Raw genomic sequence first — 229,171 nt, 5'->3', positions numbered from 1 at the left:
ACTCGACCGCGCCGGCCTGGTCCGCCGGGTGCACGGCGGTGCCATCCCGGCCGGGCGCCTCGACTTCGAGCCGGACCTCACCGAGCGCGAGTCCACCGCCGCCGACGAGAAGGACCGGATCGCCAAGGCCGCGCTCGCCGAGCTGCCCACCGAGGGCACGGTGATCCTCGACGCCGGCACGACGGTCGCCCGCCTGGCCGCGGCCGTCCCGCTGGAGGCCACCCTCACCGTCGTCACGCACAGCCTCCCCATCGCGGCCCGCCTCGCCGACCACCCGGGGATCCAGCTGCACCTCGTCGGAGGGCGCGTGCGGCACCGTACCCGTGCCGCCGTGGACGCCTGGGCCCTGCGCGCCTACGGCGAGATCCGCGCCGACGTGCTGTTCGTCGCCGCCAACGGCTTCTCCGCCGAGCACGGTCTGACCACCCCCGACCTCGCCGAGGCCGCCGTGAAGCGCGCGGCGGTCGCCGCCGCCCGCCGTGTGGTGCTGCTCGCTGACTCCGCCAAGCACGGCCAGGAGCACTTCGCCCGCTTCGGCGACCTGAGCGACGTGGACCTGCTGATCACCGACAGCGGTCTGAGCCCCGAGGTCGGCGCCGCCATCGAGCGCGGCGGCACGGAAGTGGTGCGCGCATGATCCTCACCGTCACCCCCAACCCGTCCCTGGACCGCACCTACGAGGTCCCCGCGCTCCACCGCGGCGAGGTCGTCCGCGCCACCGGCGAACGGATGGACCCGGGCGGCAAGGGGGTCAACGTCTCCCGCGCGATCGCCGCCGCCGGACGGCGCACGGTCGCCGTTCTTCCCCTGGGGGGCGCACCGGGCGCGCTGGTCGCGGAGCTGCTCGACGCGCAGGGCATCCAGGTCGCGCCGGTGCCGGTCGCCGGGGCCACCCGCTCCAACATCGCCCTCGCCGAGGCCGACGGCGTCCTGACGAAGATCAACGCGCCGGGGCCGGAGCTGTCCGCCGACGAGCAGGAACTGCTCCTGGACACCGTGCGGCGGCAGTCCCGCGGCGCCGACTGGATCGCGTGCTGCGGCAGCCTGCCGCGCGGACTCGCCCCGTCCTGGTACGCCGACCTGGTCGCGCGGGCGCACACCGCCGGCGTGCGCATCGCGCTGGACACCTCCGGACCCGCGCTGCTCGCGGCGCTGCGCGAGGGCCCGGACGTGGTGAAGCCGAACGCCGAGGAGCTCGCGGAGGCCGTCGGACGCCCGCTGGCCACGGTGGGCGACGCACTGAAGGCGGCCGAGGAACTGCGCGGGCTGGGCGCGGGCGCCGTGCTCGCCAGCCTGGGCGCCGACGGCCAGCTGCTCGTAGACGGTGCGGGCGCCTGGTTCGGCTCCGCGCGCGTCGACGCGGTCCGCAGCAACGTGGGGGCCGGCGACTCCTCGCTCGCCGGCTTCCTGATCGCGGGCGGCAGCGGCCGGGAGGCCCTCGCCTCCGCCGTCGCGCACGGCGCGGCCGCCGTCCGGCTGCCGGGCAGCGTGATGCCGACCCCGCGCGACCTGGACCCGGCGGCGGTGACGGTCACGGCCGAGGTGCCGGTCGACCGCCCCCTGAAGGAGCCGGTGCCATGAACGTACGTACGACGTCTCCCGCTTCCCCGCACAGCACCCCCGCCCCCGTCCCCGCCCACCGCACGCCCCGGGCGACACGCGTGCTAAGGAGCCCGCGATGAGCAGCGTGATCACCGCGGATCTGGTCGACCTCGACCTGTCCGCCGACACCAAGGACGCGGCGGCCCGTGCCCTCGCCGAGCGGATGGTGGCCCAGGGCCGGGTGACCGACCTGGACGGTTTCCTCGCCGACGTGGCCGCCCGCGAGGCGCAGATGCCGACCGGCCTCGACGGCGGCATCGGCATCCCGCACTGCCGCAGCGAGCACGTCACCGAGCCCACGCTCGCCTTCGGGCGCAGCGCCGCCGGGATCGACTTCGGCGCGGCGGACGGCCCCGCCGACCTGATCTTCCTCATCGCCGCGCCGGCCGGCGCCGACGACGCCCATCTGACGATCCTGTCCTCGCTGGCGCGGCAGCTGATGAACGCCGAGTTCACCTCCGCACTGCGCTCGGCGGACGACGCGGCCGCCGCGGCGGCGCTGATCCGCGGCGACGAGGCCCCCGAGGCGGCGCCGAGCGCCGGCGAAGACTCCGCTGCGGCGCCGGGGGCGGCCTCCGCCGGCGCCGCAGCGGGCAGCACGAGGGCGGCCTCGGCGCCGGCCCGGGACAACGCGCCGACTTCCGAGGCGACTTCGGCCGCGGCTTCGGAAACGACTCGGGCCGCGGCTTCGGGCGCGCCCGAGACGGACACCGCAGCCTCCGCCGCAGTCCCCACTCCGGCGCCGGGCGCCACCTCCGGCGGGCCCGCGTCCGGCGCTCCCGCCGGGGCCGACGCTTCCGCCGGGTCCGAGGCGGCCGGTGCATCCGGCGGGCGCCCCTTCCGGATCGTGGCCGTCACCTCCTGCCCCACCGGCATCGCCCACACCTACATGGCGGCCGAGTCGCTGGAGAACGCCGGCCGGGCGGCGGGCGTCGAGGTCGCCGTCGAGACACAGGGCTCGGCCGGCTTCACCCGGCTCGACCCGGCCGTGATCGCCGCCGCGGACGGCGTGATCTTCGCCCACGACGTGCCCGTGCGCGACAAGGACCGCTTCGCCGGGAAGCCGACCGTCGACGTCGGGGTCAAGGCGGGGATCAACCGTCCCGGCGAACTGATCACCGAGGTCCGGGACAGGGCCGCGCGCGGCGAGGTCCCCTCCGGTGCGGCGCCCACACCGGTCGAGCGGACCGGTGACGCCCACGAGGGGTACGGCACCAAGCTGCGCAAGTGGCTGATGTCCGGCGTCAGTTACATGGTCCCCTTCGTCGCGGCCGGTGGTCTGCTGATCGCCCTCGGCTTCGCGATCGGCGGGTACAGGATCAACAAGGCGCCGTCGGTGATGGACCACTTCGTGTGGACCCAGGGCGACAGCTGGGCCGCGCTGCTCTTCCAGATCGGCGTGGTGTCCTTCGGCTTCCTCGTCCCGGTCCTCGCCGGGTACATCGCCTACGGCATGGCCGACCGCCCCGGCCTGGTCCCCGGTTTCGTCGGCGGCTCGATCGCCCTGACCATCAACGCGGGCTTCCTCGGCGGCCTCGCGGCCGGCCTCATCGCCGGCGGTGTGGTGATGGCGATCCAGAAGGTGCGGATACCGCAGGCCCTGCGCGGCATCATGCCCGTGGTGGTGATCCCGCTGATCTCCTCGGCGGTGGTCGGTTTCCTGATGTTCGTGGTCATCGGCAAGCCCATCGCCTCCGCGCAGAAGGCGATGACCGACTGGCTGAACGGCCTCACCGGCACCAACGCCGTCCTGCTCGGCGCCCTGCTCGGCCTGATGATGTGCTTCGACCTCGGCGGCCCGGTCAACAAGGTCGCCTACACCTTCGCCACCGCCGGCATCGCGGTCGCCGGCCCGAGCGACTCCGCGATGAAGATCATGGCCGCGGTGATGGCGGCGGGCATGGTGCCGCCGCTGGCGATGGCGCTGGCGACCACCGTGCGCGGCCGGCTCTTCACCCGGGCCGAACGGGAGAACGGCAAGGCCGCCTGGGTGCTGGGCGCCTCCTTCATCTCCGAGGGCGCGATCCCGTTCGCCGCCGCCGACCCGCTGCGCGTCATCCCGTCCGCCATGATCGGCGGCGCGGTCACCGGCGCACTGTCCATGGCCTTCGGCGCGACCCTGCGCGCTCCGCACGGCGGCGTCTTCGTGGTCCCGCTGATCGGCAACCCGGTCCTCTACCTGATCGCCATCGCGGCGGGCGTGTGCGTGACGACGGCCCTGGTGGTCGCCCTGAAGAGCCTGCGCAAGCCCGCCCCCGGCGCGGGGGCCCAGGGCACGGGCGAGGACGCGCAGGCGCCCGCGGCCGACCGGAAGCAGCCCGTGGCCGCGTGAGCCCGTGGCGCCGGCCGCGGCCCCCGGGAACGGCCCGGGGGCCGCGGCCGACGCACTGCGCGGCCGCGTCTGCCCCCGTCCCTTTGGGGCACTGTGAGTTGTTCCACGACACCTGCGAGATACGTCACGGTCCGGGGTCAAAGTCCCGGCCGTGGTGTCTACTGGAACGCATGCCTGAGCATGTCTCGCCCCTGATGTGGATAGGTGTGGCCGTCCCCGCCGCGCTGACCGCCGCGTGTCTGATCGGCCTGGCCCGCATCCGACGCGCCGTCCGCCTCGAGACCGCTCACCGGCCCACCCTCCCGCGCCTGCCGGCCGTCCCCCACCAGTCCGAGTCCGGCCCCCGGCGCGAGTCCGTCGAACTCACCCCGGCGGAACGGGACGCCTTCGTGGGCCTGATGCGGCAACTGGACGAAGGCCACTGAGCGGCCGCTGCCCGGCGCTCGCCCCTACGGAACCTGCGCCGCCCGCCGCTCCATCGCGTCCCGGGCCGCGTCCTCCGTCGCGTACACCTCGCACATGTGCCGGCCGTCCGGAGTCGCCGTGTGCTCGACCTCCCACAGGGAGATCTCCCTCCCGTCACCGAGCAGGAAGGCGTGCTCGTAGAGGGAGAAGCACAGCCCCGCGCGGCCCGCGCGGCAGGGGCGGCCGAAGGCCTGGGTGATCTGGTGCGCGGCCGCCGCCGCCAGCAGGGAGGCGATGTCCGCGCCCGGCCGGTCCGGGTTCTCCGCGCGCCGCAGCAGACGGCGGGCGTGATCGGCCGAGCCGTCCGGCACGTACGTCTGCCGCGTCTCGGCGACCTGTGAGAGCTGCATCAGCACCGGCAGTTCGAAGTCCGGCGCGTCCGCCGGGAGCGGCAGCCGGCCGGTGGCGGTGCGCAGCTCCTCCTCGTCGACGTAGACCTCGTGCTGCGGCTCGCTTCCCGGCGCGGTGTTGTGCACCAGTTCCCAGAGGGTGAGCGCCGAGCCGTCGGCGAGCAGCCAGGTGTGCCGGTACGTCTCGCGGTGCAGCCCCGCGCTGTGGTGGGCGGAGTGCAGCGAACCGTCGTACGCGAGGGCGCGGTCGAGCCGCCGTATCGTCTCGTCGGGCAGCTCGAAGGAGTTCAGGGCGCGGCCGAGCAGTCGCGCGAGGTGCTCCTCCGGAGACTCGGGCGACTCGCGTGGCTCGTACGCTGCCGTCCCGTACGGAACGCTCAAGGTCTCTCCCGGCATCGCTGCATGTCACCTTGTGGGTGCATACCGTAGCCCCTCGGTCGGACATCATGTCCGGGAACCGAGAAAACGTACGCCCGGAAAACGGCCGGGCCGCGCGGGAAGTTCCCGCACGGCCCGGCGATGGGTCAAAATCCGCTGCTGGAAGGCCTGTTGGCGATCACGCGGCGCTTCCCGCGGCCCACTGGCTCCAGTCCATGTTCCAGCCGTTGAGCCCGTTGTCCGGGGCGACCGTGGAGTCGGGGGAGTGCTTGACGACCACGACGTCGCCGACGAGCGAGTTGTCGTAGAACCACTTGGCGCTGGTGTCGCCCTGCGCGCCCTGCACGTCCGCCAGCCCGACACAGCCGTGGCTGGTGCCCTCGCGGCCGAAGGGCGGGTTGCCCTTGTTGTACCAGTAGTTGCCGTGGATGAACGTGCCCGACGAGGTCAGGCGCATCGCGTGCGGCACGTCCGCGATGTCGTACTCGCCGCCGAAGCCGACCGTCGAGCCGTTCATGCGCGTCTGCACGAACTTCTCCGAGATCACCATCTGCCCGTTGTAGGTGGTGTGCTGCGGGCTGCCCGCCGAGATCGGCACCGTCTTCAGGGTCCGCCCGTCCCGTACGACGGTCATCGTCTGCGTGCCGACGTCGACCGTGGAGACCTGCGAGCGGCCCACCGTGAAGGTGACGGTCTTCTTCTGCACGCCGTAGACGCCGTTCGCGCCCTGCACGCCGTCCAGGTCGATCCTCATCGTCACCTTGGAGCCGGCCTTCCAGTACTCCTGGGGGCGGAAGTCGAGCCGCTGGGTGCCGAACCAGTGGCCGACGACCTGCTGTCCGCTGCTGGAGGTGACCGTGATGTGCGACTGCACGGCCTTCTTGTCGCTGATGGCCTTGTCGAAGGTGAACGACACCGGCATGCCGACGCCCACCGTCGCGCCGTTGTCCGGCGTGTAGGTGCCGATGAAGCTGTTCGCCGTGCTGACCGTGGTGAAGATGGAGTTGGCGGCGGCGGGACGCCCGCCCTCGTCCTTGGCGGTCGCCGAGATCTGGTACTTCGTGCCGCGCTCCAGCTGCTCCTTCGGCTTCCAGCTCCTGCCGTCCGCCGAGATCGAACCCGGCACGGCCTGGCCCGAGCCCGCCACCGTCATCTTCACCTCGGTCAGCCTGCCGTCGCTGACCTTCACCCCGGTGGCGTTGATCGAGGCACCCGTCGAGCCGTCCTTGGCCGAGATGGCGATCTTCGCGGTGGACGTCTTGGGGTTGCTCTTGTCACCGTCCTTGCCGTCATTGGCGGTGGCGTCGCCACCGCATCCGGTGAGGGTCAGTGCGCCGACCATCAGGGCGGCACAGGCCACCAGTGCGCGCCGCGCTGCTATGTCCGGCGTTGTCACGGGCTGCTCCAGGTTCGAGTGGTGGGGTGATCCGCTGCAGTGCGTCGGTAAAGAGCGATCCACCACCCGCGGGGGTTCCCGCCGATCGCGCTACGGGCCATCGCGTGACAGAACCGGGACAATCGCAGGCATCACGAGATCTACGAGCCGTCCCGCCCGCCTCCCACTCCGTACAACTCCTCGTACGCCGGCCAGGCCCCGCCCGGCCCGTCCACCGGCTCGGCGGCGCGGACGGCCCGTACGATCGCCCGGGTCACCACGTCCGCGCCCGCGGCCAGGACGGCGTTCAGGGCGAGGGGATCGCCGGAGTCCAGCGGGCGTTCACCCGTGGCCAGCGCGAACACCGTGTCCCCGTCGTTGAGCAGATGCACCGGGCGCACGGCGCGCGCGATGCCGTCGTGCGCCGTCCCGGCCAGCTTCTGCGCCTGCGCCTTGGACAGGTCCGCGTCGGTGGCGACCACCGCCAGCGTGGTGTTCAGCGGCGGAGTGCCGTTCCGTTCGGCGGACTCGGCGAGCCGCCGGCGCGCGGCGTCGTGGACCCGCGCGTCCGGGTACGCGACCCGCCCGCGCCCCGACTCCCCGTACAGCACCCCCGTCTCCGGATCCAGCGCCGATCCCACCGCGTTGGCCGCCACCAGAGCCGCCACCGTGATCCCTGAGTCCAGCACCGTGCTCGCGGTGCCGACCCCGCCCTTGAGCGGACCCACGGCCGCTCCCGTCCCGGCGCCCACACAGCCCTCCGGCACGGGCGCACCCGGTTCGCTCGCTGCCGCCGCCTCGACCGCGGCGCGCCCGGTGGCCGCGTCCGGCCGGGCCCGGAAGTCGCCGCCCCGCCCCAGGTCGAAGAGACAGGCGGCGGGCACCACCGGCACGACCTGCCTCGGGTCCGGCCCGACCCGCACCCCCCGCCCCTGCTCCTCCAGCCAGGCCATCACACCGGAAGCCGCGTCGAGTCCGTACGCGCTGCCCCCCGTCAGCACGATCGCGTCGACCTTCCGCACCAGGTTGCGCGGATCGAGCGCGTCGGTCTCCTTGGTGCCCGGGCCGCCGCCGCGCACATCCACGGCGGCGACGGCACCGCCCTCCGGTGCGAGCACGACCGTGGTGCCGGTGAGCCACCCGCCGCCCCTGCGCGTCGCGTGTCCCACCCGCACACCGGCGACGTCCGTCAATGCGTCAACTCTCATGGGGGCAGTCTCCCGCCGCCGCCCGCGTCCCGGAGCGGACTTCACCGACGGCCGCGGTCGCGGCGGACCGTACCCTGGAGGCATGAGTACCGCCCCCGAGCCGCGCGATCCCAAGAGTGCGCTGATCTTCGACGACCCGCTGAGCCAGCAGTCCACCGACGACACCGACCGCGGGTGGGGCGAGCGGACGGAGAGGGACAGCGCCGCCGACCTGAAGCGCTTCCTCGACGAGAAGCCGCCCCACCACATCTGAGTCCCGCGCCACCGCCTCCGGCGTCAGCCCTGCGGCCTCCGGGGGCAGCCCCACCGCCTCCGCACCCGGCCCCACCGCGGCCGCACCCGGCCCCACCGCGGCCGGCGGGCCTCGCCGAGTTCCGGCGCCCGAGGCCGCTACCGCCGGCTCCGCTCGGGGTCGCGCTGCGCGACCAGCTCGTCGCGGATCTCCTTGAGCACTTCCAGCTCGGTCACCTCGATGATCTCCCGGGAGCCCTCCCGCGCCTTCCTCCGCGCCTCCTGGCGGGCCAGGAACTTCGCCATGGGCAGGACCATCAGGAAGTAGACCACCGCCGCGGTGATCACGAACTGGAGGGTGGCGCCGAGCACCGATCCCCACAGGATCTGGATGCCCTCGGCACCCTTGCAGGTGCCCAGGCACGAGCTGTAGTGGTCGAGGTTCTTGGTGCCGATCGCCCCGATGACCGGGCTGATCACACCCTTCACCACGGCATTGACGATGTTGGTGAAGGCCGCGCCGACGACCACCGCGACCGCAAGGTCGACGACGTTCCCGCGCATCAGGAAGGCCTTGAAGCCATGCCAGACGCTCGGGTCCTTCTTGTCGCTCACGTCGGAGCCCTCCTCGTACGAACAGGTTGTGGAACAAACAGCTCCGCAACCTACGGCTCACCACAGCGTCACCGCTAGCCGGGACGTCACACCGGCCCCCGCCAGACGCGCCGCCGTGGCGCGCGGCACCGAGAGAGCCACCAGCGCGCCGCTGTCCGCCGTGCCGCCGTCCACGGGTTCCGGCACCTTCGTCACCCGTGCGCCCCGCGCGACCACACGGGCCTCACCCCCCGCCGCCGGATCCTCCGCGGCGATGACGTCGACCCGGTCGCCCGGCCGCAGCAGCCGGACCGTGGCCGCGTCGGCGATCCGCACGGGCGCGGTCACCAGGGCCTGGCCGTTCCCGCCGGGGTGCTCCCGCGTCCGGGCCGCCGGCGGGTGGCCACGGGGCCGCCCGTGCCGAGGAGAGTCCGGCCCGTCTCCCGGACCCGCCGCCACCAGCGCGGCCGCGGTCACGGCGAGCCCGGCCGCCACCGCCCGCCTCCGGTGCCGTACGAGCCGCCGCAGCCCGTACCCGCCGCCGCGCACCCGCACCGGTGCGAAAGAGGGCACCTGGCACGGGGCGGGAGCGTCCGCGCCCGGCGGGAGCAGCGACGACGAAGCGGCCGGGGGCGTCACCGACGACGGGTGCGATGAATCCGACGGATACGGCGAAGAGGGCGGAGGCGCCGGATGCGATGGGTACGGCGAGGAGGAAGGAAAGGAAGGAGACGACGGAGACGACGGAGACGAGGACACGGGAATCCGCTGAACCACCTGGGACCACCACCTGTGGACGACGTGGAATCGGTTGCGATGCCACGATCCACGAAGTGGCGGCCGTCCGCCGGGGCCCGTGTGCTACTGCCGGGTTGTGGACAACCGCCTCACCCGAACGGGACGTTCCGCCAGGCGGAGGAGGCGGAGGAGGCGGAGGAGGCAGAGAAGGCAGAGGAGGCAGAGGAGGCAGAGGAGGCAGAAGGGACAGCTGACACAGGGGGCTACGGCAGCACGAACCCCGGATCCATCCCGCCCAGCGCGTTCGCGCACAGGCAGTCCCGTTCCGCCTCCGCGGGCAGCGCGGCCACCGCGTCGAAGAGCACGCCCCGCAGCCGTTCCACGTTGGACGCGAACACCCGGAGCACCTCCTCGTGCGAGACGCCCTCGCCGGTCTCGGCACCCGCGTCGAGGTCGGTGACCAGGGTCAGCGAGGTGTAGCAGAGCTCCAGCTCGCGGGCGAGCGCCGCCTCCGGGTGGCCGGTCATGCCCACCACCGACCAGCCCTGCGCCTGGTGCCACAACGATTCGGCACGGGTCGAGAAGCGCGGCCCCTCCACCACGACCAGCGTGCCGCCGTCGACGGGTTCCCAGTCCCGCCCGCGCGCCGCCTTCAGGGCCGCCGCGCGCCCGGCGGGGCAGTAGGGGTCGGCCAGGGACACGTGCACCACGCGCGGCACCGTGCCGTCGGGCAGCGGCAGCCCGTCGAAGTACGTCTGCACCCGGGACTTCGTACGGTCGGCGAACTGGTCCGGCACCAGCAGGGTGCCGGGCCCGTACTCGGGGCGCAGGCCGCCGACTGCGCAGGGGCCGAAGACCTGGCGCACGCCCACGGAGCGCAGCGCCCACAGGTTGGCCCGGTAGTTGATGCGGTGCGGCGGCAGGTGGTGTCCGCGGCCGTGCCGGGGCAGGAAGGCGACCCGGCGGCCGGCGATCTCTCCGAGGTAGAGGGAGTCGCTGGGCGGCCCGTACGGCGTGTCGACCTGGATCTCGGTCACGTCGTCCAGGAACGAGTAGAAGCCGGAACCGCCGATTACACCGATCTCTGCGTTCGCCATGACCAGCACACTATCCGCCCGCGACCGGCGTGAGGAGGCCGCTCCGGGAACGCCGGGAACCCCGCCGTCCGGCGACGGCGGGGTCCGGGGAGAAGAGGTGTCAGGCGGCGGAGGTGCCGGCCGAGCTCGACGGCGAGGCCGAGGACGTGCTCGCGGCCGACGAACCCGAGTCGGAGGACGACGACGAGCTCGAGGACGTGCTCGACGGCTTCGACGACGACGCCGGGCTGCTGCTCGACGAGGAGCCGCGGCTGTCGTTGCGGTAGAAGCCGGAGCCCTTGAAGACAATGCCGACCGCGGAGAACACCTTCTTCAGGCGCCCCTGGCAGCTCGGGCACTCGGTCAGGGCGTCGTCGGTGAACTTCTGCACCGCCTCGAGGCCCTCGCCGCACTCGGTGCACTGGTACTGGTAGGTGGGCACTGTCTTCCTCCTGGCACTCTCACTCGATGAGTGCTAACGACGATCCATAGTGACGTATTCCTCGAGATCAGTCCACCGACACGGGCGCGCGGTGACCGACGCCACGTGCGACCGTCCGGGCGCGGGGCCCCGCGTCGAGCCGTGACCGCAGCGCCACCAGGGTCGTCAGGGCCAGCACCGTGCCCGCCAGCGGGACCAGGAAACCGGCGCCGCCCCACAGCCGGTCCTCCAGCTGTCCGGCGACGGTGACGGCGGCCGCCTGGCCGAGCGCGACGGCGCCGGTGAGCCAGGTGAACGCCTCGGTGCGGGCGCCGGCCTGCACCAGGCCCTCGACCAGGGTGTAGCCGGTGATCAGGGCGGGCGCGATGCACATGCCGACCAGGAGGCCGAGCGCGGCGAGGACGGCCGCCGAGTGGGCGGTCCACAGGGCCGACGCGGTCAGCGCGAGGGCCGCGTAGCCGAGGACGAGGCGGCGTTGCGGGGCGGCCTTCCAGGCCACGGCGCCGCAGACCACGCCGGAGAGCATGTTGCCCGCGGCGAAGACCCCGTACAGGACGCCGTTGAGGCCCGGCTCGCCGATCGACTCGGTGAACGCGGCCAGCGAGACCTGCATCCCGCCGAAGACCGACCCGATGCCCAGGAAGGTCACCACCAGCACGCGCACGCCGGGCACGCGCAGGGCGGAGGCGTGCTCCACGCGCGCGGGGCCCTCGGCGGCGACGGGCGGCTGGGTGTGCTTCTGGGCGGCGAACAGCAGACCGCCGGCCAGGGTCAGCGTGGCCTCCGTCAGCAGGCCCGCGGCCGGGGCGACGGCCGTGCACAGCGCGGTGGCCAGCAGCGGGCCGACGACGAAGGTCAGCTCGTCGGTGACCGACTCGAAGGCCGCCGCGGTGCTCATCAGCGGGGAGTCCTTGAGGGTCACGCCCCAGCGGGCCCGCACCATGGGGCCGACCTGCGGCACCGAGGCCCCGGTCGGCACGGCGGCCGCGAACAGCGCCCACAGCGGGGCGTGCGCGAGGGCGAGCGCCGTCAGCGTCAGTCCCGCCAGGGCGTGCACCAGGACGCCGGGCACCAGCACGGCGCGCTGCCCGTGACGGTCGGCGAGACGGCCGCTGTAGGGGGCGAACAGGGCCATGGAGACCCCGGTGGCGGCCGCGGTGGCGCCCGCCGCGCCGTAGGAGCCGGTGGTGTGCTGGACGAGCAGCACGATGGAGAGGGTGAGCATGGCGAACGGCTGGCGGGCCGCGAAGCCGGGGAGCAGGAACGTCCAGGCGCCGCGGGTGCGCAGCAGCTGCCCGTATCCGGGACGGGAGGACGAGGCCGCCGGACCGGCCGGGTGCGCCGGACCGGTGGGGGCGGCGGGGTCCCCCGAGCGCGTCGGGCCGGCGGCGCTGGCCGCGTGCGCGGAGTCCGTCGAGGTGCCCGGCTCCGTCGTGTTCCGCGCCGGTCCGGTGGAGACCGTGGATGCCACGGCCCGTGCCTTTCTGCCGCCTGGTAGCGCGGGCCCACGGGCGGGGCTCCGGGCGCCGAGAGCTGTCCTCTTGCGCGGACTGCGGTAGATACCGGCGCCCACTGCGGGGGGCGAGACGGCCGCCATACGGTCGCGCCAGCTCTGCGTCAGGCAGAGTTGGTTCGATCAGGGTGCGCCTTCATCGTACAGGGGCCGGTGCCTCGTACTCCTGTGAAAAGGAGCACCGCGGCGGCCGTTCGCCTGTGATTGCCGCCGGTGTGAGCCGTGCGGAACGTGCCCTCAACGCGAGCCGCCGGGATGCCGCCCCTCGCCGCGGCCGTCTCCGCTCGTGCCCAGCCAGCCGGCCAGCTTGCCGCCCCGGCCCACCGCGCGCAGCCGCCGTTCCGCGGCGTCCCGGACGGGGTCCGTGGCGACCACGAGCAGTTCGTCGCCGCGCCGCAGGGCCGTCGTCGGCGACGGGACGAACGACTTTCCCTCGCGGACCACGAGCGTGACCGCGGCCCCGGCCGGCAGCCGCAGCTCGTTGACCTCCACGCCGTGCATCCGCGACCCCTCCGGGATCGCGACGGAGAGCAGATGGCCGCGCAGCCGCTCCAGCGGCGCCGCCTCGATGCCGAGGTCGGCGGCCTCCGGGCCCACGCCCAGGCGCAGCGTCCGGGCCAGCCACGGCAGGGTCGGTCCCTGCACCAGGGTGTAGGCCACGACCAGGATGAAGACGATGTTGAAGATGCGGTGGGTGGAGTCGACGCCGTTCACCATCGGGATCGTCGCCAGGATGATGGGCACGGCGCCGCGCAGCCCGGCCCAGGACATCAGGGTCTGCTCCTGCCAGGGCACCCGGAACGGCGCCAGGCTGGTCACCACGCTGAGCGGCCGCGCCACCATGGTCAGGGCCAGGCCGATGACGAGGGCGGGCCAGACGTCGTCGCCCAGTTCGTGGGGTGTGACCAGCAGGCCGAGCAGGACGAACATGCCGATCTGGGCGATCCAGCCGAGCCCCTCGGCGAAGCCGCGGGTGGCGGGCCAGTGCGGCAGTTTCGCGTTGCCGAGCGTCATCGAGGCGAGGTAGACGGCGAGGAAGCCGCTGCCGTGCGCGAGCGCGCCGGCCGCGTAGGCGGTGACCGCGATCGCCATCACCGCGATGGGATAGAGGCCGGAGGCGGGCAGCGCGACATGGCGCAGGCCCCAGGAGCCGAGCCAGCCGACCGCGAGGCCGATGGCCGCGCCGATGGCCAGTTCCAGGGCTATCTCACCCAGCAGCACGTACCAGTGCTCGATCGGGCCCGCCGTGGAGAAGGCGACGACCAGGATGACCACCGGGGCGTCGTTGAAGCCGGACTCGGCCTCCAGCGTGCCCGTCACGCGCGCGGGGAGCGGGACCCTGCGCAGCACCGAGAAGACCGCCGCCGCGTCCGTGGAGGACACCACCGCTCCGATGATCAGCGCCGGCCGCCAGTCCAGCCCGATGAGGTAGTGCGCGCCGGCCGCCGTGACGCCGACGCTCACGCCGACCCCGACCAGCGCCAGCACGGAGGCGGCGGGCAGGACCGGCTTGATCTCTTTCCACTTCGTGCCCAGACCGCCCTCGGCCAGGATCACGACCAGGGCCGCGTAGCCGATGATCTGGGTCAGCTGGGCGTTGTCGAAGTGCAGGTGGACCAGGCCGTCCCCGCCGAGGAGGACACCGATCCCCAGGTAGACGAGCAGGCTGGGGAGCCCGCTGCGCGAGGAGATCCGGACCGCTGCCACGGCCACGAGCAGGACGAGCGAGCAGACGAGAAGGAGCTGGTTGAGGTGGTGGACAGTCAGCGGCGGTTCCTCCCCCGGAGGTCTCGGGTTACTTCGTTACCTTACCTAACTCTTGACGCTTTCTTGACGCTTCGCGGGGCAAGATCGAACGTCCGCCCGCGCCTGGACCCGACTCCGCGTCAAGAGGTATCGGGCCCTGCGCCTATGGTTGCTCCAGCACTCCAGTACCGCCTGCCGCTCGCGTTAGGACAGCAAGGACAGCGATGCCCCCCAACACCACCGCCTCAACGGGTGACAAGCCCGGCAAGTCCGGCAGGAAGAAGGGGCGAAAAGCCCGACTGATCGTGCTCGTCCTGGTGCTGGCGCTCATCGGAGGCGTCGTCTACGGGGCCTACTGGTCCATCAGCACGGTCCGCTCCTCCTTCCCGCAGACCAAGGGCACCGTCACGCTGCAGGGCCTGTCGGGCCCGGTCGACGTCAAGCGCGACGGCTACGGCATCCCGCAGATCTACGCCTCCTCGGCCGAGGACCTGTTCATGGCCCAGGGCTTCGTCCAGGCCCAGGACCGGTTCTACGAGATGGACGTGCGCCGGCACATGACCTCCGGGCGCCTGTCGGAGATGTTCGGCAAGGGCCAGGTCAAGAACGACGCCTTCCTGCGCACCCTGGGCTGGAACCGGGTCGCCCAGCGGGAGTACGACACGAAGCTGTCGGCCTCCACCAAGAAGTACCTCCAGGCGTACGCCGAGGGAGTCAACGCCTACCTCAAGGGCAAGGACGCCTCGGACATCTCCCTGGAGTACGCGGCCCTGGGCTTCACCAACGACTACCGGCCCGGGCGGTGGACCCCGGTCGACTCCGTCTCCTGGCTGAAGGCGATGGCCTGGGACCTGCGCGGCAACATGCAGGACGAGGTCGACCGCGCCCTGATGACCAGCCGACTCGGCCCCAAGCAGATCAAGGACCTCTACCCGGACTACCCCTACGCCCGCAACAAGGCGATAGTCACGGAGGGCCAGTACGACACGCTCGGCAGGACGTTCCGGGCGAGCGGCGGCACCGGCACCCCGACGGGCACGACCGGCTCGGCCGGCACGGGCCGCTCGTCCGGCGCCGCGGGCACCGGCGGCACCTCCGGGACGGCGGGCGCGAGCCGGTCGCCCGGGGCGGGCGGCACCCCGACGTCCTCCGGTTCGGGCGTGCAGAGCCAGCTGATGGGCCTGCACGACGCCATGCAGGACCTGCCCTCGGCCGTCGGCGTCAACGGCGACGGCATCGGCTCCAACTCCTGGGTGGTGTCCGGGAAGTACACCATCACCGGCAAGCCGCTGCTGGCCAACGACCCGCACCTGGGTCCCGCGCTGCCGTCGGTCTGGTACCAGATGGGCCTGCACTGCCGCACGGTCTCCAGCGCCTGCCCCTACGACGTCACCGGCTACACCTTCGCGGGGATGCCGGGCGTGGTGATCGGCCACAACCAGGACATCGCCTGGGGCATGACCAACTCCGGCGTCGACGTCACCGACCTGTACCTGGAGAAGCTCAGCGGCGACGGCTACCTGCGCGACGACAAGGTGGTGCCCTTCACCACCCGGCAGGAGACCATCAAGGTGGCCGGCGGCGCCCCCAAGACGATCACCGTCCGGGAGACCGGCAACGGGCCGCTGCTGTCCGACCGGGACGACGAACTCGTCACGGTCGGCCGGAAGGCCGCCGTCGACACCGCCGCGCCCGACCGCGGCGACGGCTACGCCATCGCGCTGAAGTGGACCGCACTGGAGCCGGGCACCACCATGGACGCCGTCTTCGCCCTCGACAAGGCGAAGGACTTCGGCGACTTCCGGTCGGCGGCGGCCCTGTTCGACGTGCCCTCGCAGAACCTGATCTACGCCGACACCCGGAACCACATCGGCTACACGCTGCCCGGCCGCATCCCGATCCGCGCCAAGACCGACGACGGCTCGATCCCGGCGCCCGGCTGGGACTCGAAGTACGACTGGACCGGCTACCTCAAGCAGAACGAGCTGCCCTACGAGTACGACCCCAAGCGCGGCTACATCGTCACCGCCAACCAGGCCGTCGTCGACCCGAAGACCTACCCGTACGCGCTCACCACGGACTGGGGCTACGGCGCCCGCAGCCAGCGGATCAGCGACCTGATCCAGTCGAAGATCGACGGCGGCGGCAAGATCTCCACCGAGGACATGCGGCAGATGCAGCTGGACAACAGCAGCGAGATCGCCAAGCTGCTCGTGCCCAAGCTGCTGAAGATCGACATCGGCGACAAGGACGTCCGCCAGGCGCAGAAGCTCCTGGAGGGCTGGGACTACACCCAGAACGCCGACTCGGCGGCGGCCGCGTACTTCAACGCCGTCTGGCGCAACGTGCTCAAGCTCGCCTTCGGCAACAAGCTGCCCAAGGAGCTGCGGGTCAAGGGCCAGTGCCTGTGGGTGGAGCCGTCCGACACCACCGGCCCGGCCGACGAGGCGCAGAAGGTCCGCGAGTGCGGTGAGCGCGACTCCGACCAGGCGCAGCCCGACGGTGGCGACCGCTGGTTCGAGGTGGTGCGCACCCTCATGGACGACGAGAACAGCGACTGGTGGAAGGCGCCGGCGGCGGGCACCCGCCCCAAGGCCGACAACCGGGACGAGCTGTTCCGGCGCGCCATGATCGACGCCCGCTGGGAGCTGACCGCCAAGCTCGGCAAGGACATCGACACCTGGAGCTGGGGCCGGCTGCACCGCCTGTTCCTGAAGAACCAGACCCTGGGCACCGACGGACCCGGCTTCCTGCAGTACGCCCTCAACCGGGGCCCCTGGAAGCTCAGCGGCGGCGAGGCCGCGGTCAACGCGGCGGGCTGGAACGCGGCCGGCGGCTACGGCGTCATCTGGGTGCCGTCGATGCGGATGGTCGTCAACCTCGCCGACCTGGACAAGTCACGGTGGATCAACCTCACCGGCGCCTCCGGCCACGCCTTCAGCGCCCACTACACCGACCAGACCGGCAAGTGGGCCAAGGGCGACCTGCTGCCGTGGTCCTACTCGCCGGACGCGGTCGACCGGAGCACGAGCGACAAGCTCACGCTCAAGCCCTGAGCGGCCGGCGACAAGAGGGGCCCGCACCCACCTCGGGGGCGGGCCCCTCGCGCTCGGCACGTTCGGCACCGGCGCGGCATCTCCCGGACCGTGCCGGGCAATCACGAGGCCGACAATCGTGCCGCCGGCGTGTTTCCGGTTATCGGAAAGCCGAACAGGAAGCCGAAGTCCGGATGCGGCCGGCGAAGTCCTGATCGCGGTTTGGCCGGCGCTCCGATAAAGCCCCGACAATGCCCGGATCAAGCTCTGAAACGCCGCACCCCCGAGGGCGTCACGACCGCCTGCACCGGCCGGTCGTGCGCCTCCTCGGGGACGTGCCCGACGACCTCGCAGTCGTACAGCAGCACCACCAGCGCCGGACGGGCGCCCGCGAGCTCCAGACGGGCCAGGACCCGGTCGTAGGAGCCGCCGCCGCGGCCCAGCCGCATCCCGCGCGCGTCGACGGCGAGTCCGGGCAGCAGGACGACGTCCGCCTCCGTCACCGCGTCCGGGCCGAGCCGCTCGCCGGCCGGCTCGAACAGCGCCATCCTCCCGCCGTGTTGCACCCGCGTGAGGGAGCCCTCCCCGCCGTACACGCCCCAGTCCAGGTCGTTGTCGGGAAGCAGGGCCGGCAGCAGGACGCGCACCCCCCGGGAGCGCAGCGCGTCCAGCAACGCGAGGGTGCCCGGTTCGGCGCCCACGGAGACATACGCGGCCACCGTCCGCGCCCCCGCCAGTTCGGGCAGCTCCAGCGCGCGCCCGGCCAGCCCGGCCGCCGACTTCCGCACGTCATCCGCGGTCAACCTGTTCCTCACCGCGAGGAATTCCCGGCGCAACATTCGCTTGTCAGGCTCGCCTTTGTGTCCGGTGTGACGCAACGTCGTTCCCGTACCCTTTCCCGTGCGCTCATACGAGAGCCGAATGACCGGAGCCACAGATTCCCTGCAAAGGCACCGGATAAGGTTGCGGACATGACTCAGTCGCACCCCAGGATCAGCAAGGCTGTCATTCCCGCAGCAGGTCTCGGTACCCGGTTCCTGCCGGCCACCAAGGCCACTCCCAAGGAGATGCTGCCGGTCGTCGACAAGCCTGCGATCCAGTATGTGGTCGAGGAGGCCGTCACCGCGGGTCTCAACGATGTCCTCATGGTCACGGGCCGCAACAAGCGCCCCCTGGAGGACCACTTCGACCGCAACTACGAGCTGGAGTCGGCCCTGGAGAAGAAGGGCGACGAGAAGCGGCTCGCCAAGGTGCAGGAGTCCAGCGACCTGGCGATGATCCACTACGTCCGCCAGGGCGACCCCAGGGGGTTGGGTCACGCCGTGCTCTGCGCGGCCCCGCACGTCGGCCACGAGCCCTTCGCCGTGCTCCTCGGCGACGACCTGATCGACCCCCGCGACCCGCTGCTCCAGCGGATGATCGACGTCCAGGAGACCCACGGCGGCAGCGTGGTCGCGCTCATGGAGGTCGCGCCCGAGCAGATCCACCTCTACGGCTGCGCGGCCGTGGAGAGCACCACGGACGGCGACGTCGTCCAGGTGACCGGCCTGGTCGAGAAGCCGGACGCGGCGGACGCCCCCTCCAACTACGCGATCATCGGCCGGTACGTGCTCGACCCGCACATCTTCGACATACTCCGGACCACGGAACCCGGTCGCGGCGGCGAGATCCAGCTCACCGACGCGCTGCAGCAGCTCGCCCAGGACGAGAAGATCGGCGGCCCGGTGCACGGCGTCGTCTTCAAGGGCCGCCGCTATGACACCGGAGACCGTGGCGACTACCTGCGTGCCATTGTCAGACTCGCGTGCGAACGTGAAGACCTGGGCCCCGACTTCAAGGCCTGGCTTCAGCGCTACGTAGCCGAGGAGATGTAACGACGTTGAGCAGCGCCGCGACCCCCGCCGCCGACCCGGACCGCCTGTGGTCGGTGGACGAGCACCTTGAGGACGTCCTCACCACCGTCCGCCCCCTCGACCCCATCGAGCTGAACCTGCTCGACGCCCTGGGCTGCGTCCTGGTCGAGGACGTGACGGTGCCGGTCTCCCTGCCGCCGTTCGACAACAGCTCCATGGACGGCTACGCGGTACGGGTCACGGACGTCGCCGGCGCCAGCGAGGAGTTCCCGGCGGTGCTGGAGGTGGTCGGGGACGTCGCCGCGGGCGCGGCCGGCCTCACTCAGGTGGGACCCGGCCAGGCCGCCCGCATCATGACCGGCGCGCCGCTGCCGCCCGGCGCCGAGACGGTGGTCCCCGTGGAGTGGACCGACGGCGGCCTCGGCGAGGGCCCGGTGCGGGGGATGCGCGCCCGCAGCCTGGCCCCCGAGGGAGCGCGCGGGCACGTGCGCGTGTACCGGTCGGCCGAGGCACGCGCGCACGTGCGCGCCAAGGGCAGCGACGTGAAGGCGGGCGACCTCGCCCTGGAGGCCGGCACCGTCCTCGGGCCGCCGCAGCTCGGGCTGCTCGCCGCGATCGGCCGCGGCACGGTCCGGGTGCGCCCGCGCCCCCGCGTGGTCGTGCTGTCCACCGGCAGCGAACTCGTCCAGCCCGACGAGCGACTGGGCCAGGGCCAGATCTACGACTCCAACAGCTTCGCGCTGACCGCGGCCGCCCGGGACGCCGGCGCCATCGCCTACCGGGTGGGCGCCGTCGCCGACGACGCCGACACCCTGCGGTCCACCATCGAGGACCAGTTGGTCCGCGCCGACCTGATGGTCACCACCGGCGGCGTGAGCGTCGGAGCGTACGACGTCGTCAAGGAGGCGCTGGCGCACGTCGGCGACGAGGACGAGTCCGGCGGCGGCGTCGACTTCCGCAGGCTGGCCATGCAGCCCGGCAAGCCCCAGGGCTTCGGCACCGTCGGCCCCGACCACGTCCCGCTGCTGGCGCTGCCCGGCAACCCCGTCTCCTCGTACGTCTCCTTCGAGCTGTTCGTCCGCCCCGCGATCCGCGTCCTCATGGGCCTGGAGGACGTCCACCGGCCCCGGACCCGGGCGACGCTGGCCGCCGGCAAGGCGCTCGGCTCGCCCAAGGGGCGCCGGCAGTTCCTGCGCGGCACGTACGCCGACGGCGAGGTGACCCCCGTGGGCGGCGCCGGGTCCCATCTGGTCGCGGCCCTCGCCCGGGCCGACGCGCTGATCGTCGTCCCCGAGGACGTCGAGTCCGTCGAGCCCGGCACCGAGGTCGAGGTCGTCCTGCTCGGCTGACCCCTCACGTGCCGGAGTGCGCGGCGGGCCCCACGCGCGCGGGTGCGCGGCCGGCCCGGGGGTCCTGGTCCGCTGCCCGCTCCGCCCGGGCGGTACCGTGTCGCGCACAACAGGCCCGCGCACCGCACCGCGGCGGGCCCCAACCGGGAGCGCCACACGATCATGACCGTGCCTTCCCGGGGGGAGACCCCCGGACCCCCTGCGCAGGACCGACTGACGCACCTCGACGACGCGGGCGCCGCCCGCATGGTCGACGTCTCCGGCAAGGAGGTCACCGCGCGCACCGCCCGCGCCGCAGGCCGCGTCCTCGTCTCGCCCCGCGTGGTCGAGCTGCTGCGCGGCGAAGGGGTCCCCAAGGGCGACGCCCTCGCCACCGCGCGGATCGCCGGGATCATGGGGGCCAAGCGCACCCCGGACCTGATCCCGCTGTGCCACCCGCTGTCGGTGTCGGGTGTGAGACTGGACCTGTCGGTCGCGGACGACGCCGTGGAGATCACGGCCACCGTGCGGACGACGGACCGCACGGGCGTGGAGATGGAGGCGCTCACCGCGGTCTCGGTCGCCGCGCTCACCGTGATCGACATGGTCAAGGCGGTCGACAAGGGAGCGGTCATCACGGACGTGCGGGTGGAGGAGAAGACGGGCGGCAAGTCGGGCGACTGGAGCCGGACATGAGCGGCGGGCCGGACGCGCCGTACCGGGCACTCGTCGTGACCGCCTCCAACCGGGCCGCGGCAGGGGTGTACGAGGACAGGGGCGGCCCGCTGATCGTGGACGGCCTGAAGGGTTTCGGGTTCGCCGTGGACGGCCCGCGAGTCGTCCCGGACGGCGACCCGGTCGAGGCCGCGCTGCGCGCCGCCGCCGAGGCCGGCTACGACGTCGTGGTCACCACCGGCGGCACCGGCATCTCGCCCACCGACCGCACCCCCGAGGCGACCCGCCGGGTGATCGACCACGAGGTGCCGGGCATCGCCGAGGCCGTCCGGGCGTACGGACGGCAGAAGGTGCCGACCGCGGCGCTCTCCCGGGGCCTGGCCGGAGTGGCCGGACGGACGCTGATCGTCAACCTGCCGGGCTCCACCGGCGGGGTGAAGGACGGACTGGCCGTCCTGGAGCCCCTGTTGACGCACGCCGTCGACCAGCTGCGCGGCGGCGACCACCCCGGATCGGGCGGGCAGCCGGCTCCGGCCGGCGACCACCGGTCCAGACGCCCCGGGGGTGCGAGCTGAACAGCCCGTCCTGGCCCGCGGTGCTCGCGGAGGGCGATGTCGTCCTCCGCCCGATAAAGCTGCGCGACCAACGGGTCTGGCGCGAGGTCAACCGGCGCAACCGGGACTGGCTCAGACCCTGGGAGGCGACCATCCCGCCGCCCACGCCCAGCGGCCCGATCACCCACCGGCCGACCTACCGCCAGATGGTCCGCCACCTCAGGTCCGAGGCGCACGCGGGCCGGATGCTGCCGTTCGTCATCGAGTACCAGGGGCGGCTGGTCGGGCAGTTGACCGTCGCCGGCATCACTTGGGGCTCGATGTGCTCGGGCCACGTCGGCTACTGGGTGGACGAGGCGGTGGCCGGCCGCGGGGTGATGCCCACGGCCGTGGCGCTCGCCGTGGACCACTGCTTCCGCACCGTCGGCCTGCACCGCGTCGAGGTCTGCATTCGCCCGGAGAACGGGCCGAGCCGCCGGGTGGTGGAGAAACTCGGATTCCGCGAGGAGGGCCTGCGGCCGCGGTATCTGCACATCGACGGCGCCTGGCGCGACCATCTGGTCTACGCGCTCACCGCGGAGGAGGTGCCCGACGGACTGCTGAACCGCTGGCGGCGCACCCGCGCCCAGCGGGCCCGGAACACGGCCTCCGGCGACCAGAACACCCGGGGGAATCCCGCATGGCCCGGAAATTGAATAAGTGTTCGAAATTGATCGACCCTGGATCTGCTCCCGACCGTCTCGGGGGCATTGAATTCGCAGGGTTGACGGCCGACTGATCGCATCGGTCACAAAAAAAGTTCGAAATATCAGCCAGATCGTGCGACACACCGGCCCAATTGGCAGATGGCCTCACGCAAACCCCTCTACCGTGTGAGACGTGAGCAGCAGCGGCCTCATCTACGCAGTCATTGTCGGGGCCTGGGCCGCCTACTTGGTGCCGATGTGGCTCCGTAGGCAGGACGAGCTGAACGAGGCCCGTCCGACGGAACGCTTCAGCACAGCCATCCGGCTGCTGTCCGGACGGGCGGGCATGGAGCGCCGGTACGCCAGGGACCTGCGGGCGCGCTCCACCGACGAGGGGGAGCGCGACGCCACGGGACCGGACGCCGTCACCGACTCGGTGGACGTCCGGGCCTTCGCCGTGTCCCCGACCCGGGCACAGGAGCCCGCTCCGATGCCGGCACCGGAGCGCGAGCAGGCACCGGACCGCGAGCGTCCGGGTACGGCACCCGGGCGGCCGGGCAGACCCGCGGCCCGGTCCGCCTCCGCGGCGGCCCACGCCGCCGGACCGGCCGTCACGGCCGGCGAGGTGGCCGCACGCGCGCGCGTCCCCGCTGCCCGGCGGGCCCCCGGAGCGGAGGCGGCCGCAGCGCGCGCGCGGCGCTCGAAGGTCCTCGCGCGCCGCCGGCGCACCACCGTCATCCTCTTTCTCGCCTTCACCCTGGGCGCGATCGTGGCGGCCGTCGGCGGCCTGGCGCTCCTGTGGGCCCCCGCCGTGCCCGCCGTCATGCTCAGCGGATACATCGTGTACCTGCGGGCGCAGGAGCGGCGCCGCTTCGCCTTCCAGATGGACCGCCGCCGCGCGGAGGCCGCCGCGCAGCGGCTCCGCGAGCGCCAGCCGCGCCGGCGGGCGGCCGTGGAGGCGGCCGCGGACGAGCCGGAGGCCGGACCCGAGCCGGAGGCCGACCAGGAACTGGCCGCGCTCGCCGCCGACCGCCGCGCCCTCGTCGAGCAGACCGACCACGCCGAGTGGCTCGACCAGCAGCGCGAGCGCCAGCGGCGTCCCGGCCAGGGCGACAGCTGGGACCCCGTCCCGGTGCCGCTGCCGACGTACGTGACCGCGCCGGTCGCCCCCCGCGCCACCTCCGACGTCGACCTCGGGGCGCCCGACGCCTGGAGCTCGGCCCGGTCCAGCTCCGTCGCGCCGGAGCACGAGGCGGCCCCCGCCGTCCCCGACGCCGCGCCGCAGCAGCAGTCGGCCCACGACGAGGACCGGCCGGCCGCCGACGAGCGCAGCGACGCCCGCCGCGCCGCGTCCGCCCGCCGCTCCCGCGAGCGCGGCCGGACGCCGCTCTTCGACCAGTACGAGGACGGGGACCGCCCGCGGGCGGCCAACGAGTAGACCCCGGGGCGGCGGGACTCCGGCGGAAGCACCGCCTCCGGAGACCCGCCCCTGACCAGCCGGGCAATGGATTTCCGACCACCCGGATGGGGATGCTAGAGTTTCACTCGTTGCAAGGGCCTGTGGCGCAGTCCGGTAGCGCACCTCGTTCGCATCGAGGGGGCCAGGGGTTCAAATCCCCTCAGGTCCACGCAGCTCAGAGCCCCGGTCGGTGAATTCCGACCGGGGCTCTGACACGTTGTGGGCCCCGGTGGCCGGGCGCCCTCCGCCGAGGCCCCTCCCGCGCCGAAGCCCCGCGAGGGCAACTGGCGGGGACTCCGGCCGGGTTGGCGGTCTCCGCGCGGCTACAGCAGCTTGGCGAAGCACATGCTCGACTCGTACTCCCGGTAGTAGCCGAACTTGGCGCACGGTTCGTAGCCGCTGGAGGTGTACAGGGCGATGGCCTCGGGCTGCTGGTCGCCGGTCTCCAGCACCATGCGGACCCGGCCGGCCGCACGGGCGTCCTCCTCCAGCGTGGCGAGCATCCGCCGGGCCAGACCGCGGCCGCGCATCTGCTCGACCACGAACATCCGCTTGAGCTCGGCGTCGCCGTCCTCGTTGCCCTCGGGGTTGCTGTCCTGGCTGCGCCAGCCGCCCGTCGCGACGGGGGTGTCGTCGGCGTCGTACGCGATCAGGTACACGCCGCGCGGCGGCCGGAAGTCCGCCGGGTCCAGGTGCGTGGCGTCGCCGCCGTCGCCGTAGCGCAGGTGGTACTCGGCCTGGACCTCGTCGTTCAGCTTGACGGCGTCGGGGTGGTCGAAGGACACGGGGTGGAAATTCATGTGGGGAACCGTATATCAATGCAGTAGCGGGCGGGATCCGTCTCGGACGAGACCGCGTCCAGTGTGCCGGTAAGGTGCCCGGGTGCTCACTGTGACGTCCGCCAATGTAAATGGACTGCGGGCCGCCGCGAAGAAGGGCTTCGTGGAGTGGCTCGCGGACACCTCCGCCGACGTGCTCTGCCTGCAGGAGGTGCGCGCCGAGCCGCACCAGCTCCCCGAGCACGTGCGCGCCCCCGAGGGCTGGCACGTCGTCCACGCCCCGGCCGCCGCCAAGGGCCGCGCGGGCGTCAGCCTCTACACCCGCCGGGAGCCCGACCGGGTCCGGGTGGGATTCGGGTCGGCCGAGTTCGACGCCGCCGGACGGTACGTCGAGGCCGACCTGCCCGGCGTCACGGTGGCCAGCCTGTACCTGCCCTCCGGCGAGGTCGGCACCGAGCGCCAGGAAGAGAAGGCGCGCTTCATGGGCGAGTTCCTCGCCCACCTCAAGGAACTGCGCGAACGGGCCGCCGCCGACGGCCGCGAGGTCCTCGTCTGCGGCGACTGGAACATCGCCCACCGGCAGGCCGACCTCAAGAACTGGCGCGGCAACACCAAGAACTCCGGCTTCCTCCCCGAGGAACGGGAGTGGCTGGGCACCGTCCTGACCCCCACCGCCGGCGGCTACGTCGACGTCGTCCGCACCCTCCACCCGGACACCGAGGGCCCGTACACCTGGTGGTCCTACCGGGGGCGGGCTTTCGAGAACGACGCGGGATGGAGGATCGACCTCGCCGTGGCCACCCCCGGGCTCGCCGCTCGAGCCGTCAAGGCCGTCGTGGAGCGGGCGGCGAGCCATGAGGAGCGCTGGTCTGACCATGCCCCGGTGACCGTGGTCTTCGAGATGTGAGGTCGGCACCGGGTGGGGTTTTAGGTGGCGTTCCGGACCGCAGCCGTCGCCTCAGTCCGCGCGCTGCTCGCCGACGCGATCGGCGATGGTGAACGTCAGGCGTGAGGTGTCCGGTCCAGCCAATCGGCCGGGCCCGCCGCCGCTGCGGCCTTTCTCGACAGTGACGCGGACCCCGTCGCGGAGCAGAGCCTCACGCGACACGGGGGCGTCCGCCCCCGTCGCCCGGCGATAGCGGTCGAGCGTGTACTCGTCCAGCCAGTCGGAGCGCATGCCTGCCGGAGCAGCGCACACCTCGCCTCTTGCGGTCGCCCGACAGACGTAGTCGCCGTACGCGTAGCCCTTGCGTGCGGCGAAGTACATACGGCCTCTGCAGCCCGCGCACTGCACGATGCCGATGAGCAGGGCCGTGGTCCGCCTTCGCGGGCGCCGGGTGCCGTTCGAGCGTGCTGAGAGAATGTCCTGCAGTGCGTCGAACTCCTCTTGGGAGAGGATCGGCTGACCGATCAGCACCGGGTCCCCCGACGGGTCGAGGACTGTTCGCCCGCCGTGCGTTCGGTGTCCGGCCAGCGACGGGCTGCGCAGTACTTTGGACAGGGTGCCGGACGTCCAGCGAAACCGTTCGAAGTCCCGCCCATGGCGTCGGCCGCCCGTGCGACGCCCCTGCAACTGGGCGTGGCGATCACGCGGGACCGGCGCGCCCTGCTGGTTCAGGTGGCGCGCGATCGAGATCAAGGACCGCCCTGCGCGCACGTCGTCCACGATGGACCGGACCAGGGAGATGGTCTCCGGGTCGGGAACGAGGTACCAGCCCCTGCCGTTCGGGTGGGGCGCCTTGCGGTAGCCGAAGGGGACCAGTCCACCGCCGTAGCGGCCTGCCGCCCGCAGCGACTCGTGACTGCTGCTGAGGCGGGCGGAGATGGTGCGTGATTCCTGCTCGGCGTCGCGGGCGAGTGCCATGCAGTGCCGTACGACGGTGGGATCCCCGTGTGGAGTGACCACGAGTGGGTGCTCGGCTTCGATCCTCCCGAAGACGAGCGTCCGGTCCTGCTGCCGTCCCCGGGCGATCAATTCGGCCATGTGTGTCGTGGATCGCACGGCGCGATCCACATGAGCCCAGACGATCGCTTCGTACTCGTCAGGCCGGCGCAACCACGAAGACAGCGACGGCCTGTCGAAGGGAGAGGTGCTGCGCGCCGAGACACCCAGATCCGCGGACTCGGCAACGAGCGTCATGCCGCGTCTGTCCGCGTGGAGCTGGATGGTCGCGCGCTGTCGCTCGGGCGAAGTGGTGACAGAGGTGAGACAGCTCAGGCGAAGGGCGGCGACAGCCCTCGGGCGCCCGTTCGGGGGCGAGTGAAGCTGAGCTTGCGAGACAAGTTGAGGACTGCGCTGGGGCACGTCGACGCTCCTGAGCAGAGTCGGCCATACCCCGGGGCTGGTCCCACAGCCGCCGGGGACTTTTCGATCTCACTCTCGGAGTCCGAACTCGGTTTCGCGGTCCGTTGTGTGGAAAGTGGCCCGATGGGATGAACTGGCAGGAAACGTGGGACGCGGGGGCGAGGGGGTGCCGCGTCGGCGCCCGGCGTGGGCTGTCGGCCGGTCGGCCGCAGGTCAATGCCTGCGCAGGCGGCGGTCCAGGGCCATGGAGAGTTCCGCCTCGACCACGCTCTTGGCCAGGGGGCGCAGGCGGTGGAGTTCCTCCTCGGGGGCGTGGCGGGTGACGAGGTCGGTGAAGAGTTCGGCGAGGGCGTCGGCGTGCTCGCGGACGCGTTGTCCGGCGGCCAGGACCTCGGCGAGCGGGATGCCCTCGCGGACCAGGGCGGCGGAGACGTCGAGCAGGCGGCGGCTTATGTGGACGATCTCGTCGCCGTCGGTGCCGAGATAGCCGAGCCGCATGGCGGCGGCGAGGTTCTCCGCGGTGACCTGGCCGGCGAAGTGGTCGGCGAGTTCCTCGGGAGTGAGGCGGACCGGGGTCTCCTCGGTGGGGGCGCCGAGGCCGAGCAGGTCGCCGACGTCGCGGCCGTGGTCGAAGGCCTCGGCGAGTTCGGCGATGCCGCTGAGGGTGTGGCCGCGTTCCAGCAGGGCCGAGATCGTGCGCAGCCGGGCCAGGTGGTGGTCGTCGTACCAGGCGATACGGCCCTCGCGGCGGGGCGGCGGGATGAGTTTGCGCTCGCGGTAGAAGCGCAGGGTGCGCACCGTGATGCCGGCCAGCCTGGCCAGCTCCTCCATGCGGTACTCGCGTCGTCCACCGTCTGCTGCCACGTCAGAAGCCTATGTTGTACCGCCGGTAACTTTCGTCGTCCCGACCCCTACCGCTCGGTACGGACCTCCTCTACTCTCCCCATTGCGCCAGTGTTCACTGGCATGGTCGGCCGGCCGGGACACCCGGACCGGCCGGCGGATTTCGCCGCAGGACTACGCGAGGCATGGAGGGGCGCGCAATGGCCGAACACGAGCATGTGCGGGTGGCGGTGATCGGGTCCGGGTTCGGCGGACTCGGCGCGGCCGTGCGGCTGCGCCGCGAGGGGATCACCGACTTCGTCGTCCTGGAGCGGTCGGACAGCGTCGGCGGCACCTGGCGCGACAACAGCTATCCGGGGTGCGCCTGCGACGTGCCGTCCCACCTGTACTCGTTCTCCTTCGCGCCCAACCCCGACTGGCCGCGCGCCTTCTCCGGGCAGGAGCACATCCGCGCCTACCTGGAGCACGTCGCCGACGTCTTCCGCCTGCGCCCGCACATCCGCTTCGGCGCCGAGGTGGCCCGGATGACCTGGGACGCCGAGAAGCTGCGCTGGGACATCGAGACGGCGGCCGGGAACCTGTCGGCCGACGTCGTGGTCTCCGCGACCGGGCCGCTGTCCGACCCCAAGGTCCCGGACATCCCGGGCCTGGACTCCTTCCCCGGCAAGGTCTTCCACTCCGCCCGCTGGGACCACGACTACGACCTGCGCGGCAAGCGGGTCGCCATGGTCGGCACCGGCGCCTCCGCCATCCAGATCGTGCCGTCCATCCAGCCCGAGGTCGCCCACCTCACCCTCTTCCAGCGCACCGCGCCCTGGGTGATGCCGCGCGCCGACCGCGCCATCAGCGGCCTGGAGCGCCGGCTGCACCGCGCGCTGCCGTTCACCACGCAGCTGCGCCGCGGAGTGCTGTGGGGCATCCGGGAGTTGCAGGTCCAGGCGTTCACCAAGCACCCGGGCGAGCTCGGCTTCGTGGAGAAGCTCGCCAAGGGCAACATGGCCCGGGCGGTCAAGGACCCGGCGCTGCGCGCCAAGCTCACCCCCGACTACCGCATCGGCTGCAAGCGGATCCTGCTGTCCAACACGTACTACCCGGCGCTCGCGCAGCCCAATGTGGACGTCGTCACCGGCGGGCTCGCCGAGGTCCGCGGCTCGACCCTGGTCGCCGCCGACGGCAGCGAGGCCGAGGTCGACGCGATCGTCTTCGGCACCGGCTTCCACGTCACCGACATGCCGATCGCCGAGCGTGTGGTCGGCGCGGACGGCCGGACGCTGGCGGAGACCTGGAAGGGCGGGATGGAGGCGCTGCGCGGCGCGAGCGCGGCCGGGTTCCCGAACTGGATGACCATCATCGGGCCCAACACCGGCCTCGGGAACTCGTCGATGATCCTCATGATCGAGTCCCAGCTGAACTACATGGCCGACTACCTGCGCCAGCTGAACGTCCTCGGCGGCCGCGCCGCCCTCGACGCCCGCCCGGACGCGGTGGGGGCGTGGAACCACATGGTGCAGGAGCGCATGAAGCGCACGGTGTGGAACACCGGCGGCTGCACCAGCTGGTACCTGGACGCGAGCGGCCGCAACACCACCGTCTGGCCGGGCACGACGGCGGAGTTCCGGCGCGCCACCCGGCGGGTGGACCTCGCGGAGTACGAGGTGCTGCGGCCGCCCGCGCGGGACGTCGGCGGGACGGCCGCCCCGGGTGGCACCTCGCGGGACGCCGGCCGGACCGCCGCGGCCGGCGGCGCCGCGCCCGACGCCGCCGGCTCCCCGGCGCCCGCGGAGGTGGACGCGTGAGCCGTCCGACGCACGTGGCCTCCGGCCCGTACGCCCCGCCCGCCCCCACCCGCGAACTGACGGCCGTCTCCGCCGACGGCGCCCGGCTGCACGTCGAGGTGCACGGGCCCGCCGACGACCCCGCCGCCCCGGTGGTCGTCCTCGCCCACGGCTGGACCTGCTCCACGGCCTTCTGGGCCGCGCAGATCCGGGACCTGGCCGCCGACCACCGGGTCGTCGTCTACGACCAGCGCGGCCACGGCCGCAGCCCCGCGAGTCCGGCGTGCAGCACGGACGCGCTCGCCGACGACCTGGAGGCGGTGCTCGCGGCGACCCTCGCGCCCGGCGAGAGGGCCGTCGTCGCCGGGCACTCGATGGGCGGCATGACCGTGCTGGCCGCGGCCGGGCGGCCCCGGTTCCAGGAGCACGCCGCGGCGGTCCTGCTGTGCAGCACGGGCAGTTCGCGGCTGGTCGCCGAGTCGACGGTCGTACCGATCCGGGCCGGGCGGCTGCGGACCTGGCTGACCCGGAACGTGCTCGGCTCCCGGGCGCCGCTCGGACCGGTCACGCCGCTCGCGCGGCGGATCCTCAAGTACGCCACGATGGGTGCCGGTTCGGCGCCGCACATGGTCGAGGCCTGCGCGCGGATCGTGCACGCCTGCCCGCGCCGGGTGCGGCACTCCTGGTCGCAGGTGCTCGCCGCCCTCGATCTCGAACACGGAGTAAGGGAGTTGAGGGTTCCGACGGCGGTGCTGGTGGGCACGGCCGACCGGCTGACCCCGCCGGTGCACGCGCGGGCGCTCGCGGCGGCGCTGCCGCTGTGCGTCGGGCTGACGGAGCTGCCCGGACTCGGCCACATGACGCCGGTGGAGGCTCCCGATGCGGTCACGCGCCGCATCCAGGAACTGGTCACCGCGCACGCGGTATCGGACACGGCGAAGAACACCGACGAGGCAGGGATCAGGGAGGGCGCATGAGCAGGGTGAGCCTGGAGGGGCAGGTCGCGGTCGTCACCGGAGCGGCACGGGGCGTCGGCGAGCTGCTCGCGCGCAAGCTGTCGGCGCGCGGCGCGAAGGTCGCCCTGGTCGGCCTCGAACCGGACGAGCTGAAGCAGGTGTCGGAGCGGCTGCACGGCGAGAGCGACCACTGGTACGCCGACGTCACCGACCACGAGGCGATGAGCCGGGTCGCGGCGGAGGTCAAGGAGCGGTTCGGGAAGGTCGACATCGTGGTCGCCAACGCCGGTGTGGCGACCGGCGGTCCGTTCGTCGACTCCGACCCGGAGTCCTGGCGGCGGGTGATCGAGGTGAACCTCATCGGGTCGGCGGTGACCGGCCGGGCGTTCCTGCCGGTGCTGACGGAGAGCCGGGGCTATCTGCTCCAGATCGCCTCGCTCGCGGCGATCACCCCGGCGCCGATGATGACGGCGTACTGCGCGTCCAAGTCGGGCGTGGAGGCGTACGCGCACAGCCTGCGGGCCGAAGTCGGCTACCGGGGCGTGCGGGTGGGCGTCGCCTACCTGTCGTGGACCGACACGGACATGGTGCGCGGGGCCGATCAGGAGGACGTCATGCGGGAGTTGCGGCAGCGGCTGCCGTGGCCGTCCAACAAGACCTATCCGCTGGGTCCGGCGGTGGACCGGATCGTGGCCGGGATCGAGCGCCGGGCCGGCCATGTGTACGGGCAGTGGTGGCTGCGCGGGATGCAGGGGGTGCGCGGCTATCTGCCGGGGCTGATCGGGACGGTGGGGCAGCGGGAGATGCGGCGGTTCGCGGACCGGCTGACGGGGATGAGAACGGGCCTGGTCGGGGCGGGTGGTGCGGCCGACGAACACCAGCGCGCTACGCACCGTGACTGATCGACATGCGCAGGGTCACCGCCCGTGTGAATCTGGTCGAGCCCGATCCCCTCACCCACTTTGGGAGTGAAACCGCATGGGCATGAAGGACAAGTACCAGGACCAGGCCGAGCAGCGGCACCAGCAGGGCAAGCAGAAGGCCGGTGAGGCCCGCGAGAAGGCGGGGCAGCACGCGGGGCAGCACCCGGGCCAGCACGCGGGCCAGCAGCGTGAGCGCTCCTCCGAGTCCCGTGAGCGTGGCCGCCAGGGCGGCGAGCACCCGCGGGACGAGATGGAGGACCGCTTCGACCAGGACTACGACGCCTAGTCGCTGCGTTCGGCTTCGGCCGTGAAGCGTGGGGTGCCCCTTGCCGGTTGGGGTGCCCCACGTTCGGCGTTGTCCCTCCGGGGGCGTGAAGGACGCCGTCCTGGGCCCGTGCCGTTGGCAGGGACGGTCACCGCTCTTACGGTTACCGCTCCTTCGAGTCGGGCCGTGGCGGGAGGGCGGGGCGGGAGAGGGTGGGGATGTCGTGGTGGGGCGGGGGAGTGGCCGGGGGGTTGGTGGTGAGGAGGTCCAGGGCCAGTTCGACGGCGTCGTCGAGTTGGGCGTGGCGGCCCTCGGCCCAGTCCAGAGGGGTGCGCAGGACCTCCAGGTCGGGGGCGACGCCGTGGTTCTCCACGGACCAGCCGTAGGCGTCGAACCAGGCCGCGTTCATCGGCACCGTGATCACCGTGCCGTCGCCCAGCCGGTGCCTGCCGGTCATGCCGACCACCCCGCCCCAGGTGCGCTGGCCGACGACCGGTCCGAGCTTCAGCAGTTTGAAGGCCGCGGTGATCATGTCGCCGTCGGAGGAGGTCGCCTCGTCGGCGAGGGCCACGAGGGGGCCCCTGGGCGCGTTCGAGGTGTACGACACCGGCTCGGCGTCCCGGGTCAGGTCCCAGCCCAGGATCGTACGGGTCAGCTTCTCGACGACCAGTTCGCTGATGTGGCCGCCCGCGTTGCCGCGCACGTCGACGATCAAGGCCGGCAGCGAGACCTCTTTGCGCAGGTCCCGGTTGAACTGCGCCCAGCCCGAGCCGCCCATGTCGGGGATGTGCAGATAGCCGCACCGGCCACCGCTCACCTCGCGCACGACCTCGCGGCGTTTGGCCACCCAGTCCTGGTAGCGCAGCGGCCGCTCGTCGACGAGGGGGACGACGGCGACCCGGCGTGGCGGTCCCGCGCCCCCGGCGGGCGAGAAGGTGAGCTCCACCGTCGTACCGCCGGAGCCCGCGAGCAGCGGGTACGGGCCCGCGACCGGGTCCACCGGGCGGCCGTCCACGTGGGTCAGGACCGCCCCCTCGCGGATGCCGGTGCCCGCCAGCGGGGAACGGGCCTTGGAGTCGGAGGAGTCGCCGGGCAGGATGCGCCTGACCGTCCAGCCGCCGTCCCGGCGCACCAGGTTGGCGCCCAGCAGCCCCTGGTGGCGCTGGTAGTGCGGCGGGCCCTCGTTGCGGCGGGCGGCCGTGACGTACGCGTGGGAGGTGCACAGTTCGCCCAGCACCTCGCGCAGCAGATCGGCGAACTCGTCCGGTGAGGCGACCCGTTCGACCAGCGGGCGGTACTGCGCGAGCACCCCGTCCCAGTCGATGCCGCACATGCCCGGATCCCAGAAGTAGGCGCGGATCAGCCGGCCCGCCTCCTCGTACGCCTGACGCCACTCGGCGGCCGGGTCGACGACGTGCAGGATCCGGCGTACGTCGATCCAGGTCGTGGAGTCGCTGTCGCCGACCTCGGTGGACGGCACCGCGCGCAGCTCGCCCTCGTCGACCACGACCAGCCGGGTGCCGTCGCCGCTGACCGTGAACCAGTCGAGGTGGCCGACGAGTTCGTGCTTCTTCGCCGTGGTGAGGTTGAAGTGCTCCAGCGTCGGCCGGCCGGTGGTGTCGTCCGGGTTCGCGAACGTCTCGCCCAGCGCGCCGGAGATCGGCCAGCGCAGCCAGACCAGGCCGCCGCCCGCGACCGGGTGCAGCGCCGAGTACTTGGAGGCGATGACCGGGAACGGGGTGACCCGGTTCGCCAGGCCCTCGACCTCCACGGTCACCGCGCCGGGCTCGCCGGTCTCCTCCTCCTCGGCCGGGTCGAGCCCGCCGGCCGCCGGGCGGCCCTCGGGGTTGAGCGCGAAGGGGGAGGGGGTCGCCGAGGACAGGGGGACGAGATAGGGCTTGCAGCCGAGCGGGAAGGACAGGTCCCCGGTGTGCACGTCGTAGACCGGGTCGAAACCGCGCCAGGAGAGGAAGGCGAGGTAGCGGCCGTCCCGGGTGAAGACCGGGTTCTCGTCCTCGAAGCGGCCGTCGGTGACGTCGACGGTCAGGTGGTCCTTGATGCGGGCCATCTTGATCTGCCGGAGGGTGCGGCCGATGCCCGGGTGCGACCAGGTCAGCCAGGCCCCGTCCGGGGAGAACGCGAGGTCGCGCACCGGGCCGTTGGCCGACCGGATCAACTCGGTGACCGCACCGCCCGGTTCACCGGCGGCACCCGGGTCCGCGCCCCCCTCCGCCCCCGCCCCCGCGTCGGCCTCCGCTCCCGCCTCCGCCCCGGCCGGCGCGCCCGTCTCCTCCCGCACGTCGAGCAGCAGCAGCCGTCCGTCGTGGGAGGCGACGGCCAGCCGTTCGCCCTCGGGGTCGCAGACCATCTCCAGGACGCGGCCCAGGGCGCCCGAGGCGAGCCGTCGGGGCGACCGGTCGCCGGTGGCGCGCGGCAGGAAGGTGATCTCGACGGCGTCCTCGCCCTCGGCGTCGGTGACATGGGCGACCCGGCCGGTCTCGCCGAGCATCTCCGGCAGCCGGACGCGGACGCCCGGGGTCTCGACGAGGGTGCGCGCGGGGCCGTCGCGGTGGGTGAGCCAGTACAGGGAGCCGCGGACGACGACGGCGCTGGCCCGGCCGGTGTCGTCGACCGAGATGCCGTCCACGTGCTGGGCGGCCGGCACCTGGTAGGGGCGGCGGCCCGCCCGCGGCCCGCTCAGCCGTACGTCCAGCCGGCGCGGCACCGAGTCGGGGGCGAGGCCGTCGACGATCCACAGGTCGCCCGCGCACTGGTACACCACCCGGGTGCCGTCGGTGGAGGCGTGGCGGGCGTAGAAGGAGTCGTGGTCGGTGTGGCGGCGCAGGTCGGAGCCGTCGGGCGCGCACGAGTAGAGGTTGCCCACGCCCTCGTGGTCGGAGAGGAAGGCGACCCGCCCCCCGACGGCCATGGGGGAGTCCAGATGGCCGCCGATGTCGGCGAGCAGGCGCTGACCGTGCAGCCAGAGCCGGCCCGTGGCGCCGCCCCGGTAGCGCTTCCAGGACGCCGGTTCGTGCGGCGGGGTGCCCGTGAGCAGCAGGGTCTTCCGCTCGCCCGCGATGTCGGCCACCTGGATGTCGGAGACCGGGCCCCAGGGGAGCTGGTGGCCGGGGCCGCCGTCGGTGGGCACCTTGTAGGCCCAGGTGAAGTAGGAGAAGGGCTCGCCGTGGGAGGTGACGGCGAGGATGTGGCTGCGTCCCTGCTCGTCGGGCGCGCTCCAGCCGCACACCCGCGTGTCCGAGCTGCCCCAGTACGTCAGCTGCCGGGCCGGCCCGCCGTCGACCGGGACCAGGTGGATCTCGGGCACCAGGCTGCGCCAGCTCGTGTACGCGATGGCGCTGCCGTCGGGGGAGAAGCGGGGGTGGCCGGCCTTGGTGCGGTCCACGGTGAGCCGCCAGGCGCGCTCGGCTCCGTCGAGCGGCGCGAGCCAGAGGTCGTCCTCGGACACGAAGCACAGCAGGTCGCCGCTGAGGTGCGGCAGGCGCAGATAGCTCACCTCCCCATGCTTCGCCGGGGCATGGGGAGGAGCAACTTGTGGAAAACCGGCAGGCGTGCCCCGGGGCGTCGGCGCCGCCTCGGCGCCCGGCTCTCCTCACCGGACTCTTCTCATCGACCCCCGTCCCACGTGGCGGAATTCGCTCGTGACGGCCCGGCCCCGGCGGCTAGCCTGCGGGTCATGAGCACGTCTTCCGAGTCGGGAGCCCACCCGCGTTTCGCCGAGGCCCTGCGGGAGCGGGGACTGGCGGACCTGATCGACGAGGTCCGGCGGTTCCCGGACGGGGCGCGGACCGCCGCCGAGGCCGCCGCCGCGATCGGCTGCGAGTTGAGCCGGATCTGCAAGTCGCTGATCTTCGCCGCGGACTCCGTGCCCGTGCTGGTCCTCATGGACGGCGCCTCTCGCGTGGACGTCGAACGGGTGCGGCGGGAACTCGGCGCCGAGCGGGTGACCCGGGCGCGGGCGGACGTCGTCCGCGAGACGACGGGGTACGCCATCGGCGGCGTCCCGCCCTTCGGGCACCGCACGCGGACCCGGGTGCTCGCCGACCGCTCGCTGCTGGAGCACGACGTCGTGTGGGCCGCCGCCGGCACGTCCCACGCCGTCTTCCCCATGGCCCCGAAGGAGCTGGTCGCCCAGGCCGGCGGCACCCTGGTGGACGTGCGCGAGCGCACCTCGTGACGCCCGTCGTCACCGCGGCCGTCCTGCTGGCCGCCGTCACCCACGCCGGCTGGAACGCGATCGCCCACCGCATCACCGACAAGCTCGTCGGCTTCACGCTGATCGCGGGCGGGGGCGTGCTGATCGGGCTGGCCCTGACGCCGTTCGCCGCGCTGCCGGCGGCCCCGGCGTGGCCGTACCTGTTCTGCTCGGCGGCCATCCACGTCGTCTACTACGCCCTGCTGATGACGTCGTTCCGGCTGGGCGACTTCGGGCAGGTCTACCCCCTCGCGCGCGGCTCCGCCCCGCTGGTGGTCACCGCGCTCGCGGCCGTCTTCGCGCACGAGGTGCCCGACGGCTGGGCGGCGACCGGCATCGCGGTGTCCTGCGCCGGGCTGACCGGCGTCGCCCTGTGGGGGCTGCGCGGGCACCGGCCGCACTGGGCTGCGATCGGGGCGGCGCTCGCGACGGGTCTGACCATCGCGGCCTACACGGTCGTCGACGGGCTCGGGGTACGGGCCTCGGGGTCGCCCCTGGGATACATCGCGTGGCTGATGGCGATCCAGGGGGTCGTGATCCCGGGGTACGCGGCGTGGCGGTGGCGCGGGCGGACGGCCGCTCTGCTGCGGCCGTTCGCCGCCGTGGGGCTGCTCGGCGCCGTGCTGTCCGTGGCGGCCTACGCGCTGGTGCTGTGGGCGCAGACGAAGGCGGAACTCGCGCCGATCGCGGCGCTGCGGGAGTCCTCGATCCTCGTCGGCGCGGCGATCGGGGCGGTGTTCTTCAAGGAGCGTTTCGGGGCGCCGCGCATCGCGGCGGCGGGGCTGCTGGTCGTCGGCATCGGCCTGATGCTGCACACGGGCTGACCGGGCGGACTCCGGCCCGTCCTCTTGGGTGCGCGGCCGGCGTGCGAGGGGCACTCTGGAAGCAGATGTTCCGGAGGTGACCGTCATGATGCACACCACTGTGGGATGGCATGTCGAGCTGGAGTTCGAGGAGGACGAGACGCACACGCGGGCGGCGGCGCTCGTGCGCCTGCCCGACGGTTCCGAGGTACGGGGCCACGGGCGGGCCAGCCGGCACTACACCGACACGAATCAGCCGCGGGTCGGCGAGGAGATCGCCGGAGCCCGCGCCCTCAACGACATCGCCATGGAACTGCTGACCAAGGCGCACGGGGAGATCGACCAGGCGTCCGGGCACACCTCGCACCCGATCCACGTCTGACCGGTCCGGGCAGGCCCTACGCCAGGGACGTCAGGGACGCCCGTACCGCCCCGATCAGCGCCTGCGCCCTCGGGTCCGCCGTCACGCTGGTGCGGAAGCCGTTGGTGACGTAGCCGAAGGCGATGCCCGACTCCGGGTCGGCGAAGCCGAGAGCGCCGCCCCGGCCCGGGTGGCCGAAGGAACCCGGTCCGAGGAGGGGGGAGGCGCTGCCGTGCAGCATGTACCCGAGGCCGAACCGCGTGTTCACCACGAGCACGCGGTCCGGCCCGAAGGAGTGCTCCGCGCGGGCGAGTTCCATGGTCGCGGGGGTGAACAGGCGCCGTCCGCCGTCCACTTCGCCGATCAGCGCGGCGTAGAAGCGCGCCAGGCCGTCGGCGGTGGCGATGCCGTTGGAGGCGGGCAGCGCGGCGGCACGGTAGTCGGGGTCGTTCTCGTCCGGCAGGGGGCTGATCGCCGCGAACGCGCGCCGGGTCAGCGAGCCGGGGTCGGCGTACGCCTCGGCCACCGACCGCTTGGGGCGGGTCCGCAGCGCGCCCGCGGACCGAGGGGCCTCGGTCTGCCCCACCCGGCCCGCGCGCCCGGTCTCGCGCTCCGGCAGGCCGACCCACAGGTCCGCCCCGGCCGGCTCCGCCATCTCGCGCGCGATCCACTCGCCGATCGGGCGGCCGGTCACCCGCAGGACCAGCTCGCCCGTCAGCCAGCTGTACGTCTGCGCGTGGTAGCCGTGGTCCGTGCCCGGCTCCCACACCGGGGGCTGCGCCGCCACGGCGGCGGCGCCGAGCACCGAATCGGCGGCCTGCTCCGGGGTCAGCGGGCGTTCCAGCACCGGCACCCCGGCGCGGTGCGCGAGCAGGTCGCGGACGCGGGTGCGCTCCTTGCCGGCCGTCTTGTACTCGGGCCAGTACGCCCCCACCGGCGCGTCCAGGTCCAGCTCCCCGCGCTGGTGCAGCAGCAGGAGTACGGCGGCGGCGACGCCCTTGGTCGCCGAGCGCACGATCTGGGCGGTGCCCCGCTCCCAGGGAGCCGGGCCGTCGACGTCCTTCGTGCCGCCCCACAGGTCGACGACCTTGTGCCCGTCCCGGTACACGGCCACCGCCGCGCCCCGGTCGCCCAGCCGGTCGAAGTTCGCCGCGAACGCCTCCCCGACCGGCTCGAAGCCCTCGGCCACTGTGCCGTGCACGTCCACGCCCGCGTCCCTCCCTGTGCCTCGCCTACGACATCGAGTGCAACACGGTCGTCCAGCCTGCGATTCCTGTGTGGCGCCCGCCGGGCACGATCGTTACATCGATGTTGCCGACCCGGCCGGTGACCCGGTTTCCCGGCCCCGGTGCGCGGCGGCCCCGGCGGCCCGTCCCGGTCAGCCGGCCCCCCCCCCGCGTCAGCAGACCGGTCAGCAGGCCCCCGCCCCGGTCAGCGAACCCGGTCCGCCGCCCGGTCGGCGCGCCGTGCGAGCCGCCACAGCTCCTCGCGCAGCCGCTCGGCCTCCGCCGCGTCCAGCTCCGCCGCCGCCAGCATGGCGCCCGGGACCCGCGCCGCCCGCTCCCGCAGCTCCTCGCCGCGCCCGGTGACCGCGACCAGCACCGACCGCTCGTCGCGCGCCGAGCGCTCCCGGCGCACCAGGCCCGCCGCCTCCAGCCGCTTCAGCAGCGGGGACACCGTGCCGTAGTCGAGACGCAGGGCCGCGGTCAGTTCCTTCACCGTCGTCTCGCCGCGCTCCCAGAGCACCAGCAGCACCAGGTACTGGGGATAGGTGAGCCCCAGCTCGTCTAGGAGCGGCCGGTACGCGGCCGTCACCGCGCGCTGGGCCGCGTACAGCGCGAAGCACAGCTGGTGGTCCAGGAGCAGCGACCCGGCCGCCCCCTGGTTCTCGTCCCGGTTCGTCACGCGCCCATTGTCACGGAGCGCGGGTCGAATCCGAAGGGCAGCTCCAGCCGATGGGCTCCCATCAGCGCCTCGTCGGAGAGGAGTTCGCCGGTCGGGCCGTCCGCGGCGATCACGCCGTCGCTGAGGATCAGCGAGCGCGGGCACAACTCCAGCGCGTACGGCAGGTCGTGGGTGACCATGAGCACCGTCACGTCCAGCGAGCGCAGGATGTCGGCCAGTTCGCGGCGCGAGGCCGGGTCGAGGTTGGACGACGGCTCGTCCAGCACCAGGATCTCCGGCTCCATGGCGAGCACGGTCGCCACCGCCACCCGGCGGCGCTGGCCGAACGAGAGGTGGTGCGGCGGGCGTTCGGCGAAGTCCGCCATGCCGACCCGCTCCAGCGCGGTGCGCACCCGCTCCTCCAGTGCCGCCCCCTTCAGCCCGGCCGCCGCCGGGCCGAACGCCACGTCCTCCCGCACGGTCGGCATGAACAGCTGGTCGTCCGGGTCCTGGAAGACGATGCCGACCTTCTGCCGGATCTCGGCCATGTGCGCGCGCCCGACGGGCAGTCCGGCCACCGTGACGGTGCCGGTCCCGCCGCTCAGGATGCCGTTGAGGTGCAGCACGAGGGTGGTCTTGCCGGCGCCGTTCGGGCCGAGCAGGGCGACCCGCTCCCCGCGCGCGATGCGGAAGTCCACGCCGAACAGGGCCTGGTGGCCGTCGGGGTAGGCGAAGGCGAGGCCGGAGACCTCGAGGGAGGCGGGGGAAGCGGCAGTCACAGGATCCATCCCAGCAGACAGACGACGAGGGCGGCGAAGGGGAGGGCGAGGGCGTACGACCACTGCGCCCGGGAGGCGGTCACCTCGTCGATCACCGGCATGGCGCCGGCGTAGCCGCGGCTGACCATCGCCAGGTGCACCCGCTCGCCGCGTTCGTAGGAGCGGATGAACAGCGCGCCCGCCGACTTCGCGAGCACGCCCCAGTGCCGGATCCCGCGCGCCTCGAAGCCGCGCGACTCCCGGGCGATCCGCATCCGCCGCATCTCGTCGGTGATGACGTCGCCGTAGCGGATCATGAAGGAGGCGATCTGCACCAGCAGCGGTGGCAGCCTGAGGCGCTGCAGGCCGAGGAGGAGTTCGCGCAGTTCGGTGGTGGCGGCGAGCAGGACCGAGGCGGCGACGCCGAGGGTGCCCTTGGCCAGCACGTTCCAGGCGCCCCACAGGCCGTGCACGCTCAGCGACAGCCCGAGGACGTGCACCCGCTCGCCCTCCGCCACGAACGGCATGAGCACGGCGAACGCCACGAACGGCACCTCGATCAGCAGCCGCCGCAGCAGGAAGCCGGCCGGCACCCGGGCCGCCTGGGCGACCAGGCCCAGCAGGACGGCGTACAGGGCGAAGGCCCACATCGCCTCGCGCGGGGTCGAGACGACCACGACCACGAAGGCGAAGGCCGCGGCGAGCTTGGTGTGCGGCGGCAGGCCGTGCACGGGCGAGTGCCCGTGCCGGTAGAGCTTGTGCGCGTGTCCCGCCCCCATGTCAGACGCCCCGCGAGGAGGAAGCGGCGGACTCGGCGGCGCCACGGCGCCTGCGCACGGCCCAGAACACCGTGCTGCCCGCGACGACGGTGGCGCCGACGCCGATCACACCCGCGAGACCGCCGGACAGGCGGCCGTCGGAGACGTCCCTGACGCCGTAGCCGGCGAGCGGGGAGCCGTCGGAGGCGTGCCGCCGGGTCTGCCGGTCGATGCCCTGGTCGTGGGCGACCTTCATCAGCCCGTCCGGGCTGGCGGAGGCGTAGAAGCTGACGAAGCCGGCCAGGACCAGGGAGGCGACCAGGCCGGTGAGCCACACCTTGCGGTGCGAGCGCGTGGCGGGAACCGGGCCGGCGGGCGGTGCGTCGACCAGTTCGCCGTTCACCCGCAGCTTCAGCCGCTGCCGCAGCCCCCGCGCGCCGTACACGAGGTCCGGCCGTACGGCGATGACGGCGCCGACGGTCAGCGCGGTGATCGCGGCCTCGCCGAGGCCGATGAGGACGTGGACGCCGATCATGGCGGTGGCGACCTTGCCGATGGCGACGTCGGTGGTGCCGCCGAGCGCGTAGATCAGGGTGAAGGCGACGGCGGCGGCCGGGACGGAGAGCAGGGCGGCGGCGAAGGAGGCGACGGTGACCGAGCGGCGCCCGCGCGGCAGCACCTTCACCAGGCCGCGGAAGACGGCGTACCCGACGACCGTCGTGACGAGCGCCATGTCGGTGATGTTGACGCCGAGCGCGGTCAGCCCGCCGTCGGCGAAGAGGATGCCCTGCATCAGCAGGACGACGGAGACGCACAGGACCCCGGTGAAGGGGCCGACGAGTATCGCGGCGAGCGCCCCGCCCAGGAGGTGGCCGCTGGTCCCGGCCGCCACGGGGAAGTTCAGCATCTGCACGGCGAAGATGAAGGCCGCGACCAGGCCGGCCAGGGGCGCGGTCCGCTCGTCGAGTTCCCGGCGGGCCCCGCGGAGACTGACCGCGAGGGCACCCGCGGCGACGGCTCCGGTGGCTGCGGACAAGGGGGCGTCGATGAATCCGTCAGGCACATGCACGGTTCGATGATAGAGGCTTGTTGCGAACACCTTGCAAGAGCGAGAAGGTCGTGCGTGCCGGACGGGAGGCCGCGCGAGGGGTGGGGGAGGCCGGGCGCTCGACGGGCGCCCTCGCGAAAATGTGCGAGGCTGGAGGGAAAGCGGAATGTCAGCTTTCGGATAGGTCACCCAGCGTGAGGGGTCGTCCGATGTCGGTAGTCGAACAGTACGCACGAGCTCACATAGTCACGGACCACGACCTGCGGGATGACAACGCTGCCGTACCGGTCGTCCTGCGCTACGACCCCGAGTCCGACCCGCGTGTGGTGCGGATCGGCCTTCCCGGCCCCCACGAGTGGGCGTTCCCCCGGTCGCTGCTGGAGAAGGGCCTGCGCGCCCCGACCGGCACCGGCGCCGTCCGGGTGTGGCCCTGCGGCCGGGTGCAGGCCGTCATCGAATTCCACTCCGCCGGAGGCGTCGCGGTGGTCCAGTTCGAGACCAAGACGCTGATCCGCTTCCTGCAGCGGACCTACCGGGCCGCCGCGGAGCCCGTCGCGGAGCCCGTCGGACACCGGTGACGTCGCGGAGATCACCGGACACCGGTGACTTCGCGAAGGCCGTCGGACACCGGTGACGTCGCGGGCGGGGCTCAGCTCCCCGTCTTCAGCAGGGTCGCCACGATAGGGCCCGCCGTGTCGCCGCCGTGGCCGCCCCGCTGCACCACGCCGGCGGCCGCGAGGTCGCCGCGGTAGGCGGTGAACCAGCCGTTCGGCTTCTTCTGGCTGTCGACCTCCGCCGAGCCGGTCTTCGCGCCGTAGTCCGGGCCGAGACCGGACATGGCCTCGGCGGCCGTGCCGTAGTCCGCGGTGAACTTCATCAGCTCCCGCAGCTGGGACAGCGTGGACGCGGACAGCGTGCGGGAGGCCGTGGCGAGCGTGCGGCCGTCGGTCTTCGGGGACACCAGATACGGCTGGTGGAAGCTGCCCGCCTTGACCGTCGCGGCCACCGACGCCATGTTCAGCGGGTTCATCCGCACCCCGCCCTGGCCGATCAGCGAGGCCGCCATCTGGGCCGCGCTCTGCACCGGCACCGCGCCGTCGAAGGACGGCACACCGATCGCCCAGTTGTTCATCGACAGGCCGAAGACCTGCTGGGCCTGCCGGGTCAGGTCGGCGTTCCCGAGCTTCGGGGCCTGGCTGATGAAGGCCGTGTTGCAGGAGCGGGCGAAGCTCGCCTTGAACGTGCCGTTCTTGATCTCGAAGTCGTTGTCGTTGTGGAACTTCCACCCGCCGTAGGTGAAGGTCTTCGGGCACGGGTGCTGCTTGTCGGCCGAGGCGAGGTGCTTGTCGATCAGCAGCGAGGAGGTGATGACCTTCATCGTGGAGCCGGGGGCGAGGGAACCCTGGAACGCCGTGTTGAAGCCGTGGTCGGTGTTCGCCACCGCCAGGATCTCGCCGGTCGACGGCCGCACCACGACCACCGACGCCCGCTGCCGCTTGGCCACCTGCTTCTCGGCGACCGCCTGGAGGGTCGGGCTCAGCGTCGTCCGCACCGTGCCCGGTGTGCCCTTGCTCAGCTCCACCAGCGTCTTGTCGGAGAGCTCGGCCTTCTGCGACGCCTTGCCGCGGATCACCCGCAGTTCGACGCCGGCCTTGCCGCCCGCCGTCTTGCCGTACTTCTCGCGCAGCCCGTCCAGCACGGTGCCCAGCGACGGGTAGTCGGCCGTGGTCAGCTCGTCGCCGTCGCGGTCCAGCGCCTTCACCGGCGGAGTGCCGGAGGCGCCCGTCACCAGGGTGTCGCCGTCCTTCAGGTCGGGGTGGACGACGGAGGCGTGCCAGTCGACCACCGGCTTCCCGTCGGTGGCGCGCCGGACGACGGTGAGCGCGCTGTCGTACGCCAGCGGCTTGGTCAGCCCCTTGTACGCCACGGTCGCCCGCACGGAGAACGGGACCTTGCCGTCGGTGCCGGTGCCGGTGCCCGCGGTCAGGGTGACCTGCTCCAGGTGGGCGTCCCGGGTGTAGCCGGTGAGCAGGGCGGTGGCCGCGGCGGAGTCGTTCGTGGCGGCCGCCGCCCCGGCGGGCCTGCCCTGCTGCCACGCCGTCAGGAAGCGCTCGGCGGTGGTCCGCACCTCGGCCGCCGTCAGCGGGCCGGTCTTCACCGTGTCGTGGTGCCGCGGCGCGGACTGGGTCCCCTTGCCGTCGTCGGGCGCCGGTCCGCCACCCCACAGCGCGTACGCGCCGAAGCCCGCGCCGCCCACGGCGACCACGGCGATCACTCCACCGAGTACCGCCGGATTCGTTCTCCGCTGCTCGGCGACGCGCCTTCTCTTGCCCACTGCCTTCCGTCCTTCACGATTCCCCAGGGCCCCCGCCACCCTCACGCACCCCAACGACGGCTCCTACCCTAGGGGCCCGTTCTGTGTGCGTGACTTCGGACACCTGTCCGTAGCAGACCTGCGACATTAGCCCGGGGGCACGGGACGGTGGGCGCGCGGGGTCCCGCCGCCGGGGGCCAGGCCGCCTCAGCGGCCCGCGCGCAGGACGGCCGCCACGATCGGGCCCGCCGCGTCGCCGCCGTGCCCGCCCTCCTGGGTCATCGCGGCGGCGGCCACGTCGTTCCGGTAGCCGGTGAACCAGCTGTTGGACTTCGCCTGCCCGTCGACCTCGGCGGACCCGGTCTTCGCGCCGATGCTCCCGGTCAGCCCGGACATCGCGACGGCCGCGGTGCCGCTGGTGGCGGTGCGGTTCATCATCTGCCGCAGCTGGGCGACCGTGCCCGCCGACAGGCCCTGGGCCCGGGCGAGTTCACGGTCGTCGAGGTCCTGCGGGACGATGACGGGCTGCCGGAACGCGCCCGTCATCGCGGTCGCCGTCACCGACGCCATGTTCAGGGGGCTCATCTGCACCTGCCCCTGGCCGATGAGGTTGGCCGCCTTGTCCGGGCCGCCGGAGGCCGGGACCGAGCCGTCGAAGGACGGGATGCCGGTCTTCCAGTCGTCCCGTCCGAGCCCGAAGCGCCGCTCCGCCTCCTCGTTGAGCGACTCCACCTTGAGCGAGTCCGCGAACTTGATGAAGGCGGTGTTGCAGGAGCGGGCGAAGCTCTCCGAGAGCGTCGACCGGGGGTTCGGAGCCATGTCCTTGAGGTTGTGGAAGGTCTGGCCCTCCCACATCGCCTCGGGCGGGCAGGGCGCGGCGCCGCTCGCCGTCGTGAGTCCCGTGTCGATGAGGGTCGCGGCACTGACGATCTTCATGGTGGAGCCCGGGGCGAGGCGGCCGAGGAAGGCCGCGTTCCAGCCGTCGGCGCGGTGGTTGGCCACCGCGAGCACCTCGCCGGTGGAGGGTTTCACCGCGACCACCGACGACTCGGCGTACCGCTGCACCGCCCGCTCGGCCGCCGCCTGCGCACTCGCGCGGAGCGTCGTGCGCAGCCTGCCCGGGCGGCCCTTGGCGAGGGAGACCAGCGGGGTCTCGGCGGCGTCGGCGCTTGCGCCGCTCTCGTGCCGGATGCTCAGCTCGACGGCGGGCCTGCCCCCTGCCTTGTCCCCGTACTTGGCGCGCAGTTCGTCCAGAATCGGCCCGAGAGAGGGGTACTTGTCCTTCGTCAGCACCCTGCCGTCGCGGTCTACCGCCTCGATCGGCGGGGCGGCCGACTCGCCCGTGACGAGCGTGTCGCCCTTCTTCAGCGCGGGATGCACGACGGACGGCTGCCAGTCGACCAGCGGGCGGTGGGTGCTGGTACCGCGCACCACGGTCAGCCGGCTGCGGTAGGCGAGCGGCTCGGACCTGCCGCCGTAGGACACGGTGGCCCGTACGGAGAAGGGCACGGTGGTGCCGGCGGCCGCGCCGGGCGTGACCCTGACGTCCGTGATGTGCGCGTCCCGCCCGTAGGCCGACAGCAACCGCTCGGCCGCGTCGGGGAAGTTCGTGTACGACGCCGCGGTCGCCGCCCGCTTCTTCTCCCAGGCCGCGAAGAACTTCGCCGAGGTGTCCTTCACCTCGTCCCCGCTCGGCGGCCCGGTCCGCACGGGCGCGGGCCCGCTACCGCTGAGCGCGGACACCACGTTGAACGCCCCGTACCCGGCCCCGCCCACCAGCACGACGACCACCCCGCCGACGATCGCCGCCTTGACCCCCTTGCGCATGGAAGCGCTCCCTCCCCGTTTCTCCCCCGCACTGTAAGTGGCGGGAGGGGCTTCTGTGAGGGCTGTTTTCGGATGTTGCCGAACTCGGCTGACCCGCACGGCTCACCGGGCCGTGCGGGTCAGCCGAGTGCGGGTCAGGCGCAATAGAAGAGGAGTGAAACATGGAGGCTTACGCCCGGATGCGTGACGTCTCGTGTCGCATCACACTGCGAAGGGATCGCCTGCCACGCCACAGAGTCGCGTGAGGCCGGGCTGCCCCTCGTCGCTGACCTTCACGTAGACCGTGTACGACCATCCACGCGACTTTGCTTCGCCACGCGTCCAGTCCAGCACCTCGTCAATATCGGCCTCTGTCACCTCAAATTCATGCGAGTGATTCTTGGCCGTGTCCCAGAAATATACGCGGTAGACGGCATGGTCCTGCTCCCACGTCATATCCCTGGGGTCCACTGGACGAATGTTCATGGCTTCATCCTAGAACCCGGGCGACGGCGACTCCCCTTCCCCGGAGGGCTACTTCACGTAGACCGTCTGGCTGATGCCGGTGTCGATGTTGCCCGGTGTCGGGGCGGTGATCTGGCCGTTGATGACCCCCGTGTAGCTGCCCGCCTTGCGCACCTGCTTTCCGCCTTCGAGCGGCGTGTAGAAGGTCGCGGTCTTCCCGCTCTTGATCACCTGGGTCTGGCTGGAAGTCGCCATGACCGGCCTTGGCCCCATGCGGGGACCCAATTCCAGCCTGCCATTGATGTGCACGGTGACCGACGGGTAGGTGCTCTGGCAGGTGACGCGGGTCTTGAACAGGATTCGCCCGTCGGGCTGCCCGGAGGACCGGTGGGGGTTCTGCGGCGTCGCGATGCAGCTCGCGCCGCCGGCAGCGGAAATCTTGAAACTTCCCGGCTGGGGCGATTCCGTGGCGACGGCGGGGGTCGATATCAGAACGGTCGCAGTGAATCCGACCGCTCCCAGAGCGGTTATCGTTCGGCGCTTCATGAGCGCGGCTCCTTCTTGTGGGGGGTGAAAGGAAGGAGGGCCATCGGCAGCCCTGCCCTACGCGACCCGACCCTACGCCCAAGATCATCTGACTTATGATCACTTTTTTGCCATTTTTCGGAGTTGAGCGACCTCGGTCGACGGCCTCTGCGGCCGGGCCGACGCGCTCTTCGACCTCACCGACGCGATCTCGTGCACCGGCGGGCCGGTGAAGAGATGGAGGAGGCGCCGTTCCCGACTGCGGGCCCGTAGTGGCGTGCGCGGGGTGCTCCCATCCCGTCCACCGTCGACCCAGGCAGAGCCGAGCGGGCGCGGTCCAGGGCGTCCAGCGGCGGACGGGATGGGAGCCGGGGTGAGTGGTGGGCGGGGGCGAGTGGGATGATCGCGTCTCATCGGGTTGCCAGCAACTGAGTTCTTCGACAGGAATTTCCATCCCAGAAAAGATCGGAGTAATAGTGAGAATTCTGTTTTGGTGTATCGGTACGGTGCTCTTGCTCGCCGCTTTTTTCTGCGTTGGGCTTGCGAATACTGCCTGGTACGACCGCAAGAACATGTCGTCGTTCGACCCTGCGAAGCACAGGATTTACTCGTGGAAGATCGCGATATGGATCGTCATTGGGTTTCTGTGTCTCGCGCTGATGTGGTTCGTATTTGGTCTGTGAGAAATCAGGCTGGTTTAAGGGTAGGGGCGACGGTATGAGGTGCCAGCCTGCCGCGTGGGCCGCGTTCGATCTACGCGGTTGGCGCACTGCTGTTGTCATGCGGGCTCATGTCAACCCACCGCAGTTTCCTGACACCAGCGACTGACACCAACAACGGCGGACGGGCCCGGTCGAGCGCGTCCTACAGCGGTCGGCAGGCCGTTGCCGGGCAGGGATCACCCCAGCTTCCAGGTGCACTGTGATCGACCTGATAAAGATGCGGCCACAGGGTCAAGTCCCCGGCTAGGCCTCGGGTCCTCCGCCGACTTACGAAACCGCCTGCTTGCCTCGGTCGTTGAGGCTCCGTTGACCGCGTAGCTTGCAGAGCCTCGGCGGCGCGGCGGGCGGGCTGGGGGGAGGGTGGTGTACCCAGCCCGACCTTGATCCGCTGGAGCAGGAAGGTCGTGCCACACTCGTGCGCACCTCAGTAGGTGCAGGTCGAGAGGGGTGGACATTGTCAGAGGGCGTGAAGGCAAAGCCGGCCTGGAAGTCGGGCCTGGCGTTTGTGGCGGTGGAGGCGGTCTGCATCGCCGTCGCTCTGGCGTACCCGGGCTTGCTCATTATGGCGTTTAGCACCGGCTGTATCGCTCCCGGCGAGTTGCCGGAAACCTCCCGGGAAGTGTTCGACCCATTCAGGCTGATCGCGGGCATGGCCTTGGTCATCATCGGCGTGGTTTCGTCCGTACTTGCTTGCCGGATACCCCTGCTGCAGCCGGCGGCGAAGCAACGTGCACGTGCGGCCCTGAAAGGGCAGTTGGGGTTGACTCTCGTGATCATTGGGACATCCATCGCCCTCCATGATCCGCACCGCGTGTACCCATGCGGGTGACCTCGACGCATGAGGCCGCCGCTGTTGCCGTACAGCAGTGAAGTACAGCAACCACCGGACCCGTGACCAACTGACACCAGCCCCAGACGACCGGACGGCGTGCCCAGCAGACCTCAGTGACCGCCGCGCCCATAGTTCGCATCGAGGGGCGCACCGCGACACCCCCGCCCGGGCCGTCTCTGGGCCGTGCGGGGGTGCTCAACGATGACAGATGACAACAGCCGACGACGGCTCCTCCCCTGCTCAGAGACGGTGCTCCGGGTACCGACGCAGGCGCCGACCAGCGAAGCACAGCTGAGGAAGGTCAGAAGTCGTCCGACGAAGCAGAACGGCCGAAAGGCTGACGGTTACTGGCCTGCGGCGCGACGCAGCGAGCGCCTCTGAAGCAGGCCGCCCAGGATGAGCAACGCCATGGCGAGGACGAAGAGCGTATCCAGCACGATCTCCGAATCCACTGCCACCTTAAAGGACATGATCGTCGCCAGGCTCGTGGCCAGCGACACCGTCCCATACCCCCATAGGTCCGACCGCACTACGCGGCCTCGCAGCCACGGCGCCAGCCAACCGGTGGCCAACGCCAGGGCGCCGCCCACAGCCAACAGGCCAATGCCCACCGCAGCCGCACCAACCAGGAGCCAGTCCATGCCCCACCCCTCCATTCGCGTGTCCCGTCACGCGGGCCTGATCATCGCACGGAGCCGCAGCCGGGTACGGGCAGTTGCCTGTGAGGGTCACTGGGCCGTCCCTGGGCCGTCCGAGGGTGGCCAGCGGCAACCACTGACGACCAACAACGACCGGGAGGGCGCGGCCATCGGGCGCGCCCTCCCGGCATGTTTGCCCAGCTACACCCAGGTGTCCAGCCACATCCGCGACCGCCACTGGTCGATCGGGATGGCGGTGCCGGTGTAGAGGGGCCAGAAGTAGATGAAGTTCCAGGCGATCAGGAGGACCAGGACGCCCGCGGCGGTGGCGCCGGTGACGCGGCGGGTGTCGGTGGAGCCGGGCGGGCCGACGAGCGCGCCGATCAGCATGGCTACCGCCAGGCAGAGGAAGGGCACGAAGACCACGGCGTAGAAGTAGAAGATCGTGCGCTCCTGGTACAGGAACCAGGGCAGGTAGCCGGCCGCGACGCCGCAGGCGATGGCACCCGCGCGCCAGTCGCGGCGGAAGAACCAGCGCCACAGCACGTACAGGAGGGCGACGCACGCCACCCACCACAGCACCGGTGTGCCGAGGGCGAGCACCTCGCGGGCGCACTTCTCGCCGGCGTCCGCCGGGCAGCCGTCCGCGCCGGGGGAGGGCGACTCGTAGAAGTACGACACCGGGCGGCCGTCGACGAGCCAGCTCCAGGGGTTGGACTGGTAGGTGTGCGGCGAGGACAGGCCGACGTGGAACTTGTAGACCTCGTGCTCGTAGTGCCACAGGCTGCGCAGCCAGTCCGGCAGGAAGGTCCAGTTGCCGCCCTTGCCGTCGGTCGCGGCCCAGTTGCGGAAGTAGCCGCCGGTGCCGTCGGTGGGGGAGAGGATCCAGCCGGTCCACGAGACCAGGTAGACGGCGATCGCCACCGGGACCGTCGCCAGGAACGTGATGCCGGTGTCCCGCTTCAGGACCGTCGCGTACGGGCGCCGGGCCCCGGCCACCCGGCGGGAGCCGACGTCCCACAGCACCGCCATCACGCAGAAGGCGGCCAGGATGTACAGGCCGTTCCACTTGGTGCCGATCGCCAGGCCCAGCAGCAGGCCCGTGGCCCAGCGCCAGGGTCGCCACCCCAGCCGGGTGTGCTCCGCCGCGTGCGCGTCGGGCCGGATCCGGCCGTCGGCGTCGGCCGGGAGGGCGGCGGCGAGCCGCGCGCGGGCCCGGTCCCGGTCGATCAGCAGGCAGCCGAACGCGGCCAGTACGAAGAACATCAGCACGCCGTCGAGCAGCGAGGTGCGGCTCATCACGAAGTGCAGGCCGTCCACCGCCATCAGCGCACCCGCCAGGCAGCCGAGGAAGGTGGAGCGGAACAGTCGGCGCCCGATGCGGCACAGCATCAGCACGGACAGCGTGCCGAGCAGCGCGGTCATGAAGCGCCAGCCGTACGGGTCGAAGCCGAAGACCAGTTCGCCCAGGCCGATCACGTACTTGCCGATCGGCGGGTGCACGACGTAGGCCGCGTCGGTGGGGACGCCGATGTGACTGCCCACCTTGAGGACCAGGTCGTTGGCGTTCTTGTCCCAGTTGACCTCGAAGCCGCGGTGGACGATCGCCCACGCGTCCTTGGCGTAGTACGTCTCGTCGAATATCACCGCCTTCGGGCTGCCCAGGTTCCAGAAGCGCAGCACGCCGGCCAGCAGCGTCACCAGCAGCGGGCCGCCCCAGCCCGACCAGCGGGTCAGGCGTTCGGCGAGCGTCCCCGGGATGTTGAGGGCGGCCCACAGTCTCGGGCTCGGCTGCGCGTACGGCGGCACCAGACGGTCGGTGACACCGCCGACGTCGCCGGTGGGCCCCGCCGGCCAGCCGAAGCGGCGCAGCCGCTGCTGCCACAAGGGCCGCCGGTCGTGCGGGGCCGGTCCCTGCCGGGTGTCCGTGGAGGACGCGGTACTGGTCACCGCGCCATCGTAGGGAACGGTTCTGTGTGAGTCCCGCGCATGGGCGGTTCCGGCCGCGACGCCGCCTTCGCGAGGGTGGCGGGACCGGCCCTCACGGGGGGCCGTGGCGGTGACCGGGGCGGCCCTCGCGGTTACGGGGCGGCCGTCGCGGCGGCCGGGAGGGAGGCGGCGCTCCCGGGCCTGCGCCCTTGAGAGGATGGGGGGCGTGACTGGAACCCTTGTTTTGGCGGGCACCCCCATCGGCGACCTTCAGGACGCGCCGCCCCGGCTCGCCGAGGAGCTGGCCGGCGCCGACGTGGTCGCCGCCGAGGACACCCGGCGGCTGCGGCGGCTGACCCAGGCGCTCGGCGTGCAGCCCAAGGGGCGGGTGGTGTCGTACTTCGAGGGCAATGAGTCCGCCCGTACGCCCGAACTGGTCGAGGAGCTGGCCGGCGGCGCGCGGGTGCTGCTGGTGACGGACGCGGGTATGCCGTCCGTGTCCGACCCCGGGTACCGGCTGGTCGCGGCGGCCGTCGAGCGGGGCGTCAGGGTCACCGCGGTGCCCGGACCGTCCGCCGTGCTGACCGCGCTGGCGCTGTCGGGGCTGCCGGTCGACCGGTTCTGCTTCGAGGGGTTCCTGCCGCGCAAGGCCGGCGAGCGGCTGTCCCGGCTGCGGGAGGTCGCCGACGAGCGGCGCACGCTGGTCTACTTCGAGGCTCCGCACCGGCTCGACGACACCCTCGCGGCGATGGCCGAGGTGTTCGGCGCCGACCGGCGGGCCGCGGTGTGCCGGGAGCTGACCAAGACGTACGAGGAGGTACGGCGCGGGGGGCTCGGGGAACTGGCCGCCTGGGCGGCCGAGGGTGTGCGCGGCGAGATCACGGTCGTGGTGGAGGGGGCGCCCGAGAAGGGGCCCGAGGAGGTGGGCGCCGAGGAACTGGTGCGGCGGGTGCGGGTCCGCGAGGAGGCCGGGGAGCGGCGCAAGGAGGCGATCGCGGCGGTCGCGGCGGAGGCGGGCGTGCCCAAGCGCGAGGTGTTCGACGCGGTGGTGGCCGCCAAGCACGCGGGCTGAGCCGGCTCCGGCGGACGTGGGGCCCCCGGGTGTGGCGCCCCCGGACGCGGCGCCCCCCGGGTAGGCGTCCTCGGGTGTGGCGCCCGCCGCGGGGCGGGGTGCCGGGCGGCGCGTGCCGCCGCGACGCGCGTGCCACCGCGACGCGCGTGCCGCCGCGACGCGCGTGTCGCCGTGGCATGCGTGCCTCCGCCGCGACGAGCGCGTGCCGCCGCGGCGTGCGGGTCACCGGGACGTCCGGGCCTGCCCGTGTGAGAGCGGTCACACCCCCTCTGAGCAGGGAGCATCTCTGGTGAGCGTGTGCCCCATCGGGCGGCAAAGCCGCGTCATGCAAGGCAAAGCAACCACCCGCCGTTCGGGTGCCCCGGGGCAAGCGTCCGCCAAATCGCCTCCAACGTTCGACAGGACTGATGCGTTCGCGCTGGTGGAGGCGTCCACTGGGACGAGGGACGCACCCGTCCCTCGCCCCTGACGGGATTCCGGGGGGAATCCCCTCGCCGGGGGCGCTTGTCCAGCGGACAAGAGGAGCTGGCATGAGTGAGATCTCAGGGCAGACCGGCCTGCGTGAAGGGGCCACCGCCGTCGTCAACGAGTCGTACGCGTTCGCCTGTATGCGCTGCGGACACGGCTGGGAGCAGTCGTACGAGATTGAGCACCACACGGACGCCGAGGGCGGCGATTTCGTGCTGTACGTCGCGGACGGCCGGGTGGTCCCGTCGCCGCTGAGCCGCCCGAGCTGCCAGAACTGCGACGGCCACGTCGTACGGATCATGCGGGCCGGGCAGGTGTCGTCCGTGCAGTACCACCTGCACCGCAACCAGCGCCCGGCGGGCCCGGTCATGAACCCCGCGCCGCCCGCGCCGGAGTCCCCGTCCGGGGAGGAGGCGGCGGACCGGGAGCGGCACGGCCATCACTGGCACCTGTCCGACCTGCTGCACCCGTTCCAGCGCAAGGCCGGCTGAGGCCCGCCCGGAGCGGTCGGGGCCTGCCCCTTTCGTAGGATCGGGGCATGCCTTCGAACGCCGACAAGAACGCGGCGCCACCGCTCCCGGAGCCCCTCCGGATCCCGGTCGCCGACTCCCACACCCACCTCGACATGCAGTCCGGCACCGTCGAGGAGGGACTGGCCAAGGCGGCGTCGGTGGGGGTGACCACGGTGGTGCAGGTCGGCTGCGACCTCGCCGGGTCGCGGTGGGCGGCCGAAACGGCCGCGGTGTACGACGCCGTCCACGCGACGGTCGCCCTGCACCCGAACGAGGCTCCGCGCATCGTGCACGGCGATCCTGGGGGCACCTCCCAGCCCCCTAGGGCTGGGGGAGGCTGGTCCCGGCAGGGGGCGCGGGAGCCGGGCGGCGACGCGGGCCTGGACGAGGCGCTCGCCGAGATCGACCGGCTGGCCGCGCTGCCCCAGGTCAAGGGCGTCGGCGAGACCGGCCTCGACTACTTCCGCACCGGGCCCGAGGGCAAGGCGGCGCAGGAGCGCTCCTTCCGCGCGCACATCGAGATCGCCAAGCGGCACGGCAAGGCCCTGGTCATCCACGACCGCGACGCCCACGCCGACGTGCTGCGCGTCCTCAAGGAGGAGGGCGCTCCCGAGCGGACGGTGTTCCACTGCTACTCGGGGGACGCGGAGATGGCCGAGGAGTGCGCCGGCGCGGGGTACTTCATGTCCTTCGCGGGCAACGTCACCTTCAAGAACGCCCAGCACCTGCGGGACGCCCTCGCCGTGGCGCCGCTGGAGCTGGTCCTCGTGGAGACGGACGCGCCCTTCCTGACCCCGGCGCCGTACCGCGGACGGCCCAACGCGCCGTATCTCGTTCCGGTCACGGTGCGGGCGATGGCCGAGGTGCGCGGCATCGAAGAGGACACGCTGGCGGCGGCCCTGGCGGCGAACACGGCCCGCGCCTTCGGCTACTGACGCGCAACCGACCGACAGCGCTCACCCGGGTTCGTCTCGTGACTGATCGTGACCTTGCGTATTCAGGCCGCTTTGGAGAGTGACGAACGCTCCGCTAGGTTGCGTGTGCCCGATCCGGACCCTCGGACCCTCGGCCCTCTGGAGCGTGTCGGTGTGAGCAACGGCAACTCGCCGTACGAGACGTACGAGACGCACGGGACGTACGAGACGTACGAGACGCACGGGACGTCGTACGTGATGTTCGGGACGTCGGGCGGGCCGTACGGGACGTCGTACGTGATGTTCGGGACGTCGGGCGGGCCGTACGGGACGTCGGACGAGATGTGCGGGGTGCCCTGCGAGACGTCCGGGACGCCGTACGAGACGTACGGCCCCGGCGTGGTCCCCGCCCCGGGACCGCCGCCCGACGTGCACAGCGCCGAGACGGTGGCCTCCAGGGTGTACGGCGGCTACGGCGGCCACGGCGGCGACATGTTCTTCCGGACCGCGGACGCCCCCGGCCCCTCCACGCCGCTCGCCGCCCCCACCGTGGTCGACGGCTTCGGCGCCTTCGCCGGGCTCGGTGCCGCCGGCACCACCGTCGCGGACGGGCTGTCCGGGGCTGCCTGGGCGGACACCTGCCGGCCCGCGTACGAGATCACCGAGCCGGTGCCGCCCCGGCAGGGCCGCGGCGCTCCGGCGTGCGAGACGCGGGGCCCGGACGGCGGCCGGCGGCCGGACACCACGGGGCGGCGCGGCGCCCGCCGGCGCAGGGCCCGCCCCGTGGAGCGCCCGGAGCCGAACGTGCGGCGGCTGCTGCCGCAGGCGCTGGTCGTCGCCTTCCTGGCCGGCGGCACCACTGCCTTCGTCGCCCAGGACAAGGCCGTCGAACTCGACGTCGACGGCAGCTCGCGCACCCTGCACACCTTCGCCGACGACGTCTCCGAGCTGCTCGCCGAGGAGGGCGTGGAGATCGGGGCGCACGACGTGGTGGCGCCGGGCGCCGACGCGGCGCTGGCCGGCGGGGACGAGGTGGCGGTGCGCTTCGGGCGGCCGCTGCGGCTCACCCTCGACGGACAACGGCACGAGGTGTGGACGACGGCGCACACCGTGGACGGGGCGCTCCGGCAGCTCGGCGTCCGCGCCGAGGGCGCCTATCTGTCGGCCGCGCGCTCCCGCCCCATCGGGCGCGCCGGGCTCGCGCTCGACGTGCGCACCGAGCGCACGGTCACGGTCATGGCGGACGGCCGGGCCCGCACCGTCCGCACCAACGCGGCCACCGTGCGGGAGGCGGTGGAGGCGGCCGGGGTCACCCTGAGGGGTCAGGACGCCACCTCCGTCGCGCCGGACAGCTTCCCGCGCGACGGGCAGACGGTCACCGTGCTGCGCATCACCGGGTCGCGCGAGGTGCGGGAGGAGCCGATCCCCTTCGCGGTACGGCGCACCGACGATCCCACGCTGTTCCGGGGCACCGAGATCGTCGAGCGGGCCGGGCAGCCGGGGGTGCGCCGGGTGACGTACGCCCTGCGGACCGTCAACGGGGTGCGCCAGCGGCCCCGGCGCGTCGACTCGGAGGTGCTGCGCGAGCCCCGCACGCAGGTGGTGAAGGTCGGCACCCGGGCGCATCCCCCGTCGGTGCGGGGGGCCGACCACCTCGACTGGCGGGGGCTCGCGGAGTGCGAGTCCGGGGGCCGGGCGCACGCGGTGGACCCCTCCGGGACCTACGGCGGGCTGTACCAGTTCGACACCCACACCTGGCACAGTCTGGGCGGCCAGGGGCGCCCGCAGGACGCCTCGCCGGAGGAGCAGACCTACCGGGCGAAGAAGCTGTACGTCCGCCGGGGCACCAGTCCCTGGCCGCAGTGCGGGGGGCGGCTGCGCGGCTGAGCGCGGTGCGGGAGCCGGGCGGGGAGCCCCGTACCCTTGCTCCGTGAGCAGCAGCCCCACCCCCGAAGCCCTGCTGGGCCCCGCCGACGTCCGCGAGCTGGCGGCGGCCCTCGGTGTGCGTCCGACCAAGCAGCGCGGCCAGAACTTCGTGATCGACGCGAACACGGTCCGCCGTATCGTCCGCACCGCCGACGTCCGTCCCGACGACGTCGTCGTGGAGGTCGGGCCGGGGCTCGGCTCCCTCACCCTCGCGCTGCTGGAGGTCGCCGACCGCGTCACCGCCGTCGAGATCGACGACGTCCTCGCCGCCGCGCTGCCCGCGACGATCGCCGCCCGCATGCCGGACCGCGCCGACCGGTTCGCGCTGGTCCACTCGGACGCGATGCGCGTGACCGCGCTGCCGGGCCCGGCCCCGACCGCGCTGGTGGCGAACCTGCCGTACAACGTGGCCGTGCCCGTGCTGCTGCACATGCTCGACACCTTCCCGAGCATCCAGCGCACCCTCGTGATGGTGCAGGCGGAGGTCGCCGACCGGCTCGCCGCCGGGCCCGGCTCCAAGGTGTACGGCGTGCCGTCCGTCAAGGCCGGCTGGTACGCGGAGGTCAAGCGGGCCGGCGCCATCGGCCGCAACGTCTTCTGGCCCGCGCCGAACGTCGACAGCGGGCTGGTCTCCCTCACCCGGCGGGCCGAGCCGGTCAGGACCACGGCCACCAAGAAGCAGGTGTTCGCCGTCGTCGACGCGGCCTTCGCGCAGCGGCGCAAGACCCTGCGGGCCGCGCTCGCGGGCTGGGCGGGTTCCGCTGCGGCCGCCGAGGCGGCGCTCGTCGCCGCGGGCGTCTCGCCGCAGGCGCGCGGGGAGTCGCTGACCGTCGAGGAGTTCGCGCGGATCGCGGAGGCGGCCGCGTCGCGGGGGAACGCTCCGTCACCGGCGGCCACGGAACCGGCACCGGCGGCCACGGAAGAGGGGTCCGAGTAAGTGAGCGTGACGGTACGCGTCCCGGCCAAGGTCAACGTCCAGCTGGCGGTGGGTGCCGCCCGGCCCGACGGCTTCCACGACCTGGCGAACGTCTTCCTGGCGGTCGGCCTGTACGACGAGGTCACGGCGACCGTGTCGCCGGACGGGCCGCGGGTCACCTGCGCGGGCCCGGACGCCGGGCAGGTCCCCCTGGACGGCACGAACCTGGCGGTCCGTGCGGCGCTCGCGCTCGCAGAGCGTCACGGCCGCCGCCCGGACGTGCACCTGCACATCGCCAAGGACATCCCGGTCGCCGGCGGCATGGCGGGCGGCAGCGCCGACGGGGCGGCCGCGCTGGTCGCCTGCGACGCGCTGTGGGGGACGAACGCCTCCCGCGAGGAACTGCTCGACATCTGCGCCGAACTGGGCAGCGACGTGCCCTTCAGCCTGGTGGGCGGGGCCGCGCTGGGCACCGGGCGCGGCGAGCTGCTCCGGCCGCTGGAGGTGGGGGGCACCTTCCACTGGGTGTTCGCGACGGCCTACCGCGGGCTGTCCACCCCGGCGGTCTTCCGCGAGTTCGACCGGCTCGGCGAGGGCACGCGCATCCCCGAGCCCGTCGCCTCGCAGGACCTGATCGACGCGCTGGCCAAGGGCGACGCGGACGCGCTGGCCGCGGCCGTCTCCAACGATCTGCAGCCCGCCGCGCTGTCCCTCTTCCCCGAGCTGGCCGGCACCCTGGCGGCGGGCCGCGCCGCGGGCGCCCTGGCCGCCCTGGTCTCGGGCTCCGGCCCGACCACCGCCTTCCTCGCCCGCGACGCCGAGACAGCGGCCCGGATCGCCGATGACCTCCGCGCGAGGGCCACCTGCCGCACGGCCCGCACCGCGACGGGCCCGGTGCCGGGGGCGACCGTGGTGAGCGGAGCGCCGTAGGGGCGGTGCCGGCCGGTCCGCGGTTACGGCGGTGAAGTCGCGAGGAGCCCGGAGGGGGAGCGGGCCCGCCGTGCGGTGTCACCCGATCGGCGTACGTCCGGTCCGACTACCCTGGAGGGTCGATCGCGTCCCCCGGGCAGGAGTGAAATGGCCGTCAATCTGGTCAATGTCGAGAACGTCAGCAAGGTGTACGGCACGCGTGCCCTGCTCGACGGTGTCTCGCTCGGCGTGTCCGAAGGGGACCGGATCGGGGTCGTCGGGCGCAACGGCGACGGCAAGACCACCCTCATCCGGATGCTGGCCAAGCTGGAGGAGGCCGACACGGGGCGCGTCACGCACTCCGGCGGGCTGCGGCTGGGCGTGCTCACCCAGCACGACTCCCTCGACCCCGCGGCGACCGTGCGGCACGAGGTCATCGGTGACCTCGCCGACCACGAGTGGGCGGGCAACGCCCGGATCCGCGACGTTCTGACCGGACTGTTCGGGGGGCTGGACCTGCCCGGCTTCCCCAAGGGCCTGGACACCGTCATCGGGCCGCTGTCCGGCGGCGAGCGGCGGCGGATCGCGCTCGCCAAGCTGCTCATCGACGAGCAGGACCTGATCGTCCTGGACGAGCCCACCAACCACCTGGACGTCGAGGGCATCGCCTGGCTCGCCCAGCACCTGCGCGACCGGCGCTCGGCGCTGGTGTGCGTCACCCACGACCGCTGGTTCCTCGACCAGGTCTGCACCCGCATGTGGGACGTGCAGCGCGGGGTCGTCCACGAGTACGAGGGCGGCTACTCCGACTACGTCTTCGCCCGCGCCGAGCGGGAGCGGATCGCCGCGAGCGAGGAGGTCAAGCGGCAGAACCTCGTCCGCAAGGAACTGGCGTGGCTGCGCCGCGGCGCCCCCGCCCGCACGTCCAAGCCCCGCTTCCGCGTCGAGGCGGCCAACGAGCTGATCAGGGACGTGCCGCCGCCGCGGGACTCCTCCGAGCTGATGAAGTTCGCCTCCTCCCGGCTCGGCAAGACCGTCTTCGACCTGGAAGACGTGTCCGTGGAGGCCGGGCCGAAGGTGCTGCTCAAGCACGTGACCTGGCATCTCGGCCCCGGTGACCGGATCGGCCTGGTCGGCGTCAACGGCGCCGGGAAGACGTCGCTGCTCAGGGCGATGGCCCAGGCGGCCCGCACCGAGGGCGAGGAGCAGCCGGCGGGCGGGCGGATCGCCGTCGGCCGGACCGTGAAGCTGGCGTACCTGTCCCAGGAGGTCGCGGAGCTCGACCCCGAGTGGCGGGTCCTGCAGGCCGTGCAGCGGGTGCGCGAGCGCGTCGACCTCGGCAAGGGCCGGGAGATGACCGCCGGGCAGCTGTGCGAGACCTTCGGCTTCAACAAGGAGAAGCAGTGGACGCCGGTGGGCGACCTGTCCGGCGGTGAGCGGCGGCGGCTCCAGCTGCTGCGGCTGCTCATGGACGAGCCGAACGTCCTCTTCCTCGACGAGCCCACCAACGACCTCGACATCGAGACCCTCACCCAGCTCGAGGACGTCCTCGACGGCTGGCCCGGCTCGATGATCGTCATCTCCCACGACCGGTTCTTCGTCGAGCGCACCACCGACACCGTGTACGCGCTCCTCGGCGACGGCGCGCTGCGGATGCTGCCGCGCGGCATCGACGAGTACCTCGAGCGGCGGCAGCGGATGGAGCAGCAGGCCGCCGCGGCCGCGTCGGCGGCCCCGTCGGCGGCGGCGCGCCCCGCCTCGGCCGCGCCCGAGAAGAGCGCCGCCGAACAGCGTGCCGCGAAGAAGGAACTCCAGAAGATCGAGCGGCAGTTGGACCGCATCTCCGACAAGGAGTCCACGCTGCACACCCAGATCGCGGAGAACGCCACCGACTTCGAGAAGGTCGCCCGACTCGACGCCGAACTGCGCGACTTGGCGGGCGAGCGCGAGGAGCTGGAACTGCGCTGGCTCGAACTGGCCGAGGACGCCTAGGACTCGGCCCCACCGGCGCATCCCGCGCACCCTCACCGGCGCATCCCGGCCGCCCTCACCGGGCACATCCCGCCCCCGTTCGCCACACATCCGGCCGGCCCGTCTCCGGCTCCGTCCCACGTCCGCCCCCGCCCACGGCCGAAAAAGCCCGGGCGTGGGGCGGCGTCGCGCGCGCCGCGTGAAGGGCGCGTGAAGGCGCGTAACGAGGGCATCACGGGCCGGTTCTCCCTTGGGAACAGGGGCTGATCCGAGCCGGTGCGCCGTCGGCGGTGGGTGATAGAAAGGGCCGACTGAGAACAATCTGAGTATCACTTCGGGTCCGTCACGAACCTCAGGGCGTGGCCGAAAATCAGTGAACTAGGGGGAACGCGCTGATGGCTCAGCCGCCCAATCAGCCGCCGCAGGGCGGCTTCGGAGCACCGCAGGACCAGCCTCCGCAGCAGCCGCCGCCGGGCGGCGGCTTCGGGGCCCCGCAACCGCCGCCCGCGCAGGGCGGTTTCGCCGCTCCCCAGGACCCGCGCCAGGGCACGCCCCCGCCCCCCGCCCAGCCGCCCCAGGCCCCGCAGCCCGGATACGGCTACCCGCAGCAGCCCGGCCCCCAGGCCCACCCGGGACCGTACGGCGCACCCACCGCGCCCGGCCCGTACGGGCAGCCCCAGCAGCCGGGACCGTACGGCTATCCGCAGCAGCCCGGCCCGTACGGACAGCAGCCCGGATACGGCTACCCGCAGCAGCAGTTCCCGGGCGCGCCCGGCACCCCGCCGCCCGGCGGCTCCCGCAACCCCTTCAAGGGCCGGCCCGCGCTGGTCGTCGGCGCCGCGGTGGCGGCGCTGCTCGTCGTCGGCGGCACCGTGTGGGCGGTCAACGCCGGTGACGGCGGTAGCAAGAAGCCGGTCGCCGGACCGAGCGGCGACGGCAAGGACACCGCCTCCGGCGGCCCGGCCGACCCCGGCGACGGCAGCGGCGACGGCGGCAAGGACCCGGAGGACCTCAACGCGGGCCGCAAGCCCGGCGAGTCGAAGGTGCTCTGGTACAAGGAGGCGCCCGACGCCCCCGGTTCCGGCGCCGACGCCCCCGGCATGTGGATCACCGGGAAGACCGCCGTGAAGGCGGCCTACAAGCAGGTCGTCGCCTACAACGTCGGTGACGGCGACCCCACCTGGGCGCCCCTCACCTTCCCGCAGAAGATCTGCGCCGTGACGCCCGAGAAGTCGGCAGACGACAAGGTCGTCGTGGCGTACATGAGCGGCAGCAGCGACCGCGCCAAGTGCAACCAGCTCCAGGAGATCGACCTGGACACCGGCAAGAAGGGCTGGACCACCCAGGTCGCCGACGGCCAGCTGTTCGACAGCACGATCACCGTCGAGCTGTCCCTGACCGGCAAGACCCTGATGGTGGGCCGCTCCCAGTCCGGTGTGGCGTACGACGTCGGGACCGGCAGGAAGCTGTTCGACAAGAAGCACTACGGCGAGGCCTGCTACCCGGCCGGGTTCGCGGGCGGCGCCCGGCTGATCGCCGTCTCCTCCTGCGGCGTCGGCGGCTCGAACGCGCACGACGAGGTGCAGGAGCTCGACCCGGCCACCGGCAAGGTGCGGTGGACCAAGAAGATCCCCAAGGGCTGGACGGTCGAACGCGCCTACTCCGTCGACCCGGTGGTCATCTACTCCACCGACAAGGACAAGAAGCACTGGAACATCTCGACGCTGAACAGCGACGGTTCCATTCGCTCCCAGGTCGACACCAAGGCCTCCTTCGACGCCCAGTGCGGCTTCGCCGTCCTCGACCGCGACCTCCAGGGCTGCCGGGCGGTCGCCGCCGACGCGAGCACGCTCTACCTGCCCACCGAGGCCACCAGCGGGGCGAACGAGATCGTCGCGCTCAACCTCGCCACCGGCAAGGAGAAGTGGCGGGTCAAGTCCCCCGCGGACACCAAGATGGTCCCGGTCAAGGTGGAGGGCGGGAAGCTCGTCGCCTACGTCGAGCCGTCCTACGACGCGGGCGGCCAGATCGTCTCCGTGCCGACCGCGGGATCGAGCCACACCATCACGAAGCTGCTGCAGAACCCGCAGGGCACCGCGCAGATCGAGGACGGCTTCTACTCCAAGGACGTCGACTGGGTCGACGGGCGCTTCTACATCTCCACCACCCGGCTGAACGGCAACGACGACACGAAGGAGAAGTTGATGCTCGCCTTCGGCAAGTGAGGCCGGTCGGCCGCTCCCGGGCGGCCGGCGCTCCCGCGCCGTTTCGATCACCCGGCTTCTCCGCAGTCCCCGTCGTCCCCCGCATTTCCGAGGTGCACCCGTCATGACCCAGTCCCCGCCGCCGCCCAACCAGCCCCCGGGGCAGGGCGGCTTCGGCCCGCCCCAGGACCAGCCGCCGCAGCAGGACGGTGCGGCCCAGCCGCCGGCGCAGGCCCCGCAGCCGCCGGCCGCCCAGCCCCAGCAGCCGCCGCAGACCCCGCCCCCGGCCGGTGGTCCGAACCTGACCAAGGGCCCGGCCCCGGCGCCCGGCTACGGCTACCCGCAGGCCCCGCAGGGCTCCCAGCCGCCCCAGGCCCCCCAGTCGCCCCAGGGCGCCCCGCGGACGCCCCCGCCGGCCGGACCGCCGCAGCCCCAGCCCGGGTACGGCTATCCGCAGGCCCCGCAGCCGCCCCAGACCCCGCCCGGCTACGGCTACCCGCAGACGCCCCCGGGCTACGGCCATCCCGGCCCGCAGCCGGGGCCGTACGCCCAGCAGCCGGGACCCTACGGCGCCCCGCAGCCGGGCCCCTACGGCACCCAGCAGTCCGGTTACGGCTACCCGGGCCAGCCCACCATGCCGATGCACCCGCAGGCCGGGCAGCCGGCCGGCGGGCGGAAGGTCAACGCGCAGCTGGCCATCATCGTCGCGGCCGTCGTCGCGATCGCGCTGATCGTCGGCGGCGGCGTCTGGTACGCCCACTCCTCCGGCGGGAGCGGCAAGGACGACACCGCGAGCTCCAGTGGCGGCACCGGCGGCAAGAGCGGCGACGGCGGCCAGGGCGGCCCCGGCACCTCCTCCGGCGGCAAGGAGAAGGTCCCCTCCGACCCCGCCGCCAAGGTGCTCTACCAAGTGCCGATGCCCGACGTGAAGGACACCTTCGTCACCACCGGTTCCTGGCTCACCGGCAAGGTGTACGCCAAGAGCGGGGTCGCCGAGATCGTCGGCTACGACCCCGACAAGGGCACCAAGCTGTGGACGATCAAGCTGCCCGGCCCGGTGTGCCAGGCCACCGAGCACACCACGGCGGACAACCGGACGGCGATCCTCTACCAGCCGGCCATGCCGACCAAGGCCAAGCCCTCGCAGGGCTGCAGCCAGATCGCGGCGATCGACCTCGACGCCGGCCGCAAGCTGTGGACGAACACCGTCAAGTCCGGTGACCGGCTGGTCTCCCTGGACAACGTCACCGTCAGCGCGGGCACGGTCGCCGTGGGCAGCACCAGCGGCGGCGCCGCCTTCGACATCGCCACCGGCAAGGCGCTGTGGTCCCCGAAGCCGACCGACACCTGCTACGACGCGGGCTACGGCGGCGGCCCCAAGCTGGTCGCGCTGCGCAAGTGCGGCCAGTACGGCCAGCGCGAGCTGCGCGTCCAGACCATCGACCCGAAGTCCGGGAAGGTGATCTCGGAGTACAAGATGTCCCAGGGCATCGAGTACGCGTCCGTGGTGTCCACCGACCCGCTGGTGGTGGCGGCCGACGTCGGCGACAGCGCGGGCGACGGCAGCGGCATCTCCGACTTCTTCTCCATCGACGACAAGACCGGCAAGCTGCGCGCCCACATCTCCGCGCCGGGCAAGGAGTACGCGGCCCGCTGCGACGGCATCTCCAGGATCGAGTACTGCACCGGCCTCGCGGTCGGCGACGACAAGCTGTACGTGCCGACCGAGGAGCACGACGGCGACGGCGAGTACAGCAAGACCAACGAGATCGTCGCCTTCGACCTCGCCACCGGCAAGCAGACCGGCCAGCGCGCCGACGCGGGCGACGGCTACACGATCACCCCGCTGCGCATGGACGGCGGCAACGTCATCGCCTACAAGCGCCCGCCCTACGACAAGGGCGGCCAGATCGTGAGCATCGACGGCGGCTCCTTCAAGGAGACCGAGCTGCTGGAGAACCCGGCCACGGAGGCGGTGCGGGACGCGGAGACCTCGATGTCCCCGGACTACGCCGAGATCCTCTACGCGCAGGGCCACCTGTACATGTCGGCGGTCTTCGCCCACAAGTCGAGCTCGTCCTTCGGCAAGGAGTACCTGCTGCTGGCCTTCGGCACCGGCGGCTGAGCCCGCCGCACGGCCGCGACCCGCACGGCCCCGCCCCTGCTCAGGGGCGGGGCCGTGCGCGTACCGCGCATCACCCTCGAATGCGGGGAATCCCGGGAATTACGTCGATCCGGGGCACTTCTCGCCGGTAGGGGAAGCGCAACGTCGAACAAGCGTGTAGCTTCCGGGGGATGCGAAGGGCGGTGTGCCGGGGGGCGCACCGCGCGTAGGGCTGCCCGTGGGATCCGGTGGGCATCCATGAGGGGCGTCCGTGGGGAGGACTGGGGGGTTGCTCGATGGGAGTGCGGCTGATGGTGGTCGACGACCACCGACTGCTCGCCGAGGCACTGGCCTCGGCGCTGAAACTGCGGGGACACCGCGTGCTGGCCGCGGCGGCGCCCGCCGTCGGCGCGGCGGAGCTGGTGATCAGCCGCGCGCCGGAGGTGTGCCTGCTGGGGACGGCGACACCGGCCGAGCCGGGGACGTTCGACCCGGTGGCGCGGATCAAGCGGGAGCGGCCGCAGGTCGCGGTGGTGGTGCTGGGCCCGGTCCCGTCGCCGCGCGGGATCGCGGCGGCCTTCGCGGCGGGCGCCTCCGGATACGTACGCCATGACGAGCGCATAGAGGGCGTGGAGCGGGCGATCATGAAGGCGCGGGCGGGGGAGGCGGCCGTGGCCCCGCAGCTGCTGCAGGGTGCCTTCGGGGAGCTGCTCAACCCCGCCGCCCAGCCCGACGACGAGGGGCAGCGGCTGCTGCACATGCTGACCCCGCGGGAGGTGGAGGTGCTGGTCAGGGTGGCCGACGGCGAGGACACGCGGCTGATCGCGGCGGGCATGGGCATCGCGCCGAGCACGGCCCGCACGCATGTGCAGCGGGTGCTGATGAAGCTCGGGGTGGGCTCCCGGCTGGAGGCGGCGGCCCTGGCGGCCCGCACCGGCCTGCTGGACCGCGCGGGCCCGCTCCCGCACACGGCGCCCGTTCCGCCCCCGCGGCCGGAGACGGGAGCGGCGGGGCCCCAGTAGGGACCCACGGGGACACGGGCGCGGGGCCGGGGACTCCGGCGGGGACGGGCGCCAGGCCTGAGACTCCGGCGGGGACGGGCGCGGGGCCGGAGGGAACTCCGGCCCCGAGGATCCCGGTGGCCCGCTGGGGGGGGGAGACGGGTCACCCTTCACCCACGGACCGCGCCGTGGCCGCCGTACGGCCGGGCCGTCCGGGGGCGGTCTGCCCGTGTCACTCCGTCCGCTGCTCTTCGGCCGGCTCCTCGGGCAGGTGCGGCGCCACCGGCCGCAGCTTCAGCCACACCAGGAAGAAGACGCCGAGCAGCAGCATCCCGATCCCGGTCCACAGGTTGATGTTGACGCCCTCCGCCTTGTCGATGGCGGCCTGGGAGTCGGTGAGGCCGGTGATCGTGACGATGACGCCGTAGAGGACGAACAGGCCGCCGATGATGCGCCGCAGGTCGAAGATGCGCGCGGCGGTCGCGGACTTGCCCTCCAGGTCGGTGACTTCCCGCTGGACGTCCTTCTCGGAGTATCCGTGGTTCTCGGACATGGTCTCTCAATCCTCCCGCGTCAGAACGAGAACGGGATGTAGCAGAGGGCGGCGAGGGCGACCGCGCCCCAGCCCAGCAGGGCGGGCTTGCGGTACCAGGCCTCGTCCCCGGGGGCGGAGGGCTCGGCCACGCCGGGCGAGCTGGTGCCGTAGACGAGCCCCTGGAGGTCCTCCTCCGGCTTGGGGCGGGTGAACAGCGACACGGCGACCATGACCACCGCGCCCGCGACGAAGCCGGCGATCGCGGAGACGAAGTTGGCCCCCTGGTCGGTGGGGATGCCGATGATGCCCTGCTTGTAGATGACGAAGTAGTTCACCATCGCCGCCGTGGTGCCGGCGAGCAGGCCCCAGAAGCCGGACTTCATCGACGCGCGCTTCCAGAACATGCCGACGATGAAGACCGCGAACATCGGCACGTTGAAGAAGGAGAACAGCGTCTGCAGGTAGGCCATGATGTTCGAGAACGACGCGGCGAGGAACGCCGTGCCGATCGACGCGAGCACGCCGACCGCCGTGATGAGCCGGCCGAAGCGGACGTAGTAGCCGTCCTCGCGGTGCCTGACCACGTACTTGGCCCAGATGTCGCTGGTGAAGACGGTGTTGAAGGACGACACGTTGGCCGCCATGCCCGCCATGAAGGCCGCGAGCAGACCGGTCACCGCGATGCCGAGCACGCCGTTGGGCAGCAGCTCCTGCATCAGGTAGGGGATGGCGTCGTTGTACTGCAGGCCGGAGGCGGAGGTGCCGATCTTCGGCACCAGGGCGGCGGCGACCAGGCCCGGGATCATCACCAGGAAGACGATGAAGATCTTCGGGTAGGCGGCGATCAGCGGGGTGCGCTGGGCGGCGGAGAGGTTCCGCGCGGACAGTGCGCGCTGCACCTCGGCGAAGTTGGTCGTCCAGTAGCCGAAGGACAGCACGAAGCCGAGGCCGAGGACGATGGTCAGCCAGTTGGCGCCGAGCGGGTTGGCGCTGCCGATGCCGGTGCCGCCCCAGGCGGTGACGAAGTTGCCGCCGTGCTGCCGGGTGAGCGTGTGGGTCAGGCCGTCCCAGCCGCCGACCTTCTTCAGGCTGAGCACCACGAGCGGGATGAGGGCCGCGAGGATCACGAAGAACTGCAGCACCTCGTTGTAGATCGCGGAGGACAGACCGCCGAGGGTGATGTAGGCGAGCACGAAGAAGCCCGCGACCACGATCGCCACCCACTGCGGCCAGCCCAGCAGCGCCTCGACGACGATCGCGAGGGCGTAGAGGTTCACGCCCGCGATGAGGATCGCGGCGAAGGCGAACAGCACCGAACTGAGCAGGTGGGCCGCCTTGTCGAAGCGCAGGAGCAGGAACTCGGGGACCGAGCGCACCTTGGAGCCGTAGTAGAAGGGCATCATCACCAGGCCGAGGAAGACCATGGCCGGGATGGCGCCGATCCAGTACCAGTGCACGGTGTAGGCGCCGTACTGGGCGCTGTTGGCCGCCATGCCGAGGATCTCGGTGGCGGCCAGGTTGGCGGAGATGAAGGCCAGGCCGGTGATCCACGCGGGCAGCGAGCGCCCGGAGAGGAAGAAGTCCAGGCTGGTCCGTACGGAGCGGCGGGCGGCGAATCCGATGCCGAGGACCACGACGAAGTAGATCCCGAGGATCGTGTAGTCGAGCCAGTTGGTGGGGAGCCGTAGCTCCGCTGCCAGGTAGGCGGGCGCATGTGTGGGGGTTTGCATGAGAACTCGCTTCGTTGCGCGAACTGATCCAGCGGGGAACCTACGCCTTTGTGTTCAGGAACTGAACACTTCTGTTGGTGGTCTTTGTTTGATTGTGATGTGCAGACTGGTTGGTTGGTTGTGACGTGTTATGTTTGATTGTGTTGAGTGATGGAGTGCGGCGCTAGGTGATCCCGTGCCGCGTCTTTCGGGGGCGACCCCCGGACCCCCGGCCGACTCGCAGGGGCCCCGGGCGCGACGAAGGGTGAGTTGCCGTGAAGAAGACCTCGACCCGACTGGCCGACGGTCGTGAGCTCGTCTACTACGACCTGCGCGACGACGTGGTGCGCGGCGCTCCCGACCGGCGCCCGCTGGACCCCACCGTCACCACCTCCGAGATCCGCCGGGACCCGCTGCTCGGCGACTCGGTCGCGGTGGCCTCGCACCGCCAGGGCCGCACCTACCACCCGCCGGCCGACGAGTGCCCCCTGTGCCCGTCCCGGGGCGAGCGGCTGAGCGAGATCCCGGACTCGTCGTACGACGTGGTGGTCTTCGAGAACCGCTTCCCGTCGCTGGCCGGCGACTCGGGCCGCTGCGAGGTCGTCTGCTTCACGTCCGACCATGACGCCTCCTTCGCCGACCTGACCGAGGAGCAGGCGCGACTGGTGCTGGACGCGTGGACGGACCGGACGTCGGAGCTGTCGCATCTGCCCTCTGTCGAGCAGGTGTTCTGTTTCGAGAACCGCGGGGCCGAGATCGGTGTGACGCTGCAGCATCCCCACGGTCAGATCTACGCCTACCCCTTCACCACCCCGCGCACCGCGCGGATGCTCCGGTCCCTGGCGGACCACAAGGACGCCACCGGCGGGGAGAACCTCTTCGACGCCGTCCTGGAGCGGGAGCTCGCCGGGGAGCGGATCGTCCTGGAGGGTGAACACTGGGTGGCCTTCGTGCCCTACGCGGCGCACTGGCCCTACGAGGTGCACCTCTACCCGCGCCGCCGGGTGCCGGACCTGCTGGGGCTGGACGAGGCCGCGCGCACAGAGTTCCCCCAGGTCTACCTGGAACTGTTGCGGCGCTTCGACCGGATATTCGGCGAGGGTGAGCCTCCGACCCCGTACATCGCGGCCTGGCACCAGGCCCCGTTCGGCACGCCGGAGGGGTACGGCGGGGTGAGCCGCGACGACTTCGCGCTCCACCTCGAGCTTTTCACCATCCGCCGCACTTCCGGCAAGCTGAAGTTTCTCGCGGGTTCCGAGTCCGGCATGAACGTGTTCATCAACGACGTGCCGCCGGAGCGCGCGGCCGAGCGACTGCGAGAGGTAGCGAGTTGATGAGCGGGAAGTACCTGGTGACGGGCGGCGCGGGCTACGTCGGCAGCGTGGTGGCCCAGCATCTGCTGGAGGCCGGCCACGAGGTCACCGTCCTGGACAACCTCTCCACCGGCTTCCGCGAGGGCGTCCCGGCCGGCGCCGGCTTCGTCGAGGGCGACATCCGCGACGCCGCCAAGTGGCTGGACCCCTCCTACGACGCGGTGCTGCACTTCGCCGCGTTCTCGCAGGTCGGAGAGTCGGTCGTCAAGCCGGAGAAGTACTGGGACAACAACGTCGGCGGCACCATGGCGCTGCTCGGCGCGATGCGCGACGCGGGCGTGCGCACGCTGGTCTTCTCCTCCACGGCGGCCACCTACGGCGAACCGGAGCAGGTCCCCATCGTCGAGACCGCGCCGACGAGGCCGACCAACCCCTACGGCGCCTCCAAGCTCGCCGTCGACCACATGATCACCGGCGAGGCCGCGGCGCACGGCCTCGGCGCGGTCTCGCTGCGCTACTTCAACGTGGCCGGTGCCTACGGCGCGCAGGGCGAGCGGCACGACCCCGAGTCGCACCTCATCCCCCTGGTCCTCCAGGTCGCCCAGGGCCGTCGCGACGCGATCTCCGTCTTCGGCGACGACTACCCGACCCCGGACGGCACCTGCGTCCGCGACTACATCCACGTCGCGGACCTCGCCGAGGCGCACCTGCTGGCCCTGAAGGCCGCCACCCCCGGCGAGCACCTGATCTGCAACCTCGGCAACGGCAACGGCTTCTCCGTCCGCGAGGTGATCGAGACGGTCCGCCGGGTCACCGGCCACCCCGTCCCCGAGGTCGTGGCCCCGCGCCGCGGCGGCGACCCGGCGGTGCTGGTCGCCTCCGCGGGGGCCGCCCGCGAGAAGCTCGGCTGGAACCCGTCCCGCGCGGACCTCGCGGGTATCGTCGCGGACGCCTGGGAGTTCGCGCAGAAGATCGCAAGGGAGCAGTAGTGGGGGCACAGCAGGTGCGGGACGGCTTCGTCGGGCTGTACGGAGCCGAACCGGAGGGACTCTGGGCGGCGCCCGGCCGGGTCAACCTGATCGGCGAGCACACCGACTACAACGACGGCTTCGTGATGCCGTTCGCGCTGCCGCACGTCACGGTCGCCGCGGTCTCCCGCCGCACCGACGGCCTGCTGCGGCTGCACTCGGCGGACGTCGGCGGCGGGGCATCGGCCCCCGTCGAACTGCGCGTCGACGAGCTGACCCCCGAGTCCGACCGGGACTGGACGGCGTACCCGGCGGGCGTGGTGTGGGCGCTGCGCGAGGCCGGCCACGCGGTGACCGGCGCGGACGTGCACCTGGCGTCGACCGTGCCGGCCGGTGCCGGACTGTCCTCGTCGGCGGCCCTGGAGGTCGTCGTCGCCCTCGCCCTGAACGACCTGTTCGAGCTCGGTCTGCGGGGCTGGCAGCTGGCCCGCCTGTGCCAGCGCGCCGAGAACGTCTACGTCGGCGCCCCCACCGGGATCATGGACCAGACGGCGTCCGCCTGCTGCGCCGAGGGGCACGCCCTCTTCCTCGACACCCGCGACCTCGCGCAGAAGCAGATCCCCTTCGACCTGGCCGCCGAGGGGATGCGCCTGCTGGTCGTCGACACCCGCGTCAAGCACGCCCACAGCGACGGCGAGTACGGCAAGCGGCGCGCGGGCTGCGAGAAGGGCGCGGCCCTGCTCGGCGTGGACGCCCTGCGCGACGTGCCGTACGCGAAACTGGACGCGGTGCTCGGCCGGCTGGGCGACGAGGAGGAGGTCCGCCGCCTGGTGCGGCACGTCGTCACCGAGGACGAGCGGGTCGAGCGGGTGGTGTCCCTGCTGGAGTCGGGCGACACCCGCGCCATCGGCCCCGTCCTGACCGAGGGTCACCTCTCGCTGCGGGACGACTTCCGCATCTCCTGCCCGGAGCTGGACCTGGTCGTCGACACCGCGAACGCCTCCGGCGCCCTGGGCGCCCGCATGACCGGCGGCGGCTTCGGCGGTTCGGCGATCGTGCTGGCCGAGGAGACCGACGTCCCGGCGATCACCAAGGCGATCGAAGAGGCCTTCGCCACGGCCGGCTTCACCACCCCGCGCGTCTTCGAGGCGGTGCCTTCGGCGGGAGCGCGCCGGCTCGCATGAGCCACGGCTGCCGTACCGGCCCCGGATGCGTGAGCGACCGCGCCCCGGGGCCGGCGCCGTCCCGCACGCGGCCCGCGAAGCGACCGAACCGCCGCCCAAGCGGAACCGCTACCATCACTTGCTCCGGACGTCGGCCGGTGAACGGGGAGAGGGGCAGGGGCATGGCGGACCGCCTGGTCGTCGACGGCGACGAACTCGCGCACTTCATGAAGATGCTGAAGGCGTCGAGCACTTCGCTGAAGGGGGTGCGCAAGGCACTCGGCGACGCGACCGTCACCGGTCTGGGAACGGACGATCTGGACTCGGCGTGCGAGGACTTCCAGGAGGACTGGAAGTACGGCACGGAGCAGATCGGCGAGCAGACCGAGGAGCTGGCCGAGATCATCGGTCAGAGCAAGGACAGCTACCGCGAGGTGGACAAGGCGCTGGAGGAGGCGCTGCGCAAGGGCGGGCACGGCAAAGGGGCGGGCAGGAAGTGACCGTCACTCCCGGCGTCGAACCCTCGCCCTACCCCGGCTCCGCGGCCCGCCGCAACGGCGACCTCCCGCAGGGCCTGAAGTCGGCCCCGCGCATCCCCGACCCCGGCTATCCCCACCTGGGCTTCAATCCCGTCCCGGGCAGCACCGACACGGTCCACGACCTGGGCGGGAAGCTCGCGAAGTGCGCGAAGGTCCTGGAGGAGACCCACGGCCTGGTCACCCGGCTGATGGACGGCAGCTACTGGCAGGGCGACGCGGCCGTCGCCTTCCGGGAGCAACTCGACGGCGGCCCGCTCCCGCTCAACCTGAAGAACGCCGCCCACTCACTGCGCAAGGCGGCCCGTCAACTCGACCGCTGGGAGACCGAACTCGACGACTTCCAGCGCCGCGCCAAGCGCCTGGAGGAACAGGCGAAGGACGCGCAGGCCGCGGTCGACGCGGCCAAGGGCCGCGCCCACAAGGCGAAGAACAGTCCCGACCTGCACAAGAAGGGCGCCGGCCACGACGCGGCCCAGAAGACGCTGACCCACGCGAACACGGCCGTCGAGGAGGCCCGGGCCGACGTCGACGCGATCATCGCCAAGGCGAGGAAACTGGCCGAGGAACACGAGGCCCGCGCCCGCCACCGAGCGGCCAGGATCCGCGACGCGACGAGAAAACTGGCACCGCAGGAGCCGGGGGCCTTCGACAGCGCCCTGGACTGGCTCGTCGACAACCTGCCGGACATCCTGAGCTGGACGGCGGCCGTCATCGGAGTCGTCGCCCTGTTCGTCCTCTCCGGAGGGACGGCGGCGGCGGTGCTGCTGCTGGTCGCGTCCGCGTTGAGTGCGGGGGCATTCGCAGCGAGGCTGTCGGATCCGGAGGTACGCGCATCGCTGTGGGACGGGATCCGCCACGGGGAACTCGACGCGGATTTCTGGAACAACGCGGTCGGTGTGGCTGCGGACGGGCTCGGCATGCTGCCCGGCTTGGGGGCCGTCGTAAAGGGGGCGCCTGCGCTGACGAGAGGCATCAGCGAAGCCGGCGAAGCGCTCACGGTCCTGCAACGAGGTGCGGCGGCAGGGCGCAAGACCATGGCGGCTGCCGGGGAATTCAGCGAGCTGCACAATCCGTTCACGGCCTGGGTGATCGAAAAGGCACCCCGGCTGAGCAAGGCCGTCGAGGTCGGCGAGGCGGCTGCCCCCTGGGCCGGTCTGACTACGTCGTCCTACGGTTTGGCCGCGAGTTTGGCCGACGCGTTGGACGACGACACAGTGAAGAACGTCGGTACCGGTGTGGACGGGTTCTTCCTGGGGCCCGTGGACGTGGGCGAGTCAGTGGATCTCGTGCGACGCGTCTTCCAGTGATCCTCAGGTCCGCGGCACCAACTTCCCCCCATCCACGACGAAGGCGAACCCCAATGCATTCCTCCGATCACAGCACGGCCTGGGACCATCCGCCCACGCGCGCCGCATGGTCGAGGCACATGGTCATGAACGTGGTCGGTCTCGTCGGTTGGGCCGGCGGATGGATCGCCCTGCTCGGCATCTCCACGTACACGCCGAACTGGGTCGTGTGGGTCTTCATGCCGTACTTCATCTACGGCTTCTACCGGTTCTGCAACCAACTGACGTACTTCCCCTGGGCCCTCCGCATGCGCCGCATCCTGCGGGCGTACCCGTGGCAGATCCTCCACGGTGTGCCCAGTGGCCTCGGCAAGTACCCCGGGGCCAGGGACGACGGGATCTGGTTCGAGTTCCGGGATCCGGCGCGTCCCGACGAGAAGATCCCGCTCGTGTTCATCAGGCACCAGCGGTCCTACTGGTGGCTGAAGCGGATGGACAGCCCCTGCACGAAGCCCGGAAGGCGCGCCCAGATCGAACCGCTGTGGTTCGCGGGCGACCCCCGCTTCCTCGGCGTGGTCGCCGCCCCCGGCCGGGGTGGCAAGGCGCCCAAGCGACTCCACGTCCTTTACCAACGCCCCCTGTTCGACAGTCGCTTCGTGCCGGAGACCTGGGGCGCGGACGCCGCCGCCATCGAGCTCGCCCGCCACGCCGGCGCCAGGCACCTCGACACCACCCCTCAGCCCTCCGCCTGACCGCGAACCCACCGGAGATCATGACCACGCAATCCGCGCCGGCCGTCGTCCTCGACCCCGGTGTCCACGCACCGGGGGACGGCGTCTGGTTCGCGCTTCCGCCCGGATTCACGACTCTGCCGCTCGGCGCCCTGCTCCCCGCGCCCGGCTCGCCCGAAGCGCAGGCGCTCCAGGAGACGGTCGCGCCCCTCCTCGCCTCGGCCCCGGACGAGGTGACCCGCCAGGCCTTCGGCGCGAAGCTCGCCACCACCCTGCGGATGCTGCACTCGCTGCGCGGGGAGGGCGTAGTCCACTGTTCGCTGGGGCTGCACCGCGACGACACCGGCGGCGGTGACAGCGGGCCCCTGCTCTCCTTTTTCACGATCGCCTGGGTGGACACCTCCTGGGCTCCGCGAGGCGTCACGGCTGCCCGGGCGGTCACGGAGGCCGAAGGGCACACTCATCTCGAATACGCGGAACTCCCCTGCGGCCCGGCCACCTTCAGCCGAATCGTCCGCACACCGACCCCTGAGTCCGGCCTTCCCCGGCAGCCGCTGCTCCAGTTGCACGCCCACCTTCCGCACCCGGACGGCACCAGCCTGGCACTCCTGACGCTGAGCACCACCGCGACGGAGCGCTACGAGGAGTACCAGGCGATCCTCCGTCAGATCGCCGAACTGGTCGGTTTCGACGAACCGTTCGCGACCGACGGGGAGGAGCGGAGCCGATGAGCCGTGAGGTGCCCCCGCTTCCGTGGGCCTCCCAGCCCGCCGTCGAGCACGGGCCCACGAGTCGGGCGATCAGGAGGCGTCTGATCCGGCAGGCGGTGTGGCACTTCGTCGTGTGGCCGACGCTCATCCTCGCCGCGCCGCTCTCCGGCGACACGCGGCTTGTACCGCTGTTCGCCCTGGTCCTCGTGATCGGCCTGCCGATCCTGCTCCCACTGAACATCGTCGCCGCTGTCACCGCCCTGCGGATCCACCGCACTCTCGGCGCGAACGCGTGGCGGGTCGTTCGGTGCGAGGCCGTCCCGGCCGGCTCGCACGGCTGGCGCCTGAGGGCGTACGAGGAGCAGCCGGACGGCCGTGAGATCCAGGTGCCCGCCGTGCTGCGGTTCGGCGAGGAGGTGCTGAGGGCCTAGCCCTTCAAGCGATACGTGAACGCGGGAATCACCGAGCTCTGGTGCGCCGGGCATCCCCGGCACGGCGCGGTGATGTCCGAACCCGGCGGCGCCCACCCGTTCCGGCTCGTCCGGCACGAGAGCCCCTCGCAGGTGGTGGCACCGTCGAACCCCAGGTGAGACGGGGCGGCCGCGGGTGTCGAGGGACCTGACCCTCACCCCAGTCGCTTCGTCAGGGTGTACTCCGTCAGGCCCGGGGGATAGTCGGGGATGACGCCGACCACGTCGTAGCCGTGGCGTCGGTAGAAGTCGGGGGCCTGGAAGTCCCAGGTCTCCAGGCGGGACGCCGTGCAGCCGCGTTCCGTGCGGGAGAGGTGCTCCGCGTCGGACAGCAGGCGGGAGCCGAGGCCCGCGCCGCGGTGGCGGGCGTCGACCCAGAGGTAGGTCACGTGCAGCCAGGCCGCCCAGGTGTGGCCCACGAGGCCGCCGGCGAGCGCGCCGGACTCGTCCGCCGCCCAGACGTGCAGCGGCACCTCGCGTGCGCCGGCCGTTCCGCGCAGCGCGGCGAGCACCGGGGACGCCGCCGTGTTCGTGTCCCGGAGGCGGGAGCGGAGAAGATCGCGCCGGTCTTTGTCGACTTCTGCCTCAATACGAAACATGCGGCACACCCTAAACGCGCTCGGTGGCCAGTTCTGTGAATTGCCTTCCCCTCCTGGCCACCGTCCGTACTCTGAGGAGCAGCACTGGTGGGGGCCGGTGCCGATCAGGGGGCGAGACAGTCGGGTACGACGCCCGAAGTGGGGGTAACTGTTCCGCATGGCGGCGGCCGTGCGGTCGTGGCCGCCCCCCGGGCGTCGTGCCCGCGCCGGTCGGTGTTCTCCGGACGTTGGGGATCCCCTGCTCTGCGAGGAGCGTGGGGGAGGGGGTTTTCAGTGGTTCGCATCCGAGTCCTGGTCGTCGACGACCACCGCATCTTCGCCGAGTCGCTCGCCGCCGCCCTGGCCGCCGAGCCCGACGTCGACGTCTCCGCGGCCGGCTCCGGCCCCGCGGCGCTGCGCTGCATGGAGCGGGCGGCCGCCGAGGGCCGCCGCTTCGACGTGCTGCTCGTCGACGCCGACCTCGGCGGCAACGTGCCCGGCGGACGCCCCGCGGTCCCGGTGCAGGAGGGCAACGCCGACGGTCTGGTCGACGGGATCTCCCTGGTCGCCGGGGTGCGCGGGGCCCAGCCCGGGGTGCGGACCGTGGTGCTGGCGGAGAAGGACGACCCCCGGCGGGCGGCGCTCGCCCTGCAGGCCGGCGCCTCGGGCTGGGTCGCCAAGGACTGCTCGCTGTCCCGGCTGCTGACGGTCATCCGGGGCGTGCTGCGCGAGGAGACCCATCTGCCGCCGGCGCTGCTCACCGGCGTACTGCGCGAACTGACCGCCGCGCGCAAGCACCGCACCGACAGCGAGCGCCTGGTGGAGTCGCTCACCCCGCGGGAGCGGGAGGTGCTGCGCTGCATGGTCGCCGGGCTCGGCCGCAAGGCCGTCGCCGAAAGGCTCTATCTGTCCCCGCACACCGTGCGCACCCACATGCAGAACGTGCTGGGCAAGCTGGGCGTGCACTCCACCCTCGCCGCCGTCGCCCTCGCCCGCCGGGCCGGTGTCGGTCCGGCCGACCTAGCCGGGGATGTTGTCGAACGGGGCGGTCAACTGGCGTAGCAGCGCCGCGAGTTCGCTGCGCTGCGCGGTCGACAGCTCACCGAGGATCGCCCGCTCCTGGGCGAGGAGCCCGGACAGCGCCTGGTCCGCGCGGTCGCGGCCCTCGTCCGTGAGGCGGACCAGCACCCCGCGCCGGTCGCTGGGGTCGGGCAGCCGTTCCACCAGGCCCTTCTTCGCCAGGCGGTCGATACGGTTGGTCATCGTGCCGGAGGTGACCAGGGTCTGGGTCAGCAGCTGGCCGGGCGAGAGCTGGTACGGCGATCCCGCGCGCCTGAGCGCCGTCAGCACGTCGAACTCCCACGGCTCCAGGCTGTGCTCGGAGAAGGCCAGCCGGCGCGCGCGGTCCAGGTGCCGGGCCAGCCTGCTCACCCGGCTGAGCACCTCGAGCGGTTCCACGTCGAGGTCCGGGCGCTCCCGGCGCCACGCCGCGACCAGCCGGTCGACCTCGTCCTCCATGGCGATCAGTGTAGTGGTTGTGTCGATGTGAAGTCTCTTGATGTCGATTCTCTTGACGTCGAGATATATTCGGTGGAGAGTGGTGAGTGATCATCGTGGTGCGCGCACCGGGCGTACCACGCCGGGCGCGCCGCGGACGCCCAGCACCTCGAGGAGACGCCATGCCCGCCCACGCCACCGCCTGGGACCCCGCCCAGTACCTGCGTCACGCCGGACACCGCGCCCGTCCCTTCACCGACCTCCTCGCCCGCGTCCCCGGCCTGCCCGGCGACCCGCCCCGCATCGCCGACCTCGGCTGCGGCCCCGGCAACGTCACCGTGCTCCTCGCCGACCGCTGGCCCACCGCCCGCATCACCGGCTACGACAACGCGCCCGAGATGCTCGACCGGGCCCACGTCGACCACGAGGGCCCCACCCCGGGCGGCGGCCGCCTGGACTTCGCGCCCGCCGACGCCCGCACCTGGACCCCCGCCGAGCCCTGCGACCTGATCGTCTCCAACGCCACGCTCCAGTGGGTGCCCGGACACGCCGGCCGCTTCGCCGACTGGATCGAGGCCCTGACCCCCGGCGGCACCTTCGCCTTCCAGGTGCCCGGCAACTTCTCCGCCCCCAGCCACACCCTCATGCGCGAACTCGCGCACTCCGCCCGCTGGCGGGACCGCCTGGCCGGCACCCTGCGCCACGACGACGCCGTGCTCGCACCGCGGGCCTACCTGGAGAGGCTGACCGGGCTCGGCTGCGCGGCGGACGTGTGGGAGACGACGTACGTCCATCTGCTCCAGGGCGAGGACCCGGTCCTGGACTGGGTGAAGGGCACCGGCCTGCGCCCGGTCCTCACCGCCCTCGCCGACGACCCGGAGGCCGGGGAGCAGTTCCTGGCCGACTACCGCTCGGCCCTGCGCGAGGCGTACCCGGCCGGCCCGCACGGCACCCCGTTCCCCTTCCGCCGCATCTTCGCGGTCGCCACGAAGGAGGCGTAGCGGATGATCGCCGCCCTCGACCACGTCCAGCTCGCCGCCCCGCCCGGAGCGGAGGACCGGCTGAGGGCGTACTACGCCGACGTCCTCGGCATGACCGAGATCCCCAAGCCGCCGCTCCTGGCGGCACGCGGAGGGTGCTGGTTCCAGGCCGGTACCGTGCAGCTGCACCTGGGCATCGAGCGGGACTTCCGCCCCGCCCGGAAGGCCCACCCGGGTCTGCGGGTGACGGGCATCGAGGCGTACGCGGCCCGTCTGGAGGCCCGCGGGGCGAAGGTCACCTGGGACGACGGCCTGCCGGGCCACCGCCGCTTCTACTCCGAGGACCCGGTGGGCAACCGGCTGGAGTTCCTCCAGCCTGCCGGCTGACATCAGCCAAGCGGCGTCAGCTCTTGCGGTGGCCTATCAGGCGCGGCTTCTGCTCCAGGCCGTCCAGGCCGTGCCAGGCCAGGTTCACCAGGTGGGCGGCGACCTCCGCCTTCTTCGGGCGGCGGACGTCCAGCCACCACTGGCCGGTCAGGGCGACCATGCCGACCAGGGCCTGGGCGTAGAGCGGGGCCAGCTTGGGGTCGAAGCCGCGGCTCTTGAACTCGCGGCCCAGGATGTCCTCCACCTGGGTGGCGATGTCGGAGATCAGCGAGGCGAAGGAACCCGTCGACTGGGGGATCGGGGAGTCGCGGACCAGGATGCGGAAGCCGTCCGTGTACTCCTCGATGTAGTCCAGCAGCGCGAAGGCCGCCTGCTCGCACAGCTCGCGGGGGTGGCCGGCGGTCAGCGAGCCCGTCACCATGTCCAGCAGGCGCCGCATCTCGCGGTCCACCACCACCGCGTACAGGCCCTCCTTGCCGCCGAAGTGCTCGTACACCACCGGCTTCGACACCCCGGCCTTCGCCGCGATCTCCTCCACCGACGTGCCCTCGAAGCCCTTCGCCGCGAACAGGGTGCGACCGATCTCCAGCAGCTGCTGGCGGCGCTCGGCACCGGTCATCCGCGTGCGACGCGCGCGCCGCGGCTTGTCATTGCTGGGGGTGCTGGAGTCGGTCGCCACGGCGACCATCATGCCGCCTCGGCGGTCTCCTTCCGGCGTCGGGAGCCGCCTTCCCGGTCCTTCCGGCGGGAATCGATACGCGAGCGTGACGGCCAGCGCACGTCGTACGCCCAGCCGAGCCGCTCGCACCAGCGGATGATCCGGGCGGAGGAGTCCAGCTGGCCCCGCTCCACACCGTGCCGGGCCGAGGTCGGGTCGGCGTGGTGCAGGTTGTGCCAGGACTCGCCGCAGGACAGGACCGCCAGCCACCACACGTTGCCCGAGCGGTCCCGCGACTTGAACGGGCGCTTGCCGACCGCGTGGCAGATCGAGTTGATCGACCACGTCACGTGGTGCAGCAGCGCGACCCGCACCAGCGAGCCCCAGAAGAACGCGGTGAGCGCGCCCCACCACGACATCGTCACCAGACCGCCGATCAGCGGCGGCAGCACCAGCGACACCACCGTCCACAGCGCGAACTGGCGGGAGATCGTGCGCAGCGTCCGGTCCTTGATCAGGTCCGGGGCGTACTTCTCCTGCGGCGTCTGCTCCTCGTCGAACATCCAGCCGACATGGGCCCACCACAGGCCCTTCATCAGCGCCGGGACCGTCTCGCCGTACCGCCACGGCGAGTGCGGGTCGCCCTCGTGGTCGGAGAACCGGTGGTGCTTGCGGTGGTCCGCGACCCAGCGGACCAAGGGGCCCTCCACGGCCAGCGAGCCCATGATCGCCAGCGCGATCTTCAGGGGGCGCTTCGCCTTGAAGGAACCGTGCGTGAAGTGCCGGTGGAAACCGATCGTGATGCCGTGGCAGCCCAGGAAGTAGAAGAAGACCAGCAGACCGAGGTCCAGCCCGCTCACTCCCCAGCCCCAGGCCAGCGGCACCGCCGCCAGCAGGGCGAGGAACGGAACGGTGATGAACAGCAGCAGCGTGATCTGCTCGATCGAACGCTTCTGCTCACCACCCAGCGTCGCGGACGGCAGCGCGGTGTCGGTCGCCTTCGGGGCGTCGTCGATCACATCGGAGCTTGTGGTCATGGGCGTCCCCTGTGGGATCGAGGGTAGAGACTGGCTCAGGTGTCGAAGGGGGCGCGGAACCAGCCGGCTCCCTACGGTTCCGTAACCTACGGCGTCGTAAGTATGGCAGCGCCTCGCCGCGCGGCAAGAGCCCGCGAGCCTGCGCCTCCCGGTCGACACCTAGACTTGGAATCGGTCGGACAGCGCGGTCCGCTCTGATTTCTTCCCGGATGCCCCCCTCTCATGCGGCACCCGCCGCGCGGGCGTGGCCACCGGGTTCCCCTCCCGGACGAGCTTCAACACTGCAAGGAGCCGCACCTGTGAGCAGTGCCGACGACCAGACGACGACCAGCAGCGAGCTGCGCGCCGACATCCGCCGACTGGGTGACCTCCTCGGGGAGACCCTCGTCCGGCAGGAGGGCCCCGAGCTCCTCGACCTGGTCGAAAAGGTCCGCCGCCTCACCCGTGAGGACGGCGAGGCCGCCGCGGAGCTGCTGCGCGGCACCGAACTGGACACCGCGGCCAAGCTGGTCCGCGCCTTCTCCACCTACTTCCACCTGGCCAACGTCACCGAGCAGGTCCACCGCGGCCGCGAGCTGCGCGCCCGGCGCGCCGCCGAGGGCGGCCTGCTCTCCCGCACGGTCGACCGCCTCAAGGACGCCGACCCCGAACACGTACGCCGGACGGTCGAGAACCTCAACGTCCGCCCCGTGTTCACGGCCCACCCCACCGAGGCCGCGCGCCGGTCGGTCCTCAACAAGCTCCGACGTGTCGCCGCGCTCCTGGAGACCCCGGTCATCGACTCCGACCGCCGCCGCCACGACATCCGGCTGGCGGAGAACATCGACCTCGTCTGGCAGACCGACGAACTGCGCGTCGCCCGTCCCGAGCCCGCGGACGAGGCCCGCAACGCGATCTACTACCTCGACGAACTCCACGCCGGCGCCGTCGGCGACGTCCTGGAGGACCTCACCGCCGAGCTGGAGCGGGTCGGCGTCGAGCTGCCCGACCACGTCCGCCCCCTCACCTTCGGCACCTGGATCGGCGGCGACCGCGACGGCAACCCCAACGTGACCCCGCAGGTCACCTGGGACGTGCTCATCCTCCAGCACGAGCACGGCATCAACGACGCCCTCGAGATGATCGACGAGCTGCGCGGCCTGCTCTCCCAGTCGATCCGCTACACCGGCGCCACCGACGAGCTCCTGACGTCCCTCGACGCCGACCTCGAACGCCTGCCCGAGATCAGCCCCCGCTACAAGCGCCTCAACGCCGAGGAGCCCTACCGGCTCAAGGCCACCTGCGTCCGGCAGAAGCTCGAGAACACCAAGCAGCGCCTGGCCAAGGGCACCCCGCACGAGCCCGGCCGCGACTACCTCGGCACCACCGAACTCGTCGACGACCTGCGCGTCATCCAGACCTCCCTGCGCGCCCACCGCGGCGAGCTGTTCGCCGACGGCCGCCTCAACCGCACCATCCGCACCCTCGCCGCCTTCGGCCTCCAACTCGCCACCATGGACGTCCGCGAACACGCCGACGCCCACCACCACGCCCTCGGCCAGCTCTTCGACCGGCTCGGCGAGGAGTCCTGGCGCTACGCCGACATGCCCCGCGAGTACCGCGCCAAGCTGCTCGCCAAGGAACTGCGCTCCCGCAGGCCGCTCGCCCCCAGCCCCGCCCCCGTCGACGAGGCCGGCGCCAAGACCCTCGGCGTCTTCCAGACGGTCAAGCGGGCCCTGGAGGTCTTCGGACCCGAGGTCATCGAGTCGTACATCATCTCCATGTGCCAGGGCGCCGACGACGTCTTCGCCGCCGCCGTCCTCGCCCGCGAGGCCGGACTGCTCGACCTGCACGCCGGCTGGGCCAAGATCGGCATCGTGCCGCTGCTGGAGACCACCGACGAGCTCAAGGCCGCCGACACCATCCTCGAGGACATGCTCTCCGACCCCTCCTACCGGCGCCTGGTCGCGCTGCGCGGGGACGTCCAGGAGGTCATGCTCGGCTACTCCGACTCCTCCAAGTTCGGCGGCATCACCACCTCCCAGTGGGAGATCCACCGCGCCCAGCGCCGCCTGCGCGACGTCGCCCACCGCTACGGCGTCCGCCTGCGCCTCTTCCACGGCCGCGGCGGCACGGTCGGCCGCGGCGGCGGCCCCACCCACGACGCGATCCTCGCCCAGCCCTGGGGCACCCTGGAGGGCGAGATCAAGGTCACCGAACAGGGCGAGGTCATCTCCGACAAGTACCTCATCCCCTCCCTCGCCCGGGAGAACCTGGAACTGACCGTCGCGGCCACCCTGCAGGCCTCCGCCCTGCACACCGCACCCCGCCAGTCCGACGAGGCCCTCGCCCGCTGGGACGCCGCCATGGACGTCGTCTCCGACGCCGCCCACGCCGCCTACCGCAGGCTCGTGGAGGACCCCGACCTGCCGACGTACTTCCTCGCCTCCACGCCCGTCGACCAGCTCGCCGAGCTGCACCTGGGCTCGCGGCCCTCCCGCCGCCCCGGCTCGGGCGTCTCGCTCGACGGTCTGCGCGCCATCCCGTGGGTGTTCGGCTGGACCCAGTCCCGGCAGATCGTGCCCGGCTGGTTCGGCGTCGGCTCCGGCCTCAAGGCGCTGCGGGAGACCGGCCTGGACACCGTGCTCGGCGAGATGCACGAACAGTGGCACTTCTTCCGCAACTTCATCTCCAACGTCGAGATGACCCTCGCCAAGACCGACCTGCGCATCGCCCAGCACTACGTCGACACCCTCGTCCCCGACGAGCTCAAGCACGTGTTCGACACCATCAAGGCCGAACACGAGCTCACCGTCCGCGAGGTCCTGCGCATCACCGGCGAGAAGGAACTGCTCGACGCCACGCCGGCGCTCCGGCAGACCTTCTCCATCCGGGACGCCTACCTCGACCCGATCTCCTACCTCCAGGTAGCCCTGCTCAAGCGGCAGCGCGACGCGGCGGCCGCCGGCGAGGAGGCCGACCCGCTGCTGTCCCGGGCACTGCTGCTCACCGTCAACGGCGTCGCCGCCGGCCTGCGCAACACCGGCTGACCCGGACACCGGCGCACGAAGGCCCCCGCTCCGCACGGAGCGGGGGCCTTCGCCCTACACGGGCCCGTCAGCCCCGGCGGACCGCCCGCCGCCGGAACACCAGATAACCGCCCGCCGCCAGCAGCGCGGCCGCCGCGGCCGACAGCGCCCCCACCGGAGCGCCGGCGCCGGTCTCGGCCAGATCGCCCGCGCCGCCCTGAGGCGACGGCGACGACGACACGGCCGCCCCCGCACCGGCGGACGCCGACGGCGAGGCCGCGGAACCGGCCGGCACCGAGGCGCCCGCCGACACCGACGCGCCCACCGAGACGGAAGCGCCCACCGAGACGGACGCCGACGGCTCGCCCGATGCCGCGCAGTCCGTCCAGAACACCTTCTGCTTCGCGGCACCCTTCTCGCCGCCGAAGTTCCAGAACAGCTTGTAGTGCCCGTCCGGCAGCGACAGGTCCTGCGTGCGGCCGTGGCCCTCGGCGTCCAGCGTGATGGCCCCGGACTTCACGGTCTCACCCTTGGCCGCGGCCGTCGGAGCCCACGCCTCGATGTGCCAGGCCACCTGCTGCCCACCGTCGAAGCCGAAGGCGTCGAGGTAGAAGGAGCACACGTGCGGCTCGTTGCGGCGCGCCTCGGCGCCGGTCGCCGCGTCGTGGATCTTCACGGTGCCGTTGTCACCGGGGGGCGAGGCGGGAGCGGCGTGAGCGGCCGGAACGGCCACGACCGCCGCGCAGACGCCGGCGGTCAGCGCGCCGGCGCGAATCAGGGTACGCATGGAGAAGTCCCTCTTCGGGAAGCGAAAGGAAGGTGTGGAGGGGGCGGTTCAGCTTCCACTCGCCACTGACCATCGGTCAATCACAAACCGGGAACGCTTGGAACCCGCACACACGTGGAGGTCGCCCCCACGGGGTCAAAGCGCCACGAACGCCGCCGTCAGCAGCGCGACCCCCGTCCCCGCCAGCGCCCACGCCACCCGCGTCCGCCGCAGCCCGCCCGCCACCACGACCGACGCCAGCAGCAGCGCCCCGCCCAGCGGCACCCAGGCGTACAGCACCCCCGCCGGACCCGAGCGCACCACCTCGTCCGTCCCCGGCTTCACGATCACCGCGTACGTCCCGCCCTTGCGCACCGTCACCGTCTGCGTGATCACGACCCGGCCCCGCGGCGTCGAACCCGGCGACACTGGCGTGTACCGACCACTGCACGCGCCCTCGCCGCAGCGCACCACCGTGACCGTGCCGTGCTCCCGCCCCTTGGTCAGCATCACATGCTGCGCGGTCCCCCACGACGCCCACACACCCGCGATCAGGATCAACGCCGCGACCGTGCCCATCGCCGCGACCCGACCGAGCCGGAGCGCGGCGGACGAGGCCTGACGGGAGCGGGTGACGGTGGCGGGCATGGCCGGGATCATTGGCCATACCGTCGCACCCGGTCAACTCACAAGGCCGACAAGTCAGGAGTTGTACGAGCTCTGCGCCCGCTCCAGCCCCTCCGACACCAGACACTCCACCGCGTCCGCCGCCCGGTCCACGAAGTAGTCCAGCTCCTTGCGCTCCGCCGACGAGAAGTCCTTCAGCACGAAGTCCGCCACCTGCATCCGGCCCGGCGGACGCCCGATCCCGAACCGCACCCGGTGATAGTCCGCACCCATCGCCTTCGTCATCGACTTCAGACCGTTGTGCCCGTTGTCGCCGCCCCCCAGCTTCAACCGCAGCGTGCCGTAGTCGATGTCCAACTCGTCGTGCACCGCCACGACGTTCGCCACCGGCACCTTGTAGAAGTCCCGCAGCGCGTTCACCGGACCGCCCGACAGGTTCATGAACGACATCGGCTTCGCCAGCACCACCCGCCGGCCCGCCGGCCCCGGCGGCCCGATCCGGCCCTCCACCACCTGCGCCTGCGCCTTCTGCGCCCGCTTGAACCTCCCCCCGATCCGCTCGGCCAGCAGATCCACCACCATGAACCCGACGTTGTGCCGGTTCATGGCGTACTCCGGCCCCGGATTGCCGAGGCCGACGATCAGCCACGGGACATTGGCGGGAGTGGTCACGTCCACATCTCCTCGATACGCGCCAGCCGCTGCCCCCGACGGGAACAGCGGCTGACAGAAACGACGACGGCCGGGCTCAGGCCTCGGCGCCGGCCTCTTCGCCCTCGGCGGCGGCCTCTTCGGCCTCACCCTCCGGGGCCTCCTCGATCTGGGCCTGCAGGACCTGCAGCACCACGGCGTCCTCGTCCACGGCCAGGGTCACACCGCTGGGCAGCTTGATGTCCTTGGCGTGAACCGAGGCACCGGCCTCCAGACCCTCCACGGACACCGTCACCTGCTCCGGGATGTGCGTGGCCTCGGCCTCGACCGGCAGCGCGGCCAGCACGTGCTCCAGCAGGTTGCCACCCGGGGCCAGCTCGCCCTCGGCCTGCACCGGGATCTCGACCGTGACCTTCTCGCCGCGCTTGACCAGCAGCAGGTCCACGTGCTCCAGGAAGCCCTTCAGCGGGTCACGCTGCACGGACTTCGGGATCGCCAGCTCGCTCGTCTTGCCGTCGATGTCCAGGGAGATCAGGACGTTCGGCGTACGCAGCGCCAGCAGCAGCTCGTGGCCCGGCAGCGTCAGGTGCAGCGGGTCCGAGCCGTGCCCGTACAGCACACCCGGAACCTTGTCGTCACGACGGATACGGCGCGCGGCACCCTTGCCGAACTCGGTGCGCGTCGCGGCGGAGATCTTCACCTCGGACATGCTCTTCACTCCTCGCAGAAATTAAGGGGACTGGTCACCCGGCCACACGAACGGCCTGCTACGAAGAGCGCGTCGATAACGGATCACCGCATCCGCCGGAACAACGGAAACGGCCTCCCTCGCCGAGCAACTGGAGCAGTCTACTCGGCAAAGGAGGCCGAACCCAAAACGATCTACAGCGACCGACGGCGATCAGTCACGCCCCACCACAGCGACCGTCACTGCTCGTCGAACAGGCTCGTCACCGAACCGTCCTCGAACACCTCACGCACCGCACTCGCGATCGTCGGCGCGATCGACAGCACCGTGATCTTGTCCAGCTCCAGCTCACCCGGCGTCGGCAGCGTGTTCGTGAACACGAACTCGCTCACCTTCGAATTCTTCAACCGGTCCGCCGCCGGACCCGACAGCACACCGTGCGTCGCCGTCACGATCACGTCCTCCGCACCATGCGCGAACAACGCGTCCGCGGCCGCGCAGATCGTGCCACCGGTGTCGATCATGTCGTCCACCAGCACACAGATACGGCCCTTCACATCACCCACGACCTCATGCACCGTGACCTGGTTCGCCACGTCCTTGTCCCGGCGCTTGTGCACGATCGCCAGCGGCGCGCCCAGCCGGTCGCACCAGCGGTCCGCCACCCGCACCCGGCCGGCGTCCGGAGACACCACCGTCAGCTTCGAACGGTCCACCTTGTGACCCACATAGTCCGCCAGCAGCGGCAGCGCGAACAGATGATCCACCGGACCGTCGAAGAACCCCTGGATCTGATCCGTGTGCAGATCCACCGCGAGAATCCGGTCCGCACCCGCCGTCTTCATCAGATCGGCGATCAGACGCGCCGAGATCGGTTCACGCCCCCGGTGCTTCTTGTCCTGCCGCGCGTAACCGTAGAACGGCACGATCACCGTGATGGAGCGGGCCGAGGCGCGCTTCAACGCGTCGATCATGATCAACTGCTCCATGATCCACTTGTTGATGGGCGCCGTGTGGCTCTGGATCAGGAAACAGTCCGCGCCACGCGCCGACTCCTGATACCGCACATAGATCTCACCGTTGGCGAAGTCGAAGGCCTTCGTCGGGACGACCCCGATACCCAGCTCGTGAGCGATTTCCTCGGCAAGCTCGGGGTGGGCGCGGCCGGAGAAGAACATCAACTTCTTCTCGCCGGTCGTCTTGATCCCGGTCACAGCACTGTCTCCTCAGAGGTATTCACAGCCGGATGTCGAGAAGCCTCGTCAGCTGTCTGCGCGAAGCCGTCTCAGCTGGTGGGGTGCGGGTGGTGCACTTATCACGGTACGCCGTCCCAGACGTGCGTGATTCCCCTCAGGCTTCGCCCTCCGGCTCCCGGGACGCCGCCTCGGCCGCCTTCGCCGCCGCGCTCCCGGGCCGCTTACGAGCCACCCAGCCCTCGATATTCCTTTGCTGACCACGGGCCACGGCCAGCGAACCCGGCGGCACGTCCCGCGTGATCACCGACCCCGCGGCGGTGTACGCACCGTCCCCGATCGTGACAGGAGCCACAAACATGTTGTCCGAACCGGTACGGCAGTGCGACCCCACCGTGGTGTGGTGCTTGTCCTGCCCGTCGTAGTTCACGAACACGCTCGCGGCACCGATGTTCGAGTACTCGCCGATCGTCGCGTCACCGACGTACGACAGATGCGGCACCTTCGTGCCCTCGCCGATCGACGCGTTCTTCGTCTCGACGTACGTCCCGACCTTCGACTTCAGCCCCAGCCGCGTACCCGGACGCAGATACGCGAACGGCCCCACCGAAGCCTCCGCGCCGATCACCGCACCGTCCGAGACCGTGTTGTCCACCCGCGCCCCCCGGCCCACGCGCGTGTTCGTCAGCCGGCTGTTCGGCCCCACCACACAGCCCTCACCGAGCTGCGTCGACCCGTGCAGCTGCGTCCCCGGCAGCACCGTCACGTCCTGCTCGAACGCCACCGTCACATCCACCCACGTGGTCGCCGGATCCACGACGGTGACACCCGCCAGCATCGCCTCCGTCAGCAGCCGGTCGTTGAGCGTCCGGCGCGCCTCGGCGAGCTGCACCCGGTTGTTGATCCCCGCGATCTCCCGGTGGTCCTCCGCCACCGAGGCGCCCACCCGGTGCCCGGCCTCCCGCAGGATGCCGAGGACGTCCGTCAGGTACTCCTCGCCCTGGCTGTTGTCCGTCCGCACCTTGCCCAGCGCGTCGGCCAGCAGCCGCCCGTCGAACGCGAACACCCCGGAGTTGATCTCCCGGATCGCCCGCTGCGACTCCGTCGCGTCCTTGTGCTCCACGATCGCCGTCACGGCCCCCGAGGCCCCGTCGCGGACGATCCGGCCGTAGCCGGTCGCGTCCGGCACCTCGGCCGTCAGCACGGTGACGGCGTTGCCGTCCTCGGCGTGGGTCGCGGTCAGGCTCTGGAGAGTCCTGCCGGTCAGCAGCGGGGTGTCCCCGCAGACGACCACGACGGTCCCGTCCACGGACCCGCCGAGCTCCTCCAGCCCCATCCGTACGGCGTGCCCGGTGCCCTTCTGCTTCTCCTGCACCGCGGTACGCGCCTGAGGGTCGACCTCGGCGAGATGCGCGGTGACCTTCTCCCGGGCGTGCCCGACCACCACGACGAGGTGCTCGGGCTTCAACTCGCGGGCGGAGGCCAGCACATGGCCGACCAGGGAGCGGCCGCAGATCTCGTGCAGGACCTTGGGCGTGGCCGACTTCATACGGGTGCCCTCACCCGCTGCGAGAACGACGACGGCTGCCGGGCGAATGGAGCTCACGGGATGCCCTTCGGCTTTTGGGTGGGGTGGACATCCGCAGGATACCGGGGTGGTTCCGGGGGGAGACGAGAGCGGGTCCTGACCTACTGAGGTCAGGACCCGAACCGAGCATCTGCTCCCGGGGGAGGACTCGAACCCCCATGATCAGAACCAAAATCTGACGTCTTGCCCTTAGACGACCCGGGATTACCGCTATGTCCGATTTGATAGATCGGCCGCGGGGGCAGCCCCTACTATGCCGTACCACCAGCCTTCGATGCGACGGTACAGCTCAGCGCTTCGCCGCACGGTGACCACGAGGCAACCGCGGTAGTCGTCGCCCGTGTTCTTCCGCACGGTCTGGGGGTTGTGTCGTTTCAGGGTGGTCTTGCCGAAGGCGTCGAGGTCCGCGCCGACGACTCCTGCCCAGTAGGTCCTGGCCGCGTCCGCGTCGGCCGATTCGTGGATCATCAGCCGGTACGCGATCTGCTCCCGGTCGACCTCGAGCAGGTCGAGCCAGGCCAGGAACAGGCGGATCATGTCAGGGTCGCTGTTGACGAAGGCGACACGCTCGCGCCGAGCGTGGGGCTTGTCCTTGGTGCCCTCTGCCCAGTACAGGGCGACACCCGCGATGAAGAGCTCGCGGCGGGACAGCTCGCCGATTTCCCGGGCTGCGGCCGCCTTGGTCCGCTGCCGCTGCGCGTCCCGGACGGCCAGCTCGTGCTCCCACCTCTTCCGCGCCGCAAGCTTCGCCTGCTCGGACGGGTCGCGACGCTCCGGCTTCGGCAGGTCCCGCACCCACAGGGAGATCGAGCTCTTCGAACAGCCCAGCTCCACCTGGATCCGGTCGTAGGTCCAGCCCTGGAGGCGGAGCTCGCGGGCCTTGTCGCGCAGGTCGTCCTTCGCGTTCGGGCGCTTCGTCCACTCCGGAGGGGGCTCGCCCTGCAGGAGGCGGTTGAGGATGTCGTTGTTGTCGACGTGCAGCCGGTCGCGGATCTGGCGTCGGCTGAGGCCGGCCCGCCGCAGCGCCACCGCCTGTGTTCGCAGCTCCTCGAAGTCCGCGTACTTGCTGTGTGAATGTGCCATGGGCATACCGTCCGGCCGGAATGGAAGGTTCCGGGGGTGAACAGGGCTGGTTCAGCAGTTCGAGGGATATCGGATGGTTTTGCTGTTATTCGATTACGGAGTGTGGTGTGGGGCGGTAGCGGAAACTCGCCGGAAAAGCCGGGGGGCGCGCCCGTAGGCTGGAGCCATGACCACGACGGGGGAAGACCGCGCGGCGGCCGTGACCGGGCCGTGGTGGTGGGCGCGGTGGCGCAGTGCGGCGCTGGACGGGGGTCTCGCGCTGGTGTCCGCTCTGGAGTGCGGGGCGGAGGGGATCCCGTTCGCGCGGGACGCGGGGATCCCGGTGTCGGCGGGGATCGTGTTCGGTCTGGTGGCCGGGTCCGTGCTGCTGGTCCGGCGGCGGTGGCCGATCGCCGTCGTGCTCGTGTCGATCGCCGTCACGCCGGCCCAGATGGGTTTCCTGATGGGCATCGTCGGCCTGTACACGCTGGCGGCGTGCGAGTTGCCGCGCCGGGTCATCGCGGCGCTGGCCGGGATGTCGCTGCTGGGCACGATGATCGTGACGTTCGTGCGGGCGCGGCAGGACGTGGCGCGGGGGGATCTGACCCTCGGGGACTGGTTCGTGCCGTTCGCCGCCGTCACCACCTCGCTGGGGCTGACGGCTCCTCCTGTCTTGCTCGGGCTGTACGTCGGTGCGCGGCGCCGGCTGATGGAGAGTCTGCGGGAGCGGGCGGACAGCCTGGAGCGGGAGTTGCAGCTGCTGGCGGAGCGGGCCGAGGAGCGGGCCGAGTGGGCGCGTGGTGAGGAGCGGACGCGGATCGCGCGGGAGATGCACGACGTGGTGGCCCATCGGGTGAGTCTGATGGTGGTGCACGCGGCGGCGTTGCAGGCGGTGGCGCGCAAGGACCCGGACAAGGCGGTGAAGAACGCCGCGCTGGTGGGGGACATGGGGCGGCAGGCGTTGACCGAGTTGCGGGAGATGCTCGGGGTGCTGCGCAGTGGTGAGGGGCGGGGGCGGCGGGAGCCGGCCGCGGTGCCGCTCGTCGCGGTGGGTGTCGCGGCGGCTGTGGCGGCGTCCTGTGGTGCGGGTGAGGAGCCGGGTGCCGAGGGGCCGTGGTTGTCGGAGCTGGACGAGTTGATCGGGCAGTCGGCGGCGGCGGGGATGGTGGTGAACCTGTCGGTGGAGGGGGAGTCGCGGTCGTATGCGGCGGAGGTGGAGCAGACCGCGTACCGGGTGGTGCAGGAGGCGTTGACGAACGTCCACAAGCACGCGGCGGGGGCGAAGACGCAGGTGCGGTTGGCGCACCGGGTGTCGGAGATCGCGATGCAGGTGGAGAACGAGCCGCCGCCGGAGCCGGGGTCGGCGTCGGCCGCGCGGCTGCCGTCCGGGGGGAACGGTCTGCTCGGGATGAAGGAGCGGGTGGCGGCGCTGGGCGGGGTGTTCGTGTCGGGGCCGACGGATGCGGGGGGTTTCCGGGTGTCGGCGGTGATTCCGGCGTCGTAGGGCCGGGTCGTGGTGCTTCTGGGGCCGCCGGGGTGCGGTTTCGGTGCGTGGCCCGGGGTGCGGTTCGGGTGTGGCCGGCGGTGGGGCTTCGGTGTGCGGTGGCGGGGTTCAGCCTGCGGTCAGGCGGGTGGGTTCGGTGCCGGAGACGAGGGCGGTGAGGGCCTGGTCGATGTCGGGGCCGAGGTACCAGTCGCCGGTGTGGTCGAGGGCGTAGACGCGGCCTTCGGTGTCGATGGCGAGGAGGGACTGCGTCTCGGTCTCGGTGCCGAGGGGGCAGACCTCGCTGTCCAGGGCGCGGCCGAGGTCGCCGAGGGTGCGGGCCAGGTGGAGGCCGTGCAGGGGGTCGAGGTGGAGGGCGGCGGGGGCGATCTGGCGGCCGGGTCCGGTGGGGGTGATGTGGAGGCCGCCGAATTCGGCCCAGGCCTCGACGGCGGCCGGGAAGACGGTGTGGCGGTGTCCGGCGGGGGAGGTGTGGTCGCGCAGGGTGTCGGCCCAGATCTCGGCCTGTTTTATGTCCCAGCGTCCGGGTTGCCAGCCGGCGGCGCGCAGGGCGGCGTCGACGGGTACGGCGAAGCGGGTGGTTGAGGTGCGGTCGGTGTGCATCTGCCCTATGTTCGCCCGTTCTTGCCTGTGTGTGCCTGTGCGTCGGTGGAACTGCGCGTATGTTCGTTTGCTCGTCGTGGTTCGCCTGGGGGTTGCGGGTGTCAGCTGTCGGCGGTCGCGGGGTCGACGATGCGGACGCCGAAGTGGGCGCTGAGCGCGGTGCAGGCCCGGCAGGGGGTGGCGAAGCTGCCGTGCAGGGGGTCGCCGGCCTCGCGGATGCGGCGGGTGGTGAGTTTGGCCTGCTTGAGTGCTTTGCGGGCTTCGCCGTTGGTCATGGGTTTGCGTGCGGCGCGTTTGCTGCGGGCCGCGTCGGCGCTCGTGATGTGCCGGGAGATGAGGATGGTCTCCGCGCAGCGGCCGGTGAAGCGGTCGCGCTGGGCGCTGGTGAGGGTGTCGAGGAAGTCCTGGACGAGCGGGTGGAGCGCGGGAGGCTGGTCGCCGCGGGCGGCGGTGCCGGTGAGGGTGGCGCCGCGGACGGAGAGGGCGGCGGCGACGGTGGGGAGTATGCCGTCGCGGCGGTGCCGCAGGGCGGGCGCGTGGGCGGTTTCGGCGCTGCTCCAGCCGATCCGCGGGTCGCCGGATGCGCTGGTGTGCGGTCCCGTCTGCGTCGCGTTCATGATCATCATCCCCTCCCGAGCATCCCCCGGAAAAAGACAGACTGCCAAATGCCTTGGCTGGTGCGGAAGCTGGGGCGGTGCGACACGCCCGGGGCGGGTCGGTCCGTCACGCGGGGGTGACGGCTGGTCACGGAGGTGGAGGCCCGGTGACCGGTGAAGCGGTACCGCATAGGCTGTCGGCACCGCGATCGGTGCGGTCAACGCGTTGGAGAAGTAGTCGATACGGGCAGTGGTGGGCCGGCGCAGGAGCCGGCGGCCGCGGGCCGTACAGAGTGCCGCAGGGGGCAACCGCCATGACGACAGGTCGGCTCGGGCAGCAAGCCGCGCCGCCGAACGCGGCCTATGCAGGGCAGGTCGTGCACTTCCCGGATCCGGTCCGGGCCGCCCGCCACCCCAGGGGGGTGCGGATGGACGAGCGCGGTTATCCCGACTTCTCGCCGTACGCGCGGGCGGCGGCGGAGATCGCGGAGCCGCCGGAGGGCTTCGGTGTCGACGAGCTGCGGCTGACGGACTATGTGTCGGCGAACGCGGCGCTGGCCGCGACGGGTCACGAGTTGTGGGACACCGTGCCGGATGTGGCGACGCCGCACGGCTGGACGTGGCACCACGTGCCGGGCGGCCGCCGGCTGGAGCTGGTGCCGGTCGAGGTGAAGGCGTTGCTGCGGCACCACGGCGGGATCGCGACCGCGAACGTGGACCAGACGAAGCGGGGCACGCGGCCGTTGCAGGAGACGCGTCCGGCGCACTTCGGGCTGCCGAAGTCGGGCGTGGCGGTCTCCGAGCAGGCGGTGCAGGGGGTCGAGGAGGACCTGGGGTACCGGCTGCCGGGCCCGTACCGCTCGTTCCTGAAGGCGGCGGGCGGTTGCGCGCCGGTCGGGACGGCGCTGGACGCGGAGTTGGGGCTGCTGGTCGACCAGCCGTTCTTCACGGTGCGTGAGGAGGCGGCGGTCAACGACCTGGTGTACGTGAACAAGTGTCTGCGCGACCATCTGACGAAGGACTATCTGGGGGTCGCGTTCGTGCAGGGCGGGCTGCTCGCGGTGAAGGTGCGGGGCGAGCGGCAGGGTTCGGTGTGGTTCTGCGCGTACGACGACGCGCGTGACGTGGATCCGTCGTGGTCGCCCGCGGAGCGGGTGGAGCGGCTGCTGCTGCCGTGCGCTGCGGACTTCGACGCGTTCCTGTCCCGGCTGGCGGGTTCTCCGCCGGAGTTGGAGACGGTGGCGAATCTGATGGTGGACGGCGGTTTCGCGCGGGTCGTGCCCGTCTCTTCCGTGTCGTCGGTGGGGGAGTGAGCTGAGCGATGGTGACCTTCGCGCAGGCGCAGGAGCGCGCCGAGGAGTGGATCAACGGGGATGTGCCCTCGTACCAGCACCGTGAGGTGCGGGTGCGGGAGTTCGAGCTCGGTTTCGTGGTGTGGGCCGAGGACCGTGCGGACGGGCCGCGTTCGGACGGGGGCGCGCAGCGGCTGGTGATCGCGCGGGACAGCGGGGAGGCGACGCTGTGGCCGTCGCTGCCGGTGGGTGAGGTGATCCGCCGGTACGAGGAGGAGTACGGTCGTCCGGACGCGCCCGCCGAGCCGGCGCCGGCGGCTCCGGCGCGGGTGGATCTGAATCAGACGTCGTTCCTGCTGAGTCCGCCGGAGTGGTTGCAGGAGGCGGCGGACAAGCTGGGGATTCCTGACCGGAGGTCCGGGGCCGGGACCGCGTCCGGGACGGGAGCCGGAGCCGGGGCCGGTAGCGGTGCCGGGCCGGCTTCTGGTGCCGGGGTCGCTTCGGGGCCGGCGGCCGGTGCCGGTGTCGGTTCCGGCGCGGTTTCGGGGGCGGCCGGGAGCGGGGCGCTGCCCGAGACGCAGGCCGGGGTGCCGACCGGTTCCCCCGCGTCGAGCGGTGCGGCGTGGCCGGCCGCCGGTGGAGGAGCGGACGACGCAGGTGCGCCGTCCGGGACCGGTGCGGGTGCGGGTGCGCCGGAGGCTCCGGCGGGGGCCACGCCCTGGGCGGGTACGGACACCAACGCCGATGCGGGGGAGGACCGTTCCGTGCCGCTGCCCGCGACCGTGTTCGCGCCGCAGGTGAGTGACTCCGGCGACGACGCCTCGCCGCCCTCCTCCGTGCCGGACGCGAAGACGGCGCTGATGGCCGGTGGCAGCCGGCTTCCGCGTACGGCCATGGCGCCGGCGCTCGACGACCCGGCCGCACAGCACGCACCGGGCGCACCGGGTGGGCCGGACGCGTCCCAGGGCGGTACGCCGCCTCCGCCGTCCGGCGCTCCGATTCCGCCTCCGGGCGGTCCGCAGGGCACGCCCCCGCCTCCGCCGCCCGGCGCGCCCTCGTACGGGTATCCGCAGGGGCCGGGCGGGGCCGCGGCCGCGCCGCCGGCTCCGGGCGGTCCGGCCGGTCCCGGGCGCCCGCTCGCGCCGAACGCCGGGGACATCGCCGACGCCGCGACCAGCAAGGCGGCGCCTCCGCCGCGCCGCGGCCACGGTGGCGGGTCGGCGCCGCCTCCGCCGCCGGGTGCGCCGGGTGCGCCGGGTGCGCGGCCGGGCGGGGCGCCCGCGCCGGCCACGCCTCCGCCGCCGGGTGCCCCCGCGGGCGGGTACGTGCGGACCCAGCTCGTGTCGTCGCTCGGTCCCGACGGCCCCGAGGGCGCCGCCGGTCCGGGCACGCCTCCGCCGCCCGGTGCCCCGCAGCCGCCGGGTGCTCCGGGTGTTCCCGGCGCGCCGAACACGCCTGGTGGTACGCCTCCGGGCGGGGTCCACCACGCGGCCACGATGCTGGCCGATCCCGGTCAGCTCGGCGGTGCGCCGCAACCTCCGGCGCCGCCCGGCCCGCCCGGTGCTCCGGGCCCGCAGGGTGCCCCCGGCGCTCCCCATGACCCGCAGCCGCCCGGCCCGCCCGGCGTCCCCGGTGCCCCGCAGCCGCCCGGTGGTCCGGGTGCTCCGGGTGTTCCCGGCGCGCCGAACACGCCTGGTGGTACGCCTCCGGGTGGGGTCCACCACGCGGCCACGATGCTGGCCGATCCCAGCCGGCGCGGCGGTGCGCCGCAGCCTCCGGGCCCGCCCGGCCCGCCCGGCGCCCCCGGTGCTCCGGGCGCGCCCGGGATGCCGCCGGGTGCCCCGCAGCCGCCCGGTGCGATGCCTCCCCCCGGCGCGATGCCTCCGCCCCCTGGCGCGATGCCTCCGCCTGGTGCGATGCCTCCGCCTGGTGCGATGCCCCCGCCGGGACAGCCCATGCCGGGCCGGCCGCCCGTGCCGGGTCAGGCCATGCCCGGTCAGCCGCCCGTCCCCGGTCAGCAGCCTCCGGCGTACGGCTATCCGCAGCAGGGGCAGCCGATCGTCGGCCCCGGCTATCAGGCCGTGCTGCGCTACCGCGCGCAGGACGGGTCGGAGCAGCAGCTGATCCGGCGGTCCGCGCCGGGAACGCCGCACCCGGAGTGGCAGATCTTCCACGAGCTGCGCGCCATGAACGTGCCGCCGAACCAGGTGCTGGAGCTGCACACCGAGCTGGAGTCGTGCGAGCTGCCCGGCGCCTACTGCGCGCGGATGATCCGCGAGCAGTGGCCGCAGGCGCGCATCGCGTCGATCGCGCCGTACGGCACGGACCACGCGAGCCGGCAGCAGGGGATGCAGCAACTGCTTGCGCACCAGGGTGAGTTGCACCAGGTCGCCGACGGTCCGGCGCGGCCGGGGCCGGTGCGCGCGCCGCTGCCGCCGGTGCAGCCCGCGCCGCCGGTTCCGCCGGAGGCGATCGGGCACGAGCTGGCCGGTGCCTTCGGGCCGGGGGTGTTCCGGTTCGAGCAGGCGGCGGTCTCCCGGCAGGGTGTGCCGCCGATCGTCGCGCACACGCTGGTGGCGGCCGGTCTGCCGGTGGACATGGGCCCGTTCTTCTGGGCGCAGGCCCAGCCGGGCCGTCCGGTGCCGACGCTGGCGGAGCTGGCGGCCGAGCGCGGGGTGCAGCCGGCGCCGGACGCGGGTTCGTACCTGGTCATGGGCAGCGACTTCGGCCGGGCGATCTGTGTGCAGTACGGCACGGCGAACATCGTCGCGGTGCCCGTGGAGGCGGGGCCGGGCGGTACGTCCGTACCGCCGCAGTTCGTGAACACGGGTCTGCCGGAGTTCGCGCGCTGCCTGGCGCTGCTCGGGCGGATGTGGCGGCTGCGGTACGGGCTGAACCAGGAGCAGGCGGGCCGCTGGACCGTCGACTTCCAGGCCCAGCTCGCCGCTCTGGACCCGGCGGCGCTGGGGTCGCCGGAGAGCTGGTGGTCGGTGCTGCTGGAGCAGATGTGGGACGGGTTGCTGTGACCCGCTGAGGCGGGTACGAAGGGGCCGGGCCCGGTCGAGCGACCGGGCCCCGCCCCTTTTTGTTCGTTGCGCCTCCGCTCCCGCCCGTATCCGGCATCACCCCTTGCCCGGAGTGTCGCGTTATGAACATTTACGCCCGATACCTCAAGATGTGCGCGACGTCGGCTGGCGGCGTCCGTGCGGCGGGGGTCCGGCGGAAGGGGTTCCAGGATGGGCAGCACACCGGTGTCACCTCACGGCTTCGCGGCCGTACGGGGACGCGGCTACCGGCCGGAGCAGGCCGACGCCTGGGTGGCGGCCCTCTCCGACGACCGGGACGCCGCCTGGGAGCGTGCCGCGCGGCTGACCGTCCTCGCCAAGAACATGGAGGCGGAGGCCCTCGCCCTGCGGGAGACCGTGGCGCGGCTCGCCCCGCAGACGTACGCGGCCCTCGGTGAGGGCGCCCGGCTGCTCTACGAACTGGGGCGGCGGGAGGCGCAGGAGGTCCGGGAGCGCGCCCGGCGGGAGGCGCGGCACGTGGTGGAGGAGGCGCGGGCGGACGCGGAGGCCGTGCTCGAAGCGGCCCGGACACACGCCGAGGCCGTGCGGACGGCGGCCGAGGAGACCGCCCGGCAGCGGCTGCTGGCGGCGCGCGCGGAGGCCGACGAGATCCGGATCTCGGTGCGGCGCGAGGTGCGGGAGGGCCGGGGCGAGGCGCTGGCCGCGCTGCGGGAGGTGCGGCACCGCGTCTGCGGGATGCTCGCCGAGCAGTCCCGCGAGCACGCCGAGCGGTGGGCCGAGGCGGAGCGGGAGCTGGCCGGGCGGCAGGCCGCGCTGGAGGCGGAGTACGCCGGGCGCGTGGTGGCCGCCGAGGCGGCGGTGGCCGAGGCGGCCGAGGTGCTCGCCGCCGCGGAGGAGGTGGCGCTGCGGGCACCGGAGGAGGCGGGGGCGCGGGCGGCGGAGGTGCTGGCCGAGGCCCGGGCGCGCGAGGAGCGGATCGGCCGCGAGACCGAGGAGGTGCTGCGGGAGCACGGCGAGAGGTGGGACGACGTACGCGCGCAGATGGACTCGGTGCAGGACAGCATCACCACCCTCACCGGGCGGGCGTGGGCGGAGTAGCCGAGCAGCGGACGGCGGGCCCGTTCCGCGGGCCCGTTCCGCGGGGGCGCCCCGGACCGGCCCTCCGGCCCTCCGGCCGTCCGTCGGCCCGGGGTGCCCGCAGCCCGTCGGCCCGGGGTGCCCGCCGCCCGTCGCTCAACCGCTCCTGCGCACCGCGCCCGCCAGGATCCACCCCTCGACCGCCTCGTACTGCCGGCGCTGCTCCTCGGCCTTCGCGCGGCCCGAGGCCAGGGTGCCGAGCCAGCCGAAGAGGAAGCCCAGGGGGATGGAGACCAGGCCGGTCGTGGTGAAGGGGAAGAAGTTGAAGTCGGCGTCGGGGAAGGCCGCCACCGGTGAGCCGGAGACCAGGTTGGTGCCCGGCATCAGCAGCAGCACCGCCAGGGTGCCGCCGATGAGCGTGCACAGCAGGCCCGTTCGGGTGTAGCGGCGCCAGAAGAGGCTGTAGACCAGGGCGGGGGCGATGGCGGACGCGCCCAGGCAGAAGCTCAGCGTCACCAGCGGCTGCAGGCTGCGGTGCTGGACCAGGACGGCCAGCAGGATGGTGGGGGTGCCGACCGCCAGCGCGGAGACGCGGGCCAGGGTCATCTCGCGCCGCGCCGACATCTCCCGCACCCGGACCGCGAACACGTCGTGGGCGAGGGAGTTGGCGCAGGCCAGGATCATCCCGGCGACGGAGGCGAGCAGGGTCAGGAACAGCGCCGTCGTGACGGTGGTGAACAGGAAGCTCTCCGCCGCCGACACCTCCGCGCCGAACACCGCCCGGCTGCCCAGCAGATAGGCCGTGTTGCCCTGCGGGTCGGCCTGCGCGACGACCCCGCGCCCGATCAGCGCCGTCGCGCCGAAGCCGACGACCGTGACCACCAGCACGAACAGTGCCACGCTCGACACCGCCCAGGACATCGACCGCCGTACCTGCCGGGCGCTGGAGGCGGTGTACATGCGCATGGTGATGTGCGGCAGGCAGGCGCCGCCGAGGACGACCGTCAGCTCCGAACTGATCATGTCCAGGCGGGGGTTGGCGCCGTCGGCGAACTCCAGGCCCGAGTGGAGGAAGGCGGGCCCGACCCCGCTGCGCTGCGCCGCCGCGGCGAACAGCGCGCCGGGATCCCAGTCGAACCGCCGCAGGACCAGTACGGCGACGACCGCGCCGGAGCCCAGCAGCATCACGATCTTCAGGATCTGGATGAGGGCCGTGCCCTTCATACCGCCGATCGCCGCATAGCTGATCATCAGCACGCCGAGGCCGATCACGCAGCCCGTCTTCAGCGAGTCGCCGGAGAAGCCGAGGATGAAGGCCAGCAGCTGTCCGGTGCCGGCCAGTTGCACCAGCATCAGCGGCACCAGCGCGGCGATGGTCACCGCGCACGCCGCGATGCGCGCCGACCGCCCCGGCATCCGGCGCGCCAGGACGTCGCCCATGGTGAAACGGCCCGCGTTGCGCAGCGGTTCGGCCAGCAGGAACATCATCAGCATCAGCGACAGGGCCGTGCTGAGTGCCAGCACGATCCCGTCGTAGCCGCACAGGGCGATCACGCCGCCCGTTCCGAGCACGGAGGCCGCGGAGATGTAGTCGCCCGCGATCGCCAGGCCGTTGCGCACGGGGGACAGGGAGCCGTAGCCGGTGTAGAACTCGTCGAGGTCGTCGCGGTCGGGGCCGGTCATCACGCACAGCAGCAGCGTGACCGTGGCGACGGACGTGAACGCGACCAGGGACATCGTCTGGGCCGACCCGCTGAACTGCGTGGTCATCGGGTGGCCTCCCGCTTCGCCTCCAGCTCCGCCTGCTTGCGGATGCGGCCGGCGATCGGGTCGACGTACCGGCGCGCGGTGCGTTCGTAGAGGGCTATCGCCAGCCAGGTGACGGGGAGTTGGAGCAGGGCGAGCAGCAGCCCGAGGGGCAGTCCGTCGGTGACGGTGGTGGTCATGAGCGACGGCGCGAACGCCGAGAAGACCAGGAACAGCGTGAAGTACCCGAGCGCGGTGAGCGTGGCCACCCGGCGCTGCCGGCGGTAGGCGCCGCGCAGGATCCGCAGGTCGCTGTGGTGCCCCAGCGCGGGCCGGCGCGGCGGCCGCCGGTGATCGGGTCCGGGTTCGGACGCGGGCGGCGACGGCTGCCAGGGATAGGTCGGGCGGGCCGCGTCGGCCGGGTGGGGAGCGTAGGCCGGGTACGGCGGTGAGGCCTCGTGCGGGGGATACGGACGCGACGGGGACGCGTCGTGCGGCCGGTACGGGTACGACGACGACGCGTCGTGCGGGCGGTATGGGTACGGCGGGGACGAGTCGTAGGACATCCCGGTACTCCTTGCGCGGCTCGGGTCCGGTGCGGCGGACTGCAGGGAGGGGGGTGAGTGGTGCCCGCACGCTACTCGGCCGACCGGGCGGTCGCGGGCTTTTCGCCAAACTGTCCGGTCGGTATGCGCTTTCTGCGCGGCGCCGGGGTCCGAGCTCGGGGGTTACCCGCGTTAAGTCGGTCTTTTGGGCCCGACAAGGGCAGCAGCCGCCGCGTGTGCTGCCGATCGAGAAGCACGAGGAGATCGCGTCCGTGCTGCCCAGATCGCAGGAGCGGCGTGCGATGCAGGGGGCGGACGCCGGTAGCCGGCCTGGAGGGCCGGATCAGCCGGGACCAGCCCGCGAGCCAGGAGGTGAACGCCGTCCAGGACGCCCCCCCGAGAAGACGGTCGCCGGGCCGGCGGGGTTCTTGCTGTCGCGGACGGGGACGTGGGTGGGGCGGGCGGCGGCTTCCCGCTTGCCCCTGACGCGGCGGGAGGGTGGAGGCTGTGTGGGCCGGAGGGTGGAGGCGACCCTGAGACGGCCTCCACCCGTCGGTGGACGGCCCCTAGGGGTACCTCCGTACTCGGGGTCGGGGAGGGGTCGTACCGGCGGAGGACGAGAAGGCCGGGGCCTCCTCCTTAATCTGGCTCTACGCCGCTGGGGGGCGGCGCACCGCACCGGCGACGGTGGGGTTTTCCCCCGGGGAAGAGGGTGCTGGGCACCAGCGCGCCAGGAAGGCACCCCGGCCAGACTCATCGGCGTACCACTGCGTACGGCCAACCGCTGACCGACATAGGAGACTTACCGTGACTACGGCTGTGACCATTCCCAGGCACGGGGGTACTGGAGGGCCTACGGCCGTAGCCGCGCGGGCGCGGCAGGTCGTGAAGGCGTACGGGGCCGGGGAGACCCGTGTCGTCGCCCTGGACCACGTCGACGTGGACATCGCCCGCGGACGGTTCACCGCGATCATGGGCCCCTCGGGGTCCGGCAAGTCCACCCTGATGCACTGCCTCGCCGGGCTCGACACCGTGACGAGCGGGCAGATCTACCTGGACGAGACCGAGATCACGGGCCTGAAGGACAAGAAGCTCACGCGGCTGCGCCGGGACCGGATCGGGTTCATCTTCCAGGCGTTCAACCTGCTGCCGACGCTGAACGCGATCGAGAACATCACCCTGCCCATGGACATCGCCGGGCGGAAGCCGGACAAGGCGTGGCTGGACCGGGTCGTGGAGACCGTGGGGCTCGCCGAGCGGCTCGGGCACCGGCCAAGCCAGCTCTCCGGCGGCCAGCAGCAGCGGGTCGCCGTGGCCCGGGCGCTCGCCGCCCGACCCGAGATCATCTTCGGCGACGAGCCGACCGGCAACCTCGACTCGCGGGCCGGCGCCGAGGTGCTGGGCTTCCTGCGCCGGTCGGTGGACGAGCTCGGGCAGACCATCGTGATGGTCACCCACGACCCGGTGGCCGCCTCCTACGCCGACCGCGTGCTGTATCTCGCCGACGGCAGGATCGTCGACGAGATGCACCAGCCGACGGCCGACCAGGTGCTGGACCGCATGAAGGACTTCGACGCCCGCGGGCGGACGTCATGACCGTGCTGAAGACCTCCCTGCGCAACTTCCTCGCGCACAAGGGACGCATGGCGCTGTCCGCGATCGCGGTGCTGCTGTCGGTGGCGTTCGTGTGCGGCACGCTGGTGTTCACCGACACCATGAACACGACGTTCGACAAGCTGTTCGCGGTGACGGCGGCCGACGTGACCGTCTCGCCGAAGGGTGCGAGGAACGACAAGACACCGCAGAGCGGTGTGCCCGAGTCGCTGCCGGCCTCGCTGGTGGCGAAGGCGCGCGAGGCCGAGGGCGTGAAGTCGGTCGAGGGCGGCGTGGTGTCGGCGAACGTGACCGTCGTGAACGCCGACAACGAGAACATGGGCTCCTCGACCGGCGCCCCGACGATCGCCGGCAACTGGAACGGCAACGAGCTGCGCTCGATGGAGATCACCTCCGGGCATGCCCCCCGCGGGCCGACGGAGACGATGGTCGACGCCGACACCGCCGGCAAGCACCACCTCAAGCTCGGCGACGAGTTGCGCACCATCGCGCAGACCGGCGACTTCAAGGCACGGATCGTCGGCATCGCCACCTTCAAGGTGACCAATCCCGGCGCGGCCATCGTCTACTTCGACACAGCCACCGCCCAGCGTGAACTGCTCGGCGCCACCGGCCGGTTCACACACCTCAACATCACCGCCGCATCCGGCGTCTCCGACGGGACGCTGAAGCGGAACGTCGCGCGCACCCTCGCCGGGACCGGCGCCGGGGCCTACAAGATCCAGACCGCCAAGGAGAACGCGGACGAGAACCGCAAGAGCCTCGGCCAGTTCATGAACGTCATCAAGTACGCCATGCTCGGCTTCGCCGGTATCGCGTTCCTGGTCGGCATCTTCCTGATCATCAACACCTTCTCGATGCTGGTCGCCCAGCGGACCCGGGAGATCGGCCTGATGCGGGCGATCGGTTCCTCGCGCCGGCAGGTCAACCGTTCGGTGCTGGTGGAGGCGCTGCTGCTCGGTGTCGTCGGCTCGATCCTGGGCGTCGGCGCGGGCGTCGGTGTCGCGGTCGGCCTGATGAAGCTGATGTCGGCGATGGGCATGGAGCTGTCCACGCGGGACCTGACGGTGAAGGCGACCACGCCGGTGGCGGGGCTGCTGCTCGGCGTCGTGGTCACCGTGCTCGCCGCCTACCTCCCGGCGCGCCGGGCCGGCAAGGTCTCCCCGATGGCCGCGCTGCGCGACGCGGGCACTCCGGCCGACGGCCGGGCGGGCCGGGTGCGGGGCGTGATCGGCCTGGTCCTCACCGGCGCCGGTGCCGCGGCCCTGTTCGCGGCGGCCGGGGTGAAGAAGGCGAGCGAGGGCTCACTCGTGCTGGGGCTCGGCGTGGTGCTGACCCTGATCGGCTTCGTCGTCGTCGGGCCGCTGCTGGCCGGCGGGCTGGTGCGGGTGATCAGCGCGGTGCTGCTGCGGGTGTTCGGGCCGGTCGGCCGCATGGCCGAGCGCAACGCCCTGCGCAACCCGCGCCGCACCGGCGCCACCGGGGCCGCGCTGATGATCGGCCTCGCGCTGGTGGCGTGCCTGTCGGTGGTCGGCTCCTCGATGGTCGCCTCGGCCACGGGCGAGCTGGACCGGTCGGTCGGCGCGGACTTCATCGTCCTGGGGAAGCAGCGGATCGTGCCGCAGGCGGAGAAGGCCATGCGGGACACGCCCGGCCTGGCCCACGTCACCCGCTACAAGACGCTCGACGCCACGCTGACCTCGCCCGACGGCCAGGTCGACGACCAGGGGGTGACGGCCGCGGACCCGTCGTACGCCGAGGATCTGCGCCGCACCACCACCGCCGGCTCCCTGGCGGCCGCCTACGGCGACGACGCCATGTCGGTCGGCTCCGGCTACGCCAAGAAGCACGGCGTGCACGTCGGTGACACCCTGACCGTCGCCTTCAAGGGGGGCCGGACGGCCAAGCTGAGGGTCGCGGCCGTCACCAGCGACGACGCCGCCATCGACCAGGGCGCGCGCTACCTGAGCATCGCGACCATGCAGAAGTACGTCCCGAAGGACAGGATCCCGCCGAACGAGATCATGTTCGCCAAGGCCCTGGACGGCCGCGAGAAGCAGGCGTACGCGGCGCTGAAGAGCGCGATGAAGAAGTACCCGCAGTACCAGGTGCGGGACCAGACCGACTACAAGGAGGAGCTGAAGGACCAGGTCGGCCAGCTCCTCAACATGGTCTACGGCCTGCTCGCCCTGGCGATCGTCGTCGCGGTCCTCGGTGTGGTGAACACCCTGGCCCTGTCGGTGGTCGAGCGGACCCGGGAGATCGGTCTGCTGCGGGCCATCGGCCTCTCCCGCCGGCAGTTGCGGCGGATGATCCGGCTGGAGTCGGTGGTGATCGCCCTGTTCGGCGCGCTGCTGGGCCTCGGGCTTGGCATGGGCTGGGGCGCGACCGCGCAGAAGCTGCTCGCGCTGGAGGGCCTGAAGGTGCTGGAGATCCCTTGGCCGACGATCACCGGGGTGTTCGTCGGCTCGGCCTTCGTGGGCCTGCTCGCCGCCCTGATCCCGGCCTTCCGGGCGGGCCGGATGAACGTCCTGAACGCGATCGCGACCGAGTAGCGGCGCGGCCGCGCCGTACGCCGGAACCACCGCACACGGGGGTTGCGGGGGACGGGCCCGGGGCCGGAAGTCATGTGACTTCCGGCCCCGGGCTTTGCTGCGCCGCTTGCGGTGTGGGACCGCCCGGTACGGGGCTGCGGCGTGCCCGCCCGGCGCCGGCTTCGGGCGCCCGCCCGGCGCGAGGCGTGTGGCTTCGGCATCCGCGCGGCCGCGCGCTGCGGGGGCGGCCCGGTGCGCCCCGGAGCGCCGGGCGGGCGTGGCTCCGTGTGCCAGGAGTGGCCGGGTGTTGCCACAGCCTCCGCCGGTCGCCGTTCGGGCGTCGTAGGCTGGAAGGACCCCCGGCCCGCGGCGCGTGTCGGGCTCTTCGTGTTGTCCACCAGCCCTGCCCACCCCGGACGGAAAGCCCTCCATGAGCCTGCACGGTCTGCTCGACGCCGTCGTCAAGGACCCCGCCCTAGCGGAAGCGATCACCGCGGCCGCGGACGGCAACCGCATGCACGTCGACCTGGTGGGGCCCCCGGCGGCCCGCCCCTTCGCGGTCGCCGCGCTGGCCCGCGAGACCGGCCGCCCCGTCCTCGCGGTGACGGCGACCGGCCGCGAGGCCGAGGACCTGGCCGCGGCGCTGCGCTCGCTGCTGCCCTCGGAGGGCGTGGTGGAGTACCCCTCCTGGGAGACGCTCCCGCACGAGCGCCTCAGCCCGCGCAGCGACACCGTCGGCCGCCGCCTCGCCGTTCTGCGGCGCCTGGCCCACCCCCGGCCCGACGACCCCGAGACCGGCCCGGTCTCCGTCGTCGTGGCGCCCGTGCGCTCGGTGCTCCAGCCGCAGGTCAAGGGCCTCGGCGACCTGGAGCCGGTGTCCCTGAGATCCGGGCAGTCCGCGGACCTGAACGAGGTCGTCGAAGCCCTCGCCGCGGCCGCGTACGCGCGCGTGGAGCTGGTGGAGAAGCGCGGCGAGTTCGCCGTGCGCGGCGGCATCCTCGACGTCTTCCCTCCCACCGAGGAACACCCCCTGCGCATCGAGTTCTGGGGCGACGACGTCGAGGAGATCCGCTACTTCAAGGTCGCCGACCAGCGCTCCCTGGAGGTCGCCGAGCACGGTCTGTGGGCGCCGCCCTGCCGGGAGCTGCTGCTCACCGAGGACGTCCGCACCCGCGCCGCGGCCCTGGCCGAGCGCCACCCCGAGCTCGGCGAACTGCTCGGCAAGATCGCCGAGGGCATCGCCGTGGAGGGCATGGAGTCCCTGGCGCCGGTCCTCGTCGACGACATGGAGCTGCTGATCGACGTCCTGCCCAAGGGCGCCATGGCCGTCGTCTGCGACCCCGAGCGGGTGCGCACCCGCGCCTCCGACCTGGTGGCGACCTCGCAGGAGTTCCTCCAGGCGTCCTGGGCGGCCACCGCGGGCGGAGGCGAGGCGCCCATCGACGTCGGCGCGGCCTCCCTGTGGTCCATCGCCGACGTCCGCGACCGGGCCCGCGAGCTGGACATGATGTGGTGGTCGGTCTCGCCGTTCGCCGCCGACGAGTCCGCCGGGGACGGCGACACGCTCAAGCTGGGGATGCGCGCCCCCGAGACGTACCGCGGCGACACCGCGAGGGCGCTCGCCGACACCAAGGGCTGGCTCGCCGACGGCTGGCGCACCGTCTTCGTCACCGAGGGCCACGGCCCGGCCGCGCGCACGGTCGAGGTGCTCGGCGGGGAGGGCGTCGCGGCCCGGCTGGACGCCGACCTCGGCGAGATCTCGCCGTCCCTGGTGCACGTGGCGTGCGGCTGCATCGACCACGGCTTCGTCGCCCCGGCGCTGAAGCTGGCGGTGCTCACCGAGACCGACCTCTCCGGCCAGAAGGCGTCCGGCCGGGAGGGCGCCCGGATGCCGGCCCGCCGCCGCAAGACCATCGACCCGCTCAGCCTGGAGGCGGGCGACTACATCGTCCACGAGCAGCACGGCGTCGGCCGCTACATCGAGATGGTGCAGCGCACCGTGCAGGGCGCCACCCGCGAGTACCTGGTGGTGGAGTACGCCCCCGCCAAGCGCGGCCAGCCCGGCGACCGCCTGTACATCCCCACCGACCAGCTCGAGCAGATCACCAAGTACGTCGGCGGCGAGGCCCCCACCCTGCACCGCCTCGGCGGCGCCGACTGGACGAAGACGAAGGCCCGTGCGAAGAAGGCGGTCAAGGAGATCGCCGCGGACCTGATCAGGCTGTACTCCGCGCGCATGGCCGCCCCCGGGCACGCCTTCGGCGCGGACACGCCCTGGCAGCGCGAGCTGGAGGACGCCTTCCCCTACGCGGAGACGCCCGACCAGCTCACCACGATCGCCGAGGTCAAGGAGGACATGGGGAAGACGGTCCCGATGGACCGCCTGATCTGCGGCGACGTCGGCTACGGCAAGACGGAGATCGCGGTCCGCGCCGCCTTCAAGGCCGTCCAGGACGGCAAGCAGGTCGCGGTGCTGGTGCCGACGACCCTGCTGGTGCAGCAGCACTTCGGCACGTTCGGCGAGCGGTACGCGCAGTTCCCGGTGAGTGTGCGCGCGCTGTCCCGCTTCCAGACGGACACCGAGGCGAAGGCGGTCCTGGAGGGACTGAAGGACGGCTCGGTGGACGTCGTCATCGGCACCCACCGGCTGTTCTCCTCCGAGACCAAGTTCAAGGACCTGGGCCTGGTCATCGTCGACGAGGAGCAGCGCTTCGGCGTCGAGCACAAGGAGCAGCTGAAGAAGCTGCGCGCCAACGTCGACGTGCTGACCATGTCGGCCACCCCGATCCCGCGCACCCTGGAGATGGCGGTCACCGGCATCCGCGAGATGTCCACGATCACCACCCCGCCGGAGGAGCGCCACCCGGTGCTCACCTTCGTCGGACCGTACGAGGAGAAGCAGATCGGCGCCGCGATCCGCCGTGAGCTGCTGCGCGAGGGCCAGGTCTTCTACATCCACAACCGGGTGGAGTCGATCGACCGGGCGGCGGCGCGGCTGCGGGAGATCGTGCCCGAGGCGCGCATCGCCACCGCCCACGGCCAGATGTCGGAGCAGGCGCTGGAGCAGGTCGTCGTCGACTTCTGGGAGAAGAAGTTCGACGTGCTGGTCTCGACGACGATCGTCGAGTCCGGCATCGACATCTCCAACGCCAACACCCTGATCGTGGAGCGCGGCGACAACTTCGGCCTGTCCCAGCTGCACCAGCTGCGCGGCCGGGTGGGCCGGGGCCGCGAGCGCGGCTACGCCTACTTCCTCTACCCGCCGGAGAAGCCGCTGACGGAGACCGCCCACGAGCGGCTGGCGACCATCGCCCAGCACACCGAGATGGGCGCGGGCATGTACGTGGCGATGAAGGACCTGGAGATCCGCGGCGCGGGCAACCTGCTCGGCGGCGAGCAGTCCGGCCACATCGCCGGCGTCGGCTTCGACCTGTACGTCCGTATGGTCGGCGAGGCGGTCGCCGACTACCGGCGGCAGCTGGAGACCGGCGAGATCGAGGAGGAGGCCCCCCTCGAGGTCAAGATCGAGCTGCCGGTCGACGCGCACGTCCCGCACGACTACGCGCCCGGCGAGCGGCTGCGCCTGCAGGCCTACCGGGCCATCGCCTCCGCCAACTCCGAGGAGGACGTGAAGGCGGTCCGCGAGGAACTCACCGACCGCTACGGCAAGTTGCCGGAGCCGGTGGAGAACCTGCTGCTGGTGGCGGGGCTGCGGATGCTGGCCCGGGCGTGCGGCGTCGGCGAGATCGTCCTGCAGGGCGCCAACATCCGCTTCGCCCCGGTGGAGTTGCGCGAGTCGCAGGAGCTGCGGCTCAAGCGCCTGTACCCGGGATCGGTGATCAAGCCGACCGTCCACCAGGTGCTGGTGCCCCGCCCGAAGACCGCCAAGGTCGGCGGCAAGCCGCTGGTCGGACGCGAACTGCTCGGCTGGGTCGGCGAGTTCCTCGCGTCGGTCCTGGGGTCGTAGCAGGCTCGGGACGCGCTGGGCGTGCCACGCTGTCCGTGACACGCCGTCGGGCCACCGGCCTCTCGGGGCCGGTGGCGCGTCCCGCCTTCGCCGCTACGGCTGCTGTTCGTCGGGACGGCGTTCCTGCTCCATGCCGATGCGGCGCTCCGCCTGCTGCTGGGCCTGGTCGACCTGGGACTCGTACTTGTTGCCCGTCCTCTCGTTGACCTTCCGTTCGGCCGTGTCGGACACGCTCTTGGCCTTGTGCCTGAACTTGTCGAAGATGCCCATGGAAGAGCTCCTTCCGGACGTCGCTCCGACCGACGATACGCCCGGTATGCGCCGTGTGCCTCTTCACGCCTCATATGGCATGGACATCTTCGTCGCTACCGTGGGAAGCCGGAGAACGACCGCCCGCGTCGGGGGCGGGACCGGGAGGCAAGGGGAGGGGCGCATCGTGACGCGTCTGAGGGGCGGGGCCGCCGTGCGCGCGGAGGGGCCCGTGGGGCACGGAGGCGGGCGCCGGAGCGCCCTGGTGACGTCGGCCGCGCTGCTGGCCGGCGGGCTGCTGCTCGGCGGCTGCAAGGACCTCGCCCCGCCCGTGGACGGCGGGCCGTCCAACTCCGCCGTGCCGACCGCCGGTGACGGCCGCGCGGTGAGCCCGCTGGAGAACCCGGACGGCACGAAGCCCGGCCTGGCCCCGATCACGTCCGCCGCGGACCTGGCGAGGGCGCGTTCGCTGATCGGGAAGGTGGCGACGAAGGGGCGCGGCCCGAAGACGGGCTACGAGCGCGACAAGTTCGGATACGCCTGGATGGACTCGGCCCCGGGCGGCATCCCCTACGCGCACAACGGATGCGACTCGCGCAACGACCTCCTCAAGCGCGACGGGGAACGGCTCCGCTTCCGGTCGGGCTCGAACTGCGTGGTCGCCTCGATGATGCTGCACGACCCGTACACGGGCAGGACCATCGAGTGGACCAAGTCCCGCGCCGCGAAGGTCCAGATCGACCACGTCATGCCGCTGTCGTACGACTGGCAGATGGGCGCGTCGCACTGGGCGAAGGGCAAGCGGGAGGACATCGCCAACGACCCGCTCAACCTGATCCCGGTGGACGGGCCGACCAACGGCGCGAAGGGCGACTCGGGGCCGGCGACCTGGCTGCCGCCGAGCAAGCCGATCCGCTGCGCCTACTCGGTGCGCTTCGCCCAGGTGTCGGTGAAGTACGACCTTCCGGTGACGGCGGCCGACAAGCGGATGATGCTCCGGCAGTGCGGCGGCTGAAGTTCGCTCTTGCGCAGCAAATGTGACGGCACGCCAGTAAGTGAGTCACCGTCGGATGAACAACTGATACGGGTCCTGTAACGGAGCCGTAAAGACGTTCACAAGTCGCAAAGGGGCGCCGGACAGCAAAGCGGTCAGGTTCAGCAAGAGGCGGTCAAGGTCTGCACAAGATCGTTCCTTGACGTGTCCACAGGATGTTCACCAGAGGGCAAGATCAGCGCGTTTCTGTGTCGTTCTTGACCGCTGGAGTCGAACCCGTGCTTTTGTGGCCGCTCAGCCGCCGCCCACGCCCCACGCGCACCGCGCGCCGCGTGCGGCCAGCCCTTCTCGCACGTCGAACGCAGCGCCTCGTCGCCACGGTGGCGCTCACCGCGCTCGCCCTGATGCTGACGACGGATCAGGCCCTCGCCGAGGGGCTGGAGCTGGGCCGCGTCGACCTGCCGAGCCTGAGCGCGTCCTCGCTCGCGTCCTGGTTCACCGACCCGCACTGGGGCAAGCTGCCGCACCAGCAGTCCGGCACGGCAACCGGCCACCGGCACCAGGTCTCCGCCGACGCCACCGACGCCCACCACGGCGCGGGCCACGCCCCCGGCAAGGGCCGCGGCGAACTGGCCGCCTACCACCCGCACGCGAGCGCCGTGAAGCACGGCCGCAGCGCGGGCGGCGCCTTCAACGCCAAGACCAGCAAGCGGAACGCCGCCAAGTCCACGCGCAACGAGACCGTCTACGACAACGCCGACGGCTCGACCACCCGCCAGATATCGCCCTCACCCGTCAACTACCAGATGCGCAAGGGCCGCTGGGCGCCGATCGACGTGGACGTACGGGCCGGGCCCGACGGCCGCTGGCACGAGAAGGCCAACTCCCTCGCCGTCGAACTCGGCGCCAAGGCCACCGACTCCGCCCTGGCCTCCCTCGCGCTCGACGACAAGCACCGCGTCGCCTACACCCTTCAGGGCGCCGCCCCCGTCCGGGGCACCGCCCACGGCTCGACCGTCACCTACGGCGGCGTCCTCGACGCCACCGACCTGAAGTTGTCGCCCACCGCCACCGGCGTGAAGGAGTCGGTCGTCCTGCACTCCGCGGACGCCGCCAACTCCTGGACCTTTCCCCTCACCCTGAAGGGCCTCACGCCCGTCCAGCACAGGAACGGCTGGATCGACCTCAGGAACTCCGCCGGCGAGACCGTCGAGCGCATCCCTCCGGCGTACGCGTACGACTCGAAGGTGAACCGCCGCTCCGGTGACCCGGCCACCACCCACGACGTCACCTCCGAGCTGGTCCACGGCAAGGACGGCTACGCGCTGAAGGTGACCCTGGACAGCCGCTGGCTGCACGACTCCCACCGCGTCTTCCCGGTCACCGTCGACCCGACCGTCACCGACGGCTGGACCACCACCTACGCCGAGTCCGGGTCCGGCAACAACGTCGACCACTCCTATGAGCAGACCATCAAGGTCGGCTCCTACGACTCCGGCACCCACTCGGCCAACAGCTTCGTCAACCACTGGGACACCGCCTGGGACGCCAGCGGCGCCACCGTCACCTCGGCGTCCCTGAAGCTCTTCGACACCTGGGCCTCCACCTGCACCGCCGAGCGGTTCGACGTCGCCCTGGTGACCAGCTCCTGGACCCCCGAGTCCGTCACCTCCTACCCGGGGCCCTCCAAGGGCTCCTCCATCGGCAACCTCACGCCCAGCGTGCCCACCGCGTGCGCCAACACCGCCGGCGACCGCTCCGTGGGCGACTGGGTGACGGTCTCGCTGTCCACCTCCGCGATCCAGGGCTGGTTCAGCGGCACCACCGCCGACCACGGCCTCGCGGTCTACGCCGCGACCACCGACAACCTGCACTGGAAGCAGTTCGGCTCCTTCAACGACCCGAACCTCGGCCCGGTCCTCTCGGTCACCTACACCGGCAACACCGCGCCGCAGCTCTACGAGCAGTTCCCGCAGGACAACGCCGTCGTCGGGACCACCCAGCCCGAACTGACCGCCTGGGCCGGCGGCGCCAACTCCACCAGCGGCAGCAACAACCAGTACCTCTTCCAGGTCTACGACGGCTCCGGCGCCAAGGTCGCCGACTCGGGCCTGGTCGCCACCGGCGACTGGACCGTCCCCGCCGGCAAGCTCGCCTGGGGCAAGTCCTACACCTGGACCGTCAAGGCGTACGACTCCGCCACCAACCTGTACTCCCCGGCCGATCCGTACACGCTGTCCGTGCAGGTCCCGCAGCCCGTGATCACCTCCGGGCTGTCGCAGAACAGCAGCGACCACGGCTTCGACGCGGCCATCGGCAACTACACGACCTCCGACACCGACGCCTCGATCTCCACCGTCGGTCCCTCCCTGGACGTCGAGCGCGACTACAACTCCCGCGACCCGCGCTGGACCGGCGCCTTCGGCTCCGGCTGGTCGAGCATCTTCGACTCCCGGGCCACCGAGCAGTACAACGCCTCCGGCACGGTCACCAGCGTCGTCATCACCTACCCCGACGGCTCCCAGGTCGGCTACGGCAAGAACAGCGACGGCACCTTCACCCCCGGCAACGGACGGTTCGCCACCTTCAAGACGGTCACCGGCGGCTACACGCTGACCGACAAGGACGACACCGTCTACACCTTCACCCAGTCCCTGGGCTCCGGCGGCTACGGCCTCACCTCGGTCACCGACGCCAACGGCCGTGCGATCAACCTCACGTGGACCAGCGGACACGTCACCAAGATGACGTCCGCCGTCTCCGGCCGCTCCCTGTCGCTGACCTGGAGCACCCCCTCGGGCGCGCAGGCGGCGCACGTGGCGACCGTGGTCACCGACCCCGTCACCCCCGGCGACACCTCCACCGCCCAGACGTGGACCTACGGCTACACCGGCGACCAGCTCACCAAGGTCTGCTCGCCGCTGTCCACCACCAAGTGCACCGCCTACGGCTACGCCTCCGGCTCCGGCTACCGCAACGCGGCCCTCGACCTCGACCCGCACACCTTCTGGCCGCTGTCGGAGACCTCGGGCACCAGCGCCAAGGACACGATCCTCGCCAACGAGGGCACGACCGACGCGACGTACGAGAACGTCACCCTCGGCCAGGCCACCGGCCCGCTCACCGGGTCCTCGGCGAAGGCCGCCACCTTCAACGGCACCTCCTCCGACGTCTCACTGCCGAAGAACCTCGGCAACGACACCGACTCCGGCGCCATCTCCCTGTGGTTCAAGACCTCGGCCGGCCCGGGCGTGCTCTACTCCTACGCCTCCCAGCCGATCGGCTCCGGGCAGGCAGCCGGCTTCTACACCCCGTCGATCTACGTCGGCACCGACGGCAAGCTGAACGCCGAGTTCTGGTACAGCGGCGGCGTCAACCCGATCGTGTCCTCCGCGTCCGTCGCCGACGGCAGGTGGCACCACGTGGTGCTGTCCGCCGCGGGCAACTCCCAGTCGCTGTTCCTGGACAACACCAAGGTCGGCTCGCGCACCGGCACCGTCTCCATCAAGAGCGCGACCGCGTTCGGCAAGAACCAGTCGTTCAACTACCTCGGCACCGGCTTCCTCGGCGGCAGCTGGCCCGACGAGCCGCACTACTCGACCACCGCCAAGGACGGCTACGCCACCTACTTCAACGGCACCATCGCCGACGTCGGCTGGTACAGCCGCCCGCTGGTCGCCGCCGACGTCAACGCCCTGTACACGTACGGCACCCACGGCACCAGCCTGCTCAACTCCGTCACGCGCCCGTCCGGCAAGACCTTCGCGGCGATGGGTTACGACGCGGACTCCACCACGCTGACCCAGCTCACCGACGAGAACGGCGGCGTGTGGAAGCTCGGCGCCCCGACCGTGGCCGGCTCCAGCGACACCTACCGCGGCGCCGTGCTCGGCGGCGCCCCCTCCGAGTACTTCCGCCTCGGTGAGGCCGCGGGCGCCACCACCGCCGTGGACCAGGTGCGCGGCGGCGACGGCACCTACAACACCGTGACCCTCGGCGCCACCGGCCCGTTCAGCGACGCCAAGGCCGCCACCTTCGACGGGACGGCGTCCCAGGTGACGCTGCCCGGCGGATCGGTCCCGGGCTCGGGCGCCGAGTCGACGAGCATGTGGTTCAAGACGTCGACCCCGAACGGGGTGCTGCTCGGCGCGTCCAAGAACCCGCTGTCCGCCGGCACCACGGCGTCCGGCTACACCCCCGTGCTCTACGTGGGCAGCAGCGGCAAGCTGCACGGAGAGTTCTGGTTCTCCGGCGGTGCGGACAACCCCCTGGTCTCCAGTGCCTCCGTGACCGACGGCAAGTGGCACCACGTGGTCCTGTCCACCTCGGCGAGCAGCCAGTCGCTGTACCTCGACGGCGCGCTCGTCGGCACGCAGACCGGCACCGCCGCGATGTCCGGACAGACGTACGCCTACGTCGGCGGCGGCTTCCTCGGCGGCTACTGGCCGGACGAGCCGCACAACAGCACCACCGACAACACCGGTTACGCCACCTACTTCAAGGGCTCCATCGCCGAGGTGGCCCTCTTCCGCTCACAGCTGTCCGACGCCGACGTCGCCGACCAGTTCGAGGCGGCGAAGAACTCCACCGGCCTGCTTCCGGTGAAGACCGTCAAGGTCACCTCGCCGACCAACTCCACGCTGACGTACACCTACGACGTCACCAACAACAACCGCGCGCTGACCGAGACCGACGGCCTGGGCAACAGGACGAGCTTCGGCTACGACACCGCCGGCTTCGAGCACACCGTCACCGACCCCAACGGGGCGATGACCGTCACCGGCCACGACGTGCGCGGCAACGTGGTCTCCTCCACGTCCTGCCAGGACCAGCCCGCGAACAAGTGCAACACCGAGTACTACACGTACTACCCGGACGACACCACGCCGCAGCTGACCACCGCCGACCCGCGCAACGACCAGCTCCTGACCGAGCGCGACGGCCGGTCCTCGTCCGCGACGGACACCACCTACCTGACGTCGTTCACCTACGACTCGGCCGGCAACCAGACCAAGGTCACCGGCCCGGCGGTGCCCGGCTTCCCGAACGGCCGCGCCACCACCACCGAGTACAGCGACGGCACCAGCGCCTACCCCTCCGCGGACGGCGGCACGGTGCCCAAGGGCCTGCCGGTGAAGACCGTCAGCCCGGGCGGCGCCGTCAACCAGGTGGCGTACCTCAAGAACGGTGACGTGGCCTCCACCACGGACGCCATCGACCTGGTCACCCAGTACACGTACGACGGCCTGGGCCAGGTCACCACCCAGAAGGTCGTCTCCGACACCTACCCGAACGGCCTGGTCACGTCGTACAAGTACGACGCCGCCGGCCAGGTGGTCGAGGAGCACGACCCGCAGCTCACCGACCGCGTCACCGGCGCCACGCACGCCGCGGTCACCAGCACGGTCTACGACGAGGACGGCAACACCACCTCGCAGACCGTCGCCGACGCGAGCGGCGGCGACACGTCCCGCACGCAGACGTGGACCTACGACGCCTACGACCACGTGGCGACCGAGGCCGACGCCAACGCGGCCGAGAACGCCTCCAACGGCAACACCACGACGTACACCTACGACTCGTCCGGCAACAAGACCAAGGAGGTCACCACCGCCGGCAACGAGACCCGCTACACCTACGACGACAACGGCAACCTGCTCACCCAGGGCCTGATGTCCACCGGCGACCCGACGAACCCGCAGCCGGCGGCCCTGCTCACCGAGTCCTCCCGGGCCTACGACCCGGCCGGACGGCTCGCGTCGATCACCGACGCGATGGGCAACACCACGTCGTACACGTACACCGACGACGGCCTGACCGCGACGGTGAAGCGCACCAGCGCCGACGGCAAGAGCACGTACACGCTGGAGTCGGACACCTACGACGCGGCCGGCAACCTGCTGCAGTCCACGTCCGACAACGGCGAGACCGTCACCAAGTACACCGTCGACGCCGCCTCCCGGACCACCTCCACCGAGCTGGACCCGACCGGCGTGGACCGTGTGACCACGGTGTCGTACACCCCGGACGACCAGGTCGCCTCCGAGAGCGACCACGACGCCTCCGGCTACGACCGCACCACCACCAACACCTACGACGACATGGGCAACCTGCTCAGCGAGACGCTGTACGGGGACGCCTCCGGTCACCCGGCGGGCTGGTGGAAGCTCGACCAGACCTCCGGCACCCATGTCACCGACGCCTCGGGCACCGGCAACTCGGCCACCGCGACCGGCGTCACGTGGAGCGACGGCGCGGCGAACTTCGCCGGCACGTCCGACCAGCAGATCGCCACGAACGGGCCGGTGCTCGACACCACCGCGTCGTACACGGTCTCGGCCTGGGTGAAGATGAGCTCGCTGCCGGCCCACAACGAGACCGTCGTCGCGCAGACCGGCAGCACCAACAGCGCCTTCATGCTCCAGTACAACTACGCGCACACCAGCGCGCCGCTGTGGAGCATGGGGCAGACCAGTTCGGACGCCTCCGGCACCTCGTTCCCGTCGGCCTACTCCACCGCCGTGCCCACCGCCGGTGACTGGACGCAACTGGTGGGCGTGTTCGACGCCGCCACCGGCGCCGTCAAGATCTACGTGAACGGCAGCCTGTCCGGCTCCGGCACCAACACCACACCGTGGAACGCCACAGGACCGCTCACCATCGGGCAGGCCAAGTACGCCGGCGGCTCCACCGACCAGCTGCCCGGCGCGGTCTCGAACGTGCAGGTCTACCAGCGGGCCCTGTCCGACTCCGAGGTGACCTCGCTCTACGGCAAGGGCCGCTCCGGCGGCACGGTCGGCTCCTCCGACGCGCAGACCACGAAGTACAGCTACGACAAGCGCGGCCTGCCGACGTCCATGACGGACGCCGAGCAGCACACCACCGACTACAGCTACGACGAGGCGGGCAACCTCGCGGTCACCACCGCGCCCGCCGTCCAGGCGGAGCCGGACGGCACCACCGCCTCCACCGTCCGCCCGGTCACCACCAGCGGCTTCAACACCTTCGGCGAGGGCGTCGAGGAGCAGGACCCCAACGGCCTGGTCACCACCACGGTGTACGACGCCGAGGGCAACAAGGTCTCCGAGACCCTGCCGCCGTACACCCCGAGCGGCGCCTCCTCGGCCAACGCGGGCACGACGGTCTTCACGTACGACAGCGAGGGCAACCAGACCTCCGTCACCTCACCCGGCGGCAAGACCACGTCGTACCTGTACGACCAGATGGGCAACCTCGCCCAGACCACCGCGCCGGACGGCACCAAGACGCACGCCACCTACGACGCCGACGGCGAGCAGCTCTCGGCGACGGACCCGACCGGCGCGCAGACCCAGGCCACGTACGACTTCCTGGGCCGGCAGCTCACGCAGTCGACGCTGGAGCGCTACCCGTCGACGCGGACGCTGACCACCACCAACTCCTACGCGGTCACCACCGGCAACCCCTACGGCGCGCACGCCGCCTCCACCACCTCCCCGGGCGGTGTGACGACGCAGTACGCCTACAACCGGGCCGGTGACATCACCTCCGTCACCGACGGCGCGGGCAACACCACCAGCTACGCCTACGACTTCGAGGGCAACCGCGCGAAGACGACGCTGGCGGACGGCACCTACACCACCACCGACTACAACGCCGGCGGCGACCCGACGGCCACGAAGTCCTACGACGCGAGCGGCACCAAGCTCTGGGAGACCTCGCAGGCCTACGACGGCGTCGGCAACATGACCGCCGCCACGGACGCAAACGGCCACACCAGCCGCTTCACCTACGACGCGGCCGGCACCATCACCCAGGAGATCCAGCCGGTCGACGCCTCCACGTCGATCACCACGACCTTCGGCTACGACGCGTCCGGCAACCGGACCCGCTTCACCGACGGCCGCGGCAACTCCTGGCGCTACGCGTACACGCCGTGGGGCCAGCAGGAGAAGGTGATCGAGCCGACCACCGCCAAGTACACCTCGGCGGCCGACTCGACGACGACCTTCGCCTACGACGCCGACGGCCAGATGACGAACGCGACGCTTCCGGGCGGCGTGACGACGTCGATGACGTACGACTCGGTGGGCCAGCTCACGTCCATGTCCGGCTCCGGCGCGGACGCGGCGACGGCGACGCGCAGCTTCACCTACGACACGGACGGCCGGGTGCTCTCGGCGGACACAGCGGAGGCGGGCACGGCCGGCGCGGCGGACCACCAGGACGCCACGCACGACGCGTTCACCTACGACGACCGCGGTGACGTCCTGACCGCCTCGGGCTCGGCGGGCTCGTCGAACTTCGCCTACAACGACGACGGCTCGATGACCTCGCGCACGGACGCGGCGGGCACGACGACGTACGGCTACGACACGGCCGGCCGGCTGTCGTCCCTGAACGACGCGGCCACGGGCACGCAGTTGACGTACTCGTACGGTTCGCTGAACGAGCTGAAGTCGGTCAAGTACGGCTCCACCGGCCAGACCCGCACCTTCGGCTACAACAGCGCGCACGAACTCACCAGCGACGTCCTGGTCCAGGACGCCTCGACCCTGGCGAGCTTCACGTACGGCTACGACCTGAACGGCAACCTGACGTCGAAGACGACGACGGGCGTGTCGGGCGCGTCCTCCAACACCTACGGCTACGACTGGGCGAACCGCCTCACGTCGTGGAACGACGGCACGAAGACGACGACGTACGGCTACGACGCCTCGGGCAACCGCATCCGCCGCGGCTCGGACGTGTTCACGTACGACGAACGCGACCAGCTCACGTCGGACGGCGTCAACTCCTACGACTACTCGGCCCGCGGCACGATGACGCAGGAGGCGTCGGCGAGCGGCACGGTGGCGTACCAGACGGACGCCTTCGGCGGCCAGATCGTCGCCGGTCAGCAGTCGTACACGCAGGACGCGATGGGCCGGAACATCTCCGACCGGGACCGGGCGTCCAGCACCACCCGGACCTTCGCCTACTCGGGCGCGGACAACACGATCGCCTCGGACGGCGACAGCAACTACACCTACGACCCGTCCGGCGGCATCGTCGGCATCAAGTCGACCGGCGGCGGCAGCGGGGTGCTGGCCCTGACCGACCAGCACAACGACGTGGTCGGCACGTTCGCCTCGGGCGCGACCTCGCTCACCGGCTCCGTCTCGTACGACCCGATGGGCAAGGTGGTCTCCCCGGCCAACACGATCAGCGGCCACCTGGGCTTCCAGTCCGGGTGGACGGAGCCGGGCACGGGCGACGTCGGCACGGCCTCGCGCTGGTACAACCCGGACACCGGGGTGTTCCTGAACAAGGACAGCATCTCGCTGAACCCGGTGCCGAACTCGGTGGCGGCGAACCCGTTCGCCTACGTCGACGACAACCCACTCGCCGGTACCGACGAGTCGGGCAACTGCTCCTGGTACGACGTGGTGTGCGGCGCGAAGAAGGTCGCGCACAAGGTGAGCCACGCCGTCCGGCACGTGGCGCAGAAGGTCTACCACGCGGTCAAGCACGTGGCCCGCAAGGTGGTCCACGCGGTCAAGCACGCGGCGCACAAGGTGGTGCACCACGTGCGGGACTACTACCACGCCACGGTGCGGGTGGTGCGGCGTGTCTACCACTACGCCGCGAGGCATGTGAGACGGGCGTATCACCGGGTCGTCCATGCGGTGCACTCGGCGTACCACCGGGTCTCGCGTGCGGTGCACCGGGTGGTGCACGCGGTGAAGCAGGCGGCGCACAAGGTCGCGCACGTGGTGAGGAAGGCCGCGCACGCGGTCGCCCACGCGGCGAGGACCGCGTACCACGCGACGGTCAAGGCGGCGAAGTCGGCGGCGAAGTACGTCAAGCACCACGCCGCGGCGATCACCTCGTTCGTGGTGTCCACGGCGGTGTTCGCGGGCTGTGAGGCGGTGACGGCCGGTGTCGGCTCGATCGGCTGCGCGGCGGCCGCGGGCGCGGCGGGCGCGCTGGTGGAGCAGGGCTTCAAGTGCGCGGAGAACGGCGGCGGCGACTGCAGCGCGGGCGCCTTCGGGGAGTCGGCGCTGACGGGCGCGGTCACGGGCGCCCTGGGCGGTGCCCTGGGCAGCCTGGGCGGCAAGATCCTGGCGAAGGTCGCCCCGAAGGCGATGAAGGTCGTCGGCGGCCTGTTCGGCAAGGGCGCGACGGAGGCCGAGGAGACGGCGGCGACGGACGCGACGGAGGAAGCGGCTTCGGCGGCGGAGTCGGAGGGGGCGGGAACCCGGTCCCAGTCGCACTCCGACGAGTCGGGTGGTGCTGCTGAGGAGTCCGGTCCGAGCTGCCGCCTTCCGCACAGCTTCACCGGTTCGACCCGGGTGCTGATGGCCGACGGCACGACCAAGGCCATCGACCAGGTGCGGATCGGCGACTCGATCGCCAACTCGGTGCCGGGCGCGAAGGGCACGGAGACGCACAAGGTCACCGACGTGATCGTCACGCGCACGGACCACGACTTCGTGGACCTGACGATCAAGGACGCGGGCAAGTCCGCGGGCAAGCCTGTCGACAGCAAGTCGGTGAAGGCCGGCGCGAAGGCCGCGGCCAAGACCCTGGCCAAGAAGGCGGCCCGCAAGGCGGCCTTCGGCCTGGCGGCGTCGGCGGCGGTGCTCGGCGCCCTGTCGGCCGGTCACGGCCACGGTGACGCGCACCAGCCGTCGACGGCGCCGGTGGCGGCGGTCAGCAAGGTGTCGCCGGCGCAGGCCCCCAAGGCCGACGCCAAGGACGCCCACCTGACGACGACCTTCCACCACCCCTTCTACGACAAGACCCAGTCCGCCTTCGTCGAGGCCAAGGACCTCCAACCCGGCGACGTCCTCCAGACCCCGACCGGCACGACCGAGGTCACCGGTGTCCGCCTGTACCACGCGCACACCACCACCTACGACCTCACCATCGGCACCCTCCACACGTACTACGTGGAGGCTGGGACCACAGCGGTCCTCGTCCACAACTGCAATGGGTCGTCGACCGCAGACCCGACTCATCTGCAGGCACGTGTTGACGCGGCGACCAAGAAAATGGGTGCGGGTGCTCGATGGAAGACGGTCGGCGGCTTGCACGTTCCCGAGGGGGGCGGCTTGGACCTGTTTGCGGTGGGCGCGCGCAGCGAGATCACCGATGCCCAGATAGGTCTTCTGGATGAGGCGGACGAAGCTCTCAGGGTCTATCCGCGGCTACCGAAGAAGACGGATGCACCGCTCATCGTCGGCCATAACCATGCTGAGGGTAAGTTGCTGACAGAAGCGATTAATCTGCAGGCCACGCCGAAGCTCTTGATCGCAAGTAACGACTTCTGTGAAGAGTTCTGCGCCCCGCTGATTGAACGACTTGGCGGTAAGATCGTTTCGCCAAGAATGGCGAGATGGCAGTAGCGTGACGTGAGGTGCGGCATGTTGAGGTGCCGCACCTCACGTTGTTCGCTCATGTACGGTTGGATGGTACGCGTATGCCAGATCAAACATCGGCACCTATGCGGGCCCGCGCCGAGCGCTGGTTCTCCGTGGCGGTAGCCACTCGAGTGAATTCTGTACTGTCCGTCTTTTTCGAAAAACTCGCTAGGCAGGAGGATTCCTTTTCTGCGGTGCAGGCGGTCGAATCCGCTTGGCGTGAGGCCGCTGGCCAGGGTGAAGAAAGTGGATTTCAGTTGGAGTCCATCCCCCTGTTGGAGCGGCTCAAGGAGAAGGCGATCTCGCTGGAGAATTCCGCCAGCGCGGCCGTCGCTGCTGCTGTCGATGCCGCTCTCCTCGTCTCGTCGTATCATCGGGACGGCAATTCGCGTGTCGCTGAAGTGATGGCGTCCGCGCTTGCTGTGGCACTCGAATTTGACCGTCATGGGATCGCTGCACCTGAGGGATACGCAAGTTGGCTGTCTTTTGAGGCCCTTGGGCACGCCGACCTGGCCAACATCGTTTTTGGAGAAGGGGCAAGGCTTGATCCTGGCGACTCATTCGAGATCAGGTTCAAGAGCGGGGAGGAGTCGATGAATTATCGCAACTCGATCAAAGCATGGCTTCGCGACGTCCGTTAGTACCGGGCTCCGGCGTCTCTGCGCGGGGCGGTCAGTGCGGGACGGCTGCGCACATCGGTGGGTCTTCGGGATCGTCCTCCTCTTGGAGGATGTCCGTCTCCGAGCGCCATCCCGTACACCCGGAACGGAATGCAGTTGACATTCCGAAGTCGTCGGATCCCAGTTCACTGTTCCGCGCCGTACAGAGGGAAATCGATGCTGGTACCGCGTTCTGGGAGTGGGGAGATTATGAGCTCTTCAAGGGAGCGCACGCATGCTGAGTGAGGTCGGTAGTGAAGTCCTCGTCTCCTGCGAGCCGGCCAGAGCTCGGGTCGCCGCAGTTAATTCGCGATACATCACGCTCGAATGGCCGTGGAGGGCGGTCGACAACTCCGTGAACATCCGGTGGAATGGAACATTTTCCCTGCCGTATGGAGACGCCCACCCGGAATGGGTTCCATATAGGCTCGAACCGATGGCGTCCGAGCTTCGTGCGGGAGACGTCTGTACGGTGTCCATCCCGCCGACGCGCCTCTATGTCGTGCACTACGAGGAGTATGATCCTCCGCGTAATCTAGGTTGGGCTCCCGCGCCCACGGCGGGAATCTACGTGGTCCCCCCGGAGAATTCGGACCAGGAGGACGCGGGGTGCATGCTCTATCTGAGTGGTGCTGATCCCATTCGCGTGGAGCCGGTCGAGAGCTGAGGAGTACATTCGGTTACGCGCCTAGCGCTCACCGACGCTCGGGGACCCGTTGAGTTTTAACGGGGCCCCGAGTTGTTCGATTACAATGCCTCTGAGAAGCCAAATGGACGGGAAACGGTGTGAGGGAGCGCATCCACAGGCACGTGCATGGGTTCTGGCCCGGGGTTCACGTGAACGACCTCCAGTGGGACCTCGGTCCGGTCAAGGAGGCGATTCCCGACTTCCATGTGTGCGAGGTCGAGCGGTCGGCGCCCGGGGAGCCTTTTGTCTACGTGTCCGCAGGCGCGTCAAGTGCTGCGACGCAGCCTCGGGTGGAGTTCTTCCTCATGGCAGGAATGCCGGATCCGTTGCATGTGGAGGCCTTGGCGCTCGTCGCGTATTTCCATGCGACGTGGGGGGGAGTTGATGTCGGGAGGGTGCTGGACCTGGGACGGCCATGGTGTGAGGGATCTGCACTGCAGCATTTTCTTGTCTCGGTGCCGTATCCCTATGGTCCAGCCTTCGAGTACATGGATTCCCCGGACGGCCCGGTGAGGCTGTTGTGGTTGTTGCCGATCACTCAGCAAGAGGCAGAGTATGCTGCACGTGAAGGGTACGAGGGATTGGAGGACCTGCTGGAGCAGCATGAGGTGGATTTCCTTGATCCTGCTCGGCCGTCGGTCGTCTGAGTGGCGCAGGCGGCTACATTATCCGCACCTTCTAAAATAGGGCTAGCTGTGATCAGGGACGAGGTTCAGGACTTCGTTCGGCTGGGGCGGCTTCCCTCCGAGGCGAACAATTCCCAGGAGGACGATGAGGCCTTCGACGAGATGGAGCGCGCGCTCCACGCCATCGAGAAGCCCGTCACTGATGAAGAGGCTCGCCTGCTGCTCGGGTGCTTCGGGGACGACAACTGCTGGGGTTTGGCCTGGACACTTCTGCACTTGGTCGAGTCGGCCCCCTCGCTCCGGTCACGTCCGAACCGCCTGAGGGTTCCAATGCCTGGATCACGAGACTGTGGACGCGCTATCGGAACAGTCTGACGAACTGAGGTCTGGCACCGCTCGGAGTTCGATCACAGTCGAGAGAATCCGAACTGACACGGAGACTTGTACGTGAACGTTTGGCAGTGAAAGGGCGGCGGAGGCGCACGTCAGCGTGCTGGGTGGGGGACATCACCACTCATGTCACGGAATTGATCTACCCCCGTTTTCATGACCCGGCTAGTGCGATTCCTCTCGATCGAGTGCGCGCCGCGCTCGAAGAATTCTGCCTTTCAGGGAACGGCGACCGTCCCAGCTGCATCGGCTGGGTATCAGGGGAAGCAAATGGTCAGCGGCTTGACAGGGCTCCTGTGGTGGACTTCGTCGAAGATCCGGTGATTGACTGGGGGAGCCTTTCGTAGCAGATGGCAGGAAAATCGCGCGAAGAGCTTGAGGCTATAATCTGGTGATGCTCTATAGCGCAACAGCCCCAGAGGGCCAGTGGATTTGTTTCCACTGGCCCTCTGGGGTGTCTGACGGCAGTAGTTGAGGTTGAAAGGTCGGGGTGACCGGGTACGGGGGCTCCAGTGTGAGTCCCGTCTCGGCTATGAAGCCGTTGAGGACTTGGGTCGGCGTTGAATGCCACGTAAGGGTTCTTCACAAGCGGATGAAGGTCTACGCGGCCAGGCATGTGAGGCGGGCGTATCCCCGGGTCTCGCGTGCGGTGCACCGGGTGGTGCACGCGGTGAAGAAGGCCGTGGTCGACCCGTCGCGTTACTTCGGACCGCTGTGAGAGTTGATGGAATGACAGAACAAACTGTGGCCAGTGGCGCCTTGTGCTTGATTCGTCTTTTGCCACTGCTGAAGGTGCTCGAATCCTCGGTGCGGCAGCCGGTCGACGAGGTCATTCGTGGCTGCCTGGGCTCCGGCGAGATTGCGGACGGTGTCCTGATCGGTCTCGATGAATTCTGTGAGGCGGTCGGTCCGTTGCAGGATTTCGACCATCCGGCCTTCTTCGAACAGAGCGTCGCCGGCATGGCCTTGATTGCGGCTGGAGCCGGAGAGGTGGAATGGTCTTCAGCGGATGCGAGGGTCTCCGAGCAGGCGGCCGGGGTGTGGAGCACGCTGACCCGTCTGGTGAATGAGCAGCAGACACGGGGGCCAGCGTCTCCGACCGTCGCCGACTTCGCGGAGCTTGAGCGCACTGCGCAGCGGGAGGACGAGCGTGCTCTGGTGTCGAGGGAACGCGATCCCATGGCGGTCATTCGGCGCGCTGATCAGCTGGCTTCGGCCGGTCCCGCGATGACGGCTGAGCTGTCGAAGGTGTCGGCCTTGCTTGGATGGCGTCCCTCTGGGCCTTGTGGTCCGCAATGCACCTGGCCCGCATGTGAGTCATCGGCGTCGAACTGTGTGCGTCGTCGCGCGTTTCGACCCCAGCAGAGGCTGGCCGCTCGACTCCGGCGGAAGCAGGGTGCGGAGCCCAGGCCGTGGTACTTGATCTCCATCAATCTTCTGGCAGCCGATGACAAACCGTTCGAGTTCCTCACAGAGATCGGGACAGACGGCTATGAGCTGCGCAAGGTGGCTCAGTACATGGATGGCCGACTCGTCTGTGTCGACCGGGACCACCAGCGGAGGGGCGAGGTGGAGCTCGGATCGGAGCGAGTTCCGTCATGGACGGAACTCGAGGCCGATGAGGACCTGCATGTCGAAGAGACGTCTGCGGAATTCTTCGAGCGACGCTGGAAGGAAGGGCACACCGGCTTCATCGGGCACCGATCACGTCGCAGTCGGCCGATCCGGGTGAGGCCTCACGGCGCGGCGCGGAATGAAAAGGATGTTCAAGACATGAGCGAAGCACAGGACCAAGTCGCCCGCCTGGCATGGCTTGACGAGGAGAAGAACACGACTGTCGCGCTGCTCCTCGTCAGGTACTGCAGCTGGCACATGGACCCCAAGTTCGGGCAGTGGTTCGGGCAGGCCCGGGACGCGCTGGCGCAGACGACATCCGCTGCTCACTCTGTGCTTCGAGGAGAGACTCCTGACCTCGCGAGCCTTCGGGCCGAGCTGGACGAGGCGCTGGAGGCGTCTGATCCGGACGGCCCGCCTTTCGAAGCGGAAATCACGGACCATCTGGTGTTCGCCACCGAAGTGCTCGACTGCCTTCTCGCACCGGACGAGACCGACGCGCTCGTCCAAGTCCTCGAACATGCCGATGAGCTGGCAGAGGCGCACGATGAAATGGCTCGGGAGGAGCTGCCGGCAGGCCATGAGCTGGCAACGGTCAACTTCCAAGGGCTGGAGTCCGATGCCCGCGAAGCGGACAGCGGGACGCCTGTGGACAAGCGTGCAGCTGTGCAGCGAAGCGAGAAGTTCGCCGACCTGTACGCACGCGTCATCGGGCTGAGCTACTCGGACGAGGATGCTGGAGTGGGTGGCTGAGGGGGTCAGACGTGGGACCTGGCGTAGCCCTTCAGGGCCTCGATGAAGGTGTTGAACGTCCCTGCCGGGAAGGTCACGGTGGCTCTGGCAGGGGCTTTTGAGTCGCGGACGGCTATGCGGGTGGGGGAGGTCGCTATCTCGACGCAGGCGTTGCCTTCGCCGCCTCCGGAGTACGACGACTTCTGCCAGGTTCTGGGGGTGATCATCGCTTCACAGTTCCTTCGCCAGCCTGTGGATGAAGTCCCGCGAACGCTCGGGTTCAAGCGACGCTGCCTCCAGCCTACGGAAGAGTGTTCGGAACCGGGCGAGTTGGGCCTCGGCATCGACGAACGTCGTGCCATGAGGGCCGTCGCGCACCACAGTGTCCAGCTTGGGGATAGGGCCGCCCGCATACGCCATCGCGCTTCCAGCACCGGCGAACCCATCCAGATCAAAGGGAATGACGCGTACGGTGACGTGCTCTGCTTCGGAAAGCTCCAGGACGCGGACGAGCTGAGCACGTGCTGCGGAACGGTCACCGACTCTGATGCGCAGAGCCCCCTCATGGACGACGGCCTCGTACGGGGTCGGGTCGGGGCGCTGGAAGATGGCCCTCCGCTTCATCCGATGCTCCACACGAAGCTCCACCTCGTCCTTGGGGAACTCCGGGTTCACGTAGGAGAAGAGCGCGCGGGCGTAGTCCTCGGTCTGCAGAAGACCCGGGACGTGCAGGAAGTCGACGTCCCACCGGTAGCTGGCATGGTGCTCCAGTTCGGACAGATCCAGATACGCCGTAGGGAGGACCCCTCGGTACTCCTCCCACCAGCCGCGCGTGCGATCAGTCGCCATGGCCACCAGGGCCTGGATCAGTTCGTCGTCGGAGCATGCGTAGTTGGCTGCTAGCCGACGGAGTCGTTCCCCACTCACGCCCGTGAGTCCGGACTCGATGTGGCTGACCTGAACGTGGCTCACTCCGAGCAGCGCTGCCGTCTCACGGGCGGCGAGTCCTGCGGCATCGCGGAGCCTGCGCAGTTCGACCGCCAGACGCATCTGACGTGCCGTTGGCGCGCGCCTCGTCGTCATCGATCACTCCTGGGTCCAACGCGCCTGCGAGCGCGACTCGTTCGGGGTCAGATTACGCGGCTGGCTTGCTGAACCGAAACTGTAACCCCTACCGTCGGTGACGCGACGCATACGCTGCGGATTTCCGGGGCGCCGGAAGCGCACCACTCCGTCCTGCCAGGACGGCAGCGGCAGGCCACCGCCCGCATCCGCCACCCATCAACGCCCCCCTCAACTCGCCACACGGAGCTGACCCATGCCTGAAACCAATTCCGCCCCCGACTCGTGGGAGTACTGCCTCTACATCCCCAACGATCCCCGCGCGGTCACCGTCAGTCGCCGCACCTTGCGACTGATCCTCACCATGCACGGGCTGATCGGTCTGGTCGACGTGGCCGAGCTGCTGGCCACCGAGCTGGTCTCCAACGCCGTACGGCACACGAAGGCGCCGGCCGCCCTGAGGGTGCGCTGGGCGGCGGGGGTGCTGCGGATCGGGGCGTGGGACGCGGACCCCGCTCCGCCGGAGCCGCCGGTGCCGTTGGAGCAGGTCACCGATCTGGAGGAGGGGCGGGGGCTCGGGCTCGTACGGGCATGCGCCGATCTGTGGGGCTGGCAGCCGCTGGCCAGGGAGGGCAACCGGGGCAAGATCGTGTGGTGTGAACTGGCCGCCGCCTGATCGATGATCCGCGCCGGCTCTTCCTGCTGATCTGGAAGCGGGTTCGAATGCGCAACGTAGTCACCGTCGAGGTGTGGGACCCCTCATACCGCCGCTCAGAGGTTCCTCTGCCGAGGCTTCTGGACGTCTATCGATCGATTCCGGTAGGTGCGTCCCTTGGGTTGACCTTGGGTGACGGTGAGGACGACTGCGTCATCGTGACCGTGGAACCGGATTTCTCCACGGTCACGGCTCTGCGTGATCGGACGTTCTGCAACCTGCAGCTCTCTGACGATCCCGCGGAGGTGGAGATCACCGTTGCCGGTGAGGGGATCCACTGGCCGAGGGGCTGCCTCCTGCCGCGGGAGATGGGAGTCCAGATTCTTCTGGAGGCCGCACAGCGCGAGGAGATGTGGTCCAGGCACACGTGGGTCGAACAGTGACGTCGTCCCCTGAGCGGCCGCGTCCGCAGGTCAGTCCTCCTCGGCCAGTTGCCACAGATGGACGGACGTCCCGTTGCCGGAGACCGTGTACCAGGTGCCGTCCCCCGCGGAGCGGGCAGGCCCGGAGACTGGGAAGGGGTATCGGATCTCGCCGCGCAGGGTCATGCCGCGCGCGTCGACCAGCCAGTGGCGGGCCGTGCCGTGGCGGGTGTCGCACTCGGAGGTTCCGGCGACGACGGTGTCCTCGTCCACGAAGGCCGCCTCGTAGTCCCAGTACACCCTGTCCTCGCCGGTGCTGCCGGGGTGCGCCGGCACAGTGTCCTCGGCGTCCAGTTCCCGCAGGAGCGAACCGTCCTCCACGCGGTGGAGGGTGAGGGACCACTGCCCGAGGGGGACGGACAGGAGGTGCCGGCCGGACGGGCTCACCGCCAGGAGGATCCGCTCGATGCCGATCTGCTCGGCGGTCAGCCGCTGCCCGTCCCAGCGGCCCCACAGCACGGGCGACCCCTCTTCGCCCTCGCCGATGCTCAGCCCCATCTGCCTCGGGTCCGGGTGGGGGGTGTGCTCGGAGCCGGATGCCACGGTCCCGGTGTCCACGCGTCCCAGGACCCGGCCGTCCGCGGCGTCCAGGACCGCCCACAGCTCCTGGGCGTCCTCCGTGTCCCGGTCGCTGGCCAACGGGCCGAGGACATGCGCCCAGACAAGCCGGCCGTCCGCGCTCACGGCGGCTGACCCGCTGTCGGCGTGGAAGTGCTCCTCGTCGTCGCCGTATTCGTCGAACGAAAGGTGCGTCGAGGAACAGCCGCCGTACCAGCAGTCGTGTCTTAGCTCCCACCGCGTCTCACCAGTCGCCTCTACCGACCGCACCGCGTGCACGCCCGAGAACACCGCGGTGTCCAGCTTCGGCGACACCGTCACCGTTCCGAGGCGGCGCGGCCAGGGTGCGGGGAAACGGACCTCGGCCCGACGGTCCGTGCGGGAGGCGTCCAGGTCGAGGGCCACCACTTCGGTGTCCCCACGCTGTACGAGCAGCCTGCGGCCGGGCCAGTGCAGCACCCGTGGGGCCTCCGCCGAGGCCGGGTCAAGGGGAGCGGCGACGGTGGAGACGAGACGAGCGGCGATGGTCACGGAATCCTCCGGTCCTGGATGGCACCCGATGCGCCGGCCTGGTGCGTCGACCATATGAGGACCAGCCGGCAGCAACGGCTCGACGACCGTGATCGGAAAAGTGTCCTCTAGCACGTCGAGCCAGGTCGATGCAGGCATGCCGCGAAGCCTTCATGCCGGGATCATCCGCCGTCCACACGGCCGGACCAGAGTCTGAGGGCCCTTGGTGCGTTCATCGTGCGCCTATCAAGACGACTTTGCTGAGGACGACATGTGCCTTGACGGACATTGCGAGCACCACGCGGATCCCCTCCCGGCCGGCGCCGCGGGTGCCGGCGACTCGGCCGCCGGACCGGGACGGCGGCGACTCATCACCGCGGGGATGGCCGGCGCCGCCGCCCTCACCCTGGCCCCGGTCTCGTTCGCGCGGGCGGCCGACGGCTCCTCCGGGGGCACCAGCCCGGCCGGTGGCAGTGCGACCCGCACCATCACCGGGTCCCTGGAGACCGGGGCCGCGGATTTCGTCTACCTCCCCGTCGAGGTCCCCCAGGGCGTGCAGAAGATCGCCGTCTCGTATTCCTACGACAAGCCGGCCGTCCCCGCGGGCACACCGGGCAACGCCTGCGACATCGGTGTGTTCGACGAGCGGGGAACCGCGCTCGGCGGACGCGGCTTCCGTGGCTGGTCCGGTGGGTTCCGTACGTCGTTCGAGATCAGCAACAGTGACGCCACGCCCGGATACCTGCCGGGCCCGGTCAACGCCGGCACCTGGAACGTCGTGCTCGGCCCCTACCAGGTGGCGCCGCAGGGCATGAACTACCGGGTCGAGGTGACGCTGACCTACGGCGAACCCGGGCCCGCCTACGTGAAGAAGTACCCGCCGCAGCGGGCCAGGGGGCGCGGCCGTGACTGGTACCGCGGCGACTGCCACCTGCACACGGTCTACTCCGACGGCAAGCGCCTGCCGGGCGAGGTCGCGGCCGGCGCGCGCGCCGCCGGGCTGGACTTCATGGTCTCCACCGACCACAACACGCCCGCCTCGCACGCGGTGTGGGGCGAGTACGCGGGGCCGGACCTGCTGATCATTCCCGGTGAGGAGGTCACCACCCGCAACGGGCACTGGCTGGCCCTCGGCCTTCCGGCGGGCGAGTGGATCGACTGGCGCTACCGTTCGCGCGACGACGCGTTCGGCCGCTTCTCGCGACAGGTGCGCCGCGGTGGCGGCCTCGTGGTCCCCGCGCACATGTACTGCGCGTACGTCGCCTGCCAGTGGAAGTTCGGCTTCGAGGACGCCGACGCCACCGAGGTGTGGACCGGGCCGTGGACCTACGACGACGAGCACGCGGTCAGCACCTGGGACCAGAAGCTCGGCGAGGCCCTCCGCACCGGCAGGCGCTGGCTCCCGGCCATGGGCAACAGCGACGCGCACAGCGATCCGCAGGTCATCGGCCTGCCGCACAACGTCGTCCACGCGGACGACCTGGCCACCGACTCCCTCATGGACGGTATCCGTGCGGGCCGTAACTGGATCGCGGAGTCGTCCTCCGTCAAGCTGACCTTCACCGCCAGCGGTCACGGCCGCCAGGCCGGCATCGGCGAGAGGCTGAGCGTTCCCGCGGACGCGCCGGTGGACGTCCGGCTCGACGTCCAGGGCGTGCCCAACGGCACGGTCCGGTTCATCACCGACGAGGGCCAGATGCACCAGGAGTCGGTGGGCGCCTCCGGGTCCGGCACGGTGGTGTGGCGGACGACCGCCTCGCTCGCGGCGTACGTACGCGCCGAGGTGCGCCACCCTATGGCGGACGGCAGCCCGGGGCAGGGCAACACCATGGGGCAGGCGCTGATGTTCGGTCCGATGGCCGCCCTGACCAACCCCATCTTCATGGGCGCCGCACCGGCCGCGTGAAGCTGGCGGAGGGCCGTACCGGGGACGGCGGATTCCCCGGTACGGCCGGCCGTCAGCGGGTCACCGGCAGCCCCGACACGAACCGCGGCCCGTCCCCCCGGTGCTGGACCGGGAACGTGACCTTCAGGCCCTGCTCCTGACCGGCCACCGACAGGTGGGTGACGTACTGCAGGCCCAGGAACGCCTTCTTGGAGTTGCCGGCGGTGACGTACTCGCGGGGGAGGTTGATGAGCAGCTTGCCCGGCTTGCCGCCTCGGTTGCCGTCGAAGAACAGCACCCGCCGGTCGGTCAGGACGATGTACAGCGGGCGGGGCGTCACCGTGGCCATCACCGTGCCCGCGCTGAGGACACCGACCACGGCGGCGGTGAGCGCCTGCCTGCGGACGGAGACCGAGCCGACACCGGCCAGGGAGGTCAGCTGCACCTGCTCGCCTTCGACGAGCAAGGGGGCGGCCGCCTGCAGCAGTTGGCGGTTGCGGCGGGCGTTGAGGGCCATGGGACTCCGTACATGGGAGGAATCGGCTCCGGCACGAGCCGGCCGCCGATCAAGACGGGGGGACGGTAAGGAGATCGGATGAACGGCGGATGTCCGGACGGTAGGTGAACGGTCAAGCGACGGTCGCGTTTCTGGCGCACCGTCAGCCGTGCCGTCAGCCGTACGTCAGTCGGCCGCCGTGCCTTCGCCCCGCCGTGCCTTCGTCACCCCGGACAGGCTCACCGCCCGTACGGATATCCGTACGACTGCCCCTGCGTGGGCGCCGGCGGGGTTCCGTACATCGGCCGTGCTCCCTGGGCGCCCTGGGGCGAGCGGGGGTCGAAGACGGCGAAGAGCAGCATGGCGGTGGCGACCAGCAGGCACAGGAGGGCGACGGCGCCCAGGACCGGGTCGCCGTCGCCGCCCGACGTGATGGAGGCCCACGGGAGCGTCACGCACTCGTAGAAGAGGAAGGCCGCGAACGCCCCCCAGTCCGAGCCGCGGCCGCGGCGGACCGCCACGACCAGGAACGGGACCCACACCAGCAGGCCCAGCGAGCCCCACGCCAGGATCGACCAGGCGATCCGCTGGAACCAGCCGGCTTCCAGACGCTTTTCCATGCTTACCCCCCAAGGCAGTGCAGAGGGCAAGACTAGGTCACCGGGCGGCCCGCACAGACCCCTGTCAGGCCGTCTTCTTCAGGGACGCGACGATCCGCTGCGTCAGCTTCTTCGCCGTCGCCGCCCCGTTGTCGTGGCCGTCCGTCGACATCACGCTGACGACGTTGGTGCCGACGCGGGCGGCGATCAGCGTGGTGCCGTTCTGCCAGGCGGAGTCGGTCAGGGTGACCGTGTAGGCCTCGTCGCCCAGGCCGGGCGTGGCGGCACCGGCCACCTTCACCTTCGAGTGGGTCTGGGAGTCGGCGAAGCCGTCGCAGGCCGCGGCCGTCTTCTGCACGGCCTTCAGGACGTCGGAAGCGGTCGTGCCGCGGTAGGCGTCGATCTCCTGGGCGATGTCCTCGGAGGTGTTCTTGCTGACGTAGTCGTTCTGCGCGAAGGACACCCCGGAGATGCCGGTGACCGCGATCCAGGCGGTGCCGCCCAGCTTCGCGCAGTCCGGCTTGGCCGCGGGGGCCGTGGACGGAGCCGTGTAGGTGTCACCGGAGTCCCTCTCCCCGCTCGGGTCCACCGCGAAGCCGGCGGGGAAGAAGGACGCCGGAGCGAGGGCCTTCTTCATCTGCGCGCCGGTCAGCAGGCCCGCGTTCGGGTCCTTGGCGGGAGACGAGGACGCCGACCCCTTGGCGGACGTGGCCTGCTGGGATCCGCAGGCCGCCAGGGCCAGGGGCAGCGCGGCCACGGCGAGGACACGGGCGGCGCGGGCGGTGCGGGACGGGATGTGCATCTGAGTCCTTCTGAAGAGCCAACTGAGCCGGACGGGCGGCTGTTTGAGACAGGGGGGCGGCCATCGGACCCTACGGCGTCCAACGCGTGCACAGTACACCTACGGGTATGGGGTTGCCCAACAACAGGTCAAGAGCGGCGAGTTGACGTGCATGGCGCACGCTCACCAGCAATGGGACGGAAGTTTTTGCCGTTGCTTGAGTGAATCATGAGCCGAACAAGGGGCTCCGTTTCCCGTGTGCTGGGGCAGCATCGGTTACTTTGCGATGCGCTTCGAGCGCCGGGGAGAGTGCCGCCAGACGGACTCACGCGCGCCGTAAGCCGTTTCAGGGGACCAAGCGACGTTTTTTCAGCGGACGCACGACGCCCGACCGCCGTCGTACGCCGCTCCACACGCGTGCGCGCGGACGAACGCGCGCGCACGCACAGATAAAAAGGGGTGGGCATGGCCGAGCACCGGCAGTCCAGGAAGCGCAGGTACGCCACGTGGGCGGTGGCCGGGGCGGCCGTCGTCGCGGGAGCCGGGATCGCGGCGCAGACCTCCATGGCCGCCACCACCTGGCCGGCCCAGAAGACGTACACCGGCCGTGCCTTCGACACCTGCACCGCGCCCTCGCTGTCCACCATGAAGGCCTGGCACACCGGGTTCTACGGCGCCGCCGCCGTCTACGTCGGCGGCAAGAACCGCGGTTGCAGCCAGCCCAACCTCACCGCCTCCTGGGTGAAGTCGGTCAGCTCCATCGGCTGGAAGCTCATCCCGATCTACGTCGGTGCCCAGCCGCCGTGCCAGACCAGCTCCAACCCGGAGAAGCTCACCGCCTCCACCGCCGCCACCCTCGGCACCAGCGACGCCAACGACGCGGTCGCCAAGGCCTCGGCGCTCGGCATGAAGGCCGGCAGCCCGATCTACCTCGACATGGAGCCGTACGACATCACCAACAAGTCGTGCAACGACGCCGTGCTCACCTACGTCCGCGCCTTCGACAAGGAACTGCGCGTCAAGACGTACCGGGCCGGCTTCTACGGCTTCACCAGCTCCAGCGCCAAGGCCATCGCCACCGCGACCGACAAGACCGACCTGCCGGGCAACCTCTGGTACGCCCTGTGGGACAAGCAGAACACCACCACGACCGACTGGCCCTGGGGCTCCACCCAGTTCACCAACCACAGCCGCGGCCACCAGTACATGGTGAACAGCAAGGAGTCGCACGGCGGCATCACCCTCACCGTCGACCGTGACGCGTGGGACGCGCCCGTCGCCATCACCGGCTGACGCGGCATCCGAGAGAAGAACTGGGACAGGAGCGGGCGGTTCTGGTGGCCAAGCAGGTCAGACAGGTGACGAAGGCGCGCCCGGCGAAGGACGCGCGGACCCCGGCGGGCGGGCGGCTCGCCGGGGTGGGGCGGGCCGCCGTCACCTGGCTGCGCTCGCTGCGCGGGCGCACCATCGCCCTCGCGGCGGGCGCGGTGGCCGTCGTCGCCGCGCTGGTCGTGGCGGGCGTGCTGCTGCTCGGGCACGACGACCGGCCGCCCATCCCCGAGACCCGCGCCCGGCACTACACCGAGACCGACGCCTGCCTGCTCACCGGCAAGGACGGCATCACCGGCACCACCGCCGCCCGCGTCTGGCAGGGCATGCAGGACGCCTCCCTCGCCACCCACGCCCGGGTCAGCTACTCCCAGGTGAGCGGCGAGCAGAGCGTCGGCAACGCGCGGCCCTTCCTCAACGGGATGCTGCAGCGCTCCTGCGACGTCGTCCTGGCCGTCGGCCGCCCCGAGACCACGGCGGCGGCCCAGAGCGCGCCGCGGTACGCGAAGGTCGGCTTCGTCCTGGTCGGCGGCGGTGACCGCTCCGGCGGGAACGTGACCACGGTCGGCGCCGGCGACGGGGTGCGCGCCGACGTGGCCGCGGCCGTCGAGCGGGCGGTGCGCGACCGGAGCTGAGCAGCGGGCGGTGCGGCGGTGCGGCGGTGCAGGCGGGGCGCGAACAGGGCGCGAACAGGGTTGAGCCGCCGGGCGGTGCGGCGGTGCGGCGAGGCTGAGCCGCCGGGGTGCGTCGGTGCGCGAGCCGCGCTGCGGGCCCGGGCGGCGAGGGCGGTGCCCGAACTCGTCGTGAATCGTTGGTCGAATGGGTTGGCCGGAGCCCGGCCGCTGCCTACCATCGATCATCGCAAGACTTTGTGCACCGTCGCACAATCTCTCCTCGGGAGGCTTCCTTGCACCGCCGCCGTCGCACCGCGCTCGTCCTGTCCGCCGTGATCGCCGCTGCGGCTCCCGCCCTCACCGCCTGCGGGAACGACGCCCATCCCGGCGCCGCCGCCGTGGTCGGCGGGCAGCGGATCACCGTCGCGCAGCTGCAGAGCAGGGTGGACGAGGTGCGGCAGGCGCAGCGCGCCGCGGTGCCCGACGCGGCGCAGTACGAGCGGGTGGTCGCCCGGACCGGCACGCTCGCCCGGGACACCCTGCACCAGCTGGTCCTCAACCGGGTCCTCGACCGGGCCGCCCGGGACGCGGGCGTCTCCGTCAGCCGCCGGGAGATCCAGCAGATGCGCACCGGCCTCGAGCGGCAGGCGGGCGGCCGCAAGGGGCTGCAGACGGCCTGGCTCCAGCAGTACGGGGTGCCGCCGAAGCGCCTCGACGAGAACCTCCGCCTCCAGCTGGAGGCCCAGAAGCTGGCGACCAAGCTGCACTCCGACACCAGCCGGCCGGAGTTCTGGAAGGCCCTGTCCGACGCCTCCCGGTCGCTGCGCATCGACCTCAACCCGCGCTACGGCAGCTGGGACGTGCAGAAGAGCACGCGCGTCGAGACGAAGAGCCCGTGGCTGCGCGACGTCTCCACGCAGACCGCGCAGCAGACGGCCTGACACGCACGCCCGGTGCAGGCCTGACCCCGATGCCTGACACGCACGTCTGACGCGCGCGGTCCGGCGGCGGCGTCCGCCGGGCCTTCGCGGGGGTCCGCGGACGTCTGTGGACGGCCCGCGGGGCCGTCGGTGCCGTGCGTTACGTTCGGAGCGTGAACACCACCAGCATCGACGCCGCTCCGGACGAGCCGGCCGCCGCCCCCGGCCGCGTCGTCCTGCTCACGACCAGCCACCGGGTCGCCCCGGGCCTGCTGTCCTGGCCCGCCTGGCAGGCACTGCACGCGGCCGACCGGGTGCTGTGCGCGGACGGCGCGCACCCGCAGCTGCCGTACCTGCGCGAGGCGGGCGTGGCCGTGGACGAGGCGGCGCCGACCGCCGAGGAGCTGGTCGCGGCCTGTGCCGGCGGCCGCAAGGTCGTGGTGGTGGCGACCGGGGAGGGCGAGCCGGCCCTGACCGACGGGCTCGCCCGTCTCGCGGGTTCGGGCCGGGTCGCCATGCCGGAGCTGGAGCTGCTGCCCGCCTCCTACGACCTGCCGGGCGCCCGGCTCCTCGACCTGGTCCAGGTCATGGACCGTATCCGCGCCGAGTGCCCCTGGTCCTCCCGCCAGACCCACCAGGGCCTGGCGAAGTACGGCATCGAGGAGGCGTACGAGCTGGTCGAGGCGATCGAGGACGGCGACCGCGCCGAGCTGCGCGAGGAGCTCGGGGACGTCCTGCTCCAGGTCGTCTTCCACGCCCGTATCGCCGAGGAGGACGCCGAGGAGCCGTTCTCCATCGACGACGTCGCCGGCGGCATCGTCGCCAAGCTGATCCACCGCCACCCGCACGTCTTCGGGGAGGAGACGGCCGCCACCCCCGAGGAGGTCAAGGAGCACTGGCTGCGCACCAAGGCCGAGGAGAAGCGCCGGACCTCCGTGACCGAGGGCGTCCCGCTCGGCCAGCCCGGTCTCGCCCTGGCCGCGAAGCTGGCGTCCCGGGTGCGCACGGCGGGCCTGGACGTGCCGCTGCCGAAGGCGGAGGGCGTCGGCTACGAGCTGCTGGCGATGGCCGCCCGCGCCGAGGCCGGGGGCGTCGACCCGGAGGCCGCGCTGCGCGCGGCGGCCCGCGCCTACCGGGACGCCATCAGGGAGACGGAGCGGGCGGCCGCCGCGCGGCCGGATAACGTCGAGGAGTGACCGCCCAGACCCCACCGGACCAGCCCGGACCCGCCCACCCCCTGCCGAGCCGGCTCGCCCCCGGCAGCCCCGCCCCCGAGCTCTTCTCCTGGGAGTTCGCGAGCGACCCCTACCCGGCGTACGCCTGGCTGCGCGAGCACGCCCCGGTGCACCGCACCCGGCTGCCCAGCGGGGTCGAGGCCTGGCTGGTCACCCGGTACGCCGACGCCAAGCAGGCCCTGGCCGACCAGCGGCTGAGCAAGAACCCGGCGCACCACGACGAGCCCGCGCACGCCAAGGGCAAGACCGGCATCCCCGGCGAGCGCAAGGCCGAGCTGATGACCCATCTGCTCAACATCGACCCGCCGGACCACACCCGGCTGCGCCGGCTGGTCAGCAAGGCGTTCACGCCCCGCCGCGTCGCCGAGTTCGCGCCGCGCGTGCAGGAGCTGGCCGACGACCTCATCGACCGGTTCGCCGGGCGCGGCACCGCCGACCTCATCCACGAGTTCGCCTTCCCGCTCCCCATCTACGCCATCTGCGACCTGCTCGGCGTGCCGCGCGAGGACCAGGACGACTTCCGGGACTGGGCGGGCATGATGATCCGGCACGGGGGAGGCCCGCGGGGCGGGGTCGCGCGGGCGGTGAAGCGGATGCGCGGCTACCTCGCCGACCTCATCCACCGCAAGCGCGAGGCGCTCCCGGCCGAGCCCGGTCCGGGCGAGGACCTCATCTCCGGTCTCATCCGCGCCTCCGACCACGGCGAGCACCTCACCGAGAACGAGGCCGCCGCGATGGCCTTCATCCTCCTCTTCGCGGGCTTCGAGACGACCGTCAACCTCATCGGCAACGGCACCTACGCCCTGCTCACCCACCCCGGGCAGCGCCGCCGGCTGGAGGACTCGCTGGCGGCCGGGGAACGCGGCCTGCTGGAGACCGGGGTCGAAGAACTTCTGCGCTACGACGGCCCCGTGGAGCTGGCCACCTGGCGGTTCGCCACCCGGCCGCTCACCATCGGCGGGCAGGACATCGCCCCCGGCGACCCGGTCCTCGTCGTCCTCGCCGCCGCCGACCGGGACCCCGCGCGGTTCGCCGACCCGGCCGTGCTCGACCTCGGCCGGCGCGACAACCAGCACCTCGGCTACGGGCACGGCATCCACTACTGCCTCGGCGCCCCGCTCGCCCGGCTGGAGGGCCAGACCGCGCTCGCCACCCTCCTGACCCGCCTGCCGGACCTCCGACTCGACGCGGAGCCGGCGGACTTGCGCTGGCGCGGCGGTCTCATCATGCGCGGCCTGCGCACGCTGCCCGTCCGGTTCACGCCCCTTGGCTGAGTACGGCAGGTGTCGTCCCCCGGCCGGTGAGCCGGTGAAGGCAATGTGACGCGCGCTCAACTATGTGATCTTCACGTGATCTGCGCGGCATGAACTTGTGACAAGTGATCGGCACCCGCTACGTTCACGCATCAGCGTGGCGGAGAGCGTTTCCCGCCGCGCCGGTCACCGCTGTCACGCGAAAGGCTTCCGCATGCTCCCCGGCAACGGCCGTCACCGTCGCCCCCGCCAGGCCCCGGCCATCCTCGTCGCGGCCGGTGTGACCGGATCCGCCATCGCCCTTCCGCTGCTCGGCGCATCCGGCGCGAGCGCGGCCGACGGCACCACGTGGGACAAGGTGGCGGAGTGCGAGAGCGGCGGCTCCTGGAGCGCCGACAACGGCAACGGCTACTACGGCGGCCTGCAGTTGACCCAGGACGACTGGGAGAAGTACGGCGGTCTCTCCTTCGCGCCGAGCGCGGACCAGGCCAGCCGGTCCCAGCAGATATCCGTCGCCGAGAAGATCCTCGCCGACCGGGGTCCCGGCGCCTGGCCCACCTGCGGTCTGCTGTCCGGTCTCACCAAGGACTCCGGCGCGGCGAACGTCGACACCGGCCTGGGGGACGCCTTGTCCGGCTCGTCGGACTCCTCCGATTCGCCCGGTTCGGCCGACTCGGGGCTCTCCAATGCGGCGCCGGGCATCTCCCACTCGTCCGGTTCGTCCGGTTCTTCGCACGGCAAGTCCGGTTCGTCCGGTTCCTCCGACGAGTCCAGTGAGACGCCCTCGACTTCACCCTCGTCGCCCTCGCTGTCCGGCAAGAAGGGTGAATCGGGTAAGTCCGACACATCCGCCGATGCGGGCGCATCGCATGACTCCAGCAGCTCCCCCTCGGTGTCTCCCGAGGTGGACGATCCGGACAACTCTGCCCAGATCGGCGGTTCTTCCGCGCTGGTGGACACCGGCTCCATCGGCGGCGGCCGGCACCGCGGCGGCAGCGCGGCAGAGGGCCCGGCCGACGTCCGGGTCGACACCTCCTCCGGCCGGCACGCCTCGCGCGGCGACGCCGACGCGCGCGCCACGGTGGACGACTCCTACACCGTCCGCGCCGGGGACTCGCTCGCGTCCATCGCCGACTCCCTTGCGGTCGACGGCGGATGGCGATCGCTCTACGCGGCGAACAAGGATGCGATCGGTGTCGACCCGAATCACATTTTCGCCGGTCAGACCCTTGATCTCCCTACCGAAACCACCCAAAAGTAGGGGGAGTTCGGGACGCATTTATCACCTAATGTCCGATTAGGTGAAAGTGTGGGATGGGTCTCAGAAGCCCTGATCGCCTTTGAAATTCCCCGGATCGCGTGTCTACGGTCGTGTCCGCTCGTCACCACGAGCCCCGGCTGTCGCAACGCCGAATCCTGCCAGCGGCTGCCCGGGACCAGTCGTCGCGTCATGCGCCGTAGGCAGGAGCGGGGGACCCAAGGTAAGTGCCGTGTCCGGCGATTGAGCCGGACCGGCTAGGGGTGAAGCCGTGCGCCGCAAGGGGCACGGCCGGGCAACTCAACCGGCCCGAACCCGACAGCTCACCTCGCAGGCGTCGGTGAGGGGATCCACCATGCTGTTTTCGAGCACTGGCAAGCACCGTCGTCCGTCCAAGGCCACCCGCGCCATCGCCCTCGCCGGTGTCACCGGCGCCGCCGTCGCCGCCCCGCTGATGGCGACCGGCACGGCCTCCGCCGCCACCGCCTCCGAGTGGGACGCGGTCGCCCAGTGCGAGTCCGGCGGCAACTGGTCCATCAACACGGGCAACGGTTTCTACGGCGGTCTGCAGTTCACCAACTCCACCTGGGCCGCGTTCGGTGGCACCGCCTACGCCTCCCGCGCCGACCTGGCGAGCAAGTCGCAGCAGATCGCCGTCGCCGAGAAGGTCCTCGCGAGCCAGGGCAAGGGCGCCTGGCCGGTCTGCGGCAAGAACCTGTCCAGCACCCCGTACAGCGGTGGCACCTCGACGAAGAGCACCACCACCCGCTCCACCGAGAAGCAGGCCGCCAACCGCTCCGCGACGCGTCCGGCCCCCAAGAAGACCGTCACCACCCCGACCGGCAAGAAGGTCGCCAAGGGTGACGGCGAGTACAAGGTGGTCGCCGGCGACACCCTCAGCACCATCGCCCAGAAGCACAAGGTGCAGGGTGGCTGGAAGAAGCTGTTCGAGCTGAACAAGAACATCGTCCAGGACGCCAACCTGATCTACCCGGGCCAGCAGCTGCACCTGAAGTGACAGCGGCCCGGTAGCCGGACCACCGGCCCCTCCCGCGCGTGACCCCGGCCCCCTGGGGGTCACGCGAGGGGCCGCTCCCCGCCCTCACGGGCTCCCCGCCCCGGCGCGTGTCCCCCGTACGCGCCGGGGCGGGGCTTTTTTGTGTCTCCAAGTGGTCCCGGTTTCCCCGGGCCCCTTTGTTCCGCGCGTGAACAATGTGTACGGTCAGCCTGTCCACGGGACGGTCGGTCGGTCGGCCGGCGGCCCGTGGCGGTTAGGCTCTAGTCGCAAGGCACACCAGCCCCGCACAACCAGCGTCACATCCACGAAGGAGATGCTCGTGCCGTCCATCGACGTCGTCGTAGCCCGGGAAATCCTGGACTCCCGAGGCAACCCCACGGTCGAGGTCGAGGTCGGCCTCGACGACGGCAGCACGGGTCGTGCCGCCGTCCCGTCCGGCGCCTCCACCGGTGCCTTCGAGGCCATCGAGCTCCGCGACGGTGACCCGGGCCGCTACCAGGGCAAGGGTGTCGAGAAGGCCGTCCTCGCCGTCATCGAGCAGATCGGCCCGGAGCTGGTCGGCTACGACGCCACCGAGCAGCGCCTGATCGACCAGGCCATGTTCGACCTGGACGCCACCGACAACAAGGGCTCCCTCGGCGCCAACGCCATCCTCGGCGTCTCCCTCGCCGTCGCCCACGCCGCCTCCGAGGCGAGCGACCTCCCGCTCTTCCGCTACCTGGGCGGCCCGAACGCGCACCTGCTGCCGGTGCCGATGATGAACATCCTGAACGGCGGCTCGCACGCCGACTCCAACGTGGACATCCAGGAGTTCATGATCGCCCCGATCGGCGCGGAGTCCTTCTCCGAGGCCCTGCGCTGGGGCACCGAGGTCTACCACACCCTGAAGAAGGTCCTGAAGAGCAAGGGCCTGTCCACCGGCCTCGGCGACGAGGGCGGCTTCGCCCCCAACCTCGGCTCCAACCGCGAGGCCCTGGACCTCATCCTCGAGGCGATCAAGGAGGCCGGCTACACCCCCGGCGAGCAGATCGCCCTGGCGCTCGACGTCGCCGCGTCCGAGTTCTACAAGGACGGCTCCTACCTCTTCGAGGGCAAGACCCGCACGGCCGCCGAGATGACCGACTACTACGCCGAGCTCGTCGCCGCGTACCCGCTGGTCTCCATCGAGGACCCGCTGTTCGAGGACGACTGGGCGGGCTGGAAGACCATCACCGACCAGCTCGGCGACAAGGTCCAGCTCGTCGGCGACGACCTGTTCGTCACCAACCCCGAGCGCCTGGCGCGCGGCATCGAGGACGGCGCCGCCAACGCGCTGCTGGTCAAGGTCAACCAGATCGGCTCGCTGACCGAGACCCTCGACGCGGTCGAGCTGGCCCAGCGCAACGGCTTCAAGTGCATGATGTCCCACCGCTCCGGCGAGACCGAGGACGTCACCATCGCCGACCTGGCCGTCGCCACCAACTGCGGCCAGATCAAGACCGGCGCCCCGGCCCGCTCCGAGCGCGTCGCCAAGTACAACCAGCTGCTGCGCATCGAGGAGATCCTCGACGACGCCGCGGTGTACGCCGGCCGCAGCGCGTTCCCGCGCTTCAAGGGGAACGTCGCGGTCTCCAAGGTCTGACCCCGTGCCCGCCCGGGGCCAACCCCGGGTGAGGCCTGGCCAGTCGCACGTACGTCCCCGTACTCGGTCCCGTACCGTGTCCGGGGACGTACGCGTGTGTGCCGACCCACGGGAGGCGGGGACGATGGCTGTACTGCGCTGTCCCGGGGGACGATCCCCGGACCCCCGGCAGGAGGCAGAGGTGACCGGCGTAGTGAGTCGAGGTGGGAGGCCGTGACCGACCGGGACCGGTTCTCCACCGCGACCAGGCTCAGGCTGCTCGGCGAGCAGACCGCGGCCCGCGTCTACCGCTCCCAGACCCGGCGGCAGGCCCGCCGCTCCCGGCTCACCGGGCGCGCGGCGCTGCTCGCGCTCGTGGTCTGCTCGCTGGTGGTCGCCCTGGCGTACCCGATGCGCCAGTACGTCTCCCAGCGCGCCGAGATCGACGCGCTCCGGCAGCAGAAGCGGCAGGCCCAGGAACGGGTGAAGCAGCTGCGCGACCTCAAGGCACGCTGGCAGGACGACGCGTACGCCCGGCAGCAGATCCGGCTGCGGCTGCACTACGTGCTGCCCGGCGAGACCGGTTTCGTGGTCGTCGACCCGGGCCGGGCCCGGCAGTCGCGCTTCGACCTGGCGGCGGCCCGCCGCCCCTGGTACGTGAACGTCTGGGACGGAGTCGACAAGTCCGACGCCTCCGACCAGTGAACGGACCGACGCACAGAAAGCAAGGCATGGAAACGCCACCGCCCACGACCCCGCGCACCGAGCCCACCGACGCGGACGTCGAGGCCTTCAAGCAGCAGCTCGGGCGCCCGCCGCGCGGGCTGCGCGCGATCGCCCACCGCTGCCCCTGCGGGCAGCCGGACGTCGTCGAGACGGCCCCGCGGCTGCCCGACGGCACCCCCTTCCCCACGCTGTACTACCTGACGTGCCCCAAGGCGGCCTCCGCGATCGGCACCCTGGAGGCCAACGGCGTGATGAAGGAGATGACGGAGCGGCTGGGGACCGACCCCGAGCTCGCCGCCGCCTACCGCGCCGCGCACGAGGACTACATCCGGCGCCGGGACGAGATCGAGGAGCTGACGGGCTTCCCGAGCGCCGGCGGGATGCCGGACCGGGTCAAGTGCCTGCACGTCCTGGTCGCCCACTCGCTGGCCGCCGGGCCGGGCGTCAACCCGCTCGGCGACGAGGCGCTCGCGATGCTGCCCGAGTGGTGGGCGAAGGGCGCCTGCGTGACGGTGCCGGAGGAGGACCGGTGACCCGGGTCGCCGCCGTCGACTGCGGTACGAACTCCATCCGGCTGCTCGTCGCCGACGCGAACCCCGGGACCGGCGAACTCGTCGAACTGGACCGGCGCATGACCATCGTGCGGCTCGGCCAGGGCGTCGACCGCACCGGGCGGCTCGCCCCCGAGGCGCTGGAGCGGACCTTCGCGGCCTGCCGGGAGTACGCCGAGGTCATCAAGGAGCACGGCGCCGAGCGGCTGCGCTTCGTGGCCACCTCCGCCTCCCGGGACGCGGAGAACCGGGACGAGTTCGTGCGCGGGGTGCTGGACATCCTCGGCGTCGAGCCCGAGGTCATCTCCGGCGAGCAGGAGGCGGAGTTCTCCTTCACCGGCGCCACGAAGGAGCTGACCGGACGCGCGGACCTGGCCAGGCCCTTCCTGGTCGTGGACATCGGCGGCGGCTCCACGGAGTTCGTCGTCGGCGACGACCACGTGCGTGCGGCACGCTCCGTCGACGTCGGCTGCGTCCGGATGACGGAGCGTCACCTGGTGCGGGACGGGGTCGTCGCCGACCCGCCCACCGAGGAGCGGATCGCCGCGATAAGGGCGGACGTCGAGGCGGCCCTCGACCTCGCCGAGCGGACGGTGCCGCTGCGCGAGGCGCGCACGCTGGTGGGCCTGGCCGGGTCGGTGACGACGGTGTCGGCGATCGCGCAGGACCTGCCCGCCTACGACTCCGCCGCCATCCACCACTCCCGCGTCTCGCACGACCGCGTCCGCGAGATCACCGAGCGGCTGCTGCACTCCACCCACGCCGAGCGCGCGGCGATCCCGTCCATGCACCCGGGCCGGGTCGACGTGATCGGCGCGGGCGCGCTGGTCCTGCTGGCGATCATGGAGCGGATCGGCGCCGAGGAGGTCGTCGTCAGCGAGCACGACATCCTCGACGGCATCGCGTGGTCGGTGGCCTAGGTCTCCTTTGCTACCGATCAGTAGCCTCGGCTGAGCAGGACCGTATAACGTATGAGCGCGTCCGAGGGGTCCTCGCGCACCCCTCGGCGACGCTCCGTCGGAAAAGTTCGTGAAGTTCTTCACAAGGATTTCGGGACCGCCAGGGGCCGAAAGGCCCTCCGTTGGTCCTTTCGGGTCATCGACGGGCCCTGAGGGCCGCTCGGTGGAGCGCAGCGCGGGCGTTCCGCAACGGTGCGGCGGAGGTCCGGTCCGGGGCTCCGGAAGGGCCTGACGAGCAGCTCACACGGCATGGGCAACGGGCCGTGAGGTGCGGGGAGTTCCCTCCGCCGAGATGACCTGCGTCACGCGGGTCGCGGAGTTTAACACAGGGTCTGCCGGAGCTTGTGAAGGGGCGCACGAGCGACCCCCCTGGGACGGGTGGATACTCGATGCCATGAGCACCACGGAGCGTCCCAGGATCCTCGTAGTAGGCGGTGGGTACGTAGGCCTGTACGCAGCTCGGCGCATCCTCAAGAAGATGCGCTACGGAGAGGCGACCGTCACGGTCGTCGACCCCCGGTCGTACATGACCTACCAGCCCTTCCTCCCCGAAGCCGCCGCCGGCAGCATCTCCCCGCGTCACGTCGTCGTCCCGCTGCGACGCGTGCTCCCCAAGGCGGAGGTCCTCACCGGCCGGGTCACCACCATCGACCAGGACCGCAAGGTCGCCACGATCGCCCCGCTGGTCGGCGAGGCGTACGAGCTGCCCTTCGACTACCTGGTCATCGCGATGGGCGCGGTCTCCCGCACCTTCCCGATCCCCGGCCTCGCCGAGCAGGGCATCGGCATGAAGGGCATCGAGGAGTCCATCGGCCTGCGCAACCACGTCCTCGAGCAGCTCGACAAGGCCGACTCCACGACCGACGAGGAGATCCGCCGCAAGGCGCTCACCTTCGTCTTCATCGGCGGCGGCTTCGCCGGCGCCGAGACCATCGGCGAGGTCGAGGACATGGCCCGGGACGCGGCCAAGTACTACACCAACGTGTCCCGTGAGGACATGCGCTTCATCCTCGTCGACGCCGCCGACAAGATCCTCCCCGAGGTCGGCCCGAAGCTCGGCCAGTACGGCAAGGAGCACCTCGAGGGCCGCGGTGTCGAGGTCTACCTGTCCACCTCCATGGACTCCTGCGTCGACGGCCACGTCGTGCTGAAGAACGGCCTCGAGGTCGACTCCAACACCATCGTCTGGACGGCCGGCGTCAAGCCGAACCCGGTGCTGTCCCGCTTCGGCCTCCCGCTCGGCCCGCGCGGCCACGTCGACTGCGCGCCCACCCTCCAGGTGCAGGGCACGGACTACATCTGGGCCGCCGGCGACAACGCCCAGGTGCCCGACCTCGCCGCCCGCAAGGCCGGTGTGGAGAACGCCTGGTGCCCGCCGAACGCCCAGCACGCGCTGCGCCAGGCCAGGGTCCTCGGCGACAACGTGGTCTCCGGTATGCGGGGCTTCCCGCAGAAGGAGTACAGCCACGCCAACAAGGGCGCGGTGGCGGGCCTCGGTCTGCACAAGGGCGTCGCGATGATCGTCATGGGCAAGATGAAGATCAAGCTCAAGGGCCGTCTCGCCTGGTACATGCACCGCGGCTACCACGGTCTGGCCATGCCGACCTGGAACCGCAAGATCCGCGTCTTCGCGGACTGGACGCTCGCCATGTTCCTCAAGCGCGAGGTCGTCTCCCTCGGCGCCATGGAGAACCCGCGCGAGGAGTTCTACGAGGCCGCCAAGCCGGCTCCGGCTCCGGCCGTGAAGGCGGGGGCCCCGGCCGCCGCCAAGACCGGGGAGAAGGCCAAGGCCTCCTGACCTCCGGTCACCCGACACCCCGAAGGGGGCCGCCCGCCATCCGTGGTGCGGGCGGCCCCCTTCGCCGTACGCGGACGGCAGGTCCCGGCCACTGCATCCGGGGGACACCGGGGCGCGGCGGCGGGCGGGAGGGGCGGGTGTGCGCGAGGGTTTGCGCAGACGTAACGCGCGTGGGGGACTGCATTGTCGCCCCACAGGTGTTTACGTGATGAGGAACATCCCGGATCAGATGAGGAACTTCCCGGATCACTCGTCACGGAGGTGTGCGCCATGGCCGATGCCGCGCCGCGGCTGCAGAGTCTGCTGGAACAGTTGCTGGGGGTACCGCTGCCGGTGCGTGTCCGCGCCTGGGACGGTTCGCAGGCCGGGCCGCCGAACGCGCCGACGCTCGTCGTCCGCAATCGCCGGGCCCTGCGCCGGCTGCTGTGGAAGCCGGGCGAACTGGGTCTCGCCCGCGCCTGGGTCGCCGGCGACCTGGAGATCGAGGGGGATCTGTACGCCGCGCTCGAACTGCTCTCGGGGCTCGTCTGGGAGCGTGACGACGACGCCCGGACCCTGACCGAGGCGCTGCGCGACCCCGAGGTGCGGGCCGCCGTCCGCGGCCTGGTCCGGCTCGGTGGCCTCCCGCTGCCGCCCGCCCCGCCCCCCGAGGAGGTCCGCGGCCGCCGCGGCGTCCGGCACACCCGGCGCAGCGACAAGCGGGCGATCAGCCACCACTACGACGTGGGCAACGACTTCTACGAACTCGTCCTCGGCCCCTCGATGGTGTACTCCTGCGCCTACTGGCGGGCCCCGGAACCCGACGGCACCCTCGAAGAGGCCCAGCGCGACAAGCTCGAACTCATCAGCCGCAAGCTGGATCTGACCGCAGGTCAGCGGCTGCTCGACGTGGGCTGCGGCTGGGGCTCCATGGCGATCCACGCGGCCCGCGAGCACGGAGCGCGCGTCGTCGGCGTCACCCTGTCCCAGGAGCAGGCGGCATACGCCCGCAAACGCGTCGCCGACGAGGGGCTGACCGACCGGGTGGAGATCCGCGTCCAGGACTACCGGGACGTCGACGACGGCCCCTTCGACGCCATCTCGTCCATCGGCATGGCCGAACACGTCGGCGCGGACCGCTACCTGGAGTACGCCACCGTCCTGCACGCCCTGCTCAGGCCCGGCGGCCGGCTGCTCAACCACCAGATCGCCCGCCGCCCGCAGCGCGACGAGACGGCGTACCAGGTGGACGCGTTCATCGACGCCTACGTCTTCCCGGACGGCGAACTCGCCCCGGTCGGCACCACGGTGACCCAGCTGGAACGCGCCGGGTTCGAGGTGCGGGACGTGGAGGCGATCCGGGAGCACTACGCGCTCACCCTGCGCCGCTGGGTCGCCAACCTGGAGGCGCACTGGCCCCGCGCCGCCCAGCTCGCCGGCCCCGGCCGCGCCCGGGTCTGGCGCCTGTACATGGCCGCCTCCGCCCTCGCCTTCGAGCGCAACCGCATCGGCGTCAACCAGGTGCTGGCGGTGCGGAGCACCGAGTCGGGCGTGTCGGGTCTGCCGCTGCGCGCCCGTACCTGGGTGACGCGTCAGCGATAGAACCCCGGCACGCGAGAGGGGCCCCGTTCCCGGGAGGAACGGGGCCCCTCTCGCGCGCACCGCGGCCCGGACGCTACTCGGACTTGATCGCCTCAAGCGTGTTCAGCCGGGCCGCCCGCCGGGCCGGCCAGAGCGCGGCCAGGACGCCGACCGCCGCCGCCAGCAGCAGGAAGAGCGCCATCCGCGCCCAGGGCAGGACCAGTTCGTAGGTCGCCATCCTCGTGCCGAGCAGCTCGCCGGCCGCCCAGCCGAAGAACACGCCCAGGCCGATGCCGAGCACCCCGCCGAACAGGGAGATCACCAGCGACTCCAGCCGGACCATCCGCTTGACGCCCGTGCGGTCCAGGCCGATCGCGCGGAGCATCCCGATCTCCTGCGAGCGCTCGAACACCGACATCGCCAGGGTGTTGACGACCCCGAGGACCGCCACGATCACCGCCATGGCCAGCAGGCCGTAGAGCATGTTCAGCATCAGCGTGAACATCTTCGCGATGTCGTCGGAGAGGTCCCGCTTGCTCTGGACCTTGACGGCCGGGTTGGAGCCGAGCGCCCTGACCAGCCGGTCCTTGGTGGCGGCGGACGCGCCGTCGACCGTCCTGACCAGGACCCGCATGTCGGCCGGGTCGCTCTGGTGCGGGGCGAGGGCGGCGTTGTCGAGCATGATGCCGCGGATCATGTCGTTGCCCTCGTAGACCCCGGCGACCGTCAGGCGCTGCCTGCGGCCGTCCTCGTAGGCGACCGTGAAGCCCGAACCGGCCCTCCAGCCGTGCGACGTGGCCGTGTCGTGGTCCACGACGACCCGGGTGCCGGCGATCGTGAAGGAGCCGTCCTCGACCTTCAGGTCGGTCAGCTCGCCGAACGCGCGGCCGTCGACACCGGTCAGGTACTCGGTGCGGCCGTCGATGCGGGAGGGCGCGTTGCGCATCGGGCTGGTCGCCTTCACGCCCTCGGTGGCGCGCAGCGTGCGGTCCACACCGGGGGAGAGCGGGTTGCCGTTCGCCATCGACACCACGTAGTCGGCCCGGATCGCGGCGGACGCCATCTTGTCGATCGACGTCTGCAGGCTGCCCGCCATGACCGTCATGCCGGTGATCAGGGTCAGGCCGATCATCAGCGCGGACGCCGTTGCCGCGGTACGGCGCGGGTTGCGCACCGCGTTCTGCCGGGCCAGCTTGCCGGAGACCCCGAAGCCGCGCAGCAGCGGGGCCGCGGCCGCGATCAGCGGACGGGACAGCAGCGGAGTCAGCACGAACACGCCGATGATCAGCAGCACCGCGCCGAGCCCCATGGGAGCCTGCCCGTCGGTGCCGTCCATCGTCGTGGCCGCCAGGACGACGGCGACGCCCGCGGCGGCGAACAGCGCGCCCAGCGTGTTGCGCAGCACCAGCGACTTGGCCGTCGCCGTGGCGTGCACGCTGCTCATCGCCGCGACCGGCGGGATCTTCGCGGCCCGGCGACCGGGCAGCCAGGCGGCCAGCATGGTGACCAGGACACCGACCGCGAGGGCGGCGCCGGCCGTGCCGGGCGTGACGACCAGCGGCCCGTCGGGGACGGTCGCCCCCAGGGTGCCCATGAGGGACCTGAGCCCGGCGCCGATGCCGACGCCCGCGACCAGCCCGGTCACCGCGGCCACCGCGCCCACCACGAACGCCTCGATCAGCACCGAGCGGGTGACCTGCCGGCGGGAGGCGCCGACCGCGCGCAGCAGCGCGAGCTCCTTCGTGCGCTGCGCGACCAGCATGGTGAAGGTGTTGGCGATGATGAACGTGCCCACGAAGAGCGCGATCCCGGCGAAGACCAGCAGGCCCTGGCGCAGCCCGTTCATCGAGGCGGAGATCGCCCGCGCCTGGTCCTCGGCGAGGCGCGCGCCGGTCGTGGTCTCGGCCGCCCCCTTCGGCAGCACCCGGTCGAGCTGTGCCTTCAGGGCCCCCTGACTGGTACCGGACTTGGCCCGTACGTCGATCTCGTCGTACGTGCCCGGCTTGCCGAACAGCCGCTGGGCGGTCGCGGTGTCGAAGAGGGCGAGGCTGCCGCCGGCCGCGACGTTGCCGTCGTCGGTGGTGAAGATGCCGCTGATCGTCGGGGTCAGCACCGGGCCGTCGACCGACAGGCGCACGGTGTCGCCGACCCGGTAGCCGGCCCGCCGCGCGGTCTCGGAGTCGATGGCGACCTGGTCGCGGCCGTGCGGGGCGGCGCCGCTCCTGAGCGGGTACCGGGGGTCGTCGGTGCCCCAGAAGTTGCCGCCCTGCGACTGGAAGCCGCCGCCGATCAGTTCGCCGTGCTTGTCGGCGAGCGCCGTGAAGCCGCCGACGACACCGACGGCGGAGGCGGCGCCCGGCACGCGGGCGCTGCGGTCCAGCAGGGCCCGGGTCAGCTCGGGCGCCTTTCCGAGCCGGTCGCCCTCGCTCTCCCGGTACGCGGGCCGTACGGCCACGTCGACCTGGCCGAAGCCCTTGGCGGAGCTCTTCCGGTAGGCGTCGGAGAGGGTGTTGGTGAAGACCAGGGTCCCCGACACGAAGGCGACGCCGAGCATCACGGCGAGCACGGTCATGAGGAGCCGGCCCTTGTGCGCGCTGACATTGCGCAAGGCGGTGCGGAACATGGGATGTCTCAGTCCAGGGGTACGGGGTCGGCGGTGATCAGCGGGTGCGGCCCTCGGCGTCCGGCGCGGGAGCCTCAGGGTTTCCCCCGGGCAGGTGCCGCATCCGGTCGAGGACCGCCTGCGCGGTCGGCTCGTGCACCTCGTCCACGATCCGGCCGTCGGCGAGGAACACCACCCGGTCCGCGTACGCCGCCGCCACCGGGTCGTGGGTCACCATCACCACCGTCTGGCCCAGCTCCCGTACGGAGTTGCGCAGGAAGCCGAGCACCTCGGCACCCGAGCGCGAGTCCAGGTTCCCGGTGGGCTCGTCACCGAAGACGATGTCGGGCCGGGACGCCAGCGCGCGGGCGACGGCGACGCGCTGCTGCTGGCCGCCGGACAGCTGCGCGGGCCGGTGTCCGAGCCGGTCGGACAGCCCCACCATCCGGATCACCGTGTCCAGCCACTCCCGGTCCGGCCTGCGGCCCGCGATGTCCATCGGGAGGGTGATGTTCTCCAGGGCGTTCAGCGTCGGCAGCAGGTTGAACGCCTGGAAGATGAAGCCGATCTTGTCCCGGCGCAGCCTGGTCAGCTGCTTGTCCTTCAGCGAGCCCAGCTCCGTCTCGCCGATGCGCACCGAGCCGGAGGAGAAGGTGTCCAGACCGGCCACGCAGTGCATCAGCGTGGACTTGCCCGAGCCGGACGGACCCATGATCGCGGTGAACTCGGCCTGCCGGAAGTCGACGGAGACCCGGTCGAGGGCGACCACCTGGGTCTCGCCCTGTCCGTAGATCTTCGACAGATCCGTGGCGCGCGAGGCCACGGCGGTGGTCGGGCCGGCGATGGAGGAGGTGGTCACGGGTGGGCGCTCCTGACGGGACGACGGTGTGCGAAGGGACGTCCTCCATCGTGTCCGCCGATCGCGCCGGTGTAGTCAGCCGCTGCTCCGGTTCCGGAGGGCGACCGGGGACGGACCGGAACCGTACGCGTCATACCTGGGGATGACGGCCGTCCCTGAGGAGGCCGTCGTCAGGAACAGGTGGAGCGTCCTTGTTCGGAGGGTGAAATTCCGTCATTTCGCATGCGCGACGGCCGGCTCCACGGAAGCCTCTTGGCAAGTGCTGATGGCCTGTTCCACTTGCTGATGCTCCCTCAGACATCAATAAAATAAGACAACATCGGGTTGCCTCCCCACTGTGCGCGGGGGGTGCCCCGATAGGCTCGGGATCTCGATGCGGAGCCCATGGCCTGCCCGGATGGTGGAATGCAGACACGGCGAGCTTAAACCTCGCTGCCCCTCGCGGGCGTACCGGTTCAAGTCCGGTTCCGGGCACCATCGACCGCGCGGCGCCACCGTTCCCCGCGGCGGCGCGCGCGTGTTTCCCCCCTGTGTCCACCCCCTGTCTTCACCCTTCGAAAGCCTGTGCCCCGGGTGGGGTCAGCCTTCGTAGACGGTGAGTACGAGACCGCCTCTCTCGATGCGGCGGCCCGCTCGCATTCCATTGCGGCGCAGGGTCTGCAGGCACTGGTGGAACAGGACCAGTTCGTCCGCATCCAGGATGGCGGCGGCCAGGTCCAGGAGCTCGGCGATCGCCTCGTCGGTGAGTACCTCGGGCAGCTCGCCGGACAGCAGGACGACCGATTCTCCGGCGGGGCCACGGACCACGGCCGTGGTCGGGCCGCCATGCACGAACAACACACTTCCCCCCTGGGAGCCCGGGTCGTGCGGCTCTCGCGTCTCGGGCAAGCGAGAGACTAGCGGCGGATCTTGCCGGTTTTCGGGTGCTCTGAATTCTTTTTCCGAGTTGGCGGCGAAACGGTCGTCCGATGTCGTCGGACGGCCGGTCCGGTCCAAGGCGCGCTCACTTCTCCCGCGCGGAGCGGTCGAGCAGGGACTCCACCAGGGCGGCGACATGGCGGCGGTCGTCGGCCGACAGCTGCTGGACGCTGGCGATGAGCAGGTCCACGTCGGGGTCGGTGGGGCGGGGGGCCCCGCCGCCGGCGCCCGTGGCGGGGCCGTAGACGTGGATGCCGCAGGCCTCGGCGGCGGTGCGGCGCACGATGTCCAGGGGCAGTTCCAGCCCCTTGGCCAGCCCCTCCAGCGTGGTCGGCTGGGGCATGCGGACCACGCGGTCGGAGGTCGCCAGGTGGTGGACGGTGGAGCGGGGGATGCCGCCGCGCCGCGCCACATCGCCGTAGGACCAGCCCTTGCGGTCGAGGCGCTCACGGATCAACTGCTGCAGTGCGTTGGCCACTGACCGTCACTTCCTGCTCGCCGCCTGGCGGAACTCACGGAAATCCTCCATGTGCCGCCTGATTCTACGGGCGCACGCGCGCGTCGCCGAGAGGCGATTCCCCGAACGGGTTGCGCGAAACGCCCCCGACGCCCTAGTGTCCAATCTCGTTGGACAGCACGTCCGACCAAGTTGGACAGAGTCCGGGGGGAACCTGACTCGGTCCGACCGGAAATGTCTATCCCTGAGGGGGAATTGATCATGATGGACGCCCACGAGCTCGAGGCCGAGTCCGCGGAGCTGCTGCCGGGCCGCGAGGCCCTGGGTCGCCTGAAGTTCAGCTTCAACAAGACGGTGAACGTCACCAAGCACGTCGCCAACATCTCCGCCCACAACCAGTCCGCCGCCCTGAACGACCACTCCGCGTGGTCCGTGGCCGACTCCGGTGCCGGCCAGAGCATCAACGTCACCCAGTAACGCTCCCCATCCGATCCGACCCTGAAGACACAGAAAGGACATCCATCATGAGCATGGACATGCACGACCTCGAGGCCGAGTCCGCGGAGCTGCTGCCGGGCCGTGAGGCCCTGGGCCGCCTGAAGTTCAGCTTCGGCAAGACGGTGAACGTCACCAAGCACGTCGCCAACATCTCCGCCCACAACGAGTCCGCGGCGCTCAACGACCACTCGTCGTGGTCGGTCGCCCAGTCGCAGGCCGTCCAGAGCATCAACGTCACGCAGTAACGCACGCAGGCGCGGCCACGCGCCGCGACGACGGCCACGGGGGCGGACCGCGCGGGGGGTACGGCGCGGTCCGCCCCCGGAGTCGAACCGGGGGAGAGCGGGGAGGACGGGGGAGGACGTGGGGGGAGACCACACATGACGGTGCTCGGAGAGGGGGCGCCGACGCTGCACGACACGGGCCCGGTGCCCGGTCCCGGCGGCTGGCCGGTGACGTACGAGCAGGTGACGACGGGCAAGCTGCCCGTCGTGGAGCAGGCGCCGCTGGTCCCGCGGCTGAGCGCGGGGCTCCAGCTGCACGGCGAGTACCAGGGGTCGGGCTTCACCGACCCCAAGTACATCGCCCGTCGGGGGGACGGGCAGGTCGTGCAGCTCTCGCGGCTGCTGTATCTCGTGGCGTCGTCCATCGACGGCGTGCGGGACGTCGAGACCATCGCCCACCGGGTCAGCGCGCGCTTCGGCCGTGAGGTCAGCGGCGAGAACGTGCGCTTCCTGGTGGAGGAGAAGCTCGAACCGCTCGGTGTGACCGTCCCCGACGGCCAGGAGGGCGAGGAGGTCGACGCGCCGAGGTCGGACCTGCTGCTCGCCCTCAAGGGCCACCGGGTGATCTTCAACGAGCGCCGCACGGCGAAGATCGCCCGGATGTTCGCCTGGCTGCACCGGCGGGTCGTGGTCGCCGTGGTGCTGGCCGCGGCGGTCGTCATGGACGTCTGGCTGTTCGGCTTCTTCGGGGCGATCGAGCCGGTGCTGGAGGTCCTGGACCAGCCGGTGCTCATCCTCCTCGTCTTCGTCCTCACCGTGGCCTCACTCGTCTTCCACGAGTTCGGCCACGCCTCCGCCTGCCGGTACGGCGGCGCCCGCCCCGGGTGCATCGGCTGCGGGCTCTTCCTCATCTGGCCGTCGATGTACACCGACGTCACCGACGTCTACCGGATCGGACGCGGCGGCCGGCTGCGCACCGACCTGGGCGGGGTGTACTTCAACGTCGTCTTCATGCTGGCCATGGCCGGGGCGTACTTCGCCACCGGTGCGCAGTTCTTCCTGGCGGCGGTCTATCTCGGGCACTTCGAGATCCTGGAGCAGCTGATGCCGGCCGTCCGGCTGGACGGCTACTACATCCTGGGCGACCTGGCCGGCGTGCCGGACCTGTACGGCAAGATCAAACCGATCCTGCTGAGCCTGGTCCCCGGGGCGAAGGGCCGGGCCGCCCGCAAGGAGGTCGCCGGGCTGAAGAAGTCGGCCCGGACCATCGTCGCCACCTGGGTGCTGACGATGGTGCCGCTCCTGCTCGGCGAGCTCGGGTACGCGCTGTGGAACCTGCCGCGGATCATCGCCACGATGATCCGGTCGCTGACCGAGCAACTGGTCGGCACCGGTTCGGCGTTCGCGGACGGGCAGGTCGTCGAGGGCCTGGTCGGGGTGATCGGCTGCGTCATGCTGCTGTGCCCCATGGCGGGTGTCGTCTATCTGTCCGTCAAGCTGACCGGGCGTCTCTTCCGGGCCGCGAAGCGGTCCACGGCGGGCCGTCCGGTGCTGCGCGTGACCGTGTGCGCGCTGACGCTGGCCGCGCTGACCGGGCTGAGCTACGCGTGGGTGTCCGGGATGACCCCGAAGCCGCTGCCGAAGAGGCCGCCGATCGCGCCGATCCTGCAGCCGGGGGTGTCGACGCAGTCACCGCAGCCGCGGGAGGCGTCCACGCCGGACGGACCCGCCTCCGGCACCCCGTCCGGCGGTGCCTCCGCGCAGCCGTCCGGCACGGCGGGGGCCGGGTCCGCGGGCCCGGACGGCAGCCCGCCGGTGGACGCCACGGGCAGCGCGCCGGCGTCGGCCGGCGCCTCGGCGACCGCGTCGGGACCGGCGGGCGCCTCGCAGAAGGCGGTGCCGACCAGCGGCGGGAGCGTCGAGGGGCCGTTGCCGTCGGCGTCCGCCGGGGGCGGGTCGCCGGAGCCCACGCCGACGCCCTCGGAGAGCCTGCCGGCGTCGCCCCCGCCCAGCCCCTCCCCGCCGCCGGTCAGTGAGTCACCCAGCCCGGTGCCGTCCTAGCGCGGCGAAACCCGGCTCGCCCCGAAGCGCGGCACCCGGCGTCGTCCCGGGAGGCGGAACGCGTACGGGCCCGCCTCCGCCCGCGCCCCCCGGTGCCGCCCCGGGGCGGCGCCGAAGCCGCCGCGGCACCGGGGACGGCGCCCCGGTGGCGCGCCGGGCCGCCGCGGCACCGGGGACGGCGCCCCGGCCCGCGGCTCACGAACCATCTACCGCAGGAGATCCCATGAGCAGTCATCGCAAACCACGTCCCACCAGCAACAACTTCACCCAGCGCGCCGTCCGCGCGGGCCTGCTCGCCGCCGGAGTCGCCGGCGTGGCCACCGCCGTACCGGCCCAGGCGGCCACCGCCGCGCCGCAGCACGCGGCGGTCGCCTCCGACTACGTGTTCAGCCACGCGGACCGGGCGCACCACACGCAGGCCAAGGACTCCTTCACCATCCGCCAGTACGGCGACGTGAACGCCGCCGGGGTGCGCAACCAGGCCAACGCCGTCTCCGCGGGCTGCTCCGCCGACGACGAGTGCCGGTCGGTGGCGCTGTCCTTCCAGATCGTCACCTTCGCGGGGGCACGCACCCACCTGAACGCCGTGAACCTCAGCGACGCGGCGAACAAGAAGTGCACGGGCTGCCAGACCCTGGCCGGCGCCTACCAGTTCGTCGTCTCCACGCCCACCCCGATCACCTTCGACGGCGACACCCGGCGGCAGCTCGACGACATCCACCGCCGCCTCGACGGGCTGACCCGCTCCTCGCTCCCCGCCACCGAGCTGAAGTCGCGGGTCGACGGTCTCGCCGCCGAGGTGAGCAGCGTCCTGCACGACGCGGTGGCGCGCGCCCCGAAGGGCGAGGCGCAGCCCTCCGTGACCCTGCACCGTCACCTGGACGGCTGGCCGGGCCACTGAGCCGCGGGGTACGCCGCCACCACTGCCGCGGCGTACCCCGCTCCCCGGCCGACCGCCGTGTCCGCGACCTGATCGCGCGGGCACGGCGGTCGGTTGCGTGCGTGCGGGGCCGCGGACCCACGGACGCGGACCCATTGACATCGGGTGGGGCCGGGCGGAAACTCAGGCGAGGCGCGACTAGGTGAAAGAAAGTTCACCACGCGAACAGTTTGCCGTGTCTCTCGGTCTCTCACCGCTCCCGACGGCCCGGAAGGGCCGGGAACGCCCCTCCCAGGCAACGACGCCCACCCGAAGGGAACGACCGATGCGCACCACCGTCGGCATCATCGGAGCCGGCCCGGCCGGCCTGCTCCTGGCCCGGCTGCTCCACAACGCCGGTATCGACTCGGTCGTCCTGGAGAGCCGCGACCGCGCCTACGTCGAGCACCGGCAGCGGGCCGGAATCCTGGAACAGGGGACCGTGGACGTGCTGCGCGCGGCCGGCGCCGGGGAGCGGATGGACCGCGAGGGGCTGCGGCACGACGGGATCGAGCTGCGGTTCGCCAGGACGCGGCACCGGGTCGACTTCCCCGCCCTCACCGGCGGGCGGTCCGTGATGGTGTACGCGCAGACCGAGGTCTGCAAGGACCTCATCGCGCTCCAGCTCGAGGAGGGCGGCCCGCTGCTGTTCGGGGCGGAGGCGCTCGCGGTGGAGGGCGCGGAGGACGACCGCCCGCGCGTGCCGTTCCGGTACGGGGGACGCGAGGACGTCCTGGAGTGCGACTACGTCGTCGGGTGCGACGGCTTCTGGGGCGTGGCGCGCAAGGCGGTGCCCGCCGCGCTCTCCCGGGTCTTCGAGCGGATGTACCCCTTCGCCTGGCTCGGCGTCCTCGCCGAGGTGCCCCCCTCGCACGACGAGCTGGTCTACGCTCGCCACGACCGCGGCTTCGCCCTGCTCTCCATGCGCTCCCCGACCGTCTCGCGCCTCTACCTCCAGGTGCCCGCCGGCACCGACGCGCAGGAGTGGGGCGACGAGGAGATCTGGGACGAGCTCGCACGCCGGTTCGAGACCGCCGACGACTGGACCCTCGGGCGCGGGCCCATCACCCAGAAGTCGGTGACCCCGATGCGCTCCTTCGTCCACGAGCCCATGCGGCACGGGCGGCTCTTCCTCGCCGGGGACGCCGCGCACATCGTGCCGCCCACCGGGGCCAAGGGGCTCAACCTCGCCGTCGGGGACGTCGTCACCTTCGCGCGGGCGCTGACGCACGAGCGCCGGACGGGCTCCGCCGAGCTGCTCGACGCCTACTCGGCGACCTGTTTGCGCCGGATCTGGCAGGCCGAGCGGTTCAGCTACGACATGACGACCATGCTGCACCGGGCGCCGGACGCCACCGGCTTCGACGACCGCCTCCAGCTGGCCCGGCTGCGGCGGATCGCGTCCGGGCGGGCGGCCGAGACCGACCTCGCCGAGGCGTACACCGGCTTCTCCCTCGACTGACCGGGCCGATGATCTCCGGCTGATTCCGGCCATGTCGCAGGTTGGTCATGAATGGGGCCCTCCGTGGCCGGGAATCACCTGCCCGCGTAGCGTGTTCGCCAGCAGGACGAGGGAAAGATCCTTCGCAGGTATTAGGATCCATCCTTTGCCGTTCCATTACTCTTAAGGCCAAGGCCGCGCAGCGCGGCCATGGAGGAGTGAGATGAGGAGCAGAAACCCGGTCTTCTCGCGACGGGGGTTCAGCCGCGACAACGGCTACGCGGGCTTCAACACCGCGCCGCAGGCCGGGGGCCCCGCTGTCGGCACGCAGGGCAATCCGTACGCGCAGGGCAACCCCTACGCCCAGCCGAGCGGCGCCCCCTACGCGCAGAACCCTTACGCCCAGAACCCGTACGCCCAGCAGGACCTGCAGTACGGCGCTCCGCCGCAGGCCCCGGCCACCACCGGCCGGATGACGATGGACGACGTCGTCCTGCGCACCGCGTCCACGCTCGGCACGCTGATCGTCACCGCCGCGCTCGCCTGGGCGCTGCTGCCGGTCGATGTGGCCCACATCAACCGGTCCTACGGCATCGGCATCGGCGCCGCGCTGATCGGCATGGTGCTGGCCTTCGTGCAGTCCTTCAAGCGCAAGGCCTCGCCCGCGCTGATCCTGACGTACGCGGCGTTCGAGGGCGTGTTCCTCGGCGTCGTCTCCAACATCGTCGACACGCACATCGCGAGCGGCGCGGCCATGCAGGCCGTGATCGGCACCATGGCGGTCTTCGCCGGTGTGCTGGTGGCGTACAAGGCGGGCTGGATCCGCGTCAACCGCCGGTTCTACGGCTTCGTGATGGCGGCCGCGCTCGGCTTCGTGCTGCTGATGATGGTGAACATGCTGTTCGCCGTCTTCGGCGGCGGTGACGGCCTCGGCTTCCGCAGCGGCCCGCTGGGCATCTTCTTCGGCGTCGTCGGCATCCTCCTCGGTGCCTGCTTCCTCGCCCTGGACTTCAAGCAGGTCGAGGACGGCATCGCCTACGGCGCGCCGCGCGAGGAGGCCTGGCTCGCGGCCTTCGGCCTCACGCTGACGCTGGTGTGGATCTACATGGAGTTCCTGCGGATCATCGCGATCCTCAACCAGAACGACTAGCCGCACCGCGAGCACCCGCACCGCGACGGACAGCGCAAGGGCCCCGGGATCTCCCGGGGCCCTTGCGCGTGCGCGCCTAGAGCAGTTTGCGCGCGGCCCTCCTCAGGTCGTACTCGTGGATGAGCGCCTTGGCGTGGCCGTACGCGAGGTCGTGTTCGTGGCGGAGCCAGCTGACCTTCTCCTCGAAGCGGAGAGCGGGGCCTTCTTCGACGGTGCGCAGCCAGTCGGAGACTTCACGACCGGTGCAGTGGGGGATGCGGGCGAGCAGGTTGCGATGGGTCTCCTCGGAGAAGACTTGGGACATCGGCGCCTCCGGACGCGTTCGACGAAGCCGGTCCTTCAGGTCACCGTGCCTGAGCGTTCGCGTATTGGCAACAGTCCTGCTGCGACGCGTAGTCTCGCGGCGTGGTTGACACGACATCACTGACCCGGGCAGTGGATCATTTCGCCGACCGTCTTCGGGCCGCGCCGCAGAGCCGGCTGCAGCGCAGCGGGGCGGCGGAGGCGCTGGCGCTGGCCAGGGAAATGGCGCGGCGGGCGCAGGAACGCGAGGAGCCCGGCCGCGAACCGCGCGAGATGCCCGACGCCGGGATGTTCGCGGCCGCCGACCAGCTGACCGTGGCCGGACACGACCTTGCCCTCGTCCTCAGGGACGAGGCCGAGGTGGAGGAAGCGGTGCGCCTGGTGGAGGAGGCGCAGAAGCGCGCCGGAGTGTGAGCCGCGGGAGCGCGCCGAGCGGCTGGAGCGCCACGAGCCTGAGCTCCCGGAGTGCCGGGAGTACCAGGAGCGCGGGGGGCGTCTGGGCGTGCGCGCCCGGACGGCGGGCTACAGCGACGCGATGACCCGGTCCGCCAGGATGTAGACGTTCTCCTCGCCGCACGCGAAGGTGAGGGTGTACGCGCCGGAGACGCCGGAGCCGCCGAGGAGCACCGGAGCCCGGCCCGCGCGCAGCGCGGTGGACAGGCGTTCGGCCGTCTCCCGGTGGCCCGGGGTCATGCACAGGGTCGTCCCGTCCGCGAACACGTAGACGTCGAGGGTGCCCAGCGGGCCCGGCCGCACGTCGGCCAGCTCCACGCCCGAGTCGGCCAGCTCCTCCAGCGTGGCGACCGTGCGCTCGTGGTCGTTGACCACCGGCGACGGGGACGGGGTGAAGTCGGGGTGCGAGGGGTGCCGGCGGCGGGCCGCGGCCAGCTCCGGCGACTCCCCGGCGAACTCGTCCGCGTCCGGGCCGGTCTCGGTCATCGCCTCCAGCGGCTCCAGACCCGCGAAATCGGTCTGGCGCGGCAGGAACAGCTCGCTGTCGGGCAGGCCGAGCAGCGTCGGCGCGTCACCCCCGTCGCGGGCCTCCTGGGCGGCCCAGAACGCACGGGCCTCGGCCAGTTCCCGCTCCCGCTCCTCGGCGAGCGCCTGGGCGACCGCGGCGCGTATCTGCTCCGTCTCCGCGGTGCGGGCGGCGGGCAGCAGGGCGCGCGTGGCGGCGGCCTGGCTCTCGGCGAGCTGGGTGTGCAGAGCGGCGACCTGGCGGCGCAGCACCAGAAGGGTGCGCAGGACCGCGACGCCCACGGCGCCGGTGGCGGCCGTGGTGAGCAACAAGGCGATCGGCATGGCGCTCACTGACGTACTCCCGGGTTCAAGGTCGACCCCCGACTTCCTACATCAGCTTGAAGGGCGGACTAACCAGCTGTCAGTGCGTAACGTCACGAAACGGACAGGAATGCTGCCCCGGTTTCCCTGGCGAAACACCGCTGACCTGCGTGAATCCCCTCCCTGGGGGAGATAGGTCACATCCTGGGGGAGATTCGATCACAAAACGGCCCGGAAGCCAGGTGTTTCTTGGATTCCGGGCCGTTCGCTCACTATGGGTGCTACGGCGGCCACCGACGGTCTCTCGACGGCCCCCGGCGGAGGGTCAGCTGAGGCGCTCGACGACCATCGCCATGCCCTGGCCGCCGCCGACGCACATCGTCTCCAGGCCGAACTGCTTGTCGTGGAACTGGAGCGAGTTGATCAGCGTGCCGGTGATGCGGGCGCCGGTCATGCCGAAGGGGTGGCCGACGGCGATGGCGCCGCCGTTGACGTTCACCTTGTCGAGGTCGATGCCGAGGTCGCGGTAGGAGGGGATCACCTGCGCGGCGAAGGCCTCGTTGATCTCGACCAGGTCGATGTCGTCGACGGTGAGGCCGGCGCGGCGCAGCGCCTGCTGCGAGGCCTCCACCGGACCGAGGCCCATGATCTCCGGGGACAGGCCGGAGACGCCGGTGGAGACGATGCGGGCGAGCGGCGTGAGGCCGAGCTCGCGGGCCTTGGTGTCGGACATGATCACGACCGCCGCGGCGCCGTCGTTCAGCGGGCAGCAGTTGCCGGCGGTGACCAGGCCGTCGGGGCGGAAGACCGGCTTGAGGCCGGAGACGCCCTCCAGGGTGACGCCGGCGCGCGGGCCGTCGTCCTTGGAGACGACGGTGCCGTCCGGGAGGGTCACCGGCGTGATCTCGCGCTCCCAGAAGCCGTTCTTGATGGCCTCCTCGGCGAGGTTCTGCGAGCGGACGCCGAACTCGTCCATGTCCTGGCGGGTGACGCCCTTCCAGCGGGCCAGGTTCTCGGCGGTCTGGCCCATCGCGATGTAGGCGTCCGGGATCAGGCCGTCCTCGCGCGGGTCGTGCCAGGTGGTGCCCTCCTGCGCCGCCACCGCGGCGGTGCGGGCCTCGGCCTCGGCGAAGAGCGGGTTGTGCGTGTCCGGCAGGCTGTCGGAATTGCCCTTGGTGAAACGGGAGACCATCTCGACGCCGGCCGAGATGAAGACGTCGCCCTCGCCGGCCTTGATGGCGTGCAGGGCCATGCGGGAGGTCTGCAGCGAGGAGGAGCAGTACCGGGTGATGGTGCAGCCGGGGAGGTGGTCCATGCCCATCTGCACGGCGACGATCCGGCCGAGGTTGTTGCCCTGCTCGCCGCCGGGCAGGCCGCAGCCGAGCATCAGGTCGTCGATGTCCCTCGGGTCCAGCTCGGGGACCTTGGCGAGGGCCGCCTGGATGATCGTGGCGGTCAGGTCGTCCGGGCGCAGGTCCTTGAGGGAGCCCTTGAAAGCGCGGCCGATGGGGGAGCGGGCGGTCGAGACGATGACGGCTTCGGGCATCACGGCTCCAGTGGCTTGCATACGGGGATGGGCAGGGCTGGTTGGGAAGTTACCCGTACGTATGGTCGAGGTCACGGGAACGGCGATGTGACCCTGGCCGCAATTTTCTAAGCGCTTGCTTTTCTCCTGGGGTCCGGGTCAGGTCGGGGTCTCGATCGGAGCCGGGGCCGCCTCCGGCACCCGGCGGCGGCGACGGCGCTTGAGCAGGGCCCACGGTCCCCTGGGCCCCGTCGGCATCGCCGCGGTGACCTCCGTACCGGCCTCCGACGCCGCCTCGGCCGCGGCGCGGGCCACCGGCAGGAAGCCCTCGTGCCGGAACGCGTCCGGGCGCTCCTCCTCCGCCGGCCACAGCCCCAGCGCGGCGCAGACCGTCGGCAGGACCGCCATCGCGGCGGTGGCGTAGCCCTCGGCCGAGGGGTGGTAGCTGTCGGGGCCGAACAGCTCCCGCGGGTTCGCCGCGAACTCCGGGCCCAGCAGATCGCCCAGCGACACGGTGCGGCCCCCCTGCTCGACCACGCCGATCGTCTGCGCCGCCGCGAGCTGGCGCGAGGCCCGGCGGGCCAGCCAGCGCAGCGGCTGCTGGACCGGCTCGATCGTGCCGAGGTCGGGGCAGGTGCCGACCACCACCTCCGCGCCGGCCGTGCGCAGCCGGCGGACCGCCGCCGACAGATGGCGCACCGAGCGGGTCGGGGGCATCCGGTGCGTCACGTCGTTCGCGCCGACCATGATCACGCAGATGTCCGGCACCCGGGCCGGGTCGGCGAGGACCAGCGCCACCTGGCGGTCCAGGTCGTCCGACTGGGCGCCCGGAAGGGCCACGTTGCGCAGCTCCACCGTCCGCTCCGCCACCGCCGCGAGCCCCGACGCCAGCAGCGCGCCCGGCGTCTGACCGGCCCGGTGGACGCCCTGCCCCGCGGCCGTGGAGTCGCCCAGCAGCACCAGCCGCAGGGGCTGCTCGCCCGGGATGTCGTAGCCGCTGCCGTACCGCCCGTCGGCGACCGGCAGACGGCCGTCCGTCGTGCCGTTGGCCACCTGGCGTCTGGCCAGCTGCACCTCGGCCAGCAGCAGCCCCACGGCGGCCGCGCCGACCAGACCGATCCCCCCGCCCCCGTACGCCGCGCCGGCCGCGATCCGCCGGGCCACTCTCGCCCTCGACATGCCCGTCATGCCTCGCCGCCACCTCCTCTCAGCCGTACACCCACTCCTTGCCCCGTACGGACCGTCGCCCAATCTCGACGGCGAGTGAAGGCCCGTCGTCCGGCCCCTTGCTGGCCTTAGGCTGGCTGGACCACTACGACCACATCTTTTGCAGCAACCGGAGACAACGGTGCAATTCCACGACTCGATGATCAGCCTCGTCGGCAACACCCCGCTGGTGAGGCTCAACAACGTCACCAAGGGCATCCGGGCCACCGTCCTGGCCAAGGTGGAGTACTTCAACCCGGGCGGCTCCGTGAAGGACCGCATCGCCCTGCGCATGATCGAGGCGGCCGAGCAGAGCGGGGAGCTCAAGCCCGGCGGGACGATCGTCGAGCCGACCAGCGGCAACACCGGCGTGGGACTCGCCATCGTGGCCCAGCAGAAGGGCTACAAGTGCATCTTCGTGTGCCCGGACAAGGTCTCCACGGACAAGATCAACGTGCTGCGCGCGTACGGGGCGGAAGTGGTGGTGTGCCCGACGGCCGTGGACCCGGAGCACCCGGACTCCTACTACAACGTCTCCGACCGGCTGGTCCGTGAGACGCCGGGCGCGTGGAAGCCCGACCAGTACTCCAACCCGAACAACCCCCTGTCGCACTACCACTCCACCGGCCCCGAGCTGTGGGAGCAGACGGAGGGGAAGATCACCCACTTCGTGGCGGGCGTCGGCACCGGCGGCACCATCTCCGGCACCGGCCGCTACCTGAAGGACGCCAGCGACGGCAGGGTGAAGGTCATCGGCGCCGACCCGGAGGGCTCGGTCTACTCCGGCGGCTCCGGTCGGCCGTACCTGATCGAGGGCGTCGGCGAGGACTTCTGGCCGACCGCCTACGACCGCACGGTCGCCGACGAGATCGTCGCCGTGTCCGACAAGGACGCCTTCCAGATGACCCGGCGGCTGGCCAAGGAGGAGGGCCTGCTGGTCGGCGGCTCCTGCGGCATGGCCGTCGTCGCCGCGCTGCGGGTCGCCGAGCGCCTCGGCCCGGACGACGTCGTGGTGGTGCTGCTGCCCGACAGCGGCCGCGGCTACCTCAGCAAGATCTTCAACGACGAGTGGATGGCCGACTACGGCTTCCTGGAGGACGAGGGCCCGAGCGCCCGCGTCGGCGACGTGCTCAGGGACAAGGAGGGCGCCATCCCCTCCCTCGTCCACATGCACCCGGACGAGACCGTCGGCCAGGCCATCGAGGTGCTGCGCGAGTACGGCGTCTCGCAGATGCCGATCGTGAAGCCGGGCGCCGGCCACCCGGACGTCATGGCCGCGGAGGTCGTGGGGTCCGTGGTGGAGCGGGAGCTGCTCGACGCGCTGTTCACCCAGCGCGCCTCGCTGGAGGACCCGCTGGAGAAGCACATGTCGGCGCCGCTGCCGCAGGTCGGCTCGGGCGAGCCGGTCGCGGACCTGATGTCGGTGCTCGGCTCGGCGGACGCGGCGATCGTGCTGGTCGAGGGCAAGCCGACCGGTGTGGTCAGCCGGCAGGACCTGCTGGCCTTCCTGGCCAAGGGCGGGGTGCGGTAGCGAACGTCCGGTGACCGGGCGTGGCCGCGGGGAACATGCGGTGACCCGCGGCTGAGGGCGAGGCGCCGAAGTGGTACGAGGGCGTCACGTTCACGCAGCACCCGCTTAACACGCGTCCGGCACATTGGTGGGTGTCGGAGGGGGTGGTGAGGCACCTCCCAGGCGTCAAGCCCTGGGGGAGGCTCCCCGCCCCGATCGACGTCGAACGGCGCCAAGGACCTCCGGAGCGGCTCCCGGACCTCCACGGACGCCATGGACGCGCACGCCCGGTCCTGACCCGGCCCGCGTCCCTCGCGGGGACCGCCGTCGTCCCGCCCCCCGGCAACGGGGGTGCGGCGGTCCCCGCGCACGACGTCCCTCGCGCTTCCGGGTTCCGGCCGGGTCTCTCCGCGCGCTCCCCGTCGCCCCGCTCAGTCCTCCCAGTCACCGTCCTGGGGTGACCTGCGCCGACGGCCGCCGAACAGGCCGGGGTTGGCGCGCACGGCCTGGAAGGCGTTGACGCCGACGATGCCCGCCCAGGCGGCCAGCAGCCCGGGCAGATGCGCGACGCCGCCGCCGATCGCGGACAGCGGGATCGCCAGCACCAGCGAGACGATGCCGAACCCGAAGCGCTCGCCCCAGGAGTCGGCGGCCCCCCGGGAGCCCCGCGCCACCGTCATCCGCTGCTCGGCGAGCTGCCGCCGCACCCGGCGCTCCACGGCGCCGTCGATGCGCTGGTCGATCTTCTCCAGGAACGAGTCGACCAGCGCGGACTCGTACTCCTCGCCCAGTTCCCCGCGGGTCCGCAGGGTGGCGTCGAGTTCCTTCTTCAGCTCAAGGTCCCGCGCGTCCATTCCGCTCATGCCGCCAGGCTAGGAACGCCCACCCGCCGGCGCACTGGTGCCAGCCCCCCTCTCGGCGCTGGGACCGGCCCCCGCGACCGGTCCCGCGGCTCTCACGGGGCAAGACACCCGGCCGAAACCTTGCTCCGGGTGTATGGCCTCATGCAGAGTTCTTGGTGTCTGAATAGCAGGTGGTCGGGGAGTACTCTCCCGGGGCGTCGAGACTTCTGAGGGGGAGTACGTCATGAGCGTGACCGACAGCCCGGCCGCACGGCTGCAGGCGCTCTTCGAGGGGCACCGGCTCACGCCGACCCAGCGGCGCATCGCCCACAGCATGGTGCGGCGGGCCGCCGACGTGCCGTTCCTGTCCAGCGTGGAACTGGCCGAGCTGGCCGGGGTGAGCCAGCCCTCCGTGACCCGCTTCGCCGTCGCCCTCGGCTTCGACGGCTACCCGGCGCTGCGCCGCCACCTGCGCGAGGTCGCGCCCGCCGAACCCGCGGCCGAGTCGGCGTCGTACAACGAGTACCAGCAGGCCGTCGAGGCCGAGATCGCGAACCTGAGGCAGCTCGCGGCGGCGCTGGCCGACCCGCGGCCGGTGCAGCAAGCCGGGCGCGTCCTCGCCGCCTCGCGTCCGCTGCCGGTCCTCGGTCTGCGGGCCGCGGCCTCCCAGGCGTACGGCTTCACGTACTTCGCCGCCAAGGTCCACCCGGACGTACGGCTGCTCGACGAGGGCGGCACCATGATCCACGACCGGATCGACGGCGCCGTCCGGGCCGGGGCGAGCGCGCTGCTCTGTTTCGCGCTGCCGCGGCACCCGCGGGAGGTCGTGGACACCCTCGCCTACGCCAGGGACGCCGGGCTGACCGTCGTCACGGTCGCCGACTCCGCCTTCGCGCCGGTCGCGAAGTACTCCGACCTGCTGCTGCCCGCCGCGGTCGGCACCGGGCTCGCCTTCGACACCGCGTGCGCGCCGATGCTGCTCGGCCGGGTCCTGCTGGAGGCGATGTGCGACGACCTCCCGCAGGCGCAGAAGCGCCTGGAGGACTTCGACGCCAAGGCGGCGGCTCGGGGGCTGTTCGTGGAGTGACGGGCGCGGATGCCCGGTGGGTGGCGGCCGGTGGGGTGAGCTTCCGTGCGGCCGCCGGGCGTTCTCAGATTCGTCTCACGAAAGGCCACTAGCCTCCCGGCCCGAACGGAGTGAGTGTGCCGGACGGGACGAGAAGGAGGCGGCACGTGGCACGCGGAGGGCGCGGAGGACAGGGACTGGCCAGGGTGGCCGTCGTGGTGCGGGCCGGGGCGGCTCCCCTGGGATGGCTCGGGGTGTGCGCGGCCGGTGTCGGGGTGCTGGTGCCCGGGCTGACCGGACGCCTGGTCGGCGTCCTGGCGGGCGCCACGCTGTTCGTGGCGACCGCGGCCGTCGTGGCCGTGAGCCGCCGCCGGCGCTACACCGCCCTCGCCCGGAGCGCCGCCCGCGCCGGGCGGAACGACGTGCTCCAGGACCGCGCCGTCAGCGTCCGCGTCTGGCGCCGTGGCCACCGCTGGTGGCTGCTGCTCGCCTTCGCGGCCGCGCTGGGCAGCGCCTTCGCCGTGCCCGCGGCCGGCGGCCTGCTGCTGGCCGGCGCCGGTGCCGGGCTGCGCCTGAAGGCGGCCTGGCTCGGGCGACTCGAGCGGACCGCGGACGCGCTGCTGTGGGTGCGCGTCGACTGGCTGGACGGGCGCGGCGGTCGCCCGGCGGGCACGGCGGTCCGGGCCTGGCGCAGCACGGGCATCGCGGCAGGCGACGCGGCCCCGGGAGGGGCACGCCGCCGCACCGCGGCGCTCGTACGACACTAGGGCCGGCAAGATCCGAAAGAGAGCCCCAGGTCCCGTCTTCCGGCACGCCTGCGGCACTCGGCCTGCAGGGTGGAGCGGATCAGACCTCCAGGTCCTCCTCGATCTTCCTCAACTGGTGGCGGGCCATCGCCAGGTTGGCCCGCTTGGCGTCCAGCGCGAGGTAGAGGAACAGCCCGTTGCCGCCGCGCCCGCTGATCAGGCGGATCAGGTGGTACTGGTCGGTCAGGGTGATCAGGATGTCCTCGATCTGCGCCTTGAGGCCGAGGTGCTCCATAGTGCGCATCTTGGCCCGGACCACATCGGTGTTGCCGGCGGCGGCGACGTTCAGGTCGAAGGTCTTGCTGCCGCCCATCGTGCCCAGCGCCATACCGCTGGTGTAGTCGACGAGCGCGACGCCGGTGGCGCCCTCGATGGAGGCGAGCGCTTCCTTCAGACAGGTCTCTACGTTGGCCATGGTGGTTCTCCTTATCTCAACTTTCGGTGGTGGTAGGCGCGTTGGTGCCGGTGGTGCGTGGCGCGCGCGTGCTTCTGGTCCGTGTGGGGATGGTCCGGGGAGCCGGTTTCGCCGTCCTCGGCTGCGTCCTCGCCGGGCTCCTGGCCGCCGCCTCGGCGTCCATCAGCTCGCCGATGCGGGCTCCGGCCCTGCGGCCCTCCAGGTGCAGCCGGCCGACGTTGACGCGGTCCTGGGCGAGCAGGGTGAGCACGGCGGAACGGCCGGCCGCGTACGTCGCGACATAGCCGTAGACGCCCCGCACGAGCAGTTCCCGCAGATCCCCCTGGCCGGTCACGTCCGCCATGCGCACGGCGACGCCGAGCGCGGTCGCGGTGAGGGCCGCCACGCTCTCCGGCTCCACGCCGGGGGTGTCGTGGGCCAGGACCAGGCCGTCGACACTCGCCGCGAGGGCGCCGGTGAGCTGGGGGACGCGGGCTCGCAACCGGCGTAGCTCCTCCAGGATTTCGGGCTCGGCTGCCATCCGGTGTCTCCTCTCAAAGGGCCTCCAGCGCATCCCTGAGCCTCTTCAGCAGCGTGATGTGGGGGTCTGTGGTGTGGGCCAGCCGCTCGGCGACGGCGGCCGCCACGCCGCCGTCGTCCGGGGCCGGGGCCGGGGCGGGCTCCTGGGGCGCCACCAGGCCCGCGGACACCAGGCGCCGTACGTCCACGAGCGTGTGGAAGGCCTGCCGGCCCAGCGCGTGCGCGAGGTCCGCGGCGGTACGGACGCCGTCGATCAGGGCCAGGAGCCTTCGCTGGCGGGCGGTGGGCTTCGGGGCGCCGCTCGCGTACGTCCGCGCCAGCGGGACGCTGTCGGGCGCCGGGTCGGGCCAGATGGCGTGCAGCAGGTCGCGGCGGCGCAGCGTCTCGCGCTCCAGCGCGGCGACGGGCAGCGACAGGATCGGGCCGAGCCGGTGGGTGATGCCGTAGCGGAAGCGGCCCGGGGTGCTGCTGGGGGAGAGCGCGAAGTACGCGGCGTCGTACAACGAGGCCAGGTGGCACAGCTCCAGCGCGCCCGCGGTGACGTGGCCGCCGTCCAGCAGCAGGCGTGCGGCGCCGCGCCGGTCGTCGGCCCGGGCGACGGCGTCCCGCCAGACGCCGGTTGCCAGCGTGCCGTGGGCGGTGAGCAGCGCGCCCGGGCCGGGAGCCGCGGGGCTCTCCGCGTGCGCCACCCGGCCGTCGACGAGGTAGAGCGAGCCGCGGGCGCGGACGAGGACGCCGGTGGCCCGTTCCTCCGCGAGCCGGGTCAGCATGGGTGACAGGCCGCCCCAGGAGCGCTCGGCGGCCCCGGCCTTGTCCCGGACCGGCAGGCGGGGCGGCGGGGTCTCGACCATGGTCATCCCAGCACCAGCCGTTCGGCCATCTCGCCCAGGCGTATTCGGGCCAGGGCGAGGTTGCCCTCCGCGCGGGCCAGCCACAGGTGCAGGAAGACGCTGCTGTCGAAGGACGTGTCCACGAAGCGCAGCAGGTGGTAGCTGTCCCGGTTGCTGACTATCAGGTCCTCGACCGGGGGGCGCTCGGCCTCCGGGTCGCCGTCGGCGGCGAACGCGCCGTGCTCGGCGGCCAGCCGGGCCAGCTCGGCGGCCTCCGCGGCCGTGGTCTCGTGGTCGCCGCCCGGGGACTCTCCGACCGTGCCCAGCGCAAGCCCGCTCGTCCAGTCGACCAGCGACGCGCCCCGGGCACCGGGCAGTCGCATGGCTTCCAGCAGGCACTCGTCGATTCCGGGCACCGTTGTTCCCCTCCCGCCTGGGGTTCGGCTGAGTGATGCCGACGCTACGCACCGTGTGCGCGGGCGGTGAGGGATATGGCATTTTCCGGTGGAACATGCGACCGAGCGGCTAGTGTGGGTCAACTGACCCGTCATTCACACTAGTTCCACAGGGTGTTCCTGGTGTGCGTCAACGGCCGTCCGGTGCGGGCAGCGTGGTGAGCGCGTTCGCGTGCGCCCCTCCCGACTCGGCCACGATGTCCTGAAGCGTCTGCGGCTCCCGTACGACCGCGAAGGAGGCGCCCCCGGCGCCGTCGAGGGTGAAGCCGTGAATGCCCGGCCGGGCGAGGGAGTTGTAGCCGTAGTGCTGGGCGAAGTAGTACGCGCCGGTGTCCAGCGCCGCCACGTGGTCGCCCGGTTCGAGCGGCGGCAGCGCCCGCCCCTCGGCGAGCAGATCGCCCGCGAAACAGGCGGGCCCGGCGATGTCCTGCACCACCTCGGGCCCCGGCTTCGGCCGTCCCCGGCCGTCGTACGCGGCGATCCGCAGCGGCCAGGCTCCCGGCGCGTAGACGGTCCGGGTCGCCACCTGGACGCCCGCGTGGGTGACCGCGACCGGCCGCCCGCCGGCGGTCTTGGTGTACTCCACCCGCGCCACCACCGTGCCGTGCCGGGCCAGCAGCGACCGCCCGAACTCGGTCACCAGCCCGTACCGCCCGTCGAACAGTCCGGGCACCGTCTCGCGCAGCAGCCGCGCGTACTCCCCGTACGTCGGTGCGGTCTCCTCCGAGGCGAAGTTCACCGGCAGCCCGCCGCCGATGTCGAGGGTGTCGATCCGCCGCCGCCCGGCCCGCCTGTTGATCTCCTCCGCGAGCGCGTACGTCTCCGCCACGCCCCGCGCCATCAGGGGCAGCGGGATGCCCTGGGAGCCGGTGTGGGCGTGCAGCCGGGTCAGCCACGGGCGGTCCAGGCAGGCGCGGACCACCCACTCGCGCGCCCCCTCGTCGCGCAGCGCCACCCCGAACTTCGAGGTCGCCGTCGCCGTCGACAGCGCGTCGATGGAGCCCCCGCCGACCTGCGGGTTCACCCGGATGCCGACGGGTGAGCGGGTCCCGGTGTCCCGGACGACGGCGTCGATGCGGTCCAGCTCCTGCGGGTTGTCCGCGTTGACGGCGATGCCCAGCGCCAGCGCCTCGCGCAGCTCGGCCGGGGTCTTGGCGGGCGAGTCGAGCACGATCCGCGCGGGCGGGACGCCGGCCGCCCGCGCCAGGGCCAGCTCGCCCGGACTGGCCACCTCGGCGCCGATGCCCTCCTCGTCCAGCAGCCGCAGCACCGGCACCAGCGGGGTCGCCTTCACCGCGAAGGCGTGCAGCACCGGCGTGCCCGGCGCCACCACCGCCTCGAACGCGGCCCGCAGCGCCGCCGCCGACTTCCGGATGCCGGCGACGTCGAGCAGGCCGACGAGGGGCGCTTCGGGGCCCAGCAGTCCCTGCGCCACCGCGGCCCGCACCGCCGTGTCCCGCCGGGCCGCCCGCCCCGCGTCCGCCGAGCCCGGCCGCTCCGCGCGCTCCGTGTCCATTCCGTCCCTGGTCCTCTCGCCGCCGGCGGTCATGCATCCAGCCAAACACCGCGAGTGCCCCCACGCGGGCGCGCCGATGTATTGACTAGTTCTATTCAGCGAGTCAGGATGTGAATAACCGCAGCATATTCCGCCGGGAGCAACCCACCAGGAGGCAGACCATGTCAGGACCCCGCCCCGTACGATCGCCGCGCGGTACGGAACTGAGCGCCCTGGGATGGCAGCAGGAGGCCGCCCTGCGGATGCTCCAGAACAACCTCGACCCCGAGGTCGCCGAGCACCCCGACAAGCTCGTCGTCTACGGCGGCACCGGCAAGGCGGCCCGCGACTGGCGCTCCTTCGACGCCATGGTCCGCACCCTGCGCACCCTCAAGCAGGACGAGACCATGCTCGTCCAGTCCGGCCGCCCGGTCGGCGTCATGCAGACGCACGAGTGGGCCCCGCGCGTCCTGATCGCCAACTCCAACCTGGTCGGCGACTGGGCCAACTGGGAGGAGTTCCGCCGTCTGGAGGCTCTCGGCCTGACCATGTACGGCCAGATGACCGCCGGCTCCTGGATCTACATCGGCACCCAGGGCATCCTCCAGGGCACCTACGAGACCTTCGCCGCCGTCGCCGCGAAGAAGTTCGGCGGCACCCTCGCCGGCACGATCACCCTCACCGCCGGCCTCGGCGGCATGGGCGGCGCCCAGCCGCTCGCCGTGACCATGAACGACGGCGTCGCGATCTGCGTCGACTGCGACCCCCGCGCCATCGAGCGCCGCATCGAGCACCGCTACCTCGACGTCAGGGCCGACTCCCTCGAACACGCCCTCCAGCTCGCCGTCGAGGCCCGCGACGCCCGCCGCCCGCTGTCCATCGGCGTCCTCGGCAACGCCGCCGACCTCCTCCCGCGGCTCCTCGCCATGGGCGCGCCCGTCGACATCGTCACCGACCAGACCTCCGCCCACGACCCGCTGGCGTACCTGCCGCTCGGGGTCGCCTTCGAGGACATGGCCGACGCCGCCGCGAAGGACCCGGCCGGCTTCACCACCCGGGCCCGCGAGTCGATGGCCCGGCACGTCGAGGCGATGGTCGGCTTCATGGACGCCGGCGCCGAGGTCTTCGACTACGGCAACTCCATCCGCGGCGAGGCGCGACTGGCCGGATACGACCGGGCGTTCGCCTTCCCCGGCTTCGTCCCCGCCTACATCCGCCCGCTGTTCTGCGAGGGCAAGGGCCCCTTCCGCTGGGCCGCCCTGTCCGGCGACCCGGCCGACATCGCCAAGACCGACAAGGCGATCCTCGACCTCTTCCCGGAGAACGAGTCCCTGGCCCGCTGGATCCGGATGGCCGGGGAGCGCGTCCACTTCCAGGGCCTGCCCGCGCGCATCTGCTGGCTCGGCTACGGCGAGCGGGACAAGGCCGGCGAGCGGTTCAACGACATGGTGGCGTCGGGCGAGCTGGCGGCCCCGCTGGCCATCGGACGCGACCACCTCGACTGCGGCTCGGTCGCCTCCCCGTACCGCGAGACCGAGGCCATGCTCGACGGCTCCGACGCCATCGCCGACTGGCCGCTGCTGAACGCGATGGTCAACGTCGCCTCCGGCGCCTCCTGGGTCTCCCTCCACCACGGCGGCGGGGTCGGCATGGGCCGCTCCATCCACGCCGGCCAGGTGACGGTCGCCGACGGCACCCCGCTGGCCGGGGAGAAGATCCGGCGGGTGCTCACCAACGACCCCGGCATGGGCGTCATCCGGCACGTGGACGCCGGCTACGACATCGCGGAGACGGTGGCGGCCGAGCGCGGCGTCCGCGTCCCGATGCGCGAGGGTGAGGAGCGTTGAGCTTCCACGGCATGTGGGCGGAGCTGCTGCCGATCGGCCGCAGCTCCGCCTCCGGCGGCTACCGCCGCTTCGCCTGGACCGGCGCCGACGGCGAGTGCCGGGCCTGGTTCCGGGCGCAGGCCGAGACCCGAGGACTGGCCTACGAGGTCGACCGGAACGGCAACCAGTGGGCCTGGCTCGGCGATCCGGCCGGGGGCGACGCCGTCGTCACCGGGTCGCACCTGGACTCCGTGCCCGACGGCGGCGCCTTCGACGGCCCCCTCGGGGTGGTGTCCTCCTTCGCCGCCCTGGACGAACTGCGCGACAGGGGAGCGCAGTTCACCAGGCCCCTCGCCGTCGTCAACTTCGGCGACGAGGAGGGCGCCCGGTTCGGCCTCGCCTGCGTCGGGTCGCGGCTGACCGCCGGGCAGCTCACCGTCGAGCAGGCGCACCGGCTGACCGACGGGGACGGGGTCACGCTGCCGCGCGCCATGGAGGCCGCCGGCCACGACCCCGAGGCCATCGGTCCCGACCCGGAGCGGCTCGCCCGCATCGGCGCCTTCGTCGAACTGCACGTCGAGCAGGGCCGCGCCCTGGACCTCACCGGGGACGCGGTGGGCATCGCCAGCGCCATCTGGCCGCACGGCCGGTGGCGGTTCGACTTCCGCGGCGAGGCCAACCACGCCGGCACCACCCGGCTCGCCGACCGGCGCGACCCGATGCCCTCGTACGCCGAGACCGTGCTGGCCGCCCGGCGCGAGGCCGAACTCGCCGGAGCCGTCGCCACCTTCGGCAAGATCGCCGTCGAGCCGAACGGCGTGAACGCCATCCCCTCCCTGGTACGCGGCTGGCTAGACTCCCGGGCCGCCGACCAGGAGACCCTCGACACCGTCGTCACCGGCATCGAGCACGCGGCCCGCGCGTACGCCGCCGAGCACGGCGTCGACCTCGACGTCGTCCGGGAGTCCTTCACGCCGGTCGTCGAATTCGACCACGCGCTGCGTGACGAACTCGGCCGCATCCTGGGCCGGGACACCGGCCTCAAGGTGCCGGTCCTCGGCACGGGAGCCGGACACGACGCCGGGATCCTCTCCGCGAGCATCCCGACCGCCATGCTGTTCGTGCGCAACCCCACCGGCGTCTCGCACTCCCCGGCCGAATCCGCGGCCGAGGACGACTGCGTGGCCGGGGTGCGCGCACTCGCCGACGTACTGGAAGGGCTGGCCTGCAGGTGACGCAGACGCAAGCGCGGGGGCAGGAGCCGGGGCACGGGCAGGGGCGGACGTACTGGCTGGAGCACGCCTGGCTCGGCACGCACGTGGAGCCGGGCGTGGCCCTCGACGTCCGGGGCGGACGGATCACGGCCGTCCGCACGGACGTGGCCGCCCCGGCACCCGGCGCCGAGGTGCTCCGCGGGCTCACCCTGCCCGGGCTCGCCAACGCGCACAGCCACGCCTTCCACCGGGCCCTGCGCGGCACCGTCCAGGTCGGCTCCGGCACCTTCTGGACCTGGCGCGAGGTCATGTACGCCACGGCCGACCGGCTCACCCCCGAGACCTACCACGCCCTCGCCCGCGCCGTGTACGCCGAGATGGCGCTGGCCGGGGTCACGGCGGTCGGCGAGTTCCACTACGTCCACCACGCCCCGGGCGGCACCCGGTACGCCGACCCGAACGCGATGGGCGAGGCGCTGATCGCCGCGGCCGCCGAGGCCGGCATCCGCATCACCCTCCTCGACACCTGCTACCTGTCCTCCGGCTTCGGGCAGCCGCCCAGCACCCATCAGCTCCGCTTCTCCGACACCACGGCCGAGGCCTGGGCCGAACGCTGTGCAGTTCTCAAGGAACGGGATCACGCACGGATCGGGGCGGCCGTGCACTCCGTACGGGCCGTGCCCGCGCGGGAGCTGGCGACCGTGGCGCGGTGGGCGGAGGAACGGCGGGCCCCGCTCCATGTGCACCTGTCGGAGCAGACGGCCGAGAACGACGCCTGCCGGGACGCCCACGGCTGCACCCCGACCCGGCTCCTCGCCGACCACGGCGTCCTCGGCCCGCGCACCACCGGGGTGCACAACACCCACCTCACCGACGAGGACATCGCCCTGCTCGGCGGCTCCGGCACCGGCACCTGCATGTGCCCGACCACCGAACGGGACCTGGCCGACGGCATCGGACCCGCCGCCGCCCTCCAGCGGGCCGGCTCCCCGCTCTCCCTGGGCTCCGACAGCCACGCCGTCATCGACCTGCTCGAGGAGGCGCGCGCGATGGAACTGGACGAGCGGCTGCGCACCCGCACCCGCGGCCACTGGACGGCCGCCGCCCTGCTGCGGGCCGCCACCGCCGACGGGCACGCGGCCCTCGGCTGGAGCGATGCGGGCAGCCTCGCGCCCGGCGCCCTCGCCGACTTCACGACGATCGCGCTGGACTCGGTCAGAACGGCGGGGACACTGCCCCGGCTCGGCGCCGAGACCGCGGTATTCGCGGCCACGGCAGCGGACGTCCGCCATACGGTCGTCGCCGGGCGGCAGATCGTCCGGGACGGGGCCCACACGCTCGTCCCCGACGCGCCGCGGGCGCTGGCGGCCGCCGTCGACGCCCTGCGCGGCTGACCCGCGCCCCGGCCTCCGCGCCGACCCCCGACCCACCGACCCCCGCCCACGAGGACGTCATGAGCAGCACGACCGGCACCAACGGCACGACCACCGTCATCACCAACATCGCCACGCTGGTCACCAACGACCCCTCCCTCGGTGACGGGTCCCCCCTGGGCCTGATCCGGGACGCGGCCGTCGTCATCGACGGCGACCGCGTCGCGTGGACCGGTGAATCAAGCAAAGCACCCGCCACTGACAATCGGGTCGACGCCGGAGGCCGGGCGGTGGTCCCCGGCTTCGTCGACTCCCACTCCCACCTGGTCTTCGCGGGCGACCGCACCGAGGAGTTCAACGCCCGCATGTCGGGCCGGGCCTACAGCGCGGGCGGCATCCGCACCACGGTCGCGGCCACCCGCGCCGCCACCGACGCGGAGCTGGAGGCCAACCTCACCCGCTACCTCGCCGAGGCCCTGCGCCAGGGCACCACCACGTTCGAGACCAAGTCCGGCTACGGCCTGACCGTCGAGGACGAGGCCCGCGCCCTGCGCATCGCCGCCCGCCACACCGACGAGGTCACCTACCTCGGCGCCCACATCGTCTCCCCGGACTACGCCGAGGACCCGGCCGGCTACGTCGCCCTGGTCACCGGCGAGATGCTGGACGCCTGCGCCCCGCACGCCCGCTGGATCGACGTCTTCTGCGAGAAGGGCGCCTTCGACGGCGACCAGGCCCGCGCCATCCTCACCGCGGGCCGCGCCCGGGGACTGCACCCGCGCGTCCACGCCAACCAGCTCTCCTACGGCCCCGGAGTGCGGCTCGCCGTCGAACTCGACGCGGCCAGCGCCGACCACTGCACCCACCTGACGGACGCGGACGTGGACGCCCTGGCCAACAGCCGTACCGTCGCCACGCTGCTGCCAGGCGCCGAGTTCTCCACCCGCGCCGACTGGCCCGACGCCCGCCGCCTCCTGGACGCCGGGGTCACGGTCGCCCTGTCCACCGACTGCAACCCGGGGTCCTCCTTCACCTCCTCGGTGCCCTTCTGCATCGCGCTCGCGGTCCGCGACATGGGGATGACCCCCGACGAGGCGGTCTGGTCGGCCACGGCCGGCGGAGCGGCGGCCCTGCGCCGCACGGACATCGGCCGCCTCGGCCCCGGCGCCCGCGCCGACCTGACCCTCCTGGACGCCCCCAGCCACGTCCACCTGGCCTACCGCCCCGGCGTGCCCCTGGTGACCCGCGTCTGGCGAGGCGGCACGCCCGTGTCCTGACCCGCGCCCTCGCCTCGGGCCTCGCGCCGCGCCCTCGTCTCGGGCCTCGCGCCGCCGCCCCGTCCCCGCGCTCCCGCCGTCGGCTGCGGCGCCCGCCCGCGCTCCCGTCGGCCGGCCGGGCGGCGCTCACCCGTGCCCGTACGCCCTTCGCCGAGGTCCCGCTAGGCCGCCCCCGCCCGCCAGCGCTGGACGGTGTCGCCGTTCAGGGGGTCCAGGGACAGTCCACCGCCCTCGTCCGGGGTGAGAGCGGTCTCGATGGCGATGGCGGGGCGGATCACGCCGTCCGGGTCGACGGCGAAGCGGAGGTTGCGGCCGTGGTCGCCGTAGACCGAGGAGCAGGTCCAGATGCCGACGCCGTTGTCCACCGAGCCCCGGCTGTCGAGGCAGAAGTCCGGATCGGCGGCCGACTGCAGGACCCCGCGGCCGGAGTCCACCCGCCAGCGCTGGGTGGGGGAGGAGGTGCAGCGGGCCGTGACCACGTCCGTGCCGTCGTCGAAGTCGCCCGCCACGTCCAGACAGCGGCCCGAGGCGGCGTTCACGACCTGGGCGTAGGCGGCGCCCGGCGGGTACGCCGGAGTCGGAGAGGGGGTCGGGGTCGGCTTCGGGCGCGGAGTCCGCGGCGAACGGGGCGTGGGCGTCGGCGAAGGGGGCCGGGAGGTCGGGGACGGTGAGGGGGTCGGGGTGGGCGCCGGGACCGTCGCCGTGACCGTGACCCGCACGGGAGCCGCGGGCGCGGTCGCCGAGACCGCCCCGCGCCGGTCCCGCGGGCCGCCGCCCGAGGTGAGCAGCAGGACCACCAGCGGCGTCAGCGCCACGCCGAGCGCCACCGAGGCCAGCGCGTAGCGGCGGTACGGCGGCCAGGGCGCCCCGCGCGCACCGGTGTCCGAGGGCGGCTCGGCCGGCCGCCGGGCCCCGTACGCCGTGCCGCCCCACGGCAGCAGCCCCTCCGCCAGCACGGCGCGCGGGCTCTCGCGCAGCGCGCGCTGCTCCTCGAACGCGGCCGTGCAGTGCGCGCAGCGCGCCATGTGGGCGTCCAGATCGGCGCCGCGGCGGGGGCTGTCCGGCCGTAGGGCCTCCTCGATCAGCCGCCGGAAGTCGCCGCAGCGCGGGTCGTCGGAGGCGGCGAGGCGCGCCCTCACAGACGCCTGCGCCATGGTCTGGAGCGCCTGTGGGGTGCCGTAGGCCACGTCCTCGCGGGTCAGGCCGAGCAGCGTCGCCGTCCGCTCCTCCGGCTCCCCCTCCACGACGCCGTACCAGACCAGGCCCTGGGCGCGGGTCGGCAGCGACTGGAAGGCGGGGAGCAGGGGCGGCACGGGCGTCTCGGGGCCCGCCGTGTTCAGCACCAGCAGAAGCCCCGGGTCGAGGCCGCCGGACCGCTCGTCACGGGCCCAGGAGGCGGCCAGCCGGATCGTCAGCAGCAGCAGGCGCAGCCGCAGCGGTACGCCGGGGTCGGTGCCGCGGGCGGTCTCGCGGGCCGCGAGGGTGAAGGCCTGCGCGGCGAGCTGCCGTGCCGCCGAGTCGCCCGCCGTGCACTGCCGTGCGTAGGCGAGGACCGCGGCGTGGTGGCGGGCCCTCAGTTCGCGCAGCGCGGGGTAGACGACCGGGGTGTCGGCGCGCAGCAGCTCGATGAGCCGCGGGTCGGACGCGTTCGCGTGTGCGCCGCCGCCCTCCTCCGCGTCCGCGTCCCCGGTCCGTACGCCGTCGTCGGTCCCGTCGGCCCGCGCCATCGACCCGCCTCCTCGCACCCCGTGCCGCTGCCGCGTGTGCGGCGGCCGGCCGGTCGGTCGCGGAGCCCTGCCGTACCGGTCGGTTTGCGGGTGACCATAGTGGTGGACGAGGCCTGTGGGGAAAAGAGTTACCCCGAGTAACCGCAACGGGCAACCGGGGAGGCGACGCGGGAGCGGGCCGAGCCTCCGGGGCGCGGTGGGCCCCGCGCCGAGACCTCGTCCCCGGGGCGGCCGGGCACCCCCGGCCCTGGGGGGGCCGAGGGCAACCCCGTCCCCCGGGGGGCCGAGGGCAACCCCGTCCCCCGGGGAAGCCCGCTCAGCGGGTCACTCCTCGACCGTGAGCCCCTTGCGCAGCTTGACCAGGGTGCGTGTCAGCAGGCGGGAGACGTGCATCTGCGAGATGCCCAGCTCCTCGCCGATCTCCGACTGGGTCATGTTGGCGACGAACCGCAGGGAGAGGATCTGCCGGTCCCGCGAGGGCAGCTCGGCGATCAGCGGCTTCAGCGACTCGACGTACTCGATGCCCTCGAGTCCGTGGTCCTCGTAGCCGATGCGGTCCGCGAGCGCGCCCTCGGAGTCGTCGTCCTCGGGCTGGGCGTCCAGCGACGAGGCGGTGTACGCGTTCGACGCCGCCATGCCCTCCACGACCTCGTCCTTGGTGAGGCCGAGGTGCGCGGCCAGCTCCGCCACCGTCGGGGCCCGGTCCAGCCGCTGGGACAGCTCGTCCCCGGCCTTGGCCAGGTCGAGCCGCAGCTCCTGCAGCCGGCGCGGGACGCGCACGGACCACGAGGTGTCGCGGAAGAAGCGCTTGATCTCGCCGATGATGGTTGGCATCGCGAACGTGGGGAACTCCACGCCACGAGCGAGCTCGAAGCGGTCAATCGCCTTGATCAGGCCGATGGTGCCGACCTGGATGATGTCCTCCATGGGCTCGCTGCGGGAGCGGAAGCGGGAGGCGGCGAACTTGACGAGGGCGAGGTTGAGCTCCACGAGCGTGTTGCGGACGTACGCGTGCTCGTGGGTGCCTTCCTCGAGGGACTCCAGCCGCTCGAAGAGGGACTTCGACAGCGCCCGGGCGTCGTCCGGGGCCACTTCGTCGTACGGGGGGATGTCCGGAAGTCCGGCGAGCGCGTCGGCCTGATCGTCCCGCTCTGCGCTCACGCAGTGCAACTCGATGGGATCAAGAAGTTCCGGTGGGGGTGTCGACGTCGCCGTCCGGGTATGCGAGGCGTCGAGCCGGGGTGACATGATGTCCTCCATCGTTCTCGGCATAAGGCTGCCGAAGCCGGTACGTGCACTGCGGTGTGCGGCGCCTCCAAAGCCGGCCGTGTCGGGTACGTGTCTTTACTAGCCCTACCCGCTTCCTTGAGGTCGCCGCAAGTACTTTCTGTACGGATATGTCCGTTTGTGTGCGGTTGTTCGGGTGTCGAAGTGGTGAGGGAAGGCGTAGTGTTCGAGGGCGTCAGAGACGTCAGAGACCAGCCAAGACCCTGGGAGAGAGAGACGGCATGGACCGCGGGACGGTCGGCAGCGCACAGTCGGGCCGGCTTCTGGTGGAGGTGCGGCAAGAGGGCTCCAGTGCCGTCGTGACGCCTGCGGGCGAACTCGACCACCACACGGCCGACCTGCTGCGAGAGCCTCTGGAGGAGTGCCTCGACAAGGGACGTTCGCGTCTGGTCGTGGACTGCTCGCGCCTGGAGTTCTGTGACTCCACGGGCCTCAATGTGCTGCTCGGAGCGCGACTCAAGGCGGAGGCGGCCGGGGGAGGTGTGCACCTCGCCGGAATGCTTCCGGTGGTGGCGCGTGTGTTCGAGATCACAGGGGCGGACGCGGTCTTCACCGTGCACGCCACCCTCGAGGACGCCCTGGCCGACGAGTCCGGCTGATCCGGTCGCCGGGCCGCCGACGTGTCCTCTTCCGTCCCCCTCCGACCGGTACGTATCGGGCGTCACGCCGTTCGTGCCGAAAACGGGGGTGTTCTGCGGGATCGGTCGGGCAGGAGACATCCTGAACGAGTCGCCCGCTCGACGGGGAGCCGACAAGCACCTTGCCGGCGTCTGTATCGACGTACTGACCACATGTCCACAACTGACTTCTGAATCGTGAACTGGTGAATCGGTGAGGTGAAGCGCTGATGAGCACCACCCGGCCTTACTCGCCGGGCGACCGCGGCCCGGAGCCCACCGGTGCTTCCGGGGCGTCCGAGGGGGGCGCGTCCGCGACCGGGGCGTCCGCGACCGGGGCGTCCGCAGGGGGCGCGCCGGCCGTGCCTGCGGTGTCTTCGGGGGGTCGTCAGGTCCGCAGGCTGAGCTTCGACGGCGAGAGCGGCGTCGTGCCGCTCGCCCGTGACTTCACCCGCCAGGCGCTGTACGCGTGGGGCTGGCTGCCCGCCGCGTCCGCCGACCGGCGGGCCGCCGCGGAGGACGTGCTGCTCGTCGTCTCCGAGCTCGTCACCAACGCCTGTCTGCACGCCGAGGGCCCGGACGCGCTGGAGATCACCTGCGACAACAAGGTGATCCGGGTCGAGGTCTCCGACCGCGGCACCGGCCAGCCGGCCCCGCGCACCCCGCACCGCGCCGGGCGCCCCGGCGGCCACGGCATGTTCATCGTCCAGCGGCTCTGCCTCGACTGGGGCGTGGTGCGCCTGCCGGGCGTCGCCGGCAAGAAGGTGTGGGCCGAGCTGGGGACGCCGGCGTAAGGAGCCGGGACCCCGCACGGGCCACCCGCGGTCACCCCCGACGCCCGTACCGCCTCTTCCGCGCGCCGGATCCCCACGGATCCGGCGCGCGTCGCGTCCGGCCTCGGTTCGACCACGACGACCCGGACCCCCTCGAAGAAGCCCCGAACGGGGGCACGACCCCGCGAACCCCTGGTACGACCCCGGAAACGCCCGGAGGGCCGTCGCACCCCGTGGGATGCGACGGCCCTCCGCGGACCTCGGGGACGTGCGTCAGTGCACGTCGCCCATGAGCTCCCTGACCTTCTTGCGGTACATCAGCACCGCCACGCCGGCGAGCGCCGCGAGGGCCGCCTGCAGGGCCACGATGCCCGTCTTGTTCAGGTCGACACCGGCGATGGAGAGCAGGCCGGTCGTGGCGTCACCGGCGGTGACGGCCAGGAACCAGACGCCCATCATCTGGGAGGCGTACTTCGCGGGCGCCATCTTCGTCGTGACCGACAGACCCACCGGGGACAGGGTCAGCTCACCGACGGTCTGGACGAAGTAGATCGCCACCAGCCACATCGCGGCCGCCTTGTGGCCGCCGTCGGCGATGCCCAGCGGGACGAGGAAGAGGAAGAAGGACGCGCCGATCATCAGCAGGCCCATCGCGAACTTCGCCGCGGTGCTCGGCTCCTTGCCGCGCCGGGCCAGCGCCAGCCACGCCCAGGCGAAGACCGGGGCCAGCGCCATGATCATGACCGGGTTGACCGACTGGTACCAGGAGACCGGGAAGTTCCAGCCGAAGATCGTGTTCTTCGCGGAGGAGTCGGCGAACAGGGAGACCGTGGAGCCGCCCTGGTCGTAGATCATCCAGAACACGGCCGCGGCGACGAAGAACCAGATGTAGGCCGTCATCTTCGACTGCTCGGCGCGGTCGAGCTCCTTGTCCCGCTTGATGCGGGCGATGACCATGACCGGGATGATCAGTCCGGCCAGGGTGATCGGGACCAGCAGCCAGTTCAGGGTGTAGACGCCGGAGAAGCCGACGATCGCGTAGAAGACGGCCGCGACGCCCGCCCACAGGGCGGCCTTCATCAGGCTGGCGCGCTTCTCCTCGGCCGACAGCGGGGTCGGCACGATGTCGGAGCGGGAGTCCAGGTGGCGGGTGCCGAGCAGGAACTGGATCAGACCCAGCGCCATGCCGACCGCGGCCAGCGCGAAGCCCAGGTGCCAGTTGACGCTCTCACCGACGGTGCCGATGACCAGCGGCGCGAGGAAGGCGCCCAGGTTGATGCCGATGTAGAAGAGGGTGAAGCCACCGTCACGGCGCGGGTCGTCCGGACCGTCGTAGAGGTGGCCGACCATCGTGGAGATGTTGGCCTTCAGCAGACCGGAACCGATGGCGACCAGACCCAGGCCGGCGAAGAAGGTGCCCGAGGTGGGCAGCGCCAGCATCAGGTGGCCGAGCATGATGATCACGCCCGCGACGGCGACCGTCTTGCGCGGGCCGAGGACGCGGTCCGCGAACCAGCCGCCCGGCAGGGCGAGCAGGTACACGAGTGAGAGGTACACCGAGTAGATCGCGGTCGCGGTGGCCGCGTTCATGTGCAGGCCGCCCGGTGCCACCAGGTACAGCGGGAGCAGGGCCTTCATGCCGTAGTAGGAGAAACGCTCCCACATCTCGGTCATGAAGAGGGTGGCCAGGCCGCGGGGGTGGCCGAAGAAGGTCTTCTCGGAACCGGGGGTGCCCGGGCGGACCGAGTCCTTCGTCAGGCTGGACGCCATGGTCGTTCCTTGCTGGTCGGGACGCGCAGCGGTGAGCTGGTACGCGCCCGGTGGGGGCAGCCGGCACCGGCAGGACCGTTCGTCCACCCCACGCCCGGGGGGAGTCCGCTCCGGATCACGGAGCGGGGGACTGCGGTCGCCGGGATCCACACCTCTACACGCGTTGATGCGTGCACGAGGCCCGGCCCTAGGTCATTCCGTTCAGGGCGGGCATCAGCCAACCCCGCACACAAATGAGACCTTCAGCGTCAAGAGACGAGCGCCGAAGGTCCCCGGTGTGTTACAGGCGTTCAACTCACCATACGGCAGGACACCGCCGCATATGGAAGGACTTGAGACACGGATCACAGGGAACGGGGGAACCGTGAACAGCCTTTCGAAGGTGGAGTGACCTCCTCTCCTCAAGGATCGCATCCCGCGGTCATTGGTCCGTACCGCCGGGTGGCGGCGGGCGGAAAGGTAAGAACGGCTGCCGACGATCACACCGCAGCTCCGCCCCGGGTCCCCGCATCGGCGGACTACCATCAGCTCATGACCCGTGTACTGCTCGCCGAGGACGACGCGTCCATCTCGGAGCCGCTGGCCCGCGCACTGCGCCGGGAAGGTTACGAGGTCGAGGTGCGTGAGGACGGACCCACGGCGCTCGACGCCGGAATGCAGGGCGGCGTCGACCTGGTCGTGCTGGACCTCGGCCTGCCCGGCATGGACGGCCTGGAGGTCGCCCGCCGGCTGCGCGCCGACGGCCAGACCGTGCCCATCCTCATCCTGACCGCCCGGGCCGACGAGGTGGACACCGTGGTCGGGCTCGACGCGGGCGCCGACGACTACGTCACCAAGCCCTTCCGCCTCGCCGAGCTGCTCGCCCGCGTCCGGGCCCTGCTGCGGCGCGGCGCCGCCGAACCCCAGCAGCCGCCCGCCACGCACGGCGTGCGCATCGACGTCGAGTCGCACCGCGCCTGGATGGGCGACGAGGAACTCCAGCTCACCGCCAAGGAGTTCGACCTGCTGCGGGTGCTCGTGCGGGACGCGGGCCGGGTCGTCACCCGCGACCAGCTGATGCGCGAGGTCTGGGACACCACCTGGTGGTCGTCGACCAAGACCCTCGACATGCACATCTCCTGGCTGCGCAAGAAGCTCGGGGACGACGCGGCCAACCCCCGTTACATCGCCACCGTGCGCGGCGTGGGCTTCCGCTTCGAGAAGAGCTGAGCACGCCTCCGGGCGCCTCGCAGGTATTCGCAGGTAAGAGGACATGCGCCGCCGACTGATCCAGTCCACGCTCGCCGTGGTGCTCGTCGTGATCGCCGTCTTCGGCGTCTCCCTGGTGATCGTGGAGACCCGCACGATCAGCAACAGCGCCCAGGAACGGGTCGACTCCGAGGCGCTGCGGCTCGCCAGCATCGTGGACAGCCGGCTGCTCGGCGCCGAGACGGTCAACGCGCAGATCCTCAAGGAGCAGGTCACCGACAGCCCGTACGCCGTGATCCGGATCCCGGGGCAGCGTGCCATCGAGGTCGGCGCCAGGCCGGCCGGCAAGGTGATCCGCTCCACGGCCCGGGGCGAGCAGGGCGAGACGGTCACCGTCGAGGAGCCGCGCTCCTCGGTGACCCGCGAGGTCGGCCGCACGCTGCTGATCATCGGCCTGGTGGCGCTGCTCGCGGTGGTCGCCGCGGTGCTGCTCGCGATCCGCCAGGCCAACCGGCTCGCCTCCCCGCTGACCGACCTCGCCGAGACCGCCGAACGCCTCGGCTCCGGCGACCCCCGCCCCCGCCACAAGCGCTACGGCGTGCCGGAGCTGGACCGGGTCGCGGACGTCCTGGACTCCTCCGCCGAGCGCATCGCCCGGATGCTGACCGCGGAGCGGCGCCTGGCCGCCGACGCCTCCCACCAGCTGCGCACTCCGCTGACGGCGCTGTCCATGCGCCTGGAGGAGATCACCCTCACCGACGACCCGGACACGGTGAAGGAGGAGGCGAACGTCGCGCTCACCCAGGTGGAACGCCTGACCGACGTGGTGGAGCGGCTGCTGACCAACGCCCGCGACCCGCGCACCGGCTCCGCCGTCACCTTCGACCTCGACGAGGTCATCCAGCAGCAGCTCGCCGAGTGGCGCCCCGCCTACCGCAGCGCCGGCCGGGCGATCGTCAGCTCCGGCAAGCGGCACCTCCAGGCGGTGGGCACGCCCGGCGCGGTCGCGCAGGTGCTGGCCGCGCTGATCGAGAACTCCCTGATGCACGGCGGCGGCACGGTGGCGCTGCGCACGCGCGTGACCGGCAACCAGGCGATCGTGGAGGTCACCGACGAGGGGGTCGGCGTCCCCGCCGACCTCGGCGCGCGGATCTTCGAGCGCACGATCAGCGGCCGCAACTCCACGGGCATCGGCCTCGCTGTGGCCCGGGACCTCGCGGAGGCCGACGGGGGCCGCCTGGAGCTGCTCCAGGCCCAGCCGCCGGTGTTCGGCCTGTTCCTCTCGCGCACCCCGCCCAGGAAGCAGTCGGACGAGCACCTGACGGTGCGCTGACCGCCGACGGGTTGAGCCCCTCTTCTCCGGCCCGGCGGAAGACTGCGACCCGGCGTCGGCGGAAGACCGCGAACCGGTGCCGGCGACAGGCCCGCGAGCCGGCTCTAGCGGAAGGCCCGCGAGCGCGACCGGGCGGACTCCGTCTCCAGGATCGACTCCGCGTCCGCCACGGCCACCCGGCCCGGCAGGGCGCGGAACACCCAGGTGCGGTACGACCAGAAGCGGAACAGGGTCGCCACGGCGATGCCGAGGAACTTGAAGACGTTGCTCTGCAGCGGGCTGTCCCAGCCGAAGCCGTACGTCGCCAGGTAGAGCACCCCGTTCTCGATCACCAGGCCGACCACGCTGAACAGCAGGAACAGGGTCAGTTCCTTGGTGCGGCCGCTCTTGTCCCGGTCCCGGTAGGTGAAGTAGCGGAAGCCGATGTAGTTGAAGACGATCGAGACGACGGTGGCGATCACGCTCGCCCGCACCACCTGGAGGCCGGTCATGTGCCGTACCAGGTTGAACACGAGCAGGTTGACCAGCAGGCCCGCGCCGCCCACCGCGCCGAACTTGGCGATCTCGCGCCAGAGCCGGTCGACGCGCTGCCTCAGCACGCTGCGGGGCGTCGCGGGGGCCGGTCGAAGCCCCGAGGAACCACGTCCCATGGTCGCAAAGGCCCCCGTCCGGTCGGTTTCGTCAACCCAGCCATGCTAACCAGCGGCCCGTGGCGGCGCCCGCGGACGGCAACACCGATGGGCAACAGGTCGGAAAGAGTCCCGCAAAAGGCGGGAAAGAAACCCCGAAACGGTCGGCGGGGGGCGCGTGGCGGGCGCCCGATCCGGTACGGCCGGCGCGGCCGATACCCTAGGAGCGTGACGTTTCCTGTAGTCGGCATGGTCGGCGGTGGCCAGCTCGCTCGTATGACCCACGAGGCGGGCATCCCGCTGGGCATCAGGTTCAAGCTCCTCAGTGACACTCCCCAGGACTCCGCGGCGCAGGTGGTGAACGACGTCGTCGTCGGCGACTATCGCGACCTCGACACGCTGCGCGCGTTCGCGCGGGGCTGCGACGTGATCACCTTCGATCACGAGCACGTCCCCACCGAGCATCTGCGCGCCCTGGAGGCGGACGGCATCCCCGTGCGCCCCGGGCCCGACGCGCTCGTGCACGCCCAGGACAAGGGTGTGATGCGCGCCAGGCTGGACGCGATCGGCGTGCCCTGCCCGCGGCACCGGATCGTCTCCGACCCCGCGGACGTGGCGGCCTTCGCCGCGGAGGGGGAGGGCTTCCCGGTGGTCCTCAAGACCGTCCGCGGCGGCTACGACGGCAAGGGCGTGTGGGTCGTCGGCTCCGTCGAGGAGGCCGCCGACCCCTTCCGCGCGGGAGTCCCGGTCCTGGCCGAGGAGAAGGTCGACTTCGTCCGGGAACTGGCCGCCAACGTCGTGCGCTCCCCGCACGGCCAGGCGGTGGCGTACCCGGTCGTGGAGTCCCGCCAGGTGGACGGCGTCTGCGACACCGTGATCGCCCCGGCGCCCGACCTGGACGAGGAGCTCGCGCTGCGCGCCGAGCAGCTGGCCCTGACCGTCGCCAAGGAACTCGGCGTCGTCGGCCATCTCGCGGTCGAGCTGTTCCAGACCCGCGACGGCCGCATCCTCGTCAACGAGCTGGCGATGCGCCCGCACAACTCCGGGCACTGGACCCAGGACGGCGCGATCACCTCGCAGTTCGCCAACCACGTCCGCGCCGTCCTCGACCTGCCGCTGGGCGACCCGCGCCCGCGCGCGGGATGGACGGTCATGGTCAACGTCCTCGGCGGCGACTACCCGGACATGTACTCCGCGTACCTGCACTGCATGGCACGCGACCCGCAGCTCAAGATCCACATGTACGGCAAGGACGTGAAGCCCGGCCGCAAGGTCGGTCACGTCAACACCTACGGCGACGACCTCGACGACGTGCTGGACCGCGCCCGTCACGCTGCCGGCTACCTGAGAGGCACCATCACCGAATGAGCCCTGTTGTTGGCATCGTCATGGGGTCGGACTCCGACTGGCCGATCATGGAGGCCGCCGCCCAGGCCCTGGACGAGTTCGAGATCGCGTACGAGGTCGACGTGGTCTCCGCGCACCGGATGCCGCGCGAGATGATCGCGTACGGCGAGCAGGCCGCCGACCGCGGCCTGAAGGTGATCGTCGCGGGCGCCGGCGGCGCCGCCCACCTGCCCGGCATGCTCGCCTCCGTCACCCCGCTTCCGGTCATCGGCGTCCCCGTCCCGCTGAAGCACCTCGACGGCATGGACTCGCTGCTGTCGATCGTGCAGATGCCCGCCGGGGTCCCGGTGGCGACCGTGTCCGTCGGCGGCGCCCGCAACGCCGGCCTGCTCGCCGCCCGGATCCTCGCCACCCACGACGACGAGCTCCTCGGCCGGATGCGGGAGTTCCAGCAGGACCTCAACGACCAGGCCACCGAGAAGGGCAAGCGGCTGCGCGCCAAGGTCGACGGCGGCTCCGGCGGCTTCGGCTTCGGCACGGGGAAGTGACCGCGGTGAGCTCCCTGGAGACCGCGCGGGAACTCCTGCGCGAGTTCCCGGTCGTCGACGGTCACAACGACCTGCCCTGGGCCCTGCGGGCCCAGGCCGGCTACGACCTCGACGTCCTCGACATCGCCACCCACCAGCACGACCACCTGCACACCGACATCCCCCGCCTGCGCGAGGGCGGCGTCGGCGCGCAGTACTGGTCGGTGTACGTGCCGGCGGACCTGCCCGAACCGGTGCCGGCCACGCTGGAACAGATCGACTGCGTACGGGAGCTGCTGACCCGCTACGCGGCCGACCTGGCCCCCGCTCTGACGGCCGCCGACATGACGCGGGCGCGCCGGGACGGCCGTATCGCCTCGCTGATGGGCGCGGAGGGCGGCCACTCCATCGCGAACTCCCTCGGCACGCTGCGCGGGCTGTACGCGCTCGGCGTCCGCTACATGACCCTCACCCACAACGACAACGTGGCGTGGGCGGACTCGGCGACGGACGAGCCCGGCGTCGGCGGCCTGTCCGCCTTCGGCCGCGAGGTGGTCCGGGAGATGAACCGCCTGGGCATGCTGGTCGACCTGTCCCATGTGGCGGCGACGACCATGCGCGACGCGCTGGACGCCACGTCCGCGCCGGTGATCTTCTCCCACTCCTCGGCGCGCTCCGTCTGCGACCACCCGCGCAACGTCCCGGACGACGTGCTGGAGCGGCTGCCCGCGAACGGCGGCATGGCGATGGTGACGTTCGTGCCGAAGTTCGTGCTCCAGGCCGCCGTCGACTGGACGGCCGCGGCCGACGAGAACATGCGCGCGCACGGCTTCCACCACCTCGACACCACCGCGGAGGCGATGAAGGTCCACCGGGCCTTCGAGGAGCACACCCCGCGCCCGGTCGCCACCGTCTCCACGGTGGCGGACCACCTCGACCACATGCGCGAGGTCGCGGGCATCGACCACCTCGGCATCGGCGGCGACTACGACGGCACGGCCTTCACCCCGGACGGCCTGAACGACGTCTCCGGCTACCCCAACCTGCTGGCCGAACTCCTGGACCGCGGCTGGTCCAAGGCCGACCTGGCCAAGCTGACCTGGGAGAACGCGGTCCGGGTGCTGGGCGCGGCGGAGGACGTGGCCCGGGACCTCCAGGCCACACGCGGGCCGTCCCACGCGACCATCGAGGACCTCGACGGCTGACCGGCCCGCGGGTGTCACGCGGGCGATACGGCGGTACGGCACTCCGTGGCGCCGTACCGCCGTATCAACGCCCCCGCCCGACAGGAAAGCTCCTTCGGCGCCGTGCGACGGTGGCGGAGGGGCCCCGCCCGAGCCTGCCGAGGTCAGCGGGCGCGTAGGCGGTCACCGGCGCGGAGCCGGGCAGGGGGGGGCGCGGTGACGGCCGACAGCCCCGGAGGCGGTCGGCCGTCGCGGAGCCCGTCAGCAGGCGCAGAGGCAGAACGGGTGCCCGGCCGGGTCCGCGTACACCCGGAAGCTGCGGCCCTCCTGCCGGTCCAGCGGCTTCGCGCCGAGCGCCAGCACCCCCCGCTCGGCCGCGTCCAGGTCCTCGACGACCAGGTCCAGGTGGAACTGCTGCGAGGCGTCGGCCGCGGGCCACTTCGGCGGGACGAATCCCGGCGCCTCCTGGAAGGCCAGCGACTGCCCGCCGGGCACCTTGAGGTCGACCCAGCGGCCCCCGTCCTCGACGGTCCCGCCGAGCACCTCGGCGTAGAAGTCCGCGAGCGCGCGCGGGTCGGGGCAGTCCAGGACGACGACACCCAGCTTGGCGAGAGCCATGACTTCCTCCCAGTGACGGATAGCGGAGTGCGGGTTACCCGTAGAATCGGTTTACCGGTAACTGTTACCGCATGGTCCCCTATTGCGGGTAACGCCGCAACCGTATGTGCGAGGTACCGTCGCTGCCATGAGTGAGAGATCGCCCGCGCCCGGGGGCCTGGCTCTGCTGGAGTCCCTGGTCAACACGCTGGACGTCGAGACGGGGGCCGACTCGCTCGACACGGCGGACGGCCGGGCGCGCCTCGGGATCACCGAGGCGGAGCTGCCGCGGGCACGCGAACTGCGCGAGTCGCTGCGCGCCGCGCTCCTCGCCCACGCCGGACATCCGCCGCACCGCACGGTGACCCCGCTGGGCGAGCTGCTGGCGGGCGCCCCGCTGCTGGTCGCGGTCGACGAGCGGGACGGCTCGGCCGCCCTGGCCCCGGCCGACGGGGGGCCGCTGGCCTCCCGGATCGCGGCGGCCGTCGCCGAGGCGCTGGTCGCGGGCACCTGGAGCCGCCTCAAGGCCTGCGAGGCCGCGACCTGCCACTGGGCGTACTACGACCGCAGTCCGGCCGGCCGCGGCCGCTGGTGCTCGATGCGGGTGTGCGGGGCGCGCGCCAAGATGCGCCGCTACCGGGCGAGGGAGGCGTGAGGGGACGAGCGGCGTGATCCACAGGCGGTTCACCGGCCACGGGGAGCCCTGGTGGTGCAGAATGCGACAAGACGCCGGTTCGGCCGACTGAGCCTCGGCCGAACCGGCGTCCTCCGTCGGGTCCGCGGCCGGACAGGTCCCTACGCGGTGGGGCGGCCCATCGCCCGGTAGGTCCACCCGGCCCGCCGCCACAGCTCCGGGTCCAGCGCGTTGCGCCCGTCGAGGACGAGCCGCGCGGACACGACCTCGCCCAGCTCCGCCGGGTCCAGCTCGCGGAACTCGCGCCACTCGGTCAGGTGCAGGACGACGTCGGCGCCCCGGACCGCCTCGAGCGCGGAGCCGGCGTAGCCGAGGGTCGGGAAGAGGCGGCGGGCGTTGTCCATGCCCTTGGGGTCGTAGACCGTGACCTGGCCGCCCTGGAGGTGTATCTGGCCGGCCACGTTCAGCGCCGGCGAGTCGCGCACGTCGTCCGAGTCGGGCTTGAAGGTCGCGCCCAGGACCGCGACCCGCTTGCCGAGGAACGAACCGCCGCCCAGCGCCTCCCGGGCCAGCTCCACCATCTGGCCGCGCTGGCGCATGTTGATGGAGTCGATCTCGCGCAGGAACGTCAGCGCCTGGTCGGCGCCCAGCTCGCCGGCGCGCGCCATGAAGGCCCGGATGTCCTTGGGCAGGCAGCCGCCGCCGAAGCCGATGCCGGCCCGCAGGAACTTCCGGCCGATCCGGTCGTCGTACCCGATCGCCTCCGCCAGCCGGGCCACGTCGCCGCCCGCCGCCTCGCAGACCTCGGCCATCGCGTTGATGAAGGAGATCTTGGTGGCGAGGAAGGAGTTGGCGGAGGTCTTCACCAGCTCGGCGGTCGGGAAGTCGGTGACCACGAAGGGGGAGCCCTCGCCGACCGGCGTCGCGTAGACCTCGCGCAGCAGCTTCTCGGCCCGCTCGCTGCGCACGCCGACCACGATCCGGTCCGGGTGCAGGGTGTCCTGGACGGCGAAGCCCTCGCGCAGGAACTCCGGGTTCCAGGCCAGCTCCGCGTCCTCGCCCGCGGGCGCCAGCTCGGCGATCGTCCGGGCCAGGCGGTCCGCCGAGCCGACGGGGACCGTCGACTTGCCGACGACCAGCGCGGGCCCGGTCAGGTGCGGGGCGAGCGAGGCGATCGCGGACTCGACGTACGACATGTCGCAGGCGTACTCGCCGTGCTTCTGCGGGGTGTTCACGCAGACGAAGTGGATGTCGCCGAACGCGGCCACCTCGGCGAAGTCCATGGTGAAGCGCAGCCGCCCGCTGGAGCCCTCGATCCCGGCCACGTGCCGGCGCAGCAGGTCCTCCAGACCGGGCTCGTACATCGGGACCTCGCCCCGCTGGAGCATCTCGATCTTCTCGGGCACCACGTCGAGTCCCAGCACCTCGAACCCGAGCTCGGCCATGGCCGCGGCGTGCGTCGCGCCGAGATAGCCGGTGCCGATCACGGTGATCTTGAGGCTCATGGGTGCTCCAGGAGGGACGATGGTGATGCGGTGGACGAGCATAGCCGGGGGTCGCCGGGGCGCTTCGCCGGGCAATCCCCCCGCTGTCGCCAAGCTCACGTATTCACGGCGTGGGCGGCCCTTTAAAATTTGAGTTACTTAACGGTAATTAGCGTCAATCAGTGCGTCGTCTTTGGAGCGTGAGAGACCTTGGCCGGATCGGCTGACTTCGACCTGTACCGCCCGTCCGAGGAGCACGACATGCTCCGCGACGCCGTCCGCTCACTGGCCGAGGCGAAGATCGCGCCGTACGCCGCCGCGGTGGACGAGGAGGCCAGGTTCCCGCAGGAGGCGCTCGACGCGCTCGTCGCCAACGACCTGCACGCCGTGCACGTCCCCGAGGAGTACGGCGGCGCGGGCGCGGACGCCCTCGCCACGGTGATCGTCATCGAGGAGGTGGCCCGTGTCTGCGCGTCCTCCTCCCTGATCCCCGCGGTGAACAAGCTGGGCTCGCTGCCCGTGATCCTCTCCGGCTCCGAGGAGCTGAAGAAGCGGTACATGACCCCGCTCGCCAAGGGCGACGGGATGTTCTCGTACTGCCTGTCCGAGCCGGAGGCGGGCTCCGACGCGGCCGGCATGAAGACCAAGGCGGTCCGCGACGGCGACCACTACGTCCTCAACGGCGTCAAGCGCTGGATCACCAATGCCGGCGTCTCGGAGTACTACACGGTGATGGCCGTCACCGACGCCACCAAGCGCAGCAAGGGCATCTCCGCCTTCGTCGTGGAGAAGTCCGACGAGGGCGTCTCCTTCGGCGCCCCGGAGAAGAAGCTCGGCATCAAGGGCTCCCCGACCCGCGAGGTCTACTTCGACAACGTCCGCATCCCCGCCGACCGCATGATCGGCGAGGAGGGCACGGGCTTCGCGACGGCGATGAAGACCCTGGACCACACCCGCATCACCATCGCGGCGCAGGCCCTCGGCATCGCCCAGGGCGCCCTCGACTACGCCAAGGGCTACGTCCAGGAGCGCAAGCAGTTCGGCAAGCCGATCGCCGACTTCCAGGGCATCCAGTTCATGCTCGCGGACATGGCCATGAAGATCGAGGCCGCCCGCCAGCTGACCTACGCGGCGGCGGCCAAGTCCGAGCGGAACGACTCCGACCTCACCTTCCAGGGCGCGGCGGCCAAGTGCTTCGCCTCGGACGTGGCCATGGAGGTCACCACGGACGCGGTCCAGCTCCTCGGCGGCTACGGCTACACCCGCGACTACCCGGTCGAGCGCATGATGCGCGACGCCAAGATCACCCAGATCTACGAGGGCACGAACCAGGTGCAGCGCATCGTCATGGCGCGCAACCTGCCGTAACAACGCGCGCATGCCGACCCGGCACTGAAGCAGCCCCCGGTGGACACCGGGGGCTGTTTGCGTGCGGGTGCGGGTGCGGGTGCGGGTGCGGGTGCGGGTGCATGGTGCGGCTCGCGGCTCGCGGCTCGCGATACGCGGGGTGCGGGTGCGATCGCGATCGCGATCGCGGGCGCGGGCCGGGGCCCGGCCGGTGCCGCTCACCCGGGCGGCGGTACCGGATCCTGTGGTTCCGTCCGATGGCGCGGGGGCCCGGGCGGGCGTACGACGTAGGGGCGCGGGGCCCGCCCCGGAGATGTGCCGGACGATGGCGGGCGTCGGCATGTGACCGGATCCCCGGCCCGCACGACGGAGCCCCGCGGTCGCACACCGCGGGGCTCTTCCACGCCGTCCCGTCTTCCCGACCGCGGCCCGGTGGTGCGGAGCCGCGCGGGCCGGTCAGTTGCCGGAGACGGTCACCTGCTGGTCGTTGTTCAGCTCGTTCACCAGCGTCTTCACCTTGGCCTTGTCCCAGAGGAGGTTGCCGCCCGAGGAACCCGATATGGGCATGTTCATGGACTTGCCCTCGCCGCCGCTGACGCTCTTCATCGCCCAGAACATGGAGGCCAGGTCCCACAGGCCCATGTCCTTGTCGACGATCAGGGAGTCCAGGCCCGCGCCCATGGTCGGGTAGAGCTTGAACGGGTTCAGCACCGTCGACGGGGTGGCGACCTGGTGGGCCAGGGCCGAGAGGAACTTCTGCTGGTTCTTGGTGCGCTGGAGGTCGGAGGCCGCGAACGCGTGCCGGGTCCGGACGAAGGCCAGGGCCTGCTGGCCGTTCAGGGTCTGCTTGCCCGCCTTGAAGTCCGCGCCGGAGTACTTGTCCTTGAAGGGCTGGTCGATGTTCATCTCGACCCCGCCCACCGCGTCCACGATGTTGGCGAAGCCGGCGAAGCCGATCTCGACGTAGTGGTCGATGTGCAGACCGGTGTTGAACTCGATGGCGCGCACCAGCAGCGTCGGCCCGTCCTCGGCGTACGCGGCGTTCAGCTTCGTGTGCCGGCCCCGGCCCGGGTAGACCTTGCCCGACCCCGACCCCTTGTAGGAGGGGATCTCGACGTCCGAGTCGCGCGGCAGCGAGATCAGCGTGTCGCCGTTGGACCCGACGTGCAGGATCATCATCGAGTCGGTGCGCTTGCCCTCGGCGGAGCCGGTGTGCAGCTTCTTCTTGTCCTCGGCGGACATCCCGGCGCGGCTGTCGGAGCCGACGATCAGGTAGTTCGTGCCGTCGCCGGTGGCCGGCCGGTCGATGACCTTGGACAGGTCGACCTGGCGGTTGAGCTTGGAGTCGGCCCAGAAGTAGGTCGCCACGGTGGCGACCAGGAGCAGGGTGACCAGGGTGGTCAAGGTCAGCCTGATGCGGCGGCCCCAGTTCGCGGGGCGCGGTCCGCGGATGTAGCCGTCGTCCGGTCCGGCGGGACCGCCGCCTCCGGGACGGCCGTAGACCTGGCCGGTGTTGTAGCCGCTGTCGTAGTCGTCGTGGCCCTGGCCGTCGACGTACGACGGCTGCTGCGGGACCCCGTACGGCGGCGCCGAGGGACCGGGGCCGCCCGGGCCGCCCCTGTAGGCGCCGCCCTGCCTGGGCGCCCCCGGGCCGCGCCGCACCTGGCGCATCACGCGGGCGCTCTCAGGCTGCGCGCCGGCACTGCCACGTCCGTAGCGGGGGCCGCGGTTGCTGTCGGACCATCCCTCGGGCCAATCATTCATGGGCCCCAGTGTGCCCGCCCCGGCGGTGTGCCTTACAAGGCCCGTCGGAAAATAAGGGCGCCCCTGTTGCGAAGCTGACACAAATTCCCCCGATGCGGCCGCGGCATAAGGTGGAGGGCATGACACACCAGGCCCCTGCCGTGGAATCCGGAACGACGGATATCCCGGGCAAGCCGACTTCGGCGTCCCGGACCACACTCAGCCACATCATGACCCACAACGACACGAACCTCCTCGGGACCGTGCACGGCGGTGTGATCATGAAACTGGTCGACGACGCGGCGGGCGCGGTGGCCGGCCGGCACAGCGGCGGCCCCGCCGTCACCGCGTCCATGGACGAGATGGTCTTCCTGGAGCCGGTTCGGGTCGGGGACCTCGTGCATGTGAAGGCCCAGGTCAACTGGACCGGCCGGACCTCGATGGAGGTCGGCGTGCGGGTCCTCGCCGAGCGCTGGAACGAGTCCACCCCGGCCACCCAGGTCGGCTCGGCCTACCTGGTCTTCGCCGCCGTGGACGCCGACGGCAAGCCGCGCGCCGTGCCGCCGGTCGTCCCGGAGTCCGAGCGCGACAAGCGGCGCTACCAGGAGGCCCAGATCCGCCGCACCCACCGCCTGGCCCGCCGCCGCGCGATCAGGGAGCTGCGGGAGAAGCGCGCCGCCGAGGGCTACGAGGACTGAGAAAAGGAACACGGGGAGCGCGGCGCACACAGGTCCCGGAAGAGCCCCGGCCGGCACAGCCCCCACAAGCACGGGCCCCGGCCCGGTCAGCGGCAGACGACCTCGTCGCCCGTCACCACCGCCGCGGCCGCCCGGACCGGGTCCTCGACCCGGACCTTGCGCACCTGGCGGAAGTCGGCACCCGCGATCACCTTGAGCATGGCGCCCTGCCCCGGCGCCGCCCGCAGTTCGCTGCCCGGCAGTGCGGCGGCGAGCGACCTCGCCGAGCGGTCCCAGCGCGGGTCGTAGAGCACCACGGTCCGCTTCACCGCCCGCTCCTCGGCGTCCACCGGCGCCCCCGTGGCACGGAACCCGGCCGCCGCCAGCGCGGCGTCCACCCGCCTGCCGAGCCCCATCGTGCGGGTCCCGTTCTCCACCTGGACGCGGATCTCCCGCGGGGCGACCTCCACGGGCACCGGCCGGTTCGGCTGCCGAGGGCGGTGCGCGGCCAGCGGCCGGTCCTCGCGCAGCGCCCGGAAGAGCCGGTCGGCTGCGGCCCGGTCCCACTTCACCGTCGAGCCGAGGCCCTTCACGGAGTACTCGGTCTGCGCGAGCGGGACGGTCGTGAACTCCGACGAGGAGGGGGAGAAGGTCCGCATCGCCCGCCCGAGGTCCAGCAGTTCGTCCGTGTGGAAGCCCTTGTCCGCGCGCACCGAGCCGAGCACCGCGCGGGTCACGTCCCGGAACCTCATCGGGTTGAGGAGCACCCGGGAGGAGGTCGCCCGCTCGATCAGCGCGGCCAGGAAGCGCTGCTGGCGCTTCATCCGGCCCAGGTCGCTGGCGCCGTCGACGTGCCGGGAGCGGACGTACTGCAGCGCCTGGCCGCCGTTGAGCGTGTGCGTGCCCGCGGGCAGGTCCAGGCCCGTGTAGGCGTCCTTCAGCGGTTCGGCGGTGCACATCCGCACCCCGCCCAGGACGTCCACGGTCCGCATGAAGGTGGTGAAGTCGACCTCCAGGTAGTGGTCGATCTTCAGACGGGTCATCTCCTCCACCGTGCGCACGGTGAGGTTCGGCCCGCCCTCCGCGTACGCCGCGTTCAGCTTCACCGGGTGCGCCCCGTGCCGCCTGCCGGTGTTCTGGTCGACGTGCGCGGGGATCTCGGCGAAGGAGTCCCGCGGCAGGCTGACCACGCTGGCCCGCTCCCGGTCCTCCGACAGGTGCACGATCATCATGGTGTCGGTGCAGTGGCAGGGCTGCCCGCCCAGCCGGTACTTGCGCCGCTCCTGCGCGCTGATGCGGTCCCGGCCGTCGGTGCCGACCAGCAGCACGTTCATGCCGTGGCCCGACTGCGGGCGGTTCTTCATGTCCCTGAAGGGGTCGACCCGGGCGATGTCCGCGTCCAGGCTGGAGACGACCGCGTGACCGATCCCGGCGGAGGCGAGCACCACCACCGACAGCGTTGTCACCGCCCGCATGGCCCATCGCGGCCTTCTCCGCCGTACGGGCGCGTGCGGCGGGCCGGACGGACGTGAGGGAACGGGGGACGGCCGCGGTCGCTGCCGCGGCGGCGCGGGAGGCCGGGGCGAAGTGGTGGACATGGGGGACACCTCCGCTTACGGCGTGGGTGGGCACCGTGAGCACCGTAGGCCCATACGATCTGCGGCCCGGTGCGGCGACCCCGGCGCGCGCACCGGTGTCCCCCGTTCGCGGTAACGTGAGCCCCCTATGAACGCCAAGCCCGACGTGCGGCTCCCCGCCGTGTCTGTGATCATGCCCGTCCTGAACGAGGAGCGGCATCTGCGCGGAGCCGTCGAAGCGATCCTCGCGCAGGAGTACGACGGCGAGATGGAGGTGGTGATCGCCCTCGGCCCGTCCGCGGACCGCACGGACGAGATCGCCGCCGCGCTCGTCCGGGAGGACCCGCGCGTGCACACGGTCCCCAACCCGACCGGCCGCACCCCCGCCGCGCTCAACGCCGCGATCAAGGCCTCCCGCCACCCGATCGTGGTGCGCGTCGACGGCCACGGGATGCTCTCGCCGAACTACATCGCCACGGCCGTACGGCTCCTGGAGGAGACCGGCGCGCAGAACGTCGGCGGTCTCATGCACGCCGAGGGCGAGAACGACTGGGAGCACGCGGTCGCCGCCGCGATGACCTCGAAGATCGGGGTCGGCAACGCCGCCTTCCACACCGGTGGGCAGGCGGGCCCGGCCGAGACCGTCTACCTCGGTGTCTTCCGGCGCGAGGCCCTGGAGCAGCAGGGCGGCTACAACGAGGAGTTCATCCGCGCCCAGGACTGGGAGCTCAACTTCCGCATCCGGGAGGCGGGCGGCCTGATCTGGTTCTCGCCGGAGCTCAGGGTCTCCTACCGGCCCCGTCCGAGCGTGCGGGCCCTCGCCAGGCAGTACAAGGACTACGGCCGCTGGCGGCACGTCGTCGCCCGCTACCACGAGGGTTCCATCAACCTGCGCTACCTCGCCCCGCCGACCGCGTTGTGCGCGATCGCTGCCGGGATCGTGGTCGGCGCGGCGCTGACCCCCTGGGGCTTCGTGGTCCCCGGCGGCTATCTGGCGGCGATCCTCGCCGGGTCCGTGCCCGCGGGCCGGGGGCTGCCGCCGAAGGCCCGGCTGCGGATACCGGTCGCCCTGGCCACCATGCACCTGTCCTGGGGCTGGGGCTTCCTCACCAGCCCCCGCGCGCTGGCGCGCAAGGTCATCGCCTCCCGGCGCCCGGCGGTCCTCGCCGCCGACTGACCGCCGCGCACCGGGCCCCTACGCGCCCACCTGCACGAAAGGGCCCCTCCCGTCGCCGGAGAGGGGCCCATTCCCCCGTGTACGGCCGCTACCAGCGGTAGGGCGCGTACACGTCCATGCACTGGCCGGAGTCCGCGCCGTTGAGGGCGTCGGAGTTGCCGGGGAGGTCACCGGCCTTCGGCGCGGACTGCTTCGGGTACGCCGTGCCCGTACGCCAGTCGGCGCCCACGACGACGGTGACGCCCGACACGTCGGTCGATTTCCTCACCGAACTCATGGGAAGACCCAGCGCCTTGGCGACGCTCTGGGCGTCGCCCTCCAGTTCCGCGCTCGGGTAGCGCACCACCGTCTCGTCCGCGGACAGCGCCGCCGAGCCGTCGGCGGTCGCCCGGCCGAAGCCCTTCCGCACGAGCTCCCCGCTGATCGCGCTCGCCCGGCCGCTCACCGGGGCCTCGGTGGCGGTCCGGGTGGCGTTCTGCACCACCACGCCGAGCCGGTCGGCCGGGACCGACGGGTCCTTGACCGCCTCCGCCTCGTCCGACGCCTTCTTCTCCGCGTCCTTCGCACCGGAGGACGTGCCCTTGTCGTCGAAGGGCACGTCGTCGCGGAGCATCCGCCACACCTTCTCGGCGTTGCCGCCGTCCGGTACGACGTGGTCGCGGTTCTGCGGGTCGGCGACGTTGGGCATCGTCGTCATGGTGATGCGGTCCGTCGGGACCGTCTTCAGTTGCATGCCCAGGCCGTACAGCTTCTTGACCGTGCCGATCTCCTCGGAGACCTTCAGCGACTTGGTGGCCGCCTCCGCCAGGTCCATCAGCCGGCCGGTGCCGGTGAAGACGTCCTGGCCCTTCAGCGTGCGGATCATCGAGTTCATGTACATGTGCTGGGCCCGGGCGCGCAGGAGGTCACTGCCCCACGCGTGCCGGGTGCGCAGCCACTGCAGGGCCTGCTCGCCCTTGACCTTGTGGGTCCCGGCCGTCATCTTCAGGCCGGAGCCGCCGGGCACGCCGGGCAGCGGGTGGTCCCACACGTTCTGGTTCACGCAGACCTCGACGCCGCCGATGGCGTCCGCCATCTTCACCACGCCCGCGAAGTCGATCGTCATCCAGTGGTCGATGTAGACACCGGTGAGGTTCTCCCAGGTGGCGAGCGTGCAGCCGGCGCCGCCGCGGGCCAGCGACACGTTGATGATGTCGGTGGTCTCGGGATAGACCCGGCCGGTGTCGGGGTCGGTGCACTTGGGGATGGTGACCCGGGTGTCGCGGGGGATGCTCACCACGGCGGCGCTCTTGCGGTCCGCGGACAGGTGGATCAGCATCTGCACGTCGCCCAGCGGCGGGTTGTTGCGGTTCTCCCGGCTGCCGCCCAGCTTCACGTTCTCGTCGGAGGCACGGCTGTCGGAGCCGATCAGCAGGATGTTCAGGGGCGTCTGGCCGGCCGCGTTCGGCTCGGACCGCTGCGCCTTGGCGTCGCCGCTGCTGCGCTGCCCCTTGCGGATGTTGCCGTTGAGGTGCTCGTAGTAGAGGTATCCGGCGGCCGCCGTGCCAAGTATCAGCAGCGCCAGCGTCGTTGCGGACCAGCGCAGTACGCGGCGCTTGCCGCCGCCCCGGTGGCCGTGGCCGGGCCGCCGGTCCCCGCCTCTGCCCGAGCCGTCGCCGTCCGGCTCCGCCGCGTCCTCCCGCGGCGGCCCGTCCGCCCAGTCCAGACCACGCGCACGCCGGACGTTCGACCGCGTCCCCTCCCCGCGCACACTGCTCTGCGTCATGTCCCCTGCCTCCCCACCCTTGCGCCGCCGACGGGCCTGCCCCGCGCTCTGATAGACGCAAGACAGGCCCGTCAGGTCACTTGGCGCACTGAACCTTGTCCGCTGTGGACTTCTGCACGTCCTCCGGCGCCTTCGTCGGAGGCGTGAGCGGAATGCCCGCACCCTGGAAGTCCTTGCCGAGAGTCAGCGTCATCGCGGGCAGGCCCTGGGAGTTGGTCACGCTCTCGCCCGGCTTCAGCGCCGACCCGGACAGCCCCATGATCGCGGCGAGCTTGCGCGCCTGGGCGGCCTGGTCGGGGGCGTACTCGAGCGTGGTCTTGCTCAGTGCCTGCGGTGCGTTGCCGGCGTTCTCGGACTTCTGCACCCCCTCATTCACCTGCAACCAGGTAAGAGTTTCCTGAGCGCTGCCGGCGACCGCCCCGCCGTTCATGATCCGCACCCGCACCTCGGAGGCGGCCGACTGAGGGCCCTTCAGACGGGCGGCCTCGGCGGCCTTCTCCTTCTTCTTCTGCTGCTTGACCTCCGTGAAGGAGACGTCGTCGCGGACCATCTGGAAGACCTGGGGGGCCGACGGCTTCTTGAGGACCACCGTCGCGTGCACCTTCTCGGCCGGGTTGTCTATCACCGGAACCGTGGTGAAGGTCAGGTTCTTGGGGTTGAGCTTGCCCAGCTCCATGCCCAGGTCCTTGAGCTTGCCGATGCTGTCGATCTTCGAGTCGACGGTCAGCGCCTTGGTGGCCGCCTCCGCGACGTCCACCATCTTCGTCGGGCTGGTGAGCGTGTCGTTGTCCTTCAGCTTCCGCATCAGCGCGCTGAGGAACTGCTGCTGGAGCTGGATGCGGCTCAGGTCGCCGCCGAAGCCGACCGCGTGCCGGGTGCGCACGAAGGCGAGCGCCGTCTCGCCCTCGATGTGCTGCGTGCCCTTCTTCAGATTGAGGTGCGAGTCCTTGTCGTTGATGTCCTTGCCCAGGCACACGTCGACACCGCCGACGGCCGTCGTCAGCGTCTTGATCGCGTTGAAGTCGGCGACCATGAAGTCGTCCGGCTTGATCCCGGTCAGCGCGGTGACCGTGCGCATGGTGCAGCTCGGCGTACGGTCGTCCTGGCCGAGGCTCGTGTTGAAGCGGACGTTGTCCGTGCCCGGGATGACCTTGGTGGAGCCGTCGGGCTGCCGGGTCGGGCAGTCCGGGACGTTGACGATCAGGTCGCGGGGGATGCTCAGCGCGGTCGCGTTGGAGCGGTCCTTGGAGACGTGCAGCAGGATGCTGGTGTCGGCGTGGCCGACGCTGCCCTTGTCGCCGTACTTGTCGTTGCCCTTGCCGGTGCGCTTGTCGGTGCCGATCAGCAGGATGTTGATCGCCTTGTCCTTCTGGAAGCCACCGGTGCTCGCGCCGTCGTCGGAGACGGAGGTGATGTTGTCGTTGAGGTGCTTGATGTAGAGGTAGCCGCCCACCGACGCCGCCACCAGTACGAAGGCGAGCGAACCGCCGGTCCACAGCAGGGCCTTCTTCGCCTTCGACTTCTTCGCCGGGCGGCGTCCGCGCCGCCCCGGCAGCGGCTCCTCCGGCACGGGCCGCCGGCGGCGCGGTTGCGGCACCTCGCGGCCCGGGGCGTCCCGGCCCGGGGCGTCGCGGCCGGGCGCCTGGCGGCCCGGGGCCTCCGCGCGCTGCCGGGCCGGCGCCGTCGCGCTCCGGCCGCGCGCCGCGCCGCCGTTCCGGGAGCCGGCTCTCCGCGGACCCGGAACCGCCGGTTGCGCAGCGGAAGGGGTCAGTCGCAATTCGTATTCGCCGGTGTTCGGATTGAGCACCCACTGGTCTGCGGGGTCGATGTTGTCCGCCCGCCCACGGCCTTGCGCGTCCACGGTTGTCCGATCCTCCGTCGGGGCCACGCGGCGCCTTCCCCCTACAAGGCGCTCAGGTCTGGTCACTCAGTGCACGACCCCAGGAAGGACCTCGCGGCTTGGTGCACCGGATCGCTCACACTATCCGGCCGGTTCGGCCCAGAGCGACGCCGGTGACAAATTGCACGGCCCTACAACCGGGCAATCCGCCCATTTCCTTGGACAAAAGTTCGGCTTTGGCCGTGGCTTTACCCGCAGGAGTCCTCCGCCGCGGTGTTGCCGCGGAACGTGGGCGTGGGAGAGGGTGTGAGCCAGGGGGGAGCGGCGCGCATCCCGTCGTCGGATCTGCCCACGAAAATGTACGCGGCGTAGTCGGCCGACTGCGGAAAAGAATCGCTTTCCCGTGAGGACGGTGAATCCGCGGCAGCCGGATTGCGGCTTTTTGCGCCGGAATCCGATGTGGTTTCCTTCACGACCTCCACGGGAGCGTCCCGGCGCAGTCGCGCGAAGAGTTTTTCGGCGTCCGGCTCCACGAGTTGGTCGCGGTTGGCGTCGTAGACGTACGACTCCCGCGGGACCGTCAGGAACTGGACCCGTTCGGTGGGGATCTTGCGGAGTCCGCGCACCAGGTCGTACAGGCCGCGCAGGCTCGCCAGGCCCGGGTCCGTCGTCAGCGACGAGGTGGCCGCGTCCAGCACCGGATACAGCTTCGCCGGGTTGAGCAGCACGTCGTTGCTCCACACCGTGTTGACGAGGGCGCCGAGGAAGCGCTGCTGACGCTCCATCCGCTCGGTGTCGCTGCCGTCGCCGAGCGACTTGCGGGCCCGGACGTAGCCGAGCGCCTGCTCGCCGTCGAGCGTCACCCGGCCCGCGGGCAGCCGCAGCCTGGCGGCCTTGTCGTCTATGGGCTCGGTGAGGCACACCTCGACGCCGTCGACCGCGTCGACCATCTCCTTGAACGCGCTGAAGTCGATCACGACGTGGTGGTCGATCCGGATGCCCGTCAGCTTCTCGACGGTGCGGATCGTGCAGGCCGAACCCCCCACCGCGAAGGCGGCGTTCAACGCGGTGTACATCGGAGCGGACAGACGGCCGTCGGGGCGGTGGCAGCCGGGCACCCGCACCATCAGGTCGCGGGGCAGCGACACTGCGGTGGCGGTGTGCCGGTCGGCGGCCAGGTGCAACAGGATCGTGGTGTCGGACCGTTCGGTCCCCGAGTCCCGCCCGTACCGGCCGTTGCCGCTCCCCGCGCGCGTGTCCGACCCGATCAGCAGGATGTTCTGCGCGTCCTTCACCAGGGCGCTCGGCCGCTCCTTCTCGTACCGCCGCAGCTCGGCCGCGGCCGCCTCGTCCGCGGTGATGTTGCCGTTGAGCCGGGTGTACACCCCCCACCCCACGCCGGCGGCCACCACGACGAGGACGGCCGCCCCGAGCGCGCCGTACCGCACCCACCGCCGTGGCCGCCCGGGTATGAGCCCCACCGGCCTCCCGGCCCCGGCCCGGTCCTCCGGCGGCCCACCTGGCGTCCCTGCGCTGCGGGTCACGTCTGATCCACCCCCCGTGCCGTAGGAGCGTGCCGTCCTGCCTGCTACGACGATGCCCCGCCCCGGCCACCGGGGCCGGATGCTGCTGAGCCGAACGGGTGAGGGGGAGGCGGCGCGCGGCGGCACTTTCGTGCGGGTGGTGGGGGGCGGCCCGCCGCGCGGGCGGGGCCGCTCCGACGTCACCGGGCCGTAGCCGTGACCCGTTCGCTCTCGATGCGCTGGGCCAGGGCGTCCTCGGGCAGCCGGTCGAGGTTGCGGCACAGCACCACCGAGCCGCCGGCGGCCAGCGGTGCGTAGAGGCCCGCGCTCAGCCCCTGCCAGGTGTCGTACGGCAGCCCGGACAGCAGCCGGGACCCCGGACCCGTCAGGTCCAGCGCCGGAGCGTCCGCCCGCGCCTGCTCCACGACCTCCGCCCCCGTGTACTCCGCCCCGGCCACGATCAGCGCCGCCCCCTCCGGGTCCACCGGCGCGAAGGGCGCGAACCGGTCTCCCTGTCCCGGCACCTCGACCGCGTAGTCGAGGAAGCCCTCCGGCGGCTGCGGGAACCGCCCGCCCAGCGGCCGCAGCGCCAGCGCGACCCGCTCCCCGGAGCAGGCCCGCGCGGCGTCCAGGGCGCCGGGCCCGCTCACCACCACGTCGGCCGCCGCCGGATCCCCGTCCATGTCCGCGACCGCGCCCACCGAGGCGCACGCCAGCAGCCACACGGCCGTCTGCCAGTGCGCGGGCAGCAGCAGCGCGACCCGGTCGCCCGGTCCGGCGGCCAGGTCGCCCTGGAGCAGGTTCGCGGTCTTGGCCACCCAATTGGCGAAGGTGGCCACGGACAGTTCGACGCGTTCCCCCGTGGCATCGTCGTAGAAGGTCACCAGGGGGCGTCCGGGGTCCGCGGCGAGCGCGGAACGCAGCAGGTCGGCGGGGGTGCGTTCGGTGGCGTTCATCCGCGCAAGCGTACGCGGGGCCGCGTCCGCGCAGGGCGTGACGGGGCCACCGGTTCGGCGCAACGGCAGTAGACGACGCGTCAACTCCCCAATGGACATATATGTATGACTATGTCCAAGATCAGGGGCATGCGTCGATACGGAATCCTTGCCTCCTCGGTCGGTGTCTCCTGCGCGACAGCCCTCGCCCTCCCCCTCGCCGCGGCCACTGCGTCCGCCCACCCGGCCTCCGCCCACCCGGCCTCCGCCCACCCCGCGTCCGCCCGCCCGGTCTCCGCCGGGCCGGCCGTCCCCGGCAGCACCCTGTCCCTGCCCCTGGTCCCCCTCACCCCCGCCCGTGTGCTCGGCCACGCCCCCCTCCAGGGCCTGTACCGCTCCGCCGTACGGCACTTCTCGCTGGTCGGCGTCGTCTGGGACGACGTCGACACCGAACTGCACGGCAGTGTCCAGGTGCGCACCCGTGCCGCCGCCACCGGCGCCTGGTCCGGCTGGCAGGACATCGAAGCCCACAACGCCGACCACGGCGCCGACCCCGACACCCCCGAGCGCGCCAACGGCCGGGTGCGCGGCGCCACGGCCCCCCTGTGGGTGGGCGACTCCGACGGCGTCGACCTGCGCGTCAGCGCGGACACCGGCGACCGGGGCGCCCCGCCCGTTCCGCTCCCCTCCGGCCTGCGCCTGGAACTCGTCGACCCGGACGCCGAGGCCCCGTCGCAGGGCCCGCCGGCCGACCCGCCTCCCGCCGGCGGAATGAGCGCGGAGGCGGCCGCCGCGTCCGAGGCCAACGCCGAACTCGTCCCGCTCGGCGCCACCAGGATCCCGGCACTCGACCGCGCGGAGACCGAGCGCGAGCTGTTCGCCCTGCGCGGTGACGAGCTGACGGACCGTCAGCGTGCCCAGCCGTACATCGGGCCGCGGCCGAGCATCACCACCCGCCGCGGCTGGGGGGCGGACGAGTCGCTGCGCGAGCAGGGCTTCGTGTACACCAGCAAGGTCAAGGCGGCCTTCGTCCACCACACCGCCTCGGGCAACAACTACACCTGCGCGCAGGCCCCGTCGGTCATCCGCGGCATCTACCGGTACCACGTCAAGAGCATGGGCTGGCGGGACATCGGCTACAACTTCCTCGTCGACAAGTGCGGAACCATCTACGAGGGCCGGGCCGGCGGCGTCGCCAAGGCCGTCCGGGGCGCCCACACCATGGGGTTCAACACCGACAGCATGGGGGTCGCCGTCATCGGCACCTTCACCAAGTCCAGCCCGCCCGCGGCCACGGTGACGGCCGTCGCCCGGCTGGCCGCCTGGAAGCTCGGCCTCTACGGGATGAACCCCCTCGCCAAGACATATCTCACGTCCGGCGGTGGGAATCTCTACGCAAAAGGTAAGAACGCGCATTTGAACGTGATCTCCGGCCACCGGGACGGCTTCGCCACCGAGTGCCCAGGAAAGCTGCTCTACGGAAAGCTCGGTTCGGCCCGCAAGGCCGCGGCGGGCTACCAGGGACGCTGAGGCCGGAACACCGCACGGCCGTACAAGGCATCGGAGAACGGTCTGCATACACTGACCGGCCGAAGCACAGATCGGCCGGTCCCGGCAGGAAGCAGAGACGACAGGTGACAGAAGCGATCCTCCTGGTCGGCGGCAGGGGAACCCGGCTGCGCCCGCTCACGGTGCACACCCCGAAACCCATGGTCCCGGCCGCCGGGGTGCCGTTCCTCACGCACCAGCTGGCGCGGGCGAGAGCGGCGGGCGTCGACCACATCGTGCTCGCCACGTCCTACCTGGCGGAGGTCTTCGAACCGTACTTCGGCGACGGCTCCTCGCTCGGGCTCCACCTGGAGTACGTCACCGAGGAGGAGCCCCTCGGCACCGGCGGCGCGATCCGCAACGTCGCCTCGCGCCTGCGCTCCGGCCCGCACGAGCCGGTGCTCGTCTTCAACGGCGACATCCTGACCGGCCTCGACATCGGGGCGCTGGTGCGCACCCACGAGGAGACCGGCGCGGACGTCTCCCTGCACCTGACGAAGGTGACCGACCCGCGGGCCTACGGCCTGGTCCCCACCGACGCCACGGGACGCGTCCTCGCCTTCCTGGAGAAACCGCAGACCCCCGAGGAGATCGTCACCGACCAGATCAACGCGGGGGCGTACGTCTTCCGCCGCTCGGTCATCGACACCATCCCGCAGGGCCGGCCGGTCTCGGTGGAGCGCGAGACGTTCCCCGGCCTGCTGTCCGCCGGGGCGCACCTCCAGGGCATGGTGGACTCCACCTACTGGCTGGACCTCGGGACCCCGGCGGCCTTCGTGCGCGGCTCGGCGGACCTGGTCCTCGGCCGCGCCCCGTCCCCGGCCGTCCCCGGCCGCTGCGGTGACCGGCTGGTCCTGCCGACGGCCGTCGTCGCGCCCGACGCCAAGCTCACCGGCGGCACGGTGGTGGGCGAGGGCGCCTTCGTCGCCGAAGGCGCGCGGGTGTCCGGCAGCGCGATCCTGCCCGGCGCCGTCATCGAGCCGGGCGCCGTCGTCACGGACTCGCTCATCGGCGCCCGCGCCCGCGTCGGCGAACGCTCCGTCCTCACCGGCACGGTCATCGGCGACGGCGCGGTGATCGGCGCCGACAACGAACTGCGGGAGGGCGTACGTGTCTGGTGCGACGCCAGGATCCCGGCGGGGGCGGTGCGCTTCTCGTCGGACCAGTGATCGGACCAGTGACCGGACCGGTGAGGGTGGGCGGGGACGTGGCGACGGGAGGCCCGGCGCGCTGAGCGCCCGGCTCACAGCCCCCTGATGTCGCCCTTCGGCATCCGCGGCGCGCGCCGCGGAGGGACCCGGCCGCTGAGCAGGATCAGCCGGGCCGCCCGGTGCCGCTGTCCCGCGTACGGCTCGAGCAGCGCGAGCATCGCCGCGTCGTCCGCGTCCCGGTCCCCGGCCAGCGCCCACCCGACGATCCCGGGCAGATGCAGGTCCCCGACGGTCACCGCGTCCGGCGCCCCGTGACTGCGCTGCACGGTCTCCGCCGACGTCCACGGCCCGATCCCGGGCACCAGCTCCAGCCGTCGCTGCGCCGCCTCCGGAGGCATCCGCACCGCCTCCTCCAGCCGCGCGGCGACCCGTACGGCCCGCAGGATCGTCGACGCCCGCTTGTTGTCGACGTTGGCCCGGTGCCACTCCCAGGAGGGAATCAGCGCCCACGCCCGCGGCTCCGGCATCACGTGCATCCGCCCCGGTGCGGGCCCCGGCGCCGGCTCCCCGAACCGGCGCACGAGCAGCCGCCAGCCCTCGTACGCCTCGGCGGTGGTGACCTTCTGCTCCAGGATCGACGGGATCAGCGACTCCAGCACCAGCCCGGTCCGCGTCAACCGCAACCCGGGTCTGCGGTGCCGCGCCAGCGCCAGCAACCGGTGACGGGGCGCGAACTCCGACGGGTCGTCGGCCGCCCCGAGCAGCTCCGGCAACCGCTCCAGCAGCCACTCGGCGCCGGGCCCCCAGGCCTCGCCGCGCACCTGACCGCCCCGCGTCGAGACCCGCAGCGTGCCCGGACCCAGCGGTGTCCGGCTGGTCCGCCACACCGATCCGTCCGGCATCGCCCGGAACGTCGGATCACCCGCCCCGCGCCGCAGCGGCCCGAGCACCAGCCCCAGGTCGAGCGGTTCCTCCGGTGTCCACGTCCGCACCCGTCCCGGCGCCGCGGCGGACCGGGGCGCCCCGCGGGAGGAGCCCGACGCACCCGAGGCACCCGGCGCGCCGGCCGGGGAGGGCACGGCGACATGCCCGCCGCGCACGGTCGTACGCGTCGGCCGGGGAGCGAAACGTCCTGACACGAATGAGGTCCCGAGGAAGCCGAAGATGCCCTAAGAGCTTAGGGGGTCTTGCACGGCAAGCGGCCGCGGGCAGCGGTCGCGGGCGGAGCGGAGACGGGCGGGGAGTCACCGCACCTCGACGAACGCCCCGGCCTCCCGCTCCGGACGCGGCCTCGGCTGCTCCGCCGGGTCCCCGACCGCGACCGCCCCCATCGGGTCCCACCCGGGTGGAAGGTCCAGCACCTCGCGCACCACGTCGCGGCAGAACATCGTCGACGACACCCATGCCGAGCCCAGGCGCTCCCCGGCCAGCGCGACCAGGAAGTTCTGCACCCCGGCGCCGGCCGCCACCACGAACATCTCCCGCTCGGCACCGTCCCGCCGCGCGTCGCCGTAGGTGTGCGAGCCGTCCATGACGAGGCACGGCACCACCAGGTACGGCGCGTTGCGCAGCACGTCCCCGCGCCGGACGCGCCGGGCGATCGACTCCTCGCTCTTGCCGTCCCGCCGCAGGTCCGCGATCCAGGCCTCCCGCATCGCGTCCAGCAGCCGCGTCCGCGCCCCGGCCGACTCCAGCAGCACGAACCGCCACGGCGTGGTGTGGTGCGGCGCGGGCGCGGTCACCGCCGCGGCCACCGCGCGCCGTACCGCGCCGGGGTCGACGGGCTCGTCGGTGAAGGACCGTACGGTCCGGCGACCGGTCACCGCCTCCCGTACGGCCTCGGAGGTGCCGAGCCGGAACATGTCGTCGCGCGCCTCGCGCACCAGGGCCCGCGCGCCCGTTCCGTCGTCGTCGGCCACGACGTGCGGCAGTCCGCGTACGACGGCGACGGGCAGCCCGGCCGCCTTGCCCTTGACCAGGTCGCCGGCGGCGGCCAGTTCGTCGGCGGTGGCGACGACGGTGGCGCTGAGCGGGTTGCCGTGGGCGTCCGTGCCGCCCCGCAGGTCGTCGAGCACGCGGACCCCGGCGGCGCCGATGGCGACGTCCGTGAGTCCCGCGCGCCAGGGCCGTCCGAAGGTGTCGGTGACGATCACCCCTACGGTGACGCCGAGGGCGTCCCGCAGCCCCTCCCGCAGCGCCCGCGCGGACCCGTCCGGGTCCTCGGGCAGCAGCAGCACCGTGCCGGGGCGGGTGTTGGAGGCGTCGACGCCGGCCGCCGCCATGACGAGTCCCTGGCGGTTCTCGACGATCCGCAGCGGCCCGCGCCGGGCGACGACCCGCACGGTCTCGGCGTCGATCGCGGCCTCCCGGTCGGCCGCTTCGACGAGCCGTCCCTCCGCCTTGGACACGATCTTCGAGGTGACCAGCAGCACGTCTCCGTCGGCCAGCCCCGGCTCGGCGGCGGCGATCAGCTTGGCGAGATCGTCGCCCTCGCGCACCTCGGGCAGCCCGGCGACCGCCCAGACCCGGTATCCGGGCGCGGCGCCGGCACCCGGGTCCGCCGCCGGCGGCGTGCCGCTCACGCTCCCCGCACCTCCTCCGCCAGCGCCAGCGCCTCGCGCGCCATCCCGGCCGCCGCGTCCACGTCGGTCATCATCAGCGGCACCGCCCGGCAGCGGATCCCGTCCGCCTCGACCCGCTCCACCGAGGCCGCGTCCGCCGTGTCGACGAGCCAGCCGTCCAGCAGACCCGAGCCGTAGTGCTCGGCCACCGCGGCGGCCGTGGACTCCACGCCGACCGCCGCGAGCACCTTGTCCGCCATCCCGCGCACGGGCGCGTCCCCGACGATGGGGGACAGGCCGATCACCGGCACCCCGGCGTCGGCGATCGCCTCACGGATGCCGGGGACGGCCAGGATCGTGCCGATCGAGACGACCGGGTTGGACGGCGGGAAGAGGATGACGTCCGCCTCGGCGATCGCCTCCAGCACACCCGGCGCCGGCTTGGCCTGCTCGGCGCCGACCGGTACGACCGCCTCGGCCGGCACGGAGGCCCGCAGCCGCACCCAGTACTCCTGGAAGTGGATCGCCTTGCGCTCCCCGTCCAGCTCGACGGCCACATGGGTCTCGACGCGGTCGTCGGTCATCGGGATCAGCCGCACCCCCGGCTTCCACCGGTCGCACAGCGCCTCGGTCACCGCGCTCAGCGGGTAGCCGGCGCTCATCATCTGGGTGCGCACGATGTGCGTGGCGAAGTCCCGGTCGCCGAGCCCGAACCACTCCGGCCCCACGCCGTACGCCGCGAGCTCCTCCTTGAGGTGGAAGGTCTCGTCGGCCCGCCCCCAGCCCTGCTCCTCGGCGATGCCGCCGCCCAGCGTGTACATCACCGTGTCGAGGTCCGGGCAGACCTTCAGCCCGAAGAGGTGGATGTCGTCGCCGGTGTTGCCGATGACCGTGACGTCCGCGTCCGGCACGGCCCGCTTCAGACCGCGCAGGAACCGGGCACCACCGATGCCGCCTGCCAGAACCACAATGCGCATGGGGCAAGTCTTGCAGGCGGGTACGACAACGCGTCAGGCAGACACCGGACGCGCGTCGCAGTGCGGGGCCGTGGCCGGGTGCATCGGCATCTCGGTCAGACCCGGGTAGTAGATGTGCAGGCTGACCGCCGGCTCCAGCGTGTCGTTGACGACCTCGTGCACGTACCCCGGCGCGAACACCCGCTGGGCGCCCGCCCCCAGCGCGCGCGTGCCGCGCTCGGTGCGCTCGGTCAGCGTGCCCTCCAGGACGGTCAGCACCCCGGAGGAGCGGCCGTGGTCGTGCAACCCGCTGCCCTGCCCCGGGACCCAGGACAGCAGCCACACCTCGTAACCGATGGGGGTCTCCCCTGCTCGAGCGGAGCCGAGAGCTTGGGGAACGGTGCGCAGCCGGTGGTACCAGCGCGTCGTGGCGTCGTACCGGACGAGGTGCTCCCACTGGGAGCGGTCGGCGGCGACGGAGCGGGCCAGGCCGACGAACTCGGCGACGGTGGACGGGTGCTCGCGTGGCGGCTGAAGGAGGTGCCGGACCTCGAGGATGTCGCCGGCGATCTGGAGGTCGTTGTCGCTGTTCATGGGATGCGGTGGGTCCTCGGCGGAAGAGTGGGGGCTGGGGTCTCGCGTACCGTCCGCCCGGGTCACGAGCGGGAGGGTGGCCCCGGATCGGGGGCGGGAGGGGACAGCAGCCGAGTCGGGATGGACTCAAGGGCAGCCGGAGCGCGTTGGGCTCAACAGCTGGAACAGCGACAACAGCTACGGCGAACGGAGGCGGCACCGGGGGACCCGGCGGTGCGGGTCGTGGTGAGTGCCGAGTTCGCGAGCATGCCCACAAGGACAGCGGCTCACCACCCCGACTGTCAACTCGGCGCCCGGAATATGGGACATGTTTCACCTCATCCGGTTCATCTCTCAGGTGAAAGGTTTGCTCACCGGGAGTGCGGGACACATGGCGCACATGCCGGGCACGCCGGCCCCGTTGCGATCCTGTGATCCGACCGTGATCCGGGACGCCCCGGTGCGCGTGTCGGAACGAGATCGAAGTCCCGGGCGTCCTTCCCGATGCGGGCCCCTCGTGGGTCGCGCCGGGGGTCGGGCGACCTCCGGGCCTCGTCTGCGTGTCGAGGTTTATGCCGATTTGAACACTTTCCGCATGGCCTTGGTTCCGCAGAGTGAATAAGGGGCCCAATAGCAGATCTCAGCTTGACTCGCCCGGAGCAGCACACTTGTAATTTCACTCGTGTCGTTCAGCCGGGATCGGTAACGGCTACATCACGGGGACGCGAAAGACAGACGAGGGGCGCACATGACCGAGCTGGTGCAGCAACTGCTGGTCGACGACGCGGACGAGGAACTCGGCTGGCAGGAGCGCGCGCTGTGCGCCCAGACCGACCCCGAGTCCTTCTTCCCCGAGAAGGGCGGCTCCACCCGGGAGGCCAAGAAGGTCTGCCTCGCCTGCGAGGTGCGCTCCGAGTGCCTCGAGTACGCCCTCGCCAACGACGAGCGGTTCGGCATCTGGGGTGGTCTGTCCGAGCGCGAGCGCCGCCGGCTGAAGAAGGCCGCCGTCTGACCCCGGCCTGGGCGCCGGAGCCCCCGGAAAACCGCACATCGTCTTCCCCATGACGTCACGAACGGCCCGTCGCCGGTGGGTTATCCACAGGCGGCGGGCCGCTGTGCTGGCCAGCCGATAGTGTGGTCGCTCGTCCGAGACGCCCCGCTGCCCCCACGGGGCACAGGCGTCCATCACAGTCCACACCGAACCGGGGCCGTATCTCGATGTCCGTGCCCAGCCATACGGCAGCCCACTACGACGTCGCTGCCGCACCGCCGCCCGAACCGGCGCGCGCGTCGGAGTCCGACCCGTCCGGCCCGCCCGAGTTCCCGCGGCACGTGGTGACCGCCGTGCTCGTGGCGCACGACGGCGCCCGCTGGCTGCCCGACGCCCTCGCCGGCCTGCTCGGCCAGGAACGTCCCGTGCAGTGCGTCGTGGCCGCCGACACCGGCAGCGCGGACACCTCCGCCGAGTTGGTCACCGACGCCCTCGGTGACGACCGCGTGCTGCACCTCGCCCGGCGCACCGGCTTCGGCCAGGCCGTCGACGAGGCCAACCGCATCGCCCCGGTGCTCACCCCGGACGACCTGCCGTACCTGAAGCGCCCCAGCGGCTGGGACCCCGTCACGCGCAGCTGGCGCGACGACGCCTACGACCTGCCCGACCTGCCCCACGGGGAGCCGGTGCAGTGGCTCTGGCTGCTGCACGACGACTGCGCGCCCGAACCCGACGCCCTCGCCCAGCTCTTGCGGGTCGTCGACAACGAGTACGAACTCGGCCGTGACGACGTCGCGGTCGTCGGCCCCAAACTCCGCGGCTGGTACGACCGCAGGCAGCTGCTGGAGGTCGGCGTCACCATCGCGCACTCCGGCCGCCGCTGGACCGGCCTGGACCGGCGCGAACAGGACCAGGGCCAGCACGACCACGTGGGTCCCGTGCTGTCGGTGTCCACCGCCGGGATGCTGATCCGGCGTGACATCTACGAGGAGCTGGGCGGGTTCGACCGCAGGCTGCCCCTGATGCGCGACGACGTCGACCTGTGCTGGCGCGCCAACGCCGCCGGGCACCGCGTCCTCATCGCCCCCGAGGCCGTCGTACGGCACGCGGAGGCGTCCTCCCGCGAGCGCCGCACCGTCGACTGCGTGGGCCGCACCGCCGCCTCCCCGCACAAGGTGGACAAGGCGGGCGCCGTCTACACCCTGCTCGTCAACACCCGCACCGCGGCGCTGCCGTGGGTCCTGCTGCGCCTGGTCCTCGGCACCCTGCTGCGGACCCTCGCCTACCTCGTCGGCAAGGTCCCCGGACAGGCCGTCGACGAGATCCGCGGCCTCATGGGCACCCTGCTGCGGCCCGAGCGGATCATCGCCGGGCGGCGCAGGAGAGGCCGCCCGCAGGTCGACAAGGGCGAGATGCGGGCCCTGTTCCCGCCGCCCGGCGCGACCATCCGCGCGACCGTCGAACAGGTCGCGGGCAACCTCGTCGGCCGCTCCGACCCCGAGGTGTCCTCGGCCGGTCGGCACGGCGGCGCGGTCGAGTCCGGACCCGGTGGCGACGACGCCGACTTCATGGAGATCGAGCAGTTCGCCCGCCTCAAGCGCATCGGCCGCAAGCCGGGACCGGTGCTCTTCCTGGTGCTGCTGCTGGTGTCCCTGGCCGCCTGCCGGGGCCTGCTGGGCGGCGGCGCGCTCGCGGGCGGCGCCCTGCTGCCCGCCCCCGCCGACTCCTCCGAGCTGTGGTCGCACTACCTCGACGCCTGGCACCCGGTGGCCACGGGCGGCACCCCGTCCGCACCGCCGTACCTCGCCCTGGTCGCGATGCTGGCCTCCGTGCTCTTCGGCTCCACCGGCCTCGCGGTCACCGTCCTGCTGGTCGCCTCTGTGCCGCTGGCCGGGTTCACCGCGTACTTCGCCTCGCGCCCGCTCGTCGAGTCCCGGCTGCTGCGCGCCTGGGCGGCCGTCGTGTACGCCTTCCTGCCCGCGGCCACCGGCGCGCTCGCCGGCGGCCGCATCGGCACCGCCGTCCTCGCCGTACTGCTGCCGCTCCTCGCCCGCGCCGGCGTCGCGGCGAGCGGCCTGGCCAACGCCTCCGGTGCGCGCGGCAGTTGGCGCGCCACCTGGGCGTACGCGCTGCTGCTGACCCTGACCACCGCGTTCACGCCGATCGTCTGGCCCGCCGCGCTCCTCCTCGGCGTCGCCGTGCTCGCCGTGCGCCGCGGCGAGATCGTGGCCTACGGACTGCGGTTCCTCGCCCAGTCGGGCACCCCGCTGCTGGTCCTCGCGCCCTGGTTCCTGTCGCTGCTCCCGTTCGGCTTCTTCAAGGAGGCCGGCCTGGAGTACGGCGCGTCGGCCGCCTCCGCCCTCGACCTGCTCGGCGCGAGTCCGGGCGGTCCCGGCACCGTGGACGGGCTGATGCTCATCGGCATCGTCCTGGCCGCGCTGGCCGCCCTGCTGCGCTCCGAGCGGCAGTCCGGGATCCGCGCGGCCTGGGTGGTGGCGCTGGTGGGGCTGGTCCTCGCCGTCCTGTCCAACCGCTCCACCTGGGCCGGTCCCGCGACCCTCGTCTACGGCCTCGCCCTCCTGGCCGCCGCCGTGCTCGGCGCCGACGGGGCCCGCGCGCGTGTGGCCGAGCAGAGCTTCGGCTGGCGCCAGCCGGTCGCCGCGCTGATCGTCTTCGCGTCGGTCGCCGGTCCCCTGCTCGCCGCCGCCGGCTGGATGATCCGCGGCGCCGACGGCCCGCTGGAGCGGCGCGACCCGGTGCAGGTGCCCGCGTTCGTCGCGGAGGAGGCCAACACCCGGGACCAGGCACGCACCCTGGTCCTCGACAGCGACTCCCCGGCCCACGTCGGCTACACGCTCGTACGCGGCTCCGGCGCCCGCATGGGCGACGCCGAACTGGCCGCGGCGGGCGGCGCGAACAGCAGGCTCGACAAGGTCGTCGCCAACCTCGTCGCCGGTTCCGGCGCCGACCAGGCGGGCCAGCTCGGCGGCTTCGCGGTGCGCTACGTCCTCGTGCACAAGGGCGCGCCCCGGGAGGTCAGCAGGGTCCTGGACGCCACGCCCGGCCTGGCCCGGCTCAGCCAGCAGGACGGCAGCGCCCTGTGGCGGGTCGACCAGGAGGTTTCGCGGGCCGCCCTCGTGCCCGCCTCCGGCACCGGCACCGCCCAGCCCGTCGCCGCCGGTCCCGTCGAGATCCACACGACGATCCCCTCCGGTCCCGCGGCCCGCGTGCTGCGCCTGGCCGACTCCGCCGACGCGGGCTGGACGGCCACCCTGGACGGCAGGCCGCTCACCCGGACCACGGTCGACGGCTGGGCGCAGGGCTTCCAGCTCCCCGCCACCGGCGGCAGGCTGGACGTCACCTACGACGACCCGGCCGGCCACACCGCCTGGCTGTGGGCGCAGGGCGCCCTGGCCGTCGTCCTCGTGGTGCTCGCCCTGCCGGGCCGCCGCCGCGACGTCGACGACGACCTGCCCGAGGAGCCGCTTCCCGCCCAGGCCGCCGAGGGCGAGGGCCGCCGGGCCCGCCGTCTGCGCGCCCAGGCGGAGGCGGAGGCCGAGCACAGCGCCCAGGACGGCCACGCGGGCCAGGACGCACCCGGTGCGCCGGGCGTGCCGCCCGCCGAGGAGGAGGCCGCCGCCGTGCCGCACCAGGCGCAGTACGGCGACTGGGACGCCGCCGGCTACCCGCAGGGCGACTACGGCACCTACGGCGGCGAGCAGTACCAGGACGCCCAGCACTACGCCCAGGGCGCCTACGACCCGGCGTACCGGAGCGGCCAGTACCAGAGCGGCGGCGGGCCCGACGCGCCGTACCAGGCCGGGCAGTACGAGGGCGGCCGGTACGACCCGTACGCCTACGGCGGCCAGGCACCGGCGGCGCCGTACGACCAGGCCTACCAGCAGGGCTACGACGAGCCCTACGACGAGTCCTACGAGGAGCCGTACGACCCGGCGCGGTCCCACCCGCACGGCCCGCACGGCATCGGCAGTGAGCGCCCCGACGGGAGCCAGCAGTGAACCGCACGACCCTGTCCCTGATCGCGGGGGCGACCGCGCTCGCCGCCGTCACCGGCTTCGCCGCGCTGACCACCCCGGACGCCTCCGGGGCCGGCGCCGCCAAGGCCGCCGCCCACCTGCCCGTGGAGCGCACCACCCTGGTCTGCCCCGCCCCGAGCACCTCCGACATCGCCGACACCTCCTACACGTCCTTCACGCCGGTCACCCGGGGCACGGACGGATCGGGCAAGGCCGAACTCCGCTCCGCCGCCGAGGCGTCGGACGCCGGCACCGGCAGCTCGCCGGGCGCGGCGACGGGCAAGGGCAAGAACCAGGGCGGCGCAGCCGCGAAGACGGCCGGCAAGCCGGTCCTCCAGCCCAAGGCGCCCGGCACCCCGGTCACCGGTGACGTCTCCGGCGGGGACGCGCCCGCGCTGGTCGGCACCGCCGAGGGCAGGTTCGCCCCCGGCTGGACCCTGCAGGAGACCACCGAGGTCGCGGCGGGCACCGGGCGCGGACTCCTGGGGGTCAACTGCACCGCGCCCGACACGGAGTTCTGGTTCCCCGGCGCCAGCACGGCATCGGCCCGGTCCGACTACCTCCACCTGACGAACCCGGACGACTCCGCCGCCGTCGTGGACATCGACCTCTACGGCAAGGACGGCGCCCTGAAGTCCACGGTGGCCGACGGCATCACGGTGCAGCCGCACGCCACCGAGCCGATCCTGCTGTCCACCCTCGCCGACACCCCGCAGGACGACGTCACCGTGCACGTGCGGGTGCGCAGCGGGCGGGTCGGGGCGGCCGTCCAGGCGCTCGACGACCAGCTCGGCGGGGACTGGCTGGCGGCGTCCGCGGACCCCGCCGACAGCCTGGTGCTGCCCGGCATCCCCAAGGACGCCACCTCCGTGAAGCTGATCGCCTTCACGCCCGGCGACGCGGACGCCGACCTCAAGGTGCGGCTGGCGTCGCCGTCCGGGCTGATCACCCCCGCGGGGCATGAGACGGTGCACGTCAAGGGCGGTATGACGACCGCGGTCGACCTGGGCGACGTCACGCGCGGCGAGGCGGGTTCGCTGGTGCTGACCTCCTCGTCCCCGTCGGTGCCGGTGATAGCGGCACTGCGGGTGGTGCGCGGCAAGAGCGGCCGGCAGGAGACCGCGTTCATCCCCGCGACGAGCCCCGTCGCCACGCGGGCGACCTCGGCCGACAACAGCGGCAAGGGGACCACCCTCTCGCTGACGGCGCCCACCGGCACCGCCCAGGTGAAGGTCACCGCGTCGGCGGGCAGCGAGGGCGGCACGGCCGCCTCGAAGACGTACACGGTGAAGGCGGGCACGACGCAGGACGTCGACCCGCCGGTGCCGGCCGGCCTGAAGGGCACGTACGCCCTGACGGTGGAGCGTGTCTCCGGCGGCCCCCTCTACGCCGCCCGGACCCTCGCGTCGGAGCACGAGGGCGTCCCGGGCTTCACCATCCAGACGCTCCCGGACGACCGGGGCATGGTGTCGGTGCCGGAGGCGGACCAGGACCTGTCGGTGCTGCAGAGGTAGACGGCCCGGCCGTGGCGGACGAGCGGCGCCGTCCTCCCCGGCGGGAGGGCGGCGCCGCGTCCGTTCGCTCAGTCCTCCCCGTACCGGGGGTCCACCGTCTCCGGGGTCAGGCCCAGCAGATCGGCCACCTGCTCCACCACGATCTCGTGCACGAGCGCCGCCCGCTCGTCCCGCCCCTTGGTGCGGATCTCCACCGGCCGCCGGTACACGACCACCCGCGCCCGGCGCCCGTCCCGCGCCGCGACCGTCCCCCCGAGGGGCACCGCCTCGTCGCTCCAGACCCGCCCCGGCCCGTCCAGCCGCGGCACCTCCAGCACCAGGAAGTCGATGTCGGCGAGCTGCGGCCACCGCCGCTCCAGACGCTCCACGGAGTCCTGCACCAGGTCCGCGAACACCTCGGCGCGGCTCGCGGCGAGCGGCACCTGCGGCGGCGCGATGGGGCCGCGCATGCCCCGGCCGTGGCGGTCACGACGACGGGGCCCGGGGCCGGCGGCTCGAGGCGGTACACGGTTGTCCATCACTGGTGAAGCGTAGTCCCCGCACGGTCCGCCCGGTCCGCTCCGCGCGGCATCCCGGACACCGCGCCGCCCCGCTTCATCCCATGATCCCGGATGTCGCCGGATGCCCATTCCGGCCAAGATTGGGCTCGATTCCGTATCTCTCCGAGCGCGGAAAGCGCAAGGCTTTTGACGTTGTTTGTGCCGACCTGTAACCACGCCCGGAGTCGACCGGGATGTGGCCGCCGGGCGTCCGCGCAGGTCAGCAAGGTGGGGCAGAAGGGGTGTGTGGGGCGTTTCACACTACGACACGGGGGAGTGACCTGGTGGAGAGTCGTCGCGGCCCGCTCAAGAGTGCGGTACCGTCCAACGTCGTGAGCCCTGTACGTCGCTGTTCGCGCACCGCCTGCGGCCGACCCGCCGTCGCGACGCTGACGTACGTCTACGCCGACTCGACCGCGGTCCTCGGCCCGCTCGCCACCTACGCCGAACCCCACTGCTACGACCTGTGCGCCGAGCACTCCGAGCGCCTCACCGCCCCGCGCGGCTGGGAGGTCGTCCGGCTCCTCGACGGCTCGGCCCCCGCCCGCCCCAGCGGCGACGACCTCGAAGCGCTCGCCAACGCGGTGCGCGAGGCGGCCCGGCCCCAGCAGCGCGCGGCCGAGGCCGGCGGCGGGCCCCGCACGGCCGACCCGATGGAGGTCGCGCGCCGCGGCCATCTGCGCGTGCTCCGCTCGCCGGACAACTGAATCGGTTCGCCGCCGGTCCGCGACCGGTCGTCACCGTCCCGTGCCGCTGTCCGTGCCGCGGTCCCGTGCCTCGCGCCGGAGTCCCCTGCCCCGCACCGGAGTTCCGCATTCCACCCGTCCCCGCAGCCACGGTGTGCCGGCGGCCGGGCCGCCCCACGGGGACCCGCCGGCCGGTACGGGTAGTTTGTGGGGACCGATTGGACCATCAAGAAGGGTTGGCCGTGGCTGCTGATCTGTCGCAGATCGTGAAGGCGTACGACGTACGCGGAGTGGTCCCGGACCAGTGGGACGAGTCGCTGGCCGAACTCTTCGGGGCGGCCTTCGCGGAGGTCACCGGCGCGAGCGCCCTCGTGACCGGGCACGACATGCGGCCCTCGTCGCCCGGCCTCTCCCGTGCCTTCGCGCGTGGCGCCGCGCGGCGCGGCGTCGACGTCGTCGAGATCGGCCTGTGCTCGACGGACCAGCTGTACTTCGCCTCGGGCGCGCTGGACCTGCCGGGCGCGATGTTCACGGCCTCGCACAACCCGGCCCGGTACAACGGCATCAAGATGTGCCGGGCGGGTGCCGCGCCGGTCGGCCAGGACACGGGGCTGGCCGAGATCCGCGAGCTGGTCGAGCGGTGGCGCGAGTCCGGCGCCCCGGAACCGGTCGCCCGGCCGGGAACGGTCACGCAGCGCGACACGCTCGACGAGTACGCGGCACACCTGCGCTCCCTGGTCGACGTGAGCTCCATCCGCCCCCTGAAGGTGGTCGTCGACGCGGGCAACGGCATGGGCGGGCACACCGTCCCGACGGTCCTCGCCGGCCTGCCCGTCGACCTGGTGCCGATGTACTTCGAGCTGGACGGCACCTTCCCGAACCACGAGGCCAACCCCCTCGACCCGGCCAACCTCGTGGACCTGCAGCGGCGGGTCCGCGAGGAGGGAGCCGACCTCGGCCTCGCCTTCGACGGCGACGCCGACCGCTGCTTCGTGGTCGACCAGCACGGCGAGCCGGTCTCCCCGTCCGCGGTCACCGCGCTCGTCGCCGCGCGCGAGCTGGCCCGGCACGGCGGCCAGGGCATGATCATCCACAACCTGATCACCTCCTGGTCGGTCCCGGAGGTCGTGCGGGAGAACGGCGGCACCCCGGTGCGCACCCGCGTCGGCCACTCCTTCATCAAGGCCGAGATGGCGCGCACGGGCGCGATCTTCGGCGGCGAGCACTCCGCGCACTACTACTTCAAGGACTTCTGGAACGCCGACACCGGCATGCTGGCCGCGCTGCACGTCCTCGCGGCCCTGGGCGGCCAGGACCGCCCGCTGTCGGCGCTGGTCGCGCAGTACGACCGCTATGCCGGCTCCGGCGAGATCAACTCCACCGTCGACGACCAGGCGGCCCGCCTCGCCGCGATCAGGACGGCCTACGAGGGCCGCCCGGACGTCACCCTCGACGACCTCGACGGCCTCACGGTCACGGCCGCCGACTGGTGGTTCAACGTCCGCCCCTCCAACACCGAGCCCCTGCTCCGCCTGAACGCGGAGGCCCGCGACGAATCCACGATGGCCAAGGTGCGCGACGAGGCCTTGGCGATCATCCGGGCCTGAAACCCCCGGCCGCGACCGGGGGCCCGGGGCGGAGCCGCCCCTCGGGCGTCACGGCAGCGGGCGGCGGCCTCGCGGCCGGCCACCCCGCGGGACGCGCGGCCGCCGCCACCCCACGCCCGGCAGCCCGCCCCCGGCCCCCTCGCACCAGCGGTACCCTGACCAGGCACGTCCCGTACCACCCACACCGCACGTCCGCTCCCGAAGGGAACCGCCATGCCGCTCGAAGCCGGCCTCCTGGAGATCCTCGCCTGCCCGGCCTGCCACGCCCCCCTCAAGGAGCAGGACGCCGAGTTGATCTGCACCGGCCAGGACTGCGGCCTGGCCTACCCGGTCCGCGACGGCATCCCCGTCCTGCTCGTCGACGAGGCCCGCCGCCCCGCGTAACCGACCCGGCGATCGGAGGCTGCCGCCCATGCTCGACGAATCGCTGCTCGACAACCCGGACCAGCTCGCCGAGGCCGACCGCCGCGGGCTGCTCCGCGGCGCCGCCGAGGCGGGCGCCCGGGTCCGGACCGCCGCCCGGCACGCGGCCGAGGCAGGCGTCAAGGACCTCAAGCCCGACGGCCGCCCCCGCGCCGTGCTCATCGCCGGCCCGGGCGCCGCCGCCACCCAGGCCGCCGACCTCCTCGGCACACTCGCCGGCGCGGGCAGCCCCGTGACCCGGCTGGCCCCCACCGGCGTCGCCCCCGCCGCGGGCGCCCTGCGCTGGGAACTTCCAGGCTGGGCCGGCTCCGTCGACCTGCTGCTGATCGCCACCCCGGACGGCACCGAGCCGAGCCTGTCCCTGCTCGCCGAGCAGGCCTACCGCCGCGGCTGCGCGGTCGCCGCCGTCGCGCCCGCCCACACCCCGCTCGCCGAGGCCGTCGCGGGCGCCCACGGCATGTTCGTACCGATGGCCACGGCCCCCTACGACCAGGACGAGCCGTTCCCCGCCTCGTCGCCCGGCGTCCTGTGGGCCCTGCTCACCCCGCTGCTCGCGCTCCTGGACCGCATCGGCCTGCTCGCCGCCCCGCCCGACGCCCTGGAGCGGGTCGCCGACCGGCTGGACCACATCGCCGAGCGCTGCGGCCCCGCCATCGCCGCCTACAGCAACCCCGCCAAGACACTCGCCGCCGAACTCACCGACGCGCTGCCCCTGATCTGGACCGAGGGCACCTCGGCCGGCGCCGCGGGCCGCCGTTTCGCCGCCGCGCTCGCCGAGCTGTCCGGCATCCCCGCGGTCGTAGCGGAACTCCCCGAGGCGCTCGCCGAGCACGGCGCCCTGCTCGCCGGTCCGCTGGCCGCCAGCGCCGATCCGGACGACTTCTTCCGCGACCGCGTGGAGGAGGCGCCCGCCCTGCACGCGCGCGTGGTGCTGCTCCGCGACCGTCCGAGCGGCGGTCTCACCGCCGCGCCCAGCGCCCGTGAACTGGCCCTCGCCCACGACACGCCGATCAGCGAGCTCGAACCGGAGTCCGGCGGCGAGATCGAGAGCCTCGCGGAACTGATCGCCGTCACGGATTTCGCCGCCGTTTACCTCGCGCTCGCCTCGAGGGCCTGATCTGGACGTCGGCACTCCGAGACCGTACGAGGGGTGTCCGGCCGCCGTACCCACGGCGGCCCCGCGTCGTCCACCGAGTGACGCGCCACAGGACGCGCCGCAAGGCGCGAAGAGAAGCCGGCAGGAAGAAGCGCATGGACCGCCTCGACAACACCGTCCGCCCCTACGCCTGGGGTTCCACCACCGCCATCCCGCGGCTGCTCGGAGTCGAGCCGAGCGGGGAGCCGCAGGCGGAGATGTGGATGGGCGCCCACCCGGGCGCCCCCTCGCGCACCGGGCGCGGCACGCTCGTCGAGGTCGTCGAGGCGGACCCGGAGCGGGAGCTGGGCGCCGCGGCCGTGGCGAAGTTCGGCCCGCGCCTGCCCTTCCTGCTCAAGATCCTCGCCGCCGGCGCCCCGCTCTCCCTCCAGGTGCACCCCGACCTGAAGCAGGCGCAGGACGGCTACGCGGACGAGGAGCGGCGCGGCGTCCCGATCGACGCCCCGCACCGCAACTACAAGGACGCCAACCACAAGCCCGAGCTGATCTGCGCCCTCACCGAGTTCGACGGCCTGTGCGGATTCCGCGACCCGCGGAGCGCCGCCGACCTGCTCGAAGGGCTCGGCGTCGCCTCCCTCAAGCCCTACGTCGACCTGCTGCGCGCCCAGCCCGAGGACGCGGCGCTGCGCGAGGTGCTCACCGCCCTCCTCACCGCCGACCGCGACGAGATCGCCGGCACGGTGGCCGAGGCCGCGGACGCCTGCGCTCGCCTCGGCGGCGCGTACGCCCCCTACGCCGACATCGCCCGCCACCACCCCGGCGACCCCGGCGTCCTCGCGGCCATGCTGCTCCACCACGTCCGGCTCCAGCCGGGGGAGGCCCTGTTCCTCGGCGCGGGCATCCCGCACGCCTACCTGAGCGGCCTCGGCGTCGAGATCATGGCCAACTCCGACAACGTCCTGCGCTGCGGCCTGACCCCCAAGCACGTCGACGTCCCCGAACTGCTGCGCGTCGTCCGCTTCGCCTCCGACGACCCCGGCGTCCTGCGCCCCGAGGCCGCCGCGGACGGCGAGGAGGTCTACGACACCCCCATCGACGAGTTCCGCCTGTCCCGGTACGTGCTGCCCGAGGGCGGCGAAGTCCGCGCCCTGACCGCCGGCACCCCGCAGATCCTGCTCTGCACGGCCGGCCGCGTGCGCGCGGGCGGGTACGAGCTCACCCCGGGCCGCTCCGTGTTCGTACCGGCGGGCGAAAAGGCCGAAGTGTCCGGTGCCGGCACAGTCTTCCGGGCCACGGTCGTCGTCTGAGGCGAGAGGGCCGGTGGCCCGGGGTACTCCATTCGCGCCGGGCTGCAACAATGGCCCCCCGGCAAAGGACGGGCAAAGCCCCCGGGGCGGACACGCCACCGGCGAGCGGCGCCTGGGGACACGCCCGGCTGCGGGCGTACGGACGACGGCGAAGGGACAACGCGAACACATGAGCGCGTCAGGCGGCACCAAAGCGATCGTGGCGGCACTCGGTGCCAATCTCGCGATCGCGGTATCGAAGTTCGTGGCCTTCGCCTTCAGCGGCTCGTCGTCGATGCTCGCCGAGGGCGTCCACTCGCTCGCCGACTCCGGCAACCAGTTCCTGCTGCTGATCGGCGGCAAGCGCGCCCAGCGCGAGGCGACCCCCCAGCACCCCTTCGGCTACGGCCGCGAGCGGTACGTCTACGCCTTCCTCGTCTCCATCGTGCTCTTCTCCGTCGGCGGCATGTTCGCCATCTACGAGGGCTACGAGAAGATCAAGCACCCGCACGCCCTGGAGCACTGGTACTGGCCGGTGGGCGTCCTCCTCTTCGCGATCGTCGCCGAGGGCTTCTCCTTCCGCACGGCCATCAAGGAGTCCAACGAGCTGCGCGGCCAGCTGTCCTGGACGCAGTTCGTCCGCCGCGCGAAGGCGCCCGAGCTGCCGGTGGTCCTGCTGGAGGACTTCGGCGCGCTGATCGGTCTCGTCCTCGCCCTCGGCGGCGTCGGCCTGGCCCTGATCACCGGCGACGGCCTGTGGGACGGCATCGGCACCGTCTGCATCGGTGTCCTGCTGGTCCTCATCGCCCTCGTGCTGGCCGCCGAGACCAAGTCCCTGCTGCTCGGCGAGGCCGCCGGCGCCGACGTCGTCCGGCAGATCGAGAAGGCCACCGTCGACGGCGACACGGTCACCCGCATCATCCACATGCGCACCCTCCACCTCGGCCCCGAGGAACTGCTGATCGCCGCCAAGATCGCGGTGCGGCACGACGAGACGGCCGCCGAGATCGCCACGGCCATCGACGCGGCCGAGGCCCGCATCCGCGCCGCCGTCCCCATCGCCCGCGTGATCTACCTCGAGCCGGACGTCTACAGCGAGGCCGAGGCCGCGAAGGGCCCGGACCGCGAGGCCACCCCCGGCGGCCCGGCACCGCGCCCCGCCGGGCATTGACCCGCCGTACCCCGCGACGGGGCCCGCCGAGATCCTCGGCGGGCCCCGTCGCCGTTCACGCCGCCGGTGTCACAGGTGCCCGGGCCACAGCGTCGACGTCAGTGCCGCGGGCCGCCGCCGCGCGGCCCGGGCCGCCACGGCCAGCACCGGCCCCACCACGGCGAGGACCAGCCCGAGGAAGGCGACCACGCCGAGCAGCCCCGGCACCATGCGCTGATCGGTCACCCGGCCCTGGACCGCTCCGAGCGGCACGGTCCCGCCGTGGTCGTCGGGGAAGGCACGGGAGTCCCGCGCGTTCGACCGGTGGTCGCCGAGCAGGAAGACCCGCCCCTCGGGCACCCGCACGTCGTACGGCCGGTGCGTCCCGTCCCCGACACCGTCCCGCACATACGGCTCGTCGAGCGCCCTGCCGTTGACGACGATCCGCTCGTGCGTCGTCCCCAGGCCCGAGCAGCACACGACACGGTCGCCGCCCACGCCGATCACCCGCTGCACCACGGGCGCGGACTGGTAGCGCTCCGGCGCCGTGTACAGCACCACGTCGCCCCGCCGCACCTCGGCGCCGCCGATCCGCTCGAGGACGAGCCGGTCACCGACGCCGTACGTCGGCGACATGCTGTCGCCGCGCACCTCCAACAGCAGATAACCCGTCCGCAACCACACCAGGGACGCGATCAGGAGCAGCACCCCCAGAGGCCCCACCACCCAGGCCGCCACCCGGAGTCTGCGCGCCTTCTCCATGACCACTCCCTCCCCACGCGGCACATCCGCGGCGCACAGGCTAGCGGCGGCCCGCCGCCGCCCCGCACGGGACCGGCGCAGGCCGGACCCCCTTCCGGTCCGCCCCCGGACCCACCTCGGGCCTCACTTCCCGCCCCGCGCCCGCCCCGCTCCCGGCCGCGCCGGGCCCAGCGATCGGCCCGATCTGTCCGGAGACGGACTGGGGACTGCCGGGGGTCGCGGTGTAGCTTGGGACGGAGCCAGACGTCGCTGCTGATGGCGGTCGGGCGGTCCCGTGGCGGACCGTCCGAGGGAGAGAGGGCCTCCGACGGACTGCGCTGCGCGTACGCGGGCATGCCTGTGTCCTCTTCGGGCACCCCTGTGTCCGCCGCCGCGCAGGTCAGCCGTACCCACCTCGACCCAACCCGAGGAGCAGCCCGTAATGACGACTGTCGACAACCGACAGGACTTCAAGGTCGCCGACCTGTCCCTGGCCGAGTTCGGCCGCAAGGAGATCACCCTCGCCGAGCACGAGATGCCGGGCCTGATGGCGATCCGCAAGGAGTACGCCGAGCGGCAGCCGCTGCGCGGCGCCCGGATCACCGGCTCCCTGCACATGACCGTGCAGACCGCCGTCCTCATCGAGACCCTGGTCTCCCTGGGCGCGCAGGTCCGCTGGGCCTCCTGCAACATCTTCTCCACCCAGGACCACGCGGCCGCCGCCATCGCCGTCGGCCCGAACGGCACGCCCGAGAACCCGCAGGGCATCCCGGTCTTCGCCTGGAAGGGCGAGACCCTGGAGGAGTACTGGTGGTGCACCGAGCAGGCCCTGACCTGGCCGGACACCCCCACCGGCGGCCCGAACATGATCCTGGACGACGGCGGTGACGCCACCCTCCTCGTCCACAAGGGCGTCGAGTACGAGAAGGACGGCAAGGTCCCCTCCGTCGACACCGCCGAGTCCGACGAGCACCGCGTCATCCTCGAACTGCTGACCCGCACCCTGGGCGAGAACCCCCAGAAGTGGACCCAGCTGTCCTCCGAGATCCGCGGCGTCACCGAGGAGACCACCACCGGCGTCCACCGCCTGTACGAGATGCAGCGCGACGGCGTCCTCCTCTTCCCGGCCATCAACGTCAACGACGCCGTCACCAAGTCGAAGTTCGACAACAAGTACGGCTGCCGCCACTCCCTGATCGACGGCATCAACCGCGCCACCGACGTCCTCATCGGCGGCAAGACCGCCGTCGTCTGCGGCTACGGCGACGTGGGCAAGGGCTGCGCGGAGTCCCTGCGCGGCCAGGGCGCCCGCGTGATCGTCACGGAGATCGACCCGATCTGCGCGCTGCAGGCGGCCATGGACGGCTACCAGGTCACGACCCTCGACGAGGTCGTCGACAAGGCCGACATCTTCATCACCACGACCGGCAACAAGGACATCATCATGGCCTCGGACATGGCCAAGATGAAGCACCAGGCCATCGTGGGCAACATCGGCCACTTCGACAACGAGATCGACATGGCCGGCCTCGCCAAGGTCCCCGGCATCGTCAAGGACGAGGTCAAGCCGCAGGTCCACACCTGGACCTTCCCCGACGGCAAGGTGCTCATCGTCCTGTCCGAGGGCCGCCTGCTGAACCTGGGCAACGCCACCGGTCACCCGTCGTTCGTGATGTCCAACTCCTTCGCGGACCAGACCCTGGCCCAGATCGAGCTGTTCACCAAGCCCGACGAGTACCCGACCGGCGTGTACACGCTGCCCAAGCACCTCGACGAGAAGGTCGCCCGCCTCCACCTGGACGCGCTCGGCGTGAAGCTGACCAAGCTCCGCCCCGAGCAGGCCGCGTACATCGGCGTGGAGGTCGACGGCCCGTACAAGTCGGACCACTACCGCTACTGAGCCGCACCCGCGTCTCACCCAGGTCCCCCGAGGCAGGCCCCCGCACCCCCGTGCCGGGGGCCTGCCCCTTTGGCCGGACCCGCCGTCGCGCCCGCCTGGCCCGGCCGTCACACCGACCCGACCGACCCGCGGCGGCGACCCGACCCGCCCGTCACGACCCAGGACCCCCATGCCCCGCGGCCGCTATTCGCTCCACGATCCGCACGATCACACCCCCCTCTACGAAGAGCACTTCCAGTGCGCCCCTGGCCCCTCCGGCTGGCGCTACGTCTCCCGGATCACCACCCCCACCGGCGACCACCACGGCTCCGTCGACCTCGCACTCGACGAACTCGGCCGGCCCCTCCGGCTGGAACTGCACGCGGGGGGCTGGCAGGTACGCGGCGCCGCACTCGACGGCGTCACCTGGGTCCGCACCGACCCCACCGGAACCCATGCCACCGAAGGCAATGTGCGCGCCCACGCCTTCACCGGCACGTCCCCCGCGTTCCTCGTCGCCACCGCCCGTCTTCTGCGCCTCACCCCCTCCGCTCCCGCGACCCGCGTACGCCTCGTCGCCCTCACCGACCCGGTCCTCGCCCCCCGCACCGTGGACCAGTCGTGGGCGCTGGTGAAAAGCGAAGCACACCCCACTGACAACGGGCCCCTGACCGTGGACGAATACCAGGTCACAGACCTGGACACGGGCGAACGGCACACCGTGCACCTCGCCGGCGACGTGGTGCTGGCCGCCCCCGGCATCGAACTGGAGGACCTCCAGTCACCCCCGTCCGCCTTCGGCCCCTGACCGGTCCTAGGCCGGCGGTACGAACCCGGTGGCCGGCCGCTCCGCCGACGGCGCCTGCCGCGGCGCGTCCTGCGGCGCCTCCTGCGCCTCGACGGGCGGAACCGAGGACGGAACGACTGGCGGAACGCCGGGTGCGCCCGCCCCGGAACCACCGCTCACGCCCGCCTCTGGGCGCCCACTCGCCGAGGGCGGGGCGAAGCCGCCCACGCCGGGAGCGGCGCCGCCCGCCGCACCGTCGCCCACGGCCGCCGCGCCCTTCCCATCGGCGGCCCCTCCCGCGGCCGCACCGGGCCCGAACACGCGCCGTGCCTCGCGGGCCTGCCGCTCCTGCATCACCGCGGCCAGGTACATGGCCGGGGGAACCTCGGGCGGCGCCGGAGTCCCGGTCCGGGCCGCGAGGTCGGCGGTGAGCCGCTGGGCCATGCTCCAGCCGACCTGCGGATCCAGCTGCTGCATCCGCGTCAGGTACTGCCGGACCGCGAGCCACAGCCCGTCGGGAACCGCCGAGAGGTCGAGGCCCGAGAAGCGCCCGGCCAGCCAGGGCGGCGGCGGAGGCACGGAAGCCGCATGCCCGACCGGCACCCGCTCCCGTACGACGAGGGTGCCCGCGAACACGTCGCCGAGCCGGCGCCCCCGGGCCGACACGAGCGAGGCGATGCAGGCGATGACCCCGAACGTCATCAGGATCTCCACCACGCCGATCGCACCCCGCACCAGCGCGTGCCGGAACCGGATCGGACCGCCGTCGTCCCGCACGACGCGCAGCCCGCACGCCATCTTCCCCAGCGACCGCCCGTGGCTGAGCGTCTCCACCGCGATCGGCCCACCCACCAGTACGAGCAGGAAGGTCGCGATGGACACCGCGATCTGCGCCGCCTCGTCCAGCGAAGCCGTCGCCGCCACCAGAGCCACGGTCACGGCTATATAGACCGCCATGGCCACCGCGAGATCGAGCAATACGGCCAGCGCCCTGCTGGGCAGCCTCGCAGGGCGCAACTCCAGCGCCACCGCCTCGCCCGTCACCAGCTCACTCACGCCTGCCGTCCTTCCCCTGACCCACCTCGAAGACGGTCAGTCTGCCAAGCTGAGGCCGTGCGCGTCCCAGTAAGACAAGCTGACACTTCCGACGAGCAGTAGAACAACCAGCCGAGGAGCAGGCAGACACGATGGACCTGGACGTCTTCGTCTCCGCCCACCGAGCCGAGTGGGACCGCCTCGACGCCCTGCTCCGCCGCCGGCGCCGCCTCACCGGGGCGGAGGCGGACGAGCTCGTCGCCCTGTACCAGCGCACGGCCACCCACCTCTCCCTGATCCAGTCCAGCGCACCGGACCCGCAGCTGACCGGACGGCTCAGCCAGCTCGTGGCCCGCGCGCGCAGCGCCGTGACGGGAACCCGCCGCGCCTCATGGCGCGACGTGACCCGCTTCCTGCTGCACGGATTCCCGGCCGCCGTCTACCGGGCCCGCCACTGGTGGGTCCCCACCGCCCTGGTGTCCACCGTCGTCGCCGTCCTCCTGGGGTGGTGGATCGCCGCGCACCCCGAGGTGCAGAGCACCATCGGCGCCCCCGGAGAGCTGCGCAACCTCACCCGGCCCGGCGGTGAGTACGAGACCTACTACTCGAGCCACCCCGCGGCCGCCTTCGCCGCCCAGGTGTGGACGAACAACGCCGAGGCCGCCGCCATCTGCCTGGTGCTCGGGGTCTTCCTGCTCCCGGTGCTGTGGATCCTCTTCGAGAACATGCTCAACCTCGCGGTCGGCATCGGGCTGATGTCCTCGGCCGGCCGGCTGGACACCTTCGTGGGCCTGATCCTTCCGCACGGCCTGCTCGAACTCACCGCCGTCTTCGTCGCCGCCGGTACGGGACTGCGCCTCGGGTGGACCCTCGTCGACCCGGGCCCGCGCCCCCGCCGCACGGCGCTGGCGGAGGAGGGCAGGGCCGCGGTGGGTATGGCGATCGGCCTCGCGCTGGTCCTCTTCGTGTCCGGCGCGATCGAAGGCTTCGTCACGCCGTCCGGCCTGCCCACCTGGGCCCGCATAGGCATCGGCGTCGCCGCGGAGTTGCTGTTCCTCGCGTACGTCTACGTCCTCGGGGGCCGCGCGGCCCGGGGCGGCGAAACGGGTGACGTGGAGGCGGCGGAACGCAGCGCCACGGTGCCGACGGCCGCCTGATGTGCGTGCACACCTGCTGAGCTGCTAGTCTCCTCTTCGCCCCACCGGAGCCGTTGACACGGAGCGGATGGGGAGGTAGATTCGAACAGTTGCCTGGAGCTGGGCTTGAGTCCAGATGGGCGGCAGTGAGCATCTATCGGCTTCCGGAAACGACGATTTCCGAGAAGCACCTCCCGATAAATCGGAATCGATGGCCGGTCAAACCGGCGCGAGACTTCTGATAAAGTCGGAACGGCCGGAAAGGGAAACGCGGAAGCGGGAACCTGGAAAGCACCGAGGAAATCGGGTCGGAAAGATCTGATAGAGTCGGAAACGCAAGACCGAAGGGA

Annotated in this window: 197 protein-coding genes, 3 tRNA genes and 1 riboswitch (1 of these 201 cut by a window edge); of the genes, 117 read left to right on the top strand and 83 right to left on the bottom strand. The window is 72.1% G+C overall.

The annotated features are described in order from the left end of the window. The 4 genes from ACIPM1_RS24110 to ACIPM1_RS24095 all read left to right on the top strand — a co-directional run. Positions 1–637 carry the 3' portion of a DeoR/GlpR family DNA-binding transcription regulator gene (locus ACIPM1_RS24110; protein ID WP_402437851.1) on the top strand. It extends 125 nt beyond the left edge of the window, so the window shows 637 of its 762 coding nt (coding positions 126–762); the start codon falls outside the window, past its left edge; its stop codon occupies positions 635–637. Next, positions 634–1,581, top strand: a complete 948-nt coding sequence (gene pfkB / locus ACIPM1_RS24105) for a 1-phosphofructokinase (RefSeq protein WP_402437848.1) — start codon at positions 634–636, stop codon at positions 1,579–1,581. Before ACIPM1_RS24110 ends, pfkB begins: the two co-directional genes overlap by 4 nt. 97 nt (positions 1,582–1,678) lie before the next feature. Next, on the top strand, positions 1,679–3,934 hold the full coding sequence (locus ACIPM1_RS24100) for a fructose-specific PTS transporter subunit EIIC (protein ID WP_402437845.1): 2,256 nt from the start codon (positions 1,679–1,681) through the stop codon (positions 3,932–3,934). 170 nt (positions 3,935–4,104) lie between these two features. Then, positions 4,105–4,359 carry a hypothetical protein gene (locus tag ACIPM1_RS24095; RefSeq protein ID WP_356195131.1) on the top strand — a complete coding sequence of 85 codons (255 nt, stop codon included), beginning with the start codon at positions 4,105–4,107 and terminating at the stop codon, positions 4,357–4,359. Between the two features lie 24 nt (positions 4,360–4,383). Here the strand turns inward: ACIPM1_RS24095 and ACIPM1_RS24090 are convergent, their stop codons facing one another. The 3 genes from ACIPM1_RS24090 to ACIPM1_RS24080 form a co-directional block, all read right to left on the bottom strand. Next, positions 4,384–5,130, bottom strand: a complete 747-nt coding sequence (locus ACIPM1_RS24090; RefSeq protein WP_402437841.1) for a DUF6227 family protein — start codon at positions 5,128–5,130, stop codon at positions 4,384–4,386. A 175-nt stretch (positions 5,131–5,305) separates the two neighbouring features. Beyond that, positions 5,306–6,523, bottom strand: coding sequence for an Ig-like domain-containing protein (locus ACIPM1_RS24085; protein WP_402437839.1), 1,218 nt, complete (start codon positions 6,521–6,523; stop codon positions 5,306–5,308). A gap of 140 nt (positions 6,524–6,663) precedes the next feature. Then, a complete protein-coding gene (locus tag ACIPM1_RS24080) occupies positions 6,664–7,710 on the bottom strand; it encodes a P1 family peptidase (protein WP_402437836.1) in 1,047 nt (348 codons plus the stop codon). Between the two features lie 82 nt (positions 7,711–7,792). On the opposite strand from ACIPM1_RS24080, the gene ACIPM1_RS24075 reads away from it, so the two are divergent. Next, the gene (locus ACIPM1_RS24075) at positions 7,793–7,963 is read left to right on the top strand and encodes a hypothetical protein (protein WP_392194023.1); all 171 of its coding nucleotides are present in this window, start codon (positions 7,793–7,795) and stop codon (positions 7,961–7,963) included. A gap of 137 nt (positions 7,964–8,100) precedes the next feature. Here ACIPM1_RS24075 and mscL read toward each other — a convergent pair whose 3' ends face one another. The 6 genes from mscL to ACIPM1_RS24045 form a co-directional block, all read right to left on the bottom strand. Next, the gene (gene mscL / locus ACIPM1_RS24070; RefSeq protein WP_402437833.1) at positions 8,101–8,556 is read right to left on the bottom strand and encodes a large conductance mechanosensitive channel protein MscL; all 456 of its coding nucleotides are present in this window, start codon (positions 8,554–8,556) and stop codon (positions 8,101–8,103) included. A 57-nt stretch (positions 8,557–8,613) separates the two neighbouring features. Beyond that, entirely contained in the window at positions 8,614–9,174 is a 561-nt protein-coding gene (locus ACIPM1_RS24065) for a hypothetical protein (RefSeq protein WP_356195116.1), read from the bottom strand. A 362-nt stretch (positions 9,175–9,536) separates the two neighbouring features. Next, positions 9,537–10,370 carry an S-methyl-5'-thioadenosine phosphorylase gene (locus ACIPM1_RS24060; protein ID WP_402437829.1) on the bottom strand — a complete coding sequence of 278 codons (834 nt, stop codon included), beginning with the start codon at positions 10,368–10,370 and terminating at the stop codon, positions 9,537–9,539. Between the two features lie 100 nt (positions 10,371–10,470). After that, positions 10,471–10,791, bottom strand: coding sequence for an FmdB family zinc ribbon protein (locus ACIPM1_RS24055; protein WP_402437826.1), 321 nt, complete (start codon positions 10,789–10,791; stop codon positions 10,471–10,473). Positions 10,792–10,858: 67 nt separating this feature from the next. After that, positions 10,859–12,082, bottom strand: a complete 1,224-nt coding sequence (locus ACIPM1_RS24050) for an MFS transporter (protein ID WP_402437913.1) — start codon at positions 12,080–12,082, stop codon at positions 10,859–10,861. Between the two features lie 459 nt (positions 12,083–12,541). Further along, the gene (locus ACIPM1_RS24045) at positions 12,542–14,071 is read right to left on the bottom strand and encodes a potassium/proton antiporter (RefSeq protein WP_402437911.1); all 1,530 of its coding nucleotides are present in this window, start codon (positions 14,069–14,071) and stop codon (positions 12,542–12,544) included. Positions 14,072–14,274: 203 nt separating this feature from the next. Here ACIPM1_RS24045 and ACIPM1_RS24040 point away from each other — a divergent pair, with 203 nt between their 5' ends. Then, positions 14,275–17,106 carry a penicillin acylase family protein gene (locus tag ACIPM1_RS24040; RefSeq protein ID WP_402437823.1) on the top strand — a complete coding sequence of 944 codons (2,832 nt, stop codon included), beginning with the start codon at positions 14,275–14,277 and terminating at the stop codon, positions 17,104–17,106. A 239-nt stretch (positions 17,107–17,345) separates the two neighbouring features. Here the strand turns inward: ACIPM1_RS24040 and ACIPM1_RS24035 are convergent, their stop codons facing one another. Beyond that, positions 17,346–17,924 (bottom strand): 5-formyltetrahydrofolate cyclo-ligase, encoded by a 579-nt coding sequence (locus ACIPM1_RS24035; protein ID WP_402437820.1) that lies wholly within the window; start codon positions 17,922–17,924, stop codon positions 17,346–17,348. Between the two features lie 132 nt (positions 17,925–18,056). Here ACIPM1_RS24035 and galU point away from each other — a divergent pair, with 132 nt between their 5' ends. The 7 genes from galU to ACIPM1_RS24000 all read left to right on the top strand — a co-directional run bounded on the left by galU (position 18,057) and on the right by ACIPM1_RS24000 (position 23,809). Next, entirely contained in the window at positions 18,057–18,959 is a 903-nt protein-coding gene (gene galU / locus ACIPM1_RS24030; RefSeq protein WP_356188128.1) for a UTP--glucose-1-phosphate uridylyltransferase GalU, read from the top strand. Between the two features lie 5 nt (positions 18,960–18,964). Then, on the top strand, positions 18,965–20,287 hold the full coding sequence (gene glp, locus ACIPM1_RS24025; protein WP_402437817.1) for a gephyrin-like molybdotransferase Glp: 1,323 nt from the start codon (positions 18,965–18,967) through the stop codon (positions 20,285–20,287). A 162-nt stretch (positions 20,288–20,449) separates the two neighbouring features. Continuing rightward, on the top strand, positions 20,450–20,962 hold the full coding sequence (gene moaC / locus ACIPM1_RS24020) for a cyclic pyranopterin monophosphate synthase MoaC (RefSeq protein ID WP_356188124.1): 513 nt from the start codon (positions 20,450–20,452) through the stop codon (positions 20,960–20,962). Continuing rightward, positions 20,959–21,516 carry a molybdenum cofactor biosynthesis protein B gene (locus ACIPM1_RS24015; protein ID WP_402437814.1) on the top strand — a complete coding sequence of 186 codons (558 nt, stop codon included), beginning with the start codon at positions 20,959–20,961 and terminating at the stop codon, positions 21,514–21,516. The genes moaC and ACIPM1_RS24015 overlap by 4 nt, the downstream gene beginning before the upstream one ends. Positions 21,517–21,536: 20 nt before the next feature. Further along, positions 21,537–22,190, top strand: a complete 654-nt coding sequence (locus tag ACIPM1_RS24010) for a GNAT family protein (RefSeq protein WP_356188120.1) — start codon at positions 21,537–21,539, stop codon at positions 22,188–22,190. A gap of 184 nt (positions 22,191–22,374) precedes the next feature. Next, positions 22,375–23,619, top strand: coding sequence for a gephyrin-like molybdotransferase receptor GlpR (gene glpR / locus ACIPM1_RS24005; RefSeq protein WP_402437809.1), 1,245 nt, complete (start codon positions 22,375–22,377; stop codon positions 23,617–23,619). A 116-nt stretch (positions 23,620–23,735) separates the two neighbouring features. Beyond that, positions 23,736–23,809: transfer RNA gene (locus ACIPM1_RS24000), tRNA-Ala, on the top strand. Positions 23,810–23,963: 154 nt separating this feature from the next. Here ACIPM1_RS24000 and ACIPM1_RS23995 read toward each other — a convergent pair. Then, positions 23,964–24,440 (bottom strand): GNAT family N-acetyltransferase, encoded by a 477-nt coding sequence (locus tag ACIPM1_RS23995; RefSeq protein WP_402437806.1) that lies wholly within the window; start codon positions 24,438–24,440, stop codon positions 23,964–23,966. A gap of 82 nt (positions 24,441–24,522) precedes the next feature. Here ACIPM1_RS23995 and ACIPM1_RS23990 point away from each other — a divergent pair, with 82 nt between their 5' ends. Continuing rightward, the gene (locus ACIPM1_RS23990; RefSeq protein ID WP_402437804.1) at positions 24,523–25,326 is read left to right on the top strand and encodes an exodeoxyribonuclease III; all 804 of its coding nucleotides are present in this window, start codon (positions 24,523–24,525) and stop codon (positions 25,324–25,326) included. Between the two features lie 51 nt (positions 25,327–25,377). Here the strand turns inward: ACIPM1_RS23990 and ACIPM1_RS23985 are convergent, their stop codons facing one another. After that, the gene (locus ACIPM1_RS23985; RefSeq protein ID WP_402437801.1) at positions 25,378–26,724 is read right to left on the bottom strand and encodes a recombinase family protein; all 1,347 of its coding nucleotides are present in this window, start codon (positions 26,722–26,724) and stop codon (positions 25,378–25,380) included. A 213-nt stretch (positions 26,725–26,937) separates the two neighbouring features. Next, on the bottom strand, positions 26,938–27,555 hold the full coding sequence (locus ACIPM1_RS23980) for a MerR family transcriptional regulator (protein WP_402437908.1): 618 nt from the start codon (positions 27,553–27,555) through the stop codon (positions 26,938–26,940). 212 nt (positions 27,556–27,767) lie between these two features. Between ACIPM1_RS23980 and ACIPM1_RS23975 the strand changes: the two genes are divergently transcribed. The 4 genes from ACIPM1_RS23975 to ACIPM1_RS23960 all read left to right on the top strand — a co-directional run bounded on the left by ACIPM1_RS23975 (position 27,768) and on the right by ACIPM1_RS23960 (position 31,507). After that, entirely contained in the window at positions 27,768–29,363 is a 1,596-nt protein-coding gene (locus ACIPM1_RS23975; RefSeq protein ID WP_402437798.1) for a flavin-containing monooxygenase, read from the top strand. Continuing rightward, positions 29,360–30,319 carry an alpha/beta fold hydrolase gene (locus tag ACIPM1_RS23970; RefSeq protein WP_402437795.1) on the top strand — a complete coding sequence of 320 codons (960 nt, stop codon included), beginning with the start codon at positions 29,360–29,362 and terminating at the stop codon, positions 30,317–30,319. Before ACIPM1_RS23975 ends, ACIPM1_RS23970 begins: the two co-directional genes overlap by 4 nt. Continuing rightward, complete coding sequence (locus tag ACIPM1_RS23965) at positions 30,316–31,200, top strand: SDR family oxidoreductase (RefSeq protein WP_402437792.1); 885 nt, start codon at positions 30,316–30,318, stop codon at positions 31,198–31,200. Before ACIPM1_RS23970 ends, ACIPM1_RS23965 begins: the two co-directional genes overlap by 4 nt. Before the next feature lie 76 nt (positions 31,201–31,276). Beyond that, on the top strand, positions 31,277–31,507 hold the full coding sequence (locus ACIPM1_RS23960) for a hypothetical protein (protein ID WP_402437789.1): 231 nt from the start codon (positions 31,277–31,279) through the stop codon (positions 31,505–31,507). A 142-nt stretch (positions 31,508–31,649) separates the two neighbouring features. Here ACIPM1_RS23960 and ACIPM1_RS23955 read toward each other — a convergent pair whose 3' ends face one another. Beyond that, positions 31,650–35,000, bottom strand: a complete 3,351-nt coding sequence (locus ACIPM1_RS23955) for a S41 family peptidase (RefSeq protein WP_402437786.1) — start codon at positions 34,998–35,000, stop codon at positions 31,650–31,652. A gap of 180 nt (positions 35,001–35,180) precedes the next feature. Between ACIPM1_RS23955 and ACIPM1_RS23950 the strand changes: the two genes are divergently transcribed. From ACIPM1_RS23950 to ACIPM1_RS23940, 3 genes are all read left to right on the top strand, one after another. Next, the gene (locus ACIPM1_RS23950) at positions 35,181–35,681 is read left to right on the top strand and encodes a YbaK/EbsC family protein (RefSeq protein ID WP_402437784.1); all 501 of its coding nucleotides are present in this window, start codon (positions 35,181–35,183) and stop codon (positions 35,679–35,681) included. Next, positions 35,678–36,523: an EamA family transporter gene (locus ACIPM1_RS23945; RefSeq protein ID WP_402437781.1), complete on the top strand. Its 846-nt coding sequence runs from the start codon at positions 35,678–35,680 to the stop codon at positions 36,521–36,523. The genes ACIPM1_RS23950 and ACIPM1_RS23945 overlap by 4 nt, the downstream gene beginning before the upstream one ends. Before the next feature lie 85 nt (positions 36,524–36,608). Next, positions 36,609–36,884: a DUF1876 domain-containing protein gene (locus ACIPM1_RS23940; RefSeq protein WP_356188098.1), complete on the top strand. Its 276-nt coding sequence runs from the start codon at positions 36,609–36,611 to the stop codon at positions 36,882–36,884. A 16-nt stretch (positions 36,885–36,900) separates the two neighbouring features. On the opposite strand, the gene ACIPM1_RS23935 is transcribed toward ACIPM1_RS23940, so the two are convergent. From ACIPM1_RS23935 to ACIPM1_RS23915, 5 genes are all read right to left on the bottom strand, one after another. Continuing rightward, complete coding sequence (locus ACIPM1_RS23935) at positions 36,901–38,070, bottom strand: serine hydrolase domain-containing protein (RefSeq protein ID WP_402437779.1); 1,170 nt, start codon at positions 38,068–38,070, stop codon at positions 36,901–36,903. 224 nt (positions 38,071–38,294) lie between these two features. Further along, entirely contained in the window at positions 38,295–38,768 is a 474-nt protein-coding gene (locus tag ACIPM1_RS23930; protein ID WP_402437777.1) for a MarR family winged helix-turn-helix transcriptional regulator, read from the bottom strand. After that, the gene (locus tag ACIPM1_RS23925) at positions 38,765–39,535 is read right to left on the bottom strand and encodes an energy-coupling factor ABC transporter ATP-binding protein (RefSeq protein ID WP_402437775.1); all 771 of its coding nucleotides are present in this window, start codon (positions 39,533–39,535) and stop codon (positions 38,765–38,767) included. The genes ACIPM1_RS23930 and ACIPM1_RS23925 overlap by 4 nt, the downstream gene beginning before the upstream one ends. Further along, on the bottom strand, positions 39,523–40,284 hold the full coding sequence (cbiQ, locus tag ACIPM1_RS23920) for a cobalt ECF transporter T component CbiQ (RefSeq protein ID WP_402437773.1): 762 nt from the start codon (positions 40,282–40,284) through the stop codon (positions 39,523–39,525). The genes ACIPM1_RS23925 and cbiQ overlap by 13 nt, the downstream gene beginning before the upstream one ends. A 1-nt stretch (position 40,285) precedes the next feature. Further along, positions 40,286–41,332 carry an energy-coupling factor ABC transporter permease gene (locus ACIPM1_RS23915; protein ID WP_402437771.1) on the bottom strand — a complete coding sequence of 349 codons (1,047 nt, stop codon included), beginning with the start codon at positions 41,330–41,332 and terminating at the stop codon, positions 40,286–40,288. A 188-nt stretch (positions 41,333–41,520) separates the two neighbouring features. Between ACIPM1_RS23915 and ACIPM1_RS23910 the strand changes: the two genes are divergently transcribed. After that, positions 41,521–41,889, top strand: a complete 369-nt coding sequence (locus ACIPM1_RS23910; protein ID WP_402437770.1) for an SsgA family sporulation/cell division regulator — start codon at positions 41,521–41,523, stop codon at positions 41,887–41,889. Between the two features lie 71 nt (positions 41,890–41,960). Here the strand turns inward: ACIPM1_RS23910 and ACIPM1_RS23905 are convergent, their stop codons facing one another. From ACIPM1_RS23905 to ACIPM1_RS23890, 4 genes are all read right to left on the bottom strand, one after another. Continuing rightward, positions 41,961–43,646, bottom strand: a complete 1,686-nt coding sequence (locus tag ACIPM1_RS23905; RefSeq protein WP_402437768.1) for a penicillin-binding transpeptidase domain-containing protein — start codon at positions 43,644–43,646, stop codon at positions 41,961–41,963. 186 nt (positions 43,647–43,832) lie between these two features. Continuing rightward, positions 43,833–45,452 carry a penicillin-binding transpeptidase domain-containing protein gene (locus tag ACIPM1_RS23900; RefSeq protein ID WP_402437766.1) on the bottom strand — a complete coding sequence of 540 codons (1,620 nt, stop codon included), beginning with the start codon at positions 45,450–45,452 and terminating at the stop codon, positions 43,833–43,835. 201 nt (positions 45,453–45,653) lie between these two features. Next, positions 45,654–45,917 carry a hypothetical protein gene (locus ACIPM1_RS23895; RefSeq protein WP_402437764.1) on the bottom strand — a complete coding sequence of 88 codons (264 nt, stop codon included), beginning with the start codon at positions 45,915–45,917 and terminating at the stop codon, positions 45,654–45,656. Between the two features lie 48 nt (positions 45,918–45,965). After that, positions 45,966–46,442 (bottom strand): hypothetical protein, encoded by a 477-nt coding sequence (locus ACIPM1_RS23890; protein ID WP_402437762.1) that lies wholly within the window; start codon positions 46,440–46,442, stop codon positions 45,966–45,968. A gap of 1,167 nt (positions 46,443–47,609) precedes the next feature. On the opposite strand from ACIPM1_RS23890, the gene ACIPM1_RS23885 reads away from it, so the two are divergent. After that, positions 47,610–47,972: a hypothetical protein gene (locus ACIPM1_RS23885; protein WP_402437760.1), complete on the top strand. Its 363-nt coding sequence runs from the start codon at positions 47,610–47,612 to the stop codon at positions 47,970–47,972. A gap of 347 nt (positions 47,973–48,319) precedes the next feature. On the opposite strand, the gene ACIPM1_RS23880 is transcribed toward ACIPM1_RS23885, so the two are convergent. Next, positions 48,320–48,616 (bottom strand): hypothetical protein, encoded by a 297-nt coding sequence (locus ACIPM1_RS23880; RefSeq protein WP_402437758.1) that lies wholly within the window; start codon positions 48,614–48,616, stop codon positions 48,320–48,322. Positions 48,617–48,814: 198 nt separating this feature from the next. Next, positions 48,815–50,563: a dolichyl-phosphate-mannose--protein mannosyltransferase gene (locus tag ACIPM1_RS23875; protein ID WP_402437756.1), complete on the bottom strand. Its 1,749-nt coding sequence runs from the start codon at positions 50,561–50,563 to the stop codon at positions 48,815–48,817. A 205-nt stretch (positions 50,564–50,768) separates the two neighbouring features. Between ACIPM1_RS23875 and rsmI the strand changes: the two genes are divergently transcribed. The 10 genes from rsmI (at position 50,769) to ACIPM1_RS23825 (ending at position 64,560) form a co-directional block, all read left to right on the top strand. After that, entirely contained in the window at positions 50,769–51,614 is an 846-nt protein-coding gene (rsmI, locus tag ACIPM1_RS23870; RefSeq protein ID WP_402437754.1) for a 16S rRNA (cytidine(1402)-2'-O)-methyltransferase, read from the top strand. A gap of 530 nt (positions 51,615–52,144) precedes the next feature. Next, the gene (locus ACIPM1_RS23865) at positions 52,145–52,573 is read left to right on the top strand and encodes a hypothetical protein (protein WP_402437752.1); all 429 of its coding nucleotides are present in this window, start codon (positions 52,145–52,147) and stop codon (positions 52,571–52,573) included. A 47-nt stretch (positions 52,574–52,620) separates the two neighbouring features. Continuing rightward, positions 52,621–53,529 (top strand): TatD family hydrolase, encoded by a 909-nt coding sequence (locus ACIPM1_RS23860; RefSeq protein ID WP_402437749.1) that lies wholly within the window; start codon positions 52,621–52,623, stop codon positions 53,527–53,529. A gap of 321 nt (positions 53,530–53,850) precedes the next feature. After that, the gene (locus ACIPM1_RS23855) at positions 53,851–55,395 is read left to right on the top strand and encodes a ubiquitin-like domain-containing protein (RefSeq protein ID WP_402437905.1); all 1,545 of its coding nucleotides are present in this window, start codon (positions 53,851–53,853) and stop codon (positions 55,393–55,395) included. 43 nt (positions 55,396–55,438) lie between these two features. Next, positions 55,439–56,371 (top strand): 16S rRNA (adenine(1518)-N(6)/adenine(1519)-N(6))-dimethyltransferase RsmA, encoded by a 933-nt coding sequence (gene rsmA, locus ACIPM1_RS23850; RefSeq protein ID WP_402437747.1) that lies wholly within the window; start codon positions 55,439–55,441, stop codon positions 56,369–56,371. Continuing rightward, on the top strand, positions 56,372–57,280 hold the full coding sequence (locus ACIPM1_RS23845; RefSeq protein WP_402437745.1) for a 4-(cytidine 5'-diphospho)-2-C-methyl-D-erythritol kinase: 909 nt from the start codon (positions 56,372–56,374) through the stop codon (positions 57,278–57,280). It abuts the gene before it with no gap. 147 nt (positions 57,281–57,427) lie between these two features. Continuing rightward, the gene (locus ACIPM1_RS23840; RefSeq protein WP_402437743.1) at positions 57,428–59,251 is read left to right on the top strand and encodes an ABC-F family ATP-binding cassette domain-containing protein; all 1,824 of its coding nucleotides are present in this window, start codon (positions 57,428–57,430) and stop codon (positions 59,249–59,251) included. A 374-nt stretch (positions 59,252–59,625) separates the two neighbouring features. Continuing rightward, positions 59,626–61,455, top strand: coding sequence for a PQQ-binding-like beta-propeller repeat protein (locus ACIPM1_RS23835; RefSeq protein ID WP_402437741.1), 1,830 nt, complete (start codon positions 59,626–59,628; stop codon positions 61,453–61,455). A gap of 103 nt (positions 61,456–61,558) precedes the next feature. Next, a complete protein-coding gene (locus ACIPM1_RS23830) occupies positions 61,559–63,559 on the top strand; it encodes a PQQ-binding-like beta-propeller repeat protein (RefSeq protein WP_402437740.1) in 2,001 nt (666 codons plus the stop codon). A gap of 275 nt (positions 63,560–63,834) precedes the next feature. Next, on the top strand, positions 63,835–64,560 hold the full coding sequence (locus ACIPM1_RS23825) for a LuxR C-terminal-related transcriptional regulator (RefSeq protein WP_402437738.1): 726 nt from the start codon (positions 63,835–63,837) through the stop codon (positions 64,558–64,560). Positions 64,561–64,771: 211 nt separating this feature from the next. Here the strand turns inward: ACIPM1_RS23825 and ACIPM1_RS23820 are convergent, their stop codons facing one another. Then, complete coding sequence (locus ACIPM1_RS23820; RefSeq protein ID WP_402437736.1) at positions 64,772–65,092, bottom strand: hypothetical protein; 321 nt, start codon at positions 65,090–65,092, stop codon at positions 64,772–64,774. Positions 65,093–65,112: 20 nt separating this feature from the next. After that, positions 65,113–66,804 carry a sodium:solute symporter family protein gene (locus ACIPM1_RS23815; protein ID WP_356188054.1) on the bottom strand — a complete coding sequence of 564 codons (1,692 nt, stop codon included), beginning with the start codon at positions 66,802–66,804 and terminating at the stop codon, positions 65,113–65,115. Positions 66,805–67,058: 254 nt separating this feature from the next. Here ACIPM1_RS23815 and galT point away from each other — a divergent pair, with 254 nt between their 5' ends. From galT to ACIPM1_RS23770, 9 genes are all read left to right on the top strand, one after another. Then, positions 67,059–68,117: a galactose-1-phosphate uridylyltransferase gene (gene galT, locus ACIPM1_RS23810; protein WP_402437734.1), complete on the top strand. Its 1,059-nt coding sequence runs from the start codon at positions 67,059–67,061 to the stop codon at positions 68,115–68,117. After that, positions 68,117–69,085 (top strand): UDP-glucose 4-epimerase GalE, encoded by a 969-nt coding sequence (gene galE, locus ACIPM1_RS23805; RefSeq protein ID WP_402437732.1) that lies wholly within the window; start codon positions 68,117–68,119, stop codon positions 69,083–69,085. Before galT ends, galE begins: the two co-directional genes overlap by 1 nt. Beyond that, complete coding sequence (gene galK / locus ACIPM1_RS23800; protein WP_402437730.1) at positions 69,085–70,248, top strand: galactokinase; 1,164 nt, start codon at positions 69,085–69,087, stop codon at positions 70,246–70,248. The genes galE and galK overlap by 1 nt, the downstream gene beginning before the upstream one ends. 161 nt (positions 70,249–70,409) lie before the next feature. Next, the gene (locus ACIPM1_RS23795) at positions 70,410–70,727 is read left to right on the top strand and encodes a hypothetical protein (protein ID WP_402437728.1); all 318 of its coding nucleotides are present in this window, start codon (positions 70,410–70,412) and stop codon (positions 70,725–70,727) included. Beyond that, positions 70,724–72,073, top strand: coding sequence for a hypothetical protein (locus ACIPM1_RS23790; protein ID WP_402437726.1), 1,350 nt, complete (start codon positions 70,724–70,726; stop codon positions 72,071–72,073). The genes ACIPM1_RS23795 and ACIPM1_RS23790 overlap by 4 nt, the downstream gene beginning before the upstream one ends. 119 nt (positions 72,074–72,192) lie before the next feature. After that, the gene (locus tag ACIPM1_RS23785; protein ID WP_402437724.1) at positions 72,193–72,804 is read left to right on the top strand and encodes a hypothetical protein; all 612 of its coding nucleotides are present in this window, start codon (positions 72,193–72,195) and stop codon (positions 72,802–72,804) included. 20 nt (positions 72,805–72,824) lie between these two features. After that, on the top strand, positions 72,825–73,514 hold the full coding sequence (locus ACIPM1_RS23780) for a hypothetical protein (protein ID WP_402437722.1): 690 nt from the start codon (positions 72,825–72,827) through the stop codon (positions 73,512–73,514). Then, positions 73,511–73,924: a hypothetical protein gene (locus ACIPM1_RS23775; RefSeq protein ID WP_402437720.1), complete on the top strand. Its 414-nt coding sequence runs from the start codon at positions 73,511–73,513 to the stop codon at positions 73,922–73,924. Before ACIPM1_RS23780 ends, ACIPM1_RS23775 begins: the two co-directional genes overlap by 4 nt. 15 nt (positions 73,925–73,939) lie before the next feature. Continuing rightward, on the top strand, positions 73,940–74,083 hold the full coding sequence (locus ACIPM1_RS23770; protein WP_402437718.1) for a hypothetical protein: 144 nt from the start codon (positions 73,940–73,942) through the stop codon (positions 74,081–74,083). A 35-nt stretch (positions 74,084–74,118) separates the two neighbouring features. On the opposite strand, the gene ACIPM1_RS23765 is transcribed toward ACIPM1_RS23770, so the two are convergent. Continuing rightward, positions 74,119–74,562, bottom strand: coding sequence for an N-acetyltransferase (locus ACIPM1_RS23765; RefSeq protein ID WP_356188038.1), 444 nt, complete (start codon positions 74,560–74,562; stop codon positions 74,119–74,121). A gap of 273 nt (positions 74,563–74,835) precedes the next feature. On the opposite strand from ACIPM1_RS23765, the gene ACIPM1_RS23760 reads away from it, so the two are divergent. Then, entirely contained in the window at positions 74,836–75,603 is a 768-nt protein-coding gene (locus ACIPM1_RS23760) for a LuxR C-terminal-related transcriptional regulator (RefSeq protein ID WP_402437716.1), read from the top strand. Here the strand turns inward: ACIPM1_RS23760 and tamR are convergent. After that, the gene (gene tamR, locus ACIPM1_RS23755; protein WP_402437714.1) at positions 75,562–76,059 is read right to left on the bottom strand and encodes a MarR family transcriptional regulator TamR; all 498 of its coding nucleotides are present in this window, start codon (positions 76,057–76,059) and stop codon (positions 75,562–75,564) included. The genes ACIPM1_RS23760 and tamR overlap by 42 nt on opposite strands. 161 nt (positions 76,060–76,220) lie before the next feature. Here tamR and ACIPM1_RS23750 point away from each other — a divergent pair, with 161 nt between their 5' ends. Both ACIPM1_RS23750 and ACIPM1_RS23745 read left to right on the top strand, forming a co-directional pair. Beyond that, a complete protein-coding gene (locus ACIPM1_RS23750) occupies positions 76,221–77,039 on the top strand; it encodes a trans-aconitate 2-methyltransferase (protein WP_402437712.1) in 819 nt (272 codons plus the stop codon). Positions 77,040–77,042: 3 nt separating this feature from the next. Further along, positions 77,043–77,405 (top strand): VOC family protein, encoded by a 363-nt coding sequence (locus ACIPM1_RS23745; protein WP_402437710.1) that lies wholly within the window; start codon positions 77,043–77,045, stop codon positions 77,403–77,405. A gap of 16 nt (positions 77,406–77,421) precedes the next feature. Here ACIPM1_RS23745 and ACIPM1_RS23740 read toward each other — a convergent pair whose 3' ends face one another. Both ACIPM1_RS23740 and ACIPM1_RS23735 read right to left on the bottom strand, forming a co-directional pair. Continuing rightward, positions 77,422–78,096, bottom strand: a complete 675-nt coding sequence (locus ACIPM1_RS23740) for a TetR/AcrR family transcriptional regulator (protein WP_356188024.1) — start codon at positions 78,094–78,096, stop codon at positions 77,422–77,424. Further along, positions 78,093–79,100, bottom strand: coding sequence for an acyl-CoA desaturase (locus ACIPM1_RS23735; protein ID WP_402437708.1), 1,008 nt, complete (start codon positions 79,098–79,100; stop codon positions 78,093–78,095). The genes ACIPM1_RS23740 and ACIPM1_RS23735 overlap by 4 nt, the downstream gene beginning before the upstream one ends. A gap of 299 nt (positions 79,101–79,399) precedes the next feature. Here ACIPM1_RS23735 and ppc point away from each other — a divergent pair, with 299 nt between their 5' ends. Then, a complete protein-coding gene (gene ppc, locus ACIPM1_RS23730) occupies positions 79,400–82,129 on the top strand; it encodes a phosphoenolpyruvate carboxylase (protein ID WP_402437706.1) in 2,730 nt (909 codons plus the stop codon). Between the two features lie 67 nt (positions 82,130–82,196). Here the strand turns inward: ppc and ACIPM1_RS23725 are convergent, their stop codons facing one another. The 8 genes from ACIPM1_RS23725 to ACIPM1_RS23690 form a co-directional block, all read right to left on the bottom strand. After that, positions 82,197–82,895: an LPXTG cell wall anchor domain-containing protein gene (locus ACIPM1_RS23725; protein ID WP_402437704.1), complete on the bottom strand. Its 699-nt coding sequence runs from the start codon at positions 82,893–82,895 to the stop codon at positions 82,197–82,199. 135 nt (positions 82,896–83,030) lie between these two features. Next, complete coding sequence (locus tag ACIPM1_RS23720) at positions 83,031–83,534, bottom strand: hypothetical protein (protein ID WP_402437702.1); 504 nt, start codon at positions 83,532–83,534, stop codon at positions 83,031–83,033. Positions 83,535–83,576: 42 nt separating this feature from the next. Then, entirely contained in the window at positions 83,577–84,179 is a 603-nt protein-coding gene (pth, locus tag ACIPM1_RS23715) for an aminoacyl-tRNA hydrolase (protein WP_402437701.1), read from the bottom strand. Positions 84,180–84,249: 70 nt separating this feature from the next. Continuing rightward, positions 84,250–84,861 (bottom strand): 50S ribosomal protein L25/general stress protein Ctc, encoded by a 612-nt coding sequence (locus tag ACIPM1_RS23710; protein ID WP_402437699.1) that lies wholly within the window; start codon positions 84,859–84,861, stop codon positions 84,250–84,252. Between the two features lie 218 nt (positions 84,862–85,079). Beyond that, positions 85,080–86,054 (bottom strand): ribose-phosphate diphosphokinase, encoded by a 975-nt coding sequence (locus ACIPM1_RS23705; protein WP_402437697.1) that lies wholly within the window; start codon positions 86,052–86,054, stop codon positions 85,080–85,082. Between the two features lie 136 nt (positions 86,055–86,190). Continuing rightward, positions 86,191–87,639: a bifunctional UDP-N-acetylglucosamine diphosphorylase/glucosamine-1-phosphate N-acetyltransferase GlmU gene (gene glmU, locus ACIPM1_RS23700; RefSeq protein ID WP_402437695.1), complete on the bottom strand. Its 1,449-nt coding sequence runs from the start codon at positions 87,637–87,639 to the stop codon at positions 86,191–86,193. Between the two features lie 115 nt (positions 87,640–87,754). Then, positions 87,755–87,825 (bottom strand) — tRNA-Gln (locus ACIPM1_RS23695). Positions 87,826–87,831: 6 nt separating this feature from the next. Continuing rightward, a complete protein-coding gene (locus ACIPM1_RS23690; protein ID WP_402437693.1) occupies positions 87,832–88,704 on the bottom strand; it encodes a hypothetical protein in 873 nt (290 codons plus the stop codon). A 166-nt stretch (positions 88,705–88,870) separates the two neighbouring features. On the opposite strand from ACIPM1_RS23690, the gene ACIPM1_RS23685 reads away from it, so the two are divergent. After that, the gene (locus ACIPM1_RS23685) at positions 88,871–90,187 is read left to right on the top strand and encodes a sensor histidine kinase (protein WP_402437692.1); all 1,317 of its coding nucleotides are present in this window, start codon (positions 88,871–88,873) and stop codon (positions 90,185–90,187) included. A gap of 108 nt (positions 90,188–90,295) precedes the next feature. On the opposite strand, the gene ACIPM1_RS23680 is transcribed toward ACIPM1_RS23685, so the two are convergent. Together ACIPM1_RS23680 and ACIPM1_RS23675 are read right to left on the bottom strand one after the other, a co-directional pair. Next, a complete protein-coding gene (locus tag ACIPM1_RS23680) occupies positions 90,296–90,790 on the bottom strand; it encodes an SUKH-3 domain-containing protein (RefSeq protein ID WP_356188003.1) in 495 nt (164 codons plus the stop codon). A gap of 101 nt (positions 90,791–90,891) precedes the next feature. Continuing rightward, positions 90,892–91,416 carry a YwqJ-related putative deaminase gene (locus tag ACIPM1_RS23675; RefSeq protein WP_402437690.1) on the bottom strand — a complete coding sequence of 175 codons (525 nt, stop codon included), beginning with the start codon at positions 91,414–91,416 and terminating at the stop codon, positions 90,892–90,894. 284 nt (positions 91,417–91,700) lie between these two features. Between ACIPM1_RS23675 and ACIPM1_RS23670 the strand changes: the two genes are divergently transcribed. The 3 genes from ACIPM1_RS23670 (at position 91,701) to ACIPM1_RS23660 (ending at position 96,802) form a co-directional block, all read left to right on the top strand. Next, the gene (locus ACIPM1_RS23670) at positions 91,701–92,699 is read left to right on the top strand and encodes an SMI1/KNR4 family protein (RefSeq protein ID WP_356187999.1); all 999 of its coding nucleotides are present in this window, start codon (positions 91,701–91,703) and stop codon (positions 92,697–92,699) included. A gap of 8 nt (positions 92,700–92,707) precedes the next feature. Then, the gene (locus ACIPM1_RS23665; protein ID WP_402437687.1) at positions 92,708–95,704 is read left to right on the top strand and encodes an SUKH-4 family immunity protein; all 2,997 of its coding nucleotides are present in this window, start codon (positions 92,708–92,710) and stop codon (positions 95,702–95,704) included. Between the two features lie 210 nt (positions 95,705–95,914). Beyond that, positions 95,915–96,802 (top strand): cellulose-binding protein, encoded by an 888-nt coding sequence (locus tag ACIPM1_RS23660; protein ID WP_356187995.1) that lies wholly within the window; start codon positions 95,915–95,917, stop codon positions 96,800–96,802. A gap of 135 nt (positions 96,803–96,937) precedes the next feature. Here the strand turns inward: ACIPM1_RS23660 and ACIPM1_RS23655 are convergent, their stop codons facing one another. Together ACIPM1_RS23655 and ACIPM1_RS23650 are read right to left on the bottom strand one after the other, a co-directional pair. Then, complete coding sequence (locus ACIPM1_RS23655) at positions 96,938–98,551, bottom strand: cation acetate symporter (RefSeq protein ID WP_402437685.1); 1,614 nt, start codon at positions 98,549–98,551, stop codon at positions 96,938–96,940. Continuing rightward, entirely contained in the window at positions 98,548–99,093 is a 546-nt protein-coding gene (locus ACIPM1_RS23650; protein WP_402437683.1) for a DUF485 domain-containing protein, read from the bottom strand. The genes ACIPM1_RS23655 and ACIPM1_RS23650 overlap by 4 nt, the downstream gene beginning before the upstream one ends. A 786-nt stretch (positions 99,094–99,879) precedes the next feature. On the opposite strand from ACIPM1_RS23650, the gene ACIPM1_RS23645 reads away from it, so the two are divergent. The 3 genes from ACIPM1_RS23645 to mfd all read left to right on the top strand — a co-directional run bounded on the left by ACIPM1_RS23645 (position 99,880) and on the right by mfd (position 107,187). Then, complete coding sequence (locus ACIPM1_RS23645; protein WP_402437681.1) at positions 99,880–100,668, top strand: ABC transporter ATP-binding protein; 789 nt, start codon at positions 99,880–99,882, stop codon at positions 100,666–100,668. Next, positions 100,665–103,241: an ABC transporter permease gene (locus tag ACIPM1_RS23640; protein WP_402437679.1), complete on the top strand. Its 2,577-nt coding sequence runs from the start codon at positions 100,665–100,667 to the stop codon at positions 103,239–103,241. Before ACIPM1_RS23645 ends, ACIPM1_RS23640 begins: the two co-directional genes overlap by 4 nt. Before the next feature lie 409 nt (positions 103,242–103,650). Beyond that, on the top strand, positions 103,651–107,187 hold the full coding sequence (mfd, locus tag ACIPM1_RS23635; RefSeq protein ID WP_402437677.1) for a transcription-repair coupling factor: 3,537 nt from the start codon (positions 103,651–103,653) through the stop codon (positions 107,185–107,187). Between the two features lie 93 nt (positions 107,188–107,280). Here the strand turns inward: mfd and ACIPM1_RS23630 are convergent, their stop codons facing one another. Continuing rightward, the gene (locus ACIPM1_RS23630) at positions 107,281–107,457 is read right to left on the bottom strand and encodes an antitoxin (RefSeq protein WP_356187973.1); all 177 of its coding nucleotides are present in this window, start codon (positions 107,455–107,457) and stop codon (positions 107,281–107,283) included. Between the two features lie 175 nt (positions 107,458–107,632). Here ACIPM1_RS23630 and ACIPM1_RS23625 point away from each other — a divergent pair, with 175 nt between their 5' ends. From ACIPM1_RS23625 to ACIPM1_RS23590, 8 genes are all read left to right on the top strand, one after another. Further along, entirely contained in the window at positions 107,633–108,451 is an 819-nt protein-coding gene (locus tag ACIPM1_RS23625; RefSeq protein ID WP_402437903.1) for an HNH endonuclease family protein, read from the top strand. A gap of 311 nt (positions 108,452–108,762) precedes the next feature. Beyond that, a complete protein-coding gene (locus ACIPM1_RS23620; RefSeq protein WP_402437675.1) occupies positions 108,763–119,799 on the top strand; it encodes a LamG-like jellyroll fold domain-containing protein in 11,037 nt (3,678 codons plus the stop codon). A gap of 74 nt (positions 119,800–119,873) precedes the next feature. Next, complete coding sequence (locus ACIPM1_RS23615; RefSeq protein ID WP_402437673.1) at positions 119,874–120,455, top strand: hypothetical protein; 582 nt, start codon at positions 119,874–119,876, stop codon at positions 120,453–120,455. A 253-nt stretch (positions 120,456–120,708) separates the two neighbouring features. Then, positions 120,709–121,140: a hypothetical protein gene (locus ACIPM1_RS23610; protein ID WP_402437671.1), complete on the top strand. Its 432-nt coding sequence runs from the start codon at positions 120,709–120,711 to the stop codon at positions 121,138–121,140. Positions 121,141–121,259: 119 nt separating this feature from the next. Next, positions 121,260–121,808, top strand: coding sequence for a suppressor of fused domain protein (locus tag ACIPM1_RS23605; protein WP_402437669.1), 549 nt, complete (start codon positions 121,260–121,262; stop codon positions 121,806–121,808). Positions 121,809–121,856: 48 nt separating this feature from the next. Then, positions 121,857–122,162, top strand: a complete 306-nt coding sequence (locus ACIPM1_RS23600; RefSeq protein WP_402437667.1) for a hypothetical protein — start codon at positions 121,857–121,859, stop codon at positions 122,160–122,162. Positions 122,163–122,248: 86 nt separating this feature from the next. After that, positions 122,249–122,524: an Imm1 family immunity protein gene (locus ACIPM1_RS23595; protein WP_402437900.1), complete on the top strand. Its 276-nt coding sequence runs from the start codon at positions 122,249–122,251 to the stop codon at positions 122,522–122,524. A gap of 382 nt (positions 122,525–122,906) precedes the next feature. Further along, on the top strand, positions 122,907–124,544 hold the full coding sequence (locus tag ACIPM1_RS23590; RefSeq protein WP_402437666.1) for a DUF6881 domain-containing protein: 1,638 nt from the start codon (positions 122,907–122,909) through the stop codon (positions 124,542–124,544). 5 nt (positions 124,545–124,549) lie between these two features. On the opposite strand, the gene ACIPM1_RS23585 is transcribed toward ACIPM1_RS23590, so the two are convergent. Both ACIPM1_RS23585 and ACIPM1_RS23580 read right to left on the bottom strand, forming a co-directional pair. Beyond that, the gene (locus tag ACIPM1_RS23585) at positions 124,550–124,750 is read right to left on the bottom strand and encodes a DUF397 domain-containing protein (RefSeq protein ID WP_402437664.1); all 201 of its coding nucleotides are present in this window, start codon (positions 124,748–124,750) and stop codon (positions 124,550–124,552) included. Between the two features lie 4 nt (positions 124,751–124,754). After that, on the bottom strand, positions 124,755–125,606 hold the full coding sequence (locus tag ACIPM1_RS23580) for a helix-turn-helix domain-containing protein (RefSeq protein ID WP_402437662.1): 852 nt from the start codon (positions 125,604–125,606) through the stop codon (positions 124,755–124,757). Positions 125,607–125,841: 235 nt separating this feature from the next. On the opposite strand from ACIPM1_RS23580, the gene ACIPM1_RS23575 reads away from it, so the two are divergent. Together ACIPM1_RS23575 and ACIPM1_RS23570 are read left to right on the top strand one after the other, a co-directional pair. Further along, on the top strand, positions 125,842–126,261 hold the full coding sequence (locus ACIPM1_RS23575) for an ATP-binding protein (protein WP_402437660.1): 420 nt from the start codon (positions 125,842–125,844) through the stop codon (positions 126,259–126,261). A 47-nt stretch (positions 126,262–126,308) separates the two neighbouring features. Continuing rightward, positions 126,309–126,683 (top strand): hypothetical protein, encoded by a 375-nt coding sequence (locus tag ACIPM1_RS23570; protein ID WP_402437658.1) that lies wholly within the window; start codon positions 126,309–126,311, stop codon positions 126,681–126,683. Positions 126,684–126,713: 30 nt separating this feature from the next. Here the strand turns inward: ACIPM1_RS23570 and ACIPM1_RS23565 are convergent, their stop codons facing one another. After that, positions 126,714–127,811 (bottom strand): hypothetical protein, encoded by a 1,098-nt coding sequence (locus ACIPM1_RS23565; protein ID WP_402437657.1) that lies wholly within the window; start codon positions 127,809–127,811, stop codon positions 126,714–126,716. Between the two features lie 361 nt (positions 127,812–128,172). Between ACIPM1_RS23565 and ACIPM1_RS23560 the strand changes: the two genes are divergently transcribed. Next, positions 128,173–129,696 (top strand): CehA/McbA family metallohydrolase, encoded by a 1,524-nt coding sequence (locus tag ACIPM1_RS23560; RefSeq protein ID WP_402437655.1) that lies wholly within the window; start codon positions 128,173–128,175, stop codon positions 129,694–129,696. Between the two features lie 52 nt (positions 129,697–129,748). Here ACIPM1_RS23560 and ACIPM1_RS23555 read toward each other — a convergent pair whose 3' ends face one another. The 3 genes from ACIPM1_RS23555 to ACIPM1_RS23545 all read right to left on the bottom strand — a co-directional run bounded on the left by ACIPM1_RS23555 (position 129,749) and on the right by ACIPM1_RS23545 (position 131,572). Beyond that, positions 129,749–130,192, bottom strand: a complete 444-nt coding sequence (locus ACIPM1_RS23555; protein WP_402437653.1) for a hypothetical protein — start codon at positions 130,190–130,192, stop codon at positions 129,749–129,751. A 218-nt stretch (positions 130,193–130,410) separates the two neighbouring features. Further along, a complete protein-coding gene (locus tag ACIPM1_RS23550) occupies positions 130,411–130,791 on the bottom strand; it encodes a hypothetical protein (protein ID WP_356188664.1) in 381 nt (126 codons plus the stop codon). Positions 130,792–130,855: 64 nt separating this feature from the next. Continuing rightward, positions 130,856–131,572, bottom strand: coding sequence for a hypothetical protein (locus tag ACIPM1_RS23545; RefSeq protein ID WP_402437651.1), 717 nt, complete (start codon positions 131,570–131,572; stop codon positions 130,856–130,858). A 444-nt stretch (positions 131,573–132,016) separates the two neighbouring features. On the opposite strand from ACIPM1_RS23545, the gene ACIPM1_RS23540 reads away from it, so the two are divergent. From ACIPM1_RS23540 to ACIPM1_RS23480, 13 genes are all read left to right on the top strand, one after another. After that, a complete protein-coding gene (locus tag ACIPM1_RS23540; RefSeq protein WP_402437649.1) occupies positions 132,017–132,844 on the top strand; it encodes a glycoside hydrolase domain-containing protein in 828 nt (275 codons plus the stop codon). Between the two features lie 44 nt (positions 132,845–132,888). After that, positions 132,889–133,515: a hypothetical protein gene (locus ACIPM1_RS23535; protein ID WP_402437647.1), complete on the top strand. Its 627-nt coding sequence runs from the start codon at positions 132,889–132,891 to the stop codon at positions 133,513–133,515. 272 nt (positions 133,516–133,787) lie between these two features. After that, the gene (locus tag ACIPM1_RS23530; RefSeq protein WP_356188656.1) at positions 133,788–134,435 is read left to right on the top strand and encodes a SurA N-terminal domain-containing protein; all 648 of its coding nucleotides are present in this window, start codon (positions 133,788–133,790) and stop codon (positions 134,433–134,435) included. A gap of 152 nt (positions 134,436–134,587) precedes the next feature. Beyond that, on the top strand, positions 134,588–135,610 hold the full coding sequence (locus tag ACIPM1_RS23525; protein WP_402437644.1) for a nucleoside triphosphate pyrophosphohydrolase: 1,023 nt from the start codon (positions 134,588–134,590) through the stop codon (positions 135,608–135,610). Next, entirely contained in the window at positions 135,607–136,923 is a 1,317-nt protein-coding gene (locus tag ACIPM1_RS23520) for a cytochrome P450 (protein WP_402437642.1), read from the top strand. Before ACIPM1_RS23525 ends, ACIPM1_RS23520 begins: the two co-directional genes overlap by 4 nt. Positions 136,924–137,116: 193 nt before the next feature. Continuing rightward, positions 137,117–138,163, top strand: a complete 1,047-nt coding sequence (locus ACIPM1_RS23515) for a transglycosylase family protein (protein ID WP_402437640.1) — start codon at positions 137,117–137,119, stop codon at positions 138,161–138,163. A gap of 182 nt (positions 138,164–138,345) precedes the next feature. Further along, positions 138,346–138,512: riboswitch (cyclic di-AMP (ydaO/yuaA leader) on the top strand. A gap of 3 nt (positions 138,513–138,515) precedes the next feature. After that, a complete protein-coding gene (locus ACIPM1_RS23510) occupies positions 138,516–139,178 on the top strand; it encodes a transglycosylase family protein (protein ID WP_402437638.1) in 663 nt (220 codons plus the stop codon). Between the two features lie 319 nt (positions 139,179–139,497). After that, positions 139,498–140,799 (top strand): phosphopyruvate hydratase, encoded by a 1,302-nt coding sequence (eno, locus tag ACIPM1_RS23505; RefSeq protein ID WP_402437636.1) that lies wholly within the window; start codon positions 139,498–139,500, stop codon positions 140,797–140,799. 213 nt (positions 140,800–141,012) lie between these two features. Next, entirely contained in the window at positions 141,013–141,483 is a 471-nt protein-coding gene (locus ACIPM1_RS23500) for a septum formation initiator family protein (protein ID WP_402437634.1), read from the top strand. Between the two features lie 26 nt (positions 141,484–141,509). Further along, positions 141,510–142,037 carry a DUF501 domain-containing protein gene (locus tag ACIPM1_RS23495; protein ID WP_356188646.1) on the top strand — a complete coding sequence of 176 codons (528 nt, stop codon included), beginning with the start codon at positions 141,510–141,512 and terminating at the stop codon, positions 142,035–142,037. After that, the gene (locus ACIPM1_RS23490; RefSeq protein WP_402437632.1) at positions 142,034–142,975 is read left to right on the top strand and encodes an exopolyphosphatase; all 942 of its coding nucleotides are present in this window, start codon (positions 142,034–142,036) and stop codon (positions 142,973–142,975) included. The genes ACIPM1_RS23495 and ACIPM1_RS23490 overlap by 4 nt, the downstream gene beginning before the upstream one ends. A gap of 433 nt (positions 142,976–143,408) precedes the next feature. Further along, positions 143,409–144,812, top strand: a complete 1,404-nt coding sequence (locus ACIPM1_RS23485; protein WP_402437630.1) for an NAD(P)/FAD-dependent oxidoreductase — start codon at positions 143,409–143,411, stop codon at positions 144,810–144,812. A gap of 270 nt (positions 144,813–145,082) precedes the next feature. Beyond that, entirely contained in the window at positions 145,083–146,393 is a 1,311-nt protein-coding gene (locus tag ACIPM1_RS23480) for a class I SAM-dependent methyltransferase (protein ID WP_402437628.1), read from the top strand. A gap of 73 nt (positions 146,394–146,466) precedes the next feature. Here the strand turns inward: ACIPM1_RS23480 and ACIPM1_RS23475 are convergent, their stop codons facing one another. Continuing rightward, on the bottom strand, positions 146,467–148,995 hold the full coding sequence (locus ACIPM1_RS23475; RefSeq protein WP_402437626.1) for an ABC transporter permease: 2,529 nt from the start codon (positions 148,993–148,995) through the stop codon (positions 146,467–146,469). Positions 148,996–149,032: 37 nt separating this feature from the next. Then, the gene (locus ACIPM1_RS23470; protein WP_402437624.1) at positions 149,033–149,833 is read right to left on the bottom strand and encodes an ABC transporter ATP-binding protein; all 801 of its coding nucleotides are present in this window, start codon (positions 149,831–149,833) and stop codon (positions 149,033–149,035) included. 391 nt (positions 149,834–150,224) lie between these two features. Between ACIPM1_RS23470 and ACIPM1_RS23465 the strand changes: the two genes are divergently transcribed. Next, positions 150,225–150,310, top strand: a tRNA-Leu gene (locus ACIPM1_RS23465). Positions 150,311–150,412: 102 nt separating this feature from the next. On the opposite strand, the gene ACIPM1_RS23460 is transcribed toward ACIPM1_RS23465, so the two are convergent. Then, the gene (locus ACIPM1_RS23460) at positions 150,413–150,673 is read right to left on the bottom strand and encodes a hypothetical protein (RefSeq protein WP_356188631.1); all 261 of its coding nucleotides are present in this window, start codon (positions 150,671–150,673) and stop codon (positions 150,413–150,415) included. 163 nt (positions 150,674–150,836) lie between these two features. Further along, positions 150,837–151,229, bottom strand: a complete 393-nt coding sequence (locus tag ACIPM1_RS23455) for a helix-turn-helix domain-containing protein (RefSeq protein ID WP_402437621.1) — start codon at positions 151,227–151,229, stop codon at positions 150,837–150,839. A gap of 240 nt (positions 151,230–151,469) precedes the next feature. On the opposite strand from ACIPM1_RS23455, the gene ACIPM1_RS23450 reads away from it, so the two are divergent. The 6 genes from ACIPM1_RS23450 to ACIPM1_RS23425 all read left to right on the top strand — a co-directional run bounded on the left by ACIPM1_RS23450 (position 151,470) and on the right by ACIPM1_RS23425 (position 157,501). Beyond that, positions 151,470–151,685 (top strand): hypothetical protein, encoded by a 216-nt coding sequence (locus ACIPM1_RS23450; protein ID WP_356188627.1) that lies wholly within the window; start codon positions 151,470–151,472, stop codon positions 151,683–151,685. 47 nt (positions 151,686–151,732) lie between these two features. After that, complete coding sequence (locus ACIPM1_RS23445) at positions 151,733–151,951, top strand: hypothetical protein (RefSeq protein WP_356188625.1); 219 nt, start codon at positions 151,733–151,735, stop codon at positions 151,949–151,951. A gap of 135 nt (positions 151,952–152,086) precedes the next feature. Beyond that, positions 152,087–153,991: a hypothetical protein gene (locus ACIPM1_RS23440; protein WP_402437619.1), complete on the top strand. Its 1,905-nt coding sequence runs from the start codon at positions 152,087–152,089 to the stop codon at positions 153,989–153,991. Positions 153,992–154,214: 223 nt separating this feature from the next. Further along, on the top strand, positions 154,215–154,892 hold the full coding sequence (locus ACIPM1_RS23435; protein ID WP_402437617.1) for a hypothetical protein: 678 nt from the start codon (positions 154,215–154,217) through the stop codon (positions 154,890–154,892). Positions 154,893–155,196: 304 nt separating this feature from the next. Beyond that, on the top strand, positions 155,197–156,372 hold the full coding sequence (locus ACIPM1_RS23430; RefSeq protein ID WP_402437615.1) for a 4-hydroxybenzoate 3-monooxygenase: 1,176 nt from the start codon (positions 155,197–155,199) through the stop codon (positions 156,370–156,372). 202 nt (positions 156,373–156,574) lie between these two features. Next, the gene (locus tag ACIPM1_RS23425; protein ID WP_356188617.1) at positions 156,575–157,501 is read left to right on the top strand and encodes a Bax inhibitor-1/YccA family protein; all 927 of its coding nucleotides are present in this window, start codon (positions 156,575–156,577) and stop codon (positions 157,499–157,501) included. Between the two features lie 76 nt (positions 157,502–157,577). On the opposite strand, the gene ACIPM1_RS23420 is transcribed toward ACIPM1_RS23425, so the two are convergent. Further along, positions 157,578–157,805 carry a DUF4287 domain-containing protein gene (locus ACIPM1_RS23420; RefSeq protein ID WP_276111179.1) on the bottom strand — a complete coding sequence of 76 codons (228 nt, stop codon included), beginning with the start codon at positions 157,803–157,805 and terminating at the stop codon, positions 157,578–157,580. Between the two features lie 101 nt (positions 157,806–157,906). Between ACIPM1_RS23420 and ACIPM1_RS23415 the strand changes: the two genes are divergently transcribed. After that, a complete protein-coding gene (locus ACIPM1_RS23415; protein WP_356188615.1) occupies positions 157,907–158,218 on the top strand; it encodes a hypothetical protein in 312 nt (103 codons plus the stop codon). Between the two features lie 108 nt (positions 158,219–158,326). Here the strand turns inward: ACIPM1_RS23415 and ACIPM1_RS23410 are convergent, their stop codons facing one another. The 3 genes from ACIPM1_RS23410 to ACIPM1_RS23400 form a co-directional block, all read right to left on the bottom strand. Beyond that, on the bottom strand, positions 158,327–159,115 hold the full coding sequence (locus ACIPM1_RS23410) for a hypothetical protein (protein ID WP_356188613.1): 789 nt from the start codon (positions 159,113–159,115) through the stop codon (positions 158,327–158,329). 295 nt (positions 159,116–159,410) lie between these two features. Beyond that, complete coding sequence (locus ACIPM1_RS23405; protein ID WP_402437611.1) at positions 159,411–160,631, bottom strand: acetyl-CoA C-acetyltransferase; 1,221 nt, start codon at positions 160,629–160,631, stop codon at positions 159,411–159,413. Between the two features lie 138 nt (positions 160,632–160,769). Beyond that, positions 160,770–161,798 carry an SGNH/GDSL hydrolase family protein gene (locus ACIPM1_RS23400; protein WP_402437609.1) on the bottom strand — a complete coding sequence of 343 codons (1,029 nt, stop codon included), beginning with the start codon at positions 161,796–161,798 and terminating at the stop codon, positions 160,770–160,772. Positions 161,799–161,958: 160 nt separating this feature from the next. Here ACIPM1_RS23400 and ACIPM1_RS23395 point away from each other — a divergent pair, with 160 nt between their 5' ends. Continuing rightward, positions 161,959–163,347 carry a cystathionine beta-synthase gene (locus ACIPM1_RS23395; protein ID WP_402437607.1) on the top strand — a complete coding sequence of 463 codons (1,389 nt, stop codon included), beginning with the start codon at positions 161,959–161,961 and terminating at the stop codon, positions 163,345–163,347. Positions 163,348–163,757: 410 nt separating this feature from the next. Here ACIPM1_RS23395 and ACIPM1_RS23390 read toward each other — a convergent pair whose 3' ends face one another. Continuing rightward, positions 163,758–164,180, bottom strand: a complete 423-nt coding sequence (locus ACIPM1_RS23390; RefSeq protein WP_402437897.1) for a hypothetical protein — start codon at positions 164,178–164,180, stop codon at positions 163,758–163,760. A 232-nt stretch (positions 164,181–164,412) separates the two neighbouring features. On the opposite strand from ACIPM1_RS23390, the gene ACIPM1_RS23385 reads away from it, so the two are divergent. Together ACIPM1_RS23385 and ACIPM1_RS23380 are read left to right on the top strand one after the other, a co-directional pair. Next, positions 164,413–165,255, top strand: a complete 843-nt coding sequence (locus tag ACIPM1_RS23385; protein ID WP_402437605.1) for a MurR/RpiR family transcriptional regulator — start codon at positions 164,413–164,415, stop codon at positions 165,253–165,255. 146 nt (positions 165,256–165,401) lie between these two features. Then, positions 165,402–166,001: a hypothetical protein gene (locus ACIPM1_RS23380; protein WP_402437603.1), complete on the top strand. Its 600-nt coding sequence runs from the start codon at positions 165,402–165,404 to the stop codon at positions 165,999–166,001. Positions 166,002–166,080: 79 nt separating this feature from the next. Here ACIPM1_RS23380 and ACIPM1_RS23375 read toward each other — a convergent pair whose 3' ends face one another. The 5 genes from ACIPM1_RS23375 to ACIPM1_RS23355 all read right to left on the bottom strand — a co-directional run bounded on the left by ACIPM1_RS23375 (position 166,081) and on the right by ACIPM1_RS23355 (position 169,775). Then, positions 166,081–166,455 carry a hypothetical protein gene (locus ACIPM1_RS23375; RefSeq protein WP_356188601.1) on the bottom strand — a complete coding sequence of 125 codons (375 nt, stop codon included), beginning with the start codon at positions 166,453–166,455 and terminating at the stop codon, positions 166,081–166,083. A 16-nt stretch (positions 166,456–166,471) separates the two neighbouring features. Further along, on the bottom strand, positions 166,472–166,975 hold the full coding sequence (locus ACIPM1_RS23370; protein WP_402437601.1) for a roadblock/LC7 domain-containing protein: 504 nt from the start codon (positions 166,973–166,975) through the stop codon (positions 166,472–166,474). A gap of 13 nt (positions 166,976–166,988) precedes the next feature. Continuing rightward, positions 166,989–167,831, bottom strand: a complete 843-nt coding sequence (locus ACIPM1_RS23365) for a transcriptional regulator (protein ID WP_402437599.1) — start codon at positions 167,829–167,831, stop codon at positions 166,989–166,991. Beyond that, positions 167,828–168,220, bottom strand: coding sequence for a hypothetical protein (locus ACIPM1_RS23360; protein WP_356188595.1), 393 nt, complete (start codon positions 168,218–168,220; stop codon positions 167,828–167,830). The genes ACIPM1_RS23365 and ACIPM1_RS23360 overlap by 4 nt, the downstream gene beginning before the upstream one ends. Before the next feature lie 169 nt (positions 168,221–168,389). Further along, positions 168,390–169,775, bottom strand: a complete 1,386-nt coding sequence (locus ACIPM1_RS23355) for a diaminopimelate decarboxylase (protein WP_402437596.1) — start codon at positions 169,773–169,775, stop codon at positions 168,390–168,392. 161 nt (positions 169,776–169,936) lie between these two features. Here ACIPM1_RS23355 and hutU point away from each other — a divergent pair, with 161 nt between their 5' ends. From hutU to hutI, 4 genes are read left to right on the top strand one after another with little or no spacing between them, the layout of a single operon-like run. Beyond that, entirely contained in the window at positions 169,937–171,601 is a 1,665-nt protein-coding gene (gene hutU / locus ACIPM1_RS23350) for a urocanate hydratase (RefSeq protein ID WP_402437594.1), read from the top strand. Then, the gene (locus ACIPM1_RS23345) at positions 171,598–172,815 is read left to right on the top strand and encodes an allantoate amidohydrolase (RefSeq protein ID WP_402437592.1); all 1,218 of its coding nucleotides are present in this window, start codon (positions 171,598–171,600) and stop codon (positions 172,813–172,815) included. Before hutU ends, ACIPM1_RS23345 begins: the two co-directional genes overlap by 4 nt. Continuing rightward, positions 172,812–174,188 (top strand): formimidoylglutamate deiminase, encoded by a 1,377-nt coding sequence (locus ACIPM1_RS23340; protein WP_402437590.1) that lies wholly within the window; start codon positions 172,812–172,814, stop codon positions 174,186–174,188. The genes ACIPM1_RS23345 and ACIPM1_RS23340 overlap by 4 nt, the downstream gene beginning before the upstream one ends. Positions 174,189–174,247: 59 nt before the next feature. After that, positions 174,248–175,444, top strand: coding sequence for an imidazolonepropionase (hutI, locus tag ACIPM1_RS23335; protein WP_402437588.1), 1,197 nt, complete (start codon positions 174,248–174,250; stop codon positions 175,442–175,444). Positions 175,445–175,605: 161 nt separating this feature from the next. Here hutI and ACIPM1_RS23330 read toward each other — a convergent pair whose 3' ends face one another. Further along, a complete protein-coding gene (locus tag ACIPM1_RS23330) occupies positions 175,606–177,171 on the bottom strand; it encodes a ricin-type beta-trefoil lectin domain protein (protein WP_402437586.1) in 1,566 nt (521 codons plus the stop codon). Positions 177,172–177,495: 324 nt separating this feature from the next. Beyond that, positions 177,496–178,431: an RNA polymerase sigma factor SigF gene (locus tag ACIPM1_RS23325; protein WP_402437584.1), complete on the bottom strand. Its 936-nt coding sequence runs from the start codon at positions 178,429–178,431 to the stop codon at positions 177,496–177,498. A 248-nt stretch (positions 178,432–178,679) separates the two neighbouring features. On the opposite strand from ACIPM1_RS23325, the gene ACIPM1_RS23320 reads away from it, so the two are divergent. Further along, positions 178,680–179,057 (top strand): STAS domain-containing protein, encoded by a 378-nt coding sequence (locus ACIPM1_RS23320; RefSeq protein ID WP_356188579.1) that lies wholly within the window; start codon positions 178,680–178,682, stop codon positions 179,055–179,057. Between the two features lie 248 nt (positions 179,058–179,305). After that, the gene (locus ACIPM1_RS23315) at positions 179,306–179,869 is read left to right on the top strand and encodes an ATP-binding protein (protein WP_402437581.1); all 564 of its coding nucleotides are present in this window, start codon (positions 179,306–179,308) and stop codon (positions 179,867–179,869) included. A 252-nt stretch (positions 179,870–180,121) separates the two neighbouring features. Here ACIPM1_RS23315 and ACIPM1_RS23310 read toward each other — a convergent pair whose 3' ends face one another. Then, positions 180,122–181,618, bottom strand: coding sequence for an oligopeptide:H+ symporter (locus tag ACIPM1_RS23310; protein WP_402437579.1), 1,497 nt, complete (start codon positions 181,616–181,618; stop codon positions 180,122–180,124). Positions 181,619–182,149: 531 nt separating this feature from the next. Here ACIPM1_RS23310 and ACIPM1_RS23305 point away from each other — a divergent pair. Both ACIPM1_RS23305 and ACIPM1_RS23300 read left to right on the top strand, forming a co-directional pair. After that, positions 182,150–182,827, top strand: coding sequence for a response regulator transcription factor (locus ACIPM1_RS23305; protein ID WP_067315233.1), 678 nt, complete (start codon positions 182,150–182,152; stop codon positions 182,825–182,827). 43 nt (positions 182,828–182,870) lie between these two features. Further along, the gene (locus ACIPM1_RS23300) at positions 182,871–184,139 is read left to right on the top strand and encodes an ATP-binding protein (RefSeq protein ID WP_402437577.1); all 1,269 of its coding nucleotides are present in this window, start codon (positions 182,871–182,873) and stop codon (positions 184,137–184,139) included. A 104-nt stretch (positions 184,140–184,243) separates the two neighbouring features. Here the strand turns inward: ACIPM1_RS23300 and ACIPM1_RS23295 are convergent, their stop codons facing one another. Beyond that, positions 184,244–184,789: a GtrA family protein gene (locus tag ACIPM1_RS23295; RefSeq protein ID WP_402437575.1), complete on the bottom strand. Its 546-nt coding sequence runs from the start codon at positions 184,787–184,789 to the stop codon at positions 184,244–184,246. 207 nt (positions 184,790–184,996) lie between these two features. On the opposite strand from ACIPM1_RS23295, the gene ACIPM1_RS23290 reads away from it, so the two are divergent. Genes ACIPM1_RS23290 through ACIPM1_RS23280 form a run of 3 tightly spaced genes read left to right on the top strand, consistent with a single transcriptional unit; the run spans position 184,997 to position 187,847 of the window. Next, positions 184,997–186,136, top strand: a complete 1,140-nt coding sequence (locus tag ACIPM1_RS23290) for a 5-(carboxyamino)imidazole ribonucleotide synthase (RefSeq protein ID WP_402437574.1) — start codon at positions 184,997–184,999, stop codon at positions 186,134–186,136. Beyond that, on the top strand, positions 186,133–186,663 hold the full coding sequence (gene purE / locus ACIPM1_RS23285) for a 5-(carboxyamino)imidazole ribonucleotide mutase (RefSeq protein ID WP_402437572.1): 531 nt from the start codon (positions 186,133–186,135) through the stop codon (positions 186,661–186,663). The genes ACIPM1_RS23290 and purE overlap by 4 nt, the downstream gene beginning before the upstream one ends. A gap of 5 nt (positions 186,664–186,668) precedes the next feature. Beyond that, on the top strand, positions 186,669–187,847 hold the full coding sequence (locus tag ACIPM1_RS23280; RefSeq protein WP_402437570.1) for a dipeptidase: 1,179 nt from the start codon (positions 186,669–186,671) through the stop codon (positions 187,845–187,847). 240 nt (positions 187,848–188,087) lie between these two features. Here the strand turns inward: ACIPM1_RS23280 and ACIPM1_RS23275 are convergent, their stop codons facing one another. Then, positions 188,088–188,444 carry a VOC family protein gene (locus ACIPM1_RS23275; protein ID WP_356188562.1) on the bottom strand — a complete coding sequence of 119 codons (357 nt, stop codon included), beginning with the start codon at positions 188,442–188,444 and terminating at the stop codon, positions 188,088–188,090. Positions 188,445–188,571: 127 nt separating this feature from the next. Between ACIPM1_RS23275 and ACIPM1_RS23270 the strand changes: the two genes are divergently transcribed. Then, on the top strand, positions 188,572–189,078 hold the full coding sequence (locus tag ACIPM1_RS23270) for a CGNR zinc finger domain-containing protein (protein WP_402437567.1): 507 nt from the start codon (positions 188,572–188,574) through the stop codon (positions 189,076–189,078). A 140-nt stretch (positions 189,079–189,218) separates the two neighbouring features. Here the strand turns inward: ACIPM1_RS23270 and ACIPM1_RS23265 are convergent, their stop codons facing one another. After that, positions 189,219–190,562 carry a UDP-glucose/GDP-mannose dehydrogenase family protein gene (locus ACIPM1_RS23265; RefSeq protein ID WP_356188558.1) on the bottom strand — a complete coding sequence of 448 codons (1,344 nt, stop codon included), beginning with the start codon at positions 190,560–190,562 and terminating at the stop codon, positions 189,219–189,221. Between the two features lie 189 nt (positions 190,563–190,751). On the opposite strand from ACIPM1_RS23265, the gene ACIPM1_RS23260 reads away from it, so the two are divergent. Then, the gene (locus tag ACIPM1_RS23260) at positions 190,752–191,909 is read left to right on the top strand and encodes an acyl-CoA dehydrogenase (protein ID WP_356188556.1); all 1,158 of its coding nucleotides are present in this window, start codon (positions 190,752–190,754) and stop codon (positions 191,907–191,909) included. A 435-nt stretch (positions 191,910–192,344) separates the two neighbouring features. On the opposite strand, the gene ACIPM1_RS23255 is transcribed toward ACIPM1_RS23260, so the two are convergent. After that, on the bottom strand, positions 192,345–193,652 hold the full coding sequence (locus ACIPM1_RS23255; protein ID WP_402437564.1) for an LCP family protein: 1,308 nt from the start codon (positions 193,650–193,652) through the stop codon (positions 192,345–192,347). Positions 193,653–193,744: 92 nt separating this feature from the next. On the opposite strand from ACIPM1_RS23255, the gene ACIPM1_RS23250 reads away from it, so the two are divergent. Next, complete coding sequence (locus ACIPM1_RS23250; RefSeq protein WP_402437562.1) at positions 193,745–194,329, top strand: acyl-CoA thioesterase; 585 nt, start codon at positions 193,745–193,747, stop codon at positions 194,327–194,329. 86 nt (positions 194,330–194,415) lie between these two features. On the opposite strand, the gene ACIPM1_RS23245 is transcribed toward ACIPM1_RS23250, so the two are convergent. Continuing rightward, positions 194,416–195,906 carry an LCP family protein gene (locus ACIPM1_RS23245; RefSeq protein ID WP_402437560.1) on the bottom strand — a complete coding sequence of 497 codons (1,491 nt, stop codon included), beginning with the start codon at positions 195,904–195,906 and terminating at the stop codon, positions 194,416–194,418. A gap of 127 nt (positions 195,907–196,033) precedes the next feature. Here ACIPM1_RS23245 and ACIPM1_RS23240 point away from each other — a divergent pair, with 127 nt between their 5' ends. Then, positions 196,034–197,062, top strand: a complete 1,029-nt coding sequence (locus ACIPM1_RS23240; RefSeq protein WP_402437558.1) for a glycosyltransferase family 2 protein — start codon at positions 196,034–196,036, stop codon at positions 197,060–197,062. Positions 197,063–197,150: 88 nt separating this feature from the next. On the opposite strand, the gene ACIPM1_RS23235 is transcribed toward ACIPM1_RS23240, so the two are convergent. From ACIPM1_RS23235 to ACIPM1_RS23220, 4 genes are all read right to left on the bottom strand, one after another. After that, complete coding sequence (locus ACIPM1_RS23235) at positions 197,151–198,827, bottom strand: LCP family protein (protein WP_402437556.1); 1,677 nt, start codon at positions 198,825–198,827, stop codon at positions 197,151–197,153. Positions 198,828–198,903: 76 nt separating this feature from the next. Next, entirely contained in the window at positions 198,904–200,688 is a 1,785-nt protein-coding gene (locus ACIPM1_RS23230; RefSeq protein ID WP_402437554.1) for an LCP family protein, read from the bottom strand. A 227-nt stretch (positions 200,689–200,915) separates the two neighbouring features. Beyond that, positions 200,916–202,211: an LCP family protein gene (locus ACIPM1_RS23225; protein WP_402437552.1), complete on the bottom strand. Its 1,296-nt coding sequence runs from the start codon at positions 202,209–202,211 to the stop codon at positions 200,916–200,918. Between the two features lie 179 nt (positions 202,212–202,390). Further along, on the bottom strand, positions 202,391–203,146 hold the full coding sequence (locus tag ACIPM1_RS23220; RefSeq protein ID WP_402437551.1) for a TIGR03089 family protein: 756 nt from the start codon (positions 203,144–203,146) through the stop codon (positions 202,391–202,393). Between the two features lie 111 nt (positions 203,147–203,257). On the opposite strand from ACIPM1_RS23220, the gene ACIPM1_RS23215 reads away from it, so the two are divergent. Together ACIPM1_RS23215 and ACIPM1_RS23210 are read left to right on the top strand one after the other, a co-directional pair. After that, a complete protein-coding gene (locus ACIPM1_RS23215) occupies positions 203,258–204,655 on the top strand; it encodes a peptidoglycan recognition protein (RefSeq protein WP_402437894.1) in 1,398 nt (465 codons plus the stop codon). Positions 204,656–204,759: 104 nt separating this feature from the next. Beyond that, positions 204,760–205,842 carry an NDP-sugar synthase gene (locus tag ACIPM1_RS23210; protein WP_356188534.1) on the top strand — a complete coding sequence of 361 codons (1,083 nt, stop codon included), beginning with the start codon at positions 204,760–204,762 and terminating at the stop codon, positions 205,840–205,842. 74 nt (positions 205,843–205,916) lie between these two features. Here the strand turns inward: ACIPM1_RS23210 and ACIPM1_RS23205 are convergent, their stop codons facing one another. From ACIPM1_RS23205 to ACIPM1_RS23190, 4 genes are all read right to left on the bottom strand, one after another. Further along, a complete protein-coding gene (locus tag ACIPM1_RS23205) occupies positions 205,917–206,963 on the bottom strand; it encodes a DNA-3-methyladenine glycosylase family protein (RefSeq protein ID WP_402437548.1) in 1,047 nt (348 codons plus the stop codon). A 105-nt stretch (positions 206,964–207,068) separates the two neighbouring features. After that, entirely contained in the window at positions 207,069–208,406 is a 1,338-nt protein-coding gene (locus ACIPM1_RS23200; protein ID WP_402437546.1) for a coenzyme F420-0:L-glutamate ligase, read from the bottom strand. Further along, a complete protein-coding gene (gene cofD / locus ACIPM1_RS23195; RefSeq protein ID WP_402437544.1) occupies positions 208,403–209,362 on the bottom strand; it encodes a 2-phospho-L-lactate transferase in 960 nt (319 codons plus the stop codon). The genes ACIPM1_RS23200 and cofD overlap by 4 nt, the downstream gene beginning before the upstream one ends. 33 nt (positions 209,363–209,395) lie before the next feature. Then, positions 209,396–209,935 (bottom strand): cysteine dioxygenase, encoded by a 540-nt coding sequence (locus ACIPM1_RS23190; RefSeq protein ID WP_402437542.1) that lies wholly within the window; start codon positions 209,933–209,935, stop codon positions 209,396–209,398. A gap of 727 nt (positions 209,936–210,662) precedes the next feature. Here ACIPM1_RS23190 and ACIPM1_RS23185 point away from each other — a divergent pair. The 3 genes from ACIPM1_RS23185 to ACIPM1_RS23175 all read left to right on the top strand — a co-directional run bounded on the left by ACIPM1_RS23185 (position 210,663) and on the right by ACIPM1_RS23175 (position 216,456). Beyond that, positions 210,663–210,926, top strand: a complete 264-nt coding sequence (locus ACIPM1_RS23185) for a WhiB family transcriptional regulator (protein WP_003975777.1) — start codon at positions 210,663–210,665, stop codon at positions 210,924–210,926. A gap of 206 nt (positions 210,927–211,132) precedes the next feature. Continuing rightward, complete coding sequence (locus ACIPM1_RS23180) at positions 211,133–214,924, top strand: glycosyltransferase family 2 protein (RefSeq protein ID WP_402437540.1); 3,792 nt, start codon at positions 211,133–211,135, stop codon at positions 214,922–214,924. Further along, complete coding sequence (locus tag ACIPM1_RS23175; RefSeq protein ID WP_402437538.1) at positions 214,921–216,456, top strand: DUF5719 family protein; 1,536 nt, start codon at positions 214,921–214,923, stop codon at positions 216,454–216,456. The genes ACIPM1_RS23180 and ACIPM1_RS23175 overlap by 4 nt, the downstream gene beginning before the upstream one ends. Positions 216,457–216,524: 68 nt before the next feature. On the opposite strand, the gene ACIPM1_RS23170 is transcribed toward ACIPM1_RS23175, so the two are convergent. After that, the gene (locus ACIPM1_RS23170; protein WP_356188676.1) at positions 216,525–216,974 is read right to left on the bottom strand and encodes a metallopeptidase family protein; all 450 of its coding nucleotides are present in this window, start codon (positions 216,972–216,974) and stop codon (positions 216,525–216,527) included. Between the two features lie 305 nt (positions 216,975–217,279). Here ACIPM1_RS23170 and ACIPM1_RS23165 point away from each other — a divergent pair, with 305 nt between their 5' ends. The 6 genes from ACIPM1_RS23165 to ACIPM1_RS23140 all read left to right on the top strand — a co-directional run bounded on the left by ACIPM1_RS23165 (position 217,280) and on the right by ACIPM1_RS23140 (position 223,264). Then, the gene (locus ACIPM1_RS23165; RefSeq protein ID WP_356188521.1) at positions 217,280–217,702 is read left to right on the top strand and encodes a DUF3499 domain-containing protein; all 423 of its coding nucleotides are present in this window, start codon (positions 217,280–217,282) and stop codon (positions 217,700–217,702) included. Between the two features lie 221 nt (positions 217,703–217,923). Continuing rightward, positions 217,924–219,288, top strand: a complete 1,365-nt coding sequence (locus ACIPM1_RS23160) for a phosphomannomutase/phosphoglucomutase (protein WP_402437536.1) — start codon at positions 217,924–217,926, stop codon at positions 219,286–219,288. A 213-nt stretch (positions 219,289–219,501) separates the two neighbouring features. Beyond that, positions 219,502–219,672 (top strand): Trm112 family protein, encoded by a 171-nt coding sequence (locus tag ACIPM1_RS23155; RefSeq protein ID WP_020940431.1) that lies wholly within the window; start codon positions 219,502–219,504, stop codon positions 219,670–219,672. A 28-nt stretch (positions 219,673–219,700) separates the two neighbouring features. Beyond that, a complete protein-coding gene (locus tag ACIPM1_RS23150; protein WP_356188517.1) occupies positions 219,701–220,828 on the top strand; it encodes an SIS domain-containing protein in 1,128 nt (375 codons plus the stop codon). 134 nt (positions 220,829–220,962) lie between these two features. Then, on the top strand, positions 220,963–222,114 hold the full coding sequence (gene manA / locus ACIPM1_RS23145) for a mannose-6-phosphate isomerase, class I (protein ID WP_402437533.1): 1,152 nt from the start codon (positions 220,963–220,965) through the stop codon (positions 222,112–222,114). 169 nt (positions 222,115–222,283) lie between these two features. Then, entirely contained in the window at positions 222,284–223,264 is a 981-nt protein-coding gene (locus ACIPM1_RS23140; RefSeq protein ID WP_402437531.1) for a cation diffusion facilitator family transporter, read from the top strand. A 69-nt stretch (positions 223,265–223,333) separates the two neighbouring features. On the opposite strand, the gene lepB is transcribed toward ACIPM1_RS23140, so the two are convergent. Then, a complete protein-coding gene (gene lepB, locus ACIPM1_RS23135; RefSeq protein WP_402437529.1) occupies positions 223,334–224,005 on the bottom strand; it encodes a signal peptidase I in 672 nt (223 codons plus the stop codon). A gap of 421 nt (positions 224,006–224,426) precedes the next feature. On the opposite strand from lepB, the gene ahcY reads away from it, so the two are divergent. Together ahcY and ACIPM1_RS23125 are read left to right on the top strand one after the other, a co-directional pair. After that, positions 224,427–225,884 carry an adenosylhomocysteinase gene (gene ahcY / locus ACIPM1_RS23130; RefSeq protein WP_402437527.1) on the top strand — a complete coding sequence of 486 codons (1,458 nt, stop codon included), beginning with the start codon at positions 224,427–224,429 and terminating at the stop codon, positions 225,882–225,884. Between the two features lie 169 nt (positions 225,885–226,053). Beyond that, positions 226,054–226,671 (top strand): hypothetical protein, encoded by a 618-nt coding sequence (locus ACIPM1_RS23125; protein ID WP_402437525.1) that lies wholly within the window; start codon positions 226,054–226,056, stop codon positions 226,669–226,671. Between the two features lie 6 nt (positions 226,672–226,677). Here ACIPM1_RS23125 and ACIPM1_RS23120 read toward each other — a convergent pair whose 3' ends face one another. Further along, positions 226,678–227,706 (bottom strand): RDD family protein, encoded by a 1,029-nt coding sequence (locus ACIPM1_RS23120; protein ID WP_402437523.1) that lies wholly within the window; start codon positions 227,704–227,706, stop codon positions 226,678–226,680. A 131-nt stretch (positions 227,707–227,837) separates the two neighbouring features. Here ACIPM1_RS23120 and ACIPM1_RS23115 point away from each other — a divergent pair, with 131 nt between their 5' ends. Then, on the top strand, positions 227,838–228,842 hold the full coding sequence (locus ACIPM1_RS23115) for a stage II sporulation protein M (RefSeq protein WP_402437521.1): 1,005 nt from the start codon (positions 227,838–227,840) through the stop codon (positions 228,840–228,842). Positions 228,843–229,171: the final 329 nt, after the last annotated feature.

The sequence above is a fragment of the Streptomyces sp. NPDC086766 genome, from assembly GCF_044746005.1.
Taxonomy (GTDB): Bacteria; Actinomycetota; Actinomycetes; order Streptomycetales; family Streptomycetaceae; genus Streptomyces.
The sequence above is the reverse complement of the archived record's forward strand: the minus strand, read 5'-3'. Positions and strand labels throughout refer to the sequence as shown.

What these genes read in the sequence shown, in the direction of transcription:
- ACIPM1_RS24015 (WP_402437814.1), top strand. Translation starts at nt 20,959, where the DNA reads ATGAGCGGCGGGCCGGACGCGCCGTACCGGGCACTCGTCGTGACCGCC.
- ACIPM1_RS23890 (WP_402437762.1), bottom strand. Translation starts at nt 46,442, where the DNA reads ATGAAGCGCCGAACGATAACCGCTCTGGGAGCGGTCGGATTCACTGCG.
- ACIPM1_RS23430 (WP_402437615.1), top strand. Translation starts at nt 155,197, where the DNA reads ATGCGCACCACCGTCGGCATCATCGGAGCCGGCCCGGCCGGCCTGCTC.
- mfd (WP_402437677.1), top strand. Translation starts at nt 103,651, where the DNA reads ATGAGCCTGCACGGTCTGCTCGACGCCGTCGTCAAGGACCCCGCCCTA.
- ACIPM1_RS23255 (WP_402437564.1), bottom strand. Translation starts at nt 193,652, where the DNA reads ATGAATGATTGGCCCGAGGGATGGTCCGACAGCAACCGCGGCCCCCGC.
- hutI (WP_402437588.1), top strand. Translation starts at nt 174,248, where the DNA reads ATGAGCAGCACGACCGGCACCAACGGCACGACCACCGTCATCACCAAC.
- ACIPM1_RS23545 (WP_402437651.1), bottom strand. Translation starts at nt 131,572, where the DNA reads ATGCACATCCCGTCCCGCACCGCCCGCGCCGCCCGTGTCCTCGCCGTG.
- ACIPM1_RS23125 (WP_402437525.1), top strand. Translation starts at nt 226,054, where the DNA reads ATGCCCCGCGGCCGCTATTCGCTCCACGATCCGCACGATCACACCCCC.
- ACIPM1_RS23960 (WP_402437789.1), top strand. Translation starts at nt 31,277, where the DNA reads ATGGGCATGAAGGACAAGTACCAGGACCAGGCCGAGCAGCGGCACCAG.
- ACIPM1_RS23480 (WP_402437628.1), top strand. Translation starts at nt 145,083, where the DNA reads ATGGCCGATGCCGCGCCGCGGCTGCAGAGTCTGCTGGAACAGTTGCTG.
- ACIPM1_RS23325 (WP_402437584.1), bottom strand. Translation starts at nt 178,431, where the DNA reads ATGGAGGACATCATGTCACCCCGGCTCGACGCCTCGCATACCCGGACG.
- ACIPM1_RS23830 (WP_402437740.1), top strand. Translation starts at nt 61,559, where the DNA reads ATGACCCAGTCCCCGCCGCCGCCCAACCAGCCCCCGGGGCAGGGCGGC.
- ACIPM1_RS23740 (WP_356188024.1), bottom strand. Translation starts at nt 78,096, where the DNA reads ATGATGGTCGCCGTGGCGACCGACTCCAGCACCCCCAGCAATGACAAG.
- ACIPM1_RS23425 (WP_356188617.1), top strand. Translation starts at nt 156,575, where the DNA reads ATGAGGAGCAGAAACCCGGTCTTCTCGCGACGGGGGTTCAGCCGCGAC.
- lepB (WP_402437529.1), bottom strand. Translation starts at nt 224,005, where the DNA reads ATGGAGAAGGCGCGCAGACTCCGGGTGGCGGCCTGGGTGGTGGGGCCT.
- ACIPM1_RS23540 (WP_402437649.1), top strand. Translation starts at nt 132,017, where the DNA reads ATGGCCGAGCACCGGCAGTCCAGGAAGCGCAGGTACGCCACGTGGGCG.
- ACIPM1_RS23685 (WP_402437692.1), top strand. Translation starts at nt 88,871, where the DNA reads ATGACCACGACGGGGGAAGACCGCGCGGCGGCCGTGACCGGGCCGTGG.
- ACIPM1_RS23190 (WP_402437542.1), bottom strand. Translation starts at nt 209,935, where the DNA reads ATGAACAGCGACAACGACCTCCAGATCGCCGGCGACATCCTCGAGGTC.
- ACIPM1_RS23355 (WP_402437596.1), bottom strand. Translation starts at nt 169,775, where the DNA reads ATGGACACGGAGCGCGCGGAGCGGCCGGGCTCGGCGGACGCGGGGCGG.
- ACIPM1_RS23795 (WP_402437728.1), top strand. Translation starts at nt 70,410, where the DNA reads ATGGCGGACCGCCTGGTCGTCGACGGCGACGAACTCGCGCACTTCATG.
- ACIPM1_RS23220 (WP_402437551.1), bottom strand. Translation starts at nt 203,146, where the DNA reads ATGAACGCCACCGAACGCACCCCCGCCGACCTGCTGCGTTCCGCGCTC.
- ACIPM1_RS23305 (WP_067315233.1), top strand. Translation starts at nt 182,150, where the DNA reads ATGACCCGTGTACTGCTCGCCGAGGACGACGCGTCCATCTCGGAGCCG.
- ACIPM1_RS23150 (WP_356188517.1), top strand. Translation starts at nt 219,701, where the DNA reads ATGCTCGACGAATCGCTGCTCGACAACCCGGACCAGCTCGCCGAGGCC.
- ACIPM1_RS23680 (WP_356188003.1), bottom strand. Translation starts at nt 90,790, where the DNA reads ATGCACACCGACCGCACCTCAACCACCCGCTTCGCCGTACCCGTCGAC.
- ACIPM1_RS23820 (WP_402437736.1), bottom strand. Translation starts at nt 65,092, where the DNA reads ATGTCCGAGAACCACGGATACTCCGAGAAGGACGTCCAGCGGGAAGTC.
- ACIPM1_RS23550 (WP_356188664.1), bottom strand. Translation starts at nt 130,791, where the DNA reads ATGGAAAAGCGTCTGGAAGCCGGCTGGTTCCAGCGGATCGCCTGGTCG.
- ACIPM1_RS23655 (WP_402437685.1), bottom strand. Translation starts at nt 98,551, where the DNA reads ATGACCACGCAGTTCAGCGGGTCGGCCCAGACGATGTCCCTGGTCGCG.
- ACIPM1_RS23570 (WP_402437658.1), top strand. Translation starts at nt 126,309, where the DNA reads ATGCGCAACGTAGTCACCGTCGAGGTGTGGGACCCCTCATACCGCCGC.
- ACIPM1_RS23435 (WP_402437617.1), top strand. Translation starts at nt 154,215, where the DNA reads ATGAGCAGTCATCGCAAACCACGTCCCACCAGCAACAACTTCACCCAG.
- ACIPM1_RS23515 (WP_402437640.1), top strand. Translation starts at nt 137,117, where the DNA reads ATGCTCCCCGGCAACGGCCGTCACCGTCGCCCCCGCCAGGCCCCGGCC.
- ACIPM1_RS23855 (WP_402437905.1), top strand. Translation starts at nt 53,851, where the DNA reads ATGTGCGGGGTGCCCTGCGAGACGTCCGGGACGCCGTACGAGACGTAC.
- ACIPM1_RS23575 (WP_402437660.1), top strand. Translation starts at nt 125,842, where the DNA reads ATGCCTGAAACCAATTCCGCCCCCGACTCGTGGGAGTACTGCCTCTAC.
- ACIPM1_RS23750 (WP_402437712.1), top strand. Translation starts at nt 76,221, where the DNA reads ATGCCCGCCCACGCCACCGCCTGGGACCCCGCCCAGTACCTGCGTCAC.
- ACIPM1_RS24075 (WP_392194023.1), top strand. Translation starts at nt 7,793, where the DNA reads ATGAGTACCGCCCCCGAGCCGCGCGATCCCAAGAGTGCGCTGATCTTC.
- ACIPM1_RS23965 (WP_402437792.1), top strand. Translation starts at nt 30,316, where the DNA reads ATGAGCAGGGTGAGCCTGGAGGGGCAGGTCGCGGTCGTCACCGGAGCG.
- ACIPM1_RS23240 (WP_402437558.1), top strand. Translation starts at nt 196,034, where the DNA reads ATGAACGCCAAGCCCGACGTGCGGCTCCCCGCCGTGTCTGTGATCATG.
- ACIPM1_RS23610 (WP_402437671.1), top strand. Translation starts at nt 120,709, where the DNA reads ATGCTGAGTGAGGTCGGTAGTGAAGTCCTCGTCTCCTGCGAGCCGGCC.
- ACIPM1_RS23115 (WP_402437521.1), top strand. Translation starts at nt 227,838, where the DNA reads ATGGACCTGGACGTCTTCGTCTCCGCCCACCGAGCCGAGTGGGACCGC.
- purE (WP_402437572.1), top strand. Translation starts at nt 186,133, where the DNA reads ATGAGCCCTGTTGTTGGCATCGTCATGGGGTCGGACTCCGACTGGCCG.
- ACIPM1_RS24060 (WP_402437829.1), bottom strand. Translation starts at nt 10,370, where the DNA reads ATGGCGAACGCAGAGATCGGTGTAATCGGCGGTTCCGGCTTCTACTCG.
- ACIPM1_RS23660 (WP_356187995.1), top strand. Translation starts at nt 95,915, where the DNA reads ATGGGCAGCACACCGGTGTCACCTCACGGCTTCGCGGCCGTACGGGGA.
- ACIPM1_RS23320 (WP_356188579.1), top strand. Translation starts at nt 178,680, where the DNA reads ATGGACCGCGGGACGGTCGGCAGCGCACAGTCGGGCCGGCTTCTGGTG.
- ACIPM1_RS23315 (WP_402437581.1), top strand. Translation starts at nt 179,306, where the DNA reads ATGAGCACCACCCGGCCTTACTCGCCGGGCGACCGCGGCCCGGAGCCC.
- ACIPM1_RS23180 (WP_402437540.1), top strand. Translation starts at nt 211,133, where the DNA reads ATGTCCGTGCCCAGCCATACGGCAGCCCACTACGACGTCGCTGCCGCA.
- ACIPM1_RS23630 (WP_356187973.1), bottom strand. Translation starts at nt 107,457, where the DNA reads ATGGGCATCTTCGACAAGTTCAGGCACAAGGCCAAGAGCGTGTCCGAC.
- ACIPM1_RS23735 (WP_402437708.1), bottom strand. Translation starts at nt 79,100, where the DNA reads ATGACCACAAGCTCCGATGTGATCGACGACGCCCCGAAGGCGACCGAC.
- ACIPM1_RS23925 (WP_402437775.1), bottom strand. Translation starts at nt 39,535, where the DNA reads ATGGATCCTGTGACTGCCGCTTCCCCCGCCTCCCTCGAGGTCTCCGGC.
- ACIPM1_RS23420 (WP_276111179.1), bottom strand. Translation starts at nt 157,805, where the DNA reads ATGTCCCAAGTCTTCTCCGAGGAGACCCATCGCAACCTGCTCGCCCGC.
- ACIPM1_RS23840 (WP_402437743.1), top strand. Translation starts at nt 57,428, where the DNA reads ATGGCCGTCAATCTGGTCAATGTCGAGAACGTCAGCAAGGTGTACGGC.
- ACIPM1_RS23300 (WP_402437577.1), top strand. Translation starts at nt 182,871, where the DNA reads ATGCGCCGCCGACTGATCCAGTCCACGCTCGCCGTGGTGCTCGTCGTG.
- ACIPM1_RS23250 (WP_402437562.1), top strand. Translation starts at nt 193,745, where the DNA reads ATGCGGCCGCGGCATAAGGTGGAGGGCATGACACACCAGGCCCCTGCC.
- ACIPM1_RS23485 (WP_402437630.1), top strand. Translation starts at nt 143,409, where the DNA reads ATGAGCACCACGGAGCGTCCCAGGATCCTCGTAGTAGGCGGTGGGTAC.
- hutU (WP_402437594.1), top strand. Translation starts at nt 169,937, where the DNA reads ATGTCAGGACCCCGCCCCGTACGATCGCCGCGCGGTACGGAACTGAGC.
- ACIPM1_RS23880 (WP_402437758.1), bottom strand. Translation starts at nt 48,616, where the DNA reads ATGGACTGGCTCCTGGTTGGTGCGGCTGCGGTGGGCATTGGCCTGTTG.
- ACIPM1_RS23995 (WP_402437806.1), bottom strand. Translation starts at nt 24,440, where the DNA reads ATGAATTTCCACCCCGTGTCCTTCGACCACCCCGACGCCGTCAAGCTG.
- ACIPM1_RS23310 (WP_402437579.1), bottom strand. Translation starts at nt 181,618, where the DNA reads ATGGCGTCCAGCCTGACGAAGGACTCGGTCCGCCCGGGCACCCCCGGT.
- ACIPM1_RS23295 (WP_402437575.1), bottom strand. Translation starts at nt 184,789, where the DNA reads ATGGGACGTGGTTCCTCGGGGCTTCGACCGGCCCCCGCGACGCCCCGC.
- ACIPM1_RS24095 (WP_356195131.1), top strand. Translation starts at nt 4,105, where the DNA reads ATGCCTGAGCATGTCTCGCCCCTGATGTGGATAGGTGTGGCCGTCCCC.
- ACIPM1_RS23765 (WP_356188038.1), bottom strand. Translation starts at nt 74,562, where the DNA reads ATGTTTCGTATTGAGGCAGAAGTCGACAAAGACCGGCGCGATCTTCTC.
- ACIPM1_RS23710 (WP_402437699.1), bottom strand. Translation starts at nt 84,861, where the DNA reads ATGTCCGAGGTGAAGATCTCCGCCGCGACGCGCACCGAGTTCGGCAAG.
- ACIPM1_RS23720 (WP_402437702.1), bottom strand. Translation starts at nt 83,534, where the DNA reads ATGATCCCGGCCATGCCCGCCACCGTCACCCGCTCCCGTCAGGCCTCG.
- ACIPM1_RS23780 (WP_402437722.1), top strand. Translation starts at nt 72,825, where the DNA reads ATGACCACGCAATCCGCGCCGGCCGTCGTCCTCGACCCCGGTGTCCAC.
- ACIPM1_RS23900 (WP_402437766.1), bottom strand. Translation starts at nt 45,452, where the DNA reads ATGCGCAAGGGGGTCAAGGCGGCGATCGTCGGCGGGGTGGTCGTCGTG.
- ACIPM1_RS23140 (WP_402437531.1), top strand. Translation starts at nt 222,284, where the DNA reads ATGAGCGCGTCAGGCGGCACCAAAGCGATCGTGGCGGCACTCGGTGCC.
- ACIPM1_RS23950 (WP_402437784.1), top strand. Translation starts at nt 35,181, where the DNA reads ATGAGCACGTCTTCCGAGTCGGGAGCCCACCCGCGTTTCGCCGAGGCC.
- manA (WP_402437533.1), top strand. Translation starts at nt 220,963, where the DNA reads ATGGACCGCCTCGACAACACCGTCCGCCCCTACGCCTGGGGTTCCACC.
- ACIPM1_RS23825 (WP_402437738.1), top strand. Translation starts at nt 63,835, where the DNA reads ATGGGAGTGCGGCTGATGGTGGTCGACGACCACCGACTGCTCGCCGAG.
- ACIPM1_RS23580 (WP_402437662.1), bottom strand. Translation starts at nt 125,606, where the DNA reads ATGACGACGAGGCGCGCGCCAACGGCACGTCAGATGCGTCTGGCGGTC.
- ahcY (WP_402437527.1), top strand. Translation starts at nt 224,427, where the DNA reads ATGACGACTGTCGACAACCGACAGGACTTCAAGGTCGCCGACCTGTCC.
- ACIPM1_RS23775 (WP_402437720.1), top strand. Translation starts at nt 73,511, where the DNA reads ATGAGCCGTGAGGTGCCCCCGCTTCCGTGGGCCTCCCAGCCCGCCGTC.
- ACIPM1_RS24100 (WP_402437845.1), top strand. Translation starts at nt 1,679, where the DNA reads ATGAGCAGCGTGATCACCGCGGATCTGGTCGACCTCGACCTGTCCGCC.
- ACIPM1_RS24040 (WP_402437823.1), top strand. Translation starts at nt 14,275, where the DNA reads ATGCCCCCCAACACCACCGCCTCAACGGGTGACAAGCCCGGCAAGTCC.
- ACIPM1_RS23170 (WP_356188676.1), bottom strand. Translation starts at nt 216,974, where the DNA reads ATGGACAACCGTGTACCGCCTCGAGCCGCCGGCCCCGGGCCCCGTCGT.
- ACIPM1_RS23910 (WP_402437770.1), top strand. Translation starts at nt 41,521, where the DNA reads ATGTCGGTAGTCGAACAGTACGCACGAGCTCACATAGTCACGGACCAC.
- ACIPM1_RS23835 (WP_402437741.1), top strand. Translation starts at nt 59,626, where the DNA reads ATGGCTCAGCCGCCCAATCAGCCGCCGCAGGGCGGCTTCGGAGCACCG.
- galU (WP_356188128.1), top strand. Translation starts at nt 18,057, where the DNA reads ATGACTCAGTCGCACCCCAGGATCAGCAAGGCTGTCATTCCCGCAGCA.
- cbiQ (WP_402437773.1), bottom strand. Translation starts at nt 40,284, where the DNA reads ATGGGGGCGGGACACGCGCACAAGCTCTACCGGCACGGGCACTCGCCC.
- ACIPM1_RS23510 (WP_402437638.1), top strand. Translation starts at nt 138,516, where the DNA reads ATGCTGTTTTCGAGCACTGGCAAGCACCGTCGTCCGTCCAAGGCCACC.
- ACIPM1_RS23245 (WP_402437560.1), bottom strand. Translation starts at nt 195,906, where the DNA reads ATGTCCACCACTTCGCCCCGGCCTCCCGCGCCGCCGCGGCAGCGACCG.
- tamR (WP_402437714.1), bottom strand. Translation starts at nt 76,059, where the DNA reads ATGGAGGACGAGGTCGACCGGCTGGTCGCGGCGTGGCGCCGGGAGCGC.
- moaC (WP_356188124.1), top strand. Translation starts at nt 20,450, where the DNA reads ATGACCGTGCCTTCCCGGGGGGAGACCCCCGGACCCCCTGCGCAGGAC.
- ACIPM1_RS23365 (WP_402437599.1), bottom strand. Translation starts at nt 167,831, where the DNA reads ATGACCATGGTCGAGACCCCGCCGCCCCGCCTGCCGGTCCGGGACAAG.
- ACIPM1_RS23675 (WP_402437690.1), bottom strand. Translation starts at nt 91,416, where the DNA reads ATGATGATCATGAACGCGACGCAGACGGGACCGCACACCAGCGCATCC.
- ACIPM1_RS24035 (WP_402437820.1), bottom strand. Translation starts at nt 17,924, where the DNA reads ATGTTGCGCCGGGAATTCCTCGCGGTGAGGAACAGGTTGACCGCGGAT.
- ACIPM1_RS23980 (WP_402437908.1), bottom strand. Translation starts at nt 27,555, where the DNA reads ATGGAGGAGCTGGCCAGGCTGGCCGGCATCACGGTGCGCACCCTGCGC.
- ACIPM1_RS23940 (WP_356188098.1), top strand. Translation starts at nt 36,609, where the DNA reads ATGATGCACACCACTGTGGGATGGCATGTCGAGCTGGAGTTCGAGGAG.
- pfkB (WP_402437848.1), top strand. Translation starts at nt 634, where the DNA reads ATGATCCTCACCGTCACCCCCAACCCGTCCCTGGACCGCACCTACGAG.
- ACIPM1_RS23865 (WP_402437752.1), top strand. Translation starts at nt 52,145, where the DNA reads ATGAGTGAGATCTCAGGGCAGACCGGCCTGCGTGAAGGGGCCACCGCC.
- ACIPM1_RS23690 (WP_402437693.1), bottom strand. Translation starts at nt 88,704, where the DNA reads ATGGCACATTCACACAGCAAGTACGCGGACTTCGAGGAGCTGCGAACA.
- ACIPM1_RS23275 (WP_356188562.1), bottom strand. Translation starts at nt 188,444, where the DNA reads ATGGCTCTCGCCAAGCTGGGTGTCGTCGTCCTGGACTGCCCCGACCCG.
- ACIPM1_RS23400 (WP_402437609.1), bottom strand. Translation starts at nt 161,798, where the DNA reads ATGACGGGCATGTCGAGGGCGAGAGTGGCCCGGCGGATCGCGGCCGGC.
- ACIPM1_RS23370 (WP_402437601.1), bottom strand. Translation starts at nt 166,975, where the DNA reads ATGGCAGCCGAGCCCGAAATCCTGGAGGAGCTACGCCGGTTGCGAGCC.
- ACIPM1_RS23385 (WP_402437605.1), top strand. Translation starts at nt 164,413, where the DNA reads ATGAGCGTGACCGACAGCCCGGCCGCACGGCTGCAGGCGCTCTTCGAG.
- ACIPM1_RS24080 (WP_402437836.1), bottom strand. Translation starts at nt 7,710, where the DNA reads ATGAGAGTTGACGCATTGACGGACGTCGCCGGTGTGCGGGTGGGACAC.
- ACIPM1_RS23975 (WP_402437798.1), top strand. Translation starts at nt 27,768, where the DNA reads ATGGCCGAACACGAGCATGTGCGGGTGGCGGTGATCGGGTCCGGGTTC.
- ACIPM1_RS23440 (WP_402437619.1), top strand. Translation starts at nt 152,087, where the DNA reads ATGACGGTGCTCGGAGAGGGGGCGCCGACGCTGCACGACACGGGCCCG.
- ACIPM1_RS23445 (WP_356188625.1), top strand. Translation starts at nt 151,733, where the DNA reads ATGAGCATGGACATGCACGACCTCGAGGCCGAGTCCGCGGAGCTGCTG.
- ACIPM1_RS23555 (WP_402437653.1), bottom strand. Translation starts at nt 130,192, where the DNA reads ATGGCCCTCAACGCCCGCCGCAACCGCCAACTGCTGCAGGCGGCCGCC.
- ACIPM1_RS23650 (WP_402437683.1), bottom strand. Translation starts at nt 99,093, where the DNA reads ATGTCCTACGACTCGTCCCCGCCGTACCCATACCGCCCGCACGACGCG.
- ACIPM1_RS23215 (WP_402437894.1), top strand. Translation starts at nt 203,258, where the DNA reads ATGTCCAAGATCAGGGGCATGCGTCGATACGGAATCCTTGCCTCCTCG.
- ACIPM1_RS23745 (WP_402437710.1), top strand. Translation starts at nt 77,043, where the DNA reads ATGATCGCCGCCCTCGACCACGTCCAGCTCGCCGCCCCGCCCGGAGCG.
- ACIPM1_RS23725 (WP_402437704.1), bottom strand. Translation starts at nt 82,895, where the DNA reads ATGCGTACCCTGATTCGCGCCGGCGCGCTGACCGCCGGCGTCTGCGCG.
- ACIPM1_RS23450 (WP_356188627.1), top strand. Translation starts at nt 151,470, where the DNA reads ATGATGGACGCCCACGAGCTCGAGGCCGAGTCCGCGGAGCTGCTGCCG.
- ACIPM1_RS23235 (WP_402437556.1), bottom strand. Translation starts at nt 198,827, where the DNA reads ATGACGCAGAGCAGTGTGCGCGGGGAGGGGACGCGGTCGAACGTCCGG.
- ACIPM1_RS23585 (WP_402437664.1), bottom strand. Translation starts at nt 124,750, where the DNA reads ATGATCACCCCCAGAACCTGGCAGAAGTCGTCGTACTCCGGAGGCGGC.
- ACIPM1_RS23405 (WP_402437611.1), bottom strand. Translation starts at nt 160,631, where the DNA reads ATGCCCGAAGCCGTCATCGTCTCGACCGCCCGCTCCCCCATCGGCCGC.
- ACIPM1_RS23590 (WP_402437666.1), top strand. Translation starts at nt 122,907, where the DNA reads ATGACAGAACAAACTGTGGCCAGTGGCGCCTTGTGCTTGATTCGTCTT.
- ACIPM1_RS23155 (WP_020940431.1), top strand. Translation starts at nt 219,502, where the DNA reads ATGCCGCTCGAAGCCGGCCTCCTGGAGATCCTCGCCTGCCCGGCCTGC.
- cofD (WP_402437544.1), bottom strand. Translation starts at nt 209,362, where the DNA reads ATGCGCATTGTGGTTCTGGCAGGCGGCATCGGTGGTGCCCGGTTCCTG.
- ACIPM1_RS23785 (WP_402437724.1), top strand. Translation starts at nt 72,193, where the DNA reads ATGGTCATGAACGTGGTCGGTCTCGTCGGTTGGGCCGGCGGATGGATC.
- ACIPM1_RS23330 (WP_402437586.1), bottom strand. Translation starts at nt 177,171, where the DNA reads ATGGCGCGGGCCGACGGGACCGACGACGGCGTACGGACCGGGGACGCG.
- ACIPM1_RS23815 (WP_356188054.1), bottom strand. Translation starts at nt 66,804, where the DNA reads ATGCAAACCCCCACACATGCGCCCGCCTACCTGGCAGCGGAGCTACGG.
- ACIPM1_RS23475 (WP_402437626.1), bottom strand. Translation starts at nt 148,995, where the DNA reads ATGTTCCGCACCGCCTTGCGCAATGTCAGCGCGCACAAGGGCCGGCTC.
- ACIPM1_RS23375 (WP_356188601.1), bottom strand. Translation starts at nt 166,455, where the DNA reads ATGGCCAACGTAGAGACCTGTCTGAAGGAAGCGCTCGCCTCCATCGAG.
- ACIPM1_RS23665 (WP_402437687.1), top strand. Translation starts at nt 92,708, where the DNA reads ATGGTGACCTTCGCGCAGGCGCAGGAGCGCGCCGAGGAGTGGATCAAC.
- ACIPM1_RS23495 (WP_356188646.1), top strand. Translation starts at nt 141,510, where the DNA reads ATGGAAACGCCACCGCCCACGACCCCGCGCACCGAGCCCACCGACGCG.
- ACIPM1_RS23270 (WP_402437567.1), top strand. Translation starts at nt 188,572, where the DNA reads ATGAGTGAGAGATCGCCCGCGCCCGGGGGCCTGGCTCTGCTGGAGTCC.
- galE (WP_402437732.1), top strand. Translation starts at nt 68,117, where the DNA reads ATGAGCGGGAAGTACCTGGTGACGGGCGGCGCGGGCTACGTCGGCAGC.
- ACIPM1_RS23640 (WP_402437679.1), top strand. Translation starts at nt 100,665, where the DNA reads ATGACCGTGCTGAAGACCTCCCTGCGCAACTTCCTCGCGCACAAGGGA.
- ACIPM1_RS23560 (WP_402437655.1), top strand. Translation starts at nt 128,173, where the DNA reads ATGGCCGGCGCCGCCGCCCTCACCCTGGCCCCGGTCTCGTTCGCGCGG.
- ACIPM1_RS23895 (WP_402437764.1), bottom strand. Translation starts at nt 45,917, where the DNA reads ATGAACATTCGTCCAGTGGACCCCAGGGATATGACGTGGGAGCAGGAC.
- ACIPM1_RS23670 (WP_356187999.1), top strand. Translation starts at nt 91,701, where the DNA reads ATGACGACAGGTCGGCTCGGGCAGCAAGCCGCGCCGCCGAACGCGGCC.
- ACIPM1_RS23860 (WP_402437749.1), top strand. Translation starts at nt 52,621, where the DNA reads ATGCCTTCGAACGCCGACAAGAACGCGGCGCCACCGCTCCCGGAGCCC.
- ACIPM1_RS23185 (WP_003975777.1), top strand. Translation starts at nt 210,663, where the DNA reads ATGACCGAGCTGGTGCAGCAACTGCTGGTCGACGACGCGGACGAGGAA.
- ACIPM1_RS23390 (WP_402437897.1), bottom strand. Translation starts at nt 164,180, where the DNA reads ATGGACGCGCGGGACCTTGAGCTGAAGAAGGAACTCGACGCCACCCTG.
- ACIPM1_RS23265 (WP_356188558.1), bottom strand. Translation starts at nt 190,562, where the DNA reads ATGAGCCTCAAGATCACCGTGATCGGCACCGGCTATCTCGGCGCGACG.
- ACIPM1_RS23615 (WP_402437673.1), top strand. Translation starts at nt 119,874, where the DNA reads ATGCCAGATCAAACATCGGCACCTATGCGGGCCCGCGCCGAGCGCTGG.